The organism is Paenarthrobacter sp. GQ52 (assembly GCF_059759005.1).
Map to the genome: position 1 here is coordinate 57,672 of NZ_JCAXEJ010000002.1, position 230,686 is coordinate 288,357.

The following is a 230,686-nucleotide window of genomic DNA, read 5'->3' on the forward strand; positions in this document are numbered from 1 at the left end:
TCTCCCCCGAGCATGCCTTCACGCCGGGTGTCCTGGCCATCCTGGCTATCTGCTTTGCTGCCTTCATGGGCTTCGAATCCACCGTGCTGTACCGTCGCGAAGCGCGTAATCCGGACAAGTCCGTCCCCCGGGCAACCTACATCGCAGTGGGTTTCATGTCCGTGTTCTACGCCTTCATTGTGTGGACCGTCATCCAGGCCTACGGCGATGGAAACGTGGTTGTTGCCGCCGGGGAGCTGGCCGATGGAATGTTCTTTGCCACCATCAACCAGTACGTGGGCCCGTGGGCGGAAGTCGTCATGTACGTGCTGATCGTGACCAGCGTTTATGCCTCCCAACTGGCTTTCCACAACGCCATCAACCGCTACGTGTACATGCTCGCCAAAGACGGTGTGCTCCCCGCGTTCCTCGGCAGGACGCACCCCAAGTACAAATCACCGCACCGTGCAGGGCAGATCCAGACCATTCTTGCCGCCGTCGTCATCAGCATTTGTGCCATCGCCGGTGCGGATCCCTACAAGCAGCTGCTCATCTGGGTCAACACGCCGGGCATCTTCGGGATCGTGGCCCTGCAGGGCCTGGTGTCGGTAGCTGCATTCATCTACTTGCGGCGTAACCCCGCCGCGGCCACGCACCGTTTGCTCATCCCCCTGAGCGTGACCTCGGCCATCCTGCTGTTCGGCGTGGTGGCACTGATCGCCATCAACATCGAACTCCTCACCTTTGCCGATGCGCTGACCAACACCATCTTGCTCCTGGTCGCGCCCGTTGTTTTCCTTGCCGGCCTATTGATTGCCCGCAGGCTGCGCACCACCCGCCCCGACGTCTTTGCCCGGATTGGAAGCTTTGAAAACCATGACTCCTGACCTCATCGTCCTTGCCGACACCATTCACACGATGGATGAGCGACACCAGGACCAGTCGGTCCAGGCCGTCGCCGTCAGCGGCGGGTTGATCACCGCCGTCGGCAGCCGCCAAGACGCCAAGGACTGGCAACAGGCGGACACACGGGTGGTGGACCTCGGTAACGCGACGCTCACGCCCGGATTGGTGGACTGCCATATGCACCCGGTGTTCGGCTTGGACCTGACAATCGGCGTCGACCTTGCCGGCGCTACGTCGCTGGATGAAGTCCTCACATTCCTGCGCGCAGAAGCAGCAAACGACGGCGGCTGGTTGCGCGGATGGGGACTGAACCCGAACGCATTCGGAACTGTACCGTTGCACCGCAGTGTGCTGGACACCGTCACCGGCGACCAGCCCGCGCTTATTCGCTTGTTCGATGGTCATTCGGCATTGGCAAACAGCCGCGCCCTGGAACTGGCCGGAGTCCATGGCCGGTTCGAATTCGACCAAGCCTCTGAGGTGGTCTGCGACGCGGACGGCGTTCCCACGGGGCTCCTGCTCGAAGCTGCGGCCATGGAATTGGTGCAGCGGCACATCCCGCAAGAGTCCTTCGCCCAACGCAAAACGCGACTCGCGGAGCTCCTGCGGGATTTCGCCCGCTCGGGCCTGACGGGCGGCCACATCATGGACCACAGCGAGGAATCCACCGCGCTCTTCCAGGCATTGGAGGCGGACGGCGAACTCCCGCTGCGGCTTCGGGCCGCGCCGTGGTGCATGCCGGGCAGTGGTGAAGCCGAATGGAAAGAGCTGGCCCGCAGCATCGGAACCGGGGGCCGGCGCTGGTCCATTGAGGCCATTAAGCTCTTCGTCGATGGCACCGTGGACAACGGAACAGCCTGGCTCTACGAACCCGATATTCACGGCCAATCCACCGCACCGTTCTGGCCGCGGCCCGAGGAATACTCCGCCGCCGTCCGGTACTTTGCCTCCCGCGGAATTCCCACAGCCACACACGCTATCGGCGATGCCGGGGTGGCCCATGTGTTGGAGGCCTTGGAATCGCTGCGAAACAACGTTCCTGCCGACATCCTGCACCGAACCGTCCACAGGATCGAGCACATTGAAACAGTGCCCGATGAGCTGGTGGCACGCTTCAAGGGCGCAGGCGTGGTGGCCAGCATGCAGCCGACCCATTGCACCCACTACTCACTTGCCGATCACAGCGACAACTGGTCTACGCGCCTTGGCTCGGAGCGGGCGGACCGGGCATGGCGCTGCCGTGATCTTCGCGACGCCGGAGTGACTCTGGGTATCGGCTCTGACTGGCCGATCGCGCCCTACGAGCCGCTTCCAATCATCGCGGACGCCCAGTTGCGCCGTCGTTCGGGGAATCCGGAGCAGGAGCCCATCACACCGGCCCAAGCCCTCACAGCGCTCCAAGCTCTGGAGGGATACACCTCCCACGCAGCGAAAGCTGCAGGCCAGTGGGACGTTTCGGGCTCCATCACCGTGGGCAAGCGCGCCGATTTCACGGCGTTCGAGCTCGATCCCCTGACCACTGCCCCGGACGAATTCGCAGCAGGCAGCGTGCTGGGGACGTTCGTGGACGGGGAAATCCAATTCATGTTGGAGCGCCAGGCTTAGCCGGCCTTTCCGGGGTCGAGCGGCTACATCCTGTTCTTCGTCCTGGCCGTGGCCGGTGCGGTCCACGGGTCTTCGGGCCAGGGATGCCTGGGGTAACGCCCACGCATCTCGGCCCGAACCTGGGAGTAGGGACCGGACCAAAAAGAGGCGAGATCGTCCGTGACGGCCAGCGGCCTTCCTGCCGGGGATAGCAAGTGAAACAGCACGGGGACCCTACCCTCCACGAGACGCGGCGTGCGGTCCCAACCGAAGCATTCCTGAAGCTTGACCGCCACAACGGGGCGGCCGTCGTCGTGACCACCGCTGCTGCTGTCCGAAACCTCGGGGTATTCGATCCGGACACGCGAACCACTCGGCACCGCCAAGCGCTCCGGCACGAGGTCTTCGAGCCGGGCAGCCTCCGGCCATGGGAGCAGGCGCCTCAAAGGGTCGACGAGGTTGATGGAACTCACCGGGGCGCCGGCGGCAATCGCTTCCAGCTCAGGGCCCAGCCAGTCCTCCAGCGTGGACAGAAGCGCGGCTTCGCGGACGTCGGGCCAGGGACTTCCGAGCACGCGGTGCAGCAATGCAAGGCGGCGGCGCAGGGCATCAGCTGCGGTCGACCAGCCGATCATGGACAAACCTGCCTTCGCCAACGCCGCGGAAACGGCAGGACGCCCGGACTCGGCGCTGGGACGGATGGGCGTCGAGGACAAGACGATGGCTCCCATACGGCGCTCCAGCCTGGCCATTACCCGGCCTTGGTCAAACTTCGCCTGCACCGTCTCCGTGAGGAGATCCGGCGCGGCAGCTTCCGCCATTTCAAGCGACAAGGGCGCGGCGGAACGGATGACCGCGCCGGTGCTGGCGGCATCACGTCCCTGGGCGCGCGACACCTCGGCAACCGCGAGCCAATCGTGCCCGGACAGTGAACTGCCAGTGGGGAGCCCGGCCCGCGTCCCTGACGAGAGCAAGTACGTGGTGGATCCATCGCCGGGTACACGCCTGGCCACGCGGTCAGGGAAAGCCAACGCCACCACAAAACCGGGCGCTTCCCTCGCCGTGATACCGGCAGACGGTTTGGGATGCACGACGGCGGCAACCTCCTGCCGTACCCGCGTCTCCTTCTGTATCAGCGACTCCATCCGCCTGACGTCTTCCGCGAAACGTCGGGCGCCCGGATCCGATCCGGAACGCAGCGCCGTAAGCAGCTTCGTGAGGTCGGCGCCGGGTGCCCTTTGATCGCCGGCAACGAGTGCTACTGTTTCAGCCGCTGCGCGTTGGCCCACAACAGCCGATCCATCCAACAAAGCGCGGGCAAGCCGGGGGTCGGCTGGGATGCGCGCCAGGGTCTTACCCGCGGCCGTGACTGTTCCGTCGCGTGTAACAGCACCCAGTTCGCGGAGGACCTCCACGGCATCGTTCATAGCCGCGGCTGGTGGTGCGTCCGGCAGCTGCAATCCTGAACCGCCGGGCGCGCCCCAGCAGGCAAGGACCAAGGCAGCGCTGGTGAGGTCTGCAACGGAGATTTCGGGGGTCTGATGTGCCGGAGCTGCAGCATAGGCTTGCTGGTCATAGCAGCGAACCACCGTGCCCGGTCCTTGTCTCGCTGCGCGACCGGCGCGTTGATCTGCCGAAGCACGCGAACAGGAGACGGTCACAAGGCCGGACATTCCGCGGCCGGCGTCCCGTCGTGGTTCCCTTGAAAGGCCGGAATCGATGACCAATCGTACGCCGGGAACGGTCAGGGACGATTCAGCCAACGATGTGGACACAATGATCCGGGGCAGCCCGCCGGGTTCACGGCCGGATACGGCCCGGTCCTGGGCTTCCGGCCCTATCTGTCCGTGCAGCTCGAGCACCTCCACACCTTGTGGCAGCTGACCGCGAAGACGAGTGGCGACGTCGGAAACTTCCCGGGCTCCCGGGAGGAAAACCAGTGCGTCTACCTCGGGATTCCGGCTCAGGGCCACTGCGTGGGATGTCGCGGCCGTCTGGGCCACATGATCAAGGAAACCTCGGGATACACCGCGGGTATCCAGTCGATGCTCCCGGGCCGGAGCCCACTGGACCTCCAACGGGTACAGCGCGGAAGGGCAGCCGACGACGGGAGCCGGCCCACCGCCGTCGAGCCCTGTCCCGAGCAACTCTGCGAAACGCGGGGCGTCGAGGGTTGCCGACATGGCCACCAGCGTGAGGTCACCGCGCAACTCACGAACCTCCGCGAGCATGCCGACCAGGAGATCCGTTTCGAGTCCACGTTCGTGGACCTCATCCAGGACCACGGCGTGGACGTCTTCAAGGCCGGGGTCAGCCAGAAGACGTCGAAGGAGAATGCCTGGCGTGACGAATTCGACTACGGTGTCCTGGCTGACTTTGCTTTCACCCCGGACGGTATAGCCCACCCTGCCACCCAGGCCGCTTCCGTCCAGCGCGGCCAGGCGGCGTGCGGCTGAGCGGGCGGCCACACGCCGTGGTTGAGTGACGACGACGCGTGGCTGGCCCGGGTTCTGTTCGGACACGAGATTGGCGAGCAGGGGCGGAACCAGTGTGGTTTTTCCTGTGCCGGGCGGCGCCTGGACTACTGCCGTTCCGCCGACTCCTGTGCCGCCGTCGCCTTGGTTTTGCAGGGCTGTAGCAAGCTTGGCGAGGGATTCCGCAAAGACCAGCCCCGTGCCGATGGTGTCCAGTCTGAAAGTCACCAGACCATTGTCCCTGCTGCATGGTGCAGGAAGGCCACGCCCCATTAACGTGGGCGTGGCCTTTCTCATGATGCTGCTCTTGGAGTGCTGTGCATCTAGCCGATAGTGGAGGCGTCGATGACAAAGCGGTAGCGGACATCGGAGGCAAGAACGCGTTCGTAGGCATCGTTGATCTTGCTGGCCGGAATGACCTCGATCTCGGCGCCAAGGCCGTGCTCCGCGCAGAAGTTCAGCATTTCCTGGGTTTCGCGGATGCCGCCGATCGCGGAGCCGGCAAAGCGGCGGCGACCCATAATCAGCGAGAACACGTTAACCGGAAGTGGCTCGGCGGGCGCGCCAACGTTGACCAGCGTGCCGTCGAGCGTGAGCAGCTGCAAGTAGGCGCTGATGTCGATGGAAGCACTGACAGTGTTGATGATGAGGTCGAAGGTGCCGGCGAGCTGTTCGAACGTGGCGGGGTCGCTTGTGGCGTAATAATGGTCCGCGCCCAACTTGAGACCGTCCTCCATCTTCTTCAGCGACTGCGAGAGCACTGTTACCTCGGCACCCATGGCGTCGGCGATCTTGACGGCCATGTGGCCGAGCCCGCCAAGGCCGACGACGGCAACCTTCTTACCGGGACCGGCGCCCCAGTGGTGCAAAGGCGAGTAGGTAGTGATGCCGGCGCACAGCAACGGTGCGGCGACGTCGAGGTCCAAACCTTCCGGGATGGTGACGACGAAGTCCTCATTCACCACGACGCTGCTGGAGTACCCGCCCTGCGTGATGGTGCCGTCGCGGTCAACGGCGCCGTAGGTGCCTACGTTTCCCTGAAGGCAGTACTGCTCCTCACCGGCAAGGCAGTTCTTGCACTCCTTGCAGGAGTTCACCATGCAGCCGACGCCGACACGGTCGCCCACCTTGTGCTTGGTGACATCGGAGCCAACCCCGGTGACGATGCCGGCGATTTCGTGGCCCGGGGCCAAGGGGTACTGCTGCGGGCCCCAGTCACCGCGAACAGTGTGGATGTCCGAGTGGCAGATGCCGGCGAACTTGATATCGATGTGGACGTCGTTCGGACCGACCTCGCGACGTTCTATGGTGGTCAGGGTCAGGTCGCCCGTGGCCGAGGGGGCAGCGTAAGCGTTAGCGGTAGGCATGTTTCTCCTGCGTGGTGAACGTTGTTGGATGTTTCCATCTAACCTCCTTTCCCTGAGTGAAAGGAGTTACTGCTGTTAGGGGTAATGACAGGGACTCCCTTAGCGGGCCAAAGGTCATACCGTTGAAGCATGGACAACCGGACAGAGACGCGCGATTTCCTCTCCACGCGACGGGCGAAGATCACGCCTGAGCAAGCGGGATTGGCCGCCTATGGCGGCAACCGCCGCGTACCGGGCCTCCGCCGCGGCGAAGTTGCCATACTGGCCGGAGTCAGCGTGGAGTACTACACGCGCCTGGAGCGGGGAAATCTCGCAGGCGTCTCGGAAAGCGTGTTGGAATCCCTGGCGAACGCCCTGCAACTCGACGACGCCGAACGCGCCCACTTGTACGACCTTGCCCGCGCAGCGAGTGAAGGTGGTAGGTCACGACGCCGGCCGGTGCGGAAGCAGGTCATCCGGCCTGGCGTGCAACTCACCCTCGATGCGATCAGCGGCTCCCCTGCCTTTGTCCGCAACGGCCGCCTGGATCTCCTGGCAACAAACGCCCTGGGGCGTGCTTTGTACTCAGACATTTACGACAGTCCGGCCGGGCCGCCCAATCATGCCCGTTTCCTTTTTCTCGATCCGCGCAGCCGGGATTTCTACACAGATTGGGAACGGGCGGCTAACGACACAGTGGCCATTATGCGCACCGAGGCGGGCCGCGATCCCTACGACCGGGGCCTCAGCGATCTGGTGGGTGAACTGTCCACGCGCAGCGAGGAATTCCGGGTTCGTTGGGCATCCCATAACGTGCGCCAGCATTACACCGGGAAGAAGCACTTCCGGCATCGGATAGTTGGCGATCTGCATTTGTTGTACGAAGCCCTTGAACTGTCCGCCGATGCCGGTTTGACCCTAACGGTCTACAACGCGGAACCCGGCACGGGTACGGCGGATGCCCTGCAGCTGCTCGCAAGCTGGGCCGCGACGACCCTCGCCATTCCTGAGGATGCCGGGGACCTCCGAAACATTCACAACAAGTAATCCAGCCATCAACTTCTACTCATTCGTCAACTTCACGCCGGAGGGCAAACGCTTCACGTCACCGACGGGGTCTGCTTGGTGCAGGCGCGCGGTGGTGAGGTGCAAGTGGTCCAGCATGGCGTCGTCTCGGAGCCGTCTGTGAGGCACGCGGTTTCCCACATGGCCAGGAGACTCATGAAGTGGTCCGGAGCCGCGCCGTGCCAATGCCATTCGCCGGGCGGCGTGTAGACGGTCTGGCGCTGCCCACGCTGTAGGCGTCCGACGCCAGCATTTTCCGTTGGTTACCGCCGGATGCCCTCTTCTTTGCCGTCATACAGGAGGGTCATTGCAGAGGAGCTAATAATGTCAGAGCTCCATGACAGGGTTGGTTTATGGGAGCAATCGGGCAGGTCGTGGCACGGCGGGCGGGTTCGCCGCGCGCCGATGCGCTGCTGCGTCAGCGATCCCTGGGCGTCCCTGTCCGGACGGCCACATTGAGGGGTTCGACGGCGGCCGACACTTTCGCGGGTAGCCCTCGAGGCGCTGGGCTGCTTCCCGGATTGGAGTCTTTGAGCGGCTTACCGGAGTTCAGCGCCGGTGACGGCGTGAACTCCTTGGGCGCTGCGCCTGGTTTGCCTTTAGTCTTGGCGGCCGACATCAAGCGCAGAGCAAGTCTGATCGAAGCCAGCCGGCCTTCACCCAGTGCTGTGGGCGAGCCGCTTGAGCAGGCGAGCGAAGCCTTGGGGTTGCTTCGTGAATCCGTAGTCCATGAGGCGCGGTTGTTTGGTTTTGTTGAGGCTGCCGATTTCGCGGGCAGGGTCGAGGAGATCTCCCGGTCGTTGGAGTACTTGCAGGTCGTCGCGGCGCAGGCGGTGGAACGGACCCGGAAAGAAGCACAGCAAGCGTCGCCGGGGGCGTCAGCGTTCGGGGCCGGGCCGGGATGGCGGACGGGCTGGACTGAACCAGAGACAGGATCCGACGCGGGGCCAGCATCCGACGTCGGGCCAGGATCCGAGGTGGGGCCAGGACCCGAGGTGGCGCCGGTTTCCGTTGGTGAAGCACGCTCCATAAGCGCAGGATCTTCCGTGGGCGGGGCAGGTTCCGTGACCGGTATGGAGTCAGTAACTGAGGCCGGTTCCGTAGTCGGTGCGGGTTCCGGAGGACGGGCCGCCGATTCAACAGTGAGTCCTTTGGATGACGGGTACCGGACTGCCGCTGAGTTCCTTCGGGCCCGGTTGCGGATCAGCATCGGTGAAGCCCGGCGCAGGCTCGCCCTCGCCCCCGACGTCCTGCCCCAGACGGGAATGGCCGGGCAACAGATCCCGGCCCGGCGCGAAGTCCTGGCCGACGCCCTGGCCTCAGCCCTGGTACCGTCCAGGTCCGCGACGATCATCAGCGCCGCCCTGGACAATGTTCGGCAACTCACCGATGAGGACACCATCACGCGGATGGAACACGCCCTCACCACCACCGCGAGGGAATCCGACCCGGACTTCGTCACCAAAATGACCAAACGCTGGACCGACAGGATCGACCAGGACGGTACCGAACCATCCGAGGAAGTCCTCCGCCAACTCCAAGGCGCGTTCCTCCGCCGCCGACGCCGCCACGGACTCCACCACCTCGAAATCTTCGCCACCGCCGAACAATACGAAACCCTCACCACCGCCATGAACACCGCCACCAACCCACGACTCACCACCGGCAACAATCCCACCGGCAGCAATCCCACCGGACCAGAACACAGACCAGGCAAACCGGACCTGGACCGCCGCAGCCGGGCCCAGAAACTCCTCAACGGCCTCGTCGGAGCCTGCGCCCTGGCGATGACCACCGGGAAACTGCCCTCCAACGGCGGACTCCGACCCCAACTCACCGTCACCATCGACCACCGCGACCTCTTCGAACAAGTCAACGACCACCAACGACTCAGCACCGGCACAGCAACCTTCACCGGCCCCATTCACCGGAACACCATCCGCAAAATCGCCTGCGACGCCGACATCATCCCCGTCCTGCTCGGCAGCGACTCCCGCGTCCTGGACATCGGCCGCACCACCCGGATCTTCCCACCCCACATCCGCAAAGCCATCACCGCCCGCGACGGCGGCTGCGCCTTCCCCGACTGCACCATCCCAGCACCCTGGTGCGAAGCCCACCACACCACCTACTGGTCCCACGGCGGCACCACATCAACCAACAACGGCACCCTGCTCTGCAGCCACCACCACCACCTCATCCACAAAGAAAACTGGCGCATCGACATCACCACCGGAGTCCCCTGGTTCATCCCCCCACCCCACCTCGACCCCCAACAAACACCACGACGCAACCACCACCACACACCCCAAAGAACATAGAAATGTCGTGATTTGTCAGCTCTGCTGGTCTGCCAATTCTGCGATCTTCCGCTCCAGCGCGCTCCGTTCGGCGGCGTTCGAACACAGGCTGAGTGCTTCGACGAGGGCTGCCTTGGCCTCCACGAGACGGCCCAGCCGGGCAAGGAGTTCGCCTCGCACTGTCTGCACGAGGTGTGAGCCATGCAGCCCACCCCTCTCTGCAAGGGCTTCCACGAGGTGAAGCCCTACGGCCGGACCCGGGGCTGGCCGCCGCAGCCGTCGAAAGTGCCGCCCGCCCCCGGCGTATCGCCGACTGGTCCCACCGATGACGTCGGACTCTTCGCGGGTGAACCTTTCGAGTGCCCGGTCATGGACCAGTTCCGGCCGCGATAAGGGCATCCCGGGGCGCCGCAACAAGGATCCCCCGGATACGTCCGGGGGATCCTTATGCGGACGGCTTTCGCGCAGTGGTCTTAGCGCCCGCCTCCTCCGATGACACCGGCTTCAACGGCTTTGGTCACGGCATCAGCTTCGGCTTGTGTGAGCTTGCCGTCCGTGACCGCCTTGTCCAGCTTGGTCTTCAGGGCCGCGGAACGTTCAAGTTGGCCCGCGGCTCGAATTTCTTCCAGTGCAGCGGTGACCTTGGCTTCGTCTACGCCCAATGCTTCAGCGAGCGACTTCGCCAGGGCGGCATCCTGTGCCGTACGGTCCGGCTTGGTTCCTTCCGCTCCTTCGGCGGGCGGCGTGGTGGGTTTGTTTGCCTCACGGAACGCCTTCAAGGCTTCGGTGACCTTGCCCTCGTCCACACCGAGCTTGGTGGCCAATTCAGCTGCTATTTGTCCCCGATCGCGTCCGTGCCCGCCAGGCTTTCCCCCACGATCTGAGGGGGTGGTTGCATCCCCGGACGACGTGGTGCCAGGGGTCGACGTAGCGCTCGGCGACGGCGTGGTGGCCGCCGTCGCGATGCTGGTTGCACCAAGTCCTGCGCCTAGTGCCAGAGCTCCGGCTGCCATGCCCAGGCTGATTCTCTTGATTTTCAACATATGCCTCTCCTCAATGAGCCGCTAGTACGGCTGGTGTCTGAGGGACGGTCAATGGTTCCGTCCTCTTAACACGATGAGAGACCCACCACAGCCCCGGCTGTTTCGAACCTGTCATTGGGCTGTGAAAATGAACCGGTTTCTGTGAGGGCTGTCCTCAGCGGACGGCGGGCTCAGCGGCCGCGGTCCAGCGCGTCCAGTAACCTCTTAACCGATCCGCCCAGATTCCAGTCCTTGGCCAGTTGCTCAAGTTCAGTGCGAGCCTCTCCTGTGACGGGGCGCAGTTCAGCGCCTGCTTCTTCCAGCGTCGGCACCTTCAAGTCGCGCACGACATTCACGACGGCGGGCGCCACCTTGAGATAGTCAGCCGCCGCGGACAGCTTGGCCCGGAGGGAAGCCGACAACCCGCCGTCGGGGGCTTCCGCCGCCTCAAGAAGTCCTTGCAATGAACCGTGCGTGCCAAGCAACGACGCCGCCGTCTTTTCGCCGATGCCGGCGACTCCGGGCAGCCCGTCGGAGGCATCGCCCCGGAGTGTTGCGTAGTCGGCGTATTGCTGGGGCAGGACACGGTACTTGCCCACCACGACGACGTCCGTGAGGACTTCCAGGTTCTTCATGCCGCGCGCCGTGTAAATGATGCGGATCCCACGGTCGTCATCCACGAGCTGGAAAAGGTCGCGGTCACCGGTAACCACGTCCGTCGGGAAGGTCGCCAGGCTCGCATAGGTCCCAATAACGTCATCAGCCTCGTGCTCGTCAACTCCCACCACAGCGATCCCGGCAAGGTCCAGTACTCGGCGGATCATGGGAATCTGCGCCTCAAGCGGGTCAGGGACAACCTCTACATCCGGACCATTCGCAACGATCTCCGCGACCCTGTGCGATTTATAGCTGGGAATCAGGTCAACGCGCCATTGCGGGCGCCAATCGTTGTCCCAGCAGGCGACCAAGTGCGTGGCTTCGTAGTCGGTGGTGAGGCGGGCGATCATGTCCATCAGTCCCCGCACAGCGTTCACGGGCGTTCCGTCGGAACGGCGGATTGAGTCGGGCACACCGTAGAAGGCGCGGAAATACAAGGAGGCAGTGTCCAAGAGCATCAGTCGCGGCATACCTGATCCTGACATGCCCATGGTTCAATCCGCCGGAAGCTGCACAAGGTTCCGTCATAAGACTCTTCAAGGACTTGAACACGGGTGTGAGCCGCATTACGATTATCTGAGCGATAATAGAACACGTTGTTCTATTATCGAACATCGTAACGAGATAGCCCACAAAGAAGTGAGGAAAGCCTGTGCAGTTCCACCACCACGGTTACGTATCCGGTGACCCTCGAGTCGAGCCGGCCGACGGCGTCGGAATCAACCGCCCAGCCGAGCTTCCCGACGAAGTTGACGTCCTTATCGTGGGCACGGGCCCGGCGGGCATGCTGACCGCGGCACAGCTATCCCAGTTCCCTGACGTCACCACACGAATCATTGAGCGCCGCCCCGGGCGGTTGGCCATCGGCCAAGCCGACGGCATCCAAGCCCGCAGTGTCGAGACTTTCCAAGCCTTCGGCTTTGCAGAGCGGATCACGGCCGAGGCATACCGCATCACGGAAATGGCGTTCTGGAAGCCGGACCCGGCCGACCACTCCCGGATCGTCCGGGCAGCTCGGGCAGTGGATGATCCCGCCGGGATCAGCGAGTTCCCTCACCTCATCGTCAACCAGGCCCGGGTCCTGGACTACTTCGCAGAATTCATGGCCAACTCCCCCACACGCATGTCACCGGACTACGGCTACGAGTTCCACAGCCTCAACGTCACCGGCGAGGGCGACTACCCGGTGGAGGTGACCCTTGGCCACACATCCGGGTCCAACGAAGGCCAGAAACGGGTCATTCGCGCCAAGTATGTGGTGGGTGCAGACGGCGCGCGCAGCCAGGTCCGCGAGTCCATCGGATGTCACCTGGCCGGCGACCAAGCCAACCACGCATGGGGCGTCATGGACGTCCTTGCCGTCACCGACTTCCCTGACATCCGCACCAAGTGCGCCATCCAGTCCGGCGCCGGCGGCAGCATCCTGCTGATCCCTCGCGAAGGCGGCCACCTGTTCCGCATGTACGTCGACTTGGGCGAAGTCAACCCCAATGACAAAGGCGCCGTGCGCAAAACCACTATCGAACAGATCATCCAGAAAGCCAACGACATCCTTCACCCGTACACCCTGGACGTGCGCAACGTGGCCTGGCACAGCGTTTACGAGGTAGGCCACCGGCTCACGGACAGGTTCGACGACGTCCTGCCGGAGGAGCGCGGTACGCGCACCCCGCGGGTGTTCATCACTGGCGATGCGTGCCACACCCACAGTGCCAAAGCGGGACAGGGCATGAACGTGTCCATGCAGGACGGCTTCAACATCGGCTGGAAACTCGGCCACGTCCTCGAGGGCCGCAGCCCCGAAAGCCTGCTGGACACCTACTCGGCTGAACGCCAGGTAGTGGCGAAGAACCTCATCGACTTCGACAAGCAGTGGTCCACGCTGATGGCCAAGAAGCCCGAAGAATTCGAAGACCCCGCGGAACTGGAGACTTTCTACACCAGTACCGCCGAGTTCCCGGCAGGTTTTATGACCCAGTACGCGCCCTCAATGCTGGTTGCGGAGGCACGGCATCAGGAGCTCGCCACGGGCTTCCCTGTGGGTAAACGCTTCAAATCGGCTCCCGTCCTGCGGGTCTGCGATACCAACCCCATGCACCTTGGGCACCACGCCAAAGCGGACGGCCGCTGGCGTATCTATGTCTTCGCTGACGCGGCGCAGGCTGGATCCCAGGGACCTGTGGCGGACTTTGCCGAGTGGATCGCGAACTCGCCGGACTCACCGCTGGCCGCGACGCCGTCGGACGCTGACCGTGACGCTTGGTTCGACGTGAAGGTGATCTACCAGCAGGACCACACCAACATTGATATCAACGCGGTACCTGCAGCGTTCAAACCCGCCGTAGGGCCTTTCAAGCTCACCTACCTTGAGAAGGTCTTCGGCACAGACCCCAACAACGACATCTTTGAGCTCCGCGGCCTCAGCCGCGATGGCGTGGTTGTAGTCGTTCGGCCGGACCAGTACGTCGCCCACGTGCTTCCGTTGACAGCGACAGCTGAACTCGGCAACTTCTTTGCCCCGCTGCTGTCAGCAGGACGTACTGAAGTCACGGCGAAGAAGCCGGGCCTGGTGAGTAATCAGGCGTAGCAACCAAGGCTACGGGCGGGAAGTCGAGGCCATCCTCCCCGCCCGTGCCAACGCCAGACCGTGACTGGTGTTCTATAGTGTCGGAGCCGTCAGGCAGAATGTGATTCATGGGGCGTTGGAGCGAAGAGACAGTAATGAAGGCCGCCCCGGACTCGTCCTCGCTTGCAGCAGCACGGAAACTTGCGCATCCCGGCCCGTGGTCCGACTCAGGCAGCAACGATGTCCTTGTATGGGGAAAGTGCCAAGGCAGTGGGAAAACGCCATATCAAGTGAGCGTGGACATCATCGCACCCGCCTACCGGTGCTCGTGTCCCAGCCGGAAGTTTCCCTGCAAGCACGCATTGGCACTGCTGCTTCTTTGGTCCCGGGGTGAGGCAGCCGGGGCCGGAGCCGACACCGCTGATTTCGCAAAGGAATGGGCCGATCAACGGGTTGATCGTGCCACGGCAAAAGAACGGCGACAGGCCGAACAACCCGTTGATCCGGAAGCACAGGCAAAGCGGCTCGCCGCCAGGCTCGCCCTCATGGATGCCGGGATCGATGATTTCTCGCGGTGGCTAACGGACCTCGTACGGACCGGACTTGCCGCTGCCCGCAATCAGCCATATTCCTGGTGGGATGGCGTGGCAGCCCGCTTGGTGGACTCCCAGGTTCCCGGTTTGGCCGAACAAGTGCGGGAAATGGCATCCCAAATCCACGGCAGGACGGACTGGGCAGACCATCTTCTCCTTCACGCGGGCCGGTGGTGGGCCCTGACAAAGGCATGGGCAGCAAGAGACGCACTCACACCGGACGAATTCGCTGACGTCAAGGCTGCCCTCGGCTGGGCCACGGCGTCTGCTGACGTCCAGGACACCGAGTCGCTGGTGGGCCCGTGGCTGGTGCTCGGAGCCCACCGCAGTGACGACGGACGCCTCCAGCAACAACGGACCTGGCTTCGCGCACCCGACGGCACAACGGTCGTCATCCTGGACTTCGCCGGACAAGGCCAGGGGCTGGCTGCGCCGCAACTCGCGGGAGCGAAGCTTGATGTCACAGTTGCCCGTTACCCCGGTTCAGCGCCCCGGCGTGCTTTGTTCACCGGACCCATCATCCCGCAGGGCGTGGCCACAAGCCTCGGCACCGGCTACAGCATCCGGCAAGCGCTCGAACAGGAGTCAGCAGCAGTCGCGCGCTCGCCGTGGCGGACCAGGCATCCGGTGATGCTGGAAGGCGTCACCGTCAACCCGCAGGGCATGGGGTGGGTGCACGATCCGAGTGGCGACGCACTTCCCTTGGTGGATGCTCCCTTCGACTCCCTGCTGGCGCTGACAGGCGGCCATGCTGCGGACGTTTTCGGTGAACTGGAAGATGGCCGCCTGCGTCCGCTGACCGTCGTCGTCGATGGAACGGTGGTGACCCCATGATCTGGTTGGCAGAACTCCGAACAGCGGCCTTGGTGGGAACCGCTCGGCACGACGCCCCCGAGCCGCCCGTCGCGCTGGGTTTTCGTGCGCCGGATAGCCTGACCCGCGAGGAATCCCTGCTCGATCAAGCAGCACTGGCCGACGCCGTAACCCGAGCGTCCCGGACAGCATCCTCAGCCCCAGCCACCGGTCTGGTTTCGCCTGCCCCCGCTGACACGGAGCCCCAAGCGAGCGGCGAGGCCGCCCGGCTCTTGGAGCTATTGCTGACCCAGCCGCCCGTGGGGCTTGAGTTGAGAATCCAGCTGGTAGTGGACTGGCTGAGGTTTGCCGAAGAATCACGACGGCGGGTCCCTCACCGGCTGCTGCCGACGTTGCTCAATTTGGCGGAGACCAGATCCGCTGTTTTCAGGAGTCTTGAACCGGCAATCGGAACCCGCGGCCGCTGGTTGCAAGAACTCAAGAGCCCGTCCTCACGCGAACCGGCAGATGAATGGTCTGAACTCGGGAGCGCCGCCGCTGCAGTCGAGCTGGACCGGCTAAGAGGCCGTAACCCGGCAGCTGCGCGCGAGCAGCTCCGTGGACACTGGCCGTCGCTCAGCGCCAGGGAACGCGCGGGCAACCTGGCTCTGTTTGCCGGCAACCTCAATGACGACGACGAAGGTTTGCTGGAACAAGCCTTGGACGACAAAGCGAAGAGCGTACGGGACGTTGCGCTCCGGCTCCTCGACCAACTCCCCGGGAGTGCGCGTGCGGCCCGCATGGCCACCCGGCTCCTACCCCTGCTGCACGTCAAAGGGCTCCTCAACAAGCGCCTGGACATCGATCTCCCTCCGGACCCTGACCAAGAGGCACTGCGCGACGGAATTCCCGCCGATCCTCGCAGAGGTGAACCTGATCGGCTCGCACGGTTGGATGTGATCATCCGTGGCGCACCGCTTGAGGTTTGGACATCGGTATCCGGCCGGAACCGGGCGGGCACCGCGGCACTGCTGCAGGGCGAACCGCGCATCATGGAAGCGTTGATCGCCACGGCTGCCGCCCGCGACGATGCTGAGTGGGCACGCGCGCTGCTGACTGTCAGGACGGACAGAAGGCTGCTGGGTTGCCTCCCTCCCAACGAGCGGGAACATTGGCTGGTGAGGCATGTCCGGGAAAGCGGCGACGAACCGCTGACGCTGGCTCCCCTACTGCAGGACGTGCCGCAGCCTTGGTCCGCGCCGTTGGCGGAAGCGGTACTGACACTGATTTCCGGCAAGGACGGCGGCCGTTTGGCAGCGACGCTGGCCGCAGTCCTTCCAACCGCCCTCCCGCCCGCGGCCACCGAACAATGCCGGCAACTTTTGGCACGAACAGACGACGACGCCGTCCGGCGCCGGGTGCTGCGCGATGCCGTCCAATACCAATCATTCAGACAATCCCTGACGGAGGCTTTCCGATGACCGATGCCCAGAATGCAACGGAAGTTCTTCGCGCCCACGCCGAGAATGCGTATGCCGATGAGCTCAGCGCCCTGGCCGCTGTTGATGACCGCCCCCGTCCGCCCAGTTGGCGTCTCTCCCCTTGGGCTGTCACCACCTACATCCTCGGTGGGACGTTGGCCAATGGGGCCGTGATCACTCCAAAGTATCTGGGCTCCGAACGCTTGGTGGAAATCGCCGTGGCGTCACTGGCCACGGACCGCGCCCTGCTGCTGCTGGGCGTTCCGGGAACCGCGAAAACATGGCTTGGAGAGCATCTGGCCGCAGCGATCTCAGGCTCGTCCACTCTGGTGGTTCAGGGCACTGCGGGTACACCGGAAGAAGCCTTGCGTTATGGGTGGAACTATGCGCGTCTGCTCGCGGATGGCCCCTCCCGTGCCGCCATGGTCCCCGGTCCCGTCATGCGGGCCATGGAGACGGGAAGCCTGGTGCGCGTGGAGGAACTTACCCGTATCCCCTCCGATGTGCAGGATTCCCTCATCACCATCCTTAGCGAAAAGACCCTGCCCATTCCCGAGCTCAACGAGGAAGTCCAAGCACGGAAGGGCTTCAACGTGATCGCCACCGCGAACAACCGCGACAAAGGCGTCAACGACCTCTCGTCCGCCCTTCGCCGCCGTTTCAACACTGTGGTCCTGCCGCTCCCGGACAGCATCGACCAAGAGGTGGAGATTGTGACCACCCGTGTTCGCAGTCTCGGTGAGTCCTTGGAACTGCCGGCGGATTTGGCCGCACTTTCCGAGATCCGGAGGGTGGTCACCGTCATGCGCGAGCTGCGGTCCGGCGTAACCCAGGACCAGCGCACCACCATCAAATCGCCCTCGGCTACGTTATCCACGGCGGAAGCTATTTCCGTGATGACCAACGGACTCTCCCTGGCGGCGCATTTTGGAGATGGCACCGTCCGGGCGGACGATGTAGCCGCGAGCCTGGTGGGCGCAGTAATCAAGGATCCTGTCCAGGACCGCGTGATCTGGCAGGAGTACTTGGAGACCGTCGTCCGGAATCGGCCTGAATGGAAAGACCTCTACCGGGCCTGCCGCGACCTCGAATCGCCCAACTAAGACATGACAGACGTCCACATTCTGGGGATCCGCCACCACGGTCCTGGTTCGGCCCATTCCGTTGCTGAAGCCTTGGCAGCCCTTCGACCTGATCTGGTGTTGGTCGAAGGGCCGCCCGAGCTTGACCAGGTCATCCCGCTGGTCACGGATCCGGACATGGTTCCGCCAGTCGCCGGCCTGATTTACGCTGTGGACGAGCCCCGTTTGGCCTCCTTCTACCCGATGGCCGGTTTCTCGCCTGAATGGGTAGCAATCCGCTGGGCCCTGACCACCGGTAAGTCCGTGCGTGCCATCGACCTGCCTGCTGCACACACCTTTGCGCTCCGGGTAGCGGAGGAACGTGCTTTATCGGCTTCGGTGGAGGATGACCCCACCGCCACCACCGAGGACGACGGCGGCACCGCCGACACTGTCGAGGAACCTCCAGCTGTCCCGCAGCTGGCTTTCCGGCCCGACGCTATCGGGATGCTGGCCGAGGCTGCGGGGTACAGCGATGCTGAGCGCTGGTGGGAGGACGCGGTGGAACACAGGAACTCGGACCCTGTTGAGCGGTTTGATGCCCTCCGCGATGCGATCTCGGAAATCCGAGGCATGGATCAGCGTCCCGCTGACCATCCTGACGTGGTGGAGAACAATCGCCGGGAAGCTGCCATGCGGCGCATCCTGCGGGCTGCCATGCGGGAAGGGCATGAACGCATCGTTGTAGTGTGCGGTGCCTATCACGCACCGGCATTGGTACCCGCCGGTTTTCCTTCAGCTTCGGCCGACAACAAGGTACTCGCCGGTTTGCCGAAAGCGAAGGTGGCCGTCACCTGGGTTCCCTGGACCTCGAACCGGCTCAGCTTGGGCAGCGGATACGGCGCAGGGGTCACTGCGCCGGGCTGGTATCAACACCTGTTCGCTCATTGGATGGGGAACGATCCCACGAGGGATGTGGCAACCACTTGGCTGGTTCGGGTAGCCCATGCGCTTCGTAAAGAGAACCTGGATGCGTCCACTGCGTCGGTGGTAGAGGCCAGCAGGATGGCTACCGCGTTGGCCGCCGTTCGCGGAAGGCCCAGCCCTGGCTTACCTGAATTGGACGATGCCGCGCAGACTGTTCTTTGCGACGGTTCTCCCCTGCCGCTGGCCCTGGTTCACCGCGAACTTACTGTTGGCCGCGAGCTGGGAAACGTTCCAGACTCTGTGCCAACCCTCCCGTTGGCCGCCGACCTCGCCGCTACCCAGCGCAAGCTGCGCATGAAAGCCAGCGCCATGGAAGAAGTCATGGTCCTGGACCTGCGTAAGCCGAACCAGTTGGCACGTTCGGTGTTACTCCACCGCCTTGCGCTGCTGGGGGTGGACTGGGGTCAGCCAACGGACACCGGCCGGACCACCGGCACTTTCAAAGAAGCGTGGACCCTCCTGTGGAAGCCTGAATTGGCTGTTTCGGTGGTGGAAGCCAGCCGCTACGGCACCACCGTTGCCTCAGCCGCAAGCACTTTCGTCTCGGAGCAGGCGCAGGCAGCCGAAGGCCTGCCGGTCCTTGGCAAACTGTTGGAAGGCTGTCTCCTGGCCGAACTGCCCGACGGTATTGCCGGCGTCGTGTCCGTCCTGGCGGAACGCACCGCACTTCAGCAGGACACTGCTCCCCTTTTGGAAACCATCGCCCCCTTGGCCCGCACTTGCAGGTACGGCAACGTTCGAGCGGTGGACGTGAGTGATGTTCGGAAGATCCTCGAAGCTACGGTGGTGCGCGCCTGTGTGGGACTGCCCACGGCCTGCGCCGGCTTGGATGACAATGCTGCTGGCGCGATGCGTCGGGCCATTGATTCGGCGCAGGATGGTTTGGCCCTGCTGGCTGAGCTGCCGTTGGATGACTGGCATGCAGCGCTTGCCGCAGTGGCCCGGTCAGACACCATTCATGGTGCGGTGGCTGGCCGGGCCACCCGGCTTCTGATGGACGCGGGGTTGGTGGAAGGAGACGACGTGGCGGCACGTCTTAGTCGACGCCTCTCCATCGCCACGCCCGCGCCGGAAGCCGCTGCGTGGCTGGACGGTCTGCTGTCCGGGGACGCCACATTGCTCATCCACGATCCGCGCCTCCTGCAGATCGTCGATGACTGGGTGGAGGGTGTGGACGACGAGGTGTTCGAGGACGTCTTGCCATTGGTCAGGAGGACGTTCTCGGCTTTCAGCAGGCCTGAGCGGCGGGAAATCGGCGAGCAGCTAAGCCGGGTCGGGTCTGGCGGCACCAGCGCGGAAGCCATCAGCATGGACCTGGCTGGAGCTGGCCCGGCAATACAAACGATTGCAGGAATTTTGGGATGGGAGGCGATCGCATGACGGGTACTTCCGACCAGACGGATGGCTCAGGCACGGCCGATGTTTCCGGCAATGCTTCCGCCGGTGCGGGCCGGGACCGGTTGAGCCGGTGGCGTCTGGTACTGGGCGGGCAGGACGCGGACGGCATTTCAACAGAGGACGGTGTCCCCGTCCAACTATCTGATGATGATGTTAGACGGGACCAGGCGCTGGAAGAGCTCTACGGTGGCGGGTCCGGGCAGCGTGGAGGACTGGGGTCGTCGAGTCCACGCGTGGCCCGCTGGCTGGGGGATATCCGCGGGTACTTTCCCTCCTCAGTGGTCCAAGTGATGCAGTCTGATGCTATGGACCGGCTCGGCCTGAGGCAGTTGCTGCTGGAGCCGGAGATGCTGCGCACTGTACAACCCGACATTGGCTTGGTGAGCACTTTGGTGGGACTGGGGCGGGTGATCCCCGAAGAGTCCCGGGAAACCGCCAGGTCAGTCGTTCGCCAGGTCACCACGGAACTTGAGGAACGGCTGCGCGCCAAGACGATCCAAGCGGTCTCGGGTGCCCTCAATCGTTCCGCCAGGACGCGCCGCCCAAGGCACAGGGACATCGACTGGAACAGGACCATCGCCGCCAACCTCAAGCATTACCAGCCCGAGTACCGCACGGTGGTGCCTGAGCGGCTGCATGGCCATGCAAGGCGCAGCACCGAGATTCAGCGCGAGATTATCCTGTGCATTGACCAATCAGGATCAATGGCTGAATCCGTGGTGTACTCCAGTGTCTTCGGAGCAGTTCTCAGCTCTCTGCGGTCGGTGAGCACCAGGTTGGTGGTTTTTGACACCGAAGTTGTAGATCTCACGGAAGACCTGGATGACCCCGTGGATGTGCTGTTCGGCGTACAGCTAGGCGGCGGGACCGACATCAACCGAGCCCTTGCCTATTGCCAGGATCAGATAACCAAGCCCGCCGAGACCATCCTCGTGCTGATCAGCGACCTTTATGAAGGCGGCATAGCTGAAGAGATGCTGCGTCGAGCCGCGTCAATTGTGGGTGGCGGGACCACCATGATTGCTTTGCTGGCCTTGAGCGACAGCGGACATCCATCCTTCGACTCACGTCATGCAGCGGCTCTGGCCGGCATCGGCGTGCCGGCTTTCGCGTGCACACCGGATCTCTTTCCGGACATGATGGCTGCGGCCATTGAGCGCCGGGATGTCAGCGAATGGGCAGCCTCCCAGGACATCCCCACAAGTCACGAAACGTAGTTCTCCATCCACGGAGCTCTGGCGGAGGACGGGCAACGGCGCGAGAATTAGCTGGTGGTCCCTCCTCGCACCGGCGAGGGCGGCGACACCCTGAATGACGCCGCCCGAAAGATCCAGCGCGTCTATCTGACATTGACGCTGGGCAATACCGTTGCGGCCTCCTTCATCTGGGGAATCAACACCCTGTTCCTGCTGGATGCCGGTTTAAGTAACCTGGAAGCGTTTGCCGCCAACGCCTTCTTCACCGTAGGCATGGTGCTGTTTGAGGTCCCTACCGGAGTGATCGCCGACGGGTGGGGCCGGCGGGCGTCATTCCTGCTGGGAACGGTGACGCTGGCCGTGTCCACTTATCTGTACTTCGTGATGTGGCAGATCTCCGCGCCGTTCTGGATGTGGGCTGTGGTCTCGGTTCTCCTGGGTCTCGGCTTTACGTTCTTCTCCGGTGCTGTTGAAGCATGGCTCGTGGATGCCCTGCGTTTCTCGGGCTACGAAGGCGGGCTGGAGTCTGTGCTTGGCCGAGGCCAGATGGTGCAGGGTGGCGCGATGCTCGTGGGCTCAGTAGCAGGAGGGGTGATTGCCCAGGCCACCAATCTTGGCGTGCCCTTCCTCCTTCGTGTGCTGGTTCTGCTCGCCATGTTTGCGGTGGCCTTTGGACTCATGCACGACGTCGGCTTCACGCCTGAGCGTTCGACGCATCCCCTCCGCGCGACACGGGCGGTACTGTCTGCGTCGATCGAGAACGGCTTGAAAAACCCGCCCGTGCGTTATGTGATGCTGGCCGCCCCCTTTAGTGCTGGCGTCGGAATTTACGTCTTCTATGCACTGCAGCCCTACCTCCTTGACCTGTTCGGCGATCCCAGGGCTTATTCCATCGCGGGCTTGGCCGCCGCGATTGTTGCGGGATCGCAGATCCTGGGAGGCTGGCTCGCCCCGCACGCCCGGCAGCTATTCCACAGGCGCACCTCCGTGCTCATCCTTGGAGCGACGGTGGGTGGCGTCATCCTGCTGGTCCTCGGTTTCACGCGTATCTTCTGGGTGGCTCTGATATTGCTCGCGCTCTGGGCCGTCGTCGGTTCTGCCGCCACGCCAGTCCGGCAGGCCTATGTCAACGACATGATCCCTTCGAAGCAGCGGGCCACAGTCCTGAGCTTCGATTCGCTGATGGGCTCCAGCGGCGGCGTAGTTATCCAGCCGGTCCTGGGCCGGGGAGCTGACCTTTACGGCTATCCGGCATCATTGGCCATGGCAGGATTCATTGAGCTCATCGCGTTGCCGTTCCTGCTGGCCAGCCGGAGGCAGGGCGCAGCAGCCGACCGGGCCAGCACAACTGAAACCTCCCCGGACACGGAATCCTTGCCGTGAGTAGGGTGTTCGGGGGCATGGCTGCCAGCTTGGACGGATAGATCGCGTCAGAGAACGGCGACCTTTCATGGCTGAACGACGCCATGGCCAAGGACGAGGACTACGGTTTTGAAGCCACCGAGCGCAGAACCGGGGCTTACATCATGGGGGCCAACACCATGGAGTGCCGTCATTACCCGTCCGGAATCGTCCTGCTGAATTACCGGTTGAAGGGCCCGGGGAGTTAGGGAAATCGGTCAGCGCAGGGCATCTGAGATTGATTTCGCTCCTCCGTGGCTGCTCTGTCCACCGTCAACCGGCAGGTCCACTCCCGTGACGAAATCGGCCATGGGGCTCAGGAGGAAAAGCACGACGGCGGCCACCTCCTCCGGCGTCCCGGTCCGGCCCAGCGGGGTTTCGGCAATGGTGGCTTCCTTGAACACGGGGTTTGCATCGGCGGTCATGGGGGTCTCAATGAATCCTGGATGTACCGAATTGACCCGGATTCGCTGTGGCCCGAGCTCCGTGGCGGCAGCGATGGTTAGCCCACGCAGAGCCCATTTGCTGGCAGTGTAGGCGACCGGATAGTGCCCGGTGAGCGCTGCCACTGATCCAACGTTGACGATGGAACCCCCGGCTCCTGCCGCGGCCAACATCAGGGTTTCGGCAAGACCCTGCCCGCCATTGGCCCCGGTAATCACAACATTTCGATCAGTCATGTCAATCACGGCAAAGACATCCTTTGTTTCTGAAACGGGTCATCCGGGCAGAACAGCTGACCAGCCGCCGTCGACCATGAGGTTGGCGCCGGTGACATAGGAGGCCTCGTCGGAGGCAAGGAACAGCGCGCAGTTGGCTACCTCCATGGCATCACCCACCCGCCCCAGCGGTATGTGTGCCGCAATATCGCGCATGGGATGCTCTTCCGCGAGGAGATCGGACTCGGTGGCGGGAGTGCGGATCATGCCGCGACTCACACAGTTCACGCGAATCCCGCGAGGAGCGCCTTCTGCCGCCAGTTGTTTTGTCATTGCCACCACCGAGCCTTTGGTTGCGGTGTGTGCCAGTCGCCCGTTGGTCACCTAGCCGGACACTCCTGCCGTGGAACCAACAAGAACGACGGCGGACTGCCTGGCTTTACCGAGCAACGGCCAGAAGTGCCGGACGGGAAGAAACACGACGTCCACCTCGTGCCGGAAATTCCAGGTCCAGTCTTCGTAGCTGATCGCCTCCAACGCCGCAAAGCGGGTGGCCGCCGCGTTGGCGTAGAGTACGTCAACCCGGCCATGGAGCCTGTCCACGACGCCTGCCCATGTTCGCACGGAAGCCTCATTGCTCAGGTCCACCTCTTGGGCGGAGTCTACTGTCATCCCACCATCCTGTGGCCACGTCAGCTATCGGGGAATACCGCATTCAGGATAGGAGCTATCCATGCCGTGGATGGGCGCTGGCTAGCTGCTTTGACCTGCCGACACGACGACAGGATGCGCCGTCACGGGAAAAATCTCATGGAGCTGTGAACAGGCGCGCTGGACTACGGAACGGAGCCAGACGTTTGCGGGATCCTCGGTCTGGGAGGGATGCCAGTACATGGCCTCCACCAACGCAGCTTCGAGCTCTTCGGTGAACTCAAGGACTTCGATGTTCGCCCCTCGCTGCGCCCTTGAGGCCAGCATGCGCGGAACCAGCGCCACAAGATCCGTGCCCTCTACCAGGAGCGGCAATGACAGGAAGCCGGCCACCACGGCCGCTACGCGTCGTCGAACTCCGTGGGATTCAAAAAGCTTGTCGGCCGGTGTGCTGATGCCTTCGCCGAAGTATCCAACAGCGTGCGGCACCGCAACGAGGTCCTCCAACGTCAATCGGGGCAACTGGAGAAGCGGATTTCCTGCATCGGCCACAACCACGAAGCTGTCCCGGAAAAGCTGTTTGCTCTCACCCTGCATCCTGTAGCCGGTGGGCCCCACCAACAGGTCCATCCTGGAATATTCGGCCATGGTTCCCTGGAGCCCGGACGTGGGGACGAAATCCACCACCACCTGTGGCGCCTCCCGCTGAAGGATCCCGCGCAAAGGACCCACGATGAGTGCCGCCGCGTAATCAGATGCGGCGATCACAAACTCCCGCTCGCTTGTAGTGGCATCGAACCCGGACCGGACGCGCGTGGCCCGCTGGATGTGGAGCATGGCTTCATCAACCAACGGGACCAAAGATTGCGCGAAGGGAGTGAGCTCATAGGTGCGCCCGTTGCGGACCAGAAGTTCGTCGTCGAAATGCCTCCTGAGCCTTGCCATCGCAGCACTCGTGGCCGGCTGGCTAAGCTGCAGCCGCTCGGCCGCCCGGGAAACATTCCGCAGCTCCAACAGAACCTGGAGTTGTGGCAGCAGGTTCAGGTCCAGGTTCTTCATGCCCCTAGGTTATCCAGCGGTGGAGGACATTAGTGCGTTGCGCTCACAAGCCGCGGGCCTCGAACCAGGACGGCCAGCAGCGCGAGGGCGCAAGCTCCGCCCAATGCCCCGAGTGCGAGGGCGAGGTTCCCCAGGGCGGCAGCCGTTGCGCCGAGGACGATGGGCGTCAGGAATTGCCCGATGAACAAGGTTGCTGTCCAGATACCCGTGCCGCGGCCGCGCTGGGAAAACTCCAGTCCGTTGACGGCCCACGTCAGGAGTGTCGGCAACAGCACACCGGTACCGGCGCTGGCCACAACGGCACCCAGTATTGTCAAAGGAACGCTGCCCGCTGCCGACACCACGCAAAGCCCGACGGCGGCAAGGCCGAAGGCGCCCACCAGCAGTTTGCGGGTACCCAGCTTGGCAAGGTAGCGGAAGGAGATGGCACCCGCTGCACTGGCCAAGGAAGCGACCGCAGCCGCTCCACCGATGAGCCCGGTGTCCGTAACGCCCAGCCCGGTGATGACGTAGGGCAGATGGACGATCAAAGCGTAAAACACAATGCCACCGAACAGTGTCACAGCGGCCGGCGCACCAATTTGTCGCCATGGCACCGGCTGTTTCGCCGTCGTATCGACGTGGGCTTGGCTCTTTGCCGGTTCCCACAGTTTGAAAATCATGGGGACCACCAGCACGGCGCTGACGGCGTACAGCCAGAAGGGAGTCCTCCAGCTGATGCTGCCCAGGACGCCACCCAGTGCGAAGAAGGCAGTGGCTGCCAGCGCGCTGACCATGGTCTGGAGACCTAAGTATTTGTTCCGCTGCTGGCCCGCGTAGTAGTCGGTGATCAGGGTGGTGCAGCACGTCATGATCGCAGCCTCGGCGATACCTACACCGACTCGCGACAACGCTATGGCCCCGAGGGAGTCCAGCCATAGAGGCGCCGTTCCGAAGAGGGCGTACGCCAGCATCGCAACTATAAGAAGTTGCTTGCGTCCCACACGATCCGCCACGTACCCGGCCAGCGGCGAGAACAACGCCACAAACAGGGCCGGCACGGTAAGGACCAAGGGAACCAGGATGGCTACTCCGGCGGTATCGGCGAAGACCTGGTTCAGGGTGGGGAGTACGGGTGCCAGCAGAACTGCACCCAGTACGGGCATGCAGCTGCCGGCGACCAGTAGCGCAGCCTGTGTCTTTCCGGCCGCTCGGCCGGCAAGTGGCGGGCGGGTTTCAGTTGCCGTTGGGTCCATGGTGCTCATTAGGTGTTCCTTCGCCTTTGAAGATGGTCCCCGGGGTGGCAGAAACGCCGGGAGGGACTGCATTCACTGTGGCAAGGGGTCTGAAGGCGGAGAATAGCGGTTTTGGTATAGCAGGTATTCGTACGATCGATACCCAGCTGCCCGCCACAACTATTTGTTCAACGGATAGTTGCTATCAGATAGTTGCCCTTCTCCGAATACGTGATGTGGCTCATGGTTGATACAGGACCTGCAGATAACTGTCCGAGCAACCAGAGCACTTAGAAGGAATTCATCGTGGAAACTCCCCTCTCCCATCTTGCCCACCTCGAGATCACCGCGCCGGACATCGAAGCCTCGGCACGGTTCTACGAGGAAAAATTCGGCATGCGCATCATCGACCGCGTAGATGGCAACGTTTATCTGCGATGCTGGGGCGATTACTACCGTTACAGCCTGGTGATTACCGAAGGCCCGGAGGCCTCCTTAGGGCGGATGGCATGGCGCACCAACTCGCAGGCCGCGCTCGAAGCTGCAGCAGCCCGCGTTGAAGCAACCGGGGTGCAGGGCACCTGGACTGCGGGCGGCCACGGTTTCGGCAAAGCCTACGAGTTCACGGGTCCTTACGGCCACCACATGCGCCTCTTCTACGACGTAGAGAAATTCGTTGCAGAACCCGGTTTCGAATCCATCTATCCGGACCGTCCCGAGCGCCGCAGCAGCCACGCAGCTGCTCCCCGCTTCCTGGACCACGTCACGGTCGCTTCCTCTGACGTCCGGGGCTTCGCCAAGTGGTACAACGAGGCTCTCGGCTTCCGCGTCATGGCCTTCGTCGACTTGGATGAAGCACCCATCACGGTGTTCTCAGTACTGACCACCAACGAGAAGTCCCACGACCTCGGCGTCGTGCTCGATACCTCCAAGCGCGCCGGTCGAGTCAACCACATCGCCTTCTGGGTGGACGCTACCGAGGACCTGCTCCGCACCGCCGACGTGATGATGGAAAACGGCACGCCCATGGAATATGGTCCGTCCATTCACGGCGTGGGAGAGCAGAACTTTCTGTACTTCCGCGACCCGTCAGGCCTGCGGGTGGAGCTGAACTCCGGCGGCTACCGCAACTACGTTCCGGACTGGGACGCCAACACGTGGAAGCCCTCGGAAGGATCCAACAACTTCTACAAGAACGGTGCGATGCCACACTCCATGACAGAATCCTTCCCGCCGGCCGAAGGGTTCACCGCGACGGAGGAAGGCGCTTCCGCAGAAATGAAAGAAGCCCTCCTGAACCCCTACGCAAAGCAGGGTCGGGGCTAAATCCATGGCGAACGCAACATACTCCCTGATCCGGTTCCAGGAACCCGGCGACAGTAAAGCCAAAACGGGCCTGCTGGTAGGCGAACGTGTCCTGCCACTGGATACGGACATCAACTCACTGATCCAGCACTGGGAAACCACTGAAAGCGAACTTGACCAGCTTGCCGCATCAGCCGATGGGCAGTCGGGCCTGGCACTCGCCGGCGTCGAGGTCCTGGCTCCGGTGGAACCCGCCCAAGTGCTGCAAACCGGAGCCAACTACCGCAAGCACGTGGTTGACCTTGCCGTGGCACACCGGGACTCCGGCCAGGACGCAGAAGAGGTGCGGGCCAAGACGGCGGCCATGATGGACAAACGTGCAGGCCAGGGGACGCCGTACTTCTTTATCGGGCTTCCCACCGCCATTGCTCCGGCTACGGATGACCTGACACTGCCGGGCTACAGCAAATCCCACGACTGGGAGCTGGAACTGGCCGCCGTGATTGGGAAGGAAGCCTTCCGCGTCACTCCCGAAGAGGCCCTCGAATACGTCTTCGGTTACACCATGGTCAACGACATCACCACCCGGGAGTACGTCTTCCGCAAGGACATGCCCGCCATCGGTTCGGACTGGTACAGGGCCAAGAATGCCCCCGGCTTCCTGCCCACCGGTCCCCTGCTGGTGCCGGCGAAGTTCTTTGGCGACCCACAGGACGTCCAGGTCACACTGAAGCTCAACGGCAAGGCCATGCAGGACGAGTCCACTCACGACATGATCTTCGGCGTCGCCAAGCTTGTCAGCGAAGCGTCGCAGATCATGCCGCTCCGGCCAGGCGATCTGGTGCTGACCGGCAGCCCCGCCGGCAACGGACAGCACTGGGGCAGGCTCCTCCAGGACGGCGACGTCATGGAAGGCACTATCACCGGGCTGGGTACCCAACTCATCCACTGCAAGGACGAACAGTGACTACCGACGCCGTGGAAGCGCACACGATTCAGCGGGCTGATCCGATGGCCAGCATCACCGCAGCCGCCAAGCTGTACAACAACTGGGGTCGCTGGGGTGAAGACGACGTCCTCGGTACCCTCAATTTCATCGACAATGGCAAGCGTGTGGAGGCGGCCTCACTGGTGAGGTCGGGCGAGGCGTTCTCCTTGTCCCAGCCGTTCGACACCAATGGACCCCAGAAGGGGTGGCGTCGCCGAACCAACCCGGTCCACACCATGACCGACACCGGCGTAGACGCTGAGCGCGGCAACCAGGGATTTCCCCACGGGTTCGGCGGGGCTGACGATGTGATTGCCATGCCGCTGCAGTGCTCCACCCAGTGGGACGGGCTGGGCCATATCTTTGATCGCGGCAAAGCTTGGAACGGCCGGGCAGCAGGCGACGTCGTGACCTCAGAAGGCGACCTGGTGACGGGGATCGAAACTGCCGCCGCTAAAATTGTCACCCGTGGCGTTTTGCTGGATGTGGGCCGCGCACTGGGTCCGGAGCTGGGGCGCGCCGACGGGGAATTACCCGACGGCTTCGCCATCACTCCGGAGCACCTGGAGCGAACCATTGAACGCCAGGGCCCCACCTCCGCCGTTCGCCGAGGGGACATCGTGGTGATCCGCACGGGGCAGTACACGCGGGCCCGCCGCGACGGCTGGGGTGAGTACGCAGGCGGCTCGGCGCCGGGTCTGTCCTTCACCACCGCATCGTGGCTGCACGCCTCGGAAATCGCCGGGGTAGCAACGGACACCTGGGGATTCGAGGTCCGGCCCAATGAGTTTGAGGGTGCTTTCCAGCCGCTTCACCAGATCGCCATTCCAAACCTCGGATTGTTCCTGGGTGAAATGTGGGATCCGGATACTCTGGCCGAGGCGTGTGCGGCAGACGGCAGGTACGAGTTCATGCTCACCGCCGCTCCACTCCCCATCACGGGCGCTGTCGGTTCACCTGTCAACCCCATCGCCGTCCGCTAGCAAATCTGTTACAACGCAGCACAATAGGCAGTAACGCCGTCACCACAAAGGAGTCAAAGATGGCAGCAGTACAGAGGGTCGGAATCGTCGGAGCGGGAGCTGCGGGACTGGCCGCCGCCATCCTTCTGGCCGAAGCCGGCGTCGAGGTGGAGGTTCTGGAGAAGGCCACCGAACCGCAAACCCTGGGCTCCGGCATCACCTTGCAGGGAAACGCCTTGCGCATCCTGCGCACCCTGGGTGTTTGGGAACAGGTGGAAGCAAAAGGCTACGGGTTCAGCACCCTTGGCCTGCGGGCGCCCAACCCCGACGGCACCGTCCTGGCGGTCCTCGAGGACATCAAAACCGGTGGTGACGACCTCCCGGCCACGTTGGGAATGTACCGCCCGGACTTGACCGCGATCCTTCGGGACCGTGCCGAAGACGCCGGTGCGACGATCAGCTACGGCAAGGCCGTCACAGCTATGACCGACGACGGCGGCAGCGTCACCATCCGCACTGCCGACGGCGGCAGCTCGCGCTATGACCTGCTCATCGGCGCTGACGGACTCCACTCGGCCGTACGTAAGGCGATCGGCATCAAAGAGGAGCCACAGTCCACCGGCATGGGTATCTGGCGGGCCTTCGTCGAGCGGCCGGAGGAAGTCGTCAGAACTGATCTGACCTACGGTGGGCCGTGTTTCATCGCCGGATACTGCCCCACCGGACCTAACACCATCTACGCCTACCTTGTGGAGAAAGCCCAGGAACGCCGGCACGAGGACGGACCCAAGGTGATGACGGAACTCGCCGCCGCGTACGGCGGCCCATGGAACGAGATCCGATCCAGCCTGGACCATGGCGCACGCATCAATTACACCTGGTTCACCTCGCACCTCGTGGAAGGCCCCTGGAACCGTGGACGCATCGTCATCATCGGCGATGCAGCACACAGTTGCCCGCCCACTGTTGCCCAAGGTGCTGCCATGGCGTTGGAAGATGCTGCGGTCCTCGCGGAACTGTTGATTGCCGCAGACCACGTCACCGAGACTCTCTGGAAGGAGTTCGCAGACCGCCGTATGGAGAGGGCAACTGCCGTGGTGAGAGCGTCGGTCCAGTTGGGCCAGTGGATGCTGGACGGCGTCCGGGACGCAGACGTTCCCGGCCTCATGAACTCGCTCTCCACCATGCTCAAGGAACCCGCATGAACCACATCGACACCGCCCAACACCCCATTGTGGATGTCCACGCGCATGTCCTCATTCCGGCACTCCAGCAGTTGGTGGCAGAGGGAGACCCTCAAGGATTCGCTGAGCTGCAGGCCCTGGAAGTGAGGCGAAACGGTCCCGAGTCCATGGCCAACTCCGGCCTGATGATTAAGGAGCGCTGGCCACAGCTCACTGACCTCGAACGTCGCTTGGCTGACATGGACGCCCAAGGCGTGGACGTGCAGCTGGTTTCGCCCTCGCCGTCGCACTTCTACTATTTCGCCGGTGAAGGACTCGCGCTCAAGCTCGCCAAACAGTCCAACGAGGCAGTGCGCGACGTTGTGCAGCAGGCGCCCGAACGGTTGAACGGATTGGGTTTGGTTCCGTTGCAGCACCCGCAGCTCATGGTCGAAGCCTTGGAACATGCCGTTCTTGGCTGTGGCCTCATGGGCGTGGAGATCGGGTCCTTTGCGGCCACTCCCGGAGACCCGGAACGGAGCACCGTTGAACTCTCCGATCCACGACTGGAACCCTTCTGGAGCCGGGCCTCGGAGCTGGGCGCCATTGTGTTCCTGCACCCGTTCGGCTGCTCATTGGACGAGCGACTGGATCGCTTTTACCTGGCCAACACGGTCTCCCAGCCTGCAGAGAACGCCGTAGCGCTGTCCCACCTGATTTTCAGCGGAGTACTGGACAGGCACCCCGGTCTCAAGATCCTCGCCGCCCATGGGGGTGGCTACCTTCCCACCACCATCGGCCGATCGGACCACGCCTGGAAGGTTCGCCCTGAGGCGCAGCGGTGCGCCGAACCGCCGTCGTCCTACCTTCAGCGGATCTTCTTCGACTCCCTGACGCACGGGCCCCGCGAGCTGCGCGCGCTCGTCGAAGTCGCGGGCCCCGGGCAGGTGATGCTCGGCTCGGATTACCCGTTCGACATGGGCTCCGACAATCCCGTTGGTGAAGTCCATGCGGCCGGTCTCCCCGCGGCCGATCCCGCCAAGGTTCTCGCTGGCAACGCTGCTGCCTTGGGCATCACCGCTGCGGCAGCCCTCACCGTCCGCTCCAGAGCGTAAGGAAAAGACATGGTCAAGATCGCCCGCTGGAATGACGACGGCGGTACTCGCGCCGGGTTCGTGGCTGACGGCAGCTGCTTCCCGTTGCCCGAGGGACAAACCGTGAACCACCTGTTAAGTGCAGGCTTGGCCAAAACGCTGGTAATCGCTGCGAAAACTGTTCGAACGGCATCTTCCGTTCCCCTGTCCGAGGTACAGTTGCTGGCGCCCTTGGTACCCGCCACCATCCGCGACTTTGTCGCGTTCGAGGAACATGTGGAAGGCGTGCGGAAGAGCATCGACGGCGTGGCCGGCGTGGTGCCCGAGTGGTATGAGGCACCCACGTTCTACTTCACGAATCCGCATACTGTGACCGGCACGGAAGAAGTGATCGGAATCCCCGCCGGTTGCAACGAGCTGGATTTCGAGACCGAAGTAGCGGCCGTCGTCGGTCATGTACCGGGAAGTGACGGCAGAAACCTGTCGGCGGCCGATGCGCACCAGCACATCTTCGGCTACACAGTCCTCAACGACTGGTCGGCGCGCGACCTGCAAAGGCGTGAGATGAAAGTCAGTCTGGGTCCTTGCAAAGGCAAGGACTTCGCCAACACCTTGGGCCCGTGGATCGTAACTGCTGACGAATTTGAGCACCTGCACGACGCCGAAGGCTTCCTGCCGATCTCCATGGCCGTTGAGGTCAATGGCGAACATATTGGACAGGATTTGCTGTCCAATATGGGCTGGCCCTTCGCCGAACTCGTAGCGTATGCCTCGCAGGACTCAGTGGTGCGACCCGGCGACGTTTTGGGCTCCGGGACCTGCGGTAGAGGATGCCTCGCTGAACTTTGGGGACGGAACGGCGCCAAGACTCCCCCGCCGTTGAAGACCGGCGACGTGGTCCGGATGACCGTTGAGGGAATCGGAAGCATTGAGAATACCGTGGGCGAGCGGCGGGCGGCCATCACCAGGGTCCCTGCGCTGAGCCGGCCGCGTCACCGTGTTGCGGCCACTGCTGAGAGACTGTAGGTAACAATCGTCGAAAGGGCGGAATTCTTGATTTCCCTGCAGCAGGACGCGCAAGGCTTTATCCGAATGAACAGGCACTTCCCGGGAAGCGTGTCAGTGAGCGTGGTTTTCGCCGACGGAACCACGGAAGTCTTCACCGGGCGGCGGCTCAACGAGATTTATGACCAAGCGCTGGCAGCCTACCGTGCCGGCAACCACCTGGACGCCAAAGGGTTCAACCGAGGCCCCAGGAAGAAGGTCCAGCAGGGCATTGAGTTCGTGCCGGTTTCGCCGGGAATGTCCAGCTGACTCAGCTTCTTCCTGAGGCATGGTTGACGCAGAACGGCGTCCACGGCCTCGCCTCCAACCTGCCCTCGGGTATGGCCACGCCGCACACCGCGCACAGTCCGTAGGTTCCTGCCGCTATCCTCGCCAGTGCGTCATCGATCTGCTCCAAGCCAACCTGGCTTTGGCTCATGAGGGCGGACGCTTGGGACAGCTCGAAGGCTATGGTGCTGCCCTCGGGATCGTGTTCGTCGTCCACATTGGAGTCTTGCCGGGCGAGGCTCACCGAACTGATGTCGCTTCGCAGCGCCTTGAGCAGTTCGAGTTTGCGACTCCTTTCCTCCTCCAAAAGGACCCGAAACCGCTCGACGTCAACCATGGCGGGTCATAGTTCCACTGTGCCGCTTTCGCCCACGCTGAAGCGGGAGTGGGTGACCTTGGACTTGACCCATTGAAGTACCGTTGCTGCCGTTCCGCCCGGGCTCGTCCAGTACTCTGCCGAATCCGAATCCACGTGAATCAGGCAAACTTCCGGGGTGTCCGGACCGTCAGGGAACCATGCCTCCACAACCTGGTTCCACATCTCGTGGATCTTCTGTCGGTCCGTGACCACGTGGGCAGTCCCGGCCACAGACACCCACTCGGTGCTCTTGCCGAAGGAAACATTGACTCGCGGATCCTGTCTCACGTGGGCAACCTGTGAGGTCCCCAGTCCCGTAAAGAACCACATGTCGCCGTCGTCCTGCACTTCCTGGACAGCCAGCGGCCGGCTGACCAGCGCACCTTCTTCATTGACGGTGGTCAGCATTCCGATCTTGGAATCGTTGATGATGTCCGTGACTTTGCTGATGGGTTGCTCTTCAGTCATGCGGGCCTCACTTCTCTTCGCATCCGGGGGCCTTCCCCACAACCACCCTATTAGTAAGGCTACTGATTTGCTAGGCGGCCAAGGAATGACGCGGCTAGAAAGCAAAAACACCGTTTTTCAGGGAATCATGCTGCTGCTTCATCCGTTCTGTTTGATAGTGACATGCCGACGGGGGTCCGGCCTGCCCATTCGGGTCAGGCAAAGCGACGGGAAGTTTGGGGACTACCATGACGTTGAATGAAACTATCGCCCGCCTTCGGGCCGCGCACCTCATGGTCCGCGATGCCCACGAATGGGATGCTCTTTCCGCCGCCCTCTCGGACGCCTATGACAGCGACGACGATGACCTGATTGAGCAACTGCAGCAGCCCTTTGTCCAGTCCTGGCGCACGGTCACGCACTACGTCCTGCGGGATACCTTCGATGCTGCCGGCATCTCCGTGACCGACCCAAGCCACCCTTGGGGAATTGCCACCTTGACCGCCAATGGCTTCAGCCGCGAACCTGTTCTCTGCCAGGTGGACCTGGCAGAGCCGCAGGGCTCGGCAGTTACCGCCGCCGGCGGAGCAAAGTTGCTCACATTCGCCGAGGCCATGACCTATTACTCTGATTGCCTCGCTCCACTGTTCGAACACGTTAGTGAAGGTCAGTCACTGAAAGTTAGCTGAGGTACGCGCTCATCATTGGGGGGTCATGACCGGGAAGCAGGCTGATCGAGGAGGGCGCGGGAGGGCGAACCATGACCCCGTTCATGGTGCCCACCGCATCACCGACGAACAACAAGCCGTCACTTTCATGCAGCAAACTGATGTGCCCTTGCGTGTGCCCGGGAGTGTGGATGACGCGCAGCCCGCGGATTGAAGCTCCGTCGGCTGCGGCCCGGGCGTCTGTGGGGCCCGCAACCCCTGCAGGCAGCTGCACCTGCTGGACAATGACTTCGGGCAAGGGCCCGGCTTCCGGTGGGGATTCAGGTAAATTCGGAATTGATTCGCTGCCTGCACCCATGTGGACTCAACCCTGCCTTGCTGGTGGCGGGCCCTCGATGACGGTGGGTATGTATTCCAGTAGCTGCGAGCGGCCGTCGAACGTCCGGCTGTCCACCAATTCCAAGGCGACATCCGGGTAGCCGTCATAGATTCGCTCACTACCGGTCCTCCCGGTGATCACGGGAAAGATCACCAAACGAAACCTGTCCACCAGACCGGCCGTCAGCAGGGAACGGCAAAGGCTCAAGCTGCCCAGAGTGCTCAACGTGCCGGTTCGGGTCCGCTTTAGTTCCCGGACGGCTTCCACAGCGTCACCCGAAATGAGTTCTGAGTTGGGCCATGCCAAGGGCTCCTTCAGGGTGGAGGAAAAGATAATCTTGGGCATGGCAGCCAACCCGCTCAGGCTGGCGCCCTCCTCCTCTGAAAACCCCGAGCTGTCTTCAGAGGCTTCCTCCGACATACTGGACATCACCCGGTACGTGTTCGCGCCCATCAGTGTGGTGAAGTCCTTCTTTCCCTCTTCATCCAACCAGGCCAGGTACTCCGGACCTTCCAATCCCCACCAACCAGGCCAGCCTTCGGCAGAAGCGTAGCCGTCCAAGGAAATGATCAGGTCCACCATCAGGCTTGCGGTCGTCTCACTCATAGCAGTCTCCTAGGTTTACGGTGCGCGTTGACCGTGCGCGCAAATGCTAGCCCCGGAGCAATTGGACGTTCAAGGGGTTCGCGCTAGAGAAGGAGAAGGACGAACCCGCCGAGGGTGCTCAGTATCCCAACACCAGTGAGGATCCAGCCGAGAATCAGAACAGTGTTGTCGTGGCGCGGCGGATGCAGCGAGCATCGGGAGGGGTGGCAGGGGTCGTAGTGGACCAGCACAGCGCCTGATTCAACGCTCCCGTCGCGGGCAGGGATATCCAGCAGGACCTTTTGTTCCTCGTTCGCCCGATCTACCCAATGCAGTCCCAGAAATCCGCCTGCGGCGAACTGTTCTCCCTCAGCGGTGGTCCAAACGCATCGGCGCCGGGCAATGACCCATGCACATAAAAGCAACGGCACGCCGGGGACAAACCCCACCCACGTCATCATTTCCAGGATGGGGCCAAGAACATCCACTGAACCGGCCATGAGTCGATCCTAAACGCCTAACCGCGTGGATCGAGACTCTGTTCCAGACCAAAGACAGGGATGTCAGGAAAAGCGTTTCGCTGCAGCGTGGGATCAAAAGCCGCTTGGCCCGACTCCATCCAGAGGGCCGCCGCTGCCATCCTGGCCATGAAGGGCGAGAACGGCCGTCCAGCAACGGCCATCATGCGCAAGGCGGGCACTGGTATTCGCTTGATTGAGCCTCCGCCGGCGTTGTCCAGGATTGCACCGGCAAGTGCATTGAAGGAATGGATACCGGATCCCCACTCGATGGTTCGCCCCCGCAGTGCCGGGTCCGCAACGGCGCGGACAACCAGTGCCGCAGCATCGGCCGTTGATGTGAATGTCACCGGCGCACGTCCTGAGCCGAAGACCAACACCTTGCCTTTCTCCTTGAGGGGCTGGCTCATGGAGGCCACAAACTGTTCAAGGTTGGCACCCATTCGAATAATGGTCCAAGCCATTCCCGAGGACCTGAGTGCCTCTTCTGCCGCAAACTTCATGCGGAGAAACTCCAGCGGCGCATCCGCAGCAGCGCCGTGCATGGACATCATCACCAGATGTTCCACCCCGCAGCATTTTGCCGCTTCCAGGATCCGCAATGCACCATCGCGGTCAACACTGCGCGGGGTGCCACCCCTTCTCAACCCGAATCCTGACGCCGCAAACACCACCTGCCGGCAACCCTCAACCGCAAGCATGCAGTCCGACCTTGAGGACAGGTCGCCGCGAAACACCTCCACGCCGCTAGGCTTCGTATCGGGTAACGGTTGCGAGTTGCCGCGAGCCATGATGCGGAGAGTTTGCCCGGCACCCGCCAAGTCGCTCACCACACGGACACCCAGGCGACCTGTGCCGCCCACGATAAGGATCACGGTCTCGGCGCCACAAGAAGGTATAAGCCGACGATGCAACTGACCACGGCAGACCCTCCTTCGTGTACGTTTGCCCCAACTCTAGCGGCGAACCTCCTCGGAGGTTAGACCGTGCGGTCCACCCGTGAACGCCAGAGCAGATACACAAAGTAGGGGGCGCCCACCAACGCCGTCATGATTCCGGCAGGTATCTGGGCCGGGGCTATGACCGTGCGGCCAATGACATCGGCCAGCACCACCGTGCAGGCTCCGATCAACGCTGCCACGGGCAGGACCCTTGAGTGCCGTGCGCCTACAAGTGTGCGGGCGGCGTGGGGTGCCACAAGTCCCACGAAAGCGATCACGCCCACCGAAGAGACGGCACCAGCGGTCAAAAGCACAGCCACCGTAAGCAGGAGCACCCGGGATCCGGATAGCCCTACGCCCAGCACGCGCGGAGAATCGTCATCCACGGCAATCAGATCGAGATCCCGCCTCATGCCCGCCAGCACAGGCAGCGCAAGCACCAGGGCCAGCAGCGGTGGCAGGACAGAGGCAAAGTTGCGGCCATAGGTAGAGCCTGACAACCAAGTGAGGGCCTTTGTCTGGTTGAACGGATCTGTCGTCACCAGGAGGACGGTGATAGCGGCCGCCAGCCCCGCCGAGATGCCGATGCCGATCAACACCAGCTTGTTCTGTTGAAGCCCGCCGCGGAAAGCCAATCCGAAGACCAGCAGGGCAGAAAGTGCCGCACCCCCAAGCGCGGAGCCAGTGACCACCCACGAGCCCGCCGTCGGGACTGTGGTGATGACGATGATTGCTGCGAGTCCGCCACCGCCAGAGACGCCAAGAATGCCGGGCTCGGCCAGGGAATTGCGGGACACCGCTTGGATAAGTGCACCGGCGAGAGCCAAGGCCGCGCCGGCGAGGACCGCCGCCAGGACACGCGGCATTCGTGTACCCAGGACGGCGCTGACACGATTTCCCGACTGTCCGGTGAGCCAGTTGACGAGATCCCCGAGCAGGAGCTTCGCATCACCCAGTAGGGCACCCGCCACCAGCAAGCCGGTGAGCAGGACAAGGAGCCCGATCAATACGGTGAGGAAGAACCTGCGGGTGCGAAGTCTTGCCAGGGCATCACCGGCAACACTCAACCCGGCGTCGGACATCCGCATGGCCAGGATCACCAGGAATACGGCCCCGAAGACCGTAGTGACTGCGCCGGTGGGGACTTCAACGCCTGCTTGGGCACCGAAAAGACCACGAACAAGGACGTCCGCTCCGATGACCACCACTGCACCGGCCAAGCCGGAGATGGGCAGCAACGCCCTATGCCGGCCAAGGCCGCGAAGACGGGAGGCCAGAAGACGCACGATTGCAGGGGCACAGAGTCCAACAAATCCGATCGGGCCGGCGATCGTCACCGCCGCTGCCGACAGTACGACGGCAAGCACGACGGCGCCCACCCGGGCCAGGCGCGGATCCGCACCCGCCAGCCTGGAGGCGTCGTCACCCAAGCCGAGCAGGTCCATCCGACGTGCGAGGAGAAAGAGTGCGGCGATACCCATAAGGACTATGGGCGTGAACTGGATCAACTCGTCGGTGCGGGACTGGGCAAGACTTCCCTGCCCCCACGCATACAGACCCGTGGTTTCCTGACTGAACAAAAGAAGGAGTGCGCTGGTGGCCGAATGCAGGCCCAACGCCAGCGCTGTGCCGGCAAGCACCAGGCGGATGGGGCCTCCATTGCCATTGGCACCACCGCCCGACAGCGCAAGCACCAGCACAGCCGCGGCGAGGCCGCCGATGAAGGCGATGCCACCGGACAGGAGTGCCGGAAGCGTCAGGCCGAATGCAGCCACTGCCACTATCGCGAAATGCGCGCCGGCATTCACAGCCAGCGTGTCAGGGGAAGCAAGCACGTTGCGGGTGGCCGACTGCAAAGCCGCGCCAGCCACCCCCAACGCCACGCCGACCAACAAACCGGCGAAAAGTCGCGGTACCCGCGAGGCAACCAACACTGCGGTTTCCTGGTCCGTGCCGCCTCCGGTGAGCAGCCCCAACAGCTGGAAAGGGCCGACGTCGGCCGTTCCTTGCGTGAGGTGGATCAGCGAAAACAGAGCCAGGATAACTACTCCGGCGCCTGCCACCAGGACCGGTCCGGAGCGCCGGCGGACATTTCGTCCAGTCGACGCGGCAGGTACGGGAGCACCCGCCACGGCCGTGGGAACGGTCATGGCGGGCCTCTTCACAGTGTCGGTCATGCGGGTGGGACTACTTGGTGAGAGACGCGACGATTGCGTCGACGTACTGGGTCATCGACGCTGGGCCACCGAACATCCAGATACCGTCAGAGAGGCGGTGCACCTTGCCGGCTGACACGAACGGAAGCGACTTCCAGACTGCGTTGCCGGTCAACTGCTCGGTGAAGTCGCCATCCGCGCTGTTGGTGATGTAGACGAAATGGTCGGCGTTGACGGCGGTCAGGCCCTCGACGTCTGTGGAGCCCAGTCCGTAGGCAGGGTCGCCCTCAACCGTCCACGGGTTCACGAGACCCAGCTCAGTGTTGATATCAGCCAGCAGGGATCCCTTGGTGAACGGGCGGATGGAAACCTTGCCGTCAGCAACCCAACCGTCTGCGAACGCTACGCGGGACCCGCCCAGGCCGGCTTTTTCAAGATCGGCCTTGCCCTTGGTAACGGCGGCATCGAACGCTGCGATGACCTCATCAGCTTTCTTCTCGGTGCCGGTTGCCTTGGCGACAAGCTTCAAATTGTCCTCGGCCTGCGCGATCTGGCGGCTGCCATCGGCGGACTTCACCACAACAACGGGAGCCAGCTCTTCGAGCTGCTTGATCACAGGCTCGGTGAGGTCGGTGGTGGCAACGATCAAGTCAGGATCGAGGGAGGCGATGGTGTCAAAGCTGGGCTCGTTGCGTGTTCCGATGTCGGTGGGAGTGCTGTCCAGCTTGCCGGCGGTGACCCATGCGCTGTAACCCTTGACGTCCGCAACGCCTACCGGCATGACGCCGAGGGTGGTCAAGTTCTCCACCACGTTCCATTCGGTGCCGACCACGCGCTTGGCGGGGCTATCGAGCTTGACCTCGGTGCCGCGGGCGTCGGTCAGGGTGATGGCTTCTCCTGCACCGGCGCTGTTCGAAGCGGAGCTCGCGGGTCCTTCAGTGGTTCCGCAACCGGTGAGCAGGACCGCCAAGGCAGCGGTGGCGGCCAGGGCTTTATGGATCTTCATGGACACAGGGGTCCCTTTCGTGTTTGGGGGGCTTACGTTTATGAGGGGGTGTTCAGCTGTCGCTGTGCCGGCCTACAGCGCGGGTGCGCAGCCTGCCAGTGAGCGGATCAGTGTGGGTAACAATGGGAATTGAGTAGACGTCACTGAGGAGCTCCGCATCGAGTGCCTCGTGCGCCGGTCCGGCGGCCGCGATCCGCCCTTCCGACAGAACCACCACGTGATCGGCAAGTGCGGCTGCTTCGTCGAGGTCGTGCAGAACCACACCAATTGCCACACCATGGATGCGGGCGAGGTCGTAGACGAGATCGAAGATCTCCACTTTGTAGCGGAGGTCCAAGTGGTTGGTTGGTTCATCGAGCAGCAGCACCGAGGTGTCCTGCGCAAGGCAGCTTGCCAGCCACACCCGTTGCAGTTGCCCGCCCGAAAGTTCGTGGACGCCCCGGCTGGCGAGCTCCGTCACACCGGTCAGCTCCATGGCGCGGTCGACGGCGGCCGGCCCCTCAGGATCGGCAGCGCGCCACCGTCCGCGGTAGGGATGGCGCCCGAACTCGACGACGTCACGGACGCTGAGGCCGTGCGGCACCGGCCGGCTTTGCGAAAGCAACGTCACGTGCCTGGCGAAATCACTGCGCTTCATCATCAACGCATCTGACACTTCGCCGTCGGCAGGTTTGACCGTTACGGTGCCGGAAGAAGCCTCGTGCAATCGGGCCAGCGCACGAAGCAGGGTGGACTTGCCACTGCCGTTCGGGCCTACCAAGGCAACTATGCGCCCCGGCTCCAAGCGGAGCCCTGCGCCATGGACCACGTCCTTGTCCCCATAACGGAGGACCAGGTCACTGGCCTCGAGCCCCGAGAGTTCAGTCAGTTCAATCACAAAATGAAAGATTAGCTTAGGCTTACCTAATTTCCGAAAACATGTCAGAGAAAGTCAGCCCAGGCCTGCCTGAGTTGGAGTCAGCGACGTGCAAGGCTTGTTCCATGGACCTGGAAATCTCCCCTTCGCTGACGATCCCCGCCGCCGAACTCAATTGGCGATTCTCCCGCTCCTCCGGACCGGGCGGTCAACACGTCAACACCACGGACAGCCGGGCCGAATTGATGTGGAACGTTACCGGTTCTGCCACCCTGACAGATGAGCAGCGGTCGTTGCTGCTCAAACGCCTGGGGCGAAAACTCGTCGGCGGTACCATCACTGTGACCGCATCGGAGGAACGATCCCAGCTGCGTAATCGCGAGATCGCCATGGCCAAGCTCGCTGATCTGATAAAAGCAGGCCTCGTCCCCGAGTCCGTCCGCCGTGCCTCAAAACCCACCCGCGGTTCCGCCAGGCGCCACCGAGTAGCCAAAGAACTCAGGTCTGCCACCAAACAACAACGACGTCGACCTGCCGCCGAGTAGCCCCGGGCGTTCCTTTGGGCGAAAGTGACTAAGTACTACTGATTTCGACCCACTGCGAACGCCACTCCGGGGCTTGGAATGCCTCACTCCAGTAGGCAGTCTCCTTGGCTATCCTTCCATCGCGAAATTCGAAGATGAAGACTGTTTCATAGACGGGTCCGCCGTAGTCCAGCAGCGCCTCAGCCACCACCAGGTTCCCACCACTGAGCAGGCGCCGGGGTGTGATGGTGGGCAGTTGCGGAAAAGCGTTGTAGATTCCCCTGCGATTCCCGGCGCCGCGTACCACTTCCCCGGATTGGGGCCAATGCATCACGGCGTCGTCGTGGAAAAGCTCATCCATGACTTCGATGTGGCGATCGTTGATGCAGTCGATCAGCCGCTTGACTATTTTTTCGTTGGCGTCCTGTTCATTGACGCCTTGTCCATTCACCATTTGTCCAGCCATGATCGGCATTGTCCTCTTGGGGACCGGATTGCGCCATGGCTTTCTGCCGCCGCTTCAGGTTTTCCTGATCAGGCGACGGTACTCTCGTCGATGCCACACCACTCCGCGATGAACAAGGCGATGCTCTTGGTGATACGCCGGATCGATTCCACGGAGACCCGCTCGTCAAACCCGTGGATCGATTCTGAGACGGGGCCATACACCAGCGTGGGAGTGTCCGCGTAGAGGGTGAAAACCCGTCCGTCGAGGTAGCCGGGGGTGGTAAAGCTGTCCAGTTCAGCACCGAACACGTGTGCATGGGTACGCTCCAGCACGGCTTCGGCCTCGCTGCCCGGTTCCAATACGTAACCTTCGGCGAAGAAGCCTGATTTGGTCGGAACTGCATTAATAGGCTTCTCCCCACTACCAAGGTTGGCCAGGCATTCCTGAAGTTCAGTCCAGGCTCGATCGGCGCTGATGCCGGGGTAGACCGCCGCGCGAACGTCGAACTCACACCAAGCCGGGACGCTGGAGGGCCAGTCGCCCCCGACTATGCCACCGAAGTTGAAGTTGATGGGGTGGTCCAGATCCTCAAAGTAGCGGTGGTTCGTCCGCTCTGTATTCCATTTTTCTTCCACTTCCCGCAGGGCGGCCATGGCTATGTAGGCGGCGTCGATGGCGTTGAAACCCGACCCCATTTCACGCGGATGCGTCGGCTTTCCGGATACCCGGACCTTGAACCACAGGACGCCCACGTTGGCCCGCACCAACATGTCCTCCTCAGGTTCGGGAATGACGACGGCGTCTGCCCGGTAGCCGCGCATCAGGGCCGACAGTGAGCCATTGCCGGTGCATTCTTCTTCCACCACCGACTGGAGGTGGATCCGCCCCGCGGGGTCGAAGCCGGCAGCACGAACGGCGTCGAAAGCGAACAGGTTCGCCGCGAGCCCTGCCTTCATGTCACCTGCGCCGCGGCCGTACATCCAGCCATCAATAATCGGGGCGTCCCAAGGGGAACGTGACCACATTTCGGCCGGACCTTCCGGAACGACGTCAACGTGGCCGTTCAGGATGAGGGACCGCCCCGTCTCAGTGACAGGCTGATACGTGCCCACAACGTTGGTGACGTTCTCATAGGAAACGGTCACTGCTCCGTGCCCCGAATGGGTGGAAAGCTCCCCCGCGTCCAGTTCCCATTGGTCCATCGCCAAGCCCCGGGCGGCCATGGCTGCATGGAGCAGTTCCTGCGCGCTGCCCTCCTTGGTGCGGAGCGAGGGGTGCTTGACGAGTTCCTGGGTGAAGGAAAGTTGGGCGTCAAAGGCGGCATCGACGGCGTCGAGGATTCGCTGGGATTGTTCGTCAGTGATCATATTCGGTTCCCTTGGCTGTGGTGTCAGGCTGTCCGGAGTCCCTAGTTATCCCGGACCAGGCGCTTGTCCTCCACGCGCAGGCGCTCCCCCAGGAACCCGCCCACCGCAGTAAGCAGCGAGATGATGACCAGGATCAGGGCGGCGCCCCATGACTGATTGCCGGACACTCCGAGCATGGCCGTGGCGAGCAAGGGCATGAAACCGCTGGTAGCACCGGCGATGTTATAGCCCAAGGCGACTCCGGAGTACCGCAGCTTCGGCGGGAACAGCTCGGTGAGCAGGGCACCGTTGACGGCGTACGCGATGGCAATCAGCATGATTCCAACGGTGATCGCAAGGGTAATCAGCAGCGGCGACTTGGTATCGATCATGGCGAACAAGGGGAAAGCCATGATTGCACTGGCGATGCCGCCCCACATGGTGACCTTGCCGGGGCCGATCTTTTCGGCCAATCGTCCCATGAAGAAGGTAACCACGATCTGTGCCACAGCGGCTATCAGGGTGGCGTTGACCATGACATTGCGGTCCATGCCGAGGGTGTTCGATCCGTAGCTCACCACGAAGGTGGTGATCATGTAGAAGCCACCAACACCAAGCAACGCGGCGAGAACTGCTACTACCAAGCGGCCGCTGGCATGCCGGAAGACTTCGAACGCCGGAACCTTGGACGTCTCGCCCATGGACAGCAAGTCCTTGAAGATCGGCGATTCTTCAACCTTGAGGCGGATCCAGAGGGCAACACCCAGCATGGGGAAAGCCAACAGGAACGGAATACGCCAGCCCCAGGCATCGAAGGCCTCAGATGGGAAGAGCAGGACCAGGGAGAAGGCGCCGGACGCGAGCAGGGTGGCAACGGGAGAACCCACCTGCACGAGTGCTGCATAGCGGCCGCGCTTTTCGGCGGGGGCATGCTCGACGGCCATGGTTACCGCGCCACCCCACTCACCGCCGACAGCCAATCCTTGGACAAGCCGCAGCACCGCCAAGAGAATGGGCGCCGCCAAGCCGATGCTGCCGAAGTCGGGCAGCAGGCCGATGAGTGCGGTAGCAACACCAATCATCACGATGGTAATGAGCAGTGCCGGACGGCGTCCGAACCGGTCGCCGATGTAACCGAAGATCATGGCCCCCAGCGGCCTGGCAGCGAAGCCGACGCCGAACGTGGCAAAGGAGGCCAGCAAAGCAGCGGTGGGGTCCATGTTGGTGAAGAACAGCCGGTTGAAAACCAGTGCTGCAGCGGTGCCGAAGAGGTAGTAGTCGTACCATTCCAACGCGGTGCCAACAAAGGCGGCCCGGGCAATTTTTCCGGCGTCCTTGCCGGAGATAACCGGAGGGGCGCCCTCGGAGGTAGGAACGGGATGTGAGGTGGTCACGATGTGAGCCTTTCGAACGGGTGGAGTGTAGTTCGCATACAACCGCCGGGATGCCTCCGGCTGCAGTTGGGGAGTTACCTACGACACTAGGGCAGTGAGAACGCACTCATCAATGACAATATCCACCCGCTTTGCTTCAGCTATTTGTGCAAAATCACAATGTTTCAGATTTTTCGTCATAGCCACTCAGGGCTACCAGCGCCAGCGCCGCCTCCGCAGGGATGGTGAGATCCAAGCCGATCACTTGCTGCAGGCTGTGCAGCCTGTTAACGGTGGTATTTCTGTGGCAGTAGAGCTCCTCCGAGGTTTCCTTGATGGACCCGGTTCGTCCATATATGCGGGCGACCTGGAGCAGTCGCTGCCGTTCGTGGGGTGTGCACTGATTCAGGGCCTCGGCAACGTGAGTAGAAAACCCCGGGAGTGTTTGCTCCAGGAGCGCGGAGGCGATGGCCATCCAGGTATTCTCCACGGTTGCCAATTCGACGCCTGAACCCCTCTGGTTTGCCAGCACCAATGCGGCCGTGGCGGCCGAGGGCACTCCAGCCAGCCCCCTGACATCCGGCACGTACCCGGCCGGAAAATCCGGTCCTGCCTCCCGCCAGGTCCTGCCCTTACGCTGCTTACGGAAGATGTAAAGGGCTCCGGCGTGCTCGTACAGGAACGCTCGGGAGTCTGACTCGAATTGGCGCTGGACTTGAGCGATATTGCCGGCGGCTACACCCAACACTTCAAAAGTGTCGGCGGCTTGCACACCCAAGGCAGCAGCCATATCTTGAACCTCGGCTGCGGCCGCTGCATCGCTATTGATGCCTGTATCGCTGGTGGAGCCCATACCGTTGAATAAGCGCGACAAGATCCTCTGCCGGTAGAGCTGCTTATTGCGGGTCAGCCGGGCCTCCTCCTCGGCGTAGGCCTGCTGGATACTGCTGACGTATCCTTCCACGGTATCCAGGACCCGAGTCATATTGGCCACCAGGAGGGCGATTCCCGAGTCTCCTGCGACTCGCTCCAGCCCCTTCCAAAGCACACGGAAGTCATTTCGTATGGCCTCCAGGAAAGCATCAAGCGGGACGCCCTGGCTGGCCCGGCGTCTCGCAACATCACGGGGAAGGTTCTGCAGGTCCGGCGGCAGTTTCATGCCGGCCATCTGGAACAAGAACAGATCCATGGTGTCCTCTGCCGTGCGGTATACGTCCTCCTTCGGTACCAGTGCTTGGCCATAGGAGATATCGGCGAAGCGTTCCAGGAAGTCAGCGACCAGCAGACCCCGCTCCTTCCACAGGCGTTCGATCAGGCCGGTCCATTCCGGTTCGGTTGACGGTGGCGGGTTGAAGACCCGGGAGCGGGCGGAAAGGGAACCAGCGCTTGCGGGAGAATGAGGGACCATACGTCGATTTTAGGCAAATGCCCAAGTTCCGTCTGCAAGTCGACGGCTTTTGTCCATTGAAGTCGCCATTTTTCCAGCGTTGAATGGGAGTCGGCCCCAAACGTTCGGAAATCCCGGGCCCCTATCAAAGAGGATTCATGCTCGTAGATCTCCTGATCCGGAACGCCAACATCCTGACGCAGGATCCCACCCACCCCATAGCGGAGAGCCTGCTCATTCATGACGGCAAAGTACTCGATGTCGATCCCGATGCCGGCATGGCTGCCCGTGCCGCCCGGGTCATTGACGCCGCGGGCGCTACGATCGTCCCGGGCTTCAACGACGTTCATGCACATAGCGTGTGGTTCGGACTGGGCCTGATGGAAGCAGGGCTCGGGACGGTGGAAAACCTGGAGGACGTCTACGTCGTCATCGCGGAAACCGCAGCCACGCTGGGACGAGATGAATGGGTGGTCGCCTCAGGCTTCAGCCCGCTCCTCCTCGACGGCCAGCAACCTGACCGCGACCGGCTGGACGCCGCGGCTGGCGGGCGTCCCGTGTGGATCAAGCACTCGTCCGGCCATGCCTGCACGCTCAATGGGGTGGCGTTGGCACTGATTGAGGCCGACGGTGCAGACTTTGGAGCCGGAATCGACGGCGGTGCGGTGGTCATAGGCCCGGATGGCCGCCCCACAGGACTCCTGGAAGAAAATGCCATGCGGCTCGTCCAGGACCTCTTGCTGCCCTATCCATTGGAAACCATCGAACGCGCCTTGGACTTGGCCACATCTCATTACTTGACGGAGGGAATCACGAGCGTCACTGATGCTGGAATTGCGGGCGGTTGGATTGGGCATTCGCCCCAAGAGTTCGCGGCCTATCAGAACGCGAAGGACAAGGGTCTCCTCAGCGTCAGGATGCAGCCCATGATCGTACTCGATGCCCTGCACCCGTTGCAGGGTCATGCAGCGGATTCAGTGACCAGCGGACTGGACACCGGTATACGTACCGGCCTCGGTGATGATTGGCTTCGGTTGGGCCCCGTCAAAATCTTCAGCGACGGTTCGCTGCTCGGCAGCACCGCCTACGTCACCGAAGAATATGTCGGCTGCACCCACAACCATGGCTACCTTCAGATGGACGCGGCGAAGCTACGCGAAACGGCGCTCAAGGCTTACAGTTCCGGCTGGGCGGTGGCCATGCACGCGATTGGCGACCACGCAATCGACCATGCTATTGACATCCTGACAGAAGCCCAGGACACCTTCGGCCGTCACGCCCTGCCCAACCGTATCGAGCATGGAGGCGTTGTCCGACCCGAGCAGTTGGACCGGATCGCAGCAGCCGGGATTGTTCTGGTGCCCCAACCGCACTTCATCACTGAGTTCGGAGACGGGATGGCCCGCTTGCTCGGACCGAAACGCACACCGTGGTCCTACCCGGGCAAGAGCCTGCTGACACGCGGCGTGGTTCTGCCTGGCAGCTCAGACCGGCCCGTCTCCAACGGCCGCCCCTTGGATGTCATGCAGTCCTTCGTGGAGAGGCTGACACCATCCGGGGCTGTCTACGGTCCTGCCGAAAGGATCACCGCCGCGGAGGCACTGGCCGCCTATACAACAGGATCGGCGGCAGCTACTGGCGCCGAGGGTGTGAAAGGCCGCTTGTCCCGTGGGTACTTGGCTGACCTCGCGTTCCTCGACCAAGACCCCACCAAAGTGGACCCCTCCGCCATCGGAGCCACCCAGGTCCTGGCAACCATGGTGGGCGGGGAAATCCGTTTCGGTGCGGATGAGTTTCCTCTACGTGTCCGAACTGAAGAACTTGAACCAGCGCTGAGCACTTCTTCCAGCACTCACAGCTAAGGAAACACCATGAGCAGAACTTACTCCGACTTCCTGGATGACTTCGCGGCAATGTCCTCCTTTGGCTCCACCGACGGTGGAGGCGTGGACCGGCAGGCAGGCACTGCCGAGGACCACGGCACCCGCCGGTGGTTCGGGCAGTGGCTGACCCAGCATGGGTACACCGAGACGGTGGATGAGGCCGGAAACCAATTCGGTACCATCGAGCTGGTTCCGGGAGCTCCTTATGTTTTGCTTGGCTCCCACCTCGATTCCCAGCCTTTGGCTGGCCGGTACGACGGCGCGTACGGTGTGCTCGCAGCAGCCACCGCCGGCAGCATCGTGGGGGCGGAAGCCCGGGCGGGAAAGGTGAACCCCGTCTACAACATTGCTGTGGTTAATTGGTTCAACGAGGAAGGCAGCCGTTTCGCGCCAAGCATGATGGGAAGCTCGGTCTTCACCGGGAAGCTTGCGCTCGAGGACGCCTTGGCCACAACTGATCACAGCGGAACCACCGTGGCGAAGGCATTGGCCGGTGGCCATCTCCTCCCGGACGGTTCTGCCCTAACCCTCACCAACGTTGCCCGCTACGCTGAGATTCACATTGAACAGGGCAGGAACCTCGAAGAGAGCGGCACACAGGTGGGGGTGGTGGACCGTACCTGGGCTGCCAGCAAGTTCCGGGTAACGGTCGATGGTGCCCAATCACACACCGGTGCCACACGAATGGAGGATCGCCGGGACGCCCTCTACGGTGCGGCTCTACTCATCGCCGCCGCCCGGGAACTGGCAGCGGAGTTTGAGCCCGGCCTATTGCACACCTCGGTGTCCGAACTGTATGTTCTTCCAAATTCCCCCGTCACCATTGCCAGGCAAGTCACCATGAACCTTGACCTTCGGTCCGCGGATGAAGACGTACTTGCCCGGGCTGTGGATCTTTTGGGGAAATGGGCAGGTGAAGCCAGCGACCGATCCCGCACGGACGTCCGCATGGAGTTGACACATCAGTGGGGCTTAGTGCCCTACCAGCCGGAAGGTGTTGCCCTTGGCATTGCAAGCGCTGAACGCCTGGGCTTCACGCACACGAACATCATGACGGTAGCCGGGCACGATTCGACCAACATGAAGGACGTGGTCCCCACCGTCATGCTGTTCGTTCCCAGCGTGGAGGGAATCTCGCACAATGAGGCCGAGTACACCAGGGACGAGGATGCGCTGCGTGGTGTCGAGCTGCTGACAGAGGTGACGCGTCGACTTCTACAGGGCGACATGGGTTAGCTGGAACTGAAGCTGACCTTGCCACTGGAACCGAACCAGCTGATGCTACCTCCCTGGTAGTCCTGCATGACGGTGCCGGCTGAAACGTACTCATCGGAGATCGGGTAACCGAGCTTGCCCTTCTCGAATCCGTGCTGGGCCCAGAGGTTGCGAATCGCACCCATGCTGAGGTGTGCGCCGCTGGCAGGCGAGTAGTAGATGGACCCGTTTTCGTACGCCTGTCCGACGCCACCGTTCACCATGCCTCGGATTTCGTCCGTGACCGGGTACCCCAAAATCCCCGCCTCGTAGCCGAGGGAGGCCCATTTGCGGCGGATCAAGCCAGTACTGACGTGCGCTCCGGTTGCCGGCGTGAAGTAGATTGAGCCACCTTCGTATGCTTGACCGATGCCGCCTTTGGCCATGCCGGATATCTCATCCGTGGTTGGGTAGCCGAGGTAACCTCTTTCGTACCCGGCGGCACCCCACGCAGCACGGATGGCACCCATACTGACATGCACCCCTGTGCTGCCGCCCCAGTAGATGGAGCCGTTCTGATATGCCTGGCCCAAGGCTCCCCGGGTCATCCGTATCTCATCGGACGCCGGGTAACCGAGGAATCCGTTTTCAAAGCCTGTTGAACCCCACTTGCCGCGTATCACTCCTGTGCTGAAGAAGGTACCGGACAGAGTCGAGTGATAGATGGAGCCATATCGGAAAGCTTGGCCGGCTCCACCATTTTTGAGGCCATACATCTCGTTGCTGATGGGATCACCGGCGTAGGCGGGCCCACCGATTGCTGCATATTTGTTGGTGATTGCCCCGAACGGTGAGCTGCTGTAGGGAGTAAAGACGTCGTCCACGGCGCCCATGATGATGCGGTCACCGGGCCGGTTCGTCTTCAGGAGTTGGGTTACGGTCCCCAAGTGCGTTGAAATGCAGCCAGCGCTCGGGACGTTGCCGGCGTGGAAGAAGATGGCATAGGACGCCCCTTGGACAGTAGGCATGTCCGGGTACCGGTTCCAGTTGATCACCGCGGCTTGCTCGTAGAACCCTTGATTCATATATGTCCAAAGGTTCTCGTCGGATTCGCCGCCCAGCCCCTCGAAATACTGGTTATAGGTGGGTCCATGTTCACCTCCCCAGCGGGAATTGGGATTCACTGTGTAGTACTTCAAAGCGGTCCCCGGATTGGACCGGCCAAAGGCCTCCGTGATACTGAAGCTGCCGGTGGGAGACTTCCAAGTGTCTTCCCAAGCCAGGTTCTGCGCCGAGAACCCCTTGGAACCGGCGAACCCGGTGGTTTGCCACTCCTGCGCGTACCCGCTCCCCGCCCGTACACAACCCGTGATGACAACAGCCGACTGTGAGCGGTCTGTCGCAGTGGCGAACGTGACACGATTGGCCGCGTATGACGGGAACTTCACCTGCCCGGCACTGAGGCGCTGACAGGGGTTGTACACCTGCGGGCCCGCCTCTGCTGGAACCGCGAACACCAGCGACGACGCCGCCAGAGTTGCCGCGAGGAACCAGGCGGACACTACTTTTCTGATCACGAGTCTTCCCCCAACGAGACAATCAAGCGAAAGATTCACAATGAAACTTTCAAGGCAGCGCGAACGCCCCCGGACAAAAGGTTATGGGACCGCCTGGCAAGTTCCCCACATGGCCACAGCGAATCGCGTTGGTTACTGGCGCCAGATAGAGTCGTTCCAATGGACAGCAAACTGACAATTGCCCGGCACCAAGCTTCCACCCAAGGGTCAGCACAGTCTGCCGACACTGAGGATGGGTTCGTCAGGGTCCGAGGAGCCCGCGAGAACAACCTCCGTAACGTGGACGTGGACGTGCCCCGTGATGCAATTGTCGCCTTCACGGGGGTTTCAGGATCCGGGAAATCGTCCCTGGCGTTCGGCACGATCTTTGCCGAAGCCCAGCGCCGCTACTTCGAGTCCGTGGCCCCGTACGCGCGGCGCCTCATCCAACAGGGCCACAATCCCAAGGTGGAAGCGATCACAGGGCTGCCACCCGCCGTCGCCCTCCAACAGCGCCGGGGAACGGCCACCGCCCGTTCCAGTGTTGGCACTCTGACTACGCTGTCCAATTCCCTGCGAATGCTCTTCTCACGAGCCGGGAGCTACCCGGAAGGGGCGCGGCCATTGGACTCCGACGCCTTCTCCCCCAACACTTCCGCCGGTGCTTGCCCCGAGTGCCACGGACTGGGAGTCGCCCACACGGTCACGGAAGAGTCCTTGGTTCCCGACCCGTCCCTCAGCATCCGTGAGGGTGCCATCGCCGCGTGGCCCGGGGCTTGGCAAGGCAAGAATCTCCGCGACATCCTCACGCATCTTGGTTACGACGTCGACACGCCATGGAGGAAGCTCCCCAGGAAGGACCGCGACTGGATCCTCTTCACCGAAGAACAGCCCGTAGTGGAAGTAACGCCGCAACGGGACCGCGTCGCCAAGCCCTACAAGGGCCGGTTCTGGAGCGCCAAAAGCTATGTGCTCCACACCCTTGCAGACTCGAAAAGCACCACGATGCGTGACAGGGTGCTGCGCTTCATGGAAAGCGGGCGCTGCCCGCAGTGTGGCGGCAGCGGGCTCCGGCCGGAAGCACTGGCTGTGACCTTCGCCGGCAAGACCATCGCTGAGCTCAACGCGCTGCCGATGACCGACCTGGCCAACATCATCCGCCCCACCACGGAATTGACGGCCGCCGGAACAGCCTCACGGACCGGGACCTCCGGTGAAACCAACGAGGTAGCTGTCGCCATTACCCGCGACCTACTAAACCGGGTCACGGTGCTTTTGGATCTGGGCCTGGGTTACCTCGCGCTGGGTCGTCCAACACCAACGCTCTCTCCCGGCGAGATGCAACGCCTCAGGATCGCCACCCAGCTGCGTTCCGGGCTTTTCGGCGTCATATACGTGCTTGATGAACCATCTGCAGGACTGCACCCGGCCGATGCCGAGCCGCTCCTCGCTGTGCTGGACCAACTCAAGAGCTCAGGCAACTCTGTGTTCGTGGTGGAGCACAACATGGACTTCGTTAAGGCAGCCGATTGGCTTGTCGATGTCGGACCCCACGCGGGCGATGGCGGAGGGCAGGTCCTTTACAGCGGTCCCGTGGCAGGACTTGCTGACGTACAGGATTCCATCACGCGGCCGTTCCTGTTCCCTGACAGCCACAACCCGAATCCACCCAAAGAGACCCGTCCATCAAAAGAACCCCGCCAGCCGAAGGAGTGGCTCAAGCTTCAGAACATTAACCGTCACAACCTTCGGGACTTGGAGGCTGAGTTCCCGTTAGGCGTGCTCACGGCGGTGACTGGCGTGTCCGGCTCGGGTAAGTCTTCCCTGGTCAGCCACGTTCTCGCCGAGGTTGTCGGGGCCGAGCTGCACCCCGAAGCAGACGCTCCGCACGAGGCGAACACTGTGGGCCTGGTATCCGGGCTCCACCAGCTCGACCGGCTCGTCAAGGTGGACCAGAGACCCATCGGGCGGACCCCTCGCTCCAACCTGGCCACCTACACCGGGCTCTTCGACGGAGTCCGGAAGGAGTTCGCAGCCACTGAGGAAGCCCGTGCCCGTGGCTTCGGGGCTGGCCGGTTCTCCTTCAACGTGGCCGGCGGCCGTTGCGAGACCTGCCTCGGAGAAGGGTTCGTGGCAGTGGAACTACTGTTCCTCCCCGGGAGTTACGGGCCCTGCCCCGAATGCCACGGTTCGCGGTTCAATCCCGAAACCCTGGAAGTCACCTACCGTGGACACAATATTGCCGACGTCCTGGGCATGACAGTGAACGCGGCTTCCGAATTCCTGGCTGATCTTCCCGGCGTTGCCCGCAGTCTCCAAACCCTTCGCGAGGTGGGCTTGGGATACCTCCGCCTGGGCCAGCCGGCCACCGAGCTTTCCGGCGGCGAGGCCCAGCGCATCAAACTCGCCACCGAGCTGCAGCGCATCCAGCGTGGCCACACCCTTTATCTGCTGGATGAGCCCACTACTGGATTACACCCGGCCGACGTCCAACTCCTGATGGCCCAGTTGCACAAGCTGGTGGACGCCGGAAACACGGTCATCGTGGTGGAACATGAGATGGACGTCGTAGCAGGCGCCGACTGGGTGATCGATTTGGGTCCCGGCGGTGGCGACGCCGGCGGCGAGATCATGGTCGCAGGCCCGCCAGCCGTCGTCGCGCGTTCCCGAACAAGCCGGACAGCGCCCTACCTCGCTGCTGTTACCCGGCGGAGGTAACTACCGCCGAGGAATGTTCCGCAGGTTGCTTCGCGCCATGCTGACAGCCTCCCCGGCGCCGCGATTAAGAACCACCTTGGACATGGCTGTAGCGAATCCAATAACCTGCGACCCCGAAATTTTCGGCGGGATGGACAGGGCATTGGGGTCGGTGATGAGCTCCACCAAGGACGGGCCGGGGTGCGCAAACGCCGCCCGGTACGCTGCTTCGATGTCCGCCGGATCCGTGACGCGCACGGAGTGGAACCCCAGGGCTTTGGCCACCTCTGCGTAGTTGGCGTCCGGAACGTCCACTCCGAAGTCGGGCAGCCCGTCTACCAACATTTCGAGCTTGACCATGCCGAGCGTGGAGTTGTTGAACACCACCACATTCACGGGTAGCTTGTGTGCGGCAACTGTAATGAGTTCGCCCATCAACATGGATAGGCCGCCGTCGCCTGACACGGAAACCACCTGTCGCCCGGGGTAGGCCACCTGCGCACCAATGGCGTGCGGAAGGGCGTTCGCCATGGATCCGTGGAGGAACGAGCCGATCAGCCGACGGGTGCCCAGCGGGTTGATGTAACGCGCAGTCCAGACGTTGCACATGCCGGTGTCGGCCGTGAAGATGGCGTCTTCCGCTGCAACCTGGTCCAGGAGCGAGGCCGCGTATTCGGGGTGGATGGGCTGCTTTTTCTCTACTTTGCGCGTGTAGGCGCCCACGGCTTTGTTCATCAGGCGGTCATGCTTCTTCAGCATCTGATCAAGGAAACGTCGGCTCTTCTTCGGCGTCACCAAAGGCAGCAAAGCCGTCAAGGTGGGACGGACGTCGCCATGGACTGCGATGTCGACGTCGGTCCGCCTCCCCAGCCGCTGTGCGGCCCTGTCAACCTGGGCCGTGCGGGTGTCCGGCAGGAACTGGTCGTAGGGAAAGTCAGTGCCGAGCAGGATCAGCAGATCCGCGTCTTCGATACCCTCGGCCGCAGCTCCATAACCGAGCAGCCCGGTCATTCCGATGTCAAAAGGGTTGTCGTATTGGACGAAGTCCTTGCCCCTCAGGGAGTGGCCTATTGGTGCGTTTATCAATTCTGCCAGGGCGATCAGTTCGTCATGCGAGCCTTCGACGCCGGCACCGGCGAAAATAGCCACCTTGCCGGCGTCGTTAATAGCGTCAGCGAGTTCCCTGACGCTGGCTGGATCAGGCACCAGGGCCGCCGGACGAAATGCAGCCGGCATAGGGGTCGGTGCCGTAGCTTCAAGGCCGGCGATGTCGCCGGGAAGGGTGACAACTGCGACTCCCCCGAGGCCTACAGCGTTCTGGATGGCGCTGTGCATGACCCGCGGTGCTTGCTCTGCCGTACTGACCATCTCCGAATACACGGAGCACTCGTTGAAGAGGCGGTCCGGATGGGTTTCCTGGAAGAAGCCGCTGCCAATCTGCTTGCTGGGGATGTGCGAAGCGATGGCAAGCACCGGGGCTCCGGTGCGGTTGGCGTCGTACAGCCCGTTGATCAGGTGCAGGTTGCCGGGTCCGCATGACCCCGCGCAGACAGCCAATTTTCCCGTCAACTGGGCCTCTGCCGCGGCAGCAAATGCGGCCGCCTCCTCATGGCGAACATGGATCCAGTCGATGCCGCCCTTCTTGGAGCCTCCGGTTTGCCGGACAGCGTCCACGATTGGATTAAGGCTGTCGCCAACGATTCCGTAGATCCGCTGCACGCCGGCAGCCTGGAGTTGTTCGATGAGTTGGGTGGCAAGTTCCTTGGCCATAGTGTGCAGGCTCCCTCAATGGTGGTGTTGGGCTGACAGGGCCAATATAGTCGGCCCGTCCCATCCCCACCTGTGAACTCCTTCCGCTTAAGCTGCCAGCCGAGTCTCGAACAGGCGCTCCGCCAGGTTCAACAGATGACTCGGCACGTCTGCGGGGCTCCCGCTGCTCCCGTGACCGAGGAAAACGGCCGTGCCACTGACGGTGTCGTCCATTGGAGTGCCCGCTTCCCGGATCAAGACCTCGGCACGCGGGTTCAGAGGCAAAGGAATGTGTATTGCCTGGTCGTTCAGGAGAACGTGCCAGCCACGGCCGGATATTGCTTCAACATTTCCCTCCACGAGTGACTGTTGTATTGCCATGGCAGCCTCAATGCGTTCCACTCGAATTTGCTCATTGAGGCGGGCAGGGATAATGAGCACAGAGACTAATTGCCGCATGTTTTGAATTTCCGTTCTGCTGCTGGTGGCCGCCCTACCGCTGGTTTTTCCTCGGTTTGGACAAGAGGTTTTCGCTGCCCTCAGCTTTTGCCCTCTTTTCGGCCCGCTTTTCCAGAATAGTCTTCCCTGTCTTCTTCGACTTGGCGCCGCTGGGTGATTTACCGGACATTTTGCACTCCTCTATATTTTCGATATGACAACACCATACCTACTTATATTTTTAAAGCCAGTTGCAGAATTTGTGCCTCCAGGTTGGAGTCCTTTTATGCCTTTTCGTTGAACGTGGCTCTGGCTGGGAGGGCCATTGGTTGCTAGCGTGGCCGCATGAACCCGTCGAAGTCCCCGGCCGAGATCCTCGACATTGCCGGCAGCGAGGTCCGCATCTCCAATCCGGACAAGGTGGTGTTTCCCGAGCCCGGGCTGACGAAGCTCGATCTGGTGAACTACTACCTCGCAGTGGCAGAGGGGGCCCTACGCGGTGCTGGCGGCCGTCCGATGGTGCTCAAGCGCTTTCCCAAGGGCATCGACGCAGAACCGTTCTTCCAGAAACGCGTCCCTGAAAACCATCCTGGCTTCATTGACACAGCAATTCTCCACTACTCGTCCGGCACCTCCGCCGAGGAGACGGTCATCCGCGATGCCGCAGGCTTGGCGTGGGTGGTGAATCTCGGATGCTTGGACCTCAACCCGCACCCTGTACGTGCGGAGGATCTTGACCATCCGGACGAACTGCGGGTGGATTTGGACCCTATGCCCGGCGTCGACTGGTCCCGGATTGTGGACACCGCCTACGTTGCACAGGATGTCCTGGATGATGTCGGGTTGGTGGGGTGGCCAAAGACAAGCGGCTCCCGGGGGCTCCATATCCTGGTCCGAATAGCACCGCAGTGGTCTTATCGCGATGTGCGGCTCGCCGCCGAGACCCTTGCCCGTGAAGTGGAAAACCGTGCTCCCGGGCTGGCAACCGCCAAATGGTGGAAGGAAGAGCGTGGGGAGAGCGTATTCGTTGACTTCAACCAGAACGCCAAGGACCGCACCGTAGCTTCGGCTTACTCTGTCCGTTCCCGTCCCGACGCCCGCGTCTCTACCCCACTCACGTGGAATGAGGTGCGCTCCGCCCGCCCGGAACAGTTCACAGTCCACTCAGTACCCGAGCGTTTCTCGGATCTTGGCGACCCCCACGCGGGAATCGACGACGCGGCCGGCTCGCTGGATGGGCTTCTTTCGCTGGCTGCCGAGATGGGCCCGGCCGAGAAGGCGCCCAGGAGCGGCGACGGCTCGGGTCGCCGGATGTCAACGATGCCGCTGATCGAGGTGGCCCGCACCAAGACCAAGCCTGAGGCCGAGGCAGCACTCGATGAGTGGAAGGCCCGCTACGCTGATGTTGTTTCCCTGCTGCACCCTGCCGACGTCCTTGTCGACGGGATGCGGGGATCGAGTTCCCTTTGGTATCGGGTGCGGGTAAACCTTCAGCACATCCCTGAAGACAGGCGCCCGCCCCAAGAGAAACTCATCGCAGACTATGACCCATGGGCGGGCAAGGAATGGCCCGGCCGGCCAGCTTCCTGACGCTGCCCAAAACCTGAAGACGCGCGGCTAGTCCTGACCGATGGTGATGCCCGTAATCGGCGCACCGGCACGCTCGTAGGAGAGCAGTACCGCTCCTTTCGGGAACGCCCGCGGTGGTTGCGCAAAACGGAATGCCGCCGGGACTCCCGAGCCGTCGGCAAACAACCGCTTTCCCGAGCCGAAGGTGAGCGGGTAAAGGAAAAGGTTGAGTCGGTCAAGAAGGTCAGCCTCCAGGAGCGAGCGAATAAGGTGTCCGCTGCCGAACATGTGGATATCCAGGAACCGCTCCTTCACTTCCGACAGCTCCGAGACTTCCGCAAGTGCAGTGGTGCCTTCCCATTCCGGGCGGGTCAGTGTTTGTGAGACGACAAACTTTGGCAAGGCGTTGAACGTCTCACCGATGTGGTCTTCCTGATGCGGCCAGAACCCCGCAAAGATGTCGTAGGTTTTTCGTCCAAGCAACAAGGCGTCCATGCGGTCAATCCCCGCCCCGATGGCTTCGCCTGTCTCGTCGTCAAAATACGCTGCCTGCCAGCCTCCGAATTCGAAGCCACCGCCCCTGTCTTCTTCAGGGCCACCGGGTGCCTGGTAGACGCCGTCAAGCGTAACGAACAGGTTAGCGGTGAGGATTCCCACGGTGCACTCCTTCTTCTGGCCCCGGCCGGATGCCGCGGTGCTGTGGCGTCTTCCTCGAATCAGTATGCTGCTTCACCGCTCCCTGCGGAACCCGGAGCCGGTGGCTCAGGGCCAGGACTTTCGGCGTAGGACTTCTGGCGCACGGAGAGAGCTGGCGGTAGCTTTGGAGTACTTTTCCTTGAAGCAGCCGAGGTACCGGAGGCACTGCCGATGCAAGGCTTGTCCACGTCACTGGTCCTCATCGCCGTCCTGGCTGTGGTAGCACCGATTGCCACCCGGCTTCTTGACCGTTGGGTCAAAGTGCCGATCGTTGTCTTTGAAATTGTTCTTGGCATCCTGTTCGGTCCCAGCCTCCTGGGATGGGTGCAATCCACCGCTTTCACGGATACTCTGGCTGACTTCGGGCTGGCCATGTTGTTTTTCGTAGCGGGCAACGAGATCGATTTCACGGCAATCCGCGGCCGTCCCATTTACCGCGCTTCCGCAGGCTGGGTCATTTCCCTGGCCGCTGGCGTTGGGGCCGGTTTCGTCCTGGTCCCCTCACCGGAGGCCGCCGTGATTATCGGGGTTGCCTTGTGCTCCACGGCTTTAGGCGCTTTGCTGCCTATCCTCCGGGACGCCGGCGTTTCCAAGTCGCCGATCGGTGTGGCCGTAACCGCCTTGGGTGCAGCCGGCGAGTTTGGACCGTTGATTGCTATCTCGCTGTTCTTCAGTGGCAAACAACTGGGCGCGGCATCAGGTGTCCTGCTCGGCTTCGTTCTCCTGACTGGTGTGGCAATCTATCTTGCTTCCCAGGCGCGGCACACGTTGTTCCATGCCCAAGTCACAGCCACACTGCATACCAGCAGCCAATTCGCCATGCGTTCCATCCTGTTGATTCTTAGCGGGCTGGTAGTGCTCAGCATGGTCCTGGGACTCGATATGCTGCTCGGTGCCTTCGCCGCCGGGGTCCTCTGGAAAGTCACCATCGCGCGCGCTCCTGAAGTAGACCGGAAGGTCATTGAGACGAAGATCGACGCCGTCGCCTTTGGCTTCCTGGTGCCCATCTTCTTCATCGATACCGGCATTGATTTCGATCTGGGCGCCTTGACCTCCAGTCCCGTGACCCTGGCCATGGTCCCGCTGTTCCTTGCCCTATTGCTGATCATCCGAGGCCTCCCGTCATTGCTCGCCGCGCCTCCCGGCTCCACCCGAGCGGACAAACGGGCCCTCATGCTGTTCGGGGCCACAGCTTTGCCAATCATCGTTGCCGTGACAACCATTGGCCGGGAGCATGGGTTCATCAGCAGTGGAATTTCCTCGGCACTCGTAGGCGCAGGGATGCTTTCGGTACTCCTGTTTCCGCTGCTGGCACTTCGCGCACTAGGCCGCACAGAAACGGCAGACCGTACGCTGCTCCCACCGAAAGCGTGACCCAATCCGGCTGCCCTGAAGCAGCCCCGGCAAAGGCAACAAGCAGACGACGGCGCCCTCCCGCCGTCGGACGTTCTTCCCACCGATGCCTAAGCGTCTCCGCAAATGTGTTGCCCCAAGCGGAACCGGCCCATAGGCTCGTATCGTGAGTGGCAGGGACGGCAAACCGACCAGCGGGACCGACCAGCGACCGGGTGAAGGAAATAAAGGCATGGCAACAGGAACAGTTAAATGGTTTAACGCTGAAAAGGGTTTCGGATTCATCGCCCCGGACGATGGAGGCCCCGACGTGTTTGCTCACTACTCAGCGATTACGTCGAGCGGATACCGCTCGCTGGAGGAGAACCAGAAGGTCCAATTCGATATCACGCAGGGTCCCAAAGGTCCACAGGCGGAGAACATCCAGCCCGCCTAGGTTCACAACACCAGATTCACTAACAGAGACCGGTCCGGCCAATAGGCCGGACCGGTCTCTTGGCGTCCTACGCGCGGCCTTTGAGGATCAGGTGCCAGTAAACCTGCGGGAACATATCACGGTCCACCCACCAGGAGAGCCTGCTTTCCTTCCAGGTGGGAACCTTTGGGATGGTTGGCATGGGCCGGTATTGGGGGTCGAACTCGGCGAATACCACGGTGCTCCGCGAAACGGTGAACGGACATACGGAGTATCCGTTGTACTTCTGGCTGAGCGGTTCGCCTTTGCGGGCCGAGACCAGATTTTTTGCCAGAACCTTGGTCTGCTTGCGTAGCGCACCGCCGGCTTTGGAGTTGGTGGTTCCTGCAGCGTCGCCCAGCGACCAGACATTGGGGTACCTGGGGTGGCGCAGCGTCTGCGTGTCCACCTCCACAAAACCGTACTGGTCCCCTACTACTGGCAAGTCCGTGGTTTTGAGCCAATCCGGTGCAGACTGGGGAGGGACGGCGTTGAGGACATCGTATGGCAAGTCCTCCGACGTGTGGTCCGCATTGTTTCGAATAGTGGCCGTGCGTCCGGCGGGATTCACCGCCACCAATTCGCTGTTTGTCCTCAGTTCGATTCCGTACTCGGCAATCTTACGGTCAAGCTCCCGGTCTACCTCGGGAATTCCGAAAACTGTGGGATAAGGCTGGACCATGACAACCCGGATGTTCTCCAGCACGCCTTGTTCCCTCCAGTAGTCACAGGCCAAGTACATCGGTTTCTGGCTGGCCCCGCCGCATTTCACAGGTCCCGAAGGCATGGTGAAGATGACGGTGCCCGACTTCATAGTGCTCAAGAGGGTCCAGAGTTTCGGCGCAAGCTGGAACTCGTAATGAGAGGAACCGTACGGCGATTGCACCGCTTCAGACAGTCCCGGTATGACATCCCAGTCGTACTGCAGCCCCGGGCACACAACAAGGTGTCCGTAGGTCACTGTGGAACCGGAGGCCAGCGTCACTGAGTTGGCATCAGCATCCACGTTGACGGCCCTGTCCTTGATCCACGCGACGCCCTTGGGCATCACTGATTCCTGGCTCCGGACTGCTTCTTTGACCTGGGCCCGGCCGCCCGCGATATGCGAGAACAAGGGCTGGTACAAATGATGCTCCTTGGGCTCAATGAGGGCGATGTCTTTGACGCCATATCGCTTCAAGCGGGCAGCCAGAGACACACCTGCATTGCCGCCGCCGATGATGACTACCTCGTGTTGCGGTGCCATGCCACTAGCTCTTTTCAGTCAATGCGGAGCCCTTGTGCGCTGCCCTGGCACCGGTCTTCTCTGACTCCACCACGTACTGCGGCTCGTCCTCGCTGGCCACATGTTTGTTGCCATCCAGTACAAAGTCACTGGTTTTCTTTTCCACGATCTTTCCGTGCGTCTTGCCCTGCGGGGTGTTCCACTCCACGTGTGTTCCCTTGCTCAGTGCCATGTCCGCTCCTAGTGTGGTGTCCCTCTCCGACTTCGACTGCCCCACAATAGTAAGCATGATGATCATCTGGCGATACCTGGCGGGGCGGCCGGATACAAAGTGCCGAGGAAAGGATTCCCGATGCTGATCTGCGCAACCTGCGCCGTGGAACGCGACGAGCCTACGCCGGACGTCTGTCCCATCTGCGCCGACGAAAGGCAATACGTGCCCGAGGACGGACAGCAGTGGCTCACTCTGGACGAACTGGCTGGTGCCGGGCGGAAGATCGTGCTGGAGCAAAATGAACCCGGCCTCATAGCAGTCAGCACCGAGCCCAAAACCGGCATCGGGCAGACTGCCCAGCTCGTGGTGACGCCCAAGGGCTCGTTGCTGTGGGATCCCGTGGGTTACGTCGATGACAATGCTGTGGCAGCGGTCCTCGAACACGGACCCGTTGCAGCTATCGCCGCCAGCCATCCGCACATGTTCGGCGTTCAGGTGGAATGGTCGCGCCGTCTTGGCAACGTCCCGGTCCTGGTCGCGGAGGCCGACCGCGAATGGCTCGGCCGCAGCGACCCAAGCGTTAACTACTGGTCTGGCAGCACAACAATCGCCGATGGATTGGTCCTGCATCAGACGGGTGGGCATTTCCCAGGCAGTGCGGTGGCGCACTGGGCAGCAGGAGCCGGCGGCAAAGGGGTACTGCTGACCGGCGACACCGTGTTTCCCAATCCCGATCGTCGCACGGTCGCCTTCATGCGCAGTTATCCCAATCGCTTACCTCTCTCCGGCGCAGTGGCATTACGTATTGCAGCTCAACTGGAAATGCTGACGTTCGACCGGATCTACGGCAACTTCAACAACGTCATCGACTCCGGAGCGAAAGGCGTACTGCACGACTCAGCCCAACGGCACGCAGCATGGACGCGGGGAGACTTCGACCACCTGACCTGATTCCGGGTTATTCCTCCGGTGGCTGCTGTCGTCCTCGGCTTTCCATATCCGCCTGTGCTCGGGCTGGTTCTCCCCCTCTGGTGTTCGTCTTCCTGGTGATCAGCCAGGTGATGAACCACAGCACCACGCCGATGGCCATGAGGCCGCCAGCCACTTGGTACTGGACGGGGTTCCTGCCCACCCATGGACCAGCGAGGAAGGCACACAGTACGGCTGCCACCAACGGCAGTTGTCCCGGGGAAGTGAAGAACACCTTCCGGTGGGGGTCCCGCTTTCGACGGAGAACGACGCAGGCGACGTTTACCAGCGTGAACACGCACAGCAGGAGGAACGCCGTGGTCCCGGAAAGATTGGCCACGATGTTGCTTGAGGGGTCGATGCTGACGTACCAAATCAGCCCCATGGCAAGGACGGTAGAGAACGCGATGCCAGCCCACGGCGAACGACGACCCGGCAATACTCTTCCCAAGGAGCGGGGCAAAACGTGCTGGCGTGCCATGCCATAAATCAGCCGGCTGGCCATCAACATGTTGATCAACGCAGTGTTGGCCACTGCGAACACTGCGAGGAAGGGAAAGATCTTGTCGATGGGGAAATCCGGTGATCCCTTGTGCACCACTTCCAGGAGCGCCGCACCTTCAGCTTCCCTGATCTCCCCCAGCTCTGCCGGGGTCAGCACACTCACCACGGACACAGCCACCAGCATGTAGAGGATCACTGCGATGCCGAGGCCAGTCAACATGGTGCGGGGGAAAATCCGCTCCGGATTCCTGGTTTCCTCAACCATGTTCACGGAGTCCTCGAAGCCCACCATGGCAAAGAATGCAATGGACGTAGCTGCCGTGACCGCCAGGAACAGCCCCTTGTCCTGATAGTCGGTAAAAACGAAGATCTCCTGGACATTGCCGGTTCCCTGGGCCATCACGAAGAAGCCAACCCCAATCACCACGCACAGTGCAAGCACCTCAACGGCGGTGAGTATGACGTTGAACTTAACGCTTTCCCCCACGCCGCGCAGGTTGATCACCGCAAGCAGGAGCATGAAGCCCAATGCCACGGCGGTGATCACACCACGGTCCGGCACGTCCATCCAGCCGTTGACCTCCAAGCCGCCAAAAAAGTTCTGGGCAAGGACATTGGCGGATGTCGCCGCGCTGGTGATGCCGGAGCAAACAACAGCGAACGCCACGAGGAACGTGACGAAATGGATCCCGAAGGCCTTATGCGTATAAAGCGCGGCGCCTGCTGCCTGAGGGTATTGCGTCACTAGCTCAAGGTAGGAAAACGCGGTGAGGGTGGCGACGACAAAGGCGAGAAGGAAGGGCAACCAGACGATGCCACCAACGGTCCCTGCCATGGTCCCGGTAACCGCATAGACCCCGGCCCCAAGAATGTCGCCGACAATGAAGAGCAGGAGAAGTTTGGGGCCCAGCACGCGTTTTAGCTCTGGTTCCTCACCTGCAGGCGTTGCTTCCAAGGCGTTGTCTGACGTGGTGCTCATGGTCCACCCCCGGCCCGTACACGGTCCCCCGGACCATGTAAGTGATCTGATTTATCTCACTTTGATCCTGCGGTTAGGGTTTGGCAACACTGATCCGGTGAAAAGGCAGAACCGCTATTCCGATCCCGGCCTGTTTCCCCTATGGCCGGATACTCGAGCCGTAGTACTCGGCCAGCCTGGCCAGTCCTTCATCAATCGAGACAGCAGGTGCCCAGTCGAGGAGGTCACGGGTCACGCGCTGGTCGAACCAATGCGCGGTGGAGAGCTGTTCAGCGAGGAACCTGGTCATCGGCGGTTCCTCTTTGCGCCCCGCCCAGGTCCAGAGTTTTTCCACTACTGCTCCGACTGCCCGTGCCGCACCGCCCGGCACAGACCACGACGGCGGGGCCACGCCACCCGCTGAGCAGATGCCGGCCAGCAGCTCGCCGATGGGCCGGGGCTCACCGTTGCTCACCACCACGGCCTTGCCGTGGACGTGCTCCATCCGGTGCAGCGCAGCAACGATGGCGGACGCGGCGTTGTCCACGTAAGTCGTATCGATCAGGGCAGCGCCGGCGTCGAGCAATGGCAGACGACTGTGACTGGCGCGAGCCAGGACGCGTTCCACCAACTGGGTGTCGCCGGGGCCCCACACAATGTGGGGCCGCACTGCTGCCACCCGGAACTCCGGTCGATCCGCCGCGAGGGCCAGCAATTCTGCCGCGGCCTTGGTGCGGGCATAGTCGCCCCGCGCATGATGTGGGTCAGCCTGCTCCGCCCCCAACCCCACGATGGCCGTGCCGGAGTGGGCCACCGACGGTGACGAAACATACACCACGTCCCGCACCCCCGCCGTCCGGGCTTCATGGAGCAACCGGCGGGTTCCCTCCACATTCACTGCCTCAAACTCGGCCGGGCGCCCTGTGATGGACACTTTCGCGGCGAGGTGGATGATTCCTTCCGCCCCGGCGACTGCGTTGCGGAGAGCCGCATCATCGTCAATGGAACCGCAGAAGTCCTCCGCGCCGTCCACGCCCGACGGGCGGCGCTGAAAGGTTGCGACGGCGTGGCCTTGGAGAAGCAATTGCCGTGCAACCTCCCCTCCCAGGAGCCCGCTGGCACCGGTGACCAGAACCCTCATGGCTTCCCCGGACGTCCGCCAGCCAGCACTCGCGAAGCCCAGCGGGCCAGGCGGGTCCTGTCGATCTTGGCATTGTGCCGGATGTCGGTGGGCTGCGCGGGGACCACCAGCACGGCACTGACATCGACCCCGGCTTCGGAGGCCGCGCGTCGGACACGCCCCGCGAGTTGCGGCCCGGCGGGGCCGGCTTTGGGAACGGGAGGCGCGGTCTCCACCACCGCAACCACCGCTTGGGTTCCCGACGGTCCAACCCCGGCGATGGCAGCCACCCGTACGCCGTCCAGGCGTTCGATGGATTGTTCTGCCCCGACTGGCGTCACCACAGTCCCTGGTGCCGTCACAACATGGGCAAGGCGTCCCTCCACCCAAAGTCGGCCAGCGGCGTCGAAGTGTCCCACGTCGCCCGTGCGGTGCCATCCGGTAACGCCGGCACTCTCCCGTTGGGTCAGCCAGAGCCTGTCATAGGCCTCCTTGACGTGCGGCGCGCTGACCAGGATTTCGCCGGTGACCCCCGCCTCTGTCACAAGGTTCGATCCGGTTGCGGTTCCATCCGCCGCCAACGGAACAACAGCCAGATCGGCTCCGTGTACCGGCTTCCCCACGCAAACCCCGTTCCCGGCTCCGATCACGGTCCCGGCAGCCGCGTCGGCTTCCGCCGCTTGAATTTCTTCCAGGCTGATGTCCGTGACCGGAAGCGCCTCCGTCATCCCGTAGGGAGTATGCAGGGACGCTTGGGGCATCAACTGCTGCACCTGTGCCAGGAGCCGCTCAGGGACGGGCGCGCCTGCGGACAGGAGCAGCTCAATGTTTTGAAGAGCAATGCGCCCTGTCCCGCTCAGGTCATCCCGGGTAGTAATGACATTACGCAACGCTGCGGGCGAGGCGAAGACCACGGTAGCGTCGATGGCGGCGACAGCGTCTGCCAGTGCCCGGGCAGTCAAGGTGCGGGGCGCAGTAACGTCCATGGCCGGGGTCACCGAAACTGCTCCGAGCGCCGGACCCAGTAAAGCAAAGGGGGCGAAGCCCGCTACAAGGCGGGCACCGGCACGGATTCCAAAAGTCGCGGCAACCGTATCCCGCATCGCGGCCAGCTGCCCGTGGGTGTACAGCACGCCCTTAGCGGGGCCAGTGGAGCCGGAGGTGAACAGGACAGCGGCGGGGGCAGCCGGGTCCACACTCGTCCTTGGCACCTCACCGCCGCGCGCGGCGTCGCCTGTTGCTCCACGCCGCCCCAAGGCCGCGAGCGAAGTCTCAACCCCCAGGATTCGACGGCGGGTGGCGGAAAGGTCCTGCACGCTGATGCGCCGACCCGGCCAGCCGAGCACCGAGGCTGCCGCAAGTGCCTTGTCGATGCCAATGAGGAAGTCGGCAGTGGCACCCTTCACGGCGCGGCTCATGCCTTTGGTTCCCAGTCCGGCGTCGGCCACCACTACTACCGCACCCAATTTCAGGCAGGCGTAGAGTGCCACGGTGAGCTCAGTGCCGGGCGGGACCATCAGGCTCACACGGCTACCGCTCCCTACACCGACTTCCCGCAGGCCATCGGCCAAATCGCGGATGTTCCGGTCCAGCTGTTGCCAACTGAGCGCCCGACTCACGCTGCCGTCGGGCGACATTTCGGCCACAGCGATGCCGTGCTTTCCCGGACCAGCAGCCAGCTCGCGCAGCGAGTCCCACAGTGGACGGAACGCTGGATCCTTCTCTCCGGACACATCCTTGACCGGCTCTCCGCCGACAGTAGCAACGGCCACTTGGGAATCGTCGCCACTGATGACGGCACCATGTCCAGCAAGCCAGTCAAAAACTGGCGTGGCAATGTCCCGGTCCTCCGGCAAGAGGTGTCCTGCTCCTTCGAAGCGATGGACGTCTGCGTGCGGAAGCCGGCCGATGAGATCTTTGAGGTACCGATCGGAAAATATCGGATCCTTGGGGCCCCAGAGCATCAGGACCGGCGCCTTCAGCCCGCGCAGGCCTTCCGCTACACGGGTCAGCGCAGGGAAGCTGGGATGGTCCGCATCCGCGGGGATATCCGCAACAAAATTCCCCACCCCTGCCCGGCGTCCGGCTCCGCGGTAGGGGGCCATGAAAGCCCTTCCGACGTCGGCCGGCAGCGGCGGGGTTGCCAGCGAGTGCGTCACGCGCAGGAAGGCGTCCGACGTCGTGGTGCCCCACCGGTGCACGGCGGGGTGCAAGGCGAGCCGCAGTGCCGACGGGATGGGCGAATCCGAGGGCTGATGGACGGCAGTATTAGTCAGAACCACACCCCTGACGAGCTGAGGGTGCTCCAGCGCCCAGCCTGTGCTGATCACGCCACCCCAGTCGTGGCCCACCGTCACAACCGGCCCCTCCAGGCCCAGCGCATCTGTGAGATCACCCAGGTCATTGATCCTGTCAGCCAGGCGACGGAATGTTCCGGTGCGCTCTGAATAGCCCATGTCCAGCTGGTCCACAGCTACCACCCGCCAGGGATGCGCGGCGTCTCCACCAGCGCTCAACAGCGTCCGCCATAAATAAGACCAAGTGGGGTTGCCATGCACGCACAGCAAAGTCCCGAGCGGAGTCAGGCCACGGCGTGCGAGCTGGGCACCGTTATCCAGCACATGCCAGCGGCGAACAGAGCCCGGCGCGTCCACCTCCGACGTGGAAACTACACGGATTGTCCGCGACCATTCCGGGTCCACACCGGGCCAGTTGGTGGCTACCAAACGATTTCCACCATTCCGGCATTCAGTCCCGAGCCCACGCCCATGCACAGGACCCGGTCACCCGAGGTCAATGACTGCGCCTGGGCGGCGAGCGTCATGGGGAGCGATGCTGGCCCCACATTGCCCCAGTGCGGGAACGTAATGGGAACCTTGTCCGGGTCCAGGTCGATGGCATTGATGATCGCCTGGGTGTAGGCGTTACTGACCTGGTGAGTGACGTAGCGGTCCATGCTGGCCCAGTCCCATTCAGGCTGGGCTTCATGCCAAGCGTCCACCACAAGCTGCAGGCCGCCGTCGAGCAAGCCCTTGGTATCGGTGGACATGCCATCGATACCGCCAACGCACAATTCGTGGTGTTCCGTGCCGGCACGCATCACGCCGCCCACAAGCCGGTGCGCTCCCGGGTGCTCGTCCACCGGGCCCAGGACGGCCGCGGCGGCCCCCGACCCAAGGGTCAACGTGGCAAACTCCCGGTTGAAGTCTTCGCGCGTGGTCTCAGGCCTCTGGAGTCGCGCCAGCGTAGCCTCTTGGGTGCCCTGCGCGTCCTCTCCGTTGACGATGACCGCATACCGGATCTGGCCCGAGTCGATCATGTTGGCCGCCAGGATCAAGCCGTTCACGAATCCGAGGCAGGCGTTGGCCAAGTCAAAGTTCATGGCCGACGACGGCAGGCCGAGTTCGTGGTGGATTTTGACTGCCACGGACGGCTCAAGGTTGCGCCTGGTAACCGAGGTGTTGATCAGCAAGCCGATTTCCGAGGCTTCGACGCCGGCTTCAGCCAAGGCTTTTGCGCCCGCCTCCACCGCAGCGTCATCGAACGATGTCCCTGCCGCCCACCAGCGGCGGTGCGTGATGCCGGCAACGCGCTCGAGCAATCGTGGTGGAAACTTCAGCCGCTGCAGGGTCGAAGCCAATCTCCGGTCGAAATCCGTGGAGCTCACTATCCTCGGAGCCTCGACGCTGCTCACCGAGAGCAGCGCGGTGTTGCTGTGCCGGAAGGTCGCATTCCCTGCCAAGTTAAGCCCCTGTTCGTTTCTGTCCTGCCTTCATGCGGTGACTGTACCCATAAAGTGCAACCCCAAGACGTTAACTATGCCGGTGTGAACCGGTTCCTGCATATTTGGCGCATGTCGAACCGACCCAAGACCAGGCGGGACGACCGGGGGCTAGCCTTCCCGAGCCTTTCGCGTTGCGGCGTCGTTGGCCTTCTGCAGCGCTTCCACCAGCTCGTTCTTGTCCATTTTCGAGCGACCCTTGATATTCAATTCCCGCGCCCGCCGGTAGAGGTGCTCTTTGGAAGCATTGGCATCCACACCCCCGGCCGTGGGTTTGGCTGAATCCACGCCCTCCTCGGCGTGGGCATCGGAAGGTCCGCGTTCCTCTTTGGGCTCCCAGTGGTCGCCCACCTTTTCGTAACTGTGCTTCAGAGCCGCAAAAGCCGTGCGGGCAGCCCGGCTCGGGTCATTGTCATAGGACTCCATGGCCGAATCGTAGGTCTTGGCAAAAGTGTCCTGGGCCTTCTGGTCCGAGCGCTGCAAGGTGGACGGCAACTCACCCTTGCGGGCGTGATCGTTTTTTCCGGTCTTCGGCATGGCACTCATCCTCCCGACGTCTTGTGCTCTGACATAAACCATTTGACCATCGAAAGTTGACTGCTACCATCGAGGGAGAAAGTATGTCCTATCAAGCGAACAAATGGCTACATACCTTGAGCATCCGCCAGGAGGCAAGAGGTTGCGCCTGAAACCCGGGGTATTCCAGTGGTTACAAAACTTGGTCTTAACATCGACCGCTCTTCTCCTGTGCCTCTCTACCACCAAGTTGTACAGGGTATTGAGGCCGCCATCCACAGCGGAGTATTGGAACCCGGCAGTCGCCTTGAGAACGAAATCGACCTCGCAGCCCAGCTCAACCTGTCCAGGCCAACCATGCGTAAGGCCATGGACGAGTTGGTCCGCTCCGGTCTCCTGGTTCGCAAACGCGGGGTAGGTACCCAAGTGGTGTCCAGCCAGGTCCGTCGACCCTTGGAACTTTCCAGCCTTTTTGACGATCTCACCAATAATGGCAAGAAGCCCACAACTACAGTGCTCAGCTTTTCCCACGAGGAAGCCGACGCCGCCACCCTCGCTGCGCTTGAGCTGCCCGCTGGCTCCAAGGTCTACCACTTCACGCGTCTTCGTAAAGTTGGGGGCAAACCACTGGCCCTGATGGAGAACTGGGTGCGGGATGACATCGCCACCATGGACGAAGCCATGCTTGCGGCAGAGGGACTCTACTCAATCCTGCGCCGTGGCGGCGTCAACTTCCGTCTGGCCACGCAACGTATCGGCGCCATGATCGCCAATGACTACCAGGCACCACTCCTTGAGACCGAAGTCAATTCCGCCTTGGTCACCATGGAACGCACGGCTGTGGACGACACCGGCCGGCATGTGGAAACCGGCCACCACGTCTACCGCGCCGATTCCTACAGCTTTGAAATGACACTCGTACAGCGCTGATTAGGCCAAAACAACTAGTACAGCTAATACAAAGGACTCCCCTTCCATGACGAATTGGGTTTACCCCTTGGGTTCCGCCGCCGACGGCGTGTGGGACATCTCGCTCGGCACTTCTGATTCCACCATTGCCATTGATGGCTGGGAACACACGGGCCTCAAGGTCGCCACCATTCCAGCGGGCGCCGCCGTCGAGCTTCCTGCTGTTGGTGAGGAACGCATTGTGGTGCCCCTCAGCGGCGCCTTCACCGTGACCGTCGACGGCGTCGATCATGCCCTTGGGGGCCGGGCGTCCGTGTTCCACGGACCCAGCGACATCCTGTACTCCGGTACCGGAAAGTCCGTCAGCATCAGCTCGGCAGACGGCGGACGTGTTGCCATCGCAACCGCCCCTGCGCACACCGCCTACCCGACCCGCCTCGTCACTGCTGCCGAGACGCCCGTGGAACTCCGGGGCGCCGGTAACTGTTCGCGGCAGGTACACAACTTCGGCACCCCGGCAGCACTGGAGGCCGACCGCTTTATCGTGTGCGAGGTCATTACTCCCGCCGGGAACTGGTCCTCCTATCCCCCACACAAGCACGATGAGGAAAAGGACGGCGAAACCCACCTTGAAGAGATCTATTACTTCGAGACACAGGTAGCCGTCGGCTCAGGTGCACCGGCAGACGCGGACGCAATCGGCTACCAACGGGTCTACGCCTCGGACGAGCGTCCCATCGACGTTTCCGCCGAAGTCAGGACCGGCGACGTCGTCCTGGTCCCCTATGGTTGGCACGGCCCCGCCATGGCAGCACCGGGCTATGACCTGTACTACCTGAACGTCATGGCGGGCCCTGGGCCCGTTCGCGAATGGTTGATCAGCGACGACCCCCACCATGGTTGGGTACGGCAGAGCTGGGAAGGCCAGGACATCGACGCGCGACTGCCGTTCGGCGTCTAGTTTCAAGCATGAAAGTGCCCCTTCTTCGAATTCAACAGATTCGAAGAAGGGGCACTTTGGGCAGAAGCGTCAGTTGGATACTTTGAGAGCAACCCTCACAGGCGTACCGGTTGCCAGCGATTCCTGGGCCGCATCTGCCACACGGGAGGCTGCCACTGCGTCGTCCGGGGTGCAGGGATTTTCGCGCTCCCCCATCACCAACTCCACAAAGGCAACCATCTCGGAGCGGTACGCCTGGTCGAAACGCTCGGCGAAAGTCTGATGCGGTTCCCCTCCAGGGAAAGTGACCTCAGCCTCAGCCGATGTCAATGCGGTCTTCTCATCCAAGCCCACCATGACCGAACTGTTGGACCCCTGTATCTCCAACCGCACATCGTGGCCGGCCCCGTTATAGCGGCTGGCAGAAACCGTGCCCACCGTGCCGTCGTCGAAAGTGATGAGGGCCAAAGCCGTATCCACGTCACCCACGTTGCCGATGGCCGGGTCTCCATTGTTGGAACCCTTGGCATAAACCTCCACGATTTCGCGGCCCGTCAGCCACCGAAGGATGTCGAAGTCATGGACTGAGCAGTCCCGGAACAGTCCCCCGGATGTCGCCAGGAACTCGACCGGGGGTGGCGCCATATCGCAGGTAACTGCGCGCAGGGAATGGATCCACCCCAACTCACCGGCCTGATACGCGCGCTTGGCCTCCAAATAGCCTGCATCGAAACGTCGCTGGTGGCCGATTTGCACCACGCCGTTGTTCTCGCTGATGTAGTCCACTACAGGCAGCGCATCGGAGACGTTCATGGCCACGGGCTTTTCGCAGAACACAGGAACGCCGGCATCCACTCCGGCGCGGATCAATTCCGGATGGGTTGCCGTTCCCGTGGCAATCACCAAGCCATCCACACCGGAGTCGAGCAGCTCCGACACCGAAGTCGCAAACTCTGCACCCAATCCAGCTGCGACGGAACGTGCATGCTCGGTAGCTACGTCGGTCAGCTTCAGGCGGATATTGACGCCCCTGCGACCCAGCGTTTCCTTGAGGGCGACGATGTTGTTGGCGTGCATGACGCCGATGCGTCCTACGCCAACCAAGCCAAGAATGACATCACTCATGTTTTTCCTTTGAAGGTAGAAGGGTGACAGGTACCGGGAACACCACGCCCAGCTGGCGTCGAATCTCGTCGGCGACTTCCAGGGTGCGGATGGAGGCCGCCAGCGTCCGTTCGCTGGATTGCGTGCTGCCGGCGGCAATGGCCCTGGCCACGGCCGCGGCCTCGTAGTGAAGGCCTTCGAAGTGTCCGCCTGCTGGTTCATCGTGGCGTAGTCGGGAACCGTCGGGAAACCTGATCTCGAATGCGCCGGGCATGTTGAAGGGACCGTCGATTACCAAGGTGGCCTTTGAGCCAACAATGGTGGCTGCGGTGGGCGTGAAGTTATGGACGTGGGTGTTCACGACAGCCTGTGCACCGCCGTCGAACTGCATGACGGCGGACAGTTGCGCATTAACCCCTGACTCGTGGGGCTGGCCGACTGCCCGCAGATAGCGCGGACTGCCTAACACCTCTGTTACCAGCGCCAGGGGGTACGTGCCGAGATCAAGCAGCGGACCACCGGCCAGATTCGGATTAAAGATTCGATGCGAAGGATCAAAGTGCTCACCGTACTCCGCCACCACCGTGGTGATGGTGCCCAGCGTTCCGGCATCGAGTATCTGCCGGATCACATCGAATTTTGGCAGGAAGAAGGTCCACATTGCCTCCGCTGCAAAGACACCTGCAGCCTCCGCCCGCGCCGCGATGTCCCGTGCCTGACCTGCGTCGAGTCCAATCGGCTTTTCGACCAAGACGTGCTTGCCGGCGTCGATGGCCAGGACGGCGGCCGCGTGGTGGCCGGTATGCGGCGTACACACGTAGACGATGTCTACGTCCGGGGCTGCCGCCAGTTCCTCATAGCTGCCGTAGGCGGCGGGAATGTCGAACGCCTCCGCGAACGCTTTGGACCGGCCGAGGGAACGGGACCCGACGGCGGCGATCACCTGCCCGGTGTACGCCTGAATGGATTCGGTGAACCGTTCGGCAATCCAGCCAGGACCCATAATCCCCCAGCGCAGGCTCGGAGCATCACGGGATTCCAGTACACGGGAGAGCGGGAGCCCTCTTGGCGTCACGAGTAGCTGACTTTCACAGACGTTCCGTCGCTATGCAGCGACTGGATCATGGCTTGTGCAACGAGGGAGGCGTTGAGTCCGTCCTGTGCACCGGCAAGGGGAGTCGGCTCTCCTGCAGCGAGTGCGGTGATCCAGGCCTGCAGCTGAAGCCGGTACGCGTCGGCGAAGCGGGGGCGCCAGTCGGCCGGGATCACCCCCTGCCTGGCCCCGTCCTGTTCGACGCCCAGCAGGGACGATTCCTGAAGTGAAGTGGTACCCAGTTCTGAGACCACCTCGCAGCGAGTGGTGTAGCCATACTGGGCGTTGAGGTACAGCTCCAGCGTGGTAAGTGTCCCGTCTGCAGTGCGCAACGTCATGAACGCCGGATCCTGCAGTCCGGTCTCGGCATGTCGAGTGCTCTTGCCGGCCTGCCATGACACCTCCGCAATGGGAGAACCCAAAAGCCACGGAACTATGTCCAATTCGTGGATGGCCGAATTGGTGATGGCGGATTCTGCGGTCGTTCCGGGGGCCGCGGAGCCATTCCTGCTGACACAGTGAACCATCAGGGGTTCGCCTTGCCTTCTGCCGCGCACGGAATCCCGCAGAGCCACATAACCCGGATCGAAGCGTCGCATGAAGCCAAGCGAGAGCAACGAAGCGCCCGTTGCGGCCACGATGTCGGCGTCAGCCGCAACTACTTCCAGGCTTTCAAGAAGTGTTGGTGCCAGCGGCTTTTCGCAGAGCACAGGGGTCATTGCTTCGAAGCATTCAAGGACCAGGCCGGCGTGCGTGGAATCGTGCGAGGCAACGACGACGGCGTCCACCTCGCTGGCATTGATCAGCTCCGATGGGTCTGAGGTAATACGCGCGGTGGGCGGTGCCGCCGCGGCGGCACGGTCGACGTCGAGGTCTGCCACAAAGGTGACTTCGGCGCCGCCGATGGTGGTGGAAAGGTTCCTGATGTGGTCCGCGCCCATGATTCCGGCGCCAATCACACCTACCCGGATCGACATGGTGTTCCCTTCTTTTCCTAAGTGTGTGCGTATTGTGCGCACAGTGTGGCGGGGTGTTCCGGGTAGACCGGAAGCACCCCGCCGATGCTGCTACTGGGCCTGCTGTTGCTGAGCCTGTGCTGCTGCTAAGCGTGCTTCGGAGCGACGGCGTTCACGCTGTCCGTCACGTCCGCAACTTCCGCTTTGACCTCTTCCACCACGTCGCCGTGGCCACCCAGCTGCTCGAGCTCATGTGCGAGTTCAGCCAGTTCAGCGCCACCGGCCATCTGGGCAGTGAGTTCGTCCAGGGTGATGTCCTTCTTGTCGTAGTAGCCAATGGATTTGCCGCGCTTGAGCAGCAGGAAACGGTCCCCGACCGGGAAGGCGTGGTGCGGATTGTGGGTGATAAAGATGACGCCCAGACCGCGGTCGCGGGCCTGGAGGATATAGCGCAGGACCACGCCTGACTGCTTCACACCCAACGCAGCCGTCGGTTCGTCCAGAATCAGGACCTTCGCACCGAAGTACACGGCGCGGGCAATCGCGACACACTGGCGTTCACCACCGGAGAGCTGACCAATGGGTTGCTCCACATCGCGCAGGTCGATGCCCATCTCGGCCAATTCCTTGAGCGTGATGGCCTTCATCTGTTCGACGTCCATGTACTTGAACGGTCCGAAGCCCTTGGTGAGCTCTGATCCGAGGAAGAAGTTCCGCCAGATCGGCATCAGCGGTACCACTGCAAGGTCCTGGTACACCGTGGCAATGCCGGCGTCCAGGGCATCTCGGGGGGAACCGAACTTCCGCTCCTCGCCCATGATGTTCAGCACGCCCTCGTCGTGCTGGTGGAGGCCGGCGATGATCTTGATGAGCGTTGACTTACCCGCGCCGTTGTCTCCCAGAACACAGGTAACACGGCCGTTGTCCACGGCCATCGTGACGTCGCGCAGGGCGATGATGTTGCCGTAGTGCTTGCCGACCCCTTCCAAGGAGAGGAGATGGACGGGCGTGTGGGTGAGGGGATCGCGCTCATTCTGGAGCAACGTTTCCTGGTCGATCGCTTTGGCATTCATTTCCCGGGCCCCTTACTTGAGTTCCGCGCGTCGCTTGACGATGAGGTTGACGATGGTGGCGAGCAACAGCATCAAGCCCAGGAAGAACTTGAACCAGTCCGGGTTCCACTGCGCGTAGACGATGCCCTTGTTAGCCATGCCAAAGATGAAGGCACCAATAGCGCCACCCACGGCCGAACCATAGCCGCCGGTGAGGAGGCAGCCACCAATGACGGCAGCAATGATGTAGAGGAACTCGTTGCCCACACCTTCGCCGGACTGCACGGCATCGAAGGCAAAGAGGTTGTGCATGCCCAGGATCCAACCGCAGAAACCAACCGCCATGAAGAGACCGATCTTGGTCTTGGTTACAGGGACACCAACTGCGCGGGCGGCATTGGCGTCACCGCCCACGGCGAAGATCCAGTTGCCTACCCTGGTGCGCAGCAAGACCCAGGAGGCAACTGCCACCAAAGCGATCCAGATGAAAACGGTGATCTTCACTTCCACTCCGCCAATGGATATCGCTGAGGCGAAGACGGCCCTGGCTGAGTCGAAACCATCCATGTTGGAGATCGACGGAGAGGATACGGATCCGCCGATAAGCCGGGTAAGCCCGAGGTTCAGGCCGGTCAGCATCAAGAAGGTGGCCAGGGTGACGATGAAGCTGGGGAGTTTGGTCTTTACGAGAATCCAGCCGTTGACCAGGCCAATACCCAGCGATACAACCAGCGCCAGCGTGACACCTACCCAAACGTTGGTCGTGAAGTACCAGCTGAACAGCGATGCTGTTAGCGCTGAACTAATGACGGCGACACCGGTGGAAAGGTCGAACTCCCCGCCGATCATCAAAAGTGAGACGCCTACAGCCATGATGCCGATGGTGGAGCTTCCATAAAGTACGGTGGCGAAAGCGTTCGGCTGAATGAACGTTTGGGACACCGAAGCGAAAAAGATGAAGAGAACGATGGCGCCAACCAAAGCGCCAACCTCGGGCCGGCCGAGCAACTTTTGAAGGGCGTTCCGGTGGCCGACACGTTCATCTGTGACAGGGGATGGTTTTGCCAAGGTCTGGGTCATGATGGTCTCCTTTGGTGCCTGGTCCGGCGTCTCCGCCTTATCAGGCACACGGGTTTTAGCGGATACCCTGCTGGGCGAATGTAAGGGCGTTGGCCGCTCCGGCCTTGTCCACAATGGTGGGTCCGGTCAATACAGGAAGTCCGCCACCAATCTTGAAGCCGCCCCGCTTTGCCTGCCACAGGGCGTCCACTGCTCCGTAACCCTGTAGCCAAGGCTGCTGGTCAACGGTGAAGAGTACGTTGCCGTCGGCGATTTTTTGCGCCAGCTCGGCATTCATGTCGAACGATGCCACCTTGGCCTGGCTTCCCGCAGTTTCAACAGCCTTAAGTATGGTGAGGGTGAAGGGCGCCCCGAGACCGATGATCACATCAGCATCCGGAGTGGCCTGCAGTTTAGCCGTAACGGTGGACGACACTTGGGTCATGTCCGTACCGGTTACATAGAGGATTTCAGTGGCCGGAACCTTATCCTTGACGCCTGCGCACCGGGCTTCAAGGCCAACGTGACCTTGCTCCTGGATCACGCAGATTGGGTGTTTGAGACCTTCAGCAGAAATTTTGTCACCAGCGGCAGCCCCTGCAAGTTTCTCGTTGGATCCGAAGTGTGTGAAAGCCCCAAGCTGCGCGGAGACGGACTCTCCAGCGTTCAGGCTGACCACTGGAATCCCGGCATCGGTTGCCTTCTTCAGCGCATCCTTCAACGCGTCCGGCTTGGCAAGCGTCACCGCAATCCCATCTACTTTCTGGTCCACAGCCTGTTGAATCAGCTGTGCCTGACGACCACCTTCGGGGTCAGACGTATAGAGAAGCTCCACGTTGTCCTTGGCCGCTGCTTCCTCGGCTCCCTTGCGCACAATGTCCCAGAAAGTGTCACCGGGAGCTGCGTGCGTGATCAGTGCGACCTTGATTCTGTCGGTGCCGGCTACTTGCCCTGCTGCCGCTCCCCCACCGGTATCAGCCGGTTTACCGCCTTGGCTCGAACAGGCGCTCAGTGCCACCAGGGGAACCACTGCCGCGACGACCGCCGCTTTGCGCCATGAGAATTTTGCCACCGTTATCTCCTTTGATTTCAGCTCTGGGTGTCCGGAGACTCGTGTCCGGAGCATCCGCTACTTAGATCATGGTGACTGCCCTCACACTTTGTCAAGACTTTGTCCTGACATTAGGATGTTTTTACGTAACGAGCTTGTTGTGGCGGACCCTTGGACATGTCCGCAGCGCCTGCGATTGCGAACAGATAATGCCCCCAAGACCACGTCTTGGGGGCATTATCTATTCACAAAGACCGACTATTTTATCCGGGCGACGTAGTCCACCATCGTCTTGAGCTGGTAGCGGGAAACATCTTCCGCGTTCTCATTCTCAGCGAAAACCGACGAGACCATCACGGTGTTTTCCTTGTCCAGGAAGCCGATCTCCTTCAGGCCGCCAAAGAACTCGTCCCAGTTCACGTCGCCGTCGCCGATCTTGAGGTGCTGGTGAACGCGGACGGCATTGCCGGGCGGGTTGGTGATGTAGCGGAGGCCGTGGGAGGCATGATGGTTCATGGTGTCCGAGACGTGCACCAAGCGGAGCTTGTCCCCCGCTGCCCGCATGATCTCCAACGGCTTGTTGCCCATGTGGAAACTGTGCGAAGCGACGTAGACCATCCCGATGTTCGGGGAGTTTACGCCCCTGATGACACGGAGAGCGGCCAGGCCGTCCTCCACGAAGTCGTCCGGGTGCGGATCAATGAGAACGTCCAGACCCTCGCGTTCGATGATCGGGAGCAGTTCCTCCATGGAGCGGTAAAACGCACGCTCAGACTCCTCCGCTTTCTCCGGACGGCCGCTGAACTCGGTGTTCATGGTCTGGACACCAAGGTTTACCGTGATCTGGATGGCGCGCTTCCAGTACCGGACTGCGGCTTCGCGGGCGTCCTCGTCCGGACCTGACCACCGCAGGACCGGCAGGACCGAGGCGATTTCGACGCCGGTGTCCTTGCAGGCTGCCTTCAGCTTTCCTACGAGTTCGTCGTCGGCCTTTGGGTGGTTATAGAACGGGATGAGATCCGCGTGCGGGGTCATCTGAAGGTATTGGTAGCCGAGATCGGCTGCCACGCGCGGGAACTCCAGCAGGGTGTGGCTGTGGTGGAACGGTGTGGGATCCAGTGCAATCTTCATGGTGAATGTCCCCTACTTATACAGGTCCGGCTTGGTGTTCAGCTGAACTTTGACCTTTTCGCCCGACTTCTGGGCTTCGACGCCGGCCTCGCAGCAGGCTGCGGTAGCGTAGCCGTCCCAGGCGGTTGGTCCGCCGATTTCGCCGCGAAGTGCGGCGTCTACCCAAGCCTGCACCTCGACGTCGTACGCAGCTCCGAAACGCTCTTCAAAACCTGGCGTGACGTTACCGCCCCACTTGCCCGCGGACTGGATGTACGGGCCGTTGTCGCCGCCGATGCTCACAATGCCCTCTTCAAAGGACGCTTGCGTGGCCACCTGATAACCGAATTTGGCGTTGACGTAGATTTCGACGTCGGCCAGCACACCTGACTCGGTTTCCAGCAGCACATGCTGCGGGTCATGCTGGCCGTTCGGCGCGCTGCGCGTGGGCTTGCCCAAGCGGACCTGCACGGAGGTGATTTCTTCACCCGTGAAGTAGCGGATCGCGTCGAACTCGTGGACTACGGAGTCGTTGATCAGCATCTCGTTGGTGAATCCCTCGGGCGTGCTCGGGTTGCGGTGCTGGTGGTGCAGCATCAACAGCTCCCCCAATTCGCTGTTGCGGATGATCGCACCCAAAGCCGAGTACTCGGCGTCGAAACGGCGCATGAAACCCACCTGGATGCGCTTGTGACCCAAAGCCTGCTCGGCCTGGACAACTTTCCAGGCGCTATCAGCGTCCGGGGTCAGCGGCTTCTCACACAAGATCGGGAAGTCTTTCTCCAACGCCTTATAAAGGATTTCCTCGTGGAGGAAACCAGGCGTGGCAATCAGGACGGCGTTGACGTCACCGTTGTTGAGCGCCTCTTCGGCACTGGCCAACGCCACGGCGCCGTCGATCCCTTCAATGGCGGCTTGCGCACGGGCAAGGTCGACGTCGACGACGGCGGCTACTTCAGCGCCGTGGATGCGGGTACTGAGGCGCTTGATGTGGTCCGCACCCATGCGGCCTGCGCCGATGACGGCAACGCGGAGAATCTTGGTCACTGTATCTGTCCTTCGTGAAATTTTGGTTTGCTACTGAACGGCGCTACCAGTGGATGGCGCTACTGAACGGCGCTACTAGTGGATGGCGCTACTGAACGGCGTTATTGGACCCTGGTGCGTGATCCGCAGGAAAGCAGGTAGTTCCGGGTCCTCTTGGCGATTGGCATCGGCACATCGAACGCTACCGGGTACATATCCTGCTCCACGATGCCGAAGATGGGCCGGTTGAGGCCTTCCACGGCTTCGATGACAGCGCGCAGGTCCGGGAGGCCGTTCGGCGGCTCGGTCATGACGCCGGCGAGGTTGGCGGCTGCCCAGGTCATGTTCTTGTCGTTCACCTCGGCGAGGACCTCGGGGTTGATCTGCTTGAGGTGCAGGTAACCGATACGGTCCGGGTAGTTCTTGATGAGCTCCAGGCTCGATGCGCCGCAGTACTCGGCGTGCCCCGTGTCCAGGCACAGGTTCAAGTACTGCGGATCGGTGGCCGCCAAGAGCGTTTCGATGTCCTTTTGGGCACCGACGTGCGAGTCAGCATGCGAGTGGAACTGCTGGTGCAACCCAAAGTCTTCCAGCAGGACCTTGCCCATGCGGTTATGGCCTGCGAACAGGTCTGCCCATTGCTCGTCCGAGAGTTCACCGTTCTCAACGGCTTCACCTGTGACGTCGTCGCGCCACATGGCGGGGATGACCACAATATGTTCTCCGCCCATGGCTGCCGTCAGTTCGGCAACCTTTCGGGCCGGTTCCCATGCTTCGTCGTATTGTTCGGCACCACGGTGGAAGGCCGTGAAGACCGTACCTGCGGTGACCTGGAGGTCGCGCTGCTTCAGTTCCTCAGCCAAGCGGGTGGGGTCGTTCGGCAGGTAGCCGTACGGACCCAGTTCGATCCACTTGTACCCGGACTCCGCAACCTCATCAAGGAACCGTTCCCACGGAGTCTGCTGGGGATCATCAGGGAACCAGACGCCCCAGGAATCAGGGGCGGTGCCGATGATCAGCTTGTTCTCAACATCAGTCATGACGGCGTTGTCTTCCTTTGTGGCGGTGCGGATTAGTTGGAAGGGAAGTTGTAAGAGGCGCCGGAGGCGTGGGTGGGTTCGGGCCAGCGGGAAGTGATGACTTTACCGCGCGTGTAGAAGGAGACGCCTTCGGGTCCGTAGATGTGCTTGTCGCCGAAGAGCGAGTTCTTCCAACCGCCGAAGGAGTGGTAGGCCACCGGGACGGGAAGGGGCACGTTGATGCCCACCATGCCGACGGTCACGGAGCGTTGGAACTTCCGGGCTGCGGCGCCGGACGAGGTGAAGATCGCAGTGCCGTTGCCGTAGGGGTTGGAGTTGATCAGCGCGATGCCTTCTTCGAGGTCGGCGACGCGGACCACTACCAGGACGGGTCCGAAGATTTCCTCGGTGTAGGCGGTCATTTCCGTCTTCACGTGGTCAATCACCGTTGGGCCCACCCAGAAGCCGTCTTCGTGGCCGGGGACCACCAGGTCGCGGCCGTCCACCACCATGGCCGCGCCGGCGGTTTCGGCTTCGGTGACGATCTTGACGATCCGTTCCTTGGAGGCCGGGGTGATGACCGGACCCATTTCCGCGTCGGGCTCGGTGCCGTTCTTGACCTTCACGGCCAGGGCGCGTTCTTCGACCTTCTTCACGATCAGGTCAGCAGCGTCACCAACGGCGACGGCGACGGAGATCGCCATGCAGCGTTCCCCCGCGGAGCCGAAAGCGGCGGCCGCGAGGTGGTCTGCGGCGTTGTCCAGGTCGGCGTCGGGCATCACGATGGCGTGGTTCTTTGCCCCGCCCAAGGCCTGGACGCGCTTGCCGTGCTTGGTGGCGGTTTCGTGGACGTACTGGGCGATCGGGGTAGAGCCCACAAAGGAGATGCCGTCCACGTCCGGGTGGGTCAGCAGCCCATCAACGGTTTCCTTGCCGCCGTGCAGGACCTGGAACACGCCATCGGGAAGGCCGGCCTGCTTCCACAGTTTCGCGAGCAGCATCGAGGCGGACGGGTCACGCTCGGAGGGCTTAAGGATGAACGCGTTGCCGGTGGCGATGGCCATGGGCGCCATCCACAGCGGCACCATGACCGGGAAGTTGAACGGGGTAATACCTGCCACGACGCCAAGGGGCTCGCGGAAGGAGAAAACATCGATGCCGGTGGACACTTGGTCCGAGTAGTCGCCCTTGAGCAGCTGCGGGATGCCACAAGCGAACTCGATGACCTCCAGGCCGCGGCCGATCTCACCCTTCGCGTCGGAGAGGACCTTGCCGTGCTCGGCGGTGATCAGCTCAGCGAGGTCGTCCACGTGCGCTGCAACGAGTTCACGGAACTTGAACAGCACTGCGGTTCGCTTGGCCAGGGAAATGTCACCCCACGAATCCGCCGCCTTGCGGGCCGCGGCAACGGTGGCGTTCAGGTCGGCCTCGTTGGCCAGCCGCAGTTCAGCGGACACCTGGCCGGTGGCGGGGTTATATACGGGCTGGGTGCGGTCGCCTTCGCCTGTGGTTTCAGCGCCGTTGATGAAATGGTGAATGGTGGTCAGTGTGGTCGTCGTCGACATGTGCGGACTTCCTTCTAGTCTTTGGTGTTTCTAGCCGAGCAGCTTGCGCTGGCGGTTCTTGTGGTCGGTGTACGTCTTGTAGGCCTGCCGGGTGGATTCGAGCTCGGAAACCTGCGAGACCGGAACGTCCCACCAGGACTCGGAGCTCGGGGCATCCAGCAAAGGATCAGACTCAACGTGGATCACGATCGGGCCCGTTTCCGGGGCCGCCTTTGCTTCCTTGATCGCGGCGCCCAGGGCTTCAATCACGTGCTCCCCCGGTTCGATCCGGATAACCCTCGCGCCCAGGGACTCTGCGTTGGTGGCCAGATCGATGGGCAGGTTCTCACCGGCGTCGAAGCTGTGCTGTTCCTTGTCCAGGACCCGGTACTGCGTACCGAACCGCTGCGAACCAAGAGACTCTGACAGCGACCCGATCGAGGCATAGCCATGGTTCTGGATGAGGACCACAATCAGCTTGATGCGTTCGGCGACGGCGGTGACCAGTTCGGTGTGCATCATCAGGTAGGAGCCGTCCCCCACCATGACAACCACATCTCGCTCCGGGCCGCCTGCTGCGGCTTCGGCCAGCGCTGCGCGCTTCACGCCCAAACCGCCGGGGATCTCGTAACCCATGCAGGAGTACGCGTACTCCACGTGGTAACCGAAGGGGTCCCGGACCCGCCACATTTTGTGCAGGTCACCGGGCAGCGAACCCGCCGCGCAGATGACCACATCCTGGTCATCCATGGCCTTGTTGGTGGCGCCGATGATCTCGTTCTGCGCCGGCAACGGCGTGTAACGGGTTTCGAAGGCCTCGTCCACAATTCCGTTCCAGCGCTTCTTCTCGGCCGCGACCTTCTCTTCAAGATCAGCACCAACCCGGTAACCGCCCAATGCCTGGTTGAGCTTCACCAGGGCCTTGCGGGCATCAGCAACGATCGGCAGCGTGGTGCCGTGCTTGTAGGCATCGATCGGCGCGACGTTGATGTTCACGAACTTCACGTCCGGGTTCTGGAACGCTGTCCGGGACGCGGTAGTGAAGTCCTCGTAACGGGTGCCGATCCCGATGATCAGGTCCGCTTCGGCTGCGATGGCGTTGGCCGCCGTCGTGCCCGTGGAACCAATGGCACCGAGGGAGAACTTGTGGTCCCACGGCAGGACGCCAACACCGGCCTGGGTGTTGCCCACCGGGATGCCGGTCTCCTGAGCAAATTTGGCGAGTTCCTCGTTGGCGTACGCGTAGAGGACGCCGCCACCTGCGATGATTAGCGGACGCTTCGCGGCGCGGATGGCCTGGGCGGCGCGGCGAATGTCGTCGTCCTCTGCCTCGGGCCGGCGGATCCGCCACTCCCGCTCGGCCAGGAACTCTTCCGGAACATCGAAAGCCTCCGCCTGCACATCCTGCGGCAGCGAAATTGTCACGGCGCCGGTCTCGGCCGGGTCCGTGAGAACGCGCAATCCGTGGTGGAATGCAGAGAACATCTGCTCCGGGCGGGACACCCGGTCGAAGAATCTGGACAACGGACGAAACGCGTCGTTGACCGTGATGTCGTACGCGTACGGGAGCTCCAACTGCTGCAACACCGGGTCAGCCGCACGGGTCGCGAAGGTGTCGCTCGGGAGCAGCAATACCGGTAAGCGATTGGTTGTAGCCAAGGCAGCACCTGTCAGCAGGTTCGAGGAACCCGGACCAATGGAGGTGCTGATCGCAAACGTCTGGCGACGACGCGTATGCCGGGCATAACCCACAGCCTGATGCACCTGGGCCTGCTCATTGCGGCCCTGGTAATACGGCATGATCGTGGGGTCCGCTGCCTGATACTGCTTCAGCGCCTGACCCACACCGGCCACGTTCCCGTGCCCGAAAATACCGAACGTCCCCGGAATCAACCGCTCGCGATACTCCACACCATCGATCGAATCCACGGTGTACTGCTTGGAAAGGAACTCGACCACAGCCTGCGCCACGGTCATCCGACGGGTTGCTGTACCCATTACTAGCTACTCCGATACTTTCACTGGGATACGGTCTGACATGGTTCGCTCATCCGCCGCGGAGGGCAGGGGCGCAGAGTTGTTAAGCAGCGAGGCGGCCGTCGCAACAGCCCCCGCCACATCGTCGTCGTGCGGGTAAAGCAGCGTCCTTCCGACAGTGAGGCCTCGAACACCGGGCAAGGCAAGGGCTGCCTGCCAGCTGGCGAAAACCTCGTCCTGGCTGCCGTCGGGGTCACCGCCCAACAGCACGGTAGGCATGGTTGTGGACGCCATGACGCGTTCCATCTCTGCCACAACCGGCAATTTCATCCAGGTGTAGGCACTGGTGGAACCGAGGCCTTCGGCAATGCCGACAGATTTGATCACGGCGTCAGCGCGGAGATCGTTGCGGACTTTTCCGTGTGCATCACGGACGGAAAGGAACGGCTCCACCATGGCGATGAGCTTGCGCTCGGCCAACGAATCAATGGCTTTCGCCGTGGCTTCAAGGGTGGCTACCGTGTCGGGGTCACCCAGGCAGATGCGCGTGAGCATCTTGCCGCCATCCGCACCGAGCGCCTCCAAAGCAGCAGCAGTGTGCCCGGTGAAGCGATCGTCGAACTCGTTGACCAGCCCTGCCAAACCACCGCGGTTCATGGAGCCGAAGACGAGCTTGCCTTCCAAGGCGCCCAGCAACAGAAGGTCATCCATGATGTCCGGCGAGGCTAGGATGCCATCAACTGCAGGGTTCGCCAACGCGATCTGCAGACGATCCAAAAGGTCCCTGCGATCGGCCATGGCCATTGGCTGAGCACCAACGGCGAGTGCGCCCCGCGCCGGGTGGTCCGCGGCGACAATGAAGTTCTGCGCGCTGTGTTTCAGGCCAGGATGGCGACGTCGGGTGGCTGCTGCCCGGGCTACGGCCTCGGGGTCCTCCAACCGGATACGGCTCAAGTGCTCGTAGCGGCGGGGATCGTCATTAAGGCTCAACGAACTGCTCCTTCACTGAAGGTGTCGGCTGTGAGGGCGGCGGCTGACAGAGAGGCACCGGGAATGGGGCGGCCGCGTTCTGCGAGCAGCGAGGTAACTTCCTCCGGCGTCGGCATGGCATCTGCACAAGAGAGACGCGAGGCGACGATTGCACCGGATGCGTTCGCGTAATCCAGGACTTCCGAGAGGGGCCAACCGGACAACAGTCCGTGACAGAAAGCACCGCCGAACGAGTCGCCAGCGCCCAAACCGTTAACGGTTTCCACCGGTACCGGTGCCGAAACCACACGCTCCGTGCGGGTCTTGGCCATGACGCCGTCCGGTCCGAGTTTGACCACGGCAATTTCGACGCCGGCAGCCAGCAGGCGGTCTGCCTGCTCATCAGGCGTCCCCTCACCAACGGCGACAGCGCATTCCTTGTCGTTGCCGATCGCGACGGTTACGTGCGGGAGGACTTTGGCAACCTCGGCGCGGGCTTCCTCTTCGGAGGCCCAGAACATCGGACGGTAGTCCAGGTCCAGGATGGTGAACTGACCGTCTTTGAGGCCGGTTCGCGGACGGGCTTGGTGTGCTTTGATGTGGGCCTCACGGCTGGGCTCCTGGCAGAGGCCGGTGACGGTGGACCAGAAAATCCCTGCATGCCGGATCGCCTCCAAGTCCAGCTCTTCCGCTTTGATCTGCAGGTCCGGAGCAGTGGGAAAGCGGCCGTAGAAGTACAGTGGGAACTCGTCTGTTGCCGGCTTGATCGCGCAGAAGGTCACAGCCGTCGGGTACTCCTTGACCGGGGAGACGAAGGAATCGTCAACATTGAACTTGCGCAATTCCCGGTGAAGATAGTTGCCGAAAGCGTCGTCGCCCGTGCGGGTGATGATTCCCGCGCGGCGCCCGTGTCGCGCGGCGGCAACGGCCACATTGGAGGGCGAACCTCCAAGGTATTTGCCGAAGGACGTCACGTCCTCCAGGTCCACCCCAATGTCGTTCGGGTAAATATCAACGCTGATGCGCCCGATTGTAAGCAGTTCGTGGGTCACGATAATCGTTGACCTTTCTCTTGTGAACTCTGAACCTTTGAGCGCTGGGCCCCAATGCCTTGCCACCCCTCAGTGAGCGGGGCCACATGACTACTCTGCACCAGAATCAATGTCCTGTCAAAGGTTTGTACTGACATATTTACAACGTGACACAGAACGCTCTACTTGGGCGGCACTGCGAGTTCTCCAGTGACATATTGGCTGCGCCCAAAGCCGAATGACCAGTCGCCCGGCGAGTTCTCCACGTAGCCCACAAAGACATCTTCGCCCGGGATCCCCACCTCTGCGAGACCGCCCGCAATAGCTTGGAAAAGGGAGCTCTTGGCCTCCTGGCTGCGACCACCCTGGGTGAAAATCTGGATCATGACAATGCCGGAACTGCGCTCAAATCCCAAGCCTGCGTCTTGCGCAACGATCTGACCCTGCGGGTGCTCGGTCAGGATATGGAAGTAGTCCCGCTCAGGGATCCCGTATTCCTTGAGGATGGCGTCGTGGATTTTGCGGCTCAGCGCGGAGAGCTCTTCCGGCGAGCGACCCTGATTGACGTCAATTCGAACAAGCGGCATGTCTACACTCCCTATGTTTGTCCTGTCATACTAACAAATGCTTAATGGAAAACTCAAGAAACATGCCAGTGATTACGAAGGCGCCTGGAACGACACCTAACCCCCAAGCTGGCTGGCGAGGGGGTTAATAATGTCTGGACTGCTGTGTGTCGGGACTGCTATGTAAATCAGCCGAAGAGCGCCGGCGTCGGTATTGTCAGCAACCGGCGTGTCCACGCGAAGCCGCCCGCCCCATTGCCTGGATAGATCCACATGGAACCGGCGATGTCGCGGGCAATGACATCACCGTGACCGTCGTAATCGAAGTCGCCAGGGGCGGCAATGAGATCCATCTTGTGCCAACCCCAGCCGACTTGGACCCGGCCCATCCATCCCCCGGAGCCGTTGCCCGGGTAGAGCCAAAGTGAACCGTATGAGTCCGCCGCGAGAATGTCCGGCTTTCCGTCCTCATTGAAATCATGTCCGCTAAAGATGGACGCCATGATGTTCCAACCCCATCCCACCTGCACACGGCCCGGCAGCCAACCGCCATTGCCGTCGCCCCGGTACATCCACAGCGCACCGGAGGCGTCACGGGCTAGAACGTCGGCATTCCCGTCACCATTCCAATCTCCGGGTGAAACCAGGGCCGTCATCACGTCCCAGCCACGGCCCACATGTTTGGAAACGTTCCCGCCAATACCTGTACGCAAGTACAACCCGCCATCACTGCTGCGAAACATCCAATCGGCGCTGCCGTTTCCATCCCAATCACCGGGCGTCACCAGGGCATTCGCGTCAAGGACGACACTCGGACCGGGACCCAGGCCTTGGCCCTCCCAGCCGGTCTTTCCCTCGTAGACGATGACATTTCCGTTGTCCGTTATGGTGGGCAGATCAGCGTAAACCTTCTCAAAGTCCCACCAGATCTGAATGAAGTTGTGCCAGGAGTCGTCAGCGCGGGCAGGAGAAGCGACCACCGGCTGAGCAAGGGTCAAGGCAACCACAGCAAGAACTACCAGGCGTATTCGGCGCATAACAGGCCCCCGGCTCTTTGCGCATCCCCCAGCGGAACGCTCCTGCCGCGACCCTACTAGGGAGCCGGATCAACAGGCAATGACTTTGACGGGCTTCCCACCTAGGCTGCGCTAGCACCCAGGTTGCTAGAGCGCCGCCCTGATTTTCTTCAGGTGCAGGCCACGGCACGGAATGGCCGCGGAAACGAGGTCTTGACTGTGCTGGTGCTGCGGATCTGAAAAGAACTTGTCCGTGTCGGTGAGCTCCACAAGGCGCCCTTGGTAGAGGACTGCGACCCGCTGGCACATGTGCCTCACCACATCCATGTCGTGCGTGATGATCATGAGGGTCAGTCCGCGGTCCCGGTGCAGGCGCTGCAACAGTTCAAGGATGGTCCGTTGGGTCAATGCGTCCAGGGCAGACGTTGCTTCATCACAGATGAGCACTTCAGGTTCCAACAACAAAGCCCGGGCGATGGTGACCCGCTGCAATTGCCCTCCGGAGCATTGACCCGGGCGCCGGTCCAGGAGGGCGGGATCCAGCTCCACTTCTTCCATGGCCGCTGTGAGCCTGCGGGACCGTTCAGCTGCTGTGAGCTCCTTTTGCGACCGGAGCGGCGCTTCCAGGCTGGCACGCAGGGTCATGCGTGGGTCGAACGAATCGTGGGGTTCCTGGAACACCAATTGAACGGCCGTTGCTCCTGCGTCAGCCGCGATCAGCGTCCTGGTGATGGTGCCACTGCTGATACCTTCCAGCCCAACAATGGCCCGGGCAAGAGTGCTCTTACCGCACCCGGATTGGCCAAGAACGCCCAGGATTTCGCCCTTTTTTACGTCCAGCGAAATCGAGTCCAAGGCAGGCCGCCCGCTGCGTTTGCCGGATCCGAACTGCTTGACCACATTTGTCAGCGTAAGGGCGCTTCGCTGGTGGGTCGGGGCAGGCGGGATGCTGGTGGGCGCCAAGTTGGACGCTTCGAGGAGCCTGCGCGTGTAAGCGGTCCTGGGGCTGCCCAGGACCGTTTCCGTGGTGCCAGATTCAACGATCACACCCGCATCCATCACCAACACCCTGTCTGCAAATGCGGCCACCGAAGCAAGGTTATGCGTGATGTAGAGGATGCCCAGGCCGCGTTGGATTCGTTGCCGGTCCAGTAGTTCCAGGATTTGTTGTTCCAGCACTTTGTCCAAGGCCGACGTCGGTTCATCGGCCAGCAGGATCTCGGGCTGACCTGCCAAGGCCATGGCAGTCATGGCCCGCTGCGCCATGCCGCCTGATAGCTGGTGCGGGTATGAGCGCGCACCCCATTGCGGATCCTCGAAGCCCACCTCTGCCAGCAATTGGAGAACCCCCGTCTTTGCAGCTTGGCCACGTAGGCCCGAATGCAGTTTAAGTGGTTCCCGGAGATGGGCGCCGATGGTCTTGTTGGGGTTGAACATCTTCTTTGGCTGTTGAAACAACATCCCTAGCCGGCCGCCTCGAACGCGGTTCAGCTCTGCTTCGGAGGCTCCGGTTACGTCAAGCGCCCCAAGTCGGATGGACCCCGACTCAATGCCCAACTGTGGAGGCAACAACTGCAGCACCGACCGCGCAGTCATGGTCTTGCCCGAACCGGAGCCTCCCACCAATGCGACAAACTCGCCGGGTTTCACGGCCAGGCTGACACCTGCGAGGATAGGGCGCCCCGTACCACCACTGCGGACCGTCAGATCCTCAACGACGAGCTCAGGCATGCTGTCCTTCCACCACAAGGACGTCCACCGGATCCGAGGCCCGACGTGATGCCCGTTGACCGATCAATGTCACGCACAGGGCCACCAGGAAGACGGCGAGTCCAGGGGCAATGATTCCCCACGGAGCCCTCTCTGCGTACGGTTGCGCCGCTGCCAGCATGGAACCCCAATCGGATTGCGGCGGTTGCACGCCGAGTCCAAGGTAGGACAGTGCTCCGACGCTGATCAGGAGCTGACCGAAGCGAAGTGTTGCCTGCCCCAGCATGGGGGCGGCCAGGTGCGGGAGGATGTGGCGGAAAATAATGAACGACGGCGAACATCCCACCACTCGCGCTGCTTCGACAAAGCCGCGCGCCGAGATGTCATAAGCCAGGGTCCGGGCCAGTCGCGCAAACGGCGTCCACCCTGTCACGGTCAGTGCCACCAGCAGCGAGGTGAAGCCAGTGCCCATGGCAGCGACGATGAAAAGCGCCACCACCATCTCCGGAAGTGCCAGCAGGACGTCGTTGGTGCGGGTGAAAAACTCATCCAGCCAGCCCTTGCGGCGGGCGCTAAGAACACCCACCACCAAACCGATGACTCCGGTCAGCACTGTGGCCAGTGCGGCAACCACCAGGGAGAAGCGACCGCCGTCGAGCAAGCGGCTCAGCGTGTCCCGCCCGAGGTGGTCCGTTCCCAGCCAATGCGTAGCGCTGGGTGGCGCAAGTCGTGCGGCGAGGTTCTGGTCATCCGGAGGAAACGGCGCCAACCAAGGCGCAGCGGCCACGGCAGCGACAATCAGAACGAGGATTACGACGGCGGCAGCGTCGATCGCTGAACGGTTACGCAAGGGCTCCACTCACCTTCGGGCTAAGGATCCGGTGCAGGAAATCGGCAAGCGTGGTGATTGCGACAGCCAGTGCCACTACCACCACCACGCCGCCCTGGGCCAGGGGTATGTCGCTGTTGACGACGGCGTCGTAGAGAAGCCTTCCCATGCCGGGAATGGCGAAGATCACCTCCACAATGACAGAGCCCCCCAGCAGCCCCGCGAACCACACCGCGAACAGAGTGGACAACGGGACCAGGCCGTTGGGTACAACGTGCCGCAGGATTGTCTGGACGTGGCTCAGTCCCCGGGCTCGCGCGGCGGAAATGTGTTCGGCTTCGAGGGCATCGACCATTCCTGACCGCACAGCCGAAGTGAAGAAGCTAATGGGCCGCAATGCCAGTGTTGCCGCAGGGAGGACGATGGACGATGCCGTGTTCCACCCTGCGGAAGGCAGCAAGGAAAACTTGAGGGCGAACACGAGCACTAACAGCGGGGCCAACCAGTATTCAGGCAGGGCGATGAAGGATTGTGTGACCGTGGTGATCAACTTGTCTGTCTTACTTCCTTGTTTCAGAGCCGCAACAATCCCCAAGGGCAGCGACACCAGCACTGCAGTGCCCAAGGCCACGAACACCAGGCTCAGGGTGATGCCCAAAGCGGGTAGTACCTGGTCAACTACTGGCGTCCTGCTGATATGGGACAAGCCCATATCCCCGGTGAAGAAGTCCCCCAGCCAGCGCAGGTACTGAACGGGAAGAGGATCGTTCAGTCCCAGGCTCTCGCCCAAGGCCCGAACGGTGGCCTCATCCACCACATCCCCGGCGACGCGGGAGCGGATGATCTTCCGTACAGGATCACCCGGGGTGACATAGGGAATAAGGAATACGGCGAAAGACGACAGCAGGACGGCGACCACGAGGGTCGCCGTCCGCTTCGCAAGGAACGTGATCATGCTGATTTGTCTGTTGTCTGTCGGTCCCGGTTTGGTTGCTAGGAGCCCGACTTGGCCGTTTGCGCGGTCAGTACGTAACGGGAAAGCGGATCCTGAACGTAGGACATGACGTTGCTGCGGACCGCGTCGGTGGCCTGTTCATTGACGAGCCAGAGGTTGACCGCCTGGTCATCCAGGAGCTGACCGGCTTTGGAGTACAGCTTGTAACGTTCTTCGGTGTTGGACGTGCGGGCCGCTTCGGTGATGATCGCGTCAAACTCTTCGTTGCAGAAGTGGCTGAGGTTGTAGGTGCCCTTGCATGTGTAGTCGGCCGTCAGGAAGCCGATGGGATCAGCGATGTCGATGAGTCGGTTGCGCTGGCTCAGGATCATGTCATAGTTCCCCGCCAGAACGTCCGGCTCCGCGGACGCGTATTCCTTGGCCTGGATGGCCACGGGTACGCCGATGTTCTTGAGGTTGTCCTGGATCACGGTTGCGACGTCGGCGAACTCGGCACGTTCTACAATCGCGATGATTTCCAATGGCTTATCGGCCGTGTATCCGGCGTCGGCGAGAAGCCTCTTCGCTTCTTCAGCGTTCTGCTTCGGCGAGCTCGCATTGCTCGATGCCCACGGCTCTGATGGCGCATAGGGTCCGGCTGCCGGAAGCGCTGCGCCCTCGTAGACGCTGGCAGCCAATGCCTCAAGGTCGAGTGCCGAGCGGAGTGCCTTGCGGAAATCGACGTTGTTGAAGGGCGCCCGGCCGTTGTTCATGTACAGCGTGGCCGTGCGTGGTGAGTCCGCCTTCAGTACGGAGACTTCGGGCGCATTCTCAAGCGAGGACAAGGCAGAGGCCGGGATTGAGAGGGAAATGTCCGCCTCACCGGTTTGAACCTGAGCCGCGCGTGTTGCGCCGTTGGTGATGAACCGCACTTCAGCTCCTGCGAGCTGGACATCTCCACCCCAGTAATTTTCGTTGCGGTCCAGTGTCAGGGATTGTTTCGCCTTCTCTGAAACCGGAGTGAACGGGCCCGTGCAGTGACCGAAGGGATTGACGGTGGCGCCTGCGTAAGCGGCAGGAGCAAGAACGCCGGTGTTGACGCTTGCAAGGCGGAACGGTACCAAGGGGTTTTCCACGGGCGTGGTTACGCGAACAGTCTTGGCATCCCGTGCCTGGACAGCGCTGACGACGCTTGGGCTGAACGCCCTGGCAGGCACCTTGGCCTTGAGGACATGGTTGAGGGAAGCGGCCACGGCCTCTGCGGTGAGATCGGTGCCGTCCTGGAATTTCACGCCTTCACGTATGGAGAAGTCCCATTCCAACGGCGAAGCCTGCTTCCACTCCGTAGCCAGGAAAGGAACCACTTTTCCCTGGGCGGAATCATACTTGGTGAGGGTTTCCAAGCAGCCGGACAACGACAAGATGTACGCGGCGTCGGACTCCGGAGCCCAGTTGGCCACGGGAGCGCGGAAGTTGTCTACCACGATGCGCTGGTTGGTGTCAGCTACCTTCCCGGCGGATACGGGCTGGCCCCCGCTGAGGCCGCAACCGGAAAGTGTGAGAAGGGCTGCCAGCCCGAGAGCTGCCGTGGATCGGCTGGAAGTGCGCAAAGGGAACCGCCTGCTATTTATGCCCGAACGGGTGGGCATGGGGAAAGTGAAGACTATTAGGTTAGCCTTACCTCTTGCTTCCTGAAAATTGACGCTTCGAAGTGCCGTAACAATGTGCTCAGGTTCACGGCCATCCAATCCGGGTGACAGGGATCAGGAGACAGGAACGAACCCGAGCCTCTTGTCCACGACGTTCTGCAATGGTTCACCCCGGCTGAACCGCCAGAGGTTCTCCACGAACAGCTTCCCAAGATCGTCCAGGTAATCTTCGGTGTCGCCGCTCATGTGAGGGGTAAGGATGACGTTGTCCATGCTCCACAGCGGGTGTTCCGCCGGAAGTGGTTCCGGATGGACCACGTCCAGCGCCGCGCCGGCGATGGAACCTGAGCGAAGCGCGTCCACGAGTGAGTCGGTGCGGACCAGTTCCCCGCGCCCCACATTAATAAGGTGAGCCGTGGGCTTCATGGCCGCAAGGACAGCGGCGTCCACCAAGCCTCTGGTGTCGTCGGTCAGCGGCGCGGCCAGCACAATGTAGTCGAAGTCGCCGACCACCAAGGCCAGGTCCTTGGAAGAATGGATCTCTTCAAAGTACGCATCGCCTGGTCGGCCGCTGCGCCCGGCGCCGCTGACACGCAGGCCAACAGCGCGGAACAAGGACGCGATTTCCCGACCAATGGAGCCCGTTCCCACCACCAAGGTGCGCTGGCCTTGGATTTTCCGGGTGACCCTATGCTGCCAGCGCCTGCCCTGCTGAAGCCTCAGCGAACCCTGCGCATCCTTCGCAATGTCCAGGACAAACGCCAGGGCGAACTCGGCAATGGCGCGACTCAGGACGCCACGTGAATTCGTGTATTCCACGTTGCTGTTGATCAGGTCATCGAACAAGAGTTGACTTACGCCCGCAGCTGAGACGTGCACCCACTTCAGCGACGAAGCTGACGCCCAGTTCTCGCGCAGCGCAGGTGAGAAGGAATGCCATTGGTAAAGAACGTCCGCACCATCCATTGCCTCGGGGAGACCGTCAGCCTTGGTCAGGCGGACTTCGGCCAGCTCCGCGATTTCGTCCAATCTGGGCGGCAGGGACTCCCGGTACAGGACGGCGACGATTGGCCGATTGCCTTCGGCATTCGTCATGATGACGACGCCGCTGCTGCCGCTGGCTTGGGAGCACCGGGTTCCGCCTGTCCCAGAGCTTCCAAGACGTCAATGGCAGCCAGCACAGCCGCTGTGAACTCAGAGGTCGACGACGGTCCTCCAACGTCGCGGGTACCCAACCCCTCTCGCAACACGGACTCGAAAGCCAACTGCAGATGCTCGGCAGCCGCCGGGTGGCCCAAGTGTTGGAGCATCATTGCCCCTGACCAGATCTGACCTACCGGGTTCGCCAATCCCTTGCCTGCAATGTCCGGGGCAGATCCGTGGACGGGTTCGAAGAGGGACGGAAAGTCGCCTTCAGGATTCAGGTTGGCACTGGGAGCTACCCCGATGGACCCGGTGACCGAGCTGCCCAAGTCCGAAAGGATGTCCCCCAACAGGTTGGAGGCAACGATGACGTCGAAGGTCCAGGGCTTCAGGACCAGGTGTGCAGCCAGTGCATCAACCAGTTCGCTGGTGAGTGTCACGTCGGGATACAGACGGGTGGTTTCTTCCACGACTTCGTCCCAGAAGGGCATGGTGTGGATGATGCCGTTGCTTTTCGTCGCGGAGGTCAGGTGACCTTTCCTGGATGAGGCGAGCGATGCCGCGTAATGCGCCGCACGCGATACTCCCAGGCGGGTGAAGATGGTTTCCTGGACGGCGGTCTCGTGCGGCAGCCCGCGGTAGGCCCGACCCCCGACCTCAGAATATTCCCCTTCGTTGTTTTCACGAACGATGAGGATATCGATCGGTTCCTTGTTCGCAAGAGGCGACTTGACGCCGTCGAGCGTTTTCACGGGTCGGAGGTTGATGTACTGCTGGAATTCGCGGCGAATGGGAATCAGGAGGCCCCACAGAGATTCAGCGTCCGGAACCTCCGGGGAGCCTACGGCGCCCAGGAAAATGGCATCGTGCTGCGCCAGCTGTTCCAGCCCGTCCAGCGGCATCATTCGCCCGTGCTCCCCGTAGTAGTCCGAGCCCCAATCGAAGTGGGTGAACTCAAGGCTAATGGCATGGAGCTGCGCGATCCGTTCGAGGCATTCGATGGCTGCGGGAACAACTTCCTTTCCTATTCCGTCGCCCGCGATAACTGCGATTTTGTGGGTCGTCATGATGCATTCCGTTCTGAGGTGGCAGTGAGTTGCTGCCATCGGGTGGCGGGCTCGGCCAATTTGATGATGGTGCTTTTGGGTTCGGTCATCTCACGTACCGCATGTTTGACACCTTCACGCCCCACACCGGATTTCTTGAAACCACCGAAGGGCATCGAATCGATCCGGACGTCACTGGTCTCATTAATGACAACGGCCCCCACGTGCAGCTTGTCGGCAATGGCCAGGGCCAGCTCGATCGATTCCGTGAACACGCCGGCTTGAAGCCCGTAGTCGGAGTCGTTGGCGGCGTGGATGGCGTCGGCGACCTGAATGAACGGCATGATGCTGACCACCGGGCCAAACACTTCTTCGCTGATGACCAAGGCCTCGGCAGGCACGTCAGTGAGCACGGTTGGCTGGTAGAACGCACCACTACGCCGGCCGCCCACCTGGACGCTCGCACCAAGTGTTGTGGCCTCCTCCACCCATTCCTCCACACGGCGGGCTTCGGCTTCGCTGATCAGTGGTCCGACGTCCGTGGTGCGATCGAATTTGGCCCCGACACGCAGCGCCCGTGTCCCGGCCACCACCTCTTCCAGGACGTGTTCGAACAGGGAGACGTGAACGTAGGCCCGCTGCACGGAAAGGCAGTTCTGGCCGGCCACGCCAAAGGCACCGGCCACGATCGCAGCAGCAGCAGCTTTGGCGTCGGCGTCCGCACAGACGATCGTCGCATTGTTGCCGCCGAGTTCGGACAGAACCTTCTTTGCTCCCGCAGCGGCAGCGATGCGATCGGCAGTTTTCGGTCCACCAGTGAAGGAGATGAGGTTCACTTGTGGGTCCGTCACGATCGCTTCCGAGACGCCCGGGCCGGAGACAATGGCGGCAAGGCGACCGGCGGGGACGCCCGCTTCAAGCAACAGTTGGATGAAGGCAAGGCCCGTAAGCGGCGTGCGGCCCGAGGGTTTAAGGACGACGCCGTTGCCTCCGATCAGTGCCGGGCCCAGCTTATGTGCCACGAGATTGAGCGGATCATTGAAGGGGGTGATGGCCGCGATAATTCCCACTGGTTTGCGGTTGTACCAGCCAATTTTGTTGGCTCCGGCCATGCTGTCTTCAAAGGCGAGAGTCTCTCCGACGAGTTCGCTTGACGCGGCAGCGGAGAGCCTCAACGTCTCTATGCACCGACGCACTTCGCGCTCAGCCTCGTTGATGGTCTTGCTACTTTCCGCGGCAATGATCTCCGCGAATCGTACGGCTTTGTCCGCGAGCAACACTGCAGCTCGTTCCAAAGCCTCCCTGCGGTCCCGCAGGGCCCAATCGTCTTCCTGGAGGTGGCGATGGATGAAGGCAACCGCGCGCCTGACATCCTGCGGGGTGGAGGAACACACACTTCCCAAGAGAACGCCGTCTTCGGGATCCCTGACTTCGAGGATCCTGTCAGCTGTCTCCCAACGGCCTTCCAGGAACGCACCTCCTGGCAGGACCGCGATACTTGCCCGCCTGTAGGCCGTCTCCTGCCGTGTTTCCGGGCGCGCTTCAGCGACTTTGGTTGATGAACTCATGTGATCCTTTACCCTGCCTATTTGATGCGGTCGATGATCTTCGCGGCTCCGCCAATAAACGGCAGGAACCATGGCGGGCCGAAGTGGCCGGGCACAGGCGGGTTCTTCAGATCTTCCCAAACGTTGGCCTGCTTGTCCCCCGCCATGTAGTGGGCCATCCTCTTGCCCATGTGCGCAGCCATCTGAACACCATGTCCGCTGTAGCAAAGGGAGTAGAACAGGCCATCATGCTGGCCGGCATGGACCATCTGGTCCATGGAGAGGTCCACCAGGCCACCCCAGATGTAGTCCACCTTGACGTTGGACAGATAGGGAAAGAGTTCGGTCATGGCCTTGTGCAGGATCTCCGCACTCTTTACATCCGAATCCGGGCTGGACAGCGCAAAGCGTGCGCGGCCGCCGAACAACAACCTGTTGTCCGGCGTGATGCGGAAGTAGTACGTCAGCATCTTGCTGTCAGAGGCTTGGCGCCTGTTGGGCAGAATGCGGTTCACGACCTCTTCGGACAGAGGCTCGGTGCAGATGATGAAGCTGCCCACAGGAATCACGCGACGCTGCAGCCACGGGGTGACGTTGCCGGTGTAGCCGCTGGTGGCGACCAGGACCTGCTTGGCCCGGGTAATTCCACGGGTGGTGTGAACATCGTGCACTGTGCCCGAGACCTTGTTCAGCTCGGTGACCGATGCGTTTTCGCAGATGGCTGCGCCGTTGTCAGCTGCCACCTTCGCCATCCCGTGCACGAACTTCCCCACATGGAGACCCGCGCCCAGCGGATCCATCATGGCACCCTGGTAGAAGTCGGTGCCGATTTCGCTGTGGATTTCGGACTTGGGAATAACCTTTACCTGGTGGTCAACCAAGTTGGCGAGCAGCTCCTGAGACTTCAGGAAGCCGTCGTAGTGGGACTTGTGGAACGCGAGGGAGAGCTTGCCGAAGCGCTTGAAGTCGCAGTCGATGCCGTTGTCGTGCACCAGCTTCTCGATGGTTTCAATAGCGTCGTTGTATTCGCGGAACATCTCAACGGCACGGGGAGCCCCGTAGCGCTTGACTGCCGTACTGAACCCAATGGCCAAACCAGTGGTAGCCATGCCCCCGTTGCGGCCCGACGCGCCCCAACCAACAGTGTGGCGTTCGAAGACAGCAACAGTGGCGCCTTGCTTGGCAAATTCAAGTGCTGCGGACAGCCCGGTAAAGCCCGCGCCGATAATCGCGACATCTACGTTCTCCGGGACTGGAGTGCGGCGGTAGTCGCCAGATGGCTCTGCAGTGTCGAGCCAGTAAGGAACAAGTTTCACGGTTGGCCTTTCGCCTCGTGGTCGTTTTAGAGACCGAGGTACTTGTTGATCTCGTCCAGGGATTTTGCTGTGCTGAGGTCGTAGCCGTCGCCGATGGGGTCATAGCCGCGGTCCAGCATCCAGAGGTTCCGGAAACCCAGGTCGTGCATGGGATGCATGTCGTAGCGAGTGTGGGAGGAGATATGCAGGAAGTCCTCGGGCTTGGCATTCAGCGTGTCTAGCATGTACTCGAAAGCCTGGTACCGGGGCTTGTACGCCTGGGCCTGCTCGGCGGTGAGGACTGAGTGGAAGTTTGCGCCGAGCTTGGGAATGCTGATGTCCAGGAAGCTGGTGTCCGCGTTGGATAGAGCCACGAGTTGGTAGTTGTCGCCCATGAGCTTCAGCGGGGCCGGCACGTCGTCGTGGGCAACCCAGCCACGGACAGCATCAGCAAATGCTGCGCCTGCGCCTTCAGTAGGCCCAATTCCCCAGCGCTTGCACACACGATCAAAGGAATCCTGGAGGATCTGCTCATACGGCTTGTAATCCCCCAGTACTTCGTCAAAGCGGTATCCACGGAACTGCTTCTTGAAGGCGGGCCACTGCTCTTCAGAGATTCGGCCATCGAGCAAACGCCGCGTAGTGGGATCGATGTCGAAGTTGATGAGTGTGCCGTAGATATCAAAGGAGATGTACTTCGGCCGGGAATTGGTCTCTGCCATGTCAAGTCCGTTTCTTTTCGGGATATGGGGGCGGGCGGGCCGCGTGTAAGGGTGTCGAGTGAAGCGGATGCACCCGTAAAAACCTGCCGGGCAGTCCGGGAGCTTCTCGACCGCTGACTCGACTTTAGGCCGCCAAATTGTAAATTGTCAACAGTTTCTGGCGCCTGGTTAGAACGATTCTCAACGAGCGGATCTGTTGAAAAAAGTTTCTGTCAATTGTTGACAATCTACTGTTGAGGGGGTTGCATTGCAGTAGATGACGGAGAGATCCGGATCACATTACAACCAAGACCTTCTCCCCTCCCCCACCGCCCGACTCCCCCGAAGGGAAGCACCATGAAGATTCGAACCAAGGCGCAAACCGCAGCTGCCGGACTTGCCGTACTGCTGGCACTGAGCGCTTGTGGAGGCACCGCGAACAGCGATTCCGCAGACAACAGCAAGACTGCAAACACCACCGACATTTCCGAGGGCGTCCAGCCTGATTCAGCTGCTGTTGCCCTGTTGCCGCAGTCCATCAAGGACAAGGGCGAGCTCACGGTTGCCATGGACCTGCACTACCCGCCCACCACCTTCCTGGCTGAGGATAATACGACTCCGATCGGCCTCAACCCGGACATCGCCAGGCTCATTGCGAAGAAGCTTGACCTGAAGCTGAAGTTCGTGGACACGAAGTTCGACACGATTGTTCCCGGCCTCGACGGCGGCCGTTTCGATTTCACTGCCACCACCATGTCCAAGACTGAGGAACGCCTCAAGGTCCTGGACATGATCGATTACTTCAAAGCCGGCAACTCCGTGGCCGTGGCCGCAGGCAACCCACTCAAGCTCACCGTTGAGACCCTGTGCGGTAAGAACATCGCAGTGACGCAAGGTTCAACCGGTCAGCTCAAGCGCCTCCCGGCTCTCAGCGAGCAGACCTGCACTTCAAAGGGACAGCCGGCCATCAACGGCGTGACATTGCCCAACGTCCAGGACGCGCTGACCCAGTTGCACTCCAAGCGCATCGACGGAATCCTGTACGACACAACTGCACTCGGGTGGGCTGAGAAGCAGCAGCCGGGCTCCTTCGAACTTGTGGGTCGGGTCGATGTCGGGTCCAGCGATCTGACGGCAATCGGCTTGAAGAAGGGCTCACCCCTGACTCCGGCCTTCCAGACGGCTCTCCAGTCCGTCCTTCAGACCCCGGAGTACAAGGAGTCCCTCGACAACTGGGGCCTGGACTCCGGAGCCATCACCGACGCCAAGCTGAACTAGTGGGCGCCCCGATGAAGCAAGTGATGATGGAAAGAAGCAATGTGATGAGCGGGTTGGATTCGGCATTGAAGCCGCGCCTTAAGCGGCGCAGCACGTTCGAGTACGTCTCCTGGGTGGTTTGCATCCTGGTCGGTATCGGTGTCCTGAGTTCGGTCGCGACGAACCCGAACTTCAAATGGGACGTCGTCGCGAAGTACTTCACGCACGAATCGATCCTCCGCGGGCTGATGCTCACCATTTTCCTCACCGTGGCCAGCATGGCCCTGGGCACCCTCCTCGGGTTGGGCCTGGCCATCATGCGGGCCTCCACCATCAAACCCATCGCCGCCCTCGCAGGGGTCTACATCACCATCTTCCGCGGAACCCCGGTCCTGGTCCAACTGATCTTCTGGTTCAACCTCTCCGCCCTCTACCCGAACCTAAGCATCGGCATCCCCTTCACCGACATCGGCACCGCGATCGACACCAACGCCCTCATGGGCCCCATCACTGCAGCCCTGATCGGCCTGACCCTGAACGAAGCGGCCTATATGGCCGAGATCATCCGCGGCGGATTCTCCTCAGTGGGCAAAGGCCAAATCGAAGCCGCCGACTCCCTGGGCATGAGCGGAGCCATGAAAATGCGCAAAGTCATCATCCCCCAAGCCATGCCCTCGATCATCCCGGCCACCGGCAACCAGGTCATCGGTATGTTCAAAGGCACCTCCCTGGTCTCCGTCCTCGGCGTGGCCGAACTGCTCCAAAGCGCCCAACTCATCTATGCCCGGACCTACGAAACCATCCCGCTGCTCATCGTCGCCAGCCTCTGGTACCTCGTGATGACCATGCTGCTGAGCTACCCCCAATCAAAACTCGAGCAAAAATACTCCCACACCTCCGCCCGGGTCCCCCGCAAAGCCCGCAGAGTGACACTCACCGCACCGGAAGGCATCGCACGATGAACGCTGACGGCACCATCCACGCCCAAAAAATCCGCAAATCCTTCGGACCCAAAACAGTCCTCAAAGACGTCGACCTCGACATCGCCAGCGGCGAAATCTGCTGCATCATCGGCCCCTCCGGCTCCGGCAAATCCACCCTCCTACGCTGCATCAACGGCCTCGAAACCGTCGACTCCGGCATCCTCAAAGTCAACGGCGAAGACTTCGGCTACTACGAAACCGACACCGCCTACCACGCACTACCCCCCAAAAAACTCGCCCAACAACGCACCCGCGTCGGCATGGTGTTCCAATCCTTCAATCTCTTCCCCAACATGACCGCCCGCGACAACGTCATGGCAGGACCCGTCCTGGTCAAACACGCCGACAAAAAACAATCAGCCAAACAAGCCCAGGAACTCCTCACCAGCGTCGGCCTCGGCGCCTTCGCGGACCGCTACCCAGCCGAACTCTCCGGCGGGCAGCAGCAACGCGTGGCCATCGCCCGTTCCCTGGCCATGAACCCCGAAATCATCCTCTTCGACGAACCCACCTCCGCCCTGGACCCCGAAAAAGTCGGCGAAGTCCTCAACGTCATGCAAGACCTCGCCCAAAAAGGCATGACCATGGTCGTCGTCACCCACGAAATGGGCTTCGCCCGCGAAGTAGCCGACTCCCTGATCTTCATGGACGAAGGCAACGTCGTAGAACGCGGCGACGCCCGCGAAATCCTCACCAACCCCAAAGAACCCCGCACCCAAGCCTTCCTCAAGCAGGTCCTCTAACCATGGACGGAAAGCTCGCCGTCATCGGTTTGGGCAGTATCGGCAGCATGGCCCTCTGGCAAGCCTCGCGACTCACCGACTCCGTAGTGGGATTCGAAGCGCACTCCCCTGCACACGCACGCAGCGCCGCAGGCGGAGACACCCGGCTCTTCCGCATGATTTACCGCGGCAACCCTGCCTACTACCCCATCCTGGAACGCTCCCGCGAACTTTGGGCAGAACTCGAAGCGGAGACCGGGCAAGACATCTTCACCCGCTGCGGCGGACTGTCCATCGGCACCACCGACGGACCATACCTCCGCAGCCTGCTCGAAACGACACGAATCACCGGCGCCGCCCACCAGATCCTCAGCCGTGAGGAAATGGCCGCCCGCTACCCCCAACACAACCTCCGCTCCGACGATATCGCCGTCTACGACCCCAACGCCGGCGCCCTGCGAACCGATCGCGCCATCACCGCGGCCGTCACCGCGGCGGAATCCAACGGTGCATCGGTCAAGACCAACACTCCGATTGACAGCATCACTGAAACTGACGACGGCGTCGTTATCACGTCCGGTCAAAACTCCTGGACCTTCGAACGGGTCATCGTTGCCTCGGGCGCCTGGTCCAAACAACTCATGCCCGAATACCTCAAAGCCCACACCGAAACCAAGCGGATCTTCCTCTCATGGTTCGTTGCCCGCGAAGCAGAACAATTCTCACCGGAAAAATTTCCGATCTTCATCAGGATTTCGGGAAATCGCTCCATGTATGGGGCGCCGGCAGTGGACGGCGTAACCGTCAAAGCCACTCTCGATGGTCGCGGGGCACCAACTCCCGCTGCCGACTCCGTGCCCCGTGATCTCAGCACAGCGGAGATCACGGAAACCATAGAGACAGTTTCGGAGTTCTTCCCGGGCTTGATTCCCAGCATCGTGCGCTCGGATGCGTTCCCGGACCTCTTCACCTCCGATTCGCAGCCCTTGATGGGTTTCCTCGGCAAATCCGCCAGGGTCTACTCGGCAACCGGATTCTCCGGAGCCGGCTTCAAAATGGCCTCCGGCTACGGAGAAATTGCAGCCAACGAAGCGCTCGGCAAGCGCTGGTTCGACGGTCTGGACTTCCTGCGGCCCCAGCGGTTTCAAGAACCCTGACGAGTTCCGCGTGAGCAACGGGAATAACACGCGATTCGCCAATTGTTGACAATCTACAGTTCCTAAGAAAGTATGAAGCCATGGCAACACTTAGCCCCATCCTGAAGCAGGCAACCCCCGTGGTTGTCGACCACTCGGCCGGTAGCTGGATCCACGCGACCGACGGCAAGAAATACCTGGATTTCACCACCGGGATTGGTGTCACCAGCACCGGTCACTGCCACCCCGATGTTGTGGCCGCCGCCCGCGAACAGGTGGGCAAGATTGTCCACGCCCAATACACCACCGTGATGCACAAGCCGCTGTTGGAGCTCACCGAGCTGCTGGGTACTGTGTTGCCGCAAGGTTTGGATAGCGTTTTCTACGCAACATCCGGCTCTGAGGCCGTAGAAGCCTCAATCCGCTTGGCCCGTATGGCCACCGGCAGGCCCAACATCATCTCCTTCCAAGGTGGGTTCCACGGCAGGACAGTCGCCGCGGCCTCCCTCACCACAGCTGGAACAAAGTTCCGTTCAGGGTTTTCACCCATCATGGGTGGCGTGCACGTAGCCCCGTTCCCGCACTGGTACCGGTATGGCTGGGACGAAGCCACCGCCGTCGACTTCGCGCTGAAGGAACTGGACCACCTGCTCCTGACCATCAGTGCGCCCAGTGACACAGCAGGCTTCATCATCGAACCCGTACTCGGTGACGGCGGCTACATCCCCACCCCCGTGGCCTTCCTCCAAGGCCTGCGTGAACGAGCAGACAAACACGGCATCGTGCTGATCCTCGACGAAGTCCAGGCCGGCGTTGGCCGCACCGGTAAGTTCTGGGGCCACGACTGGGCCGGAATCCTGCCTGACGTAGTGATCACCGCCAAGGGCCTCGCCAGTGGCTTCCCCATCTCGGCAATCGCCGCCTCCGCAGAGCTGATGGGCAAAGCCTGGCCAGGCTCCCAAGGCGGAACCTACGGAGGGAACGCCGTCGCGGCAGCAGCCGGAGTGGCCACCCTTGGTGTCATCAAGCGCGAAAACCTCGTGGAAAACGCTCTACTCCGCGGCGACGAACTCAGGGCAGGACTGGAGACACTGCAAACCGAGTTCGCCGGAATCGGCAACGTTCGCGGCCGGGGCCTGATGCAGGGCGTCGAATTCACTGCAGCAGACAACACCCCGGACGCGGCAACTGCACTGGCCGTTCAGCAGGCTGCCATCAAGGAAGAGCTCCTCCTCCTGACCTGTGGGCCGCACGGCAACGTCATCCGCCTCATCCCCGCACTGAACGTCAGCAGCGACGAGATCCAGCTTGGCCTGTCCAGGTTCTCGCAGGCACTCAAGTCGGCCACCTCCTAGTCCCCCGATCACTGAAAGAGCCACCATGACCCCCTCATTTGATCCCAGCTCACTGCAGACAGACCTGTTCATCAATGGACGCTGGCAGCAGGCCGCAAACGGCGCCACCTTTGCAGTGGAAAACCCCGCAACGAACGAAGTCATCGCCCACGTTGCCGATGGCAGCCCCGAAGATGCCGCCCTGGCCATTGAGGCCGCCGGACGCGCCCAAGCAGCGTGGGGAAAATCCACGCCTCGGGAACGCGCGGACATTCTCCGCCGCGCTTACGAACTCGTCATTGCCAATACGGACCGATTGGCAGCCATCATGACTGCCGAGATGGGCAAGCCCCTCACGGAGGCAAAGGGCGAAGTGGCCTATGGCGCCGATATGCTCCGCTGGTTCTCCGAAGAGGCAGTACGGATCGGCGGAGACAACGCCAGCTCCGTTGATGGCAACACCCGCATCCTCATCACCAAGGAACCTGTTGGTCCTTCCGTACTGGTGACGCCATGGAACTTCCCGCTCGCCATGGGCGCGCGGAAGATCGCGCCGGCAGTTGCTGCCGGTTGCACCATGGTGTTCAAACCGGCGGAGCTGACGCCCCTCACATCGCTGGCGCTCGTTGCAATCTTCAAGGAAGCAGGACTCCCCGACGGCGTACTGAACGTTGTGACGACGTCGAGCGCTTCAAGCGTGGTCAGGACCTGGACGGACAGCGGGATTGCGCGCAAGATCAGCTTCACGGGTTCCACGGAAGTGGGAAAGGTCCTCCTGCGCCAGGCTGCTGACAACGTCATGCGGTCCTCCATGGAACTCGGCGGAAACGCCCCCTTCATTGTGCTGGCCGATGCGGACATCGAGAAGGCCGTGGATGGAGCCATGAAGGCCAAAATGCGGAACATGGGCGAGGCCTGCACGGCCGCCAACCGCTTCTTCGTCCACCGCTCCGTAGTGGAAGAGTTTGGCGAGAAGTTCTCCAAAAAGATGTCAGAATTGCAGGTAGGCAATGGCGCTTTGGCAGGGACCGACGTCGGGCCCCTGATTGAACAGAAGGGCCTGGAAAAGGTCGAAAGCCTGGTCGCGGACGCCGTGTCCAAGGGCGCACGTGTCCTGACCGGCGGCAGCCGTCCGGAAGGGCCTGGCTACTTCTACTCCCCCACCGTCCTGGTGGACGTACCCACGGACGCAGCGTTGATGTCCACGGAAATCTTCGGCCCTGTAGCTGCCATTACACCGTTTGACAGCGAAGACGAAGTCCTGCGCCTGGCCAACGATACTGAATGGGGCCTGGTGGGGTACGTCTTCACGGAGAGCATGGACAAGGCCATGCGGTTCTCCGCCGATCTGGAAGTGGGAATGGTCGGGCTGAACACCGGCTTGGTATCCAATCCCGCCGCGCCGTTCGGTGGGGTCAAACAGTCCGGGTTGGGACGCGAAGGCGGCAAAATTGGGATTGAAGAGTTTTTGGAATACAAGTACACCGCAGTAGCGGTCTAATAAATTCAAATTGCCGAAGCATGGAATGAGGGGATGTCAATGGCGGCACCGGAGGGAATGTTCGTTTTGGAGGGCCGGCCCACGGCGCAGCTGATAGCTGACCAATTGCGGGAGCTTATTGTCCAGGGAGCTTTCAGGCCTGGACAACAAGTCAACGAATCGGCACTGGCCAGTCAGCTCAGCACGTCCAGGGGCCCGCTCCGCGAAGCACTGCAACGGCTGTGTCAGGAAGGCATCCTGGTGAGCAAGCGCAACCGCGGCGTCTTCGTGCTGGAACTCTCCACGGATGACGTCAGGGAGATCTATGCGGTCCGTGAAGCTGTGGAACTGGCCGCCGCCAACACGCTTCTGGATTCCGAACCGGATCAGGTCGCTGACACCTGCCGGGAGCTCAAGGGCATCATCCGAAGTATGGCCAAACAGGTCGCGGCTTCGGATTGGCAGGCTATCGCCCGGCTGGATATGCAATTCCACACTGCCTTTGTTTCAGGAACAGGGAACACGCGCCTGATCCGGATTTACGAGACCCTGGCTGCGGAATCCAGGATGTGTATCCTCAGCTTGGAAGTGGCTTACCCACGTATCGATGCGCTGGTGCAGGAACACCAAATGATCCTGGACCTACTCGAAGCGCGCGATCGGAGTGGCCTGCAAAACGCCATCAAACGTCACATGCAGAAAGCCGTGGAGGACCTTACGTCCAAGCCTGAAGTGACGGGAATAACCGCTTAGGCATCGTCGAAAATCCGAACGGAGTGAAGGGCCCGGTTCAGTGAACCGGGCCCTTCACTCCGTCTACTGGACCTTCGCTATTGGACCTTGGGAAGGTCGGCAACTACCCACATCTTCCGCAACGTTTCATGGATGGTCCACGTTCCCGTCCAGCCGGCCGGCGTGACGAACAAGGAGCCGGGACCGACTTCGAAGCTGGTTCCATCTTCTTCGGTAATGGTCGCCGTGCCACTGAGGATCTGGCAGATCTCGTCATAGCCGGGCCTGGTACTCGTGGACACACCGGGCGTCGCCTCCCAGATGCCGGTTTTCAGTCCTTCCCGGGCCCAAAGGCGGAGGGACACTTCAGTCTGGCCGGGAGTGCTTGATGTGGGCTTCGGAAGGTGTTCGCCAGGGTTCTCGGTATTTGCATTTTTCATGACAGTGGCCTTGACCATTGATTACTCCTTCTGGGGCCTGAGCCCCGCGTGACTGTGCCCGCCGTCATTGGAAGAGCACAGGTTCCATCCTATCAATTGTCAACAATCGACGATAGACATTGCTGAAAATGGCCGCAGAATGGACGTTGTCCCCAGGCTCAGGCCAAATGCTCCCGCCGCTGACTGCCGGCCCCGGGTCTGGCCCACACCGCCGTCCGGGAGTAGCGTCACTGTGAGGATGTAGCAGGACAGCGAGGACTTAGCAGGAGTGCTAAAAGGAGCCGGACATGGCTGGATGGAATGCCGATACCGCGGCAGGTCCCTTGGGTGCCGGGACGGTCACCTTGGTGGAGGGCACGTCCTTCTGCATTTCGCTGCCCAGCGGTGATATCAATCCGGATCATCCCCACGGCCTCTTCTTCCAGGACACGCGCATTCTGTCGGCATGGAGCCTCAGTGTGAACGGACAGTCCGTGGAACCTTTGACCGCCCAAACGAAGGAACCGTACAGGGCGGTCTTCGCTGGACGCATCACCTTGCCTGGCGGATACGCTGACACTCCGCTCATCGTGGAACGCACCCGGGAATTGGGTTTTGGGATGGTGGAACACCTCACCGTGCGCAACTACTCGATGAAGCCCGCGGAATGCCTCATCGCGATCACCCTAGCTTCCGACTTCGCCGATGTCTTCGAGGTGAAGGAAGCGCGCGTGCAAACGCAGTGGGAAGAAATCCGCGAGGTCGATGCCAATTCATTGACCATTCGCGCCCGATGGCAGGAAGTCCGGAAGTCCGTCGTCGTGAGTTCCGACGTCGCGGAAGCGGGCGTGGAAGGTTTCAGCTACCGGACCACCATCCCGGCACGGGGCTCTTGGAGCACCGAACTCACGGTAATCCCCGGTCTTGAAGGTGCTGCGCCATCAGCGCCAGTGGTGCATCCCGCCGTCGGCGAACTGTCCCGGAGTGATCAACGCAGGCAGGAATGGGTGGCCAAAATTCCCATCCTGCAGATGGGCAACCACTCCATCGAGAGAACCCTGCGGCGGAGCTATGACGATCTTGGCGCCCTCCGCATCGAAGACCCCGCCCACCCGGAGAGAGTGGTTGTGGCTGCAGGAGCCCCGTGGTTCATGACGCTGTTTGGGCGGGACTCGTTGTGGGCGTCCGAAATGGCCATGCCTGTTGATCCCTCGCTGGCCCTGGGAACGTTGCAAACGTTGGCTGAGCGGCAGGGCACGGTGGTTGACCCCGTGACCGAGGAAGAACCGGGCAAGATTTTGCATGAGGTCCGGTTGGATGTCTCCAGCAGCCTGGCTCTGGGCGGCAAGTCCATCTACTACGGCAGCGTCGATGCCACTCCCCTGTTCGTGGTGGTGTTGGGTTCGGTCAGCCGTTGGGGGTTCGCCCAGGACACCATCGCCGCCCTGCTACCCCATGCAGACCGGGCCCTCGACTGGATCCGCGACTATGGCGACAGGGACGGCGATGGCTTCGTCGAGTATGAGCACCTCAACGATCGCGGGCTGATCAACCAGGGTTGGAAAGACTCATGGGATGGGATCAACTTCGCGGACGGACGCCTCGCCGAGCCTCCTATCGCGCTGTGTGAGGTACAGGCATATGTTTATGACGCGTACATGGCCAGAGCCTGGATGGCTTACGACGCCGGTGACGCACCTTTGGCGCGCGAACTCGCCGATCGCGCGGCCCAATTGAAAGCACGATTCAACGAGGAATTCTGGATGCCGGACCGCGGATACTACGCGATCGCACTGGACGGCAAGAAACGCCAAGTAGACGCGTGCGCCTCCAACATGGGGCACTGCCTTTGGGTCGGTTTGGTGGATGACGACAAGGCGCCACTTGTCGCTGAACGGCTGATGTCCCCAGAGATGTTCAGCGGCTGGGGCGTGCGCACGCTGGCAACCGACATGGGCGCGTTCAACCCGGCCAGCTACCATAACGGATCCGTCTGGCCACATGACAACGCCATCATCGCGGCCGGGCTGATGCGCTACGGATTCGTGGAGGAGGCTCAACGAATCGCCACGGCCCTGTTCGACGCAGCCGCCTTCTCCGAGGGGCGCCTCCCCGAGCTGTTCTGTGGGTTCAGCCGCGAGCAGTACAGCGAGCCGGTGCCCTACCCTACGGCCTGCTCACCCCAAGCCTGGGCAGCCACCTCACCCATCCAGCTGATCACGAGCCTGATGAGGTACGACGCCCACGTGTCCCACGGGGGATTCTGGATGGATCCGCAGCTGCCGGCCTCGTACGGCGACCTGCACATTACCAACGCACCCATGGCTGGCGGCAGGGTAACCATCGACATTGCCGATTCGGTCCCCAGAGTGCAGGGACTACCGGATGGGATGGTGTTCCATCAAGGACACCGGCCGTGGTTGACCGAACTCGTGGAACAGGCAGGGCTGCGGAAGAAGGCCTAGCTCACAGCTTCAGTGGCCGGGTAGCCCATGACGCGCAGGTAGCTTCTAGGACGCCGCAAGCAAGGGGGTTGCGCCTGCGCGGCCGTAGCTGGCCGTCTCACGCAGAATCCACACGGTCGGCACGCCGCCCACGGCCGGCATCACCTGTCCTTCTGTGATGAACATAGTGGCCTCTTCATTCCACTTCAGTGACCACCATCCCGTTACTGGGCAGTGGTGACCGGTGTTGGCCGTCGCAAAGTGGTCCAGGGTGGAGGCAGCAGGGCGTCGCTTCTTCATGAGATGTCCTTCGTTCGCTTAGCGTGTTGGGGATAAAAGGAAGACATGAACAGAGCCTACCAATTGTCAACAATCTACGAAAGAGATTGGTGAAAGAATCTCCCATCACTGGACGCCAACGAACTCAACCGCGAGATGATTCTTCGGTACCCGTTGACAATCCAGTCCATGCGAGCGTATTGTCGACAATCGACGCAGTCATTCGCTGTCTCGTCGACAATCGACATTATCCGTACTGGAGGAAAAATGGCATTCGCAACCAAGCCAAAGTTCGTTACGTTCGACATGAACGGAACGCTGATCAAGTTCGCCATCAACGATGCGATTCGTGAAGTCTTGGGCGACCGGCTTCCGGCCGGGATCGCCGATGACTATCTGCAGGCCTGCAAGGCATACCGCATCGACGAATGCATGGGCGACTACAAGCCGTTCCACCAGATCGTTGCCGACTCCATGGAGCGCGCCTCGCGCCGGGTTGGTCTGGAGTTCAACGCGGCCGATGCACGGGCAGTCTACGAGAAGGTCCCCTCCTTTGGCCCGTACCCGGGTGTCACCGAGGCACTGAACCGCCTGGCGGAGGAAGTCCCGCTGGTCATCATCACGAACAGCGACACCGCCCAGGCTGTGCGCCTTGCAGAGAACCTCAATGCCCCGTTCGAGGTCATCATCACCGCCGAGCAGATGGGCATGTACAAGCCGCGGCTCGGTGCGTTCGAGTACTTGTTCGAAAAGCTGGGAGTGACACCAGACGAGATCGTGCACGTTTCCGCGAGCCCAATGTACGACCACCGTTCAGCAGCAACCATGGGCATCAAGAACAAGGTGTACGTAGACCGCGGCTTCGAACACGACGAGCACTGGCTCGGATACGAACGAATCACCGACATCGCCGATCTCCCTGTTCTCTTCGGCCTGCCGCGACCTTCAACCTCCTAGGAGCCTGTCCGGATGAGCGTCACCAAGGCGAGTTCCGCTTCGGATCGGCTTGAGGCCCTGGGCCTTGATTTGCCACTCCTTGCTGATAACCCGTACTACGTAGACCACCGGGCTGTGGGTGCGAGCATCCATATCTCGGGCCAGCTGCCTTTCAAGGACGGCGTACTGCTGGGGCAAGGGATTGTTGGCCGGGATGTGGATCTGGAGACGGCACGGGATCTTGCACGCCATGCGGTGCTGAACTGCCTCGCGGCCGCTGTCCAGGCAGTGGGGGATCTGGAGCGGGTTCGAATTGTTCAGATGCTGGTCTTTGTTGCCAGCACGCCCGACTTCGGTCTGCAGTCGCGGGTGGCCAACGCGGCCAGCGAATTGCTCATTGAGGTCTTGGGTGAGAACGGACGGCATGCACGGACCGCCATTGGCGTCGCTGGGCTACCGCTCAATACGCCTGTCGAAATCCAGATGATCTGCACGGCTGTTTAGGAACTGCGAACAGCGGCTTGGACCGGGACCCGGGGAACCGGAGTTCCGGTCCACAAGCAAAAGAGGGAGCCTGTTGACGCTCTCCTCCACCAATTACGTACTTCATGAGGAGAACAGCGTGAACAGGCTTCAACAAGCACTGGACAGCTTGCTCGACCGGATCGACACTCCGGCGCCGATCGTGTTGGTCGATGTGATGCAAGAAAATATCGATCGCATGCAAGCCTTCGCCACCCTGCGCAATCTCGACGTCAGGCCGCACGTTAAGACGCACAAGTGTGTCGAAATCGGCCGGCGCCAGGTAAAAGCCGGTGCTGTCGGAATCACCGCAGGCAATGTGGGTGAGGCAGAGGTGTTTGCTGCGGCCGGCTTCGATGACATCTTCATCGCCTACCCGATCTGGCCTTCAGGGACCAAGGGCGTGCGGATCCGAAAACTTGCCGTCACCACCCGGCTAAGGGTCGGCGTCGATAATTTTGCGGCAGTCGATGCCCTGGCAGATGCGATGGGCTCTGAAGCCGGGCGTCTGGAAGTCGTGATTGAGGTCGACTGCGGTGCACGCCGTTCCGGCGCACCACCCGAGGTGGCCGGCGACCTCGCCGTTGCCGCCCGCAAGAGAGGCCTGGTACCGGTAGGCGTCTTCACCTACCCGGGCCATGGCAGTTCGAGCCGGGAAGCCCGAAAGCAAGCCGCAATGGATCAGGAAGCCGCGCTCACCGACGCCGTGCGCAGCTTCAACGCCGCAGGCATCACAGCCGATGTGGTCAGCGCGGGCTCCACTCCCACCATCGAATACGCAACCAGCAGCATCATCACCGAGATCCGGCCCGGCGAATACGTCTTCAACGACCTCAACAACACCAGGTTAGGTGCCTGCACAGAGGATCAAATCGCACTGTTCGTCGCTGGCACGGTAGTCAGCGATTGGGTTCCCGATCAAGTCATCCTCGACGTAGGCACCAAGGCACTCAGCCGGGAGGGCAATGCTGATATCGGTTACGGTTCCGTCGCCGGGACCCAGGCAGTGCTGTCCAAGCTCAACGAGTATCACGGCTTCCTTCCATTGCCCGCCGGCGACTTCAGTCCAGGCATCGGCGCCGTGCTTCCAATCGTGCCCAACCACGTCTGCCCCGTAATCATCAACTTCGAAGAGCTGATCGTCACCGACAGTACGGGCGCCTCTCTGGAGCGCTGGAAAGTGGACGCCCGTGGGTTCCTCAGCTGACCCTTACCAGCGCTTCACCAAGCACCTACATCACACGGAGTGACCGACATGAGACTTGAAAAGACCAAGGCTGTAGTAACCGGAGCCAGCAGCGGAATCGGCGAGGCAGTGAGTTCACATTTCCGCCGTGAAGGGGCGCGTCTGCTCCTCACTGGCCGCCGGGAACAACTTCACAGCGGCCAGCCAGAGGACTTGTACGTCCCTGGCGACCTCAATGACGAAGCGTTCGTCGAAAGCCTGGCCAGCCAGGCTGCAGAGTCGTTCGGCACTGTGGACGTGGTTGTCCTTAACCACGGACTGCAGGTCAGCGGCCCCCTGATAGAGATGAGCTACGACGACGCGAAGAACGTGCTTCACAGCAACCTGCTCAGCTCGTTCCTGATGATGAAGCACTTCGCACCCCTGATGCCCGCCGCCGGAGGCTCGTTCGTCCTGGTCAGCTCACGGCTCGGCATAGTGGGCAAGCCCGATGAAGTCCTGTACTCCGCCGCCAAGGGCGGCCTCATCATGTTGGCCAAGGGCGCCGCCATCGAGTGGGCTTCACGGAACATCCGCGTCAACGTCGTCGCCCCCGGGCTGACTGTGACCCCTGTCATCGAGGCATCGTTCCAACGCAGGGATGACCCCGAAGCCTACCGTCGGCAGCGCGAAGGCCAAATCCCGCTCCAACGCCTCGCCACCCCCGAAGAGATCGCCGACGCCATCCTCTTCATGGCGTCACCGGAATCCTCGTACATCACCGGAGCAGTACTCCCCGTCGACGGCGGCTACACCGCCTTCTGATCACCGTTTCCACCCAAAGAAGGATCAACAATGACAACCGTCGCGGCAGCACCCCGAAACGGAGACCTCGGCTTCTGGATGGCCGGTCTCGAAAACAAGCGCCACGCCTACCCACACTTCGCAGGAGACCAAGCCGTAGACCTGGCCATTGTCGGGGGCGGCTACACGGGCCTGTGGGCAGCGTACTTCGCCAAGAAGCTCGAGCCCTCACTCACGGTGGCCGTTTTTGAAGCAGAGCAGATAGGCTACGGCGCCTCCGGCCGGAACGGCGGCTGGCTCTCTGCCATGCCGGCAGGAAACCGCGCCAGGTTCGCCCGCGCATCCAACGGAGGCGTCGAGGCCAGCCGCGCCTTGCAGCGGGAGTTCGTCGCCGGCGTCGACGCTGTCCTGGAGATCCTGCGCTCTGAAGGCATAGATGCAGATCAGCACAAGAGCGGCGCGCTGGTCGCTGCCCACACAGAAGCCGGGCTTGGCCGGCTGGTCGCCAGACGTGACGCCGACTGGAAGTACGGATTGACCGAAGACGATGTCTATCTGATCGGCCGTGAAGACTTCCGGAAACACATCAACATCTCCACCGTCCACGGCGGCCTCGTCTACAAGCACTGCGCCCGGCTTAACCCGGCAAAACTCGTCTACGGACTCGCCGACACCCTCACCTCCATGGGGGTCAGCATCTACGAGGGCAGCCGCGTCAGCAGCATCAACGGCAACACCCTCACCCTCGACAGCGGGCGGGCTACTGCAACAAAGACCTTCATCTGCACCGAGGGCTACTCCGGACCACTGCTCGGCAACAGGAGCCTGATACCAATCAACTCCTCGATGATCGTCACCAAGCCGTTGTCAGACCAAGCGTGGCAGCAGATCGGCTGGAATGGCCCGCAGTGCCTCAGCGATTCCGCGCATACCTTCATCTATTCGCAACGAACAGCGGACGGGCGCATCGCCATCGGCGGCCGAGGCAAACCCTACCGCTACGGCTCGGGGACGGGCGGCGCAGGCTCAACCCCCCAGTCCACGGTTGATCTGCTGTCCACCAAGCTTCGTTCGTTTTTCCCGGAGATCGACTTCGACGTGGATCATGCCTGGTCCGGAGTTCTGGGCGTTACGCGCGACTGGAACGGCGGCGTCCAATGGGATCAAACAGCCGGGATCGGTTCGTCTACCGGTTATGCGGGGCACGGCGTGACCGCAGCGTTCCTGGGCGGCAGAACCTTGGTGGAACTGGCCTTCGAACAAAAGACCGAACGAACGTCCCTTCCCTGGGTGGGATACCGGGCACGAAAGTGGGAACCCGAACCCATCCGCTGGCTTGGAGTCCACAGCATGTACAGCCTCTTCGGCCTTGCAGACACGTGGGAAGAGCACCGGGATTCCACCAAGACGTCATTGCTGGCCAAATTCGGCAGCAGGCTCGCCGGGCTTCACGAATAGGCCGCCACTACATCTGACACTTGAAGGAGTGAACAAACCATGGATGGAAAACTCGCAGTCATTGGACTGGGCAGCATTGGCAGCATGGCCTTGTGGCAGGCCTCCCGGTTGACTGACGCCGTCACCGGGTTCGAGGCGCAGTCGCCTGCTCACGGGAGAAGCGCCGTGGGCGGTGACACCCGTCTGTTCCGCATGATCTACCTCGGCTCCCCCAGCCTCTACCCCATCTTGGAACGCTCACGTGATCTTTGGGCTGAACTGGAAGCGGAAACGGGACAGGACATCCTCACGCGGTGCGGCGGACTGTCCATAGGCACCGCAAACGGCTCTTACATCAACAGGCTCCTGCAAACTGCGCAACTCAACGGGGCTGCCCACGAAATTCTCAGTCGCGAAGACCTTACCGAACGTTATCCGCAGCACAAGCTCCGCGCAGATGACGTCGCAGTCTACGACCCGAATGCAGGGGTCCTGCGCACGGACCGGGCTGTCACTGCCGCTATCGGCGCCGCGGAAGCCAATGGGGCTACCGTGCACATCAACACCCCCATCGACAGCATCAGCGAAACCGATGACGGCGTTGTCATCACCTCAGGCGACAGGTCCTGGAGCTTCGAGAACGTCATCGTCGCCTCGGGGGGCTGGTCCCAGCGACTCATGCCTGACTATCTTAAGGCACACACCGAAACACGCAGGGTCTTCCTGTCGTGGTTCGTTGCCCGCGATGCAGCCCAATTCACGCCGGAAAAATTCCCCATCTTTAGTCGTATGTATGAGGACCGCGCAATATATGGAGCCCCCACCGTCGACGGGGTAACAGTCAAGGCCACCTTGGATGGCCGGGGAACAGTGACCGATGATCCCGACGCCTTCCCCAGGGAACTCTCTGAAGCCGAAATCGCCGAAACCTTGGAAACGGTCTCGGACTTCATCCCGGGCCTGATTCCCACCATTGTCCGCTCAGACGCGTTTCCGGACCTCTATACCAAGGACCGCAACCCGCTGTTGGGATGGCTTAGCAAATCAAGCCGGATCTATTTCGCCACAGGCTTCTCCGGAGGCGGATTCAAGAACGCCACCGGGTACGGCCACATCGCCGCGCATGAAGCGCTCGGTAAACAACCCATCGAAGGTCTGGATTTCGTGCGCCCGGAACGGTTCAGGACCGCCTAATTCCAGCCATAACCACTGCCACCACTCCCCACAACCAGAAAGCGTGAAATGACCACTACATTTGACCCCTCCACTCTTCGCACTGAGCTATTCATCGACGGTGAATGGCAAGGGGCGGCCAGTTCAGCCACCTTCCCGGTGGAGAATCCTGCCACGAACGAGACTATTGCCCACGTTGCCAACGGTGGCCCTGAGGATGCAGCCCTTGCCATCACAGCAGCTGGGCGGGCACAGGCCGCCTGGGGAAAGTCCACGCCCCGTGAGCGGGCCGACATCCTTAGGCGGGCCTTCGAGCTCGTGATCGCCAACACCGAGCGGTTAGCGGCAATCATGACAGCGGAGATGGGCAAGCCCCTTTCAGAAGCCCGGGGCGAAGTGGCCTACGGTGCCGATATGCTCCGCTGGTTCTCCGAAGAAGCTGTCCGCATCAGCGGCGATAGCACCACCGCCACCGATGGCACCACAAGGATCATGATCACCAAAGAACCCATCGGTCCGTGCGTACTGGTTACCCCATGGAATTTCCCGCTTGCCATGGGCGCCCGCAAAATCGCGCCTGCCGTAGCAGCCGGCTGCACCATGGTCTTTAAACCCGCGGCTTTGACCCCGCTCACCTCTCTCGCCCTTGTGGAGATCTTCCGCGAGGCCGGCCTGCCTGATGGGGTATTGAATGTCGTCACCACTTCCAAAGCCTCAAGCGTGGTGGATCACTGGATGAGCAACGGCATCGCCCGCAAGGTAAGCTTCACCGGCTCTACCGAGGTGGGCAAGACATTGCTGCGTCAGGCGGCAACCAACGTCATGCGTTCCTCCATGGAACTCGGAGGAAACGCCCCCTTCATCGTTCTGGCCGATGCAGACATCGAAAAGGCCGTCGAAGGCGCGCTGAAAGCCAAAATGCGCAACATGGGCGAAGCCTGCACCGCCGCGAACCGCTTTTTCGTACACCGTTCCGTCGTCGAAGAATTTGCCGAAAAGTTCTCTAAAAGGATGTCGGAACTTCAGGTGGGCAACGGCGCTGAGGCTGGTACCGACGTCGGACCCCTCGTCGACCGAAAAGGCTTGGAGAAGGTCGAAAGCCTGGTGGCTGACGCCGTCAGCAAGGGTGCACGTATCCTAACCGGCGGCAGACGCCCGGAAGGTCCCGGCTATTTCTACTCCCCCACGGTGCTTGTGGATGTGGCTCTGGACTCCGATCTGATGAGTACGGAGATCTTCGGTCCGGTGGCTGCGATCACGCCTTTCGACAGCGAGGAAGAAGTTCTTCGCCTTGCCAACGACACTGATTGGGGCCTGGTGGGCTACGTGTTCACCGAGAGCCTTGATAAAGGCATGCAGTTCTCCTCTCAGCTTGAGGTAGGCATGGTCGGCCTCAACACCGGGCTTGTTTCCAACCCGGCGGCACCCTTTGGTGGCGTCAAGCAATCCGGCCTTGGCCGGGAAGGTGGAAAAGTAGGCATCGACGAATACCTGGAGCACAAGTACACGGCGCTGGCGGTATAATCGACAATCGACGAGGAGGCGCACGGTGGATCGCAGGTTTGAGTGGCAGGAACAGCGGACGACCACGCCGGATGGCGTCTATCGTGTGCTCCGTTCCGCGATCTTGGACGGAACCGTCTCCCCCGGTGAACAACTGCGCGAAACGCACATCGCCGCGGATCTCGGCATTAGTCGTTCGCCACTGCGTGAGGCATTGACCAAGCTTGAAGAAGAAGGCCTTGTGGTAAAGGTGCCCTTCCGGGGGTCATTCGTCGTGGAGGTAAGTGCTCGGGATGTTGCCGAGATCGCATCGATCCGCATGCTTGTTGAACCTTATGCTGCTGAGCTTGCTGCCCCGACACTGCGGGATGCGGAACGGCTTCGCCTCAAGCAAACCATTGAGGAACTTTACCGGGCAACGGACACAAACGATATCCCGGCGAGCATTGATGCCCACCTTCGCTTCCATCGGCTGTTCTACGAATTCTCCGGAAACTCAGCACTACAAAGTCTCTGGAATGGTTGGGAGAACAAGCTGCGCCTCTACTTCGCCGCGGATCACCCCACTTACAGCGACCTCCATCAAATTGCCGTTGAACACGACAAGTTGGCAGAGCTTGCTTTGGTGGGCGACATCGAGGGCTACCGCAAGGAAATGCTGAGCCAATTCCACAATGCGCTGGGCGCTCAAGCCACGGACCCTGCCTGACGTCCCGCGGATGATCCAGGAAGCCTGCCAGCAAACCGCTGCTTGACTTCCAACTTTTCTGCCGGCCACTACCCCTTGGCCATTTCCGCTCCTGAAAGCGCCGTCTTTTAAGTTGTAGCTCAACTGTTGAACTGTTGACAATCATGACTAAAGAGCGTTTCATAGCACTAGAGCCGAGACCTAAGTCACATCTCGCCAGAGCACGAGATTCCCCTTCGCCTGTCCCACCGATGCGGCACGCGGAAGCAATTAAGAAACGTACTTCAGGCGGCATTGCCCCTGATTCCTTGAAGGGAAACAACATGAAGACCAACCATAAACTCCAGACCGCGGCGACAGGGCTTGCTGTCCTGCTGGCCGTGAGCGCTTGCGGCGGCACGGCCGCCGGCAGCCAGGCCACGGACATCCCCAAAACCCAGAACACCCGCGACATCTCAGAAGGCGTCCAGGCAGACCCTGACGCTGTCGCGCTGCTACCCGAGTCCTACAAGGCCAAAGGCGAGCTCACAGTCGCGATGGACCTCAGTTCCCCGCCCATGACATTCCTCGCCGAGGACAACACCACACCCATCGGCGTGAACCCGGACCTCGCCCGCCTGGTAGCCAAAAAGCTCGGACTGAAACTGAAGTTCGAAAACACCGCTTTCGACACCATCATCCCCGGCATCGACGGCGGCCGCTTCGATTTCACTGCCACCACCATGTCCGCCACCGAAGAACGCCTCAAGGTCCTGGACATGATCAACTACCTCAAAGGCGGCTCCGCCATCGCCGTACCTAAAGGCAACCCGCAGAACCTGACCAACGACACCCTCTGCGGCAAGAACATCGCCGTCACCAAAGGCTCCACACAGCAACTCAAACACCTGCCTAACGTCTCCAAATGGACCTGCGAAGAGAAAGGCAAACCGGCCATCAATGCAGTAACACTGCCCAATGTCCAGGAAGCCCTGACCCAACTGGACTCCAAGCGCATGGACGGCGTCTTCTACGACGCCAGCGGCCTGGCATGGGCACAAGTCCAGCAACCAGACCACTTCGTCATGCTCGAACCCAGAATGGACACCCGCACCAACACCAACGTCGCCATGGGCCTCAAAAAGGGTTCGCCCCTAACACCAGCCCTACAAAAAGCAATCCAATCCGTCCTCGAAACCCCCCAATACCAGCAATCCCTGGACTACTGGGGCCTTCACGAATCAGCCATCACCGAAGCAGCCATCCGCTAAGAAAGTGCTCCGATGAAGCAAGTGATTTTGGAAAGAAGCAAAGTGATGAGCGGTTTGGATTCGGCGTTGAAGCCGCGGTTGAAGCGGCGCAGCACGTTTGAGTACGTTTCCTGGGTCGTGTGCATCCTGGTCGGGATCGGTGTCCTGAGTTCGGTCGCGACGAACCCGAACTTCAAATGGGACGTCGTCGCGAAATACTTCACCCACGAATCCATCCTCCGCGGACTGATGCTCACCATCTTCCTCACCGTGGCCAGCATGGCCCTGGGCACCCTCCTCGGGTTGGGCCTGGCCATCATGCGGGCCTCCACCATCAAACCCATCGCCGCCCTCGCAGGGGTCTACATCACCATCTTCCGCGGAACCCCGGTCCTGGTCCAACTGATCTTCTGGTTCAACCTCTCCGCCCTCTACCCGAACCTAAGCATCGGCATCCCCTTCACCGACATCGGCACCGCGATCGACACCAACGCCCTCATGGGACCGATCACCGCAGCCCTGATCGGCCTGACCCTGAACGAAGCCGCGTACATGGCCGAAATCATCCGCGGCGGATTCTCCTCAGTGGGCAAAGGCCAAATCGAAGCCGCCGACTCCCTGGGCATGAGCGGAGCCATGAAAATGCGCAAAGTCATCATCCCCCAAGCCATGCCCTCGATCATCCCCGCCACCGGCAACCAAGTCATCGGCATGTTCAAAGGCACCTCCCTGGTCTCCGTCCTCGGCGTAGCAGAACTCCTCCAAAGCGCCCAACTCATCTACGCCCGCACCTACGAAACCATCCCCCTGCTCATCGTCGCCAGCCTCTGGTACCTGGTCATGACCATGCTCCTGAGCTACCCCCAATCAAAACTCGAACAAAAATACTCCCACACCTCCGCCCGGATCCCCCGCAAAGCCCGCAAAGTGACACTCACCGCACCGGAAGGCATCGCACGATGAACGCTGACGGCACCATCCACGCCCAAAAAATCCGCAAATCCTTCGGACCCAAAACAGTCCTCAAAGACGTCGACCTCGACATCGCCAGCGGCGAAATCTGCTGCATCATCGGCCCCTCCGGCTCCGGCAAATCCACCCTCCTACGCTGCATCAACGGCCTCGAAACCGTCGACTCGGGCATCCTCAAAGTCAACGGCGAAGACTTCGGCTACTACGAAACCGACACCGCCTACCACGCCCTACCACCCAAAAAACTCGCCCAACAACGCACCCGCGTCGGCATGGTCTTCCAATCCTTCAACCTCTTCCCCAACATGACAGCCCGCGAAAACGTCATGGCAGGACCCGTCCTGGTCAAACGCGCCGACAAAAAACAATCCGCCAAACACGCCCAGGAACTCCTCACCAGCGTCGGCCTCGAAGCCTTCGGAGACCGCTACCCCGCCGAACTCTCCGGCGGACAACAACAACGCGTCGCCATCGCCCGCTCCCTGGCCATGAACCCCGAAATCATCCTCTTCGACGAACCCACCTCCGCCCTGGACCCCGAAAAAGTCGGCGAAGTCCTCAACGTCATGCAAGACCTCGCCCAAAAAGGCATGACCATGGTCGTCGTCACCCACGAAATGGGCTTCGCCCGCGAAGTAGCAGACTCCCTGATCTTCATGGACGAAGGCAACGTCGTAGAACGCGGCGACGCCCGCGAAATCCTCACCAACCCCAAAGAACCCCGCACCCAAACCTTCCTCAAACAGGTCCTCTAACCATGGACGTCTCCCATTGTCATCGAAAAGGTGGTCTACAGCACTACAGTTGATATCACCTGTAGCATGAAGCCATGGTTGAGCAGATAAAAATTGTCCATTCATCGACGGTCCAGCAGGTCGCAGATGGCCTCACCGCGATGATCCTCAGCGGAGGTCTAAAACCCGGTGAACGCTTGAGGGAGAGCCTGCTCGCCGAGAATTTGGGGCTTTCCAGGAATACTGTTCGCGAGGCCGTCCGCATAGTCCAAGCGGGCGGTCTCATTCGTCATCGTGCCAACCAGGGCGCAATCGTGTGGGATCCCACGGACGCTGAGATCATGGACGTCTATAACGCGAGATATCACCTGGAAACCACGGCGGCACGGAGCATTTCCGAAACCACGTCCATGGATGAAGTGCATGCAGCCATGGAGGAATTCCGCATGGTCTTGAAAAGCGGAGACCCTTTCAAAATTGTCGAGAAGGACCTTGCGGTTCACAGTGCGATTGTAGGACTGCTCGGAAGCCAAAAATTGCGGATCTTCTATCAGCAACTGGTGACCGAATTGCGGTACTTCATGTTTGTGCTGTCAATTGAGAACCATGAGTACGAGGATCCGGACTCACTGGAAGCTGAGCACCAGAACATCGTTGACGCACTCGACTCCCGCGACCCCGTCCTGGCCGAAAAGGTCATCTCGGACACGATCGTCCAGTATCGGGAATCAATTCGTCAGGTTGTCGCCCAGAGACATTCAGCCAACTAGGGCAACGTCAAGCCCGACCTGGACGTTCCCAGGCCGGGCTTGATGGTTTAGCAACGGTCTTTGGAGCCCGGCCTCTTAGAGGCCGAGGTAGTGGTTAATCTCGTCCAATGACTTCACAGAGTTGTAGTCGTAGCCCCCAGTAATGGGGTCATAACCACGGTCCAGCACCCACAGGTTACGGAAGCCCATGTCGTGCATGGGATGCATGTCATACCGCGTGTGCGAGGCGATGTGCAGGAAGTCCTCCGGCCTGGCATTCAGGGTGTCCAGCATGAATTCGAAGGCCTGGTATCGAGGCTTGTAAGCCTGGGCCTGCTCAGCGGTTAAGACTGCATGGTAATCGGCGCCGAGTTTGGGAATGCTGATGTCGAGGAAGCTGTCGTCAGCATTGGACAAAGCCACTAACTTGTAGTTATCGCCCATGAGTTTCAACGGAGCCGGCACATCGTCGTGGGCGCTAAAGCCGCGGACCGCCTCCGCGAATACCGCACCTGCACCAGGGGTCGGCCCGATGCCGAAGAACTTGCAGACCCTATCGAAGGAATTCTGAAGGATCTGTTTATAGGGTTTGTAATCGCCGAGAACTTCATCGAATCGGTACCCGCGGAACACCTTCTTGAACGCGGGCCACTGCTCGTCAGGCAAGCGGCCCGCGAGAAGCTGGCGGGTGGTGAAATCAGTATCCCAGTTGATCAACGTGCCGTAGATGTCAAAGGAGATGTACTTCGGCCGTGAATTGCTGTATGCCATGAGTCGTCCGTTCTTTGTGTGTCCATAGGTCCAGAGGCCGTTCAGGCGGCGGCCTCTCCGGTGGAAATGCCAACGCTCCAGGACTTCGTCGTCCTAATCGTTACAGCGCTATGGGTCGAGACTAAGACTGCGTCGCTCAAATTGTCAACAGTTCTACAGTTGACCCGTAGCCCTATCACTGGCATCCTTGTATAACTGTTGAACAGCAAATGACGCCGTTCAATGTTCACCCATTCCCCGCTGGACGGCAGGAGCCTAAGACATGGATGTCACTACCGATTCTGCCTTTATCGAAGCCGTGGCATCGGAAAGCGGGCTTCTAACTTCGCAGTCACAGCTCACGGACCCCAACGTCTTGGAGCTACTTCAACAGTTCTACGAACTAAAGGGAACGCTTATACGTATTCCAACGGAGAAAGATGAGACCTTCAGACTCCACGACGGAGAAGAAACGTACTTGGTCAAGGTCTCACCAGCCGATGAGGATCCGCTGATTGTCGAACTGCAGACGGCATGCATGGAGCATTTGGAGCGGACCGCCCCTGAACTTCCCGTACAGCGTCTCGTGCGGAGCCGCAGCGGGAATCCTCAGGTCCTCCTCGAGGCAACCGATGCTCCTTTTAGCCGCGTACTGCGGGTAATGCGCTTCATGCCTGGAGCGCTACTGGCCAACCATTCGGCGTCGGCAGGCCAGCTTCAATCAGTGGGCTCAAGCCTTGCCCAACTTGGCCTTGCCCTACAGGGTTTTGACCATCCCCGCGCCGACCGGATGCTCCTTTGGGACCTTAAACACTTCCACCGGCTGCGTCCTTTGCTTGACTACATCGATGAGAAGCAGAGACGCGGACTGGCCGAGCAGATTTTCGATCAGTTCGATGCAAAGGTCGCTCCTCTTCTGGATACCCTCTCCACCCAGGTTGTCCACGGGGATTTCAGCCCCTTCAACGTTCTGGTCGACCCGCATAAGCCAGACTATGTGACCGGCATTATCGACTTTGGGGATGTTGTACGAACCCCCGTGATCTTCGATCTCAGCGTGACTATGGCAAATCTTCTGGGGGCGGTTCCCGAGAGTCCTTGGGAACATGCTCTGCACGTCATGGATGGCTTCCTGACCATCCGCCCGCTGCCTGCCCGGGAGCTGGAAGCCCTTATTGTCTCAGCCAAGGCCCGCCTCCTGCTGCGGGCCCTGATAACGCAGTGGCGGGCCAGCCAGCTTCCTCAAAGGCGAGAGTATCTTCTATCCCATTCAAAGCCGGACTGGGAACGCCTGGCCTTCACAGCTGCAGTGCCCGCACCAAAACTCCACTCCACCATCTGAACCCGACCCACCAGCATTCAAGGAGACATCGTGAGCAACGCTCCCCAGACCATTCGCAAGCCATCCCGGGCCATGATCAACGGCTTTGACCCGAACCGCCTCAACGAACTCCCGGAGCAGATGCAGAAAAGCATTCGACGCCGGGACCAAAGCCTGGGTCCGAGCTACCGGCTTTTCTATGACGAACCCTTGGAAATCGTTCGCGGCAAGGGCGTGACGCTGTTCGACCGGGACGGCAATGACTACCTCGACGTCTACAACAACGTTCCGTCCGTCGGCCACGCCCACCCTCGTGTCGTCGAAGCCGTCCACCAGCAGATGCAGACGCTGAACACCAACACCCGCTACGTCCAGGAGCCAATCCTCGAGTACTCCGAACAACTCCTTGCAACGTTCCCTGCCGAACTCGGCCATGTCATGTTTACTTGCACCGGGTCTGAAGCAAACGATTTGGCCATGCGCGTCGCCAAATATGCAACGGGAAACCAAGGCATCATCGTCACCTCAGGCGCCTACCACGGGCTCACTGCTGAGGTGTCATCCTTCTCACCATCGCTGGGTGTTGGAGTACCTTTGGGCGCAAACGTCCGCGTCATTGACGCGCCGGACGCCCTACGGTTTTCCTCGGACAAAGGCTCCCTGGAGGACCACCTGAGGGATCAGATACGTGCCGCCATCGCCGACCTGCATCGGCACGGAATCGGGGTAGCGGCATTCATTGCCGACAGCATTTTTTCTTCAGACGGTGTTTTCGCCGGCCCAACCGGCTTCCTACGCCCCATCATCGAGGAGATCCACGCTGCGGGAGGCTTGTATATCGCCGATGAAGTGCAGCCAGGTTTTGGCCGAACCGGTCAGGAATGGTGGGGCTTCCAACGCCACGGAATCATCCCCGACATCGTGACTATCGGTAAGCCTATGGGTAACGGCATCCCCGTCGCAGCAGCGATTTTCAAGCCGGAACTCCTCGTGGAGTTCGGAAAGAACATTCGGTACTTCAACACCTTCGGCGGGAACTCAGTAGCGATTGCTGCCGCCCAGGCAGTCCTGGATGTGATCGGCGAGGAATCGCTCGTGGAGAACGCCCTGAAGGTGGGCGGAAAGATCATCTCGGAGCTGAAGAGTCTTTCGCAGGGCTTGGAACAGGTCGCAGAAGTTCGCGGTAGCGGCTTCTTTATTGGGGTAGATCTTGTCATCGACCGAGCCACACTCTCACCTAACGGAGCAGCCGCAGCGGAGATTGTAAATTCCTTGCGGCAGGATCGAATTCTCATCTCTGCCTGCGGCGCCCAAGGCAACGTCCTGAAACTACGCCCACCAATGCCGTTCTCCAGCAGCGATGCTGATCGCCTCCTAGAGGGTATGGCCAAGGCATTCACTAACTTGCGCTGACCCCGCGTCCAGCAGGGACGCCAGTACCCAGGGGCGCCTTCCCCCGAAGGAAGGCGCCCCTCGCTTTCGGCATAAGACGCAGTTCGAAATACAACGTTATTGCGACTCATTCTTGATAACCTGAAGTGATTCATTTCCCCGGTAAGGATCCACCATGGCCAGCCCCGACACACGGCAGCAAAAGATGAGTCCGACGGCGGCGCGCACCTTTCGTTCCAAACGCACCAAAGCACGTCCCGCCAGGGTTGAACCAGCACCGCAACTGCTGCTGGCTAGTCAACTGATTTTCAACATCGGCTTCTACGCAGCTGTGCCCTTCCTCGCGGTGTCCATGCGAAATGACTTCGGTATGGGCGCAATGGCGATTGGCATCGTCCTGGGGGCACGCACCTTCGCCCAACAGGGAATGTTCCTGTTCGGTGGGGCCCTCGCAGACCGCTGGGGAGCCCGCCAGTCCATGATCACTGGATGCCTGGTGCGGATCGCCGGCTTCTTGCTCCTCGCTTGGGCGGCCGACTTCACACTGTTCCTCATCGGAGCCGTGGTCACTGGGATAGGCGGGGCATTATTCTCCCCTGCTTTGCAAAGCCTCGTCGGTGCTGCGGCCGGGCGCGGTTCTTCCAAAGAACCAAAGAACAACAGGTCCACACTCTTTGCACTACTTGTGATTTGCGGTGAAGTAGGCGTTGTTGTGGGTCCACTGCTGGGCTCACTTCTGCTCGCCACAGGCTTCGACACTGCACTGCTGACCGGGGCCGCTGTCTTTGCCCTGATGGCTGTGGTCTTTTGGCTCTTCTTGCCGAAGGCCGCCCGAACTAGCCACGCTTATGCCGAACAACCTGGCCGCGTGCCGCCGTCGGATCTCTGGTCCTGCCTTAAGGACAAAAGGTTCATCGGGTTCGCGGCCTTTTTCAGCGTCAACCTGGTGGCAACCAACCAGCTCTACTTCGGACTTCCAGTGGAACTCGAGCGCAGTGGCGCCGGCGTAAGTTCGCTGGCGCTCGTCTTTGCCTACGCATCCATCCTGACCATCACCTTGCAGTGGCCAATAGCCCGGCTGATGCGAAAAGCCGGACCCGGGATCGCTCTACCTTTGGGTTTTGCCATGCAGTCACTAGGTTTCGCGTCGTTGGGGGTTTTGGCAGTATTTCCACCGCCGGACTGGCTGCCGGTCCTTCCAGCCCTGGTGCTGGTGACAGGCACCGCGCTGGGGAACATTTGCGTCCTGCCCGTGGCCATGAGTCTGGTTCTTGAGTTTGCGGCCGGACGGCCAACGGGCGCGTACTACGGTTTACTGGCAAGCGCTGGCGGGCTGGCGGTTGTCCTGGGCAACACAGCCCTGGCTCCCCTCTACGAACTTGCCTACACGCCATCAGCCACAGCATTGGCTCCATGGATCCTCTTGTCAGCGCTCGGGGCAATCACCGCCACCTTCATCCGCCGCTTCGTCCCGAGACCTTCCACCGGGGCTCTCATAAGGAATGAACTCCACACAGACCGAGCTGTGGCATCGACTCAGAGGTAGTCACTACCCCGTTCACGGGCAATCTCCAGAAGCGTTGAGTGGAAGGCTACCTCTGCGGGCGCATACACCTTGTCCTGGCGCTGGGCCAGAAGAACCCGGCGCAGTGGGGCGTCAGCACCGAGACTTAGGATCCTGACGTCCGGATGTTGCAGAGCCACTGCTGTCTTGGGGACCATCGCCACGCCCATTCCAACGCTGACCATGGCCTGAGCCTCTTGGTAATCATTGGCAAGGAACCCGATGGTCGGCTCAAAGCCGGCGTCGTGGGCGGACCGCTGAAGTACCTCTACTACAGGGTGTGCCTCCGCGCGGACTATCCATGACTCCTTTCGGAGTTCTTTCATGGTCACTTCATCACGGTCCGCCAGAGGGTGCCCCTTGGCCACGAGGATAACCGTGCTCTCCTGGAACACCTCCGTGATCCGAATGGCCTCGTCGTTGAACCGGTTCCAGGGATAGTCCCAGAGCAAGCACAGTCCCGTCACTCCGGACTCCAGGTCCGAGACGAGCTCATCGAAGCGCGCGCTGCGCACGGAGAGGCCAATCGCCGGGTATCGCTTTTTGAACGCGCGGATCACCAATGGCAAGAAGGAACCGGCCAGCGTGGGGAACGTACCCACCGTCAACGAGCCACGCCCCAAACCGGCGATCTGGCCCAGGTCAGACCTCGCTGCTCTCATCTGTCCCACAATTTTCCGAGCATGCCCCGCCAGCACCTGACCCGCCTCAGTGGGAACCACTCCGCGGGATCTGCGGTTGAGGAGGGGCTGCCCTACCTCCTGCTCCAACTTTCGCAGCTGCTGCGAGACGGCTGAGGGCGAATACATCATGATGTCAGCCGCCGCCGTGATCGATCCCTGCTCAACCACCTCCACCAGGAGGGAAAGCCGCCGGATATCGAACAAATCCAAATTCTCATCGTTAAGCAAAGCTTCACCCTTCTCCTTCTTTAGTTCATTCTATGCAGTCTGCCGCTCTGAAGAGGGAGTTACGGATGAAATGACAGCATGGCAGCAGCCATCCACGAATCATTTGGGTCCGTCTCTCAATGAATGAAGAGTTCCTACACTCCCCCTCATATATCCAACATTGTCTTCATATGTGATCCGCATCATTCTCGTAATAGGCCAAAAGTTCACTAAGTGCCACGGGAAAGCAGGGAACACAATGAAGATCGAAGCGGAATGGATGCGCGGGGGCACCAGCAAGTGCTGGGTGTTTGAAACCGACCACCTGAAGAGGGCAGGCGCCGACCTGGACGATCTCCTGCCGCGACTCTTCGGAAGCCCCGATTCCCGGCAGATCGATGGCGTGGGCGGGGCTACTTCAACCACCAGTAAGGCGATGATCCTGAGCCGCCCGGCGGACCAGGACGTGGATGTCGAATTCACTTTCGCCCAAGTAGGCATCGAAGAAGCAGTTGTTGACTGGGGCAGCAACTGCGGGAACTGCTCGGCGGTTGTGGGCCTCTACGCGATCGAGAAGGGGTGGGTAGTGCCCGACGGGGATTCCACCCGGATCGTCACCCGGAATACCAACACGGGCCAGATCATCATTCAGAGGGTTTCAACTCCCGCCGGCGCCCTGCCGATCGTCCCGGACGCACAGATGCCCGGAGTCGTGTTTCCCGGTTACCGGGTGGGGCTGGGCTTCCAGAATCCGGCCGGCAAGACCACCGGACTGCTGCTTCCCACAGGCTCGGCGACCGACACGATCGTTGCCGGCGGAACCCGCTGGACGGTGTCCATGGTGGATGCCGGTGCACCTGTGGTCATGGTGCGGGCTGAGGAGCTTGGACTGGACACTGCCCGCTATGACACGTGGGAAGCCGGCGTCGAATCGCAGCTGGACACCCTGGATAGCATCCGTCGCCAGGCAGCCGTCCGGATGGGAATGGCGGCCACTCCCGCTCAAGCCGCGCGGGCTGTCCCCAAACTCGCAATCGTCGGCCCGCCTACGGCGTCGGATGCAGAAAGTGACGTCAACGTCATGATGCTCTCCATGGGCAAACCGCATCCCGCCCTGGCCATCACCGGCAGCATTGCCCTAACGCTCGCAGCCCGTACGCCCGGCACCGTGCTGAACACCATCACCGGCACCACAGACGAATCAGTTCTGAAACTCAGGACGCCTGCCGGCGTCATCGAAACCTGGAGCGAGGAACAAGGCGGGTCCGTCCTGGTGGGCGTCGACCGAACAGCGCGCACCATCGCCTCCAGCATCATTCATCTCCCGGAGACTCTCGGCAACGTCGTCGAAGCCTCACTAGCAACAGCCACTCGATGAGGAGAAAACACCATGGCTAAGACTATTTTCAAACCAGCGCCCGAAGCTGAGAGCGACATCCGGGAAGAACCTTCCCAGCGCCCCAACAACCGCCGCCGTATCCTGCTCATAACGGTTGCCGCTTCTGTCATCCTGGGTCTGGCTGCCATCCTGTTCGGGGGTGCCATCTTCGACCCGGCGGCTACCCCGGAATCGGAGCCGACCATGACAGCCACCCAGATCATCCCGCTGGTAATCCTCGTGGTGATGTTCGTCGTCGCAACGAAATGGCCTTTGAACATCGGCGTCATGGGACTCGTGGCCTCCTTCGGCGTGGGCTACTTCATGCTCGGTATGACCGACAAGGAGATCCTTGCCGATTTCCCCGCCAACATCGTGATCACGATCATTGGTGTCACGTACTTCTTCAGCATGGCCCAGAGGAACGGGACCATAGACATCATCGTCCAGAACTGCGTCCGGCTTGTTCGCGGAAAAACACTGCTTCTGCCGTGGGTATTCTTCCTCCTGGCAGCATCACTCACTGCTTTGGGCACGTTCTCTCCCGCCGGCGTAGCGCTGCTGGCACCCGCCGCAATCGGACTGGCCTACGAATCGCGCATCCACCCGGTCCTCATGGGCGCCTTCATCATCAACGGAGCTCACGCCGGCGGTTTCTCCCCGCTCTCTGTGGCCGGCGTTCTGGTGCATGACATCGCTGTGAAGAACGGCTTCCCGATCTCCCAAGGCGCGCTTTTCGGAGCGAGCTTCGCGCTGAATCTCATCCTGTCAGTCCTCACCGTGGTCCTCTTCGCCCTCCTGGGCAAACTTCGCGACGGCGCTGCCGGCCAGCACGCCGACCTCGAGGCACGGGCCACCCGGCCTCACGGCCAGCAGATCCTTACCTTGGGACTCATCGTGGCCATGCTCGTCTGCGCTTTGGGCTTCCACATGCCGATCGGCTTCGTCGCGCTCTCAGCGGGACTCCTGCTGGCGTTGGTCAACATCAAGGAGCACCAGACGTTCATCGGCGGAGTCTCCTGGTCCACCGTACTGCTCGTCGCCGGCATGATCACCTACGTTTCCCTCCTTCAGCACGTCGGAGTCATCGATACCCTCGCCGAGCAAGCCCTTGCACTCGGAGCACCGCTCCTCATCGCCTTGGTGCTCTGCTACGTGATCGGTGTCGGCTCCGCCTTCGCCTCGTCCACCGCACTCCTGACGGCCTTCATCCCCTTGGCCGGTCCACTGCTTGCGACGAGCTCACTCAGTGCGTCGGGGACAGTGGCTGCCCTCGCGATCGCAGCAACTGTCGTTGACGTATCGCCGTTTTCCACCGACGGAGCACTGGTGGTAGCCAACGCCCGTGAAGACGACCGTCAGCGCGTCTACAAACAGCTGATGATGTACGCAGGCGGAGTAGTCCTGGTGGCACCCGCACTTGCCTGGGCGCTGCTGGTTCCCACGGGCATCATGTAGCTCCGGGTGGATACACGCCGACGAAACAGTTCGGCAAGCGTAGGGAAGCGCTCCCGCACACCATCGCAACACGTAGCCCGATCGACGGGCGCAGGAGCGTGACCCAACGCACCAAGGGCAGGACCACCCATTGGTGGTCCTGCCCTTGTTTGTGCTTCAGATGTTAAAGGTCAGTGCGATCCGAGGGTGATGGCGATTTCGTTGGGCACTACGTCAAGCTTGGACGATGCCGTGACCTTCCCGGTGGTCAGATCCACTGAATGAACAGTGTTTGCTGCCGGTTCGGTGACATAGGCGATGTTGCCGTTGACCACGATGGCGGGGTGGGCGTCCTGCCAATCGGCCGGGCCTTCCCAGGCCTTGATCACAGGGAACTCGTTGACGATCTTCCCGTCCTTGGGATCAAGCACATGGATTGAGCCGTCCGTGGAGAGGATGTAGGCCAGGTCTCCCGGGCCCCGGGCTACATCCCGGAACGTGTACTGGACGGTTTCGGGGAGCTTGACCACGTTGAAGGTGTGCTTTTCGGTGTCGATCAGGGCCACCGAGTTAAGAAGGTAGCCTTCGGCGTCAGGATCAGTCTTGTAGTCGCCCACCACAATCGGGCTGGTCTCGGAAACGAACGCGTTGCCCATCCGGCCGTACTTGTCCGGTGCCGTGAACTTCTCGAACTTACCGTGGTGGTAGAGGAGGGCGCCATCCTCGCAGCCAAAGATCACTGCCTCGTCGGCTGCAGTTCCCTCGCCATGGATGCCCGGGCATTCTTTGCTTTCGGCCACTTTGTCCCAGTGGTCGCCGTGGGATTCGAGTGCCATAGCGCCGCTGCGTGAAGTCTTGTCTCCGATGGTGGTGAGAAGCTTCCCGTCCTCCAGAACAATCGACACACCATGGTGTGCGGAGTCAGCCTTGTACGTCTGTGCCGCAGGCACAGCACCCTCAGCCTTGGCGAGCTCGTCGGTCTTCAGGATGGTGGTGGTGCCCGTCCCGTCGTCGAACAGGACGGTGTTGCCGGCGTGCCGGACCACGTGGCCGGCAGCCGTCGCGTCAACCCGCAGATCGGTGAGCTTCGGTTCCACCGTGTCCAGCAGCTGGAAGCCTGCCTTGGTGGTGACGAAAACATGGCGACCGTCCCCAGCTGCGTTCAGCCTGGTGAACTCCTCGGAGTCGAATTTCTTGACGACTTCCAATGTTTTGCTATCCAGGACGCTGATGCCTCCCGGGTAGGAGATGGCGACGCGTCCGTGCGCTTCGACCGAATCCGTGGAAGATGCGCCGGGCGTCTCGGATGTACCGGCTGGAGTTGTGCTGCCTGGTGTGGTGTTGGCGCAGGCGGAGGCCAGGAGCGTCATCCCGGCAATCAGTGCGATGCCACCCAGGCGGGTTCTTCTTTGGCGGAGCATGTAAGGGTTCCTCATTCTGTTGTGGTGTTAAAGAGCGGGTGAAGTGATCAAGGCTTGAGCCCGGTGACAATGCGCTCGGTATTGGTGCGCATCATGTCCAGGTAGGTTGCTGCGCCGCCGTCGGGTCCTGTCAGGGATTCGGTGAAGAGCTCCGCGACCTGGACCTTAACGCCGGCTTCGTTAGCGAGGACTTGCACCAGCCGGTCGGGCTGGGACGAGTCCGCAAAAATGGTGGGGACGCCGGCGCTGCGGATAGCCTCGCTGAGTTGGCGAAGGTCAGCAGCGCTCGGGGCTGCCAAAGTGGTCCCCCCGGGGATGACCGCACCAACAACCTGGAAGTCGAAGCGTTTGGCAAGGTAACCAAAAACGTGGTGGTTTGTGACCAAGGCCCGTCGCTCCTTGGGGATGGCAGAGAACGCGCGAGTCATTTCCCTGTCCAATTGGGTGAGCTTTTCCCGATAAGCCCCTGCGCTGGCAGCAAGCCGGGCGGAGTCAATTCCTTCGATATCGCGTGCGGCGCCTTCTACGGCATCCACGACGTCGGTCATGGCCGCCGGATCGGTCCAGAAGTGAGGGTCCGGCGCCCCTTCAGCATCACCGGAACTGTAAGGCACGACGTCGATCACCTCACCTGCCGCCATTACCGGGGCGCCGGCTTTCGCGGCCCTGTCCAGGTGTTGCTGCAGCCCTTCCTCCAAGCCGAGGCCATTTGAGACCACAAGGTCCGCACTGCCCATGAGTGCCGCTTGCTGGGCCGATATCTCGAAGGAATGCGGATCAGCATTGGGCTGCATGAGGGTAGCTACTTCTGCCTGGTCGCCGAGGACCTCTTTGGTGATGTCGCCCAGAATGTTGGTTGTCACCACTACCTGCGGCTTCTCCGGCGTCCCGGGTTGGGAGCAACCCGACAGAACCAGCCCGACCACCGCGGTGACGGCGAGGAGTGCCGCCCGCCTCATCGTCCGGTCTCCACGACATGAACCGGCTTTGTAGGCAACTCGAGGGTCCGGGCAATCCGGGCTCCATCGGCGTAGTCAAGTTCATAGACCACGCCCTCGCCGGGCGCGTTGACGTAGGCGCGTTGGGCGTCGACGGTGAGTTGAACCTTGTCGGCGAACGCTGGATCAGCCAGTGATGCGGCCAGCAGCGGTTTCGTACTGGAGATCCGTTCTTTGGATGATCCGTCATATACCTGAACCGTGCCGTCGGTGCCGATGGCCACCACGTGGTGGTCGGCGTCGTCGACTGCTGCGGCAGCCATAACGGGGGTACTGGTCGGCAGCCATTCCCACGTGCGCTGCCGGGTATTCAGGAGCCAGACACCGGAATCAGTGCTGAGGCCGGCAATCGTGGGCCTGCTTTTGCGTCCGTCGAATTCGGTTGCCGGGGCAGCGACACCCTCCGGGTAGGGAACCTTCTCGAATACTGGCGTTGACCCTTCCACGGTGGCGATTACCGCACCATCCGAGCAGCCAACCACCAATCCCACCCGGGTGGTGATGGTTCCGGCCGCTGCCGGGCATTCGGTGGTGGCCAGTTCCTTACCGTCGATGTCAATGGCTCGCAGGCGGGCGGCATTCCCTGCATTGTCGGGTTCGGTGACCACGGCCCCTTCGCCCAGCGGAGCTATCAAGCCCGCGTGCGGTTCGGTCTTGAAGCGGAGGGCCTCGGAAATGGTCCCAGCGGACAGCGCCGGATTATCCAGAAGTACTGCCTCCCCGGAGCCTGGGAAGAACATTCCCGTCGTGCCGGCTGTCGACAGCATCCCCGTGGCAATGGTCGCAGTACCTTCGCCGTCAACCTTGCCGATATTCCTCGCTACGCCTTTGTAATAGTGGAAGTGATCCACGTGATCCCAGGTCCAAATGCCACTGTCCACGATGTCCACACCGGTGTTGCCGGCCGCAAAGACGTAACGCCCGTCGGTGCTGACCTCAGCCGGTGACCGGACTTTTCCCAGCCGGGACTGTGTCCCGTTCAGGAGGTCCAGCATGGAGGTTTCGCCTTCGGCGTCGATGGCCACAAGGTGAAGCTGCGGTTCAGCGACCTCGGACACTCCGGTGATTGCCCCGTGCCCGTCGCCGGTCGACGCCGGTTCGCTCGCGTCAGGTTGCGGCGCCTGCGCAGTGGGCGGGTTGCCGCACCCTGCAAGCAAGAGCAATGCCAGCGTGGCTAGTGCCACCGTTTTTGTACGGAGGTTCATGATTACTTTCCAGTGAGGGATACAAAGACAGGGGCCGGTTCCGGCGCAGGGATTTTGGCTGCCCGCGTGCTGCGTCCGGTGTGCAGGTGCCCACCGATAGCGGAGAAGGCGGCCAGACTAATGGCGGCCATGGCAATGGACGCGCCGGCCGCTGTGCCGGCATACCAGGAACACAGCAGGCCAAGAGCCACCGCCCCGATGCCGAAGAAGGCTGCTAAGCCCATACGGGCCGGAATGCTGCGTGTCCATGGGCTGGCTGCAACTGCAGGCGCAAGCAGGAGTCCCACCACCAGGAGCGACCCCACCGCCTGATAGGACGAGACAACAGCAAGGGTTACCAAACCCACCAGTGCCAGCTGGGCTATCTGTGGGCGGAGTCCCAGGGTTTGTGCGATCCGTGTATCAAACGCTGCGGCCACGAAATTGCGGTGGAGGATGACGGCAAGGGCCACTGTGGCAAGCGCCGCCAGGAGCAGCCCAAGCAGGTCACCATCGTCCATGGCGAGGATGTCACCAAACAGCATGGCAGTTGCATCTGTGGCGAAAGAGCGTGAGTGGGACACGATAATGACACCGAGCGACAGCATCGAGACGAAGAGAAGGCCGATGCTGGTGTCATATGACAAGCGGCCGCGCCGTTGCAGCAGGCTGATCATCGCACTCATGACGACGGCGCTCGCCGCCCCGCCCGCTATTGCGGGGGCGCCGGCTACTGTTGCCAGGGCCACCCCGGGCAGCATCCCGTGACCTATGGCTTCGCCAAGGAACGCCATCCCTCGAATGACGACCCAGGTGCCGACGACACCGCAGATGATCGCGACGAAGGCACCACCGAGGAGGGCCCGGAGGAAGAAGTCGGCGGAAAAAGGTTCAGTTAGCCAGTGCACTCAGTCACTGTAAAGCATATTGAGATTCATTATCAAAAAGGATTAGAATCGATTGTGATCTCCTCTGACTCCGCCCTGCGCGCCCGCAATCTTCACTTCAGCTTTGGCGACGCCCCCGCCCTGGTTGGTATTGACCTCGATCTCGAACGGGGCACAGTCACCGCCATCGCCGGTCCCAATGGTGCTGGCAAATCGACCCTTATCGAGATCCTCGCAGGGGTACGCAAACCTGCCACGGGCACAGTAGACCGCGAAGACGACGTGGCTTTGGTAGTCCAACGGGTGACCACGCCCGATGCACTCCCCCTTACCGTTCATGACGTGGTCAACATGGGAACATGGGGCGTTTCGTCCAGCCGAGCCTCCAAAACAGTGGCAAGGGAGCGAAAGGCGCGGGTGGCCGAGGCCCTGGCTCGCGTTCAGCTCACAGAACTCTCGTCGTCGCCGTTCAATGCCCTGTCCGGAGGCCAACGACAACGTGCGCTACTAGCCCAAGGCATAGCGCGCCGTGCACGGATCTTCCTGCTCGATGAGCCCGCGGCCGGCTTGGATCTGGAAAGCCGTCAGCGCACTCGGGCCATGCTCGCGGCAGAAGCAGCACGCGGTGCAGCAGTGGCCTGCGTCAGCCACGATGAAGAAGCAATTGCAGCCGCGGACCACGTAGTCACACTGATCGCCGGCCGCCGGGTCAGCTAGGCGTGACCTCGAGCTCACGGACGGTCAGGTCCCGGAACGTGGCCGCTCCTTCGTGGGCGTAGAGGCGGATGCCGTCGTCGCCTTCCAACGGGAAGACCCGGTGCGAATGCACCACACGCCCGTCCCCGACGAACATCTCCACGCTCGTGCGATCCACCAGGATGCGCAGCGTGAGTCGCCCAGTGGAAGGGTCCACCGGGGTTTGGGTTTCGCCTGCAGTGGGGTTGATGGTGGGGCGGCGATTGACGTAGGTGAACGGGCCACGCGGGAAGGCGCCCACGGTCACATGCCTGGCGCCACCTGACGCACGGCAAACCTCGAAGCCGAGATTCGCGGGCGGCGCAGCCGGATCCCACACCAACTCGCAACTCAGATCATAGGCGCTTGAGCGAACCTTCAGATCATGAGTACCAGCAACCGACACATCACCGAGTAGATGTGTGCGCTTCACGTGGTCCCCCAGCGCAGACGTTGGCGCGGAGACGAGGTAGTAGGTGCCGTTTCCACGCTTAAGCCGGACATCGCGGACAATCATGTCATCGCCGTTGTAGCCGTCGGTGGCAAGCGTGGGCGTGTTGTGGGGATAGTCCCAGAAGTTCGCCCAACCGATCGCCCTGCGCAGGGTTGGGTCCTCGGCGCCAGACGCATCATGATGCGGGTAGGTCACTGCGCCGTAGAAATCGAAGCCATAATCGAGCCATTCCGGCTCGTCATGATCCGGTGTGAAGGAACTGCCGTCAAAAGCTCCCGTCCAGTACGCATACGTCGCGGGCAGTCCGCGACCCTTGCCGTTCGCACTGGTGCCAAGAACCCAATGCGAGGTGCCGTCGTCGGCCGTCATTCGAAAGATGTCCGGACACTCGAGCAGACCCAAGTCAGTGCGCACGAACTCGCCAACACGCTTCCAGGACCGCAGGTCCGGTGACGTGCAGAACCCGAGCTTTTGCCCTTCTGCATTAGCCATGAACCACCGCCCACGGTCCTCGTCCCATATCACTTTGGGGTCGCGGAAATCGTGCACTCCCGGGTTGGGCAGCACCGGAGCCGAGCCGCCAGGCTGAAATGAGCGACCCCGGTCCGTTGAATACCAAAGGTACTGGGCTTGGCGGCCCTCCGGCGCTTGGGTAACAAGTGCTATCACCGCGCCCGCCCCATATCCTGCGGTATTTCCCTCATCAACCAGCAGGCATCCGGACCAACAGTCACCGTTGCCGTTGCTGAACTTCGGGATCGCGACACCGCGGTCCCGGAAAGCAACGTGATCAGTTGTGGTGGCCCGCCGCCAGGACGTGCCGCCACCACCACTGATGTAGTCGGCGTTGTACAGATAGTAGTAGTGGTACTCCCCATCCAGGTAGATGGGGCGCTGGGGATCGTTCTTCCAGTTGTCTGGCACGCTGAAGTGATAGGCCGGGCGCATCCGGGATGATCCTTTCGGGGGTTTCACTTTCCTTCCGGCAAAAGACTCCGGGTACCTTCAAAGATCCCGGCCATGGTCCAGGCGTCGAAAGTAAGGAGCCGCGCCGAACCTTCGGTAGCGGCCAATGTCACGCGCTCGCCGCCTAGAGTCGGGTAGGCACGGGCCGTGAGGGGCTTGCCGTTGGCGAAAATTTCGACGGCGGACCGGTCCACCACCACGCGCAGGCTAACCCGGCCGTCCGACATCGGGACGGGTCCGGACTTGTCCTCCACATCGACGGCAGGGTTGAGGCTGCTGCGGGTACGGTCCAAGCGGAGAGTGCCGGCGGAGGTTCCATCTGCGGCCCGCCTCAGCACTATCACGGTCTCCTCGGCACCATCCGGGGAGGCGAGCACTCCGAGCCGAACCTCCGCTCCAGGTGCCAGTTGCACGTCCAACTCAAGGTCCAGCTGGTTACCGGACACACCGGTCTCAAGGGACCTTCCGGCCCCTACCAACACCTGGCCGGGGACGCTGACGTGTTTTCTGCGTAGCTTCTCAATTTCGGGGACCGGCGTGAACTCCAAGGTTCCATCGCTGCCCAAGGTGGTGACCCGTGGCAGGCTCATAACACCCGACCAGCCGGCTTCCACCATCGCCGCATCACTTCGGCCTTCTTGCATCCAGCCGAACATGATCCGGCGGCCGGACTCATCTTCGAAAGACTGCGGTGCGTAGAAGAAGCGGCCTCCGTAGTCCAGCCGGTGCAGGGCCTCCGGCTCGAAGGCATCCCCGGCGTAGCGGCCGGTCCAGTACAGCGGATGGCGGGTCACGCCGTCGTCCCACGCGGAAAAGACCAGCACATCAGGCGAGTTGTCAGTACGGGCAGAACCCAACGAGCCCTGTCCGGCACGGAACAGGTCAACGCATTCCCACATGGTCCCGGTCCAGTCAGTGTCCGCAGGATCGCCCTGCGAAGCATCGCCGATGAACAAGGGTCCAATGTAGTCCCAAGACCGTAGGTCTGAAGACTCGTACAAGAAGGCCGTGCCGCCGCGGTGGCGAATGCCCGAGCCCACCAGTTGGCGCCACTTGGTGCCTTCGCGCCATACGCAATGATCACGGTAAGCAGTGATCTCCACTCCAACGGGCGGAGCCGCAATTACAGGATTCCCTGTGTCCTTGGTCCAGTTCTGCAGGTCCGCAGATCCCACAGCGACGCAGGGCAGCTCTTTGCCCTCGAGCCGTCCCGAGTACACCAAGGTGGGCTTGCCGCCGTCGTTCACCAATACCCCCGACCAGCAGCCATCGGCGTCTGGTCCCTCGGACGGTTCCAAGGCAACGGGCAGGTCCGTCCAGGTGACCAGGTCGGTGCTGGTGGCGTGGCCCCACTGGATGCGATGGTGGAAAGCACCCTCCGGGTTGTACTGGTAGAAGAGGTGGTACGTGCCATTCCACTGGCTTACGCCGTTGGGATCGTTGAGCCAGCCGGCCGGCGACACAAAATGGAATCGCGGGCGAAGAGGGTCGGCCTCAGCACGGGTCAGCAACTCGTCCCGGGGAACGGTGGCGAGCGGGTGGGTTAGTTCAGTCATGCGGATGCCTCTTCCTGAGCGTTCGACGCCGGGCCACTGGGTTGGATTGGTTCACTCGCCAAAGCGTGGCCGCCGGCTGCGGCCCACGGCCGGTAAAGATGGCAGCGCACCCAGTGTCGGTTGGCGGGGTCACCAACTTGATGGCGCACGGGTTCTTCGGCCGAACATGCCTGGCTCGGATCGCCGTCGAACGCGCAGTGCGTTGAGGCCATGACCGCCTGCCGCAGTTCGGCCCTGCGGACGGGATCATACGAGCCGGCCCGTGCGGGGTCCGGTACGGCTGAAACCAACAGTTGCGTGTAAGGGTGTGCGGGGTTGGACAGCAAGTCCAGGGACCCGCCTTCCTCAACGAGTTCACCGGCAAACATCACGGCAGTCCGGTCCGCCAAGTAACGGGCGGAAGCGAGGTCGTGGGTGATGTAGAGCATGGAGATACCCTGCTCGTCGCGGAGCTTGCGCATCAGGTTCAGCACGCCGATCCGGACAGAAACATCAAGCATGGAGGTGGGCTCGTCGGCCAGGATGACCTGCGGTTCAACGGCGAGCGCCCTGGCTATGGCAACGCGTTGGCGCTGGCCGCCGGAAAGCTCATGCGGATAAGAGTTCAGCATGTCAGCCTGCAGGCCAACAGTGGTCATGAGTTCTGCAAGACGACGCTGGGTCTCCTGCTCGGACCCGCCGGCCTTGCCGTGGATTGCCAACGACCGTCTCAGGAAGTGGTCCATCCTGTGAGCAGGATTCAATGAACCGAAGGGGTCTTGGAACACCATCTGCAGTTGTGATCGAAATGCACGCGAGGCTTGGAATCGGTCACGTTTGAGGATGTCGACGCCGTCAATCTGGATCGCACCGGAGCTCGGCTTCTCGAGTCGCGCGACGCAGCGGGCCAAGGTGCTCTTGCCAGAACCGGACTCCCCCACGAGGGCCACGATCTCACCGCGACCAATGCTCAGGTCGACGCCGTGCAGGGCACGGACAGAATCGCGGGAGAACAGGCCGCCAACGGGGAATGATTTGCCCAGGCCGCGGATTTCAAGGGCAGGGGTGCCGGTGCCGGAAACGGCCGGTGGGGTCATGAGTGAGTGGCTCATCGTGCAGCTCCTTCCAGGTTTGCTGAATCAACCGCGGGGGTCCCGGCACCAAAGGGAGCCACGAAATGGCCGGGTGCTTCCTCGGTGAGGTCGGGGATGTTCCGGAACTTCACGCCGTCGGGCAGTCCCGTCAACGGAACCCGGGGGCCGGTGAGCGGCGGAAATGCACCCATGAGCGCCTGGGTGTATGGGTGGCGCGGATTCGCGTAAACGTCCTGGGCCTTCGCGGTCTCCACAATCCGGCCGCCGTACATCACGGCCATGCGGTGCGAGAGTTCCACCATGAGGGACATGTCGTGGGTGATGAAGAGGACGGAGAAGCCTAGCTCACGCTGGAGTTCCTTGATTTGCGCCATGATCTCTTGCTGCACCACCACATCCAGTGCGGTGGTGGGCTCGTCCAGGATCAACAGTGACGGCTTGAGCGCCACTGCCATGGCGATCACGGCCCGCTGGCGCATGCCGCCCGAGAGTTGGTGCGGATAGGACTTGAGCCGTGCGGGATCGATCCTCACGAGTTCCAGCAGTTCACCGGCACGCCGCAACGACTCCTTGCGCGAGTAGCCGGCGTGCGTGGTGAAGATGTCCACGATCTGTTCGCCTATGGTCATCACCGGATTGAGCGAGTTCATGGCCGATTGGAAGACCATGGCCACGTCCTGCCAGCGGAAGCGGCGCAGCTCTTCCGGACTCATGGCAAGGACGTCCTTGCCGCCGAAGGAGATGCTTCCGCCTGCAATCTTCGCGGGGTCCTTCAGGAGCCTCATGATCGAGTTGGCAATAGTGGACTTCCCACAGCCCGACTCCCCCGCAAGGCCGAACACCTCACCGGTGCCAATGCTGAAGGAAACGCGGTCGACGGCGGTGGTGGAGCGGGTGTCGCCGATGTACTTGACGGTGAGTTCCTTGACGTCGAGGACTGGTTCGTGGGAACCGAAGGAAACTTGGGACACGGTCATTTGGCGGCGCTCCTTTGGGTGTCTTTTGGAGTCTTGATTTTTCGCAATCGCGGGTTGGTGACTTCGTCCACGGCGTAGTTGATAAGGGCGAGGGCGAAGGCGACCAGCGCTATACACACGCCTGAGGGGACGAAGACCCACCAACTGCCGGTGAGCAGGGCGCCTTCGTTGCCGGCCCAGAAGAGGTTGTTGCCCCAGGAGACCGTGCTGACATCGCCCAGGCCCAGGAACTCCAGGCCCGCTTGGGCGCCGATTCCGTAAATCACGCAGGCAAGCAGGGTGCCCATGACAATCGAGGCCATGTTGGGCAGGATTTCGCGGAACATGATCCGGCCGGCCCGTTCCCCGGACACCACGGCCGCAGCCACGAAGTCCTTGGACCGGATGGACAACGCCTGTGAGCGAAGGACGCGGGCAGAGCCGGCCCAGCCGGTGACGACGAGTACCAGGATTACCGTGCCCAGGCCGGGCGGAAGGAAGGCGGCCAGGATGACCAGCAGCGGCAGGCCGGGCAGGAGCAGGAAAACGTTGGTGACCAGGGACAGTGCTTCGTCAATGAACTTGCCGAAGTACGCCGAGGCGAGGCCCACGAGGATGCCGATGAACGTGGACGCCACCCCGACTGTCAGCCCCACGAAAAGGGAACTCCGTGAGCCGTGGACTGTCAGCGCGAGCACATCCTGTCCCTTGGCGGTGGTGCCCAGCCAGTGCTCGGCAGATGGTTCCAAGGAGGCCATCGCGGTAATCCTCGACGGGTCGCCGGGAAACAGCACCGGCGCCAGCAGGGCCAAGGCAATGAAGATGAACATCACGGCCATGCCCGTCAGGGCCTTCTTGTTGTTGAGGAGCCCGTGGACGAAACTGCGGTTGGGCTTGCGGACAGCCGGTGTTGGAGTTGGCTGCTTCAGAAGTGCGGTTGTCATGATCAGTCCTCTAGTTGCTGCGCACGCGCGGGTCGAGGCGGACGTAGAGGATGTCCACCAGGAAGTTGGCAAGCAGCACAGCGGCGGTGATGGTCAGGAACAGGCCCTGCATGAGCGGATAGTCGAGGCCTTGGACGGCATTGAGGAGTTGGTAGCCGACGCCGGGGTAAGCGAACACCACCTCCGTGAGCAGCGCACCACCCACCACGAACCCCAATCCCATGCCGAAACTCGTTACCGACGGGAGCATGGCATTGCGTGCTGCGTAGCGGAGCATGATGCGGCCGGGTCGGAGTCCCTTGGCTTCGGCCATAGTGATGTAGTCCTCCGAATTCGTGGCAATCATGGTGTTTCGCATGCCCAGCATCCAACCTCCGATGGAGACCAGCACGATCGTTAGCGCGGGCAGCACAAGGTGGGCACCGACGTCGCCGATGAACTCCCAAGTGAACGCCGGCTCCAAACCGTCAGTGAACGCATGCCGGATCGGGAACCACCCCAGCACCACCCCGAACAGGTACAGCGCACCCATGGCAAGCCAGAAGTACGGGAACGAGCCGATGAAAACCAGCACCGGTGGAAGCGCTGAATCGATCGCCCCGCCACGGCGCCACGCGGCGAGGATACCCAGCAGGTTACCCACGACGGCGGCAACCACCAGTGCGGTACCGCCCAGCAGGAGTGTCCAGCCGATTTGGGACGAGATGACCTCGGTGACTGGGGTGGGGAAACGGGAAATGGATACCCCCATTTGCCCGGTGAAGATGTTGTGAATGTAGTCGATGTATTGTTCCCAAATGGGCCGATCGTCAACACCGAGCAGCTTGCGCAGGGCCTCGATTTGCTCGGGCTGCATTCGGTCCTGGGAGCGGGCGAACATCCGGGAGACGGGGTCGCCGGGCATGAAACGCGGGAGCAGGAAATTCAGGGTGATGGATGCCCAGAAGGCGATCAGGTAGAAACCCAGGCGGCGCAGGATGAAGCGCACGGTTTCCCTCCATTCGGGAATTGCGGAAAGTTTTGGGGCACGCCCGGGCGGAGCTGGCCGCCCGGACGTGCGGTGTGGGCCTGTTAGGGCCAAAAGCGGTGGCGGTGGGTGGGCCCACGCCGCCCGGGTTCCCTGGCCGAAGCACAGCGAGGTTAGGGCGGCGGTGGTGGGCCCACGCCGCCCGGGTTCCCTGGCCGAAGCGCAGCGAGGTTAGGGCGGCGGTGGGGACTACTTGCGCGGTTCCAGCGTGGTCAGAACCAGCACCGTCGTAGGTGAACGGACCGACAGGGTGGCGTACGGGTTGCCCTCGGTGGGCCAGCCGGTGAACCGGGTGTCATTGAAGGCTCCCCATTCCGGTCCTGAGAACAGCGGTACCAGCGGTGCGACGTCGTTGTACTCTTCCTGCAGCTTGTTGGCGAGTTCCTTTTGCTTGGATTCATCACTTTCCGCGGCGAAGTCGGCCAGGAGCGCATCCGCTTTCGTGTCGCCGAAGCGGTGGTAGTTGTCGAATGTCTTGGTGCCCACGGGCTTAACTGTTGCTGTGCCCATTGACGTGTTGAAGTACTTGTACGGGCTGGGGTCGTTGGCGCTCCAGACAATGCCGGAGTCAAAGTCGCCGGTCTCATAGCCGGCAACCACGGCAGCCCAATCAGGGGATTCCACCTTGGCAGTTACGCCCACTTCGGCCAGGTTCTGCGCGATCACATTCGCTACTGACAGCCAGTCGGAGGAAGTCGCACCCACGGAGATCTCGAATTCGAACGGCTTGCCGTCCTTGAGGGTGCGCTTTCCGTCGGCTCCCTTGGGGTATCCGGCCTTGTCCAGAAGCTCGTTGGCCTTTTGCACATCGTGGTTGGTCCATGTGCAGTTGTCCTTGACCGCTGCGTTCTTCCACTTCTCATAGTTGCCGGAGAGCCCGGTGCAGTCCGCCGGCTTGGCGTAGCCGCTCATGCCGATCTTGGTGACTTGATCGCGGTCAACGGCCATGCTCAGTGCCTTACGGACATCAACGTCGTTGAACGGAGCTTTGGTGGTATTGAGTTGCCAGTTGATCATGGCACCGGTGGCTGGGAACCAGTATTGACGGTGTTCCTTGTCCTTGGAAACGAAGGTCTTTTCGATGTTCGGGATGTACTGCGGGGCCCAGTCCACGTCGCCATTCGCGGCCGCGAGGTTGGCGCCGTCGTTTCCTGCAAAAGCGAGCATCTTGATGCCGGCGATCTTCTGCTTCTCCGGCTGCCAGTAGTTCGGGTTCTTGGTCAGCACGAACGACTGGGCCTGGAAACTGTCCACCTCGGTGTAGGGTCCGGTGCCCACCGGCTTGGCGTTTGCGTCCTTTTCCGGGTCCGGCAAAGCGGACCAGATGTGCTTGGGCAGGATGACGAGCTGGCCGACGTCGTAAAGGGCCGGCGACCAGGGCTTGTTGAAGTTGAAAGTGACTTTGTTGCCCTCGGCCGAAACGGTGTCCAGATACTCGAAGCCGCCCTTGATCTTCTTCTGAAGTTCGAACGTATAGGCAACATCGTCAGCCACGAAGGGCTGCCCATCGGACCACTTCACACCGTCACGGAGGGTGAAGGTAAGTGACTTGCCGTCCTCCGCAGCATTCCACTCGGTGGCAAGCCACGGCACCGTGTCTCCCTTGGCCGGGTTGAAGATCAGGAGGGATTCGTAAATGGACTGCTGAACCATCGGGTTGACCGTGGGAGCGAACGGGTTGAAGTTCTGCACGAACGTGCCCATGTCCTCACGCGGGATGGTGAGAAACGCGCTGGCGTTCGCTCCGGCGTCGGAAGTGCTTGTCTTGGTGACATTGGCCGTGCAGCCGGTGAGCAGCATTGCGCCCACTGCAAGGCTTGCCGCCGTCATCCGGGCAGCCCTGAAATATCGGGGTTGTGTCATGATGGTTATCTCTTTCCTATCTTCATCAGCAAGGTGAAGGGGTTGGTAAGGGGTTTGCTCTTCGACGTTGATTTCGCGGTCAGACCGAAGAGCGTTCTAGCAGCGGACAGTCGACCAATTGCTGGTCGGCAATGATCGGCTGTCCTGCTGTTAGTGCGGCGAGCGTTTGGACGCCCAAGGCGCCCATTTTTTCGAATGGCAACGCAACCGTCGTCAGCTTTGGCCGTAGGTAGGCCGCGATGAGTTCCTGGTTGTCGAAGCCGATCACGGCGATGTCCCCGGGGATGGTCAGGCCCCGTTCCTTGATGGCGTCATATGCGCCCATCGCCATGCGGTCATTGAGGCAGAACAAGGCCGTTGGCCTGTCCTGTTGTGGATAGCGGTCCAGTATCCGGCAAGCGGCTTCGTAACCGCCATCGGCCGTGGCATATCCCGACACCACCAGTTCCGGGTCCAGCTCCAGTCCGGCGACGGCAAGCGCTTCGCGTGCACCTTCCAGCCGCCCCACTGCAGCAGGAATAACCGGGTCAAGGTTGATGACTCCAATCCGGGTGTGGCCGGCTTGGAGCAACCGCTCGACGGCGATCCTTCCTCCCCCACGCTCGTCAGGGACGATCGAGGGAAGCTTACCGTCTGCATCGAAGCAGTTGATTAACACGGTGGGTACTTCATTGGCACTCGCCGGAACGTGGACGCCCCGGTGAAAAGTAGCTGCGTAGAGAAGTCCTTCCACTCGTTGTTCCAGCAGCTTTTCAGTTGCAGCATCTTCCAGGCCCTCGTTGGGTCCTACGGCATCGGCCTGGTCGGAGGGCGCGATGAGCAGGAACCGGCGGTCAAGCCAGGCTTGGTCCTGGGCTCCTTTGATGATGTTGACGGCGAACGGTGCCGTGACGATCTCCGTCACGATCCCGTACCAATCGCTGCGCCGCGATGCCAGCGCACGGGCACCGGCGTTGGGCCTGTAACCCAGTTCCTGCACAGCGTGGTTGATCCGAGTGCGGGTTTCCTCGGAAATGCTGGCGTTTTCGCGGTTGCTCAAAACAAACGAAACCGCAGTCCGGGAAACGCCGGCATGTTTGGCGACGTCTTTCATGGTGACTCCCCGCTGCCGTACAGGTACGGCCTCATCAGGGGTGGATTTCGCCATTGAATTACTCCGGGTGCTCTTGTTTGGTCCAGTGTGGTGCCAGGCAATCATTGTCTGGCCAGGCCGCAGGGATGCTGTTGGTAACGCGCGTTACCTGCTTGGCATGTGATTTAGGTTACCCGCGTTACTTCCCGAATGTCAACAGGCGGTTTTGATATTGAAAGGGCACGGAACCATGCTGTCTGCCGTCTAATTTCCGCTGGATTCGTCGGTAGATGCTTCCGGTTGTTCTTCGCTCGGGACGTCGTGAACTTTTTTGGGGATCTTCCCCTCAACGTCAGCCGGTACGGGAGGGTCCTTCTCTTCATCAGTAGACATAAGGCAAGCATAGGGGCGGGGCGTAGTGTGGACGTTTGGACGTTGGACGATAGGAGCACTTCATGAAGAAAATCCTCATGGTACTGACCAGCGTTTCCGAGCTCGGCGATACGGGTGAGAAGACCGGCTACAACGTGGCCGAGGCCGCACATCCCTGGAAGGTCTTCAAAGATTCAGGCCACTTCGTCGATTTTGCCTCCATCAAGGGCGGGCAGCCTCCCAGCGACGAGGTAGACACGGAGGATCCCATCCAGGTTGCTTTTACCAAGGATGAGACCACGCGCGCCAGCCTCTACAACACTGCCCGCGTGGATGTCATTGACCCCGGGCAATATGATGCCGTCTACCTCGTGGGAGGACACGGCACTATGTGGGACTTCCCGGACAGCGAAGGATTGCAGCGCCTGGTCGCCAGCGTCTACGACGCCGGCGGCTTGGTGGGCGCGGTCTGCCATGGTCCGGCTGGACTGCTGAATGTGGAACTGGAGAACGGATTCCGTCTTGTCCAAGGCCGGGACGTAGCCGCCTTCACCAACGACGAGGAAGTTGCCGCCGGGAAAGACAAGGTCATCCCGTTCTTCCTGGCAGACCGCTTGGAGGAACAGGGGGCACGCCATGTCTCTGCAGGTGTCTTCGAGGAAAAGGTGGCAGTGGACGAGCGACTGGTCACCGGTCAGAATCCTGCTTCAGCTGCCGGGGTAGCCAAGGAGATGGAGAAGCTCTTCGCCCAGGTCATCCACCAGGAAAAGGCTGAGGAGCAGCATGAGGCGGAGGCGCTGCGTGCTGAGAAGGACGCGGAAAAGAGCGCCAAAAAGCATGCAGCGGCGGACACGGAACACTAGGCCTCCTGCACCGTCACTGCGGCTCAAGACCTCCGTCATCGTATACTCCGAACATGCCATTTATGCGACTCTACCCAGGTATTCACACGCCGCTGCCCGCCCTTAAGCAGGACGGAGTTCTCCTGTGAGCGGCGGTCTCGTCGCACTGTTGGACGATGTCGCAGCGCTGGCCCGCATAGCGGCTGCCTCCGTGGACGACATCGCGGCAGGTGCGGCCAAAGCCGGGGCCAAAGCTGCCGGCGTCGTGATTGACGACGCCGCAGTCACCCCCCAATACGTTTCCGGGGCGGACCCGTCACGCGAACTGCCGATGATCAAACGGATCTTCTGGGGCTCGCTGCGAAACAAGCTGGTGATCATCCTCCCGGCATTGCTGTTGGTTAGCGCTTTCATCCCGGGAGTAATTCCGTTCATCCTCATGCTTGGCGGCAGCTACCTCTGCTACGAGGGTGCCGAAAAGGTGTGGCATAAGTTCCGCGGCGGCCATGCTGAAGCTGAGAAAGCACCGGCTGTCCAACGCGGCCCCGAAGCGGAGGCGAAAGTTACCAAGGGCGCCATCACCACCGATTTCATCCTGTCCTGCGAGATCATGGTCATCGCCATGAATGAGGTGGCTGCTGAGTCGCTATGGGTCCGGGCGTTCATCCTGGTCGTCGTAGCGATCGCGATCACGGTCATCGTGTACGGCGCCGTCGGGCTCATCGTCAAGATGGACGATATCGGCCTGCACCTGACCACTAAGGCCTCCGAAGGCTCCCAGCGCTTCGGCCGGCTGCTCGTCAAGGGGATGCCGGCCGTACTGGCCGCCATCACCCTCATAGGGACGATCGCCATGCTGTGGGTTGGTGGTCACATCATGCTGCAAGGCGCCTATGACCTCGGCTGGCACGGCCCCTATGACCTTGTCCATGTACTGGAGACACCCTTCGTCGGGATCCCCGTGGTGGGTGGCTTCCTTGCCTGGCTCGTGAACACGATCTGCTCAGCCATCCTCGGTGCCGTCTGGGGCCTGGTCATCATGCTCATCCTGCACCCGCTGCTTAAGGTGCTGCCGTTTGGCAAGAAAAAGGACGGACACGAAGAGGGGGATGTCCGCGCCGCGATCGCCGGTCACCGGCCAGCCAAACACAACCCAAGTAAGTAGCAGATCAAGTCGTTCTGAACGCTCAAAACGGCGTGTACTGCGACCTACTTGGGTGCGCGCCGATGACTTAGCGTCATAGCAGGCTGAGAACAGTGGCACTGCGTCCAGGTTTCTACCCGGATGCGGTGCCACTCTCATGTGAGGACGTCATAGTGCGTCCTCCTCTTGTGCTTAAGGCCACATGACGCTTTGATATATTAGTCATGTATTAGATGTCTACGAATGACTCTTAACTCAACGAGGAGTACAAAGCATGCAGCAACTCGCGCATCGACTCGAACGGCTCGGCACCGAAACCGCCTTTAGCGTCGCCCAAGCAGCGGCGGCCTGGAAGGCGAAGGGGAATCTGGTTTACCCCTTCCACCTCGGTGACATCAACATCCCCACCGCCCCGCACATCGTCGAAGCCATGACCAAGGCAATCGCCGACGGCTACACAGGCTACTGCCCCGGCCCCGGCATCCCCCAGCTGCGCGAAGCCCTCGCCGAGGACATCGGCTCACGCCGCGGCATCAGCCTCTCCCCCGACAACGTCGTGGTCATGACGGGCGGCAAGCCGGTCATCACGAAGTTCCTGCAGGCAGTGATGAACCCCGGTCAGGAAGTGCTGTACCCGAATCCCGGCTTCCCGATCTACGAGTCGCAGATCGAATACCTCGGAGGCACAGCAGTACCGTACCGCTACCTCCCCACTAGCCAGGGCTTCTCGATCGACCTCGACCAGGTGCGCGCATCGATCACGCCGAACACCGTTGCCATCATCTACAACGACCTGCAGAACCCCATCTCCGCGGAATCCACTGCAGCTGAGCGCGAGGCCATTGCCCAGATCGCCCAGGAGCACAATCTCTGGGTGCTCTCCGACGAGGCCTACTTCGAGACCCGCTACGAAGGAGTCTCCAGTTCGATCACATCGCTTCCGGGCATGGCAGAACGAACCGTGATCCTCTACACCTTCAGCAAGAAGTTCGCCATGACCGGCTCACGCCTCGGCTGTGCCGTAGCTCCCCTTGAGATCGCCAAAGTTCTCAGCACCCTTAACACCAACGACGAGTCATGCACCACCCACTACGTGCAGTGGGCAGGTATCGAAGCACTGCGCGGCACCCAGGAACCGGTCCAACAAATGCTCGACATCCTGCGTGAACGGCGGGATGCTGCCTGCGAACTCGTGAACTCCGTCCCCGGAATGCACGTCGCAGTGCCCCAGTCGACGTTCTACCTGTTCCCGGACGTCACTGACGTCATGGACAAAATGGGCTACACGGCAGTGGGCGACTTCGCGAGCGACGCCCTGTACAAGACCGGGGTCTCCTTCTGCACCCGCGAGCACTTCGGCCGACGCTTACCCGGCGAAGAAAGGCAGTACATCCGGCTCGCCTACTCAGGCATCGACGTCGTCGATATCCGTGAGGGCCTCGGCCGCCTCCGGGACTGGATCGTGACCGCATGAGCCGCGTCGTCGTCACAGGACGCATCCCCGACGCCGCCATTGAAAAACTCCGTGCCGAACACGACGTCGAGGCCTGGGATGGACCCGGGACCATTACCCGCGAGGAACTTCTGCGTCGGGTAGCCGGCGCCGATGCCATAGTGTCCCTGCTCACCGAGCGCGTTGATGCAGAACTGCTCGACGCCGCCGGACCGCAGCTCAAGGTCGTCGCGAATGTCGCCGTCGGATATGACAACATCGACGTTCCCGCCTGCAGCGAACGGGGCGTCGTGGCCACCAACACGCCAGGCGTGCTCACCGACGCCACGGCCGACATCGCGTTCGGCCTCATCCTCATGGCCACCCGTCGGCTCGGCGAAGGTGAACGGCTCATCCGCTCCGGCCAGGCGTGGAAGTGGGGCATGTTCTTCCTGCTCGGCAGCAGCCTGCAGGGCAAGACGCTCGGCGTCGTAGGCATGGGCGGAATCGGCCAGGCAACCGCACGGCGGGCCAAAGCGTTCGGCATGGATGTCGTCTACCAGTCCCGCAGCGAGATCGATCCCGTGATCGCAGCGGAACTGGACGCCCGACGGGTGGATCTCGACGAACTGCTGGCCACCTCCGACGTCGTCTCACTGCACTGCCCCTACGGCCCTGCAACCCATCACCTGATCGGGGCCGAACAACTCGCTGCGATGAAGAGCTCCGCGTTCCTCGTCAACACCGCGCGCGGACCGATCGTGGACGAAGACGCGCTGGCAACAGCCCTCCGCGAAGGTGCAATCGCGGGAGCCGGACTTGACGTCTACGAGCAAGAACCACGCGTCCATCCCGGTCTGCTGGAACTGGACAACGTCGCCCTCCTGCCGCACCTCGGCTCAGCCACAGTGGAAACGCGTACAGCCATGGCCATGCTCGCCGCCGATAACGCACTGGCAGTGTTGAGCGGTGAACGACCTCCGGCACCGATCGCGTAGCGGGATCTGACAGAAAGAAAGCATACGAAGTAATTTCTCAAGGGAGAGAAACTATGGCTGACATTACCCAAGCCCAGACAGAATCCGTTCTCGCGGCAGCCGCCAAGGCTGCACTGGAACAAGGAACGGCAATGAATATCGCTGTCGTGGATGCAGGCGCCAACCTCAAAGGTTTTGTCCGGATGGACGGTGCATGGTTGGGAAGCATCGACATAGCAATACGGAAGGCACGCACCGCCCGATACTTCGATATGCCAACAGGTTCGATCGGCGAACTCTCCCAGCCCGGGGGTTCCCTCTTCAACATCGAAGTATCCAACGGAGGACTCATTACGTTCCCCGGCGGCGTTCCCCTGTACAGCCAGGACGGCCATGTTATTGGCGCTGTGGGCGTCAGCGGAAGCACGGTAGAAAATGACCATGCCGTTGCCTCTGCGGGGGCCGCGGTCGAGTTTTAACACCAGGGGGCGTCCGGGTTTCACGGGCGCCCCTGTCACCCCTTAGATCGGATCAGGCCAGCCAGCGCCACCAGCGGGATCGTTCAGGTTCGGCCGTAAGTTCCAGTTCCGGCTCCGGTTCCTCGCCCAAGGCCAGCGCTGCCTCAACGACGTCGTCCGCGGTGAGGGTCATGACGGCATCACGATCGAGCGCATCGAGACTGTGTTCCTCGTCGCGTGACAGCCGCAGCGCCTGCCGGTTGAGCGCCTGCTCGAACAGCGTGCGGGCGAACCGGGCGTTGCCCGAGTCCTCGCCAGCGTGGAGCCCGGTGAGGATGCGACGCAACATCTGGTCCGCACCGGGCTCCAAGGTGTACTCGTGCTGGGCCAGCATTTGGTGGAAAATCGTCTGGAGTTCGTCCACGGAGTAGTCGGGGAACGTAATCTCCCGGGCAAACCGGGATCGCAATCCGGGGTTGGACAGCAAAAAGGATTCCATCAGCCGCGGGTACCCGGCCACAATCACCACTAAGCGGTGGCGATGATCCTCCATCCGCTTAAGCAGGACCTCGATCGCCTCCGGGCCGAAATCCATCCGGCCATCCTCCGGTGCCAGCGCATAGGCCTCGTCGATGAACAGGACGCCGTCCAGCGCACGCCGGATCACCCGGTCCGTCTTAATGGCGGTCGCCCCCACATACTGCCCCACCAAGCCCGAACGGTCGACCTCCACCAAGTGGCCCTTCTGCAGTAGGCCCACCGCGCGGTACATCTCGGCCAGAAGCCTCGCCACGGTTGTCTTGCCTGTGCCCGGGTTTCCGAGGAACACCAGATGCTGTGATGTGGCCACCTCCGGGAGGCCGTGAGCTTTCCGGCGGGCCTGGACCTGGAGCAGGGCAACAAGGGCCCGCACCTGTTCCTTCACGGTCTCCAGCCCGACGAGCGAGTCAAGTTCCGCCTGTACTTCCGATAGCGGCCGGGCCGGCCCTGGCCTCGCGCCGATGAAATCGCCCATCAGGTCGTCGACGCGCTCGGAACCTGACAGCTTGAGCTGGTTGGCCAGATGGCCTACGGTTTCGCGCAGGTCATCAAGCGGGTTGCGGCTTGCAGCCATACAACCACTGTAGTCCTCGATTTCCGACCACGTACAACGAGTACGAGGTGCCTGTTCGATGCCTGGCGCGGAACGGTTCACACGGCCGTCGCGCGGGTGGTTAGGCTGGGTGGATGGCGACAGTTATTCTCGTGCGGCACGGCCGCACCACAGCTAATGCCGCTGGACTGCTGGCCGGGCGGGCCGCCGGCGTCAGCCTCGACCAGACCGGGCGGGAACAGGCGGCTCTGATGGCAGACCGGCTCGCAGCCGTGCCGGTAGTCGGGGTGGTGTCGAGCCCTCTTGAGCGTTGCCTGCAGACCGCCCGGTTCATCCTCGACCGTCAGCCTGGCACGCCGTACGCACCCATCGATATGGATCTCACCGAATGCGACTACGGCCTGTGGCAGGGCCGTACGCTCACTGATCTTGCCACCGAGGACCTGTGGCCGGCAGTGCAATCGCAACCGTCCGCCGTCGTGTTTCCCGGCGGTGAATCCATGGCCGCGATGCAGGCCAGGTCCGTGGCAGCGATCCGACGCCACGATGCAGCTTTCGAAGCCGAGCATGGGCCCGGGGCGGTGTGGGCGGCCGTCAGCCACGGTGACATCATCAAAGCCATCCTCGCCGACGCGCTGGGCATGCACCTTGACCTGTTCCAGCGTATTAACGTGGGCCCTGCATCCGTGTCGATCGTGCGCTATGGCCCCAGCCGGCCGAGCGTTTACGCGACCAACACCGATGCGGGTGACCTGTCATGGTTGTCGAACGGCATCCATTCAGGCGATGCGCCGGTAGGCGGCGGTGCAGGGCAGAGCGCGCCATGAACCTTCTATGCCTAAAATACTGACATGCCTACACGTGTTCACGAGTTTGCCTGGCCTGATCGAGTGGTAGTCGGCACCATTGGACTCCCGGGCGCACGCACGTTCTATCTGCAGGTGCGCGCAGGGAAGCAGATCGTGAGTATTGCTTTGGAGAAGCAGCAGTCGGCCCTGCTTGCGGATAAGATCGACGATATTCTCGACCAACTGATCACTGCCGAGGGCAACCCGTTCAGTGTTCCCACGGGTACTCCCATTGAGCTTGTCGACAACGACCCCCTTGAAACCGTTCAGGAGCAATTTCGCGCCGGCGCCATGAGCTTAGGTTGGGACCCAACCACCGCCCAGGTGGTGGTTGAGGCGTACCCCATCAATGATGTCGATGAGGATGACGACGACGAATCGGCTGACGGAGACGACGCCAGCGAGATGCTGCTGGTGCGAATGCCGGTGGGCACCGCGCGTGCATTCGCCAAGCGAACCCGTGAGATCGTGGGAGCCGGGCGTCCGACGTGTTCGAACTGCGGTTATCCCATAGACGCCGACGGGCACATCTGCACCCTTCCTGAGGTCTGATGCCGACGCCGGACCTGGTGACCGCCGAGCTGACCCTCACCGGGCGCATCACCACGGCCTCCAACGCTACATTCCTGGGCAGCATCGGCGACGTCGAAGTCGTCTATAAGCCGATAGCCGGCGAAAGTCCGCTGTGGGACTTTCCGCACGGCACCCTTGCCCACCGTGAGGTGGCCGCTTACTTGGTGTCGCAGGTCTCCGGCTGGGACATCGTTCCACGCACGTGGCTGCGCGATGGCCCTTTCGGCACCGGAATGGTGCAGCTGTGGCAAGAGCAAGACCCGTCCCAACGCGCCGTGAACCTGTTTGCAACAGACAAGGTGCCCGACGCAGGCTGGAAACACGTTCTCGAAGGTCAAGACGAGAACGGACGGACGGTCGCGCTGGTTCACGAAGACACACCAGCACTCCGACGCATGGCGGTGTTCGACATGATCGTAAACAACGCCGACCGTAAAGGCGACCACATCCTCGCCATGACTGACGGACACCGCCACGGCGTGGACCATGGGCTCACCTTTCACCACGACCACAAGCTGCGTACGGTGCTGTGGGGATGGCTGGGAGACCCCCTTACCGCTGAGGAACGCGACGGCATCGATCGCGTCGCCGACGGACTGCGCGGTGGGCTCGGCCGGGACTTGGCCGACCTACTCAGCGCCGAAGAAATCGCATCGCTTGCCACGCGCTGTGCTCGCTTGCTCTTGGCAGGGCGGTTCCCCGCTCCGAGCGGCGGGATGCCAGCGGTGCCTTGGCCGCTGTTTTAGGGGAAATAGGCTAACGCACGGTACGTGAAGTTCCTGAACCGTACTTCCCCCGCCCCGGATGCGAACAGTGCCGGGCGCAGGCTGAGGAGTTCGTCGGCGGTATTGGTGTTGTACCCCTCCACGTTGAACCGCAGTCCGTGCCTGGTCCAGTCGGTTCCGTTCAGGCTGTAGTACTGGGTGACTATGTGGTTGTCGTTGACAATTCGCAGGTGCAACGTTCTGGCCGCAGGCGCAGGCTCACGCCAATATGGAATGGCCCTGCCTGCACGGTAGCTGGTCATGCTGCTGCCGTCGTGACCCATGCCGCAGAACAGCCGATCGCTGTAATACAGCAGCATGCCACCTTGGGCACCGTCACTGACGTCCATCTCAACCGTGATCTCATAGCGCCGATCGCCAACAATGCACGTTAAAGCCGAGCTGTCAGAGGGTCCTGATCCGCGGGCTTGCAGGACCAGACCATCGTCCAAGGATGCCCGAAGATACTCATCCTTGGACGGGGCGTGAAACGACCACTGGGCTCCAAAGCGCCCGGCGGAAAAATCATCGGAAAGCGGCGAGCCATGGCTCTTATCGGCGCCCTGTGACACCGCGGGCAAGGGTGCGGCCAATGGCAATGACAGGTCTCCCCCGCCTGCCCTTGGCCATCCCTCCTTGTCCCATGTGATGGGTTCCAAGAGTGTCTGCCGGCCGAGGGTGGCAAACCCTTTTTCGTAGCCGTGATAGATGCTCCACCATTGGCCGTTGGGGCCCTCGAACAGGGTGGCATGTCCCTTGCTCCACCACGGTTCATCCGCATCCCATGTCCTGATGATCGGATTGCGGGGGCAGTCCTCCCACGGGCCGTCAATGGAGCGGGAGCGGGCGACGGCGACCATATGCCCGGTGGGCGGACCGGAGGTGCCGCCCACCGCCGTCGTGAGGTAGAACCATTCGCCTCGGCGGGTCAGTTTGGGCCCCTCCAGTGCGTAGGCTTCAACCACCCAGTCGTCGGGGTAGCGCCAGCCATCGTAGACGTGCTCCACGGGCCCGTTGATAGCCAGTCCGTCGTCGGTGAGCCGGACACGGCTGACTCCGCTGAGGAACAGGTAGCGGTTGCCGTCCTCCCCCACCACGTGCCCCGGATCGATGTGCCCTTCGATGCCCAGGTTGATCGGTTCGCTCCAAGGTCCCGCCATGTTCTCGGCATGAATGACATAGGTCAGCACAGGCGCAGTTGGGTCCGGGGAGATGGCGGTGGGAATGATCGGTATGTAGATGAAGTACCGGCCGTCCACTTTGCACATGTCTACAGCGAACACACAGCCGATGGGCGTGGAAAGGGCCGGTCCCAGCGGTTGCCAGTTCAGTAGGTCTCGTGAGTGCCAGATGATCAGTCCGGGTGTGGACTCAAACGAGGAGAAGGTCACGTAGTAGTCATCGCCGTCGCGCAGGATGGCCGGGTCCGGGTGGTCCCCTGCGAACACCGGGTTCAGGTACGTTCCATCGCCGAGATCGGCCCGGCGCTGGCCCTCCAGGCTCACAGCGGGCTGCGTTGTTTGGTATGTCATACGTCCAGTCTTTTCACTAGTGGAGATTACGGGCGGTTTTTGTAGACCAAGCTCAGTGGCCCCAGTAAGCCCGACGGTTGGATGTCGGCTTCATCGTTGAACACTCTCGTCATAGGTGGGTATAGCGTCCCGGTGTTGCTGCGGGCTTCTGCAATCAGCCTGTTGCGCCACGGATTAGTGACATTGATTTCGATCCGGTTTGTTCCGGGCCTCAGCGCGTTGGTGGACACTCTGTACGGAGCAGTCCAGAGAATTCCTGACTCTTCTCCGTTGATTTCGAGGCGCGCTACATCAGCAATATCGGAGAACTGGACAGCGTGCGGGAGTTCGGGGCCATCGAGCTGGAACTCCACCAGATACGTAGCCGTTCCGGAGAAGTGCTCGGCCCCGAGTCCAGGGTCGGTCCAATAACTGGCGTGGGCCAGCGGCACCGGATTGGAGCCGGGGATGGTGAGCGTCCACTCACCGGAGGCCTCTGTAACCCATTCGTTTTCGGGATGTGGATCCGCTTCGCCTCTGAGAATGAAGAGCGAACCATAAGGGGGTAGGCGCACAGCGAAGCCGTCTCCATCCTCGGATCGGATGAGGGCATGTTGTCTGAGTGTCACCGGGTCCCAAGCAACGAATGTGCCACCCGTATCCTGCAGCCTCAAGGTGGTGTGCAGCTCTTCGTTGACAGGGTTGGCGATGAAAATCAGTGGCTGATCGCCGTCCACCCATCGAGCGATCCGCCGTACCCGGGGGTCTTCTACGATCACACGAGGAAGGAAATGCTCCCGAAGCACGGAAGCCAGATCTGCAGTGGCGAAAACCTTGCCACTGTTCGGGCTGTCCCAAATGAGGTGACACAAACGCTTGTACTCGGTGTCCTCGTCAGCCAGTTAGCGCTTGGCCGTTGGACGTTCACCCACCACCGTTGCACCCTGTTTCACCAATCGCAGGATCGCTTGGAGGGCGCCTGTACTCATCCTGTTGCTGGCACCGCCGAGGTAAAGAAGTCTGTAGCGGGAGGCGCCCGCCTGCAGTTCGCCCGCCTTAACATTCAATACGTTGCTCAGTGCGTCCGGGCCGATGTAGTCGTAGTCGTAGTCAACTGGAACGTCGTCATTGAATGCGTTACCGAAAAGCGCCGTAACGGGGGCTTCCTCGCCGATGAAGTAGGCGATATCCACCGCTGGCCGACCAAGAGAAAGAAGATGCGAGCACCGGGCCAAATAGTCCACCCAAGGCTTGGCAGCGGACGCCCAGGTTTCGTTGCGGGTAAAGGATTGGCCGAGCGAGGGCGCCAGGGCGATTCCCGGTGGTGATACCTGGGTGGGCTGGTGCGGGGAAGTATGGATGCAGAAACGGTTCACACCGAGGGCCAGTTGGAGGTCAGCCACATGCTTCAAGGACTTCGGCGAATCACTCCAAGGGTTTCGTCCTGAGGTAAAGGCTTCAGAGCCGGTGTGGCTACGTTCATAGACATGTGCCACCGATGATGCGCCTTTGAGGTCGGCAACATAGGTGGGCGCGGGGCCGGCTTCAGAACTGAAGGTCCACATGGCCCCCATGGGGACATCTGCGTGGGAGCGCATGGCCAGATCGTCGCCGAGCTGCGGCCTGCGGTCTTCCAGCGCTTCCGCGTAGTAGATCGCGCCACGCTGATGTGCTTCCTCGGACAAAGTTCCGTAGTACGACTCAGAGAAGACTTCAGCGATCGTCCGCCGGAAATCGGCGAGGAAGAGGTCGCTGGAGTAGGCGTCCTCCACCAGGAACCCGGCCGTGGTGAGCATCCAGGGGATCACGTCGTAGCCACGAAGCCGGAGGAAGCCGGCGTCGAGGTGATCCGTGATGTTCTGGAGTCCGGCCTCTATGCTGTCGCTGAGCAGCCCGTCAATCGGTGTGTCCTCGAACTGCGCCAGATGGGTTTTAATGTAACGCCGAACTCGCTCACTATCGAGTTTGTCCACTTCGAGTCCCGTGGCTTCCGCGAGCGCCGGGCCATTGGTCTGGCCCGTGAGCGAGGAGCCGAAGCGAACGACTCTCCACTTGCCCTCGGGAAGCGGGCTGGTGAGCCGGCCCTGTGAAAGCTGACTGCTGACGTCAAGGATGCTGGCGAGCGGCACTGCAGCGAATGCTGCACGGGGGTCTGTATCAAGGGCGTCGTAGTCCAGTGCGGTGGAGCAACCACTCTTCGCCTCCCGGTGGGAAGGCATGCTGGCTTCGTAGAGGGCGAATCTTTTGACGGTGAACTCGCTTAGTGGCCGAAATACCGGTGGGGGCACCACCCCTTTCTCGAACGCTGCCAGAACGGTCGATATCCCCTCGGCTTCGAGCCGCAACCGGAAGTGCGTCGCGCTGACCGGCGGGAAGGACATGCTCCGTGAGGGGCATTGTGTCGCGGGCAGCGTGCAGACGGTGACGTAACCGCCGTCGTCGTCCTGGACCTCAAGGCTGGCCGTTGCGGGCGGCGCCGCACCGAAACCGTGAGGGCCGGGGAGCTCGATGACGCACGAACGCACGGTCACAGGAGTGACAAAGGACTGTTCAATCCAGGCCATGGAGGGGTTGTTTGGGTCACGGGTCAAGCGGAAACCGTCGACGGCGGTGGCACGGTTGGCGGTGACCGCTTCAGTAGGCGAGTCGGACGTGCGGACGAATGTGGGCTCCAAAGCATCGTGGGCGCTGTTGAACGGGATGGCCAACGCGAAGAGGTCTTTAGCATCGCCCGAGCCTTCATGCGGTTCGACTCCCCACTTGGGGATGTCCTGATACGGCCCTGCGATGTCCGGGAGCTTGTTAAGCTGGGTTAATTGGCCGCCATGGACGACAGTCTGCGACCACACCAGCTTGCGCATGGCGTCAGCCTTTTCAACCCAGGGGGCTCCGGAGGCGCTCCACCCCGCAGAAGTGGCAACAGTGAAGTCCAAGCCGAGGTCGTGCGCTGTCGCCACCGCAACGGCAACAGCTTCGCGCCACTGCTCACTGCCGGGAATCACAGCCTCGTCCACCACCAGCGGATTACCCAGCGCCCCGTCGAAGGCCTGTACCCCTCGGACGCCCACCGAATGGAGCCAACGAAGGTCGGCGCGAATGCCTTCGAGATCCACGTTGCCGTCCATCCAGTGCCACCACACACGCGGCCGCGCCGAATCCGGGGGATCAACGAACTCACTCCAGAGAACCTCGCTCGATTGGTGTTCGCCGTTCATCCGATTCACGTGAGCATCCCGGACTCGCTCCGGGAAGTTGATGACAGGCTGAGGCCGGCACCATAGGGGTAGAGCGGATCTTCAGTGTCGTTGGGGACATCAGGATGTGAGGCTTCGACGGCAGCCATGGAGCGAGGCAGTTCGATCGGCAATCTGCCCTTCGGAGGAATCGTTGCAGTCAGGGCATCCAGCAGTGCAGCTTCGGATGCTCCAAAGTTGGCGGTGATGGCAGTTGCAACGGTGTCGAAGGGGGTCAGAATTGCTGCCCGTTCGAGGTAGACGTCCAAGATCACAGGGAGTTCCGCTGCAATCGCTCGTACCCGCGCGATCTCTTCGTCAGGGAAGTCGAGGCTGCCCTGATGCGTCATGGCGTCCAGGAAGTACTCGTTGCGGGGTTCGAAGGGCGCAGCCAGCCGCACCAGCGCCACATCAGCCTCCGCCATCTCCGAAACGAGGAGCACGCGATCGTCAACAGAGGCCGGGTCCACACCTTCTACATATATGCGGGTACCGGGCGCCAGGGGCAGCAGCCCTTCGTTCTTGAGGATGGTGATGGATTCTGCCTGGGCGCGGTGTCCGGCCGCGCGGGACTGCTCAGATCCCACCACCTCCATGACGGCATCCGCGTCAACGTAAGGGTTGTCGAAGAGCCCCAGCTCGAATTTAACCCGGAGGATTCTCAGCGCCGATGCATCCACTCTCTCCGGGGACAACCTGCCGCTGGCCAGCAGCTCAAGTACCAACTCCGTGCAGGATTCGCCACCAAGCTGGTCCACGCCGGCGTCGAAAAGTTTCTGCACCCGGTCCAGAGGGCTGAGGTGCTCAACACCCCACGCCTTGGCGGGAAAGGGCAGACCAAAGACCTCAAGGTCAGTGACAAGCTGCCAGTCGCTCAGGACAACACCCTCGAAGCCGAGCTGTTCTCGAAGAAGTGACGTGATCAGGTACTTGTTGTACGAGAAGCCCACCTCCTCGACTTCCACGCCATCTATGACAAGGTCTTTCGCCAATGAGTAGTAGGGCATGATCGCGCTCGTGCCGGCGGCGATCGCAGTACGGAACGGTGCCAGGTGCTCTTCGAAGTTGCCCCCTGGGTAAACCTGAGCTTTGCCTTGCGGGAAGTGGGGATCCTCCCCGTCTTCTTGCGCCCCGCCTCCCGGGAAGTGCTTAGCCGTACAGGCAACGCTCGAGGATGACAGCTTCCCGCCCTGGAGACCTGCTATGAGCAGCGCACCGTACTCCGAGGCCACCGCGGAGTTTGAACTGAAGCTCTGAAGTTGGCGTGCCCAGCGCGGTTCAGATGCCAGGTCAATCTGTGGGTGGAGAGCGGCACGAAGCCCTATGGCCACATACTCCTGCCTGGCCGTCTCCGCGAAGTCGCTTATGACATCAGAATCGCCGAGTGCGGCAAAGCCCATAGGTTCGGGCCACTGCGAAAACGAGCCCGCGGCAAAGGCCATACCGTCATTTTGTGCAAAGCCATGGCGGGGATCGGTGGCAAAAGTAATGGGGATCCCGTGTGGTGTGAGCTCTGCGAGCTCCTGCATGGCATTCTGCCAACGCGCCATGTGCTGGGCGGAAGGGAATTGGCCAACGTTGAAATGGTTTATGGACCTGCCCACCACAAAGTCGCGCGGAGACTCCGGCCCGAAAGGACTCGATGCGTCGTGATCCGCGACCTCACCGACGACCATCACCGTGTTGAAGAGGAGCCCGACTTTTTCTTCGACCGATAGGCGGGTCAGGAGATCCTTGGCGCGCGTGGCTGCATCCAGCCGGGGATCTTCATACGGATCCAGCACTCCGTTTCCGTTCAAGTCCCGGTACTGGACGCCGTCGTCTGTGGTCCTGACAGATCGCCGCATGCGGCCTCCTTATGTGATGGGTTTCATATAGTTTATCCGCTTACCGGAAAAAGTTATACACTTAGTCATGTTCAGCGCAAGCTAAAGTTGCGGATGGTGACCCAAAAAGCACCCTGACCGCCCGGCCATTTACGACAAGGGTGGTCGGGCTGTCGCCGCGGGTTGCGTCAAGGTGCTGAAGGCGCTTGGAGGGAAAATCAATGGCCATAGAGCGGTACACCGGACTGGCATCAGTGCTGGAGACAATCCGTTGGCAGGACGGCATTACGCAGGCAAGCCTGACCGATCAGGTTGGGCTCGGGCGCAGTGTTGTTGCCGAGCGAGTTGCAGAACTCGAACAGATCGGGCTTATCCACTCCCCCGGCCGCGCTCCCTCCACGGGCGGGCGGACCGCCAAGCTGTTGTCCCTCAACGCCCAGGCCGGGTACGTCATAGGAGTGGACATCGCCTCCAACGAAATGGTGATCAGCGCTTCCGATCTTGCCGGCGCCCTGCTGGGCATCCGCCACCGGGAGCTATGCGAGATCAGCGAAGGGCCCGCGCGGATCCTGAGCCAGGTCAATGCGATCATCGACGACGTCATCAGGGAGCAAAGCGGCAACAACCTGCTGGGGATCGGCGTGGGACTCTCCGGTCCGGTCAATTTCGATACCGGCACTCCCGTTGGCGTACCGGTCATGCCGGGCTGGGAGGACTACCCCGTACGGGAAGAGTTCGCGGCGCGCTGGCCGGTTCCGGCATGGGTGGACAATCGAGTCAATCTTCTGGCGCTAGCTGAAATAGAGAGCAATCCGCGGGCTGCCAAGGCAAAGCACCTGCTCTATTTCGGGGCCGGCGCCGGAGTTGGAGCTGCCCTCATCACCGACGGCAGGCTCTACCGGGGATCCCATGGCCTGGCAGGCTCAATAGGCCATGTGGCCGTTCCCGAGGCCGGAGTGGTCGCCTGCAGGTGCGGACGCACGGGCTGCCTTGAAGCAGTCACCAGTGGATGGGCGATTGAGCGGGATGGCCTAATGCTGGCCGAAACGGGACGCAGCCCCTACCTCGCGCAAGTCCTTAAGGACACTGGACGCGTTCGCGCCTATGACGTGACCCTGGCCGCTGAGCACGAAGATGCCTCCGCGAGGGAGCTACTCAACCGAACAGCGGCACTTCTTGGAAGCAGCCTGGCAACCCTGGTCAGTTTCTTCGCTCCTCACATGCTGGTGGTTGGCGGTGGCATTGCCCGGGCCAAGGACATAGTGCTCAAGCCCATACAGCAAGCCGTCCTTGAACGGCTGCCCTCCACGGGCGCTCCGGACCTGCTCGTGGAGTTATCTGCCATTGACGAGCAGGTAGGCGGCGTCGTAGGGGCTGCCCAGCTTGTTCTTGGCGAGCTCTTCTCCAAAGACAACCTGCCCGGGCTCCTGGAGCGGCTGACGCAACCCCTGAGTCAAATGGGTGAAAGCATCGAAGGACTTTCTGCCTAATATTCCGAAGACCGGAAGAAGTTGTTGACTTCTTCCGGTCGCCGGATTATCGTTGTAACAGGCGCCACAAAGCGCTCAACCAGCAACATAAACCTCGACGGCGAGGGAGACCACATGGAGCACACCCTCTGCATCCGTTGGCCCTGCGCCCGTAACGCATACAAGGAATCTGCGGGATTCCCTGTGAAGCAAGGCGCCTTTCCACGGCATTTCAGCCACCACTCACCGCAATACCTATCGATCTCCGTAGCGTTGTCGCCGGAGAACAGTCGGATCACTCGAAGCTGAGCTTTCGACGCCTTGTCTAGGAGAAACATGCGCAAATTAGTCGGCATTGCCGCCGTCACAGCCGTCATGGCGCTTACTGCCTGCACCGGCTCTTCCGCTGGTGGTTCCACCGCCCCCACTGAGTTGGACATTGCAGCCATTGCGCCGCCCGAGTCCTTCTCGCCGGGCAACTTCGGCACCGGCCCCACCACCCAGTTCCTTCAGCCCGTCTACGACTCCCTCTTCCGGAACACCAATGAAGGAGAACCGGCCGAGAACATCGTGACCAAGTGGTCTTACGATGACGCCCGGACCAGGCTCTCCCTCACTATCAGGGAAGGCGTCAAATTCACCGACGGTACGCCGCTGGATGCCGCCGCGGTGAAGGCCAATCTTGATTCCGCCCGCAAGGGCACCGGTGAAGCCGGTGGGCAACTGCGCTTCATCCAGGAGGTCACCGTCACCGACGCCACCAACCTCACGGTCACGCTCTCCGCTCCTGACCCATCGCTCGTGCCGAACCTGGGCGGAACCGCCGGTGTCCTTGCCAGCCCCAAAGCCTTGGGAACCCCGGAGCTGGACACCACCCCCGTAGGTTCCGGCCCATATATCCTGGACGCAGCAAAGTCCCAGACCGGCATCAAGTACATCTACACGCGAAACGCTGACTACTGGAACGCCAAAGACTTCCAGTTCGACACCATCGAAGTCACGGTCTTCAACGACAACAATGCAATCCTCAACGCACTGCGGGCTGGCGAAGCCGACTTCGCAGTGGTAACCGACAAAGATGCAAACAGCCTTAAATCCGCAGGCCTGAACATCCAAACCAGCCCTGCTTACACCACCAGCGGCTTGTACTTGTTCGACCGCAAGGGTTCCCTGGTTCCTGCGCTCGCCGAGGCCAAGGTCCGCCAGGCAATCAACATGGCCTTGGACCGCGACGCCATCCAGGCGCAGGTCTTCGGCGGTAAAGGTAAGGCCACCAGCCAAGTCTTCAGTTCCACAAGTGACGCCTTCATTCCTGAGCTGGACAAGAAGTACCCCTTCGATGTGGACGCCGCCAAGAAGCTTCTCGCCGACGCCGGTTACGCAAACGGCTTCACCTTGCCCATGCCGGATGTATCACCCGTCTATCCGGACCAGCAAGCGGCTGTAACTGAAGCGTTGACGGCTATCGGCATCACGCCGCAGTACCAGCCAGTGAACGGCCAGACCTTCATCTCGGATCTATTGGCAGGAAAGTATCCCGCAGCGATTTTCGGGCTCAACAGCCCGCGTCCGTGGGATTTCGCCCAGATCGCGCTCACTCCCGAATCTCTCTGGAACCCGTTCCGCGTCTCGGATCCCACCGTGGTTGATCTGATCAACAAAGCCCAAGGCGAAACCGGTGAGGCCCAGACCGAAACGTTCCGTCAACTGAACACTTACCTGGTGGACCAGGCCTGGTTTGCGCCCTACATCCAGTCTGACAACGTCTTTGCCAGCACCGCCGAAATCACGGTTACACCGCAGCGCTATTCCACCCTGCCGCCGCTTTGGGGCCTGACTCCCTCGAAAAAGTAGCAGGTGGGCGGCCGGCCCCATCCAGGGCCGGCCTCCCCTACCCATCCCTCATCTTCCCGAAGCCCAAGGAGCTGCCGTGCTGATGTTTATCCTTCGCCGCCTGGCCTCAGGACTGGTGCTCATGTTCGTTATTTCCACTGCGACGTTTTTCCTCCTGAACCTCACAGGGCAAGACCCTGTCCGTCAGGTTTTGGGGCCGGTGGCTTCGGTGGAACAGGTGGAGGCCAAGCGCCAGCAGCTGGGCCTGGATGAACCGTTGATCACCCAATACTTCCAGTGGCTCGGATCAGCCGTCCGCGGAGACTTGGGTCGGTCCTGGTTCACTAACCAGCCAGTAGGAGAACTACTCTCCCAAACACTGCCTCCCACCCTGTCCATGGTGATCGGGTCACTGATCCTCGCTGCCTGTTTCGGAACTTTGATCGGGGTCACCGCCGCCTTGCGCCGGGGACGACTCGATCGCGGTCTGCAAGTGGCGTCCACCCTGGTGCAGGCAATTCCCGGCTTCCTGGTGGCACTGGTCGTGGCTTTGGTATTCGCTGTCCAACTCCGCATGCTCCCGGCTACCGGGTTCACTTCTTTCAGCGATTCTCCCGGCAAATGGCTCGCCTCCATCACGCTCCCCGTAGTTGCGCTGGCGTTGGGTTCTTTGGCTTCCATCGCCCTGCAGGTCCGGGGGTCAATGATCGATGTGATGCAGCAGGACTTTGTTCGAACACTGCGCAGCCGGGGCCTCCCCGAGCGCAGCGTTGTGGTGAAGCATGCCTTGCGCAGCGCCGCCGGGCCGAGCCTCACCACGGTATCCCTGATGTTCATTGTGGCCATCTCCAGTTCGGTGATCATTGAGAAAGTTTTCAATATCCCCGGTATTGGCACCCAGGCCAACAACTCAGCCGGCCGTGGCGACCTGCCCGTTGTGCTCGGGATTGTCCTGGTCACCGTGGTGCTCGTCGTCGTCGTCAATCTCCTCGTCGATCTGGCACAAGGCTGGATCAATCCGAAAGTTCGTGTCTCATGACCGATAACCTTGTCACCGGCACCCGCAAGTCCCTTGAAGTGGTTAGCTCCGCGCCACAAGGCGACAAACTGATCAAGAAGTTTCTTCGTGAACCCGCAGCAGTGATTTCCCTGGTGTTCCTCGCCTTGCTCGGGCTGGTGGCGGTCCTCGCACCGTTGATCTCCTCCTACGATCCCACCGCCACGCGCCTCGCCGATGTCCTTGCACCTCCATTCACCCCTGAGCACCCACTAGGCGCTGACGGTGTGGGCCGCGACGTGCTGGCAAACCTCGTTTACGGCGCCCAGACCAGCCTCTCAAGTGCCGCGATCGTCATCGCCGTGAGCCTGCTGATCGGAGTACCCACCGGGCTCCTGGCAGGTTACCGCCAAGGATGGATCGACGGTGTCAGCATGTGGATCAGTGGCGCGCTCCTCTCGCTGCCGGCAATCGTTGTGCTCCTTGTAGTGCTGGCCCGTGTAGGACGCAGCACCTCACTTGCACTGGTGGTCTTCGGCATATTGATCGCCCCCTCGGTGTTCCTGCTCATCCGCGGCTCGGTCCGGGCCGTGCGGGAAGAGTTGTACGTGGACGCAGCCAGGGTCTCCGGCTTGGGCGATATCCGCATCATGGTTCGCCACATCCTTCCCGTAGTCATCACGCCCACCATCATTCAGGCGGCATTGTTGGCAGGCGCCGGCATAGGAATCGAAGCAGGCATCGCCTTCCTCGGCCTTGGCTCCTCTGACAAAGCCAGTTGGGGCCTGATGCTCAACGACGCATCGCAGAACATCTTCAACGCTCCCTGGCTGCTCCTCTGGCCAAGCGTTGCCCTGGTGTTGACGGTCATGGCCTGCACCTTGGTAGGAAACGGCTTCCGCGACGCTTTGGCGAACTACGGATCTTCTGCAGGCCCCGCCAAAAGAGTAAAAGCAGCAAAGCAGGCCACTACAACTCCTGAACCTGTACGGCCAGTGAAGAAAGCGCCTGTGGATCCTGGCGACGCACTCCTGGTCATCGACGATCTCCAGGTTTCCTACCCCCGCCCCAACGGTGAGAAGTCCGACGTCGTCAAAGGCATTTCCTTGAAGGTGAAGCGCGGCCAGATCCTTGGCCTGGTGGGAGAATCAGGCTCCGGTAAATCACAAACTGCCTTCTCGGTCCTGGGACTCTTGCCCGGTCAAGCCGAAATGACTGCGGGGACGTTGAGTTTCGCAGGAGCGGATCTGCTGGGGATGACTCCAAAGGAGCGCAATCGCCTGCGTGGCGCCCGGATCGGGTACATCCCCCAGGAGCCCATGAGCAACCTCGATCCCGCCTTCCGCATCGGGTCCCAACTCACCGAGCCAATGCAACACCATTTGGGAATCTCAGCGAAGGCTGCAAAAGATGAAGCCATCAAACTGCTAGCCCGCGTGGGCATTCCTGATCCGGAGCGTGTCTTCAAGTCCTACCCGCATCAAGTCTCAGGCGGCATGGCGCAGCGCGTGCTCATTGCCGGAGCCGTTTCCTGCAATCCGGAACTGCTCATTGCCGACGAGCCCACCACCGCCCTGGACGTTACTGTGCAGGCCGACGTGCTGGACCTGATTCGCAGCCTTCAGGCAGAACGCGGCATGGGAGTGGTCCTGGTGACCCATAACTTCGGCGTCGTAGCGGATCTGTGCGACCAAGTGGCCGTGATGCGCAACGGAGAAATTGTGGAGGTAGCTGAGGTGACTGAGCTGTTCACCAACCCGCGGGAAGAGTACACACGCCTCCTCTTGGACTCTGCCCTCGATTCAACCTCGAAACCGCAGGGTGAACACGCCGTCGTTTCTGAGAAGACCACCGAGACAGAAGGTGCACGATGACTTCCCTCAGCCAGACGCTGCCCGAAGCTGACCCCCTCCTGCGGATCACCGACCTGACGGTCGACTACAGGGTTGGCGGGTTCGGCAGAAAACGGACATTCCGGGCGTTGCAAGGCGTGAGCCTGGACATCAAACCCGGGGAAACCCTGGGACTCGTAGGCGAGTCCGGATCCGGTAAGTCAACCATCGGCCGTGCAGTGCTCGGGCTCGCGCCCGTGACCGGCGGCGACATCCATTTCGACGGCAGGTCAATCACCAAGCTCAACAAGAAGGAACGCCGGGCACTGAGCAGCGACATCCAGGTGGTTTTTCAAGATCCTTATACCTCCCTGAATCCGTCCATGACCATCAGCGACATTTTGTCCGAGCCGATGCAGGTTTCCGGAACGTCCAAGGTTGATGCTCAACGACGGGTCCGGGAACTCCTGGATGTTGTGAATCTGCCCGCCAACGCCAGCACCCGCTACCCGCGCGAGTTCTCCGGTGGCCAGAGGCAACGCATCGCAATCGCCCGTTCTTTGTGCCGGAATCCCAAGCTCATTGTGTGTGATGAGCCCGTCAGTGCATTGGACCTCTCTACCCAGGCACGGGTTCTTCAACTTTTCTCCGATATACAAGAACAGACCGGGGTTTCGCTCCTGTTTGTCACTCACGATCTTGATGTGGTGCGGCATATCAGCGAGCGCGTGGTGGTGATGCGACGGGGAGAAATTGTGGAAACCGGCATCACGGAGCAGGTTATTGCCAATCCGCACCATGCCTACACAAAGGCCCTCCTTCTGGCCTCCCCTATCGCCAACCCGGCCCGTCAGGCCGAGCGGCGCCGGGAACGACGACTTTTTCTTGACGCTCAACCCGCACTGTCCACAGCTGCCCGCTGAGCAAACCACCAGGGCGTGAAGCCCTCCCTTCTACAGATTCCCGGAGAACAGCATGACCACCACAGCAGTACCTTCAGCGCGCCCTTATCCGGCCGGCGTCGACGTCGCAATCATCGGCAGTGGCCCTGCCGGCGCCACTTACGCACGGATACTTTCGGAGCTCAGCCCCCAGGCGAGCATTGCCATCTTTGAGGCCGGACCCACCATCAGTGATCCGCCCGGATCCCACGTGAAGAACATCGCAAGTGTTCAGGATCGCGAAGTTGCCCAGCGCCGTTCCGAGGGAAAAGTGAGCGCCCTGCCAACTGGCGGGAAGATAGCAGAGTACGCACGCGACGTCGCACGCCCGGTGCGGCCCGGCACCTTCCTGCTTGATGACGGTTGGCAGCAGCCCGGCGAGGCTGGACTGCCGGGTCTTGCATTCTCCAGCAATGTTGGCGGGATGGCGGCCCACTGGACCGGGGCATGCCCGCGTCCGGGTGGAAGCGAGCGCATTGCGTTCCTTCCGAACATGGATGAGCTTCTGAGCGAGGCCGAACGCCTCCTCTCGGTCAGCTCGGAGGCCCTGGCTGATGCTCCCCTGGCCGATCTCGTCCGCTCACGTCTGGCAACGGCGCTCGACGGCGGCCGCGCACCTGACCGTCGTGTTCAGCCCATGCCGCTGGCGGTCCGCCGCACTGACGACGGCCGCTTCATTTGGTCTGGAGCTGACGTGGTGTTCGGTGACGAGACGCGAAACAACCCCCGGGCCCGCCTCTTCGACGAAAGCGTGGTTGTCCGGGTGCTGACCGACGGAGACGAGGTCAGCGGTGTGCGGGTGCGCGACGACAAGTCCGGAGACGAGCATGAAATTGCGGCGCGGTACGTCGTAGTTGCCGCCGATGCCCTCCGCGGTCCGCAGCTGCTGTTCGCATCCGGTATCCGTCCCGAAGCACTCGGCCGGTATCTGAACGACCAGCCTCAGATTGTCCACGCAGTCCGGTTGACCGGGGTCGAGGATGATGTTCCCGCTGCTTCGTCAAGCGACACCACCATCACCGCCCAAAGCGGTGTCAGCTGGGTGCCCTTCACGGATGAGCAGCCCTTTCATGGGCAGGTCATGCAACTCGACGCCTCGCCGGTGCCCATCTCCGGAGATGTCATCCCTGGTTCGATCGTGGGCCTGGGGTGGTTCTGCGCCAAGGACCTTCAAGCCTCCGACCGCGTTGTCTTCTCCGAAGACACCACGGATGCCTACGGGCTGCCGGCGATGAACATCCACTACACCTTCACGGAGCGTGACGAGCAGACACTTTCCGCAGCACGCCAATCGGTGGTTGCCGCTGCCCGGTCCTTGGGAGAGCCACTGGGCGATGAACCGCTCACCTTCCCTGCCGGGGCCTCACTGCACTATCAAGGCACCCTGCGGATGGGGACATCCAACGACGGAACCGCTGTGTGCGATCCCACCGGACAGGTGTGGGACGTCAGAGGGTTGTTTGTTGCCGGGAACGGTGTCATCCCCACTCCCACAGCCTGCAACCCAACGTTGACCGGGGTGGCCTTGGCCGTCGCCGGTGCACGCCACATCGCCGAATCAATCAACTCCACGTCCACAGAGAAGTGAGGAAAACATGGTCCTCGAACGAGAACTGATCCAAAGCCGGGGCTTTCGCAACGTCCAGGAAGGAACCGACATTGTCGGTTTCGAGATAGCCCTGCGCATGCCCAACTACCGGGGCGTCTGGGGAAGCCTCATCGACGGTGTGGCTGTCACAGTGGACGGCCAGGAATGGAGCCGGGAAGTACCGCGCTGGACACTCCAGGGACGCACTTTCAGCATCCAGGAACTGCGCCAATCCACCGATGTCCGCTGGCAGCTCGATGAAGTGGCCACTGTCATGGTGCCGCTCGCAGGCGGCCTGGCCGTAGGTGTCCATGATGTTCGCGTTGATATTGCGCTGCACGCGCCCTACATCCCGGCTGAATTCCAACCGTCCGTTTTCACGTCCCAGCGAAAGGTCACGGTCCTCGCATGAGCAACCTCAAGTACGGCGTCTCCCTCTACAGCTACACCGGTGATATCAACACTGTCCTCACCCTCGAAGACGCCATGGCACAAATAGCTGACATCGGCGCCACGGGTATTGAGATCCTGGGCGAAGGGCATGTGCCCAACTATCCGGAACCGTCCACTGCATGGATTGACCAGTGGTACGGGCTGCTCGAAAAATACCAGCTGGAGCCTACAAACTACGGGTCCTGGATCGACTCGAGCATGTGGCGTGACCGCGACCTCACCGCAGATGAGGGCGCTGTGATGCTGGCTCGTGATCTTCGGCTGGCCCATCGCCTTGGATTCACCTCAATCCGACCCAAGATCGGTGTAGTGTCCATGGACCTGCGCCCACACCCGATCTGGGAGGAAGTGATTGAGCGCAACCTCGATCTCGCGGCCGAGCTGGATATCATCATTTGCCCGGAAATCCATGCGCCCACTCCCATCAAGCACCCGGTGGTGGACGAGTACATCGCTTTCATCGAGCGAACCGGATCGAAGAACTTCCGCCTGCTCATCGACACCGGCATCTTCCAGAGGGCAATCACCACCGCCAAGCATGACGGCCTTAGCGAAGAAGCCCAGGAAGAAGGCTGGCGTAAACCCCTTGCCGTTCCCATGTCTGACCTTGTGGATGTTCTCCCCTACGTGTCGTTCATTCAGGCCAAATTCTTCGACATCAATGATGACCTGGTTGACGGCCAGATTCCGTGGCGCGAGATCCTTCAGACCCTGAAGGAGAACGAATGGTCCGGTTACCTGTCCAGCGAATATGAAGGCGATCGGCTCCCTTACCGATCCATTGAGCAGGTCCGCCGGCAGCATGCGCTTCTGCACAGCCTGGAGGCCGAGATCGCCGGGACGCCGTGACCGAAGTCCGCAACCGCAGCAGCAACACAGTCCGGATCTCTCCCACCCGGCTCCGGCTCCTCATGGCAGCGCTCCTGGCGGTGTCATTCCTTGGAGCCCTTGATCACACCATCGTTTCGACGTCCTTGGCCACTGTCGCCGGCGAACTCGGAGCTCTCCAGCACATGAGCTGGGTGGTAGTGGGCTACACGCTCGCCAGTACTGTCCTGCTCCCGGTACTCGGAGGGCTGGGCGATCGGGTGGGACCGCGGCTGGTCTTCCTCCTTGCGCTCATCGGCTTCGTTGCAGCTTCCTTCATATGCGGCCTCGCGCATGACATGACCCAGCTCGTCGTCGCCCGGGTCCTCCAGGGCATGAGCGCCGCGGGTCTTCAGCTGATGTCGCAGACGATCGTTGCCGAGGTCACCACTCCAAGGCAGCGTCCTGCGTACCTCTCACTGATCGGCGCAGCTTTCCCGGTGGCAATTCTGATCGGGCCGCTCCTCGGCGGTCTGATCACGGACCACTGGGGGTGGCCCTGGGTGTTTTGGATCAACGTCCCGGTGGGGCTTGCCGCACTTCTCCTGGCAGTCATTGCCGTTCCGCACATCGAACCGGCGGGCAAAAAACGGTTCGACGTCGTTGGGGCAGTACTGCTCACCGCTGTCCTTGTGGCGGTGGTGCTGGCAGTTGCGTGGTTCAGCTCCGGGAACTCCGCAGCATGGATCGCCCTTGGAGCCGGCGCAGCAGCGCTAGGTGGGCTTGTCGTCGTCGAGCGTGGCCAGCAGAACCCCATCATCCCGGTCCACCTGTTCCGCAACCGCACCTTCAGTGCAGGCGTGGGACTCTCAGCAGTCATGGGTGCCGGGCTTATCTCAGCCACGGCGTACCTGCCAACGTATTTCCAGATGGCCTATGGCGTCAGTGCCACCATCTCAGGGCTGGTACCCATCGCCACAGTGCTGGGTATGTTGGTGGGCAATCTGGTGACTGGCTGGCTTGCGTCGCGAACGGGCCGCTACCGCGTTTTTCCCATCATAGGAACGGTGATGGGAGCACTCGGGCTCGGAGCCATGTCCCTGCTCCCGGGGGGTGCGCCGCTGTGGGTGCCGGCGCTGATCATGGCGTTCGTGGGCCTCGGCACGGGAGCTTTCATGAGCCTCGCCATTGCGATCGTGCAAGGTGCTGCACCACGCAGTGAACTTGGCGCCGCAACCGCAACCGCGGGACTCAGCGGGCAGATCGGATCCACCGTAGGATCAGCCGTGGTCGGCGGCGTGGTGGGGTTCGGCGTCGCATCGCTCTTGCCAACCGGGCTCGATTCCCACACCCTGACACCTGCCTTGGTCCACGCCGCAGACCCCGCCTTGCAGGCTGAGATCGCATTGATTTACCACGGCGTCTTTTCTCCCGTTTTCCTTGCCTTGGCCGGCGTCTACATCCTGGGTTTCATTGCAGCGTTGCTGCTGCCCGATGGACGGCTGTCCGATGATGCCGCGGTCTCTGCCGACACTGCCGCCCTGGACGACTCTGCAGACCTGGCTCTGCAAGGAAAGGATTGACGTGCCCGGCAACAACACTGTGAGATGGGGGCTCGCCGGCACCGGAACCATTGCCCGTGAATTTGCGCAGACCCTTGCTGAAGTCCCCTCTGCCTTCCTCGCTGCTGCAGCGTCCCGGACCGAGGCGGCCTCAGGGAAGTTCTGTTCCGAATTCGGCATCCCAACACAGCACCTGTCCTTTCAGGATCTTGCCCATGACCCCACTATTGACGCGGTGTACGTTTCCACCCCTGCAGGATCCCACCATGAGCTTGCCGCGCAATTCCTGGAGGCGGGAAAACACGTCCTGGTGGAAAAGCCCTTTACCGCCACCCACGCCGAGGCCCTGGACCTTGCCCGAACCGCCAAGCGGTCCGGAACAGTGCTGATGGAGGCCATGTGGTCCCGGTTCCTTCCCGCGTACGTCGAGCTGAAGCGGCTGGTGGACGATGGTGCAATTGGAGAAGTGCGGAAGGTTGAAGCGTCCTTCGGGTTCCCGATTCCGGAGGCCGGCCCGCGGGCGCGGCCTCATTTGTATGATCCCCGGCTGGGCGGCGGAAGCCTGCTGGAGATGGGCGTTTACCCTGTCCAGCTCTCGCACTGGCTCCTGGGAGATGAACCGGCCGTCGCCGCGTTCGGCCGCAACAGCACCAGCGGGGTGGACCTGGACACCACGGCGCTTCTTTCCTTTCGCGGCGGTACAACCGGATACATCAGCTCCTCGATGTCCACAGTGCTTCCCAACGACGCACGGATTCTGGGGACGGAGGGCTTCATCCAGTTGCCGGCCCCGCACCATTGCCCCAACGAGCTGACTGTTTCGCGCTACAACCCCTCAGGGCCGGGACTTCAGCAGTCCCACATCATTCAGGCACCCATTGTTGGCGGCGGACTCAGGTACGAAATCCTCGAGTTTCACGCGCTGCTCGAGTCGGGTAGCTCGCAAAGCTCTGTGATGCCGCTGAGTGACTCTCTGGCCATCATGCGCACACTGGACCTCATAAGGCACCAGGTCCACAAACCTTCGCAGGAGGATCCTCACCGTGAAAGTTAAAGTACAGCCGGAGCAGATCCTGGCTTGCATGACCTATGCGCAGAAACTGGCACAGCTTCAGATCGTTTGGAGGCCGGACCCTGCAGAAGCGGGAAACCTTGCCCGAAACGGTGCCGGGGCGTTGTTCTGGCCTGCCTCGGCGCAGGCCACCAACGCGCTTCAGCGGATCGCCGTCGAGGAAAGCCCGCACGGTATCCCCCTCCTGATCGGCCTTGACGTGGTCCATGGCCAGTTCACCATCTTTCCCACTCCTCTGGCACAAGCTGCCAGCTTCGATCCCGAGGTGGCAAGGGCCGATGCCTCGCTCTCTGCGAAGGAAGCCCGGTCCAATGGAGTGAACTGGACCTTTTCGCCCATGATCGATGTGTCGCGGGACCCCCGATGGGGTCGCGTGGTGGAAGGGTTTGGCGAGGATCCCTACCTCAATGCCGTTTTCGGGGAGGCCAAGATCCGGGGCTACCAGGGTGATGATCTTTCCTCCAACGCATCCATTGCCGCCTGCGCAAAGCACTTTGTTGGCTACAGTGCCGCCGAAGGAGGCCGTGATTACAACACCACGGACATCTCGGTCCAGCGGCTCCACAACGTGTATCTGGAACCCTTCAGGGCCGCGGTCGCAGCAGGAGTTGCCAGTGTCATGGCGAGCTTCAACGCCGTCTCAGGCGTACCCATGCACGCCAACCGGGAGATGCTCACCGATGTCCTGAAGAATGAGTGGGGACATGACGGCATTGTGGTGGCAGACGCCGGCGGCGTGGGCGAGCTTGTGGACCATGGCATTGCGGCCGACGCTTCCGACGCCGGACGCCTGGCACTTTCAGCAGGTCTCGATGTTGAAATGGGCGGTTCCTTGCTGAGCGACGGTGAGCCCATTATCCGCGAGGACCTGCTGGACTCCGCGCGCTTGGACGACGCCGTGCTCCGCGTGCTGCGGCTCAAGCAGGCTCTGGGCCTGTTCGACAACCCTTATGTGGACGAGCCAACGGCCGCAACCGGCCCCGATGAAGCCTCGCTCTCAGCGGCAAGGGATACCGCCGCGCGTTGCGCGGTCCTGCTGAAAAACGACGACGGCGTGTTGCCCTTGAGGCCCAGGGGACAACGCATTCTAGTGGTGGGTCCTTATGCCGAAAGCAGGGACCACCTCGGGGCCTGGGTACAGTATTTCGCCTCACCCACGTCCACCTCCATTGTGGAATCGCTGACCACAGCCCTGCCGGACTCTGTGGTGACCACGCTTCCCGGCGCTACCTTTTTTGACTCCGATCCGGGACTGCAGGCTGAGGCTGCCGCCGCCGCAGCGGAGGCAGATCTTGTGATTGTGGCGGTTGGAGAACCCAGTGACCTTTCCGGTGAGGCAAGCTCGCGGAGTTCATTGGACCTCCCCGGAGACCAGGAACAACTGATCAGGGCCATTGCCGGCTCAGGCACCCCCTTTGCCGTAGTCCTCATGACAGGCCGCCCGCTGGTTGTCAGCGAATGGATTGATCAATGTCCTGCCCTCCTGGTGGCATGGCATCTGGGCTCTGAAGCAGGAAAAGCAATTTCAGATCTCCTTACCGGTGCGGTCAACCCCGGCGGCAAGCTTCCCATGTCCTTCCCCCGCTCCGTGGGTCAAGTCCCCATCTACTACAACCACGAGTCAACCGGGAGGCCTGCCCGTACTGGAGGCTCTCTTGCTCACAAACGGCCCGATGTTGGGCTTACCGGCCCCAACAACACCGATGACTACTTCAAGTCGAAGTATCTGGACTTGGAGCTGGGGCCACAATTCGGTTTCGGATATGGGCTCAGCTACACATCTTTTGAGTTGGAATCATCGCCGGACCAAGCACTTTCAGTCACCTTGGACGAGTTGAGCGCTGGATCCAGGATCTCTTTCACCACCATCGTTCGCAACACCGGAACAAAGGATGGCGACGAAGTGGTCCAGTTGTATATTTCTGACCTCCTGGCAAGTGTGACCCGGCCCGTCAGGCAGCTGCGGGGCTTCAAACGAGTATTCGTACCGGCTGGAGAAGAACGACGTGTATCACTGACCATAGGCTTCGATGATCTGGGATTCTGGACCAACCATCCCCGTACCGGATACATCGTGGAGCCAGGCGAGTTCCGGGTGCGGATCGGCAACGGCCTGACCTCCCGGGAATTCAACCTGACAGTCGCTCCCCGTTCCGCTTGAACCCAGTAGCCCCGCCCACCAACTTATTTCGCCCACCAAGCATTAAGGATTGATCACCATGGCACACCAGAACCTCCCGCGACTCGAGCGGACAGGCGGCCACGTCCGGCTCATTGTTGAGGAGAAGCCGTTTCTCTGCATCGGGGGTGAACTGCATAATTCGAGTGCGTCGCACCGGAGCTACATGTCGCCTATTTGGGACAAATTGGCAAAGTCCGGGGTCAACACTGTCATCGCTCCTGTGTCCTGGGAACAAACAGAGCCGGTGGAGGGAGAGTTCGACTTCTCGATCGTGGACGGGTTGGTAGAGGACGCTCGGACCGCCGGCGTCCGTCTGGTCATGATTTGGTTCGGGGCGTTCAAGAACGCTTTCTCCACGTATGCCCCCGGCTGGGTTCGCTCTGACCGTGAACGTTTCCCGCGCGCGGACAGAGGCGTCAAGCCGTTGAAGACCCCCTTCTCGTATCCGGGATCCATGCCGCGGCCCAGCTTGTCCGTCTTCTCTGAAAATCTCTTTGAAGCGGACCGAACTGCCTACACTGCCCTGTTGACGCATGTGGCTCTGATCGATCCGGACCACACAGTCATCATGGTTCAGGTTGAAAACGAAGTGGGGCTGTTGGGGGCAGGAAGAGACCACTGTGCGCTCGCCGAGGCCGCATGGAATGCACCGCTCCCCGAGCAGCTTCTTGCTGCGGTTTCCCAAGAACCGGATTCCTTTGACCAGGAGTTTGTGCGGGCCCTTGGCGCGCGTCCGGACGGCAGCAAGAGCTGGGCGGACCACTTCGGCGATGACAACCCCGTTGCTGAAGAGACGTTTATGGCCTGGGAATTTGCATCCTTTGTGGGAGGTTTGGCGGCAGCCGGGAAGGAGGTTCTGCCGCTCCCCACGTACGCCAACGCGTGGATCGGCCCGCAACGCGGCCAGGACCTGCCCGGCCAGTACCCGAGCGGCGGACCGACGGCCGACATGGTGCCTGTGTGGCGTGCCGCGGCGCCGGCCATCGACTTCCTGGCACCGGACATTTACGTTCCCAACGCGGAGGAAGTCATGCGGCAATACGCCTCCGCTTCCAATCCCCTATTCGTCCCCGAAGCGCGATTCCGGGCCGGAGATGCGTTCTTGGCCATAGGCGGTTTTGGTGGCCTGGGCTACAACGTCTTCGGTGTGGAAGAAGGCAGGGAAGGCAATCAGTTCAGCGCTGCCTGCTCCATCATCACTTCCCTGACTCCAGAGATCGTGGATGCCCAGCGCGACGGCCGTATTTTCGGTTTCGCTCTCGACCCGCAAGAGGAATCCACCAGCACGGAACTGGCGGGTACAGCAATTACGGTTCGAAATTCCAGGAAGCTCCTCGAAGGAATGCTCCTGGACGCAGGCGTTCGGGTTCCTCCCGCGCCGGAACTCCTGGAAGAAACCGTTGCTGCCACCCATGGCCCCACCCCCGGAGACGCCCGTCCCTTCGGGATGGTCCTGGCCATCAGTCCCACCGAGTTCATTGTGGTAGGCCAAGGAGCTCAAGTGGACTTCCACAAGCCCGGTTGTGAAATTGAGCTTGATGCAGTGAGGGAGTTGGTGGTAACAGACACCGGGTTAACGGAAGGGCGATACCTCAACGGGGATGAGCGCCTCGAGATCCTCTCGGACAAGCACATCAGCGCGGTGAGGGTTAGCCTCCTCGTCAACGCCGACTGAAAGCCGCAACCCCGAAAGGAACCCATGCCGTTTCACCCTGGCATCGCCACCCGGCTCCCCTTGCTGGAGGGCATTCCTTCCTTGGAAGCGGGCCTTAGTGAGCCACTGATGAGGGCACAGATGGAGGCATTTGATGCCTACCCGGACGCGCCTCGCCCTCCGTCTGCCACCACCCGAATAGTCTCTGGCCCGGCCCGCACGGTCCGGTACCACTGCGCATTTACACCCCTGTGGAACCGAACCAGGAAGCTGATTCCCCGCACGCCTTGGTGTGGATGCATGGCGGCGCCTTCCAATTCGGGGACCTGGACACCAAAGAGGCTGACTGGACTGCCCGGCAGTTAGCGCAGCGGGCATCGGCAACAATCGTGAGCGTGGACTACCGGCTGGCCGTTAACGGTGTGCAGTACCCGGTACCCCTTGACGACGTCGTTGCTGCTATCCGATGGGTACAGGCGAACATGACGGGGTTGGGCCTTACCTCGCTTTCCGTGGGTGGCGCCAGCGCTGGTGCAAATTTGGCTGCCGCCGCCGCATTGCGGCTCCGCGACGAGGACATGTGGGTGCCGGAGCAGGTTGTGCTGGTGTACCCGATGATGCACGCCGAACTCCCTGCTCCTTCGGAGTCCCTGCGGCTCGCGTTGGCGGAATTACCTACTGCCTTGAGGCTGACGCCTCGGATGATCCACTTGGCAACAGAGAATTACGTGGGAACGTCAAGCGATGATCCCATTCCGGGATACGCAATGCCCGCCACTGCAGACTTGGATGGCCTCGGACCAACACTGGTGCTGAATGCCGAATACGACGAGTTGCGTGCGTCAGGCGAAGCCTTCAGTGCCTTGCTCGCAGCCCGCGGCGTGGACGTGGAGCAGGTCAGGATTCGGGGCATGCTTCATGGCTTCCTGAACCTGCCCCCAACATTTGCTCCTGTCGACGACGCACTGGAACGAATCGCAGCGAGGCTACGACCAAAGAGTTCCTGAGGGGCTTGCTTTCCGCCTCTACCACTTCCCTGGAGCTGGCACCCTCCGCTGTGACTCCCTGCCAAGTCCACTGTAGCCGCGGAGGCTCTACCGCCGTGGCGGCAGAGCCAGTTTGAAGACTTTAGCCCACGCGGAGCCGACCTGCTTCGGCAACGGTCCGGTGGTGTACTTCAGGCCGTAACGTTCGCAGATATCGCGGACCTTGGGTGCAATCTCGGCGTACCGGTTGGAGGGAAGGTCCGGGAAGAGGTGGTGCTCGATCTGATGCGACAGGTTTCCTGTCATGAGATGCATGAACCGTGGACCCGAGATGTTGGCGGAGCCGATCATCTGACGGACGTACCAGTCGCCGCGGGTTTCGCCTTCTACCATTTCTTCGGTGAACGTGTCCGTTCCTTCGGGGAAGTGGCCGCAAAAGATGACCGCATGGGCCCAGACGTTGCGTATGGCATTGGCAGCGAGCGTGCCGTAGAGGGCTTGCTTCCCCGAACCCGACAGCATGGCCAGAGCCGGGGTGGCTGCATAGTCCTTGGCGAACTGCTTAAGTGCCTTCCGCCCCAACGCTTTAAGGTCCTTGTTCATGGCCTCCTTCGACTTCAGGCCCTCTTTGTACTCGGGGATCTCCAAGTCGTAGATGGCGATGCCCCATTCGAAAACGGGCGCAAGCAAGGCGTTGTAGAGAGGATTTCCCAGGTTGAAGGGCTTCCACTCCTGATCGGGGTCCATGCGTAAAAGGTTGTAACCGACGTCGCGATCCTTGCCAACAACGTTCGTCCAGCGGTGGTGAAGGTCATTGTGAGTGTGCTGCCACGACCGCGAAGGTGTAACGAAGTCCCACTCCCATGTGGTGGAGTGGATGTCCGGGTCACGCATCCAGTCCCACTGGCCGTGGAGGATGTTGTGGCCAAGTTCCATGTTCTCCAGGATTTTGGCCACGCTGAGGAGTGTTGTGCCGGTGAACCAGGCGGCCTTGTTCCTGCCTACAAGTAGCGCGGCACGACCGGAGATTTCCAACCCTCGCTGGAGCTTGATCATGCGCCTGATGTAGGCGGCGTCGCTGGAGCCCCGCTTGGCAAGGATCTCGTCACGGAGCGCATCGAGCTCACGGCCCAGCTGGGCCACTTGCTCGTCGCTCAGATGTGCGGCTGCCGGTGGCCGCACCGTGGGCCTGCCCCCATCGGCAAGCGCACCAGGACGTGTCTTGGGTTCGACGGCGGCGGCGGACCTTTTGGCTGAAACTACTGACATGCGGTTGTACTCCTCAGATTTCGAGGTTGACGGGCCCGGCGGCTGCCGAGACACAGGTTTGGATGAGTTCCCCGGGCGCCCCATGAATCTCGCCGGTGCGAAGGTCTCGGACCCTTCCGGCGAGCAAAGGAGTTAGACAGCTATGACAAATGCCCATGCGACAGCCGCTGGGCATCAGCACCCCTGCGTCCTCGCCGACATCGAGGATGGGGACCCCGCCGTCGGCCATAACCTCGCGGTCGGAAGCTTCGAACGTGACCACGCCACCTTCGCTGCCTTCGCCTCCCAGGAGCTCGGTGCTGAATCGTTCGATAGTGAGCGAGCCGTGGCCTGTTCCACCATTGGTTTCCTCGCCTGATGTGGCCACAGCAGTCAACGCTGCGTGGTTCCACATAGCTTCGGCGTCATCCAGGAAAGACTCAGGGCCGCACGCATACGCTGCCCTGTCACGCCAGTCCGGGCAGACCTCTTCCAGGACGGCCGTGGATGTGAAGTCCATGCGGCCGCGGCCGTTGGTGTGCCACTGCACCAAGCGGAAATTGGGAAATTGATCAGCAAGTTCAGCCAGTTCCTCGCGGAAGATACTGTCGCCTTCGTCGCGGGAGGAATGGATCAGCACAACGTCTGCGTCGGGGCGGCTTGGGACAAGTGTTCGAATCATCGACATGACGGGTGTGATGCCGCTTCCCGCAGTGAGCATGAGGAGTGAACGGGGGTGCTCCGGGAGGACAAAGTCGCCCTGAGGCGGAGCCAGAAAAAGGACGTCACCAACCTTGGTCTTCCGGACCAGGGTCCCTGACACGGACCCGACGTCAGTGACGGTGATGGCCGGATCCTTGCCCGCCGGCGCGCTCAGTGAATAGGAACGCCATTGGCGGACCCCGTTAAGATCGACGCCGATCCTCGCCCACTGGCCCGCGAGGTGGGCGTGCCAGCCGCGGCCGGGACGGAAGAAAATAGTGGCCGACTGCGCAGTTTCCTGGACGACCCTGGTCACGATCCCGCGTAACTGCCGGGACGAATACACCGGATTGAACAGGGCCAGAACGTCTTCCGGCGCAAGCGGGGTGGTCAAAACCGCGGCGATGCGGGCCAGGGGCCGAAAGCTGACCATGGACTACTCCTCACAACGACAGAGAACCAAGACCCCGACCGAATCTGTCGGGACATACAAACTACCGAATATCATAAGCATGCTTACGATACCCTTCGCCCCCGAATTACTATCAGACATAGGGAAAGCCCCCCGGGAGGGGCTTTCAACGGAAATGGGACGTGGTGCTTGGATTGGTCAGCGGTGATGCGCTCCTCCTCTCCGGGCTTCTGTCGCCCATACCGGTTTAGTAGGAAGACAGTAATACGTCCACCGGATTCCATGCAAACCCAAAGCCAGTGGTCCAGAGACGCACTGCACTTAGTGCCACCACCTACCTCATTAAACCGTTCCGGCCGGCCCAACTCCGAGCAAGGTGCTGGACCTGTGCCCATTGGACGGCATAGCACCTCTCCGCCCCTGCCCTGCCTGAGCGGAGTACACCCGAACCAGGACTACGGGTGGAAGGTTAAGCTGGATATCTATTCGCACGGACGGTCGCGACCGGTGGTTGCAAAGAATCCGACGGCGGTTGTCGTCGGGAAAATATTTCAGGCGAGGGACAGGAAAAGTTTCTCCAGCTCTTTCTTGTCCATCGTCGCATCCTTCTGAACAATGCATTGCTCCAAGCCTGTAGCAATGATGGCAAACCCGGCCCTGTCGAGTGCCTTGGAAACAGCCGCAAGCTGGGTAACGACATCCTTGCAGTCCCGGCCTTCCTCCAACATGCGGGTAACAGCCGCGAGCTGGCCTTGGGCACGCTTGAGCCGGTTGATCACGGGGGTCAGTTCGGCGGGATTGAGTTCCAAAGTTCTCTCCAAAGGTCGACTTCCATCTCCATAACTATACCCCCATGGGTGTTTTGACTACCCCCGGGGGTATCCGTAATACTGGGTGGGGTATACATCCCATGACCTCGGAGAAGCCAAAATGACTTTCTCGTCCACAACTCCCGCCAATACCGCACTAACCCCGGAAACCCTTCTCAGCTGGATTTCTGAGCATCAGGACCTCGTAGTGATCGATGTACGCTCAGCTGCAGAATTCGAATCCCTGCACATTCGGGGTTCCTACAACGTGCCGCTGCCGTTGCTGTCGGAACACACAGAAGAACTCGCCGCCAGACTGGGCTCCCGCGTGGTCCTGGTCTGCCAGTCCGGCGCACGCGCCGAGCAGGCACGCCACCGCCTCAACACTGCCGGCATCGCCGGCGCATATGTCCTGAGCGGCGGAGCTCCCGGTTTCGCTGAAGCTGGCGGTGACGTTGTGAGGGGAAAGCGCCGCTGGGATGTGGATCGTCAAGTCCGCCTCGCCGCAGGCTCGCTGGTGGTCTTGGGGTTAACCGGAGGCAAATTCGTATCCCCGAAGGTCCGTATTCTCGCCGGCGCCATCGGGGCGGGCTTGACGTTCTCCGCGGCTACCAACACGTGCGCCATGGGCAAAGCACTCTCCGGAATGCCGTGGAATAAGGCTGCGGAGGAGCTGACCCGCGAAACCGCTATTTTGACCCTTCCGGTGGTCAGTGCTCATGGGGAGGCAAAGGCTTCATGACCATCACCTTGATTCTGGTTCTCACCCTCGCGGTGGTCATCGGACTATCTCTCGGCGCGCTGGGCGGGGGTGGATCGATCCTGACTGTCCCGATCCTGGTTTACGTGGCCGGCTTCGAGGCCAAGGAAGCCATCGCAGCCTCCCTTTTCGTCGTCGGCGTCACCGCCATCCTTAGCGCGCTCAGCCACGCCCGCCGCGGCAGGGTCAGGTGGCGGACCGGCTTGATTTTCGGAGCGGCCGGCATGGCCGGCGCGTTCGTCGGTGGGCTGCTCGGAGGTCACATCCCCGGGCAGATCCTCCTTGTCGCTTTTGCCGTCATGATGGTGGCGACGTCCGTGGCTATGCTTCGCGGCCGGAGAAAGAAGATCGACGACGACGCGACGCCCGTGAGGCAGGAGCTTCCCCTTCGCAGGGTGCTGCTGGACGGGGTGGTGGTTGGGCTCGTCACCGGCGTGGTCGGTGCGGGCGGCGGATTCCTTGTGGTCCCGGCTCTGGCATTGTTGGGCGGACTTCCAATGTCAGCCGCTGTGGGCACCTCACTGGTGGTTATTGCAATGAAGTCCTTTGCGGGACTCACCGGCTATCTCACCACCGTGCAGCTCGACTGGGGAATCACACTCGGCGTGACGGCTGCGGCGATCGTGGGGTCACTCATCGGCTCCAAGCTCGCTGGCCGCATTCCGGAAGGTGCCCTTCGCAAGATTTTCGGCTGGTTCGTCCTGGCGATGGGAGCCTTTGTGCTCATCCAACAAGCTCCCGCCGAACTCCGATGGTTCATGGGCACCGGAGTCGCCACCCTCACGGCAGCCACCGCCGTCGTGTGTTGGCTTTTCATAAGTTCCTGCCCGCTGCGCAGGCGGAGCACCGCCCCTTCCCCGGCTTGATTCACCCATACGAGAAGCAACACCAGAAAGGACACCTTAAGCCATGGCAACCATCGACGTCACCGAACAAACCTTCCGGAACACCCTGGAAAATAACCAGATCGTCTTCGTTGACTTCTGGGCAGCCTGGTGCGGCCCCTGCCGCATGTTCGCTCCTACTTACAGGGCGGCAGCCGAAAGGCACCCCGAAATCACCTTTGCAAAAGTTAACACGGAATTAGAGCAGGGCCTCGCCGCAGCTGCGAACATCGCATCAATACCTACCCTCATGGCATTCAAGGACAAAACCCTGGTCTATTCCCAGCCCGGAGCGATGAGTGCAACCGGTCTCGAAGAGGTCATCCAGGCCGTAAAGGATCTGGACTTGAACACCGTTCGCGCCAACGCCGCAGAACGTCGCCACTAAGAAACGCAAAAACCCAAAACCCCTGGACCAAAGGAGACTAGAGATGCTTATCGAGCGCTTTTACGACGAAGACCTCGCCCAGGCCAGCTACCTGATTGGCTGCCAGGCCAAGGGTGAAGCCATTGTGGTGGACGGCCGCCGCGACATCGCGGTGTACCAGGAACTGGCGGAGAAGAACGGCATGAAGATCGTAGCCGTCACCGAAACCCACATCCACGCCGACTACCTTTCCGGTACCCGCGAGTTGGCCGCTGCCACCGGCGCGAAAATTTACGTCTCCGGCGAGGGAGGCCCGGACTGGCAGTACGAATTCGACGGCGAACGTCTCTACGACGGGGATGCCATCGCCCTGGGCAACATCAGCATCCAGGCAGTCCATACCCCTGGCCATACCCCGGAGCATCTGTCCTTTCTGGTCACTGACGGTGCGTTCAGCGACCAGCCCGGCTACCTGCTGTCCGGTGACTTCGTCTTCTCCGGCGACCTGGGCCGGCCGGACTTGCTTGATGAGGCAGCCGGCGGCATCGACACCCGCTTTGAAGGCGCAAAGCAGCTGTTCGCGAGCCTGCGGGATAAGTTCCTGGCTCTGCCGGACTACGTGCAGGTCCACCCGGCCCACGGCGCCGGCAGCGCATGCGGCAAGGCCCTGGGCGCCATCCCGTCCTCCACCGTTGGCTATGAGCGGCTCTACTCCTGGTGGGGTCCCTACCTCGCCGCCAATGACGAACAGGGCTTCATCGACGAACTCCTCGACGGCCAGCCCGACGCCCACGCCTACTTCAGCCGGATGAAACGCGAAAACCGTGAAGGACCTGTCGTGATGGGTGAGCGGACGCCGCTGCCCGAACTGGCAACCGGCATCGTTGCTGCAGGCCTGGCGGACAACAGCCTGACCTTCATCGACACGCGCCCCAACAGCGAGGTCCACGAAGGCACGGTGGCCCGGTCCCTGAACGTGCCCGCTGGTAAGTCCGTGGCCAGCTATGGTGCCTGGGTAGTTAACCCCGAGACGGACAAGAACCCGCTGGTACTCCTCGCAAAGAACCAGGAACTGGCCACGGACATGTGGGACCACCTGATCCGGGTCGGCATCGACAACGTCGCCGGCTACGTCTCCAGCATCGAAGGACTCCCCTCCTTCACTCCGAAGCTGATCCAGCCCGAGGAACTCGAGGGCTTCAACGCCGCAATGGTTTTGGACGTCCGCAACAAGACCGAGCACGAGGCTGGACATGTCCCGGGCTCGTACCAGCTCAGCGGCGGCCGAATCATGTGGCACCTGGATGAGCTCCCTGCCGGCGGCACCATTGTTAGCTACTGCCAAAGCGGGGTACGCAACTCGGTCGCGGCCAGCGCGCTCCGCCGAGCCGGGTACGACGTCGTCGAACTCGACGGCAGCTACGCCGCCTGGGAAGAATGGAAGAACTCCCGCCAAGCAGCCACGGCCTAGAATCCCATCGGTCCACGCGCAATAAGTAATACGGTGCTGCGGCGCATACTGGAAGTACTAGAAAGAAGCAGCCAGTGAAACCGTTGACGCGCCGGCACCTGCTGGTGCTGGGCGCAGCAGGTGCCGGCGCCACAGCCGCCGGCATCGCCGGGCTGTGGCTGACCACCGGCCCCGGTGCGCAGCCCAGCTACACCACGGGGCTGGACCTGGCCGAACCCCAGGTGCTGGCCAGTCGCGACCATGTGCTGGAAGTGCAGCTAACCGCCGCACCAGCTCAGGTGCAGGTCGGAGGTCGGGAGGCTTCGGTGAACGCGTTTAACGGCTCCTTGCCCGGGCCGACTTTGCGGGTCAACCCGGGCGACGCGATCCGGATCACCCTGCATAACGAGCTGCAGGCACCCACAAACCTGCATGTACACGGGCTGCATGTCTCCCCCCAGGGCAAAAGCGACAACCCCTTCATCAGCGTTGCCCCGGGCGGAACATTCGACTACGAGTTCACACTGCCTGCAGACCACCCACCGGGCACTTACTGGTACCACCCCCATCACCACGGCCATGCCGCCGACCAAGTGGCCGGTGGTCTCTACGGCGCAATTGTGGTGGAGGACACCGAACGGATTCCAGTCAGCAGAGAGAGGGTGATGGTGATCTCTGATTTGTCTCTCGAGGCCGATGGCAACCTTTCCCGGCCGGACCAGATGCAGCGGATGATGGGACGGGAAGGGCAGATGGTCCTGGTCAATGGCAGAATCCGTCCACAATTGCGCGCCGCAACCGGAGAACGGGAACGCTGGCGGATCATCAATGCCTGTCCCTCCCGATACCTGCGATTGTCACTTAGCGGACAGCAGGTCCACCTGCTCAGCCGCGACCTGGGCCGCTTGCCGGAGCCTAAGGAAGTCACAGAGGTGGTTCTCGCACCGGGCAACCGGGTAGAACTGCTCGTGGAAACCCGTGAAGCGAATTCCATGCTCACTGCTACCCCTGTGAACCGCGGCAGCATGAATCCCATGATGGGCGGCCCGGCCATGGGAGGCGGCAGCCTGGCCGGTGGAGGGACGCTCGACCTATGTTCTCTTGCCGTCTCCGCAAGCGCGAGCACTGATCTCCGGCCAGTGCCCAATGGGCGCCCCCTACGCGATCTTCGCAAGGAACCTCTCGCTGCCGCCCGCACCTTGACCTTGGGCGCGGGCATGGACAGTGGACCGGGAGGCATGATTGCCTTCACCATCAACGGCCGGGAATTCGAGCCCGAACGAGTCGACCAGACAACCACAGTGGGCGCCGTTGAGGAATGGACCCTGGTCAACTCCAGCTCCATGGACCACCCCCTGCACCTGCATGTGTGGCCCATGCAGGTCATCCATGATGGCGACCGCAAAGTAACCGAACCCAGATGGCAGGATGTGGTCAATGTCCCTGCCGGCGGCCGGGTGACGATCCGGGTGGCATTCGATGACTTCCCCGGCCGCACCGTCTTCCACTGCCACATCCTCGATCACGAAGACCAAGGCATGATGGCCACCGTCCAAGCGATCTGACCGGCCGGTCAGGGCTATAGGAAGCCACAATCTCCTGCGCACTACGAACACTGGACCTGCATTGGAAGCCTACTGTTGCTGCGTCCACACCCAGTCCCTGATTTCGGGGAGGTCCTCAAAATGCTCGCGGATGTAACGGGAATGGGCGTCCAACTGCGTCCTGCAAAGCTCCAGCAGTTGCTCTGCCCCTGCAAACTGCCCACGTGCCCGGCGTAATGCTTCCATCACCAGGTGGTAACGGCTGACCTTGTTCAGGACCACCATGTCGAACGGCGTGGTGGTGGTGCCTTGCTCGTTGTAGCCACGGACATGGAACCGTTCGGGATGCGGGCGACCGTGCAGGAGTTGGTGGAGAGCCCTTGCGTATCCATGCCAAGCCATCACGACGTCCACGTCAGCGGTGAAGAGTGCTCCGAACTTGTCGTTCGCAAGCCCATGTGGATGCGAGTCCGGAGGTGGCAAGACCATGACGTCCATGACGTTGACCACCCGGACGGACATGGTTGGGACGTGCCGTTTGAGGAGCCATGCGGCCGCTAAAGTCTCCTGCGTGGGAACATCTCCGGCACATGCGAGGACAATGTCCGGCCCCTTGGCGGCTGGAGTTCCTGGATTCTCATTTCCAGCCCAATCCCATGTGGATGCGCCCACGGCTGCGTGCTTCCGCGCCTCTTCGAGCGTCAGGTACTGAAGATGTTCCTGCTTATCGATGACCACCAGATTCACGTAGTCCTTGCTGTTCAGCATGTGTTCTGCGATGACCAACAAGGTGTTTGCATCAGGAGGGAAGTAGATTCGTGTGACTGTGCTGGACAGGGACAGGACCGTGTCGATGAGACCCGGGCCTTGATGGCTGAAACCGTTGTGATCGTTCCGCCAACAGGTGGAGGTCAGCAGGATGTTCAGGCTTGGCACGTGCTGCCGCCACTCCATCTCTCGCGAGTGCTGCAGCCATTTGGCGTGCTGAATGGTCATGGAAGCACTTACCATCGCAAACGCCTCGTAGCTCGCGAACAGGCCGTGTCGGCCCGTTAGCACGTAACCTTCCAGCCACCCCTGGCACAAATGTTCGGACAGGACTTCCATGACGCGTCCGCTAGCGGAAACATGGTCGTCTGCGAGCGCAGCTTCCGCGGTCGCAGCCGGTTCGAGGAGGCATCTGTCGGTGGCTTCAAAGACTGCGCCGAGTCTGTTGCTGTTGGTTTCGTCGGGGCAGAAGAGGCGGAATCTGGGGTCATCGGCAGTGTCGATGTAGATATCGCGAAGCATCTCCCCTAACGGTTTGGTGCTCCCGCTCATCACGCCCCCGCGTGGAACAGCCTCGATGGCATATCGATCGAGCGCGGGTATGTCCAGGTCACGGCTTCCCAATCCGCGGCTGGCCGGCAGGGCGCCCATGCGTAGATCGCCGTCCGGGGCGAGTTGCGCGAGTTCGGGAACCAGCCGGCCGTCGGCGTCGAACAGTTCCTCCGGCCGGTAGGATTGCATCCACGCTTCAAATTGCTTGAGGTGGTCACGGTTGTCTCTGACTCCGGCCAGCGGGACCTGGTGGGAGCGGTGGGTTCCTTCTACGGGCTTTCCGTCCACTGTCACCGGTCCTGTCCATCCTTTGGGGGTGCGCAGGATGATGGCCGGCCATCGTGCGGGCCCGGTGACTCCCTCTCTACGGGCGTGGGACTGGATTGCGCGGATGGATGCGTAGGCCGAGTCCAGCGCTGAGGCGCGGGCGGGGTGGATGTTGGCTGGGTCGTCGCCAGAGACGATGACTGGATCCCAGCCGTGCGCTTCTAATAGCGACGCTACGGCTGTGTTCGAGCGTCTGCCCAGGACGGTGGGGCCGGAAATCTTATGACCGTTGAGGTGGACAATTGGAAGTACTGCCCCATCCCTCAGCGGATTGATGAACGACGGCGCCTTCCAAGAACCTTCGAGTGGACCGGTTTCGGCCTCTCCATCACCGACGACGCAGGCAACGATCAGGTCCGGATTGTCCATGGCCGCACCTGTAGCATGCATCAGGGAGTAGCCCAGTTCGCCGCCCTCGTGGATGGAGCCAGGCGTGGCCGGGCCGACGTGGCTGGCGATGCCGCCCGGCGTCGAAAACTGCCGGACCAGCCGACGAAGCCCTTTCAGATCTTGGCCAACAGCCGGGTAAACCTCCGAGTAGCTGCCTTCCAAATAGGTATTGGCGACGACGGCGGGACCCCCGTGGCCAGGACCGGCCACGAAGAGAACTTCCGCAGTTGTGCGACGGATGAGGCGGTTGAGGTGTGCATAGATCAGCGACAACCCGGGGCTCGTGCCCCAGTGACCCAAGAGCCTGGGTTTGATGTGCTCTACTTGCAGCGGCTCCCGGAGCAGGGGGTTCTCCTGCAGATAGATCTGGGCAACTGTCAGATAGTTGGCCGCAGACCAATACCGGTGCAGGAGATCAAAGTTCTCGCCTTCCAGCGCAATGTTGGTAGCGGCGCGGTTCTCGTCCAGGCTCATATCGTGTTCAACCTTCCTTAGTGGGCATGGCGAGCAAGGCCGCCGTCGATTCTGCAATGGCGCGTTCTTCATCGCTTGGCACGACGAGCACAGGAAAGGTGGAATTCATGGCGCTAATTTTTCGGATGCCTTCCAGGACGGACGTATTCAGATCCTCATCAAGCCCAAGCCCCAGGGATCCCAGCCAGGAGACCACCTTCGCCCTGAAGGTCGACGAGTTCTCCCCCACGCCGCCGGTGAACACCAGAGCATCAGACCGACCAACAACCATCGAATAGGCCGCTATGTACTTGGCGAGACGGTAGGCGGCCATGTCGATAGCAAGACGGGCCTTGGGTTCGCCGCTGCCCGCCGCCTTTTCAACGGTCCGCATGTCTGCGGAGCCCGCAATGGCCAGCAACCCCGATTGGTGGTTCAGAAGGTGGTCGACTTCGTCCGCAGTTGCCCCGTCTTGCTGCAGCAGCAGGACCACGGACGGGTCCAGGTCTCCGGAGCGTGTACCCATGACAAGCCCTTCCAACGGGGTCATTCCCATGGAGGTGTCCACGCTGAGCCCGTTCCTGACGGCGGTGACGGACGCGCCGTTGCCAACATGGGCCACTATCGCATTCAAAGGCGCCACGTCGAGAAACTCTGCTGTGTCACGGCAGGCCATCTCCACCGAGATTCCGTGAAAGCCGTAGCGCCTCACTGGATGGGCCCGGTAGGCGTCCTCCGGAATGGCATAGCGGGCGGCGAAGTCGGGAATGGAGCGGTGGAACGCCGTGTCGAAGACCGCCACTTGTGGGAGATCGGGCCAATGTTTGCCGGCGGCGTCAATGCAGGCAACACTGGCCGGGTTGTGGAGCGGTGCCAAGGGACTTAGTTCTTTAATGGCGGATATTACATCCGCCGTGACAAGTACCGGGGTGCTGAACCGCGGGCCGCCGTGGACTACGCGGTGTCCAATAGCCACCGGATGCACGGTAGCGAGGCGCCTCATGGTGTCATTCAGCTCTTTAAAGGCAGCCTGCAGGCGGGTCGCGCTGGAACGCTCGTCCGGTGGCCAGTCGACCTGTCCGGACGCAAGAAGGGCAGCAGCCGGGTTGGCAGCTGCTGTGTCACGCAGGTGGTACTTCAGCGATGAGGAGCCGGGATTCAGCACAAGAACACGCATGTTCTCCTCTCACTTCCGCGGGGAAGGCTTCGGCCGATGCCTCTCCTGTGGACCCTAATGCACTGAGGCGTTCAGTGGGAGGGCCTTCCGGCCCTTGCGACGGCGGGCCGCCCCGCCGATAGTGGAGACCACCACCGTTGACAATCCGAAGGGAACGTCGGTTCGTGAAGATGCAGATTCTGGTTGCCCTTGATGGCTCACGGGCAGGCTCACCTGTGGCTGAGTGGGCTGCTGCCCGTGCGGACTCCCTTGATCTTGGCCTGGCCCTGGTCCACGTAGTTCCCGGGGAGTGGGCTTACCCCCGGGAGAACGACCATCAACTGGCCCTGGGCCGCGCTGAGGATCTGCTCAACAGCGAAGCGCAACGGCTGGCGGCAGCCTTTCCCAACGTGGGCATTACGACTCAGCGGTTATCTGGCGAACCTGCCGCAACGATTGCTTCCTTGTCACCGGACTACTCGATGGTGGTGGTGGGCACAGACCGCGGACCCGGCACGGAGGGGCAGGGATACGGTTCGGTCAGTTTCCAAGTTGCTGTTACCAGCAAGTGCGCCGTCGCCGTTGTCCCGGGGCCTGCTCCTCAACAGCGTAACGGCGTAGTGGTTGGCGTTGACGGCTCCGCTGAGTCACTCGATGCTCTGGATCAAGGAGCCGGGGAGGCTCAACGTTTGGATGATGAATTGATCATTGTCCATGCAACAGGTCCCGAAGTTGGGCTCGCCGAGGGCGGGAATGTCCTTAGCGCGGCTGTTCAGCGGGTCAACGACAAGTTCCCGTCCGTCGTCGTGAAGGAAGTCTTGGATACCACCCGTGGCCCGGGAGAGGCGCTGATAGCTGCTGCTGGAGAAGCGCAGTTGCTGGTCATGGGCTGCAAAGGACGAGGAGGCTTGAGCGTACTGCTGGGGTCCGTGGCCCAGCATGTGCTCCTGCATGTGCAGTGCCCCACTCTCCTGACCCGACCCTAGCCAGAGGTGCCGGGCGGGACCTCCTGAGTTTCGCCGTCGTGAACGTCAGATGCGGTCGGATCCAGCGGCGGCCACCACTTCGACGGAGGCGCAATGACGAACCGGCGTCCGCTGATCTCCGTAGGCGTGACCCTGACCAGGACGTCCTTGGTGCCGGGCTGCCATGGTGAAAGGCCTGCTTCCACCGCCTCCTGGATGTCTTCAGGCTGGGTTACGAACTCCGGGCTTCCTTTGAGGATGACGCTCCAGGCTACGGTCCCGTAGCGGTTGAACCCATCGGCTTCCAGCGCAATCACCGCCCCTTCCCGAAGGACGTCGAGTTTGGTCCCCGGTCCCGTCCTGAAAAGAAGCGTTCCGTAGTTTGGCACATAGTTCACTGGAAAGATCTCGGGCTCTTCGCCGTTGATAAGGGCGATCCTGCCGATGGACACCGACTGAAGGTACTTCCAGCAGTCGTGGACACTGAGCTCTTTGATGTCTGGATCCATCGATGTGTTCTCCATGGGGCGAGCCTAACCCCTCCGTTCCCACGCTCATAGGGCAGAAGGTCCCGCCTCACTGTGCCTTTCGGCCCTAGACGCGAACAGTTCCCCGGTGGAGTCTTTCATCGAACAGGCATTCCCGCATTGGAGAGAAGATGTCCCCTGGGAACACATCCCCGGCCTCGCTGTCCGCGACCCCGGGCGCCGAGGGCCTTAGTTCGCAGGCCGCCGGCGAATTGTTGCGACGAACCGGACCAAACGTTCTGCCCACCGCCAGGAACGTCCCCCAATGGCGAAAGCTGCTCGGGGAACTGACGCACTTCTTCGCCCTGATGCTGTGGGTTGCAGCGGGACTCGCCTACGTGGCAGGCATGCCACAACTGGGCATAGCAATCATCATCGTGGTGATCGTCAACGGCGTTTTCGCCCATATTCAGCAGGAACGCGCCCAACACGCAGCCGAACGATTGCAAGGGCTGCTTCCCGCCGACGTCACTGTCCGGCGGGATGGGCGCCTTCAGAGCGTGCACGCGAGTGCTTTGGTACCCGGAGATGTGGTGGTCCTGACCGCAGGGGACAGGTTGCCGGCAGACGTGCAGTTCATCTCAGCATCAGCATGCAGCGTCGATGAGTCCATGCTCACCGGAGAGAGCGAGGCCGTACCCAAAACCGCGACGGACACAGCGTGGGGCGGAACGTTCCTGGTCAATGGCGAAGCGGAAGGACTGGTGACCGCCACCGGTGCCAACACCAAGCTGGCAGCCATCGCAGCGCTGACCAGCGGCACCAAATCTCCGCCAACTCCTTTGACCATGGAGCTGCGCAGAATAGTCCGCTTGGTTGCCACCGTGGCGCTCGCCGTCGCTGGGCTGTTCTTTGTGGTCTCGCTCCTCGTCGGAATTGTGTGGCGTGATTCCTTCCTGTTTGCCATTGGGGTAGCGGTTGCGCTTATCCCCGAGGGCTTACTACCAACGGTTACCTTGTCGCTCGCCATGGGCGCACAGCGTATGGCGTCGAGAAACGCACTCGTGCGGAACCTTGAAGCCGTGGAGACCCTCGGCTCAACCACCTTCATTTGCACCGACAAGACCGGCACGCTGACGCAAAACCGGATGAACGCCGTCGAGGTCTTCACACTGGAAGGGCCGCTATATGTTAGCGGTGACGGCTATGCACCCGAGGCCCGGGTGCAAGGGCAGGGGCAGCCAACCGCTGTCCGGGTGGCCTGTGCAGCCCGAGCCGCTTCGCAGGGGCGGGCAGTGCTCCACGGCGACGAATGGGTGGCGAGCGGGGACCCCATGGAAGCAGCGATCGACACTTTGTCGCGACGCCTTGTGGGAAGTGCACCAGAGGAACTGCAGCCATCGGCACGGTTCGCCTTCGACGCCGACCGCCGGAGAGAGTCTGTGATTGTGGGTAACACCCTCTACTTGAAGGGAGCTCCGGAATCCGTCCTTCCACTCTGCGGAGTCGAAGCCGCTCAACTGTCCCAAGAAGTAGAAGCCATGGCTGCCAAAGGCCTGCGTGTCATTGCCGTCGCCACGAGGGAACTGCCTGGAGCAGCCGGTAGTTGGCGCAACCGGCCTGCGGACGAGGCTGAACGGGACCTCGAAGGCATAGGACTCATTGGCCTCCATGACCCACCCCGACCGGACGTGGCCGATGTCATCAAAACCGCCAGGGGTGCGGGGATCCGTATTGCGATGATCACCGGCGACCACCCCTCCACAGCAGCAGCAATTGCTCGGGAAATCGGCCTGCTGGGGCACCCGGACCTGGTCTTTCAAGGCGCCGATCTCCCCCTTGACGAACAAGTGCTGGGGGCGCTCCTGGACCGTGATGGAGTGGTGGTGAGCCGCGTTTCTCCCGAACAGAAACTCAGGGTGGCCAAAGCTTTGCAGAGCCGCGGCCACGTTGTTGCCATGACCGGCGACGGCGTCAATGACGGTCCCGCTTTACGCCAAGCCGATATCGGCGTGGCCATGGGACTCAGCGGCACCGATGTGGCCCGTGAGGCCGCAGACCTGGTGCTGCTGGATGACCACTTCGCCACCATCGTCGCCGCAATAGAACAGGGCCGGGCCACCTATTCAAATATTCACCGGTTCCTCACTTACCACCTGACTGACAACGTCGCTGAACTCACGCCCTTCGTGATCTGGGCACTTTCCGGTGGTCAATTTCCGTTGGCCCTCGGCGTCCTCCAGATACTGGCCCTGGACATCGGAACCGACCTGCTTCCCGCGTTGGCCCTCGGGGCGGAACCACCAGGCAAACGCGTGTTGAGCCGGCCTCCCGAAAAGCGGCATCTCCTGGATCGGCAACTCATGGTGAGGGTGTTCGCGGTCATGGGTCCCACGGAGGCGTTGTTCGCCATGGGCGCTTTCTCTGTGGTTCTCTTCGGCAGTGGTTGGGGCCGTGGGGATCCGCTGAACCCGGAAGTGCTGATGGGCGCATCAGGGTCTGCGTTCACGGCGGTGGTCCTTGGCCAGTTGGCAACTGCCTTCGCATGCCGCAGTGCTACCGCTCCGGCGTGGAAACAGGGATGGTTCACCAACAAGCTGCTGCTGTGGGCCGTAGGGGTGGAACTGGCGGCTTTGGCACTGTTCCTCTATGTACCTCCCATTGCGGGCATCCTGGGTCAGGCTCCTCCTCCCCTCGCTGGCTTTGGCGTTGCGCTCCTTGCGATTCCCGGCGTGCTGGGCGCGGACTGGCTCTACAAACGGCTGCGCCACGGAGGGGCCCTCCCCCGGTGACGCAGCCCGCCGGATCCGTGCCCTTCGACCCTAGTCGGGCGGCTATGTGGAAGGCAGGCTGGTCCCATGAATACACAACCGCGCTCTGATCGGATCGTTGTCGGCGTCGATGGCTCCGAATATTCCTCCAACACCTTGCAGATGGCCGGTCGAATGGCAGCCGCGTTGGGCGGGCCCCTGGATGTCATCACCTGTATTGGAATGTCCGACTACTACTTGGCGTCCCGCTTCGAGCCCGAACTGACACGCTTCACCTCGGAACTTGAGGAGACTGCCATACGGCTGGTGGATCAAGGGCTGGAACGCGCCTTCGGTTCGGAGGTTCCGGAGCACCTGACAGTGACCGTCAAGTTCGGCGAACCGGCCAAGGTCCTTGTCGAGGAAAGCCGCGGAGCACAACTGCTCGTGGTGGGGAGGCGGGGCTCCGGTGGTTTCCTCAATCAGCCCATTGGATCCGTCAGTCGGGCTTGCGCGGCCCACGCGAAGTGCCCCGTCCTGGTGGTCACTCAGGACGAAAAGGGCTAGCTCTCCCCCTGTGCTTGGACAGCAGTGATGGCGACAGTATTAATGATGTCTTCGATTGTCGATCCCCTGGACAGGTCGTTGATGGGTTTGCGGAGCCCCTGAAGTATAGGCCCGACGGCGACAGCACCGGAAGACTGCTCCACGGCCTTATAGGTGTTGTTGCCTGTGTTCAGGTCAGGGAAGACGAAGACTGTCGCCCTTCCCGCGACAGCAGAGGACGGCAACTTTGAACTTGCGATAGCCGCATCCACCGCGGCGTCGTACTGTATGGGCCCGTCCACCGCAAGGTCCGGCCGGGCAGCCGCCACCATGTCCGTGGCACGCTTGACCTTGTCCACCGCCGTTCCGGTGCCGGATACGCCAGTAGAGTAGGACAACATAGCCACCCTGGGCTCGACGCCGAAGTGCGCCGCCGTCGTGGCCGATGCGAGCGCAATGTCCGCCAGTTGCCGGTCCGTTGGATCCGGCACCACAGCGCAATCCCCGTATACCAGCACGCGGTCCGGAAACAGCATGAAGAACACCGAGGACACCAGTCTGTTGCCTTGCTGGCTCTTCATGAACTCCAACGCCGGGCGAATCGTGTTGGCCGTGGTATGCGCCGCTCCGGAGACCATCCCATCGGCCTCGCCCAGGTGGACCATCATGGTGCCAAAGTAGGCGCCATCGAGCATGACTTCCCTGGCCCGTTCCAGGATCACGCCTTTGTGGGCGCGTAACCGTTGATATTCCATCGCGAATCGATCACGTAATGGCGAGTGGGCAGGGTCGATGATGGTGATGCCACCCACCTCTATGCCTTCAGCATCGGCAAGCTCCCGGACCGCCGACGGGTTCCCAAGAAGCGTCACGCGGCACACGTCCCTGCGTCGCAGAATCTCCGCCGCACGCAATACCCGGCTATCTGTGCCCTCAGCCAGAACGATGCGCTTTTTCTGCTGGCGGGCGCGTTCCACCAGGTCATTGAGGAAGCGCAGCGGCGTCATGGTTGCCGGGCGCGGCAGCGCCAGACGTTCGAGCAACTCTGTTTCGTCGATGGAGCGGGCCCACACGCCCAACGCGGCAGCGAGCCGGCGGCTTTCCCCTGAGTGGATCTCGCTGCGGACGTGCGAGACCCGTTGAGCCGCAGTGTAGGTATCCGTAGTTGCAGCGAAGACAGGGAATGGCGCATGCGCCACCAAAGGCAGCACGTAGCTTGCGGGGACCAGGCCATCGGTCAGGATGACTCCGGACGGTGTCGGCAGCTCCGGCGACAAGGCAGAGGCCATGCACGCCATGACGATGTCTGTGCGATCCCCGGGAACAATCACCAGGTTCCCGGGCTTGAGCAGCCGCAGGAAGTTCTCCACGTTCATCGCAGCCACTTCCACGCTACCCACGTCCCGGTCCAGCTCTGCGCTGCCCGTGAGCCGTTCAAGCGACAACGACATCGCCACGTCGGCCACGGTGGGCGTCGATATTTCAGCAACCTCGGGAATCACATAGCTTGGAAGCTTTCCGGTAGCTGTCCGAACGGCGCCCCGGACTGTGTCGATGGCTGCCGGCTGGGCGCGGTTGACCACGACCGACAACACCGTGCTTCTGGCTGCGGCGAGCTGCCGTGATGCGTCGGCCACGGCCTGTGTGGTCTCCCGGGGACTCAAGCCCTGTGCCCCGATGACAGCAAGAACCGGCAGGCCGAGATTGTTGGCCAGCTGAGCGTTCAGGTCAAACTCCCTCCCCGCGTCCGAGCTCCTCAGGTCCGAACCGTCCACCACAACCACGTCACATTCTTCGGCGATGCGTCCGTACTCCTCAAGGGCCCGGGAAACAACCTCGTCCTCGCGGCCTGCCGACAGTGCCGCCCGGGCATCAGCCAGAGTCATTCCGCCTTTGCAGCGGAATGAGTCCATGTTGTAAAGCCGCTGAAGCATCCGGAGTAGCGGGTCGTCGGCCGGATCTGTTCCGTTCACGATTGGCCGGTAGAAACCCAGACGGCCTGTTCTGCGGTGCAACGCGTCAGCCAGGCCCAAGACCACAAGTGATTTGCCTGCTTCCGGTGCGACGGACAAAACATAAACGCCTTGGACCATGGTGAATCCCTCCGGGCCGGTCATCCGATGCTTCAGGTTCCACCCTGCGGGCCCTCAAGACCAGAGCCAAAGGTCACGATGGCAGCTTTTGCCCACGGGACCTTGGACTCTGTTGGTGGCGGGGAGACGGTCATAGGCTCGGGAGCATCGAAACCAACGGCGAAGCGGCGAATCGCCAGCAGCCACCACCCCACCCAGGAGACATAGACCATGGAAACCGACGAACGCCCCGGAACCGTCCTATCCGAAGCCGACTCATGGAAGGTTCTGGAACGTAACCAACATGGTCGTTTGGCTGTCAGCGTCCTGGGTGAGCCGGACATCTACCCACTGAATTTCATCGCCCACAAGCAGCGCCTGCTGCTGAGGACGAATCCGGGAACAAAGCTCGCTGAGCTGACTGTCAATGAGAAGGTTGCCTTCGAAGTTGAAGAGATCGTCGACGCCGAAGCCTGGAGTGTTGTCCTTAAGGGAACTGCCAGGGTGATCGAGTCGCAATCGGAGATCGACGAAGCTGACAAGCTGCCGCTGAAGCCGTGGATTCCGACGCGCAAATACACCTACGTGGAGATCACTCCCACCCGGGTCCATGGCCGCCACTTTGAACTCGGTGATGAGCCGGAGCGGTATTGACCCCACGGCCCTCCGCAGTCTGCACTGACGCAGCAGACCGTCCGGGACCCAAGGCCCTGAGGGCATTGAGAATGGTGGCAAGATCCACCAGCTCCTGCAGCAGCGCCCCGGCGACGGCCGGAATCATGCCTAACGAGGCCATCACCATCAGGCCGAGGCTCAGCAGTATCCCAGTCCAAATGCTGGTCCGCGCGATTCGAAGGGTACGCTGCCCGATGCCAACCGCGACCGCAGCCTTGGATAGGTCGTCAACCATAACCACCACGTCCGCCGACTCGCTGGCCGCAGTGGCGCCTTTGGCACCCATGGCGATGCCGACGTCGGCCGCTGCCAGTACCGGGGCATCGTTGACGCCGTCGCCCACCATCATCACGGGCCTGAGCGGAAGCGCGGCGACGGCAGTAACTTTGTCAGCAGGCAGGCATTCGGCAACGACGTTGCTGATGCCCGCCTCCGCGGCGATGTGTTGGGCTGTCGTTGCAGTGTCTCCGGTCAGGAGCATCGTCTCCGCGACCCCGAGCCTCCGAAGTTCCGTCAGGGTGTCCTTCGCATTTGGGCGCAATGGATCGCTCATGATCAGAGTGCCGGCAAACCGGCCATCCACGCCGACGTAAATCCCGAGATGGCCTCCGGGCAGGGCCGTTTTGTCGAAGCCGCTCACCAGGGAACCGACGTAAGCAGGTTTTCCAACCACAACGTGATGGTCTCCGCAGTCGGCCGTGACACCGTTGGTTGCATGTTCACTCGCGCTCGTTGCCGGTACAAGCGCCAGGCCGCGCGCTCGGGCTGCTGCCATGACTGAAGCAGCCAGGACGTGGGTGGAATACTGCTCAGCGGAGGCGGCCAAATGCAGCAGGGCGTCTTCGGACAGATTCGAGGCCGGGGCCACCCGGATCCCGGCCAGGGAAGGATTGCCTTGCGTGAGGGTCCCGGTCTTGTCGAAGACGGCGGTCTTGACTCTACTGAGTTGCTCAAGCGTCCCCGCGTTTTTGATAATAATGCCGGCATGTGCGGCCCTGCTGGTCCCCGCGAGGAACGCGACAGGTGCAGCTATCAGCAAAGGACACGGGGTGGCTACCACCAAAACCTCAGCGAACCGTCCCGGATCCTGGCTGAAGAACCACGCAGCGCCGGCCATCACCAAGGCGACCAGAGTGAACGGCACCGCATATCTGTCGGCGAGGCGTACCGTCGGAGCCCGGCTTGCCGCAGCTTCCTGAACCAAGGCAACTATTTGGCTGTACTGGGAATCCGCCGCGGTAGCCGTGGCCATCATACGCACGGCATCGGCCCCGTTGATCGAGCCGCTGAGCAGCAGTTCGCCCATGGTTCGCTCAGCAGGCAGGCTTTCGCCCGTCAACGCTGACTCGTCAAAGATTCCGACGTCGGACAGCAAGCTTCCGTCCACCGGTACCAACTCTGACGGCCTGACCAGCAGCACGTCCCCCGGAACCACGGCATCCACCAAGATGTCCTCCACAGGCAGGCCGGGCCGTTCCCGGTGCGCGTTCCGTGGGGACCGATCCAGGAGTGCACGGAGCTCCTTTGTGGCCCTGCCTTGGGCAAATTGTTCCAGCGCTTCGCCGCCTGTCAGCATCAACACCACGATCAGGGATGCCAGGTACTCCCCCACTGCAATAGTGGAGCAAATGGCCATCACGGCCAAGAGGTCTATGCCCCAGCGTCCATGCAGGAGCCCCTTGATCATGGTGCCGGCCCGGTACAGGGCGACACTAAGGGCAAAGATGCTCGCCAGCCCTTGGGCTGCCGGTATCAGTCCGATGGCTGTCAGGACCGCGACGGTGGCGAGCACCACCAGGGTTGCTGTCACTAACGGAAAGCGCAAGGCCGAGCGGAGCAGACGTTGTGTCATGTCCGCTGATCAGTCATGCGGGTTTCGGCTGAGAACCACCTTCAGGGCCCCTGTTTCCGCCGCTCGCGAGAACGTGTCATAGGCATCCATGATCTGTTCCAGCCCGAAATGATGCGTAGCGAACTTATCCGCCGGGAGCTTGTGTTGGGCCACCAGGCGAAGCAGCATCGGGGTGGTGTTGGTGTTGACCAGTCCCATGCTGATGTTGATGTTTTGAATCCACAGGTCCTGGAGGGGCAGTTGGACGGGTTTTCCGTGGACCCCGATGTTGGCAACGTGCCCGCCGGGGCGGACCAGTCGCAGGGCCATGTCAAAAGTCTCCGGTAGTCCGACGGCTTCCATGGCCACGTCCACCCCGGCGCCATCAGTGAGGGCGAGAACGTCCGCAATCCATTCGGGGTTGCTGGGATTGACCGTGTGCGTTGCTCCGAAGTCGCGGGACTTGGCGAGGCGGCCCTCGTCTGGATCTATGGCCACCACGGTGGCTGCACCGTGGAGTCCGGCTGTTGCCATGGCCGCCAGGCCAATGGGTCCTGCCCCCACGATGGCCACGACGTCTCCCGGCGCCACGTGCCCGGCCTGGACTCCGATTTCGAAGGCCGTGGGCAGTATGTCGGAGAGCATCACGGCTTCGTCGTCGGTCACGCCGTGGGGCAGTTTATGCAGGGAGTTCTCGGCATAGGGAACCCGAACGGATTCGGCCTGGGTACCGTCGATGAGGTGGCCGAAGATCCAGCCGGTTCCAGTTTGTCCTTCGTCACCGAGACAGTGGGAAAACAGGCCCTTCCTACAGTTGCCGCAATGCCCACATGACTTGATACAGGAGATGATCACTCTGTCCCCCCGGCGGAGTGAACTGACTGAACTCCCAACATCGGTGACGGTCCCCACTCCTTCGTGCCCGAGGATGCGTCCTGGCTGGACCGCAGGCACGTCCCCTTTGAGGATGTGCAGATCCGTACCGCAAATGGTGGTGGTGTCGATACGCACGATTGCGTCGGTGGGGTGCAGGATGACGGGATCCGGAACGTCTGTCCAGGACTTTTCGCCGGGGCCACCGTAGACGAGTGCCTTCATAGTGTTGTTCCGTCCTTGTTATGCCTGGCTGAAACACCGGGCGCGAGCTAGTGGAAGTCGTCCAGGCGGGCGTCGTTCAAGGGGGTACCCCAAAGATCTGGCCTGGTGGTTTTGAACCGGCGCCCCGTGACGGCATTCGGAGTTAGCCTCAGATAGCAGTCCTTGGTGCCTGGTTGCCAGGGATCCAGGCCCAGGGCGTCGACGTCGGCTCTTTCCTGGCGGTCGAGTATCAGGTGCGTCTGCCCTCGGACAACCACGCTCCATGCCTTTCCGCTGAAGGTCCGGTAGCCGTCACTTTCCAGGGCGCAAGGGGTTGTCAGTGTGCTCCAAAACTTGGTGCCCGCCCCGGTTCGGAACACGATGCTGTCACCGTCCAGCACATAGTTCACTGGAAAGATATCGGGATGTCCGTCCACCAGGACGGCCAGTCGGCCAACGTTGGTCTGCGCCAACAGGTCCCAGCATTCGTCCGGTGCCAGACGTTCGACGACGGCACCTGGCTTAGTTGTCATTCCAAACCCGCCCGGGTGGCGTCGTCGAGCGGACTCCACCATGTCAGGGGTGGGGTCACTTTGAAGCGGCGCCCGGTCAGCGAGGTGGGAACGATCCGGACAAAATGATCCTTCCGCCCGGCCTGCCAGGGGAAGAGCAGCAGACCGACAGTGTCCAGTACTTCCTGGGTCAGCTTGATGCTCTCTGCACCGCCTTTGACCACCACACTCCACGCGACTCCCGACTGTGCGTCTACTCCGTCAGCTTCCAGCGCTACCGGCGTGGAGGTGAGGGCGGCGTGAAGCTTGCTCCCCTCGCCGGTGCGGAAGACAAGCGTGCCGTGGTCTGCTTTGTAGTTAATGGGAAAGATGTCGGGATGGTCCTGCACCCAGACTGCGAGGCGGCCCACCGAGACACCGCGCAGCAGCTCCCAACACTGCTTGTTGTCCAGGATCTCAGCTTCCGGAACCATGGGTTTGTTCATCATGGTTAGACCGTAGGTCCGGCTGCGCGGGGACAACAGGGCACAAAGGCCCACATGCACAATGTCCATGGCTGACGGGCGGGCGCCAGAGTAGTCTGGCAACAGGACGCCGTCCGGTCCCTTCACAGGATTTCCAGCATTCGTCGAAAGGAACTGGTGAACGACTCAGAAGTACCTGAGCCGCAGCCCAACGCTGTGCCGCGGATCCGGATTGAAGACCTCCTGAAGGACTTTGTTGGCCGCGCCGGAGAGCTTCTCCAGGCGCAGGAAAGAACACGGGGTTTGCTCGAGGCGGTTGTGGCCGTGGCAGAAGACCTGAGCCTCGAAGCGGTACTGGACCGCGTAGTGACCTCGGCATGTCGGCTACTCCAGGCGCGCTATGGCGCCTTGGGTGTCATCGGGGAGGACAACGCTCTCAGTCATTTCATCACTGTGGGCATAGACGCAGAACTCGCCCAACGCATCGGACCGCTTCCTACTGGACACGGTGTCCTCGGGCTGCTCATTACAGAGCCGGCACCGCTGCGCCTCCACGACCTCGGCCACCACCCGAAAGCCTACGGATTCCCGCAGCACCACCCTCCCATGAAGTCGTTCCTCGGAGTTCCGGTGCGGGTAAGGGACGTGGTGTTCGGGAACCTCTACCTCACCGAAAAAGAAGGCGGCGGGGACTTCACTCCGGAAGATGAGGACTTGGCCGTTGCGCTGGCTGCTGCGGCCGGGGTGGCAATCGAGAATGCCCGGCTGTATGAAGACGCACGACGACGGGCGTCCTGGCTTGAAGCCTGCATGGACGTCACCGGAAGAATGCTCGGCGCCGACCAGCTGGGGAAGGCCGAAAACTCAGCACTGGACCTGATCGCGGCGAGGGCCCTCCGGGAGTCGGGTTCCCATCTGGCCTTGATCCTGGTTCCGTCTCCTCATGAGCCCTATGTAGTGGCGGGCACGGCTGGAGCCCGTGGGGCTGATTTCGCTGGCGCGTCTTTGGCGATGGAAGCTACGGAAGTGCAGGGCGTCGCAAGCACCGGGAAGCCCACTTGCCTTGATGACTCCAAGGCTCTACTCGGCCTCGCCGTCGAAGGGGTGTCGGCCAAACTGTTGATCATCGACCTCAGTGCCCAAGGAGCCCACCACGGTCTGTTGGTCCTTGCCCGCGATCCCGGTACCGGCAATTTTTCAAAAACCGATGTGGAGATGGGGGCAGTCTTCGGTTCCCACGTGGCCCTCGCGCTGGCGCTGGAACGGATTCACCGGCTCCGGGAACAAGTGGTGGTGTTCTCCGACAGGGACAGGATCGCACGGGATCTCCATGACCTGGTCATACAACGGCTGTTTGCAGCTGGGCTGAGCGTCCAAAGCCTCCGGCGCTTCACAACCGGCGAGGCTGCGTTGAGCAGGATTGACTCTGTGACGGAAGAGTTGGACACAAGTATCCGCGATCTCCGCAACACCATCTATTCGCTGCAGGCCAGTACCCGTGAGCGGGAGTCGTTGAGCGGCCGCATCCTCCAGTCGATCCAGGCCGGTGCCAAGTCCCTGCCGTACGCGCCACATCTGACGCTTGCTGGCGCCGTTGACTCGGTAGATGACGAAGCCATCATCAAACACCTGCTGGCTGTCGTATCTGAAGGCCTCAGCAATGCCGTGCGCCACTCAGGAGCTCAATCCATCAACGTTTCAGTATCAGTGGCCGAGGGACGGCTGACCCTGGAAGTGGTGGACGACGGATGCGGGTTTGTGGATCCTGCCCCGGGAAACGGCCTGGCCAACATAGCTCTGCGCGCAAAGGAGATGAACGGCACCAGTACCATCACCCGCGCACCTGGTAACGGGACATCAGTGACATGGTCTGTTCCGCTCAGCTGATCCTTCAGCGCAGGGAACCGGCATCCTTTTCAGGTGCTTGAGCCATGAACACCGCCGCCTGGGTTCGGCGTTCAAACCCTAGTTTGGCCAGCAGGGACGAGACGTAGTTCTTCACCGTCTTCTCTGCCAGGAGCATTTCTTCGCCGATCTGGCGGTTGGTCATGCCTTGACCAACATATTCAAGGACGCGGCGTTCTTGCGGCGTGAGGGACGCTGTCCTGGGATCCTGCCTCTTCGGCGCCGTGAGGCCCTGGATGATTCTCGTCTTGACGGCTTCGTCGAACAACGACTCGCCGTGGGCGGCTTTTCGTAAGGCGCCCAGCAGGTCTGTGCCCCCGATTTCCTTCAGGATGTAACCTGCGGCTCCGGCAAGAACAGCGGCGCGGAGGGCTTGTTCGTCGTCGTAGCTTGTCAAGATCAGGCAATTCAGTCCCGGGTCGACGGAGCGAACGTCCCGGCAGACCTCGATTCCGGTGCCGTCGGGCAACCGTGCGTCCAGAACAGCGACATCGGGACGCAATGCGGGAATTCGGCGCGTCGCTTCTTCCGCCGAACCGGTCATGCCGACAACCACGAAACCTTCGCCTTCCAAGAGTTCCTGGAGGCCTCTGCGAACCAACTCGTGGTCGTCGAGGATGAAAACGCGGATTGGTTCTCCGGGGGAAACGCCGGTGGTTTGGCCGGCTGTTTCTGGGCGATCCATGATTCTCCTGTCCGGCGGCCGATGGCCGCAATATCGAGAGCTTTGTGTTGGCGGCTCTGCCAAATTCTTGCCGACTGCCTGCCCTGCCCACAAGGGCCCAAGGACCCTGCCGGCGCGTGTGACTTTTGGCCCTGTTGGCAACGTGCCTTTGTACCGACGCTGGAAGAACGGGAGACCCGAAACCGCTCGCAGAAGGTGGGCGGACCCGGCATCGAACAAAATGAAGGAGTATCGATCCCCATGAAGAAATGGACGCGTTGGCAGGACTACACCGTGATCGCTGCCGGCGCCTATGCAGCTCTGTCTGTTATGTGGACCACACAAACCGGATCGTCGACGGCGATCATGGTCACGTTGGGCCTCTTGCTGGTCATTGGAGGAGCGGTGAATCTGGCGATGCCCGGAATGCCCGCGGCTGAGTGGGCCCAGGCGATCGTGGCAGTAGCCCTCCTCCTGGCTCCTTGGGTGGGTGGCTTCACCTCCGCGACGGGCGCTGCATGGAGTGCCTGGATACCGGGTGCGGTGGCTTTGGTGGTGACCGCTCTGGCGATCAGGCCAAGCACTGAGGAATACAGGCACCACCATGTGGCGTCTACACCGTAACCATCAAACCACTCATTGGCGCCGCGTCACCGCGCGGCGCCAACGGCCTCATTGCGGTGAGCAGCCCTCAACGGCCCGGCCTCGGTTCACCCCGTGGAGCCGTACCCTGCCTTAAAGATGGAGCATCGTCATGGCCACCAAAAACCCCGCAACGCTGCGCTTTCTTGGCGCCACGGACACCGTTACTGGCTCCCGCTACCTTGTGGACTTCAACGGAACACGAATCCTGGTCGACTGCGGGCTGTTCCAAGGCTACAAACGCCTCCGCTTACGGAACAGGCAGCCTTTTCCTGTCTCCCCTGCATCCATTGACGCTGTCCTGCTGACGCATGCCCACTTGGACCACACAGGGTACGTTCCCAGGCTCGTGAGGGATGGTTTCAGAGGTCCCGTCCATGCCACACACGGGACCACCGAACTGTGCAAACTCCTGCTGCCAGACAGCGGACACCTGCAGGAAGAAGAGGCCAGGTACGCCGACCAACGTGGATCGTCCATCCACACTCCTGCCTTGCCCCTGTATACGGCGGCAGATGCAGTGAAGTCGCTCAATAGTTTCCGCCCTGTTGAGTTCGACGCGGCCCTGGACCTCGGAGGCGGTGTGGAGGCTACGTTCGTACCGGCCGGCCACATCCTGGGAGCGGCGCAGCTACAGATCCGCATGGGCGGAAACTCCATTCATTTCACCGGCGACCTGGGCCGCGACGACGACCCCTTGATGTACCCACCCCGGGAGCTGGAGTCCGTCGACGTGCTTATCACGGAATCCACCTACGGCAACAGGACGCATCCCTCCGGAAGCCCCGAAGCCGAACTCGGCGAGGTGATTTCCAAGGTGGCCAAGCGCAGCGGCGTCATTCTCATCGCGGCGTTCGCCGTCGGCCGGGCGGAGACACTCATGCTGCAGCTGGCGCGCCTTCGCCGAAAAGGCCTCATTCCGGATATTCCCGTCTATCTCAATAGCCCCATGGCAATTGATGCCTCTTACATGTACCAGCAGCACCCGGACGAACATCGCCTGCGCCCGGAAGAATTCAAGGACATGTACCACGTGGCCACCATGACCCGATCGGCAGACGATTCAAAGCTGCTCAACCTCAGGGGTGGGCCCATGATCATCATCTCCGCCAGTGGAATGTTAACGGGTGGACGGATACTGCATCACATCGAGGCGTACGGCAATGACCCAAACAACGCGATTGTCCTCAGCGGATACCAGGCCGCCGGCACCAGGGGCGCAGCGCTGGCTGCTGGTTCACGTGAACTGAGGATCTATGGACAAGACATCAAGATCAGGGCCGAGGTGGTCCAGCTGGAAGGTTTCAGCGCACATGCCGATTCTGACGCCATCATCCGGTGGATGCATTCAGCCCCAGATGCACCACGAATGACGTACATCACCCATGGAGAGCCGGATGCATCTGAGGCGCTTCGCCTCCGCATCAAGCACGAATTGGGTTGGAAGGCTCGCGTCCCGGAATACCAAGAGACCGTCTCCATCGCCACACCGGAATAAGGACTTCCGGCCCTAACCGGCCCTATGAACCCGGTACAAACTGGCAACAAGGCCCCGGCCGACGTCCGGGGAACCCATCAACGAAGAACGGGCCCAGCCATGAATGAAGCAATTGTCGTCGGTGTCAACGATTCACCCAGCAGCGAGGCCGCCATGGGGTGGGCCATGCATCGAGCAGCCACCTTGAAGCTGCCGGTACAGCTTGTCCATGCTGTGGATGACCGCTGGGCGTACGATTCTGTGGGGTACAACGAGTGGATCCGGGAATCCGGCATCAATTTTCTTGCTGCTGCGAAGGACCGGGCCGCCAAGATGGAACCCACCGTCAATGTCACCACCGACCTCGTCTCGGGCGGAGCCGGCTACGCGTTGGGCAAGAGGTCCAAAAAGGCCGCCATGGTGGTCATTGGTTCCGGCCATGGCTGGGCTGGCGGTTCCCTGACCGATCGCGCTTTGCAGGTCGCCGCCGTTGCGCGTTGTCCGGTAGCAGTTGTCGGTGAGCACGACATGACAAACCGCAAAGGGATTGTGGTGGGCGTAGATGGTTCTGAAGAGTCCACACAGGCCGTCGCGTTTGCCGCGGCGGAGGCCGACCGCCAGGGCCAGGAGCTGACTGTTCTCCACGCCTTCCTAACGCCGGAACCGTGGGTTACGCGTGGTGTACCCCGCACCAACTACTTCGAGGTCATCACGGAAGAGGAGCGCGTGGTCTTGGCCGAGACTGTCGCCGGATTGGCGGACAAGTACCCTGATTTGGTGGTGCACCAGGTCCTCGACACCCACACGCGGCCCGCCGAAGCATTGCTCGCGGCAGGGGCCACTGCACAATTGCTGGTGGTAGGCAGCCGCGGACGGGGCAGTTTCAAACGCCTCTTATTGGGCTCGACAGCGCATGCGGTTCTCACCAAATTGCCATGTCCCACGATTATCGCGAGGATCAGCCCGGTCAAGCACTCCGACTGAAAGCAAACAGTTACACTCCCTGCTGGGTACGAAAGTGCGGGCTCGCCGGTTCCCGGGGCAAGCCCGCACTTTTCGGATGCCGGCTAGGCGAGATATACGTGCTTGCCTGTAGTGATGGTGGGTTGGATACAGACGAAGAGGCCTCTGTCCCCACCGGCCCACGGCTCTGCCGTCATATGGCCCCAAAGGCGCGTGAGTAACTCCCGGTCAACGACATGGGACGAGGATCCGCTGACCAACACCGACCATCCTTCGCTTCGATCAGCCCTGGCATCGTCGATCTGGAAGGATGTCTGCATTCGGGCTACCGACCCACCAATCAACCCTTCGAGCGAGGTGCGGAAGTAGATGGCGTGATCGTGAACCAGGTAGTTGACAGGCAAGATCATGACCCTGCCGTGGTGGACGAATCCTACCCGCCCCGTGTCGTGCGAATTCAGCCTCTCCCAGCACTGCACCTCACTGAGGTCTTCGCTGACGTGACGGGCACCATCGATTCGTGCTGGTTCTTGGCTGGGCACACTCATTTCAGGCTTCCTTTTCGGAGGTGTGCACCACAAGAACCGGGCAATGTGCGTGGGCGACGCAAGCCGAGCTGACCGATCCCATCAGCAGACCGCCGAATCCGCCATGGCCACGCCTGCCCACGACTACCAGCTCTGCTCCGCGGCTGGCTTTGATCAGTCCTTGCCGGGGATGGCCTTGTTCCAGACGGGAACTGACGTTATCCGGCACGTCAATGCCGAATGCCTTTTCGACTGACTCCTTCAGGACTTGCCCGGCAGCCTCCTCAAACCCAGTGATCCCCATGGCCACATAGCCCTCATAGACCGGAGGGAAATCCCAATACGCAATGGCCTCAACGGTTGCCCCCAAGGCGACTGCTAAACGTTGGGCTTCGCGGAGCGCCTCGATGGACGGTTCTGAACCGTCCACCCCTACAACAATCTTCCCCGGTGATTCTTCCTTGCTCATCTTGTCCTCCTGGCGCTTGTGACTTTCCTTCCTGTCAGAATGCCGTGAACAAACAGCATCGAACAGGGCCGAAGGTCACAGTGCCCGGACACCCCAGTCCCAGCAGGATCTTTGACTCTTGTTGCCGGATAACATCTGCATCACGCTCATTGCATGGCAAACACGATGAAGGCGTGGTGGGTGGGAAGACCAGGAAACACGTCAACTCACCCGCTGGAGCAAGGAACCAAGAGCGTACCGACACCTGACGAGGGCGAAATACTCGTTCGAGTCAACGTGTGTGGGGTCTGCCGCACAGACCTACATCTGGCTGAAGGTGACCTTCCTCCGCGGCATTCCCAGATTGTTCCAGGTCATGAAGCTGTGGGAATCGTAGTGGAATCAGGCCCCGGTACCGGCAGGTTTGAAGCCGGCGACAGGGTGGGCGTCGCATGGCTCGGTGGCACATGCGGGGTTTGCCGCTATTGCCAGCGCGGCGCCGAGAACCTGTGCAGCAAACCGGTTTTCACGGGCTGGGACCGCGACGGCGGCTTCGCGGAAATGATGACAGTCCGGGAGGACTTTGCCTACGCCATTTCTCCCCAATTCAGCGATGAGGAGGCAGCGCCGCTCCTTTGCTCGGGAATCATTGGCTACCGTGCCCTGAAACGAGCTGCCCTTCCCCCCGGCGGCCGCCTGGGCATCTACGGGTTCGGAGGCTCTGCCCACCTGACCGCGCAAATCGCAATCCATTCAGGCGCGTCGGTCTTCGTCATGACACGATCCGAGGAGGCGCAGGTTTTGGCCCGCAGCCTGGGGGCAGAATATGCCGGCGGTGCATTCGACGCTCCTCCCGTGAAGCTGGACTCAGCCATTCTCTTCGCACCGATCGGTGACCTGGTACCTGTCGCTATGAGGGCGTTGGACAGAGGCGGAACTCTGGCGGTGGCTGGCATCCACCTTTCCGACATCCCCGCGATTAACTATGCCGACGAGCTCTTCTACGAGAAACAAGTCCGCAGCGTCACCGCCAACACGAGGGCCGACGGAACGGAATTGCTTGCCCTCGCAGCGGACATGCCTTTGATTCCCACCACCACGGCATACGCCTTCGCAGCCGCTGACAAGGCATTGGACGACCTCGCGAATGACAGAATCACTGGAGCTGCCGTGCTGAGGATTCCATGAAGGGTCAGCGTGACCGTGGTTGGACTTCACGCCTTCTTTTTCTTGGTGAACCGTTTCTCGAGTTTCGCCTCCGCGTCCTCACGTCGTTTGCCCAGCCGGAACAACTGCTGAACCAACGGATTCTGTGGGATTGTCGGACGCTTTCCGTGACCCTGCTTACTCGTCTCTGATACGGCCGCGTCGGATGAGCGCTGAGACTCAACTGGTTCCGGCTTCTCAGGAATGCGTTCTATCTTCATTCGGCAGCCCTGCGCATCTGCCCCTTCGCAGGAGCCCGGCTGCCTGCGGGTCTCGTGTCGGCTGGCGTCATGGGCGAACAATGGTCCTGGACCAAGCCCATGCCTACACACTCTCTGACATGGGAGATGCCCTGCACCGCGGAGTCCTTGTCTACGTAGGAGCAGGAGACTGCGAGTTCCCTTCCCTCGGAGTCCACCAGCCGGAACCTGACGTTGGCCTGACCGTCCGTAAAAAGCTCAAAGATCCCATTCATGAGGCCGCCCCTTCTGCACTTGCCGATCACGGCATCATCGGTCCCCCTATGCCTTCCATCAGCATGCCCGCAGACAGAGTTAAGCCGTAAGGGCCGGAAGTCCCGCCTCTTCTGGATCCCCGGCCCCGTTGCAGGACCTTGGACGCTGGAAGGCATGCCCCATTACGGCGGGCCAAACTCCACGCTATCCGAACAAGGCTTCCGCTTCCTTGTAGCGTGCCTCCGGAACGGTCTTGAGATCCCCCAAAGCCGATGCGAGGGGCACATCGGTGATGTCGGTGCCTTTCAGGGAGACCATGGTCCCCCGTCTCCCTGCATAAGCGAGACCAACCGCAGCCATACCCAGGCGGGTGGCAAGGACCCTGTCGAAAGCCGCGGGTGCGAAAGCCTCTGCGACCACCACCAAAGGGGCCCTGCCACGTTCATGGGCCGACCTTACCCATGCGGCTATTTGCTGCAGGGAAACCCTGTGCTCGGGTATCAAGATCGCGTGGGCGCCCGAGGCCATCCCACCCATGTATCCGTTGCCCAGCGTAGTGAGGGCTTCACGGTGCCCCTCGTGTTCCGGCGCTGTCCCTTCGTAGGTGAGCTGCCAGGGATTACTCATGACCAGGCCCAGGTCCAGCTCGCCCACATCGTTGAGGACCACGTGCGCACCAGCTGCTTCGAGTTGTCGGCGGGTCCCCTGTCGGTCGATACCCACCACAAGCCCGAATTCACCGCGTCGGGCGGATGTCACCCCCGCCACCGAGTCTTCAATGACCACGGCGCGACCCGGCGAGACCCCCAGGCGCCTGGCCGCCTCCAGGAATACATCCGGTTCAGGTTTGCCCGGGAGCCCCAATTTTGAGGCGACGGTACCGTCCACGACGGCGGCGAAGGCTTCCGTCATTCCCGCTGCGGCAAGTACAGGTGTGGCATTGCGGCTCGAAGTAACCACTCCCGCCGGAACCCCGGCCGCCTGCAAGCTGTCCAGCAGTTCCAGCGTTCCGGGGTAAGCCTGGACGCCGTCCTTCTTAAGGCGGGCCAGGTAAGCCTTGTTCTTCAGCGCCCCAAGCCCGTAGGCGGTCCAATCACCGGTTGCATCAGTTGGTGCGCCGAGGTCAACCTCGACGCCCCGGGACGCCAGCAGGTTCATAAGCCCGACTTCGCGGGGTTTGCCGTCCACCAAGGACAAATAGTCATTTGAAGTAAACGGCTGTACTGGTTTGAGCTTGGGAAACCTGGGATCGCCCATAATCGCCTCGTACGCGTCGCGCCACGCCAACTGATGCACCATGGCTGTCCGGGTGACTACGCCATCCAGATCGAAGATGACCGCGTCATACGGGGGTCTCACCGCAGCCGCCGTGGGTGATCCCTTCATGGCTTTACACTGGGTCCGGCCGTTTGAGGTGCTTTTCTGCAGCAGCTATCAAGGGGACCGTCCGGATGAAGGTATCGGGATTCAGTGAAATCGAGTCTATGCCTTCTCGAACAAGGAATTCCGCAAAGTCCGGATGGTTACTTGGACCTTGACCACAAATCCCTATCCGGATTCCTGCTGCATGTGCCTTCCCGATGACCTCCGAGATCATGGTGGTCACGGCTTCATCGCGTTCATCGAAGAGCCCCGCCAATTGCTCGGAATCACGGTCTACGCCGAGCACCAATTGGGTCAAATCATTGGAGCCGATGGAGAACCCATCAAAGCGGCGGGCGAATTGCTCCGCCAGCACCACGTTGGAAGGGATCTCACACATCATGTAGATGCGCAGCCCGTGCTCTCCACGCACAAGTCCGTTCTCCTACATCGCATTGAGCACCTTGTCCGCTTCGTCCACTGTGCGGCAAAAAGGAACCATGACAATGACGTTTGAGAACCCGATGACTTCACGCGCGCGTTTCACAGCCCGGCATTCCAACGCGAAGGCTTCACGGTAGTGCTTGTTGTAGTAGCGGGAGGCCCCTCGGAATCCCAGCATGGGGTTTTCTTCGGGGTGTTCGAAGAAGCTGCCTCCGATGAGATGTCCATACTCGTTGCTCTTGAAATCGCTGAGCCGGACAACCACTGGTTTCGGATGGAAAGGAGCAGCAATCTTGGCTATGCCTGTGGCAAGGACACTGACGAAATACTCCTCGGGGCTGGCGTAGTCCCTGGTTAGTTGTTCAATAACAGCGGATTCGGCGTCATCCATCACCAACTCGGGATGGACAAGGGACATCGGATGAACACGGATCAAGTTGTTGATAATGAATTCCATCCTCGCGAGGCCGACTCCGGCCGCAGGAAGACACCACCAGGTGAAAGCTGCGGCCGGGCTGGCGATGTTGACCATGATGTCCGTGCGTGTTTTGGCAAGGCTCCCGGTGTCCACCTCTTCTACGTCGAAGTCCATTTTCCCGTCATAGACGTGTCCCTCTTCTCCTTCGGCGCACGAGAGCGTGACAACTTCCCTCCCTGCCAGCGCTTCAGTTGCGTCGCCAGTACCCACCACAGCGGGAACGCCTAGCTCACGGCTCACAATCGCCGCGTGACTGGTTGGTCCCCCGTGGTCAGTCACGATCCCAGCTGCCCGCTTCATCACGGGAACCCAGTCAGGGTCCGTCATCCGGGTTACCAAAATGGCCCCATCCACAAACGCCTCGATGTCCTTGGCATCGCGGATGATGCAAACGGGGCCTACAGCAATGGAGTTCCCGACCGCGGCGCCGGATGCAAGGAGACGGCCATCCTGTCCCAGATGGTACATGCGGAAGAGCGTCCCGCTTTTTTGGGCCTGGACTGTTTCCGGTCGCGCCTGGACCATGAACAGCTCGCCTGTGACGCCATCTTTGGCCCATTCCATGTCCATGGGACGTCCGTAGTGGTCTTCCACGGACACGGCCCACCGCGCGAGCTTGATGATGTCGAGGTCCGGGAGAACAGTGGCCCGTCGTTCTTTGTCGGTGGTTTCCACCATCCCCGTGGAGACGGTCCCTCCCAGGCGGTAAATCATCTTCCGCTCTTTGGATCCCACGGATCTCTCGATCACAGGCACCAGAGCGGGGTTATCCAGTAGCGGTTTGAACACTTGGTACTTGTCCGGGTTTATGGTTCCCTGGACAACGGTCTCGCCCAATCCCCAGGCCGCGCTGATGACGACGCTCTGTGAAAAGCCCGACTCCGTATCGATGGAGAACATCACCCCTGAAGCTCCGATGTCCGATCTAACCATGCGCTGGACGCCTATGGACAGTGCCACCTCCAGGTGCCCAAACCCTTTGATCTCCCGGTAGCTAATGGCGCGATCGGTGAACAGCGAGGCAAAACAGCGTCGGCAGGCATCCAAGAGTGCGCTCTCACCTGAGATACTCAGGAATGTTTCCTGTTGCCCGGCAAAGCTGGCATCCGGCAGGTCCTCTGCCGTTGCGCTGCTGCGGACAGCTACCGCCACCTGCTCCTGCCCGACCCGGTCACCCAGACGCCGATAGTTCTGCCTCATGCTCTCGACAAGCCCGGCCGGAAATTCCCCAGCCAACATCGAATCGCGGATGGCATGCCCCGTCTCGCGAAGAGACAACCTGCCTGACCTAAGCTCGCTAATGGAATGACTGATGACCGCTTCGAGTTCGTTGGCAGCCAAGAACTTCCTGTACGCGCCGGATGTCGTAGCGAAGCCGTCGGGGACCTTCACCCCTGCTGAGCGCAACGATGTGGTGAGTTCACCCAGTGACGCATTCTTACCGCCCACTTCGGGAACATCCCCCATTCCGATGTCCTCAAACCATTTGACATGTGACTCTTCGCTGGCTGGCTGCATGCCTTGATTCTGGCCGGCGCGGGACAGCCGGGGCAGAGTCTTTGGTCCTGAACCTTGGAGTGACTTTCGGCCCTGTTTCCTAATTCCGGCACCACACATGCTGGGAGGGAAGGCAGGAGGCACACCATGGCACTTTCAGAGTTCGAACGGCTCGAACTGGACAACATTTCGCAGGGTCTTCTGGAGGAGGACCCCAGGCTGGCAGCACTCATGAGCCTGGAAGACCTTGATCGACGCCGCTGGAAGGGCATTAGGCGAGGCGGCCTTGCTGCGCTCGGCGGGCTCGGACTGCTGCTGGTGAGTTTCCCACTAGGCAGTCTGGCACTGGGTGTGGTGGGTTTCCTCGTGATGGGTGGGGGAACGTACTGGGCAACCCTTTTCATGGGTGACCGCCCGTTTCGCTGGAGGCCGCGCGCGCCCGGACAGACGCCCACGAGAAGAATAAGGAACAGTCATGAAAGCACTCGTCGTTTACGATTCCGGCTTTGGCAACACCAAGTCGATCGCTGAGGCCATTGCAGCGGGCCTCAAATCACTCAACGCGAAAGTGTTGCCCGTCGGACAGCTCCGACCCGAAGATGTCTCCTCAGGCGACCTTTTGGTGGTGGGAAGCCCCATCAATGGTTGGCGTCCCACCCAGAAGACGATGGAGGCTCTGGCCCGGCTTGGTAGCCGTGGGCTTTCCGGAGTGGTTGCTGCCGGCTTTGATACGAGGGTCAAGTTGTTCATCCACGGTGATGCGGCCAAAAAGATCTCAAAAACCCTGAAAGACGCCGGAGCCAGCATAGTTGTCAAGCCCATGGCTTTCTACGTCAAGGGAACTGAGGGGCCCTTGCTTGACGGAGAGACGTCCCGCGCAACTGCGTGGGGTGAAGAGCTCTTGGTCATTGCCAAAAAACATGGAACCCGGAGGAGCGCGTAATGGCAAGCTGGCTTGACCCGAGCAAGATCATTGTTGGCGTCGACGGATCCCAAGCATCGGTGGAGGCGCTGCGCCAAGGGCAGCGCATTGCCCTGGCCCTCAACGCACCGCTTGAAGCGTGGGGGTGCTGGGAGATGCCGCTGGGATACGAGGGATATCTGGCCATGGGCATAGACGGCTTTGCCCATGATGCCGAGGAACGACTCGATAAGGCAGTGGTGGAGGCTTTCGGTACTGAGAAGCCCAGGAACGTCAGTTCCCGCCTTGTTCAACGGTCTCCCCGAGCAGGGCTTGTTGAAGGCAGCAAACATGCGTCACTTCTGGTGGTAGGCCGGCGCGGTCACGGTGGTTTTGGTGGACTTCTCCTTGGCTCGGTCAGTTCGGCCTGCGTTGCGCACGCGCACTGCCCCGTCCTGGTGGTCCACTCCCCAGAGAAGGGTCCTTGAGATGACCACAGGCCAGATGTCCGTCCCAGCAGCTCCAGAGCGAGCGGCGCCCGGCGCGCCTGCTGTGATTGAAGCGGTAGGGCTGACCAAGACCCTATTGACCTTCGGGACCGCATCTTCCGCGCAGTCGAGGGGCGCGGCGTTCCTGCTCCTGCTCTACGGGATTCTGGCGCTGTCCTACACCATGCTGTTCTCGGTTTTGATCCCGGCACCGGCCGGGGCAGCCGGCACAGGGTTGGGGATCTACGCGCTGCTGGCCGTGGGTGCGGCCTGGGATCCGCTTGCGAGCTTTGGGCCGCCAGGTGTGCCCGGCATCGCGGCCGCGATTGCCGCCGGTCAGGAACACGTCTCGCCTGCTTGGCCTGCAGTGAGCAGCCTTGCGGTCGCCGCCGCTGCCCTCGGCGTTGCCTCGCTGATCTTCAACCGGAAAGAACTCTAGCCATGAAAAAGCCCGGTAAAATCGTCCTTCTTGTTGTCGGCATAGTTCTCTCTTTGCTCGGCTTCACAATGGCATCGGCAGGTGCGGCAGCGGCATGGCTCGCCTCTTCCCAAGACGACGGAGCCTTCTTCACCTCCCCAACTGAGCGCTACACGGTTTCGTCCCGCGCATTGGTCTCCCCCCAACTCGATGCCGTGGGCGAGGGCACCCCCGAGAGGCTTCCCTTCGACGTCGGAACCCTCAGGCTCCGTGCCACTGCGACGGATCCCGGCCGGGAAGTCTTCATCGGCATCGCCCCCCAAAGCGAGGTGGACGCGTACCTTGCAGGGGTACACCACACCGAATTGCGTGAAGTGAAATTCCAGCCCTTCCGGCCTGTTTACAGGGACGTTCCCGGATCTTCCGCACCCGCAACGCCCGGTTCCCGGCAATTTTGGGCAGCATCAGCCTCCGGGCCGGGCGAGCAAGAGCTTACCTGGAACATAGCCCCCGGTAATTGGACGGTGGTGGTGATGAACGCCGACGCCAGCGGCGGGGTCTCCACAGATCTGCAAGCCGGTTTCCGTTCCGACCTCATCAAACCCGCAGCAATGGGCCTGTTGTTCACCGGCATCCTGGCCATCCTTATCGGCGTGCCGCTGTTGGTGTTGGGCGCCGTAGGTCTGGGCCGTGGCGGCGGATCGCCGGGGCAGCCCCCTTCGACATCTACGGCAGCGCAGGGCTCCGCACCGGCGAGCGCCATGAACTCACCGCTTCATTTCACCGGCCAGCTGGACCCCGCACTGTCGCCATGGATGTGGCTGGTGAAATGGTTCCTCACCATCCCCCATTTCTTCGTGCTGTTTTTCCTCTGGTTCGCATTCGCCGTCACCAGCATCATTGCCTGGTTCGCCATCCTCTTCACCGGCCGCTACCCGCTGTCCCTCTTCCATTTCAATGTCGGCGTCCTCCGATGGAACTGGCGCGTGGCCTTCTATGCTTACGCCGCAGGCGGGACCGATCACTATCCTCCATTCAGCCTCTCCCGGACGGACTACCCGGCGAACGTGGAGGTGGATTATCCGACCCGCCTCTCCCGGGGCCTGGTTCTTGTAAAGTCCTGGTTGCTGCTCATACCGCACCTGCTGATCGTGGGGGCGTTCACAGGAACGGCGACGTGGGCCTGGAGAACCGAGGACGGACCCGCCGGCGTGGTTAACGATCGCGGCGGAGGACTGTCCTTGCTGGGTCTGTTGGTCCTCATAGCCTTGGTCATGCTGTTGTTCACAGGCAGCTACCCGCGGCCCCTGTTCGGCTTCATCATGGGCATCAACCGATGGGTTTACCGTGTGCTCATCTACGGAGCCCTCCTGCGCGACGAGTACCCGCCCTTCCGCCTGGATCAGGGTGCCTTCGATCCCGAGCCACTCCAGCCCCCGAACGCTGACGGGACGGCCGGCCTGCCGTGAATGACGGCCGCGCATCCGGAGTAGCACCGGCGTCGCGAAGAAACGTACGACGGCGAGTGGTCGCCGTCGTGGTTTGGCACCGGGCACTTGGCTGGGAACTTTGGGCGTCCGCGTGATTGCCTCCGTGGCGGTAGCCGCGGACAAACGTTTTCGGCGCATCATCATTTAGGAGGAACGATGACTCGAGTGATACTTCTGATCGTTCAAGGGCTGGTTGCCATCACATCGATGGCCGGCGGCCTGGTCATGGTCTGGGGGTCATGGCCGGGAGTGGACAAGAGCGCTCTACCGCCCGGGCTTCAGCTGCCCGAGGAATACCTGGAAGGGTCACCGTTCAGCAGCTACTTGGTTCCGGGGCTCCTGCTGGCGGTTGTCGTCGGAGGATTGCATACGGGGGCCTTCGTCCTGCTTCTTCGGCGAAGTGCCCTGGCTTCCTTGGCGGCTGCTGCTGCAGGCTATTCCATCCTGGTGTGGATATTCGTCCAAATGGCACTGATTCCGTTCAGTGCGCTGCAGGCGGCCTACTTTGGAGCGGGTTTGGCGGAAGTAGGTTTGCTCCTGCTGTTGCTTGGTGTCGCCTCCCCGGAGCCGGCGGGAGACGTTCCGGGATCACTCGGGCCTTTGGGCCCTGTTGGGGACCGGAAAGCGGCCGTAGGATCTCCGCATGAGCGACAAAAACATAGTGCCTGAGGCAGAAGTACTTGAATCGGACGATTGTTGGAGGCTCCTTGGCGAGGCCAACGTCGGGCGGCTTTCTGTGATCGTCGACGGCCACCCTGACATCTTTCCCGTGAACTTCGCGGTGGATAACAACACTGTGGTTTTCAGGACCGGACCGGGAACCAAACAGTGGGCCATGGAGGATGACGCCGTGGTAGCCATCGAGGCAGACTCCGTCAGTGCCGAATTCGGGATTGCATGGAGCGTGGTCCTGAAAGGCACAGTTGAGGACGCAGGGACCGAAGGCCCTCGACTTGATGAGATCAGGCGCGCCCTTTTCCCGTGGCAGGGAGTGGGTCAGGACCACCTCTTCAGGATTGTTCCGGCCTCGGTGACCGGGAGACGATTCGACCTTTCAGCGCCGATGTCGCTTCGGACTCCACTCAACGACGCAACACGGGCCGGCCTGGAATAGTCCGGTGCGCCCTTGAAGAATCAGGTGGCACCTCCTCGCACCGGAACAGTCCTGTCAGCAGTCCGGCTCGTCAAGAGATTCGGTGACCTGACCGCCGTCGACGACGTCTCCTTCGCCATCCGCCCCGGTGAGACCTACGGCCTCCTGGGCCCGAACGGAGCCGGAAAGACCACCATCATCAACATGGTCGCCGGTCTGATCCCCGCCGATTCCGGAACAGTGGACGTGGTCGGCATCCGGATGGACCCGGCAGGCACTGCTGCAAAACGTCATCTGGGGTTGGTACCCCAAGAACTCGCCATTTATCCGGATCTGACGGCCCGGGAGAACCTGGACTTCTTTGGCCGGCTCCAGGGTCTGGGCCGGAAAGAGTTGTCCTCCAGGGTGAATACAGTTTTGGATCTCCTTGGACTGACTGAGCGGGCCGGTGAACAAACCAAAAAGTACTCCGGTGGCATGAAGCGTCGTTTGAATATTGGTGTCGGTTTGCTGCACCGCCCCGGGTTGCTGATCCTCGATGAACCGACCGTGGGGGTTGATCCTCAGTCCCGGAACTCGATTCTTGAGGCGGTGGGAAACCTCTCGACGGAGGGCACCGCTGTCCTTTACACGACGCACTACATGGAAGAGGCCGAGCGCCTCTGCGACCGAATTGCCATACTTGACCAAGGCCAGGTCCAGGCCGAAGGAACCAGGGACGAGCTCATCACGCTAACCGGCGGAGTGGACCGGATCAGCCTCATGGGGACCGGTCGGACCACGGCAGCCGCTGAAGCACTTGGGTCACTCGACGGCGTTCATCGCGTCACTGATTCAGGGGGATCCGAGTTGATCCTCACCGTCACGGACGGTGCAGCTCTCCTCGCAGGCATCGTTACCACCGCAGCCCGATCAGGAATGACGCTGGCATCGGTATCCGTGACACGTCCGGACCTCGAATCGGTTTTCCTGCATTTGACCGGCAAAGCGCTCAGGGACTGACCGTGCGAGCGCTGTGGACCATGGTCGGCAACGATTTTCGTCAACGGCTGAGGGACAAGTCGGTGCTCATTTTTTCGCTGATCGTCCCCTTGGCGCTGATGGGCGTGTTGAGCTTGGCTTTTGGCCGACTGGGTACCGGCAGCGTCGACCTGCAACCAGCCACGGTCGTAGCGAGCGTCGAAGACTCCGGTCCGCTCGGAGCTGCTCTGCTGGACTCGCTTGGGTCGGTCGAGGCCATGAAGGTCACTGTCCGTGAGGTGCCAACGGATGCCGTGAGCTCCGAAACGCGCACTACCGGCGCCGCCTTGGGCATCGTCATCCCGGCCGGTTTCAGTTCCGCCTTGTCTACAGGGCAGCCGTCCACCCTGCAGCTTATCGAAGGCAGCGGGTCCGTCCTCGAGACGAGTGTCCTGATTTCAATCGTGACCGGAATCGTGGACCAGTTCACCGCTGCGGCAGTAACAGAGGCGGCCGCAAGAAGGGGTGGAGTCCCCCCTGATGCGGCGGCAGGCATGGGACAAATCGCGGTGACCGTCGAACCGATCCTTGATGTCAAGGAAGGAACCGCGCCAGCTGGGCAGTTGTCGCTTCGGGCCGGCCTGGTGGCCGGCCAAACGGGGTTGTTTCTGCTGTTCACGGTGGGATTCGGTGTTCTTGGACTGCTGGCGGAAAAGGAACAAGGAACCCTCGGCCGGATCAGGTCCACAGCTGTGCCGCAATGGACCATTGTCGCGGCCAAAGCGGTTGTTGGTTTTTCACTGGGAGTCGTCGCCAGTGCCGTGCTGCTTGCCAGTGGCACGCTCCTCTTCGGCGTTGACTTCGGTTCCCCGGCCGTTGTGGGTTTGCTGGTCCTCGGGGCAGCGGCGGCGGCCACCAGCTTGACCTTTATTGTGACCAAGGTGGTTCGGACAGCCGAACAAGCCAATGTGGCGCAATCCATTGTTGCCATGGTGTTGGGTATCGCCGGAGGTGCCTTCTTTCCCATCCAAGCGTCAGGATTCATGGCGGTCCTGATGGACCTGAACCCGGTGGGAGCGTTCATCCGGGGCCTGGGAATCTCTGCCGGCGGCGGTGGCGTCGCAGAAATCGCCGTGCCGTTGATGACGATGTTGGGATTCGCGGTTGTGTGCGTCCTCGTCTCCCGTTTCCTGCCGGACCGGGGAGCCAAGGCATGAAAGCGATCCTTGCCATCGCTGGCGTGGAGGTTCGGCGCTTCCTGCGCGACCGCTCCAACATCTTCTTCGTCTTCATCTTCCCGCTCCTGTTGATTCTGTTGCTGGGCACCCAGTTCGGTTCGAGCCGTGCGGAAACCCGGGTCGCCCTGGCGGGAGGATCCGGAACAGCGCTCGAATCCGCGGTAACGGAACAACTGAAAGCCGACGGCATGCAGGTGGAATCCGGCACCCCGCAAGTGGTGCGCGAACAGCTGGGACGCGGCAGGGCCGACGTCGGGCTCCTTATCAGCGTCGAAGCCGCCGCCGCATTCAACGACGGACGCCGAGCGGAGCTGGAGATACTTACTGCAACGCAAGCATCAGCCCAAGCCGCCCTACAGGAAGTAAGGGGTTCCCTGCAGGCCATCAGCATGCGACACAGTCAGCTCGCAGCTTTGGAACGGGCAGGCCTTCCGGCAGAGGCCGCGGCGGCCGCCTTGGCGCAGGCTCGAGAAGCTTTCCAGGCACCCCGGGTAGACATCCTCGACACCGACAACACCGCGCAGGAGTTCCGTGGACTTGGGGTTTTCGATCTTGGAGCGGTGCAGCAGCTGCTGCTGTTCATCTTCCTCAGTTCCCTGACTGGCGCCGCCACGCTGATCCAGGCCCGCCGGTACGGCGTGATCTCGCGCACCATGGCAGCACCCGTATCCAGCGGTCAAACGATTGCCGGGCAGGCAGTGGGAAGGTTCGGGATCGCATCAGTCCAAGGTGCGTACATCCTGGTTGGCACGGCCCTGCTCTTCGGCGTCGATTGGGGCAACATCTGGCTCACCGCGCTGGTCTTGGTGGCCTTCAGCGCCGTGGCCGCAGCAGGCGCCATGATCATCGGCTCGCTCTTGGATCACGACGGCGCCGCAACAGGTATCGGAATAGGCGCAGGTCTCGTATTGGCTGGACTGGGAGGCTGCATGGTGCCACCGGAGTTCTTCGCCGAACCACTACAGTCAATATCGTGGCTCACCCCGCATCGGTGGGCTTACGACGCTTTGGCCGCCATCCAACGGCGGGACGCCTCCTTCACTGACATCCTGCCTGCCCTGGGCGTCCTGGCAGCGATGGCCGCAACTCTCCTTTTGAGTGGTGCGTGGCTCCTCCGGCGCAGCCTCCAAAGGGCGCTATGAGCGCAGCTCCTCCCCCGGACGCAGTGTCCTTTTTTGATGGGTCTCCTCAAGGCCTGGCCATCTGCGAGGCCGTCTTTTCCTTCGCCGATGGACTCGGTGATATTCAGGTCCACGTCTCCAAGAGCCAGGTCGCCCTTCGACGGCATCGTGGATTCGCCTACTTGTGGCGGCCTGACAAGTACGTCCATTCGGGGGTACCTGCCGTGCTGTCGTTGGCCTTGCCCTATGAGCTCGACTCCCCAAGGTTCAAAGAAGTAGCTCATCCCGCTCCTTCCGTGTGGATGCATCACTTGGAACTCCACAATCCCAGCATGGTTGATGCCGAAGTGAGGCAATGGATCAGGGAGGCCTTTGAGGCGGCATAGCTGAATTGCCTCCGGGGGCTGCCGGCGCATCCACCGCCTCTTCCCCGTTTAGAGTCGTTCGACCCTACTGTCAGCAACCCGATCAGGGAAGTCTTGAAACATGAGCATCCTTGACCAGCAACCCACATTGATTCGAACCGCCGACCAGCCCACCGCAGTGGTCCGCGAGCGTGTCCCCATGGCGAATCTAACGGATTTCTTCGGCCGCGCCTTCGAGGCAGTCATGGCCGCTACGCAGGCGCAGAATGCCAGCTCTATCGGCCCGCCGTTCGCCATGTACCACGGGATGCCGACCGACACCGTCGACGTAGAGGCCGGCTTTCCCGTGACCCCTGATTTTTCCGCTTCGGGAGAGGTTATCAGTGGCCTGCTTCCAGCGTCGGACGCCCTTGAAGCTGTGCACAAGGGACCTTACGACACCCTGGAACGGACGTACGCACTCATCCTTGAGCGCATGAGCGCAGAAGGGATGACGCCCTCAGACACCATGTGGGAATTCTATTTGAGCGACCCGGAAAAAGAGCCAGACCCCGCTAAGTGGCAGACCCGGGTTGTTTGGCCCGTTATCTGAGCAGCGCGGACATCCACGATCATGAGAATCGCAGCGAATGGCTCGCGGAAAAGCGAACGCGGGCACCACCTGAACCATCTTCGCCGTTGCACGCAGGATCAACGCTGCTGTTCCCGGCGCCGCCATCTCCGTTGATCTCGGCCACGCCAGCATCACGGACGACGCGTTGGAACAGCTCCGGGACGTTTCCAAAAACAGCATGCTTCCCATCTCGGTGGATCCCGCCCGCCTTCCGTGCCGCCTCCGGATTGAGCACTCTTCACGACAACTGGTTTGACTGAGCACCAACTAATTTCGCCGAAAGCAGGCAGCATTATGAGCGAGGACAACGCCATAGCCGTTGGCATCAAGGACTCAACCCAGAGCGAAGCAGCTCTGATATGGGCGGGCCGTAGGGCCGAGGAACGAAGAGTGCCGCTCACCATAGTGCATGTGGTCGACGACAGGTGGCTGATTGAACCTTTATCGTGGCGGGATTCCTTCAGGCGTTCCGGCGAGAAGCTGTTGGAGGCTGCATCGGCCCGAATCGGCGAACTATTCCACATCGATGTCACCACCGAACTGTTGGTCGGGAGCGTGGCCGCATCATTGGGACAGTACGCACGCAATACCTCGCTTATTGTCGTCGGTTCGGGTAGCCCTCACCTTGGCGGCACCTTGACGGACCGCGCACTTCAAATAGCAGGCGCTTCGGAAGGCCCTGTGGCCGTTGTTGGTGCAATAGACGATTACCGGGACAGGCACGGAGTCATTGTTGGAGTGGATGGTTCCGAGCATTCACTCCAAGCCGTTGCTTTCGCCGCCGCGGAGGCAGATCGGGATGGGCAGGAACTCACGGTGCTTCATGCATACAACGCGCCCGAGCCTTCCACCGACGCCGGCTTGGCTCCAGCCGAACTAAGGCGGCTCATCAACGACCAAGAGCGCCTCATCCTCTCGGAGACTATTGCCGGGCTGAGCGTCTCGTATCCCGATTTGCCTGTGAAAAAGGTGTCGGAGCCTCACAAGGAGCCGGTCCGCGCCTTGGTGGAAGCATCTGTTAACGCAAGGCTGCTTGTTCTGGGCAGTCGGGGGCGGGGCGGATTTTCGCGATTGTTGTTGGGCTCTACCGTGCACGGTGTCCTAACGCACATTGCGTGCCCAACCATCGTCATCCCACCAGAGCACACTCCCTAGCTGTCGTCGTCGACCTCAACCAGCATGGTCCCGGATCTTTGGAATCCATGCGGGAGCTGGCCCCGGAGCACATGGAGATCCAGTTCGGTATCAAACTTGCCGGGGATGCCGGCGCCTTGATAGCCAAATCCTCTCCTGAGGCACACTTCATAGTTCGAATGTCCTGGTCTACGGATTCCCGGCATGCAGATGAGACCGAAATCCATGAACACAGCGCCGCACTGCACTGACCGTTATTCGATCATTCACTACCAACGGCTTGTCCCTATCCATCGAGCAAATACTAGATAAACTAGCATCTCCACAGGCGAACTTTATGGGGTTGGAGATGAATGGCTTCGACCAGCAGGCACTCACACTGGCCGTGATTGAGTTCATGAACCTCAATTCGAACGAGGTCTGGGTCGCACAGCTGGCAACAGGGGGCAACGTGGGGTGGTTGCGGTTCTGCGCCTATATGCGCTTTGAGTGCACGCTTTGTCAGCAGGACCGGGACGCAGTCTCACACGCCGTTAACGAACTCGTGGCGGATCTGGGGTGCGCTCTTCGAGCGCCCTACAGCACGGACGAGGAGACCGGACCCGATGGCTCCGCCCCTTCCGGAGAGTTGAACTCCGCTCCATAGCAACTCAAAATTGGCTTCCTCTGGACCCATTTCATATGCAGACTCCCGGCTCGTGAATTATGATGTTTCTCGTTAGCGGAGGGGAGTATCCCTGATGCTCCGTCGTCAGTACGGCTGGCTAAGTCCGGCCCGGCGGAGCAGGCCATGCTGAATGTGGCCGGGAAAGACCTCCAGTTGGTTTACTGACTGGAAGTAGGTCCCTGATGCACGTTCCGTTGTGGTCCTGGTTAGCCGTTATCGGCTTTATCCTCGCTATGCTGGCCGTTGACTTGTTTGCGCATCGACGAGCGCACGTTATCAAGGTACGAGAGGCCGCTGCGTGGTCCGCCTTGTGGACAGCGTTCGGTGTGGGCTTCGGCCTCCTGGTCTGGCGGATTTACGGACCCGGGTTCGGCCAGCAATATTTCGCCGGATACTTGATTGAAAAGTCACTTGCGGTCGATAACGTCTTCATCTGGGCCATCATCTTTACGTACTTCGTGGTTCCACGCGAGTACCAACACAGGGTGTTGTTCTTCGGCGTACTTGGGGCGCTCGTCTTCCGGGGGATCTTCATAGCGGCCGGTTCGGCGATCATCGCCAGCGCAGGCTGGGTGTTGTACCTGTTTGCCGCATTCCTCCTCATCACCGGAATCCGTATGATCCTTCATCGCAATTCACATCTTGAACCCGAAAACTCGAGGATACTGGCCCTGTTCCGCAGCCGCGTACCGATGACCGATAAGTTCCATGGACAACGGTTCCTGATCCGAAGGAACGGCGTTATTCTGGCGACTCCACTGCTCGCCGTCCTGGTCCTCGTCGAAGCAACCGACATCGTCTTCGCAGTGGACTCCATCCCGGCGATCTTCGCCGTCACCGATGAAGTCTTCCTCGTCTTCACCGCCAACGCTTTCGCTATTCTCGGCCTCAGGGCGATGTACTTCCTTCTCGCCGACTTGATCCACCGATTCGTCTACCTCAAGGTAGGCCTGGCGTTGGTCCTGGTCTGGGTTGGCGTCAAGATGTTCCTTAAGATCGACATCTACTACATCCCCACGACGATCTCCCTCGCCGTCATCGCAACAATTCTCGGCGTGTCCATCGGGACGAGCCTCTGGGCCACCCGCGGGCAGGAACGCCGGGCACTCCCTGAACCGGACAATCCTCCCTTCGGTAACGCCACAGCTGAGGACCTGGCCGCGTTGGACGCGCTGTGGCGGCAAGGCCGGGGACTCCAGCGCCAGGGCCAGAAGAGAAGTCGCTGACCGCTACGGTCGGCGTCGAGGCAACGGTCCTCGATGCTAATGTCCGTGGACGCTCTTCTGTCCGATGTTGCGGGCATGGTAACCGTAGGCCAGTAACGCCAGGCCTGCCAGGATCACCGCCGCCAGGACCGCAACGTCCCCGGAGATGATCTGGACAGCTGACTGAAAGGCGAATGTCACACCCAATACTCCGAGCACCGCCGCGGGTATTAGTGGCCACCTCATTCTCCCCGTCCGGCTTCCCTCCGTACCGCCGGGCAGCCGGACGGGGACCACTGATAGCAGTCCAAAAGTAGCGGCAAGGCCGAGGAACAAGACAGTGGCAGCCGGCGCGCCCTGCAGTTCGGCCGGAAGGATCGCCATCAGCGCCAATACGGACATGACCCCGCACGGAATCAGGGCCCACCAAAAAGTGCGTTCACGCAGATAGACCGCTCCGAATCCTGCTGCCATGAAGAGGAACAGAAAAGACCCCACTGCTGCCCCCTCCGTCAAGCTGGTGGCGGCTATGACAGCGGCCAAGCCCAAGAACACGGAACCGGGGATTGCCGCCCACCAGTTCCCGCGCCGGAGTATGAAGAGGGCCACAAACACACTTCCCAACCCCGCGAAAGTGATCAACGGCGCAAAGACCCCGCTTTCAACGATGCCAAGACGGTCCAAAAGCAACAGCATGCCCATCGTCATGAGGGCGACTCCGCCAATGATGCTGACCGTAGTTGATTTCATTTTCGCCTCCCAGGCTGTGCGGGCGCACCGCCGCTCTGCTTATCCAAGGCTAAGGTCCAGCCGCAAGTTGATGTAGGGCCCAAAGCCCTGCCTTAGGACTTCCTAAAATCCGGACGAACTGCCGGAGCCCGAGAAACTGCCGCCACTGCTTCCGTAGCCGGTGGTACTGCTATCTCCGCCCCGGGCCGAGCTGACGCTGCCAATTCCCGTGTCCAGCCCTACATTGAAGGTTGCAACGGAAAAGAAGTGGTAGGAGGGGTAGACGGTGCCAAGGATGCTGGGCTCGTACGTGCGGCGGTGGTTTTGCTTGGAGCTGCTCCTGACTGATCTCATCTCCTTGCGCATCAGCTCCGCTTCCCGTTCATTCTTTGCATAGTCATCAATGACTGTCTCAGCGTGGTTCTGCAGGAGCAGGGCAAGGTGACTTCGGGCATCGTAGAGCCGGTCCAAAGCAGTCTCGGTGGTCATCCTGCCCTCCCCCAAATCCGCAGTCCACTTCTCAATCTCCCGCAGGCTCTTGTCCCGAAATGACCGCAGGGCTGCCGCAGTAACTGCCTCCCCCTGGCCATGGCGTTTCGTGAGGAGTTGTTCCAATCCAGCCAAGTCGCTGCGGAAGGGTGCGAGCTGCCGATCCCACGCGGTAGGCCACGTGCTCGTGCGGTTCAACAGGGAGTTCGTGTCCGCAATGACGTCGTCCAAGGCGTCAAGCTCGGAGGCAGTATCAGCGTACTGGCGTGTGAGTCGAAGGTTTTTGCGTTGGCCCAACTGGCGTCGGGACAAGGCATGGACCGTATTCGAGAGTCCGCTCGCCAGGTAATACCGATTCAAGAAGGTGCGGTGCCTCTCCAACACTTGACCTCCGTACTTCGATGATTCGGGAATGGTGCCGGCGTTTAGCTCCGTCACCTCAAGATCCATGCTGACGTTGGCGTAACTGCGATCCCCGCGGTCAACTTCTTTCCGGCTGGCGGACCGGGTCACGGCACGTACAACAATCCAGGCTCCAGCACCCAAAGCCACCGTTCCGCCTGACACCCACAGGGTGACCAGGAAGGCGGAAGTCTCGTACCAAGGCTGGTTAATGAGCACAGCCGCGCGCCGGACCCCTGCGATGGTTCCATCCGTCCATTGGGCGTCGCGAAGAAGTTCTTTGGCCGCATCCTGAATATCATCCCGCTGTTCAAGAGATACCTTCCGGTCTTCACCCATGTAGGTGCCAACGTGTCTCCCCACCGGGTCAAGGGCGAAGATAAAGAGGCCGTCCACCCACTTTTGACCGTCTGCGCTGATCCATTCCTTATGCTCAACCCGGGCGAACCTCAGCACCTCTTCGTTGAGGTTTTCTTCGGTCCTGCCGTTGTATGTGTACACCACAACTTTGGTGGGCTCATGGAAATCTGTCGCCTCAAGAGCGTCCACCAACTTGGTCCGGTCCAACACACCTGCGATGTCATAAACCTCAACCGGCGAGGGTGCGACGGCGTAGGCCGTGGCGGGGTTTCCGAGAACCCACGTCAGAAGGAGCAGCAGAAGAACCCCGAACCCGCGCATCATGAGGGCAACCCGGAGCACTAGTCCCCGCGAGCTCAAATTGCGTTCCACCCGTTGTCAGAGGCCAGAACGACCCCATTGATGTTGGAGCCGTCCCGGCTCAACAGGAACGTGATTCCTGCGGCGAGTTCGCTGGCTTCAGCAATGGGCGGTACGTTGACCTGCATAAAGGGACCAAGCACTTCAGCCGCCATCTGTGACCTGAATTCGGCATGGATGTTTGTTTTGGTACCGCCAGGTGCCACCGCGTTGACACGTATTCCACGCCGTCCGTACATGACAGCAGAGCTGCGCGTCAGACCGAGGACTGCATGCTTTGAAACAGTGTAGGCAGCACCGGCTGCGGATCCCCTCAGGCCTGCCTCGGATGAGACGTTGACGATGGACCCATACCCCGCCACCAGCATTGTGGGCACCACCGCCATCATGAGGCGCATCATCGATGTCAGATTGACGTCAAGAACGTGCTCCCACGTTTCGTCATCGAGTTCATGCACGGGCTGGAAACTGTCCATGATTCCCGCCACGTTAGCCAGCGCATCAATGCGTTCGCCCGCGGCGGCCACTACCCGTTGAACGGCATCCTCTTGGCTGATGTCCCCCGCGACCGGGACGAAGCCAAGCTCCGCGTGCTCAGCCGTTAGCTTGTCCAAGCCATCCTTGCTGAGGTCGCTCGCAATCACACGGCCACCTTCGCGCGCGACACGCAGCGCAGTGGCCAACCCAATGCCGGAGGCAGCCCCCGTCACGATCACAGTCTGGCCCTCGAAACGGCCAGGGGTTATGTATTCCTGCCAGGCAACCATTGGAGGATCCTCTTTCCAGACATGGATACTGCGTCCCCAGCCCAGTTTTTCTTGGCTTGGACGATTCTGGAGCCTGTTGCCTTTGTGACAACATAGGCCTCCATGCACTCATGATGACTTTTTCACTGGTGCGGGAACAGTGCCGAAGGTCCCCAGAGGCGGCTGGGTCTAGGCCTGACCGTGCCGATGGTGGGTTTCATAGTTTTCAAATACCTCTGAGGAAGTCTGCCCCGGATGGCCGAATTTTCCACGCAGAACCCCTGCCAGGTCATCCAATGCGGCCTGCAGCATTCGCCCGGCGAATCGCAGGTCTGCGTTGACGCTTTCTTGGGCCTGGGTGGCCAGCATGTGAGCGTAGGCAACGTTGGCTGGTAACGATCCCCGCTGACGTGTCTCATGGAAGTAATACGTTTCGTTGAAAGCGAGTAAGTCGGTACTGACCACGGATATGCTTCTGGCTACCGCTTCGAGCAGAGCCGCGCCATGTCCAGGCTTTAACGCGAACAGGCCCTCTTGCCCGGCGGCGTGCCGTAACAGGTCCAGTTCACGCGCAAGGACACGACGTCGGCTGAAAGCCGGGTAAGTCTGGAGAATCCACGACACGGTGGCGGTCAGCAAGGCGAAGCCCGAAACAGCTTCGGCCCCCACGACCAACCGAAGCAGCGGCTCCCCGGGAACGATCTCGCCATATCCAACTGTGGACAGGCTGACCATCGAAACATAGAGAGCCTCCGCAAAGTCACCTCGACGGGGAATGCCCTCCGCGTAAACGAAACCGGACGGCAAATGCGGCAAATACACCAAGGCCCAGCCCACGATTGCCAAGGACGCCCAAGCCCCGATCACCGCTGCCATGGCGGCGGGAGCCGCCATTGTGGAGGTCCGTCCGGCGAGGCGACGGGAAGCACGCCATAGGACGCGCATAATCGTCCTGCACACCGGACCCGTGCCATGGGGATACAAGAGAGTATGAAAGACATCCGCAGCCATCAGCAGAATCAAACCGGCTCCGGCAACCGTCATCAGAATGCCTGCTTGATCCATGGTTCAGCTTAAGCCTGGTTGCCCGCTCTCCATAGGAGTTCGGGAAGTCTGCAAAGTTCCTGGGCCGGAAGCACACATCGATGACTTCAAGGGACCACGTCAAGGTTGGCAGAAATTTGCTGTCGGGCTTATACAGGAAGCATGTCGAACGAACCGCGTGTGCGTCTCGATCTCATATCATTCCCTGCGAGCACGGGTGTGTGCCGCTCGGGAACCTGCAGCCGGTTCCGTAGACTTGCACGCTGCAATGCATCGGAACCAGACGACTTTACGAGCGATGAACGTACCCCAGCAGTCTGAGCGCTACTGAGCGCATGAGGAGAGCACGAGAATGTCTGCAGCACATGACACCAGGGCCACTGACCAGCCGAGTGGGGAGGCGCGGGGCGCCCCGACAGGAAACACAAAACCACCCAAGGGGGATGAACAACACCGGGTGGCGAGATGGGTTTTCTGGCCAGCCGCGGCAATCATCATCGTTTTCGTCCTTTTCGCGACGATATTTCCAGCGACTGCCACTGAAATGTTTGGAGCTGTCCAGTCCAACGTCATCAAGTGGTTTGGCTGGTACTACGTAGCGGCTGTCGCCTTGTTTGTCGTGTTTGCTCTGTGGATCGGTCTGAGCAGGTACGGCGATATTAAGCTGGGCAAAGATGAGGACGAGCCTGAGTTTTCGATCATGTCCTGGTTCGCGCTCTTGTTCGCCGCAGGCATGGGAATTGGTTTGGTCTTTTTCGGGGTAGCCGAACCCCTGAACCACTTTTCGAACCCCAGGCCCGGGGTTGAAGGCACCCCCGTTGCCCTTGCCCAGCAGGCCATGACTCAAACATACCTGCACTGGGGCCTGCACGCCTGGGCCATTTACGTTGTTGTTGGCGTATCAATCGCTTACGCGGTGCACCGCAAGCGCCGCCCCATCTCCATCAGATGGACTCTGGAGCCACTTTTGGGCCGGAAACGGGTTTCGGGTGGTTGGGGAAATCTGATTGACGTGGTGGCTTTGGTCGGCACGCTCTTTGGTGTCGCAACATCCTTGGGGCTCGGTGTCCTGCAGATCTCTGCAGGGCTCGAACAGGCCAACATTGTGCAAGCGACCACCATGACGCAGATCGGTTTGATCCTCTGCATCATCACGTTGACTATCGTTTCGGTGGTCTCCGGCGTGGGCAAGGGCATGAAGTGGCTTTCCAACACGAACCTCATCCTGGCTGCGCTATTGATGCTGGTGGTCTTGTTCACGGGTCCCACCCTGTTTCTGCTTCGCGAATTCGTCCAATCAATCGGCAATTACTTTCAAAACGTCATCGGGTTGACCTTCAATACCTTGGCCTTCTCCGGTGCCGAGGGTGAGGCCTGGCAGGCGGCGTGGACAACGTTCTACTGGGGCTGGTGGATCTCCTGGGCACCGTTTGTCGGCATCTTCATCGCCCGCATTTCGAAGGGTCGCACCGTCAGGCAATTCGTGGCAGGCGTCCTTCTTGTACCCACCGCCATGGGGTTCCTGTGGTTCTCCGTGTTGGGTGGCGCGGCTATCCACCGCGAACTCTTCGGTGCCGGTGGGTTAGTGGATGCTGACGGGACCGTGGACACTGAAGGAGCCCTGTTCAGCCTTCTAGGTAACCTTCCCGGGGGCTGGATCCTCACGGCGGGAGCAATTCTCCTGATCGCCATCTTCTTCATCACCTCAGCTGACTCCGGCGCACTGGTCATGGGCATGATCTCCACAGGTGGCGACGTAGAACCTCGGAATTGGTTACGCATATTCTGGGCCTTGGCCGCCGCAGCCGTCGCCATCGCCCTGCTTCTGGCCAATGGGCTTCAAGCCATCCAAACCGCGGCAATCCTTACCGCTGTGCCGTTCAGCGTCGTCATCATTCTCATGTGTGTCGCCACGGCCAAGGCTTTTCATCTGGAGCACTCCGCTCTGATGCGGGCACAGCGAAAACTCGCCCGGGACCAAATGACCGCCCATGTAACCGAGCAGGTACAGGACTCCATGGCCGATTCGGTCCAGGAACACTACCAGGAGCACGTGGCAGAGCAGATCCACGACTCCGTCCAAGAGCACTACCAGGAACATTTTGCGGACCAGGTCACCGAGGCCGTAGAAGCTCAACTGAGCGAGCGATTCACCGCCAACGACTCACCGGACGAAGCACCGCCTCACCACAAAAAGGGGCCTGACGTTCATGAATAAGA

The 230,686-nt window shown here is 61.5% G+C and carries 210 protein-coding genes and 2 pseudogenes (2 of these 212 only partly in view); 110 read left to right on the plus strand and 102 right to left on the minus strand.

All coding sequences use genetic code 11. From position 1 onward, the window contains the following. Both AC6CH8_RS03825 and AC6CH8_RS03830 read left to right on the plus strand, forming a co-directional pair. A protein-coding gene (locus AC6CH8_RS03825; RefSeq protein WP_498188709.1) for an APC family permease crosses the window boundary here: on the plus strand, window positions 1–866 show its 3' portion. Its footprint begins 592 nt before the window's first position; 866 of the gene's 1,458 nt are visible here — the last part of the coding sequence; its start codon lies beyond the left edge, outside the window; it ends in the stop codon at window positions 864–866. Further along, entirely contained in the window at window positions 856–2,490 is a 1,635-nt protein-coding gene (locus AC6CH8_RS03830) for an amidohydrolase (RefSeq protein ID WP_498188710.1), read from the plus strand. Before AC6CH8_RS03825 ends, AC6CH8_RS03830 begins: the two co-directional genes overlap by 11 nt. A gap of 23 nt (window positions 2,491–2,513) precedes the next feature. On the opposite strand, the gene hrpB is transcribed toward AC6CH8_RS03830, so the two are convergent. Together hrpB and AC6CH8_RS03840 are read right to left on the minus strand one after the other, a co-directional pair. Next, complete coding sequence (hrpB, locus tag AC6CH8_RS03835; RefSeq protein ID WP_498189238.1) at window positions 2,514–5,216, minus strand: ATP-dependent helicase HrpB; 2,703 nt, start codon at window positions 5,214–5,216, stop codon at window positions 2,514–2,516. Window positions 5,217–5,266: 50 nt separating this feature from the next. Next, window positions 5,267–6,310, minus strand: coding sequence for an NAD(P)-dependent alcohol dehydrogenase (locus tag AC6CH8_RS03840; protein ID WP_178992999.1), 1,044 nt, complete (start codon window positions 6,308–6,310; stop codon window positions 5,267–5,269). A 129-nt stretch (window positions 6,311–6,439) separates the two neighbouring features. Here AC6CH8_RS03840 and AC6CH8_RS03845 point away from each other — a divergent pair, with 129 nt between their 5' ends. Further along, window positions 6,440–7,336 carry a helix-turn-helix transcriptional regulator gene (locus AC6CH8_RS03845; RefSeq protein ID WP_498188712.1) on the plus strand — a complete coding sequence of 299 codons (897 nt, stop codon included), beginning with the start codon at window positions 6,440–6,442 and terminating at the stop codon, window positions 7,334–7,336. 15 nt (window positions 7,337–7,351) lie between these two features. On the opposite strand, the gene AC6CH8_RS03850 is transcribed toward AC6CH8_RS03845, so the two are convergent. Further along, window positions 7,352–7,483, minus strand: coding sequence for a hypothetical protein (locus AC6CH8_RS03850; protein ID WP_279586727.1), 132 nt, complete (start codon window positions 7,481–7,483; stop codon window positions 7,352–7,354). Between the two features lie 224 nt (window positions 7,484–7,707). Between AC6CH8_RS03850 and AC6CH8_RS03855 the strand changes: the two genes are divergently transcribed. After that, window positions 7,708–9,675, plus strand: coding sequence for an HNH endonuclease signature motif containing protein (locus AC6CH8_RS03855; RefSeq protein ID WP_498188714.1), 1,968 nt, complete (start codon window positions 7,708–7,710; stop codon window positions 9,673–9,675). 15 nt (window positions 9,676–9,690) lie between these two features. Here the strand turns inward: AC6CH8_RS03855 and AC6CH8_RS03860 are convergent, their stop codons facing one another. Next, complete coding sequence (locus AC6CH8_RS03860) at window positions 9,691–9,843, minus strand: hypothetical protein (RefSeq protein WP_498188716.1); 153 nt, start codon at window positions 9,841–9,843, stop codon at window positions 9,691–9,693. Between the two features lie 12 nt (window positions 9,844–9,855). On the opposite strand from AC6CH8_RS03860, the gene AC6CH8_RS03865 reads away from it, so the two are divergent. Further along, complete coding sequence (locus tag AC6CH8_RS03865) at window positions 9,856–10,047, plus strand: hypothetical protein (protein WP_498188718.1); 192 nt, start codon at window positions 9,856–9,858, stop codon at window positions 10,045–10,047. An 80-nt stretch (window positions 10,048–10,127) separates the two neighbouring features. On the opposite strand, the gene AC6CH8_RS03870 is transcribed toward AC6CH8_RS03865, so the two are convergent. Then, complete coding sequence (locus tag AC6CH8_RS03870; RefSeq protein ID WP_498188719.1) at window positions 10,128–10,697, minus strand: hypothetical protein; 570 nt, start codon at window positions 10,695–10,697, stop codon at window positions 10,128–10,130. Between the two features lie 170 nt (window positions 10,698–10,867). Continuing rightward, window positions 10,868–11,818: a 5'-3' exonuclease gene (locus AC6CH8_RS03875; protein ID WP_498189240.1), complete on the minus strand. Its 951-nt coding sequence runs from the start codon at window positions 11,816–11,818 to the stop codon at window positions 10,868–10,870. 167 nt (window positions 11,819–11,985) lie between these two features. Between AC6CH8_RS03875 and AC6CH8_RS03880 the strand changes: the two genes are divergently transcribed. The 8 genes from AC6CH8_RS03880 to AC6CH8_RS03915 all read left to right on the plus strand — a co-directional run bounded on the left by AC6CH8_RS03880 (window position 11,986) and on the right by AC6CH8_RS03915 (window position 23,017). Further along, window positions 11,986–13,920, plus strand: a complete 1,935-nt coding sequence (locus AC6CH8_RS03880) for an FAD-binding monooxygenase (RefSeq protein WP_498188721.1) — start codon at window positions 11,986–11,988, stop codon at window positions 13,918–13,920. 107 nt (window positions 13,921–14,027) lie between these two features. Then, window positions 14,028–15,326 carry an SWIM zinc finger family protein gene (locus AC6CH8_RS03885; RefSeq protein WP_498188723.1) on the plus strand — a complete coding sequence of 433 codons (1,299 nt, stop codon included), beginning with the start codon at window positions 14,028–14,030 and terminating at the stop codon, window positions 15,324–15,326. Further along, window positions 15,323–16,765 carry a DUF5691 domain-containing protein gene (locus tag AC6CH8_RS03890; RefSeq protein ID WP_498188725.1) on the plus strand — a complete coding sequence of 481 codons (1,443 nt, stop codon included), beginning with the start codon at window positions 15,323–15,325 and terminating at the stop codon, window positions 16,763–16,765. The genes AC6CH8_RS03885 and AC6CH8_RS03890 overlap by 4 nt, the downstream gene beginning before the upstream one ends. After that, complete coding sequence (locus AC6CH8_RS03895; RefSeq protein ID WP_364304985.1) at window positions 16,762–17,868, plus strand: ATP-binding protein; 1,107 nt, start codon at window positions 16,762–16,764, stop codon at window positions 17,866–17,868. Before AC6CH8_RS03890 ends, AC6CH8_RS03895 begins: the two co-directional genes overlap by 4 nt. 3 nt (window positions 17,869–17,871) lie before the next feature. Further along, complete coding sequence (locus AC6CH8_RS03900) at window positions 17,872–20,193, plus strand: DUF5682 family protein (protein WP_498188728.1); 2,322 nt, start codon at window positions 17,872–17,874, stop codon at window positions 20,191–20,193. Further along, on the plus strand, window positions 20,190–21,428 hold the full coding sequence (locus AC6CH8_RS03905) for a VWA domain-containing protein (protein WP_498188730.1): 1,239 nt from the start codon (window positions 20,190–20,192) through the stop codon (window positions 21,426–21,428). Before AC6CH8_RS03900 ends, AC6CH8_RS03905 begins: the two co-directional genes overlap by 4 nt. Window positions 21,429–21,482: 54 nt before the next feature. Then, window positions 21,483–22,790, plus strand: a complete 1,308-nt coding sequence (locus AC6CH8_RS03910) for an MFS transporter (RefSeq protein ID WP_091467259.1) — start codon at window positions 21,483–21,485, stop codon at window positions 22,788–22,790. Between the two features lie 83 nt (window positions 22,791–22,873). Continuing rightward, complete coding sequence (locus AC6CH8_RS03915; RefSeq protein ID WP_498188732.1) at window positions 22,874–23,017, plus strand: hypothetical protein; 144 nt, start codon at window positions 22,874–22,876, stop codon at window positions 23,015–23,017. A gap of 9 nt (window positions 23,018–23,026) precedes the next feature. Here the strand turns inward: AC6CH8_RS03915 and AC6CH8_RS03920 are convergent, their stop codons facing one another. The 4 genes and pseudogenes from AC6CH8_RS03920 to AC6CH8_RS03935 all read right to left on the minus strand — a co-directional run bounded on the left by AC6CH8_RS03920 (window position 23,027) and on the right by AC6CH8_RS03935 (window position 26,421). After that, window positions 23,027–23,488, minus strand: coding sequence for an SDR family NAD(P)-dependent oxidoreductase (locus AC6CH8_RS03920; RefSeq protein ID WP_498189242.1), 462 nt, complete (start codon window positions 23,486–23,488; stop codon window positions 23,027–23,029). Between the two features lie 39 nt (window positions 23,489–23,527). Then, a pseudogene (locus tag AC6CH8_RS03925) lies at window positions 23,528–24,139 on the minus strand (SDR family NAD(P)-dependent oxidoreductase). An 81-nt stretch (window positions 24,140–24,220) separates the two neighbouring features. Next, window positions 24,221–25,177, minus strand: a complete 957-nt coding sequence (locus AC6CH8_RS03930) for a LysR family transcriptional regulator (protein WP_498188734.1) — start codon at window positions 25,175–25,177, stop codon at window positions 24,221–24,223. Between the two features lie 29 nt (window positions 25,178–25,206). After that, on the minus strand, window positions 25,207–26,421 hold the full coding sequence (locus tag AC6CH8_RS03935; RefSeq protein WP_498188736.1) for an MFS transporter: 1,215 nt from the start codon (window positions 26,419–26,421) through the stop codon (window positions 25,207–25,209). A gap of 276 nt (window positions 26,422–26,697) precedes the next feature. On the opposite strand from AC6CH8_RS03935, the gene AC6CH8_RS03940 reads away from it, so the two are divergent. From AC6CH8_RS03940 to AC6CH8_RS03970, 7 genes are read left to right on the plus strand one after another with little or no spacing between them, the layout of a single operon-like run. Further along, the gene (locus AC6CH8_RS03940) at window positions 26,698–27,717 is read left to right on the plus strand and encodes a VOC family protein (protein WP_498188738.1); all 1,020 of its coding nucleotides are present in this window, start codon (window positions 26,698–26,700) and stop codon (window positions 27,715–27,717) included. Between the two features lie 4 nt (window positions 27,718–27,721). Continuing rightward, the gene (locus AC6CH8_RS03945; RefSeq protein ID WP_498188740.1) at window positions 27,722–28,663 is read left to right on the plus strand and encodes a fumarylacetoacetate hydrolase family protein; all 942 of its coding nucleotides are present in this window, start codon (window positions 27,722–27,724) and stop codon (window positions 28,661–28,663) included. Window positions 28,664–28,707: 44 nt separating this feature from the next. Beyond that, complete coding sequence (locus AC6CH8_RS03950; protein ID WP_454812582.1) at window positions 28,708–29,667, plus strand: cyclase family protein; 960 nt, start codon at window positions 28,708–28,710, stop codon at window positions 29,665–29,667. 59 nt (window positions 29,668–29,726) lie between these two features. After that, complete coding sequence (locus AC6CH8_RS03955) at window positions 29,727–30,851, plus strand: FAD-dependent monooxygenase (protein ID WP_498188741.1); 1,125 nt, start codon at window positions 29,727–29,729, stop codon at window positions 30,849–30,851. Next, window positions 30,848–31,924, plus strand: coding sequence for an amidohydrolase family protein (locus AC6CH8_RS03960; RefSeq protein ID WP_498188743.1), 1,077 nt, complete (start codon window positions 30,848–30,850; stop codon window positions 31,922–31,924). Before AC6CH8_RS03955 ends, AC6CH8_RS03960 begins: the two co-directional genes overlap by 4 nt. A gap of 9 nt (window positions 31,925–31,933) precedes the next feature. Further along, the gene (locus tag AC6CH8_RS03965) at window positions 31,934–32,929 is read left to right on the plus strand and encodes a fumarylacetoacetate hydrolase family protein (protein WP_498188745.1); all 996 of its coding nucleotides are present in this window, start codon (window positions 31,934–31,936) and stop codon (window positions 32,927–32,929) included. Between the two features lie 27 nt (window positions 32,930–32,956). Beyond that, window positions 32,957–33,217 carry a hypothetical protein gene (locus AC6CH8_RS03970; protein WP_178993841.1) on the plus strand — a complete coding sequence of 87 codons (261 nt, stop codon included), beginning with the start codon at window positions 32,957–32,959 and terminating at the stop codon, window positions 33,215–33,217. 1 nt (window position 33,218) lies between these two features. Here AC6CH8_RS03970 and AC6CH8_RS03975 read toward each other — a convergent pair whose 3' ends face one another. Continuing rightward, window positions 33,219–33,572, minus strand: a complete 354-nt coding sequence (locus AC6CH8_RS03975) for a TraR/DksA family transcriptional regulator (RefSeq protein WP_054808897.1) — start codon at window positions 33,570–33,572, stop codon at window positions 33,219–33,221. A 6-nt stretch (window positions 33,573–33,578) separates the two neighbouring features. Continuing rightward, window positions 33,579–34,061 (minus strand): pyridoxamine 5'-phosphate oxidase family protein, encoded by a 483-nt coding sequence (locus AC6CH8_RS03980; protein ID WP_179018397.1) that lies wholly within the window; start codon window positions 34,059–34,061, stop codon window positions 33,579–33,581. A 227-nt stretch (window positions 34,062–34,288) separates the two neighbouring features. Here AC6CH8_RS03980 and AC6CH8_RS03985 point away from each other — a divergent pair, with 227 nt between their 5' ends. Further along, entirely contained in the window at window positions 34,289–34,729 is a 441-nt protein-coding gene (locus tag AC6CH8_RS03985; protein ID WP_498188748.1) for a hypothetical protein, read from the plus strand. Here the strand turns inward: AC6CH8_RS03985 and AC6CH8_RS03990 are convergent. From AC6CH8_RS03990 to AC6CH8_RS04020, 7 genes are all read right to left on the minus strand, one after another. Further along, window positions 34,722–35,006 (minus strand): MBL fold metallo-hydrolase, encoded by a 285-nt coding sequence (locus AC6CH8_RS03990; protein ID WP_498188750.1) that lies wholly within the window; start codon window positions 35,004–35,006, stop codon window positions 34,722–34,724. The two genes, AC6CH8_RS03985 and AC6CH8_RS03990, sit on opposite strands and share 8 nt — an antisense overlap. 66 nt (window positions 35,007–35,072) lie before the next feature. Beyond that, complete coding sequence (locus tag AC6CH8_RS03995; RefSeq protein WP_429329866.1) at window positions 35,073–35,693, minus strand: dihydrofolate reductase family protein; 621 nt, start codon at window positions 35,691–35,693, stop codon at window positions 35,073–35,075. A gap of 83 nt (window positions 35,694–35,776) precedes the next feature. Next, the gene (locus AC6CH8_RS04000) at window positions 35,777–36,172 is read right to left on the minus strand and encodes a hypothetical protein (RefSeq protein ID WP_498188752.1); all 396 of its coding nucleotides are present in this window, start codon (window positions 36,170–36,172) and stop codon (window positions 35,777–35,779) included. A 17-nt stretch (window positions 36,173–36,189) separates the two neighbouring features. Beyond that, window positions 36,190–37,065: an NAD(P)H-binding protein gene (locus tag AC6CH8_RS04005; protein WP_498188754.1), complete on the minus strand. Its 876-nt coding sequence runs from the start codon at window positions 37,063–37,065 to the stop codon at window positions 36,190–36,192. Window positions 37,066–37,169: 104 nt separating this feature from the next. Next, on the minus strand, window positions 37,170–39,308 hold the full coding sequence (locus AC6CH8_RS04010; protein WP_498188756.1) for an iron ABC transporter permease: 2,139 nt from the start codon (window positions 39,306–39,308) through the stop codon (window positions 37,170–37,172). A gap of 10 nt (window positions 39,309–39,318) precedes the next feature. Further along, complete coding sequence (locus tag AC6CH8_RS04015; protein ID WP_498188760.1) at window positions 39,319–40,299, minus strand: ABC transporter substrate-binding protein; 981 nt, start codon at window positions 40,297–40,299, stop codon at window positions 39,319–39,321. A 46-nt stretch (window positions 40,300–40,345) separates the two neighbouring features. Next, on the minus strand, window positions 40,346–41,170 hold the full coding sequence (locus AC6CH8_RS04020; RefSeq protein ID WP_498188761.1) for an ABC transporter ATP-binding protein: 825 nt from the start codon (window positions 41,168–41,170) through the stop codon (window positions 40,346–40,348). 104 nt (window positions 41,171–41,274) lie between these two features. On the opposite strand from AC6CH8_RS04020, the gene arfB reads away from it, so the two are divergent. Next, a complete protein-coding gene (gene arfB / locus AC6CH8_RS04025; RefSeq protein WP_498188762.1) occupies window positions 41,275–41,694 on the plus strand; it encodes an alternative ribosome rescue aminoacyl-tRNA hydrolase ArfB in 420 nt (139 codons plus the stop codon). Window positions 41,695–41,722: 28 nt separating this feature from the next. Here arfB and AC6CH8_RS04030 read toward each other — a convergent pair whose 3' ends face one another. The 4 genes from AC6CH8_RS04030 to AC6CH8_RS04045 form a co-directional block, all read right to left on the minus strand. Further along, entirely contained in the window at window positions 41,723–42,139 is a 417-nt protein-coding gene (locus AC6CH8_RS04030; protein WP_498188763.1) for a nuclear transport factor 2 family protein, read from the minus strand. A 68-nt stretch (window positions 42,140–42,207) separates the two neighbouring features. Continuing rightward, the gene (locus tag AC6CH8_RS04035) at window positions 42,208–43,488 is read right to left on the minus strand and encodes an ArgE/DapE family deacylase (protein WP_498188764.1); all 1,281 of its coding nucleotides are present in this window, start codon (window positions 43,486–43,488) and stop codon (window positions 42,208–42,210) included. Window positions 43,489–43,529: 41 nt separating this feature from the next. Then, window positions 43,530–44,861, minus strand: a complete 1,332-nt coding sequence (locus tag AC6CH8_RS04040; protein WP_091467228.1) for an MFS transporter — start codon at window positions 44,859–44,861, stop codon at window positions 43,530–43,532. Window positions 44,862–45,015: 154 nt separating this feature from the next. Continuing rightward, complete coding sequence (locus AC6CH8_RS04045) at window positions 45,016–46,248, minus strand: RsbRD N-terminal domain-containing protein (protein ID WP_498188769.1); 1,233 nt, start codon at window positions 46,246–46,248, stop codon at window positions 45,016–45,018. Window positions 46,249–46,385: 137 nt separating this feature from the next. Between AC6CH8_RS04045 and AC6CH8_RS04050 the strand changes: the two genes are divergently transcribed. Beyond that, on the plus strand, window positions 46,386–48,089 hold the full coding sequence (locus AC6CH8_RS04050; RefSeq protein WP_498188771.1) for an amidohydrolase: 1,704 nt from the start codon (window positions 46,386–46,388) through the stop codon (window positions 48,087–48,089). A gap of 9 nt (window positions 48,090–48,098) precedes the next feature. Then, complete coding sequence (locus AC6CH8_RS04055) at window positions 48,099–49,346, plus strand: M20 family metallo-hydrolase (RefSeq protein WP_498188774.1); 1,248 nt, start codon at window positions 48,099–48,101, stop codon at window positions 49,344–49,346. On the opposite strand, the gene AC6CH8_RS04060 is transcribed toward AC6CH8_RS04055, so the two are convergent. After that, on the minus strand, window positions 49,343–50,881 hold the full coding sequence (locus AC6CH8_RS04060) for a L,D-transpeptidase family protein (RefSeq protein ID WP_498188775.1): 1,539 nt from the start codon (window positions 50,879–50,881) through the stop codon (window positions 49,343–49,345). The genes AC6CH8_RS04055 and AC6CH8_RS04060 overlap by 4 nt on opposite strands. A gap of 159 nt (window positions 50,882–51,040) precedes the next feature. Here AC6CH8_RS04060 and uvrA point away from each other — a divergent pair, with 159 nt between their 5' ends. Beyond that, window positions 51,041–53,578 (plus strand): excinuclease ABC subunit UvrA, encoded by a 2,538-nt coding sequence (gene uvrA / locus AC6CH8_RS04065; protein WP_498188776.1) that lies wholly within the window; start codon window positions 51,041–51,043, stop codon window positions 53,576–53,578. Here the strand turns inward: uvrA and AC6CH8_RS04070 are convergent, their stop codons facing one another. Further along, the gene (locus tag AC6CH8_RS04070) at window positions 53,579–55,327 is read right to left on the minus strand and encodes a pyruvate dehydrogenase (protein WP_498188778.1); all 1,749 of its coding nucleotides are present in this window, start codon (window positions 55,325–55,327) and stop codon (window positions 53,579–53,581) included. It abuts the gene before it with no gap. An 87-nt stretch (window positions 55,328–55,414) separates the two neighbouring features. Then, the gene (locus tag AC6CH8_RS04075) at window positions 55,415–55,765 is read right to left on the minus strand and encodes a DUF3846 domain-containing protein (RefSeq protein ID WP_498188779.1); all 351 of its coding nucleotides are present in this window, start codon (window positions 55,763–55,765) and stop codon (window positions 55,415–55,417) included. A 324-nt stretch (window positions 55,766–56,089) separates the two neighbouring features. Here AC6CH8_RS04075 and ligD point away from each other — a divergent pair, with 324 nt between their 5' ends. Next, window positions 56,090–57,334: a non-homologous end-joining DNA ligase gene (gene ligD, locus AC6CH8_RS04080; RefSeq protein ID WP_498188781.1), complete on the plus strand. Its 1,245-nt coding sequence runs from the start codon at window positions 56,090–56,092 to the stop codon at window positions 57,332–57,334. A gap of 27 nt (window positions 57,335–57,361) precedes the next feature. Here ligD and AC6CH8_RS04085 read toward each other — a convergent pair whose 3' ends face one another. Beyond that, window positions 57,362–57,970 (minus strand): dihydrofolate reductase family protein, encoded by a 609-nt coding sequence (locus AC6CH8_RS04085; protein ID WP_178993865.1) that lies wholly within the window; start codon window positions 57,968–57,970, stop codon window positions 57,362–57,364. A 210-nt stretch (window positions 57,971–58,180) separates the two neighbouring features. Between AC6CH8_RS04085 and AC6CH8_RS04090 the strand changes: the two genes are divergently transcribed. Both AC6CH8_RS04090 and AC6CH8_RS04095 read left to right on the plus strand, forming a co-directional pair. Beyond that, window positions 58,181–59,383, plus strand: coding sequence for a cation:proton antiporter (locus AC6CH8_RS04090; protein ID WP_498188782.1), 1,203 nt, complete (start codon window positions 58,181–58,183; stop codon window positions 59,381–59,383). Window positions 59,384–59,594: 211 nt separating this feature from the next. Beyond that, window positions 59,595–59,798 carry a cold-shock protein gene (locus AC6CH8_RS04095; RefSeq protein ID WP_014921815.1) on the plus strand — a complete coding sequence of 68 codons (204 nt, stop codon included), beginning with the start codon at window positions 59,595–59,597 and terminating at the stop codon, window positions 59,796–59,798. A gap of 67 nt (window positions 59,799–59,865) precedes the next feature. On the opposite strand, the gene AC6CH8_RS04100 is transcribed toward AC6CH8_RS04095, so the two are convergent. Both AC6CH8_RS04100 and AC6CH8_RS04105 read right to left on the minus strand, forming a co-directional pair. Beyond that, window positions 59,866–61,062, minus strand: coding sequence for an NAD(P)/FAD-dependent oxidoreductase (locus AC6CH8_RS04100; RefSeq protein ID WP_498188784.1), 1,197 nt, complete (start codon window positions 61,060–61,062; stop codon window positions 59,866–59,868). A 4-nt stretch (window positions 61,063–61,066) separates the two neighbouring features. Continuing rightward, window positions 61,067–61,273, minus strand: a complete 207-nt coding sequence (locus AC6CH8_RS04105; protein WP_420181003.1) for a hypervirulence associated TUDOR domain-containing protein — start codon at window positions 61,271–61,273, stop codon at window positions 61,067–61,069. 120 nt (window positions 61,274–61,393) lie between these two features. On the opposite strand from AC6CH8_RS04105, the gene AC6CH8_RS04110 reads away from it, so the two are divergent. Continuing rightward, complete coding sequence (locus AC6CH8_RS04110) at window positions 61,394–62,206, plus strand: MBL fold metallo-hydrolase (protein WP_498188786.1); 813 nt, start codon at window positions 61,394–61,396, stop codon at window positions 62,204–62,206. Window positions 62,207–62,213: 7 nt separating this feature from the next. On the opposite strand, the gene AC6CH8_RS04115 is transcribed toward AC6CH8_RS04110, so the two are convergent. The 5 genes from AC6CH8_RS04115 to AC6CH8_RS04135 form a co-directional block, all read right to left on the minus strand. Next, on the minus strand, window positions 62,214–63,707 hold the full coding sequence (locus AC6CH8_RS04115) for an APC family permease (RefSeq protein ID WP_498188789.1): 1,494 nt from the start codon (window positions 63,705–63,707) through the stop codon (window positions 62,214–62,216). Window positions 63,708–63,846: 139 nt separating this feature from the next. Continuing rightward, complete coding sequence (locus tag AC6CH8_RS04120) at window positions 63,847–64,827, minus strand: NAD-dependent epimerase/dehydratase family protein (RefSeq protein ID WP_498188791.1); 981 nt, start codon at window positions 64,825–64,827, stop codon at window positions 63,847–63,849. Further along, a complete protein-coding gene (locus AC6CH8_RS04125; protein WP_498188793.1) occupies window positions 64,824–67,532 on the minus strand; it encodes an alpha/beta fold hydrolase in 2,709 nt (902 codons plus the stop codon). Before AC6CH8_RS04125 ends, AC6CH8_RS04120 begins: the two co-directional genes overlap by 4 nt. Next, the gene (locus tag AC6CH8_RS04130) at window positions 67,526–68,548 is read right to left on the minus strand and encodes a 3-oxoacyl-ACP synthase III (protein WP_091467199.1); all 1,023 of its coding nucleotides are present in this window, start codon (window positions 68,546–68,548) and stop codon (window positions 67,526–67,528) included. Before AC6CH8_RS04130 ends, AC6CH8_RS04125 begins: the two co-directional genes overlap by 7 nt. A 150-nt stretch (window positions 68,549–68,698) precedes the next feature. After that, window positions 68,699–69,124 (minus strand): ChaB family protein, encoded by a 426-nt coding sequence (locus AC6CH8_RS04135; protein WP_498188794.1) that lies wholly within the window; start codon window positions 69,122–69,124, stop codon window positions 68,699–68,701. 168 nt (window positions 69,125–69,292) lie between these two features. On the opposite strand from AC6CH8_RS04135, the gene AC6CH8_RS04140 reads away from it, so the two are divergent. After that, window positions 69,293–70,033 carry a GntR family transcriptional regulator gene (locus tag AC6CH8_RS04140; RefSeq protein ID WP_017199821.1) on the plus strand — a complete coding sequence of 247 codons (741 nt, stop codon included), beginning with the start codon at window positions 69,293–69,295 and terminating at the stop codon, window positions 70,031–70,033. Window positions 70,034–70,079: 46 nt separating this feature from the next. After that, complete coding sequence (iolB, locus tag AC6CH8_RS04145; protein ID WP_498188797.1) at window positions 70,080–70,973, plus strand: 5-deoxy-glucuronate isomerase; 894 nt, start codon at window positions 70,080–70,082, stop codon at window positions 70,971–70,973. 69 nt (window positions 70,974–71,042) lie between these two features. Here iolB and AC6CH8_RS04150 read toward each other — a convergent pair whose 3' ends face one another. The 24 genes from AC6CH8_RS04150 to AC6CH8_RS04265 form a co-directional block, all read right to left on the minus strand. Then, on the minus strand, window positions 71,043–72,077 hold the full coding sequence (locus AC6CH8_RS04150; RefSeq protein ID WP_498188801.1) for a Gfo/Idh/MocA family oxidoreductase: 1,035 nt from the start codon (window positions 72,075–72,077) through the stop codon (window positions 71,043–71,045). Next, a complete protein-coding gene (locus AC6CH8_RS04155) occupies window positions 72,070–73,131 on the minus strand; it encodes a Gfo/Idh/MocA family protein (RefSeq protein WP_498188803.1) in 1,062 nt (353 codons plus the stop codon). The genes AC6CH8_RS04150 and AC6CH8_RS04155 overlap by 8 nt, the downstream gene beginning before the upstream one ends. Continuing rightward, window positions 73,128–74,126, minus strand: coding sequence for a Gfo/Idh/MocA family oxidoreductase (locus tag AC6CH8_RS04160; RefSeq protein WP_498188807.1), 999 nt, complete (start codon window positions 74,124–74,126; stop codon window positions 73,128–73,130). The genes AC6CH8_RS04155 and AC6CH8_RS04160 overlap by 4 nt, the downstream gene beginning before the upstream one ends. A 125-nt stretch (window positions 74,127–74,251) precedes the next feature. Beyond that, a complete protein-coding gene (locus tag AC6CH8_RS04165) occupies window positions 74,252–75,178 on the minus strand; it encodes an ATP-binding cassette domain-containing protein (protein WP_498188811.1) in 927 nt (308 codons plus the stop codon). Between the two features lie 12 nt (window positions 75,179–75,190). Continuing rightward, the gene (locus tag AC6CH8_RS04170; RefSeq protein ID WP_498188815.1) at window positions 75,191–76,237 is read right to left on the minus strand and encodes an ABC transporter permease; all 1,047 of its coding nucleotides are present in this window, start codon (window positions 76,235–76,237) and stop codon (window positions 75,191–75,193) included. Window positions 76,238–76,292: 55 nt separating this feature from the next. Next, the gene (locus AC6CH8_RS04175; RefSeq protein WP_498188818.1) at window positions 76,293–77,288 is read right to left on the minus strand and encodes a substrate-binding domain-containing protein; all 996 of its coding nucleotides are present in this window, start codon (window positions 77,286–77,288) and stop codon (window positions 76,293–76,295) included. 237 nt (window positions 77,289–77,525) lie between these two features. Then, window positions 77,526–78,398 (minus strand): sugar phosphate isomerase/epimerase family protein, encoded by an 873-nt coding sequence (locus AC6CH8_RS04180; RefSeq protein ID WP_498188821.1) that lies wholly within the window; start codon window positions 78,396–78,398, stop codon window positions 77,526–77,528. A gap of 12 nt (window positions 78,399–78,410) precedes the next feature. Then, on the minus strand, window positions 78,411–79,424 hold the full coding sequence (locus AC6CH8_RS04185; protein ID WP_091467175.1) for a Gfo/Idh/MocA family protein: 1,014 nt from the start codon (window positions 79,422–79,424) through the stop codon (window positions 78,411–78,413). A 101-nt stretch (window positions 79,425–79,525) separates the two neighbouring features. Next, complete coding sequence (locus AC6CH8_RS04190; RefSeq protein ID WP_498188823.1) at window positions 79,526–80,443, minus strand: sugar phosphate isomerase/epimerase family protein; 918 nt, start codon at window positions 80,441–80,443, stop codon at window positions 79,526–79,528. Window positions 80,444–80,475: 32 nt separating this feature from the next. Then, a complete protein-coding gene (locus tag AC6CH8_RS04195; RefSeq protein WP_091467171.1) occupies window positions 80,476–81,987 on the minus strand; it encodes a CoA-acylating methylmalonate-semialdehyde dehydrogenase in 1,512 nt (503 codons plus the stop codon). Between the two features lie 30 nt (window positions 81,988–82,017). Next, a complete protein-coding gene (gene iolD / locus AC6CH8_RS04200; protein WP_498188827.1) occupies window positions 82,018–83,964 on the minus strand; it encodes a 3D-(3,5/4)-trihydroxycyclohexane-1,2-dione acylhydrolase (decyclizing) in 1,947 nt (648 codons plus the stop codon). A 6-nt stretch (window positions 83,965–83,970) separates the two neighbouring features. Then, window positions 83,971–84,933: a Cgl0159 family (beta/alpha)8-fold protein gene (locus AC6CH8_RS04205; RefSeq protein ID WP_179018352.1), complete on the minus strand. Its 963-nt coding sequence runs from the start codon at window positions 84,931–84,933 to the stop codon at window positions 83,971–83,973. Then, window positions 84,930–85,964 carry a 5-dehydro-2-deoxygluconokinase gene (gene iolC, locus AC6CH8_RS04210; protein ID WP_498188832.1) on the minus strand — a complete coding sequence of 345 codons (1,035 nt, stop codon included), beginning with the start codon at window positions 85,962–85,964 and terminating at the stop codon, window positions 84,930–84,932. The genes AC6CH8_RS04205 and iolC overlap by 4 nt, the downstream gene beginning before the upstream one ends. 161 nt (window positions 85,965–86,125) lie before the next feature. After that, the gene (locus tag AC6CH8_RS04215) at window positions 86,126–86,530 is read right to left on the minus strand and encodes a tautomerase family protein (RefSeq protein WP_498188834.1); all 405 of its coding nucleotides are present in this window, start codon (window positions 86,528–86,530) and stop codon (window positions 86,126–86,128) included. A 167-nt stretch (window positions 86,531–86,697) separates the two neighbouring features. Next, window positions 86,698–87,546, minus strand: a complete 849-nt coding sequence (locus AC6CH8_RS04220; protein ID WP_364304902.1) for an FG-GAP repeat domain-containing protein — start codon at window positions 87,544–87,546, stop codon at window positions 86,698–86,700. 126 nt (window positions 87,547–87,672) lie between these two features. Continuing rightward, complete coding sequence (locus AC6CH8_RS04225) at window positions 87,673–89,256, minus strand: ATP-binding cassette domain-containing protein (protein WP_498188837.1); 1,584 nt, start codon at window positions 89,254–89,256, stop codon at window positions 87,673–87,675. Beyond that, the gene (locus AC6CH8_RS04230) at window positions 89,249–90,094 is read right to left on the minus strand and encodes an ABC transporter permease (protein WP_498188839.1); all 846 of its coding nucleotides are present in this window, start codon (window positions 90,092–90,094) and stop codon (window positions 89,249–89,251) included. The genes AC6CH8_RS04225 and AC6CH8_RS04230 overlap by 8 nt, the downstream gene beginning before the upstream one ends. Then, window positions 90,078–91,019 (minus strand): ABC transporter permease, encoded by a 942-nt coding sequence (locus AC6CH8_RS04235; protein WP_498188842.1) that lies wholly within the window; start codon window positions 91,017–91,019, stop codon window positions 90,078–90,080. The genes AC6CH8_RS04230 and AC6CH8_RS04235 overlap by 17 nt, the downstream gene beginning before the upstream one ends. Before the next feature lie 38 nt (window positions 91,020–91,057). After that, window positions 91,058–92,647: an ABC transporter substrate-binding protein gene (locus tag AC6CH8_RS04240; protein WP_420180982.1), complete on the minus strand. Its 1,590-nt coding sequence runs from the start codon at window positions 92,645–92,647 to the stop codon at window positions 91,058–91,060. A 114-nt stretch (window positions 92,648–92,761) separates the two neighbouring features. Then, window positions 92,762–93,742 carry a D-2-hydroxyacid dehydrogenase gene (locus AC6CH8_RS04245; protein ID WP_498188846.1) on the minus strand — a complete coding sequence of 327 codons (981 nt, stop codon included), beginning with the start codon at window positions 93,740–93,742 and terminating at the stop codon, window positions 92,762–92,764. Beyond that, the gene (locus AC6CH8_RS04250) at window positions 93,739–94,857 is read right to left on the minus strand and encodes a tartrate dehydrogenase (RefSeq protein WP_091467154.1); all 1,119 of its coding nucleotides are present in this window, start codon (window positions 94,855–94,857) and stop codon (window positions 93,739–93,741) included. Before AC6CH8_RS04250 ends, AC6CH8_RS04245 begins: the two co-directional genes overlap by 4 nt. Next, complete coding sequence (locus AC6CH8_RS04255; RefSeq protein ID WP_498188848.1) at window positions 94,854–96,404, minus strand: aldehyde dehydrogenase family protein; 1,551 nt, start codon at window positions 96,402–96,404, stop codon at window positions 94,854–94,856. Before AC6CH8_RS04255 ends, AC6CH8_RS04250 begins: the two co-directional genes overlap by 4 nt. A gap of 17 nt (window positions 96,405–96,421) precedes the next feature. Then, on the minus strand, window positions 96,422–97,699 hold the full coding sequence (locus tag AC6CH8_RS04260) for an NAD(P)/FAD-dependent oxidoreductase (protein ID WP_498188850.1): 1,278 nt from the start codon (window positions 97,697–97,699) through the stop codon (window positions 96,422–96,424). 26 nt (window positions 97,700–97,725) lie between these two features. After that, the gene (locus AC6CH8_RS04265) at window positions 97,726–98,400 is read right to left on the minus strand and encodes a haloacid dehalogenase type II (protein WP_498188852.1); all 675 of its coding nucleotides are present in this window, start codon (window positions 98,398–98,400) and stop codon (window positions 97,726–97,728) included. Between the two features lie 336 nt (window positions 98,401–98,736). Here AC6CH8_RS04265 and AC6CH8_RS04270 point away from each other — a divergent pair, with 336 nt between their 5' ends. From AC6CH8_RS04270 to AC6CH8_RS04300, 7 genes are all read left to right on the plus strand, one after another. Beyond that, a complete protein-coding gene (locus AC6CH8_RS04270; protein ID WP_420180976.1) occupies window positions 98,737–99,657 on the plus strand; it encodes an ABC transporter substrate-binding protein in 921 nt (306 codons plus the stop codon). Between the two features lie 44 nt (window positions 99,658–99,701). Beyond that, on the plus strand, window positions 99,702–100,598 hold the full coding sequence (locus AC6CH8_RS04275) for an amino acid ABC transporter permease (RefSeq protein ID WP_498188855.1): 897 nt from the start codon (window positions 99,702–99,704) through the stop codon (window positions 100,596–100,598). Beyond that, window positions 100,595–101,362: an amino acid ABC transporter ATP-binding protein gene (locus AC6CH8_RS04280; RefSeq protein ID WP_498188857.1), complete on the plus strand. Its 768-nt coding sequence runs from the start codon at window positions 100,595–100,597 to the stop codon at window positions 101,360–101,362. Before AC6CH8_RS04275 ends, AC6CH8_RS04280 begins: the two co-directional genes overlap by 4 nt. A gap of 2 nt (window positions 101,363–101,364) precedes the next feature. Further along, complete coding sequence (gene solA, locus AC6CH8_RS04285) at window positions 101,365–102,498, plus strand: N-methyl-L-tryptophan oxidase (RefSeq protein ID WP_498188860.1); 1,134 nt, start codon at window positions 101,365–101,367, stop codon at window positions 102,496–102,498. Window positions 102,499–102,578: 80 nt separating this feature from the next. After that, window positions 102,579–103,832, plus strand: coding sequence for an aspartate aminotransferase family protein (locus tag AC6CH8_RS04290; protein ID WP_498188861.1), 1,254 nt, complete (start codon window positions 102,579–102,581; stop codon window positions 103,830–103,832). A gap of 25 nt (window positions 103,833–103,857) precedes the next feature. Further along, entirely contained in the window at window positions 103,858–105,312 is a 1,455-nt protein-coding gene (locus tag AC6CH8_RS04295; protein WP_091467142.1) for an NAD-dependent succinate-semialdehyde dehydrogenase, read from the plus strand. A 33-nt stretch (window positions 105,313–105,345) separates the two neighbouring features. Continuing rightward, window positions 105,346–106,044, plus strand: coding sequence for a GntR family transcriptional regulator (locus AC6CH8_RS04300; protein WP_091467140.1), 699 nt, complete (start codon window positions 105,346–105,348; stop codon window positions 106,042–106,044). A gap of 77 nt (window positions 106,045–106,121) precedes the next feature. Here AC6CH8_RS04300 and AC6CH8_RS04305 read toward each other — a convergent pair whose 3' ends face one another. After that, on the minus strand, window positions 106,122–106,481 hold the full coding sequence (locus AC6CH8_RS04305; protein ID WP_498188865.1) for a cupin domain-containing protein: 360 nt from the start codon (window positions 106,479–106,481) through the stop codon (window positions 106,122–106,124). A 269-nt stretch (window positions 106,482–106,750) separates the two neighbouring features. Here AC6CH8_RS04305 and AC6CH8_RS04310 point away from each other — a divergent pair, with 269 nt between their 5' ends. After that, complete coding sequence (locus AC6CH8_RS04310; protein ID WP_498188867.1) at window positions 106,751–108,907, plus strand: amylo-alpha-1,6-glucosidase; 2,157 nt, start codon at window positions 106,751–106,753, stop codon at window positions 108,905–108,907. Between the two features lie 45 nt (window positions 108,908–108,952). On the opposite strand, the gene AC6CH8_RS04315 is transcribed toward AC6CH8_RS04310, so the two are convergent. Then, on the minus strand, window positions 108,953–109,186 hold the full coding sequence (locus AC6CH8_RS04315) for a hypothetical protein (protein ID WP_498188869.1): 234 nt from the start codon (window positions 109,184–109,186) through the stop codon (window positions 108,953–108,955). A 246-nt stretch (window positions 109,187–109,432) separates the two neighbouring features. On the opposite strand from AC6CH8_RS04315, the gene AC6CH8_RS04320 reads away from it, so the two are divergent. The 12 genes from AC6CH8_RS04320 to AC6CH8_RS04375 all read left to right on the plus strand — a co-directional run bounded on the left by AC6CH8_RS04320 (window position 109,433) and on the right by AC6CH8_RS04375 (window position 121,098). Beyond that, on the plus strand, window positions 109,433–110,122 hold the full coding sequence (locus AC6CH8_RS04320; RefSeq protein ID WP_498188871.1) for a haloacid dehalogenase type II: 690 nt from the start codon (window positions 109,433–109,435) through the stop codon (window positions 110,120–110,122). 12 nt (window positions 110,123–110,134) lie between these two features. Further along, window positions 110,135–110,605, plus strand: a complete 471-nt coding sequence (locus tag AC6CH8_RS04325) for a RidA family protein (protein WP_498188873.1) — start codon at window positions 110,135–110,137, stop codon at window positions 110,603–110,605. Between the two features lie 118 nt (window positions 110,606–110,723). Continuing rightward, entirely contained in the window at window positions 110,724–111,830 is a 1,107-nt protein-coding gene (locus AC6CH8_RS04330) for an alanine racemase (RefSeq protein WP_498188875.1), read from the plus strand. A 48-nt stretch (window positions 111,831–111,878) separates the two neighbouring features. Then, on the plus strand, window positions 111,879–112,613 hold the full coding sequence (locus AC6CH8_RS04335) for an SDR family NAD(P)-dependent oxidoreductase (RefSeq protein ID WP_498188877.1): 735 nt from the start codon (window positions 111,879–111,881) through the stop codon (window positions 112,611–112,613). 30 nt (window positions 112,614–112,643) lie between these two features. Further along, entirely contained in the window at window positions 112,644–114,050 is a 1,407-nt protein-coding gene (locus AC6CH8_RS04340; protein WP_498188879.1) for an NAD(P)/FAD-dependent oxidoreductase, read from the plus strand. Window positions 114,051–114,089: 39 nt separating this feature from the next. Next, on the plus strand, window positions 114,090–115,223 hold the full coding sequence (locus AC6CH8_RS04345) for an FAD-dependent oxidoreductase (protein ID WP_498188881.1): 1,134 nt from the start codon (window positions 114,090–114,092) through the stop codon (window positions 115,221–115,223). 48 nt (window positions 115,224–115,271) lie between these two features. Next, window positions 115,272–116,726 (plus strand): NAD-dependent succinate-semialdehyde dehydrogenase, encoded by a 1,455-nt coding sequence (locus tag AC6CH8_RS04350; protein WP_498188883.1) that lies wholly within the window; start codon window positions 115,272–115,274, stop codon window positions 116,724–116,726. Window positions 116,727–116,751: 25 nt separating this feature from the next. After that, window positions 116,752–117,414 (plus strand): GntR family transcriptional regulator, encoded by a 663-nt coding sequence (locus AC6CH8_RS04355; RefSeq protein WP_498188884.1) that lies wholly within the window; start codon window positions 116,752–116,754, stop codon window positions 117,412–117,414. A gap of 302 nt (window positions 117,415–117,716) precedes the next feature. Then, window positions 117,717–118,643, plus strand: a complete 927-nt coding sequence (locus AC6CH8_RS04360) for an ABC transporter substrate-binding protein (protein WP_498188886.1) — start codon at window positions 117,717–117,719, stop codon at window positions 118,641–118,643. A gap of 45 nt (window positions 118,644–118,688) precedes the next feature. Continuing rightward, window positions 118,689–119,585: an amino acid ABC transporter permease gene (locus AC6CH8_RS04365; protein ID WP_420180962.1), complete on the plus strand. Its 897-nt coding sequence runs from the start codon at window positions 118,689–118,691 to the stop codon at window positions 119,583–119,585. After that, window positions 119,582–120,349 (plus strand): amino acid ABC transporter ATP-binding protein, encoded by a 768-nt coding sequence (locus AC6CH8_RS04370; protein WP_498188888.1) that lies wholly within the window; start codon window positions 119,582–119,584, stop codon window positions 120,347–120,349. Before AC6CH8_RS04365 ends, AC6CH8_RS04370 begins: the two co-directional genes overlap by 4 nt. A 74-nt stretch (window positions 120,350–120,423) precedes the next feature. Further along, window positions 120,424–121,098 carry a GntR family transcriptional regulator gene (locus AC6CH8_RS04375; RefSeq protein WP_498188890.1) on the plus strand — a complete coding sequence of 225 codons (675 nt, stop codon included), beginning with the start codon at window positions 120,424–120,426 and terminating at the stop codon, window positions 121,096–121,098. A 75-nt stretch (window positions 121,099–121,173) separates the two neighbouring features. Here AC6CH8_RS04375 and AC6CH8_RS04380 read toward each other — a convergent pair whose 3' ends face one another. Further along, complete coding sequence (locus AC6CH8_RS04380) at window positions 121,174–121,848, minus strand: HAD family hydrolase (RefSeq protein WP_498188892.1); 675 nt, start codon at window positions 121,846–121,848, stop codon at window positions 121,174–121,176. Between the two features lie 262 nt (window positions 121,849–122,110). On the opposite strand from AC6CH8_RS04380, the gene AC6CH8_RS04385 reads away from it, so the two are divergent. The 3 genes from AC6CH8_RS04385 to AC6CH8_RS04395 all read left to right on the plus strand — a co-directional run bounded on the left by AC6CH8_RS04385 (window position 122,111) and on the right by AC6CH8_RS04395 (window position 126,086). Continuing rightward, window positions 122,111–123,169, plus strand: coding sequence for a phosphotransferase (locus tag AC6CH8_RS04385; protein WP_498188894.1), 1,059 nt, complete (start codon window positions 122,111–122,113; stop codon window positions 123,167–123,169). A 30-nt stretch (window positions 123,170–123,199) separates the two neighbouring features. After that, complete coding sequence (locus AC6CH8_RS04390) at window positions 123,200–124,561, plus strand: aspartate aminotransferase family protein (RefSeq protein WP_498188896.1); 1,362 nt, start codon at window positions 123,200–123,202, stop codon at window positions 124,559–124,561. A 154-nt stretch (window positions 124,562–124,715) separates the two neighbouring features. After that, window positions 124,716–126,086: an MFS transporter gene (locus tag AC6CH8_RS04395; RefSeq protein WP_498188898.1), complete on the plus strand. Its 1,371-nt coding sequence runs from the start codon at window positions 124,716–124,718 to the stop codon at window positions 126,084–126,086. On the opposite strand, the gene AC6CH8_RS04400 is transcribed toward AC6CH8_RS04395, so the two are convergent. Further along, window positions 126,077–127,015 carry a LysR family transcriptional regulator gene (locus tag AC6CH8_RS04400; RefSeq protein WP_498188900.1) on the minus strand — a complete coding sequence of 313 codons (939 nt, stop codon included), beginning with the start codon at window positions 127,013–127,015 and terminating at the stop codon, window positions 126,077–126,079. The genes AC6CH8_RS04395 and AC6CH8_RS04400 overlap by 10 nt on opposite strands. Before the next feature lie 238 nt (window positions 127,016–127,253). On the opposite strand from AC6CH8_RS04400, the gene AC6CH8_RS04405 reads away from it, so the two are divergent. After that, complete coding sequence (locus AC6CH8_RS04405) at window positions 127,254–128,372, plus strand: PrpF domain-containing protein (protein ID WP_498188902.1); 1,119 nt, start codon at window positions 127,254–127,256, stop codon at window positions 128,370–128,372. A gap of 12 nt (window positions 128,373–128,384) precedes the next feature. Then, entirely contained in the window at window positions 128,385–129,830 is a 1,446-nt protein-coding gene (locus tag AC6CH8_RS04410; protein WP_498188904.1) for an SLC13 family permease, read from the plus strand. Between the two features lie 170 nt (window positions 129,831–130,000). On the opposite strand, the gene aztD is transcribed toward AC6CH8_RS04410, so the two are convergent. Genes aztD through aztB form a run of 4 tightly spaced genes read right to left on the minus strand, consistent with a single transcriptional unit; the run spans window position 130,001 to window position 134,320 of the window. Next, window positions 130,001–131,245: a zinc metallochaperone AztD gene (gene aztD, locus AC6CH8_RS04415; protein WP_498188906.1), complete on the minus strand. Its 1,245-nt coding sequence runs from the start codon at window positions 131,243–131,245 to the stop codon at window positions 130,001–130,003. Window positions 131,246–131,277: 32 nt separating this feature from the next. Continuing rightward, entirely contained in the window at window positions 131,278–132,189 is a 912-nt protein-coding gene (aztC, locus tag AC6CH8_RS04420; protein WP_498188908.1) for a zinc ABC transporter substrate-binding protein AztC, read from the minus strand. After that, window positions 132,186–133,433 carry an ABC transporter gene (locus AC6CH8_RS04425; protein ID WP_498188911.1) on the minus strand — a complete coding sequence of 416 codons (1,248 nt, stop codon included), beginning with the start codon at window positions 133,431–133,433 and terminating at the stop codon, window positions 132,186–132,188. The genes aztC and AC6CH8_RS04425 overlap by 4 nt, the downstream gene beginning before the upstream one ends. 2 nt (window positions 133,434–133,435) lie before the next feature. Continuing rightward, entirely contained in the window at window positions 133,436–134,320 is an 885-nt protein-coding gene (gene aztB, locus AC6CH8_RS04430) for a zinc ABC transporter permease AztB (protein ID WP_498188913.1), read from the minus strand. Between the two features lie 54 nt (window positions 134,321–134,374). Between aztB and aztA the strand changes: the two genes are divergently transcribed. Continuing rightward, window positions 134,375–135,016: a zinc ABC transporter ATP-binding protein AztA gene (gene aztA, locus AC6CH8_RS04435; protein ID WP_498188915.1), complete on the plus strand. Its 642-nt coding sequence runs from the start codon at window positions 134,375–134,377 to the stop codon at window positions 135,014–135,016. On the opposite strand, the gene AC6CH8_RS04440 is transcribed toward aztA, so the two are convergent. The 9 genes from AC6CH8_RS04440 to AC6CH8_RS04480 form a co-directional block, all read right to left on the minus strand. Beyond that, window positions 135,009–136,412 (minus strand): glycoside hydrolase family 32 protein, encoded by a 1,404-nt coding sequence (locus tag AC6CH8_RS04440; protein ID WP_498188918.1) that lies wholly within the window; start codon window positions 136,410–136,412, stop codon window positions 135,009–135,011. The genes aztA and AC6CH8_RS04440 overlap by 8 nt on opposite strands. Before the next feature lie 47 nt (window positions 136,413–136,459). After that, window positions 136,460–138,010, minus strand: coding sequence for a glycoside hydrolase family 32 protein (locus AC6CH8_RS04445; RefSeq protein WP_498188921.1), 1,551 nt, complete (start codon window positions 138,008–138,010; stop codon window positions 136,460–136,462). After that, a complete protein-coding gene (locus tag AC6CH8_RS04450) occupies window positions 138,007–139,101 on the minus strand; it encodes an ATP-binding cassette domain-containing protein (protein ID WP_498188923.1) in 1,095 nt (364 codons plus the stop codon). The genes AC6CH8_RS04445 and AC6CH8_RS04450 overlap by 4 nt, the downstream gene beginning before the upstream one ends. Beyond that, on the minus strand, window positions 139,098–140,060 hold the full coding sequence (locus AC6CH8_RS04455) for an ABC transporter ATP-binding protein (protein WP_498188926.1): 963 nt from the start codon (window positions 140,058–140,060) through the stop codon (window positions 139,098–139,100). Before AC6CH8_RS04455 ends, AC6CH8_RS04450 begins: the two co-directional genes overlap by 4 nt. Then, window positions 140,057–140,983, minus strand: a complete 927-nt coding sequence (locus AC6CH8_RS04460; protein ID WP_498188928.1) for an ABC transporter permease — start codon at window positions 140,981–140,983, stop codon at window positions 140,057–140,059. Before AC6CH8_RS04460 ends, AC6CH8_RS04455 begins: the two co-directional genes overlap by 4 nt. Before the next feature lie 10 nt (window positions 140,984–140,993). Beyond that, window positions 140,994–141,971: an ABC transporter permease gene (locus tag AC6CH8_RS04465; RefSeq protein WP_498188930.1), complete on the minus strand. Its 978-nt coding sequence runs from the start codon at window positions 141,969–141,971 to the stop codon at window positions 140,994–140,996. Between the two features lie 228 nt (window positions 141,972–142,199). Then, a complete protein-coding gene (locus AC6CH8_RS04470; RefSeq protein WP_498188932.1) occupies window positions 142,200–143,873 on the minus strand; it encodes an ABC transporter substrate-binding protein in 1,674 nt (557 codons plus the stop codon). Window positions 143,874–143,952: 79 nt separating this feature from the next. Next, a complete protein-coding gene (locus tag AC6CH8_RS04475) occupies window positions 143,953–145,020 on the minus strand; it encodes a LacI family DNA-binding transcriptional regulator (protein ID WP_498188934.1) in 1,068 nt (355 codons plus the stop codon). A 189-nt stretch (window positions 145,021–145,209) separates the two neighbouring features. Next, window positions 145,210–145,338 (minus strand): hypothetical protein, encoded by a 129-nt coding sequence (locus AC6CH8_RS04480; RefSeq protein ID WP_402937003.1) that lies wholly within the window; start codon window positions 145,336–145,338, stop codon window positions 145,210–145,212. A 62-nt stretch (window positions 145,339–145,400) separates the two neighbouring features. On the opposite strand from AC6CH8_RS04480, the gene AC6CH8_RS04485 reads away from it, so the two are divergent. The 5 genes from AC6CH8_RS04485 (at window position 145,401) to AC6CH8_RS04505 (ending at window position 150,191) form a co-directional block, all read left to right on the plus strand. Next, a complete protein-coding gene (locus AC6CH8_RS04485; protein WP_498188937.1) occupies window positions 145,401–146,180 on the plus strand; it encodes a type 1 glutamine amidotransferase domain-containing protein in 780 nt (259 codons plus the stop codon). A gap of 124 nt (window positions 146,181–146,304) precedes the next feature. Then, window positions 146,305–147,324: a DUF808 domain-containing protein gene (locus AC6CH8_RS04490; protein ID WP_402937007.1), complete on the plus strand. Its 1,020-nt coding sequence runs from the start codon at window positions 146,305–146,307 to the stop codon at window positions 147,322–147,324. 253 nt (window positions 147,325–147,577) lie between these two features. Then, window positions 147,578–148,777, plus strand: a complete 1,200-nt coding sequence (locus AC6CH8_RS04495) for a pyridoxal phosphate-dependent aminotransferase (protein ID WP_498188940.1) — start codon at window positions 147,578–147,580, stop codon at window positions 148,775–148,777. Next, window positions 148,774–149,733 (plus strand): 2-hydroxyacid dehydrogenase, encoded by a 960-nt coding sequence (locus AC6CH8_RS04500; protein ID WP_498188942.1) that lies wholly within the window; start codon window positions 148,774–148,776, stop codon window positions 149,731–149,733. The genes AC6CH8_RS04495 and AC6CH8_RS04500 overlap by 4 nt, the downstream gene beginning before the upstream one ends. A 53-nt stretch (window positions 149,734–149,786) precedes the next feature. Beyond that, window positions 149,787–150,191 carry a GlcG/HbpS family heme-binding protein gene (locus AC6CH8_RS04505; protein WP_402937061.1) on the plus strand — a complete coding sequence of 135 codons (405 nt, stop codon included), beginning with the start codon at window positions 149,787–149,789 and terminating at the stop codon, window positions 150,189–150,191. Window positions 150,192–150,243: 52 nt separating this feature from the next. Here AC6CH8_RS04505 and AC6CH8_RS04510 read toward each other — a convergent pair whose 3' ends face one another. Further along, the gene (locus AC6CH8_RS04510) at window positions 150,244–151,284 is read right to left on the minus strand and encodes an AAA family ATPase (RefSeq protein ID WP_498188944.1); all 1,041 of its coding nucleotides are present in this window, start codon (window positions 151,282–151,284) and stop codon (window positions 150,244–150,246) included. 113 nt (window positions 151,285–151,397) lie between these two features. Here AC6CH8_RS04510 and AC6CH8_RS04515 point away from each other — a divergent pair, with 113 nt between their 5' ends. From AC6CH8_RS04515 to AC6CH8_RS04525, 3 genes are read left to right on the plus strand one after another with little or no spacing between them, the layout of a single operon-like run. After that, entirely contained in the window at window positions 151,398–152,090 is a 693-nt protein-coding gene (locus AC6CH8_RS04515) for an MSMEG_4193 family putative phosphomutase (RefSeq protein WP_498188946.1), read from the plus strand. A 24-nt stretch (window positions 152,091–152,114) separates the two neighbouring features. Further along, on the plus strand, window positions 152,115–152,663 hold the full coding sequence (locus tag AC6CH8_RS04520; RefSeq protein ID WP_498188948.1) for a DUF3090 domain-containing protein: 549 nt from the start codon (window positions 152,115–152,117) through the stop codon (window positions 152,661–152,663). Further along, window positions 152,663–153,430 (plus strand): SCO1664 family protein, encoded by a 768-nt coding sequence (locus AC6CH8_RS04525; RefSeq protein WP_498188950.1) that lies wholly within the window; start codon window positions 152,663–152,665, stop codon window positions 153,428–153,430. The genes AC6CH8_RS04520 and AC6CH8_RS04525 overlap by 1 nt, the downstream gene beginning before the upstream one ends. Here the strand turns inward: AC6CH8_RS04525 and AC6CH8_RS04530 are convergent. The 4 genes from AC6CH8_RS04530 to AC6CH8_RS04545 form a co-directional block, all read right to left on the minus strand. Continuing rightward, window positions 153,427–154,980 (minus strand): family 43 glycosylhydrolase, encoded by a 1,554-nt coding sequence (locus AC6CH8_RS04530; protein WP_498188952.1) that lies wholly within the window; start codon window positions 154,978–154,980, stop codon window positions 153,427–153,429. The two genes, AC6CH8_RS04525 and AC6CH8_RS04530, sit on opposite strands and share 4 nt — an antisense overlap. A gap of 26 nt (window positions 154,981–155,006) precedes the next feature. Then, window positions 155,007–155,738, minus strand: coding sequence for a glycosylhydrolase-like jelly roll fold domain-containing protein (locus AC6CH8_RS04535; protein ID WP_498188954.1), 732 nt, complete (start codon window positions 155,736–155,738; stop codon window positions 155,007–155,009). 123 nt (window positions 155,739–155,861) lie between these two features. Then, entirely contained in the window at window positions 155,862–158,174 is a 2,313-nt protein-coding gene (locus AC6CH8_RS04540) for a glycosyl hydrolase (protein ID WP_498189245.1), read from the minus strand. A gap of 5 nt (window positions 158,175–158,179) precedes the next feature. Further along, window positions 158,180–160,039 carry a glycoside hydrolase family 3 protein gene (locus AC6CH8_RS04545; protein WP_498188956.1) on the minus strand — a complete coding sequence of 620 codons (1,860 nt, stop codon included), beginning with the start codon at window positions 160,037–160,039 and terminating at the stop codon, window positions 158,180–158,182. A gap of 200 nt (window positions 160,040–160,239) precedes the next feature. Between AC6CH8_RS04545 and AC6CH8_RS04550 the strand changes: the two genes are divergently transcribed. The 13 genes from AC6CH8_RS04550 to AC6CH8_RS04610 all read left to right on the plus strand — a co-directional run bounded on the left by AC6CH8_RS04550 (window position 160,240) and on the right by AC6CH8_RS04610 (window position 177,415). Beyond that, window positions 160,240–161,508, plus strand: coding sequence for an ROK family transcriptional regulator (locus AC6CH8_RS04550; protein WP_402937074.1), 1,269 nt, complete (start codon window positions 160,240–160,242; stop codon window positions 161,506–161,508). A gap of 315 nt (window positions 161,509–161,823) precedes the next feature. Continuing rightward, a complete protein-coding gene (locus tag AC6CH8_RS04555; protein ID WP_402937076.1) occupies window positions 161,824–163,341 on the plus strand; it encodes an ABC transporter substrate-binding protein in 1,518 nt (505 codons plus the stop codon). An 82-nt stretch (window positions 163,342–163,423) separates the two neighbouring features. Next, window positions 163,424–164,359, plus strand: a complete 936-nt coding sequence (locus AC6CH8_RS04560; RefSeq protein WP_498189247.1) for an ABC transporter permease — start codon at window positions 163,424–163,426, stop codon at window positions 164,357–164,359. Next, entirely contained in the window at window positions 164,356–166,191 is a 1,836-nt protein-coding gene (locus tag AC6CH8_RS04565; protein WP_498188961.1) for a dipeptide/oligopeptide/nickel ABC transporter permease/ATP-binding protein, read from the plus strand. The genes AC6CH8_RS04560 and AC6CH8_RS04565 overlap by 4 nt, the downstream gene beginning before the upstream one ends. Next, window positions 166,188–167,072, plus strand: coding sequence for an ATP-binding cassette domain-containing protein (locus tag AC6CH8_RS04570; RefSeq protein ID WP_498188963.1), 885 nt, complete (start codon window positions 166,188–166,190; stop codon window positions 167,070–167,072). Before AC6CH8_RS04565 ends, AC6CH8_RS04570 begins: the two co-directional genes overlap by 4 nt. Window positions 167,073–167,124: 52 nt before the next feature. Then, complete coding sequence (locus AC6CH8_RS04575) at window positions 167,125–168,678, plus strand: GMC oxidoreductase (RefSeq protein WP_498188965.1); 1,554 nt, start codon at window positions 167,125–167,127, stop codon at window positions 168,676–168,678. Between the two features lie 7 nt (window positions 168,679–168,685). Beyond that, a complete protein-coding gene (locus tag AC6CH8_RS04580; RefSeq protein ID WP_498188966.1) occupies window positions 168,686–169,090 on the plus strand; it encodes a C-glycoside deglycosidase beta subunit domain-containing protein in 405 nt (134 codons plus the stop codon). After that, the gene (locus AC6CH8_RS04585; protein ID WP_498188968.1) at window positions 169,087–169,980 is read left to right on the plus strand and encodes a sugar phosphate isomerase/epimerase family protein; all 894 of its coding nucleotides are present in this window, start codon (window positions 169,087–169,089) and stop codon (window positions 169,978–169,980) included. The genes AC6CH8_RS04580 and AC6CH8_RS04585 overlap by 4 nt, the downstream gene beginning before the upstream one ends. Next, complete coding sequence (locus AC6CH8_RS04590; RefSeq protein WP_498188969.1) at window positions 169,977–171,521, plus strand: MDR family MFS transporter; 1,545 nt, start codon at window positions 169,977–169,979, stop codon at window positions 171,519–171,521. The genes AC6CH8_RS04585 and AC6CH8_RS04590 overlap by 4 nt, the downstream gene beginning before the upstream one ends. A gap of 1 nt (window position 171,522) precedes the next feature. Next, entirely contained in the window at window positions 171,523–172,554 is a 1,032-nt protein-coding gene (locus AC6CH8_RS04595) for a Gfo/Idh/MocA family protein (RefSeq protein ID WP_498188971.1), read from the plus strand. Next, entirely contained in the window at window positions 172,544–174,733 is a 2,190-nt protein-coding gene (locus tag AC6CH8_RS04600) for a glycoside hydrolase family 3 N-terminal domain-containing protein (protein ID WP_498188974.1), read from the plus strand. The genes AC6CH8_RS04595 and AC6CH8_RS04600 overlap by 11 nt, the downstream gene beginning before the upstream one ends. Window positions 174,734–174,791: 58 nt before the next feature. After that, on the plus strand, window positions 174,792–176,429 hold the full coding sequence (locus tag AC6CH8_RS04605; protein ID WP_498188976.1) for a DUF5597 domain-containing protein: 1,638 nt from the start codon (window positions 174,792–174,794) through the stop codon (window positions 176,427–176,429). Window positions 176,430–176,647: 218 nt separating this feature from the next. Then, window positions 176,648–177,415: an alpha/beta hydrolase fold domain-containing protein gene (locus AC6CH8_RS04610; protein ID WP_498189249.1), complete on the plus strand. Its 768-nt coding sequence runs from the start codon at window positions 176,648–176,650 to the stop codon at window positions 177,413–177,415. An 87-nt stretch (window positions 177,416–177,502) separates the two neighbouring features. Here the strand turns inward: AC6CH8_RS04610 and AC6CH8_RS04615 are convergent, their stop codons facing one another. The 3 genes from AC6CH8_RS04615 to AC6CH8_RS04625 form a co-directional block, all read right to left on the minus strand. Further along, window positions 177,503–178,663 (minus strand): fatty acid desaturase family protein, encoded by a 1,161-nt coding sequence (locus tag AC6CH8_RS04615; RefSeq protein ID WP_498188977.1) that lies wholly within the window; start codon window positions 178,661–178,663, stop codon window positions 177,503–177,505. 13 nt (window positions 178,664–178,676) lie between these two features. Then, window positions 178,677–179,777 carry a ferredoxin reductase gene (locus AC6CH8_RS04620; protein ID WP_498188978.1) on the minus strand — a complete coding sequence of 367 codons (1,101 nt, stop codon included), beginning with the start codon at window positions 179,775–179,777 and terminating at the stop codon, window positions 178,677–178,679. Between the two features lie 530 nt (window positions 179,778–180,307). Continuing rightward, entirely contained in the window at window positions 180,308–180,565 is a 258-nt protein-coding gene (locus tag AC6CH8_RS04625) for a metal-sensitive transcriptional regulator (protein WP_190987860.1), read from the minus strand. A 121-nt stretch (window positions 180,566–180,686) separates the two neighbouring features. On the opposite strand from AC6CH8_RS04625, the gene AC6CH8_RS04630 reads away from it, so the two are divergent. The 5 genes from AC6CH8_RS04630 to AC6CH8_RS04650 all read left to right on the plus strand — a co-directional run bounded on the left by AC6CH8_RS04630 (window position 180,687) and on the right by AC6CH8_RS04650 (window position 185,591). Beyond that, entirely contained in the window at window positions 180,687–181,307 is a 621-nt protein-coding gene (locus AC6CH8_RS04630; RefSeq protein ID WP_498188979.1) for a rhodanese-like domain-containing protein, read from the plus strand. Continuing rightward, window positions 181,304–182,191: a sulfite exporter TauE/SafE family protein gene (locus tag AC6CH8_RS04635; protein WP_498188980.1), complete on the plus strand. Its 888-nt coding sequence runs from the start codon at window positions 181,304–181,306 to the stop codon at window positions 182,189–182,191. Before AC6CH8_RS04630 ends, AC6CH8_RS04635 begins: the two co-directional genes overlap by 4 nt. 43 nt (window positions 182,192–182,234) lie before the next feature. Further along, on the plus strand, window positions 182,235–182,597 hold the full coding sequence (gene trxA, locus AC6CH8_RS04640; protein ID WP_498188981.1) for a thioredoxin: 363 nt from the start codon (window positions 182,235–182,237) through the stop codon (window positions 182,595–182,597). A 43-nt stretch (window positions 182,598–182,640) separates the two neighbouring features. Then, window positions 182,641–184,047, plus strand: a complete 1,407-nt coding sequence (locus AC6CH8_RS04645) for an MBL fold metallo-hydrolase (RefSeq protein ID WP_498188982.1) — start codon at window positions 182,641–182,643, stop codon at window positions 184,045–184,047. Between the two features lie 74 nt (window positions 184,048–184,121). Then, entirely contained in the window at window positions 184,122–185,591 is a 1,470-nt protein-coding gene (locus AC6CH8_RS04650) for a multicopper oxidase family protein (RefSeq protein WP_498188984.1), read from the plus strand. Window positions 185,592–185,660: 69 nt separating this feature from the next. On the opposite strand, the gene AC6CH8_RS04655 is transcribed toward AC6CH8_RS04650, so the two are convergent. Both AC6CH8_RS04655 and AC6CH8_RS04660 read right to left on the minus strand, forming a co-directional pair. Next, on the minus strand, window positions 185,661–188,081 hold the full coding sequence (locus AC6CH8_RS04655) for a phosphoketolase family protein (RefSeq protein WP_498188986.1): 2,421 nt from the start codon (window positions 188,079–188,081) through the stop codon (window positions 185,661–185,663). 7 nt (window positions 188,082–188,088) lie between these two features. Next, window positions 188,089–189,237, minus strand: coding sequence for an acetate/propionate family kinase (locus AC6CH8_RS04660; protein WP_498188988.1), 1,149 nt, complete (start codon window positions 189,235–189,237; stop codon window positions 188,089–188,091). Between the two features lie 170 nt (window positions 189,238–189,407). Between AC6CH8_RS04660 and AC6CH8_RS04665 the strand changes: the two genes are divergently transcribed. After that, window positions 189,408–190,202: a universal stress protein gene (locus AC6CH8_RS04665; protein WP_498189251.1), complete on the plus strand. Its 795-nt coding sequence runs from the start codon at window positions 189,408–189,410 to the stop codon at window positions 190,200–190,202. Here the strand turns inward: AC6CH8_RS04665 and AC6CH8_RS04670 are convergent. Beyond that, on the minus strand, window positions 190,199–190,705 hold the full coding sequence (locus AC6CH8_RS04670) for a pyridoxamine 5'-phosphate oxidase family protein (RefSeq protein WP_498188990.1): 507 nt from the start codon (window positions 190,703–190,705) through the stop codon (window positions 190,199–190,201). The genes AC6CH8_RS04665 and AC6CH8_RS04670 overlap by 4 nt on opposite strands. 134 nt (window positions 190,706–190,839) lie before the next feature. Here AC6CH8_RS04670 and AC6CH8_RS04675 point away from each other — a divergent pair, with 134 nt between their 5' ends. Both AC6CH8_RS04675 and AC6CH8_RS04680 read left to right on the plus strand, forming a co-directional pair. Then, window positions 190,840–193,440, plus strand: a complete 2,601-nt coding sequence (locus AC6CH8_RS04675; protein ID WP_498188992.1) for a cation-translocating P-type ATPase — start codon at window positions 190,840–190,842, stop codon at window positions 193,438–193,440. 66 nt (window positions 193,441–193,506) lie between these two features. Then, entirely contained in the window at window positions 193,507–193,965 is a 459-nt protein-coding gene (locus AC6CH8_RS04680; RefSeq protein WP_498188994.1) for a universal stress protein, read from the plus strand. On the opposite strand, the gene pta is transcribed toward AC6CH8_RS04680, so the two are convergent. Continuing rightward, entirely contained in the window at window positions 193,962–196,037 is a 2,076-nt protein-coding gene (gene pta, locus AC6CH8_RS04685; protein ID WP_498189253.1) for a phosphate acetyltransferase, read from the minus strand. The two genes, AC6CH8_RS04680 and pta, sit on opposite strands and share 4 nt — an antisense overlap. Window positions 196,038–196,069: 32 nt before the next feature. After that, window positions 196,070–196,249 carry a hypothetical protein gene (locus AC6CH8_RS04690; RefSeq protein ID WP_498188996.1) on the minus strand — a complete coding sequence of 60 codons (180 nt, stop codon included), beginning with the start codon at window positions 196,247–196,249 and terminating at the stop codon, window positions 196,070–196,072. Between AC6CH8_RS04690 and AC6CH8_RS04695 the strand changes: the two genes are divergently transcribed. Further along, entirely contained in the window at window positions 196,248–196,670 is a 423-nt protein-coding gene (locus AC6CH8_RS04695; RefSeq protein ID WP_091467011.1) for a pyridoxamine 5'-phosphate oxidase family protein, read from the plus strand. The genes AC6CH8_RS04690 and AC6CH8_RS04695 overlap by 2 nt on opposite strands. On the opposite strand, the gene AC6CH8_RS04700 is transcribed toward AC6CH8_RS04695, so the two are convergent. Genes AC6CH8_RS04700 through AC6CH8_RS04715 form a run of 4 tightly spaced genes read right to left on the minus strand, consistent with a single transcriptional unit; the run spans window position 196,609 to window position 200,599 of the window. Further along, window positions 196,609–198,543 (minus strand): heavy metal translocating P-type ATPase, encoded by a 1,935-nt coding sequence (locus tag AC6CH8_RS04700; RefSeq protein WP_498188998.1) that lies wholly within the window; start codon window positions 198,541–198,543, stop codon window positions 196,609–196,611. The two genes, AC6CH8_RS04695 and AC6CH8_RS04700, sit on opposite strands and share 62 nt — an antisense overlap. Before the next feature lie 9 nt (window positions 198,544–198,552). Then, a complete protein-coding gene (locus AC6CH8_RS04705; RefSeq protein WP_498189000.1) occupies window positions 198,553–199,620 on the minus strand; it encodes a zinc-dependent alcohol dehydrogenase family protein in 1,068 nt (355 codons plus the stop codon). Between the two features lie 47 nt (window positions 199,621–199,667). Then, window positions 199,668–200,132, minus strand: coding sequence for a pyridoxamine 5'-phosphate oxidase family protein (locus AC6CH8_RS04710; RefSeq protein WP_498189002.1), 465 nt, complete (start codon window positions 200,130–200,132; stop codon window positions 199,668–199,670). Next, entirely contained in the window at window positions 200,129–200,599 is a 471-nt protein-coding gene (locus AC6CH8_RS04715; RefSeq protein ID WP_498189004.1) for a pyridoxamine 5'-phosphate oxidase family protein, read from the minus strand. Before AC6CH8_RS04715 ends, AC6CH8_RS04710 begins: the two co-directional genes overlap by 4 nt. Before the next feature lie 153 nt (window positions 200,600–200,752). On the opposite strand from AC6CH8_RS04715, the gene AC6CH8_RS04720 reads away from it, so the two are divergent. After that, the gene (locus AC6CH8_RS04720) at window positions 200,753–202,462 is read left to right on the plus strand and encodes a GAF domain-containing sensor histidine kinase (RefSeq protein WP_498189006.1); all 1,710 of its coding nucleotides are present in this window, start codon (window positions 200,753–200,755) and stop codon (window positions 202,460–202,462) included. A 4-nt stretch (window positions 202,463–202,466) separates the two neighbouring features. Here the strand turns inward: AC6CH8_RS04720 and AC6CH8_RS04725 are convergent, their stop codons facing one another. Next, window positions 202,467–203,165, minus strand: coding sequence for a response regulator (locus tag AC6CH8_RS04725; RefSeq protein WP_498189008.1), 699 nt, complete (start codon window positions 203,163–203,165; stop codon window positions 202,467–202,469). Between the two features lie 240 nt (window positions 203,166–203,405). Between AC6CH8_RS04725 and AC6CH8_RS04730 the strand changes: the two genes are divergently transcribed. From AC6CH8_RS04730 to AC6CH8_RS04740, 3 genes are all read left to right on the plus strand, one after another. Further along, complete coding sequence (locus tag AC6CH8_RS04730; protein ID WP_498189010.1) at window positions 203,406–203,768, plus strand: SPW repeat protein; 363 nt, start codon at window positions 203,406–203,408, stop codon at window positions 203,766–203,768. 130 nt (window positions 203,769–203,898) lie between these two features. Then, window positions 203,899–205,284 (plus strand): MBL fold metallo-hydrolase RNA specificity domain-containing protein, encoded by a 1,386-nt coding sequence (locus tag AC6CH8_RS04735; protein WP_498189012.1) that lies wholly within the window; start codon window positions 203,899–203,901, stop codon window positions 205,282–205,284. Window positions 205,285–205,383: 99 nt separating this feature from the next. Beyond that, window positions 205,384–206,247, plus strand: a complete 864-nt coding sequence (locus tag AC6CH8_RS04740) for a universal stress protein (RefSeq protein WP_498189014.1) — start codon at window positions 205,384–205,386, stop codon at window positions 206,245–206,247. Between the two features lie 83 nt (window positions 206,248–206,330). On the opposite strand, the gene AC6CH8_RS04745 is transcribed toward AC6CH8_RS04740, so the two are convergent. Together AC6CH8_RS04745 and AC6CH8_RS04750 are read right to left on the minus strand one after the other, a co-directional pair. Next, a complete protein-coding gene (locus tag AC6CH8_RS04745) occupies window positions 206,331–206,774 on the minus strand; it encodes a pyridoxamine 5'-phosphate oxidase family protein (protein ID WP_498189016.1) in 444 nt (147 codons plus the stop codon). Window position 206,775: 1 nt separating this feature from the next. Then, window positions 206,776–207,222 (minus strand): universal stress protein, encoded by a 447-nt coding sequence (locus AC6CH8_RS04750; RefSeq protein ID WP_498189018.1) that lies wholly within the window; start codon window positions 207,220–207,222, stop codon window positions 206,776–206,778. 165 nt (window positions 207,223–207,387) lie between these two features. On the opposite strand from AC6CH8_RS04750, the gene AC6CH8_RS04755 reads away from it, so the two are divergent. Beyond that, window positions 207,388–208,389, plus strand: a complete 1,002-nt coding sequence (locus tag AC6CH8_RS04755; protein ID WP_498189255.1) for a zinc-dependent alcohol dehydrogenase family protein — start codon at window positions 207,388–207,390, stop codon at window positions 208,387–208,389. 235 nt (window positions 208,390–208,624) lie between these two features. Here AC6CH8_RS04755 and AC6CH8_RS04760 read toward each other — a convergent pair whose 3' ends face one another. From AC6CH8_RS04760 to ppsA, 3 genes and pseudogenes are all read right to left on the minus strand, one after another. Continuing rightward, window positions 208,625–208,882, minus strand: coding sequence for a YegP family protein (locus AC6CH8_RS04760; RefSeq protein WP_498189020.1), 258 nt, complete (start codon window positions 208,880–208,882; stop codon window positions 208,625–208,627). 184 nt (window positions 208,883–209,066) lie between these two features. Then, a complete protein-coding gene (locus AC6CH8_RS04765; RefSeq protein ID WP_498189022.1) occupies window positions 209,067–210,248 on the minus strand; it encodes an HAD family hydrolase in 1,182 nt (393 codons plus the stop codon). A 4-nt stretch (window positions 210,249–210,252) separates the two neighbouring features. Further along, window positions 210,253–212,664: pseudogene (gene ppsA, locus AC6CH8_RS04770) on the minus strand (phosphoenolpyruvate synthase). A gap of 126 nt (window positions 212,665–212,790) precedes the next feature. Here ppsA and AC6CH8_RS04775 point away from each other — a divergent pair. From AC6CH8_RS04775 to AC6CH8_RS04850, 16 genes are all read left to right on the plus strand, one after another. Further along, on the plus strand, window positions 212,791–213,174 hold the full coding sequence (locus AC6CH8_RS04775; RefSeq protein WP_498189024.1) for a DUF3040 domain-containing protein: 384 nt from the start codon (window positions 212,791–212,793) through the stop codon (window positions 213,172–213,174). Then, window positions 213,119–213,586 carry a flavodoxin family protein gene (locus tag AC6CH8_RS04780; protein ID WP_498189026.1) on the plus strand — a complete coding sequence of 156 codons (468 nt, stop codon included), beginning with the start codon at window positions 213,119–213,121 and terminating at the stop codon, window positions 213,584–213,586. The genes AC6CH8_RS04775 and AC6CH8_RS04780 overlap by 56 nt, the downstream gene beginning before the upstream one ends. Beyond that, complete coding sequence (locus tag AC6CH8_RS04785; RefSeq protein WP_498189028.1) at window positions 213,586–214,032, plus strand: universal stress protein; 447 nt, start codon at window positions 213,586–213,588, stop codon at window positions 214,030–214,032. The genes AC6CH8_RS04780 and AC6CH8_RS04785 overlap by 1 nt, the downstream gene beginning before the upstream one ends. Window position 214,033: 1 nt before the next feature. Then, window positions 214,034–214,471, plus strand: coding sequence for a hypothetical protein (locus AC6CH8_RS04790; RefSeq protein WP_498189030.1), 438 nt, complete (start codon window positions 214,034–214,036; stop codon window positions 214,469–214,471). Window positions 214,472–214,473: 2 nt separating this feature from the next. Continuing rightward, window positions 214,474–215,919, plus strand: coding sequence for a DUF4389 domain-containing protein (locus AC6CH8_RS04795; protein ID WP_498189032.1), 1,446 nt, complete (start codon window positions 214,474–214,476; stop codon window positions 215,917–215,919). A gap of 177 nt (window positions 215,920–216,096) precedes the next feature. Next, a complete protein-coding gene (locus AC6CH8_RS04800; protein ID WP_498189034.1) occupies window positions 216,097–216,609 on the plus strand; it encodes a hypothetical protein in 513 nt (170 codons plus the stop codon). Continuing rightward, window positions 216,584–217,054: a pyridoxamine 5'-phosphate oxidase family protein gene (locus tag AC6CH8_RS04805; protein ID WP_091466972.1), complete on the plus strand. Its 471-nt coding sequence runs from the start codon at window positions 216,584–216,586 to the stop codon at window positions 217,052–217,054. Before AC6CH8_RS04800 ends, AC6CH8_RS04805 begins: the two co-directional genes overlap by 26 nt. A gap of 24 nt (window positions 217,055–217,078) precedes the next feature. After that, window positions 217,079–218,035 carry an ABC transporter ATP-binding protein gene (locus AC6CH8_RS04810; RefSeq protein ID WP_498189036.1) on the plus strand — a complete coding sequence of 319 codons (957 nt, stop codon included), beginning with the start codon at window positions 217,079–217,081 and terminating at the stop codon, window positions 218,033–218,035. Between the two features lie 2 nt (window positions 218,036–218,037). Beyond that, on the plus strand, window positions 218,038–219,210 hold the full coding sequence (locus tag AC6CH8_RS04815) for an ABC transporter permease (RefSeq protein WP_498189038.1): 1,173 nt from the start codon (window positions 218,038–218,040) through the stop codon (window positions 219,208–219,210). Then, entirely contained in the window at window positions 219,207–220,373 is a 1,167-nt protein-coding gene (locus AC6CH8_RS04820; RefSeq protein ID WP_498189040.1) for an ABC transporter permease, read from the plus strand. Before AC6CH8_RS04815 ends, AC6CH8_RS04820 begins: the two co-directional genes overlap by 4 nt. Then, entirely contained in the window at window positions 220,370–220,738 is a 369-nt protein-coding gene (locus AC6CH8_RS04825; RefSeq protein ID WP_498189042.1) for a DUF5655 domain-containing protein, read from the plus strand. Before AC6CH8_RS04820 ends, AC6CH8_RS04825 begins: the two co-directional genes overlap by 4 nt. A 100-nt stretch (window positions 220,739–220,838) precedes the next feature. Beyond that, the gene (locus tag AC6CH8_RS04830) at window positions 220,839–221,309 is read left to right on the plus strand and encodes a GyrI-like domain-containing protein (protein WP_498189044.1); all 471 of its coding nucleotides are present in this window, start codon (window positions 220,839–220,841) and stop codon (window positions 221,307–221,309) included. A gap of 315 nt (window positions 221,310–221,624) precedes the next feature. Next, window positions 221,625–222,485, plus strand: coding sequence for a universal stress protein (locus tag AC6CH8_RS04835; protein ID WP_498189046.1), 861 nt, complete (start codon window positions 221,625–221,627; stop codon window positions 222,483–222,485). Window positions 222,486–222,532: 47 nt separating this feature from the next. Further along, a complete protein-coding gene (locus AC6CH8_RS04840) occupies window positions 222,533–222,715 on the plus strand; it encodes a CU044_2847 family protein (RefSeq protein WP_498189048.1) in 183 nt (60 codons plus the stop codon). Window positions 222,716–222,813: 98 nt separating this feature from the next. Then, a complete protein-coding gene (locus AC6CH8_RS04845) occupies window positions 222,814–223,110 on the plus strand; it encodes a hypothetical protein (protein WP_498189050.1) in 297 nt (98 codons plus the stop codon). A gap of 203 nt (window positions 223,111–223,313) precedes the next feature. Next, a complete protein-coding gene (locus AC6CH8_RS04850; RefSeq protein ID WP_498189051.1) occupies window positions 223,314–224,357 on the plus strand; it encodes a TerC family protein in 1,044 nt (347 codons plus the stop codon). Window positions 224,358–224,393: 36 nt separating this feature from the next. Here the strand turns inward: AC6CH8_RS04850 and AC6CH8_RS04855 are convergent, their stop codons facing one another. From AC6CH8_RS04855 to AC6CH8_RS04870, 4 genes are all read right to left on the minus strand, one after another. Further along, complete coding sequence (locus tag AC6CH8_RS04855; RefSeq protein ID WP_498189053.1) at window positions 224,394–225,086, minus strand: hypothetical protein; 693 nt, start codon at window positions 225,084–225,086, stop codon at window positions 224,394–224,396. Between the two features lie 102 nt (window positions 225,087–225,188). Further along, window positions 225,189–226,676, minus strand: coding sequence for a DUF5129 domain-containing protein (locus tag AC6CH8_RS04860; RefSeq protein ID WP_498189055.1), 1,488 nt, complete (start codon window positions 226,674–226,676; stop codon window positions 225,189–225,191). Next, the gene (locus AC6CH8_RS04865; protein ID WP_498189057.1) at window positions 226,673–227,443 is read right to left on the minus strand and encodes an SDR family NAD(P)-dependent oxidoreductase; all 771 of its coding nucleotides are present in this window, start codon (window positions 227,441–227,443) and stop codon (window positions 226,673–226,675) included. The genes AC6CH8_RS04860 and AC6CH8_RS04865 overlap by 4 nt, the downstream gene beginning before the upstream one ends. 168 nt (window positions 227,444–227,611) lie before the next feature. Beyond that, window positions 227,612–228,487, minus strand: coding sequence for a potassium channel family protein (locus AC6CH8_RS04870; RefSeq protein WP_498189058.1), 876 nt, complete (start codon window positions 228,485–228,487; stop codon window positions 227,612–227,614). A gap of 331 nt (window positions 228,488–228,818) precedes the next feature. Between AC6CH8_RS04870 and AC6CH8_RS04875 the strand changes: the two genes are divergently transcribed. Together AC6CH8_RS04875 and nhaA are read left to right on the plus strand one after the other, a co-directional pair. Then, entirely contained in the window at window positions 228,819–230,684 is a 1,866-nt protein-coding gene (locus AC6CH8_RS04875; RefSeq protein WP_498189060.1) for a BCCT family transporter, read from the plus strand. After that, window positions 230,677–230,686, plus strand: partial view of a Na+/H+ antiporter NhaA gene (nhaA, locus tag AC6CH8_RS04880; protein ID WP_498189061.1) — the beginning only. 1,334 nt of this gene lie beyond the right edge of the window; the window shows 10 of its 1,344 coding nt (coding positions 1–10); the start codon lies at window positions 230,677–230,679; its stop codon lies off the right edge, out of view. Before AC6CH8_RS04875 ends, nhaA begins: the two co-directional genes overlap by 8 nt.

Coding starts and splice junctions, on each gene's coding strand:
- AC6CH8_RS04050 (WP_498188771.1), top strand. CDS start 46,386: ATGCTCGTAGATCTCCTGATCCGGAACGCCAACATCCTGACGCAGGAT.
- AC6CH8_RS04675 (WP_498188992.1), top strand. CDS start 190,840: ATGTCCCCTGGGAACACATCCCCGGCCTCGCTGTCCGCGACCCCGGGC.
- AC6CH8_RS04575 (WP_498188965.1), top strand. CDS start 167,125: ATGACCACCACAGCAGTACCTTCAGCGCGCCCTTATCCGGCCGGCGTC.
- aztC (WP_498188908.1), bottom strand. CDS start 132,189: ATGAGGCGGGCGGCACTCCTCGCCGTCACCGCGGTGGTCGGGCTGGTT.
- aztD (WP_498188906.1), bottom strand. CDS start 131,245: ATGAGGAACCCTTACATGCTCCGCCAAAGAAGAACCCGCCTGGGTGGC.
- AC6CH8_RS04255 (WP_498188848.1), bottom strand. CDS start 96,404: ATGAGTTCATCAACCAAAGTCGCTGAAGCGCGCCCGGAAACACGGCAG.
- AC6CH8_RS03930 (WP_498188734.1), bottom strand. CDS start 25,177: ATGAAGAACCTGGACCTGAACCTGCTGCCACAACTCCAGGTTCTGTTG.
- AC6CH8_RS04045 (WP_498188769.1), bottom strand. CDS start 46,248: ATGGTCCCTCATTCTCCCGCAAGCGCTGGTTCCCTTTCCGCCCGCTCC.
- AC6CH8_RS04585 (WP_498188968.1), top strand. CDS start 169,087: ATGAGCAACCTCAAGTACGGCGTCTCCCTCTACAGCTACACCGGTGAT.
- AC6CH8_RS04090 (WP_498188782.1), top strand. CDS start 58,181: ATGCAAGGCTTGTCCACGTCACTGGTCCTCATCGCCGTCCTGGCTGTG.
- AC6CH8_RS04485 (WP_498188937.1), top strand. CDS start 145,401: ATGAAGAAAATCCTCATGGTACTGACCAGCGTTTCCGAGCTCGGCGAT.
- AC6CH8_RS04765 (WP_498189022.1), bottom strand. CDS start 210,248: ATGAAGGGATCACCCACGGCGGCTGCGGTGAGACCCCCGTATGACGCG.
- AC6CH8_RS04035 (WP_498188764.1), bottom strand. CDS start 43,488: ATGATCACTGACGAACAATCCCAGCGAATCCTCGACGCCGTCGATGCC.
- AC6CH8_RS04120 (WP_498188791.1), bottom strand. CDS start 64,827: ATGAGGGTTCTGGTCACCGGTGCCAGCGGGCTCCTGGGAGGGGAGGTT.
- AC6CH8_RS04160 (WP_498188807.1), bottom strand. CDS start 74,126: ATGTCGATCCGGGTAGGTGTGATTGGCGCCGGAATCATGGGCGCGGAC.
- AC6CH8_RS03845 (WP_498188712.1), top strand. CDS start 6,440: ATGGACAACCGGACAGAGACGCGCGATTTCCTCTCCACGCGACGGGCG.
- AC6CH8_RS04855 (WP_498189053.1), bottom strand. CDS start 225,086: ATGAAATCAACTACGGTCAGCATCATTGGCGGAGTCGCCCTCATGACG.
- AC6CH8_RS04425 (WP_498188911.1), bottom strand. CDS start 133,433: ATGAACCTCCGTACAAAAACGGTGGCACTAGCCACGCTGGCATTGCTC.
- pta (WP_498189253.1), bottom strand. CDS start 196,037: ATGGTCCAAGGCGTTTATGTTTTGTCCGTCGCACCGGAAGCAGGCAAA.
- iolB (WP_498188797.1), top strand. CDS start 70,080: ATGACGAATTGGGTTTACCCCTTGGGTTCCGCCGCCGACGGCGTGTGG.
- AC6CH8_RS04820 (WP_498189040.1), top strand. CDS start 219,207: ATGAAAGCGATCCTTGCCATCGCTGGCGTGGAGGTTCGGCGCTTCCTG.
- AC6CH8_RS04755 (WP_498189255.1), top strand. CDS start 207,388: ATGAAGGCGTGGTGGGTGGGAAGACCAGGAAACACGTCAACTCACCCG.
- AC6CH8_RS03855 (WP_498188714.1), top strand. CDS start 7,708: ATGGGAGCAATCGGGCAGGTCGTGGCACGGCGGGCGGGTTCGCCGCGC.
- AC6CH8_RS04455 (WP_498188926.1), bottom strand. CDS start 140,060: ATGACCGTGTCCCAAGTTTCCTTCGGTTCCCACGAACCAGTCCTCGAC.
- AC6CH8_RS04010 (WP_498188756.1), bottom strand. CDS start 39,308: ATGACCGACACTGTGAAGAGGCCCGCCATGACCGTTCCCACGGCCGTG.
- AC6CH8_RS04395 (WP_498188898.1), top strand. CDS start 124,716: ATGGCCAGCCCCGACACACGGCAGCAAAAGATGAGTCCGACGGCGGCG.
- arfB (WP_498188762.1), top strand. CDS start 41,275: ATGGACCTGGAAATCTCCCCTTCGCTGACGATCCCCGCCGCCGAACTC.
- AC6CH8_RS03965 (WP_498188745.1), top strand. CDS start 31,934: ATGGTCAAGATCGCCCGCTGGAATGACGACGGCGGTACTCGCGCCGGG.
- AC6CH8_RS04540 (WP_498189245.1), bottom strand. CDS start 158,174: ATGAACGGCGAACACCAATCGAGCGAGGTTCTCTGGAGTGAGTTCGTT.
- AC6CH8_RS04380 (WP_498188892.1), bottom strand. CDS start 121,848: ATGGCATACAGCAATTCACGGCCGAAGTACATCTCCTTTGACATCTAC.
- AC6CH8_RS04520 (WP_498188948.1), top strand. CDS start 152,115: ATGCCTACACGTGTTCACGAGTTTGCCTGGCCTGATCGAGTGGTAGTC.
- AC6CH8_RS03900 (WP_498188728.1), top strand. CDS start 17,872: ATGACAGACGTCCACATTCTGGGGATCCGCCACCACGGTCCTGGTTCG.
- AC6CH8_RS04605 (WP_498188976.1), top strand. CDS start 174,792: ATGGCACACCAGAACCTCCCGCGACTCGAGCGGACAGGCGGCCACGTC.
- AC6CH8_RS04670 (WP_498188990.1), bottom strand. CDS start 190,705: ATGGAGAACACATCGATGGATCCAGACATCAAAGAGCTCAGTGTCCAC.
- AC6CH8_RS03960 (WP_498188743.1), top strand. CDS start 30,848: ATGAACCACATCGACACCGCCCAACACCCCATTGTGGATGTCCACGCG.
- AC6CH8_RS04700 (WP_498188998.1), bottom strand. CDS start 198,543: ATGACACAACGTCTGCTCCGCTCGGCCTTGCGCTTTCCGTTAGTGACA.
- AC6CH8_RS04070 (WP_498188778.1), bottom strand. CDS start 55,327: ATGGCCAAGGAACTTGCCACCCAACTCATCGAACAACTCCAGGCTGCC.
- AC6CH8_RS04110 (WP_498188786.1), top strand. CDS start 61,394: ATGCTGATCTGCGCAACCTGCGCCGTGGAACGCGACGAGCCTACGCCG.
- AC6CH8_RS03985 (WP_498188748.1), top strand. CDS start 34,289: ATGACGTTGAATGAAACTATCGCCCGCCTTCGGGCCGCGCACCTCATG.
- AC6CH8_RS04845 (WP_498189050.1), top strand. CDS start 222,814: ATGAATGGCTTCGACCAGCAGGCACTCACACTGGCCGTGATTGAGTTC.
- AC6CH8_RS04580 (WP_498188966.1), top strand. CDS start 168,686: ATGGTCCTCGAACGAGAACTGATCCAAAGCCGGGGCTTTCGCAACGTC.
- AC6CH8_RS04095 (WP_014921815.1), top strand. CDS start 59,595: ATGGCAACAGGAACAGTTAAATGGTTTAACGCTGAAAAGGGTTTCGGA.
- AC6CH8_RS04660 (WP_498188988.1), bottom strand. CDS start 189,237: ATGCGTGTTCTTGTGCTGAATCCCGGCTCCTCATCGCTGAAGTACCAC.
- AC6CH8_RS04375 (WP_498188890.1), top strand. CDS start 120,424: ATGGTTGAGCAGATAAAAATTGTCCATTCATCGACGGTCCAGCAGGTC.
- AC6CH8_RS04870 (WP_498189058.1), bottom strand. CDS start 228,487: ATGGATCAAGCAGGCATTCTGATGACGGTTGCCGGAGCCGGTTTGATT.
- AC6CH8_RS04405 (WP_498188902.1), top strand. CDS start 127,254: ATGAAGATCGAAGCGGAATGGATGCGCGGGGGCACCAGCAAGTGCTGG.
- AC6CH8_RS04290 (WP_498188861.1), top strand. CDS start 102,579: ATGGCAACACTTAGCCCCATCCTGAAGCAGGCAACCCCCGTGGTTGTC.
- AC6CH8_RS03840 (WP_178992999.1), bottom strand. CDS start 6,310: ATGCCTACCGCTAACGCTTACGCTGCCCCCTCGGCCACGGGCGACCTG.
- AC6CH8_RS03895 (WP_364304985.1), top strand. CDS start 16,762: ATGACCGATGCCCAGAATGCAACGGAAGTTCTTCGCGCCCACGCCGAG.
- AC6CH8_RS04840 (WP_498189048.1), top strand. CDS start 222,533: ATGCGGGAGCTGGCCCCGGAGCACATGGAGATCCAGTTCGGTATCAAA.
- AC6CH8_RS03935 (WP_498188736.1), bottom strand. CDS start 26,421: ATGAGCACCATGGACCCAACGGCAACTGAAACCCGCCCGCCACTTGCC.
- AC6CH8_RS04340 (WP_498188879.1), top strand. CDS start 112,644: ATGACAACCGTCGCGGCAGCACCCCGAAACGGAGACCTCGGCTTCTGG.
- AC6CH8_RS04450 (WP_498188923.1), bottom strand. CDS start 139,101: ATGAGCCACTCACTCATGACCCCACCGGCCGTTTCCGGCACCGGCACC.
- AC6CH8_RS04280 (WP_498188857.1), top strand. CDS start 100,595: ATGAACGCTGACGGCACCATCCACGCCCAAAAAATCCGCAAATCCTTC.
- AC6CH8_RS04750 (WP_498189018.1), bottom strand. CDS start 207,222: ATGAGCAAGGAAGAATCACCGGGGAAGATTGTTGTAGGGGTGGACGGT.
- uvrA (WP_498188776.1), top strand. CDS start 51,041: ATGGACAGCAAACTGACAATTGCCCGGCACCAAGCTTCCACCCAAGGG.
- AC6CH8_RS04850 (WP_498189051.1), top strand. CDS start 223,314: ATGCACGTTCCGTTGTGGTCCTGGTTAGCCGTTATCGGCTTTATCCTC.
- AC6CH8_RS04345 (WP_498188881.1), top strand. CDS start 114,090: ATGGATGGAAAACTCGCAGTCATTGGACTGGGCAGCATTGGCAGCATG.
- AC6CH8_RS04370 (WP_498188888.1), top strand. CDS start 119,582: ATGAACGCTGACGGCACCATCCACGCCCAAAAAATCCGCAAATCCTTC.
- AC6CH8_RS04180 (WP_498188821.1), bottom strand. CDS start 78,398: ATGAAGATTGCACTGGATCCCACACCGTTCCACCACAGCCACACCCTG.
- AC6CH8_RS04135 (WP_498188794.1), bottom strand. CDS start 69,124: ATGCCGAAGACCGGAAAAAACGATCACGCCCGCAAGGGTGAGTTGCCG.
- AC6CH8_RS04240 (WP_420180982.1), bottom strand. CDS start 92,647: ATGCCCACCCGTTCGGGCATAAATAGCAGGCGGTTCCCTTTGCGCACT.
- AC6CH8_RS03905 (WP_498188730.1), top strand. CDS start 20,190: ATGACGGGTACTTCCGACCAGACGGATGGCTCAGGCACGGCCGATGTT.
- AC6CH8_RS04570 (WP_498188963.1), top strand. CDS start 166,188: ATGACTTCCCTCAGCCAGACGCTGCCCGAAGCTGACCCCCTCCTGCGG.
- AC6CH8_RS04695 (WP_091467011.1), top strand. CDS start 196,248: ATGGAAACCGACGAACGCCCCGGAACCGTCCTATCCGAAGCCGACTCA.
- AC6CH8_RS04510 (WP_498188944.1), bottom strand. CDS start 151,284: ATGGCTGCAAGCCGCAACCCGCTTGATGACCTGCGCGAAACCGTAGGC.
- AC6CH8_RS03980 (WP_179018397.1), bottom strand. CDS start 34,061: ATGACTGAAGAGCAACCCATCAGCAAAGTCACGGACATCATCAACGAT.
- AC6CH8_RS04315 (WP_498188869.1), bottom strand. CDS start 109,186: ATGAAGAAGCGACGCCCTGCTGCCTCCACCCTGGACCACTTTGCGACG.
- ligD (WP_498188781.1), top strand. CDS start 56,090: ATGAACCCGTCGAAGTCCCCGGCCGAGATCCTCGACATTGCCGGCAGC.
- AC6CH8_RS04705 (WP_498189000.1), bottom strand. CDS start 199,620: ATGAAGGCACTCGTCTACGGTGGCCCCGGCGAAAAGTCCTGGACAGAC.
- AC6CH8_RS04190 (WP_498188823.1), bottom strand. CDS start 80,443: ATGACTGATGTTGAGAACAAGCTGATCATCGGCACCGCCCCTGATTCC.
- AC6CH8_RS04745 (WP_498189016.1), bottom strand. CDS start 206,774: ATGAGTGTGCCCAGCCAAGAACCAGCACGAATCGATGGTGCCCGTCAC.
- AC6CH8_RS04875 (WP_498189060.1), top strand. CDS start 228,819: ATGTCTGCAGCACATGACACCAGGGCCACTGACCAGCCGAGTGGGGAG.
- AC6CH8_RS04275 (WP_498188855.1), top strand. CDS start 99,702: ATGAGCGGGTTGGATTCGGCATTGAAGCCGCGCCTTAAGCGGCGCAGC.
- AC6CH8_RS03920 (WP_498189242.1), bottom strand. CDS start 23,488: ATGACTGATCGAAATGTTGTGATTACCGGGGCCAATGGCGGGCAGGGT.
- AC6CH8_RS04470 (WP_498188932.1), bottom strand. CDS start 143,873: ATGACACAACCCCGATATTTCAGGGCTGCCCGGATGACGGCGGCAAGC.
- AC6CH8_RS04325 (WP_498188873.1), top strand. CDS start 110,135: ATGAGCGTCACCAAGGCGAGTTCCGCTTCGGATCGGCTTGAGGCCCTG.
- AC6CH8_RS04665 (WP_498189251.1), top strand. CDS start 189,408: ATGCAGATTCTGGTTGCCCTTGATGGCTCACGGGCAGGCTCACCTGTG.
- AC6CH8_RS04445 (WP_498188921.1), bottom strand. CDS start 138,010: ATGACTGAACTAACCCACCCGCTCGCCACCGTTCCCCGGGACGAGTTG.
- AC6CH8_RS04150 (WP_498188801.1), bottom strand. CDS start 72,077: ATGAGTGATGTCATTCTTGGCTTGGTTGGCGTAGGACGCATCGGCGTC.
- AC6CH8_RS04360 (WP_498188886.1), top strand. CDS start 117,717: ATGAAGACCAACCATAAACTCCAGACCGCGGCGACAGGGCTTGCTGTC.
- AC6CH8_RS04225 (WP_498188837.1), bottom strand. CDS start 89,256: ATGCCTGAGCTCGTCGTTGAGGATCTGACGGTCCGCAGTGGTGGTACG.
- AC6CH8_RS04735 (WP_498189012.1), top strand. CDS start 203,899: ATGGCCACCAAAAACCCCGCAACGCTGCGCTTTCTTGGCGCCACGGAC.
- AC6CH8_RS04615 (WP_498188977.1), bottom strand. CDS start 178,663: ATGTCAGTAGTTTCAGCCAAAAGGTCCGCCGCCGCCGTCGAACCCAAG.
- AC6CH8_RS04530 (WP_498188952.1), bottom strand. CDS start 154,980: ATGACATACCAAACAACGCAGCCCGCTGTGAGCCTGGAGGGCCAGCGC.
- AC6CH8_RS03915 (WP_498188732.1), top strand. CDS start 22,874: ATGGCCAAGGACGAGGACTACGGTTTTGAAGCCACCGAGCGCAGAACC.
- AC6CH8_RS04350 (WP_498188883.1), top strand. CDS start 115,272: ATGACCACTACATTTGACCCCTCCACTCTTCGCACTGAGCTATTCATC.
- AC6CH8_RS04645 (WP_498188982.1), top strand. CDS start 182,641: ATGCTTATCGAGCGCTTTTACGACGAAGACCTCGCCCAGGCCAGCTAC.
- AC6CH8_RS04100 (WP_498188784.1), bottom strand. CDS start 61,062: ATGGCACCGCAACACGAGGTAGTCATCATCGGCGGCGGCAATGCAGGT.
- AC6CH8_RS04075 (WP_498188779.1), bottom strand. CDS start 55,765: ATGCGGCAATTAGTCTCTGTGCTCATTATCCCTGCCCGCCTCAATGAG.
- AC6CH8_RS04475 (WP_498188934.1), bottom strand. CDS start 145,020: ATGGCGAAATCCACCCCTGATGAGGCCGTACCTGTACGGCAGCGGGGA.
- AC6CH8_RS04000 (WP_498188752.1), bottom strand. CDS start 36,172: ATGGCCGGTTCAGTGGATGTTCTTGGCCCCATCCTGGAAATGATGACG.
- AC6CH8_RS04830 (WP_498189044.1), top strand. CDS start 220,839: ATGAGCATCCTTGACCAGCAACCCACATTGATTCGAACCGCCGACCAG.
- AC6CH8_RS03865 (WP_498188718.1), top strand. CDS start 9,856: ATGCAGCCCACCCCTCTCTGCAAGGGCTTCCACGAGGTGAAGCCCTAC.
- AC6CH8_RS03885 (WP_498188723.1), top strand. CDS start 14,028: ATGGGGCGTTGGAGCGAAGAGACAGTAATGAAGGCCGCCCCGGACTCG.
- AC6CH8_RS04780 (WP_498189026.1), top strand. CDS start 213,119: ATGAAAGCACTCGTCGTTTACGATTCCGGCTTTGGCAACACCAAGTCG.
- AC6CH8_RS04790 (WP_498189030.1), top strand. CDS start 214,034: ATGACCACAGGCCAGATGTCCGTCCCAGCAGCTCCAGAGCGAGCGGCG.
- AC6CH8_RS04235 (WP_498188842.1), bottom strand. CDS start 91,019: ATGATCACGTTCCTTGCGAAGCGGACGGCGACCCTCGTGGTCGCCGTC.
- AC6CH8_RS04825 (WP_498189042.1), top strand. CDS start 220,370: ATGAGCGCAGCTCCTCCCCCGGACGCAGTGTCCTTTTTTGATGGGTCT.
- AC6CH8_RS04680 (WP_498188994.1), top strand. CDS start 193,507: ATGAATACACAACCGCGCTCTGATCGGATCGTTGTCGGCGTCGATGGC.
- AC6CH8_RS03950 (WP_454812582.1), top strand. CDS start 28,708: ATGGCCAGCATCACCGCAGCCGCCAAGCTGTACAACAACTGGGGTCGC.
- AC6CH8_RS04300 (WP_091467140.1), top strand. CDS start 105,346: ATGTCAATGGCGGCACCGGAGGGAATGTTCGTTTTGGAGGGCCGGCCC.
- AC6CH8_RS04310 (WP_498188867.1), top strand. CDS start 106,751: ATGGCTGGATGGAATGCCGATACCGCGGCAGGTCCCTTGGGTGCCGGG.
- AC6CH8_RS04690 (WP_498188996.1), bottom strand. CDS start 196,249: ATGGTCTATGTCTCCTGGGTGGGGTGGTGGCTGCTGGCGATTCGCCGC.
- AC6CH8_RS04105 (WP_420181003.1), bottom strand. CDS start 61,273: ATGGCACTGAGCAAGGGAACACACGTGGAGTGGAACACCCCGCAGGGC.
- AC6CH8_RS04725 (WP_498189008.1), bottom strand. CDS start 203,165: ATGGATCGCCCAGAAACAGCCGGCCAAACCACCGGCGTTTCCCCCGGA.
- AC6CH8_RS04730 (WP_498189010.1), top strand. CDS start 203,406: ATGAAGAAATGGACGCGTTGGCAGGACTACACCGTGATCGCTGCCGGC.
- AC6CH8_RS04250 (WP_091467154.1), bottom strand. CDS start 94,857: ATGACGACCCACAAAATCGCAGTTATCGCGGGCGACGGAATAGGAAAG.
- AC6CH8_RS04170 (WP_498188815.1), bottom strand. CDS start 76,237: ATGACCCAGACCTTGGCAAAACCATCCCCTGTCACAGATGAACGTGTC.
- AC6CH8_RS03995 (WP_429329866.1), bottom strand. CDS start 35,693: ATGAGTGAGACGACCGCAAGCCTGATGGTGGACCTGATCATTTCCTTG.
- AC6CH8_RS03945 (WP_498188740.1), top strand. CDS start 27,722: ATGGCGAACGCAACATACTCCCTGATCCGGTTCCAGGAACCCGGCGAC.
- AC6CH8_RS04480 (WP_402937003.1), bottom strand. CDS start 145,338: ATGTCTACTGATGAAGAGAAGGACCCTCCCGTACCGGCTGACGTTGAG.
- AC6CH8_RS04265 (WP_498188852.1), bottom strand. CDS start 98,400: ATGGCAGAGACCAATTCCCGGCCGAAGTACATCTCCTTTGATATCTAC.
- AC6CH8_RS04385 (WP_498188894.1), top strand. CDS start 122,111: ATGGATGTCACTACCGATTCTGCCTTTATCGAAGCCGTGGCATCGGAA.
- AC6CH8_RS04525 (WP_498188950.1), top strand. CDS start 152,663: ATGCCGACGCCGGACCTGGTGACCGCCGAGCTGACCCTCACCGGGCGC.
- AC6CH8_RS04835 (WP_498189046.1), top strand. CDS start 221,625: ATGAGCGAGGACAACGCCATAGCCGTTGGCATCAAGGACTCAACCCAG.
- AC6CH8_RS04270 (WP_420180976.1), top strand. CDS start 98,737: ATGAAGATTCGAACCAAGGCGCAAACCGCAGCTGCCGGACTTGCCGTA.
- AC6CH8_RS03875 (WP_498189240.1), bottom strand. CDS start 11,818: ATGTCAGGATCAGGTATGCCGCGACTGATGCTCTTGGACACTGCCTCC.
- AC6CH8_RS03975 (WP_054808897.1), bottom strand. CDS start 33,572: ATGGTTGACGTCGAGCGGTTTCGGGTCCTTTTGGAGGAGGAAAGGAGT.
- AC6CH8_RS04335 (WP_498188877.1), top strand. CDS start 111,879: ATGAGACTTGAAAAGACCAAGGCTGTAGTAACCGGAGCCAGCAGCGGA.
- trxA (WP_498188981.1), top strand. CDS start 182,235: ATGGCAACCATCGACGTCACCGAACAAACCTTCCGGAACACCCTGGAA.
- AC6CH8_RS03830 (WP_498188710.1), top strand. CDS start 856: ATGACTCCTGACCTCATCGTCCTTGCCGACACCATTCACACGATGGAT.
- AC6CH8_RS04560 (WP_498189247.1), top strand. CDS start 163,424: ATGTTTATCCTTCGCCGCCTGGCCTCAGGACTGGTGCTCATGTTCGTT.
- solA (WP_498188860.1), top strand. CDS start 101,365: ATGGACGGAAAGCTCGCCGTCATCGGTTTGGGCAGTATCGGCAGCATG.
- AC6CH8_RS04500 (WP_498188942.1), top strand. CDS start 148,774: ATGAGCCGCGTCGTCGTCACAGGACGCATCCCCGACGCCGCCATTGAA.
- AC6CH8_RS04565 (WP_498188961.1), top strand. CDS start 164,356: ATGACCGATAACCTTGTCACCGGCACCCGCAAGTCCCTTGAAGTGGTT.
- AC6CH8_RS04215 (WP_498188834.1), bottom strand. CDS start 86,530: ATGCCGCTTGTTCGAATTGACGTCAATCAGGGTCGCTCGCCGGAAGAG.
- AC6CH8_RS04785 (WP_498189028.1), top strand. CDS start 213,586: ATGGCAAGCTGGCTTGACCCGAGCAAGATCATTGTTGGCGTCGACGGA.
- AC6CH8_RS04620 (WP_498188978.1), bottom strand. CDS start 179,777: ATGGTCAGCTTTCGGCCCCTGGCCCGCATCGCCGCGGTTTTGACCACC.
- AC6CH8_RS04220 (WP_364304902.1), bottom strand. CDS start 87,546: ATGCGCCGAATACGCCTGGTAGTTCTTGCTGTGGTTGCCTTGACCCTT.
- AC6CH8_RS04795 (WP_498189032.1), top strand. CDS start 214,474: ATGAAAAAGCCCGGTAAAATCGTCCTTCTTGTTGTCGGCATAGTTCTC.
- AC6CH8_RS04805 (WP_091466972.1), top strand. CDS start 216,584: ATGAGCGACAAAAACATAGTGCCTGAGGCAGAAGTACTTGAATCGGAC.
- AC6CH8_RS04710 (WP_498189002.1), bottom strand. CDS start 200,132: ATGACAACTAAGCCAGGTGCCGTCGTCGAACGTCTGGCACCGGACGAA.
- AC6CH8_RS04760 (WP_498189020.1), bottom strand. CDS start 208,882: ATGAATGGGATCTTTGAGCTTTTTACGGACGGTCAGGCCAACGTCAGG.
- AC6CH8_RS03870 (WP_498188719.1), bottom strand. CDS start 10,697: ATGTTGAAAATCAAGAGAATCAGCCTGGGCATGGCAGCCGGAGCTCTG.
- AC6CH8_RS04320 (WP_498188871.1), top strand. CDS start 109,433: ATGGCATTCGCAACCAAGCCAAAGTTCGTTACGTTCGACATGAACGGA.
- AC6CH8_RS04545 (WP_498188956.1), bottom strand. CDS start 160,039: ATGCGGCGATCTGTCAGGACCACAGACGACGGCGTCCAGTACCGGGAC.
- AC6CH8_RS04410 (WP_498188904.1), top strand. CDS start 128,385: ATGGCTAAGACTATTTTCAAACCAGCGCCCGAAGCTGAGAGCGACATC.
- AC6CH8_RS04495 (WP_498188940.1), top strand. CDS start 147,578: ATGCAGCAACTCGCGCATCGACTCGAACGGCTCGGCACCGAAACCGCC.
- AC6CH8_RS04715 (WP_498189004.1), bottom strand. CDS start 200,599: ATGATGAACAAACCCATGGTTCCGGAAGCTGAGATCCTGGACAACAAG.
- AC6CH8_RS04505 (WP_402937061.1), top strand. CDS start 149,787: ATGGCTGACATTACCCAAGCCCAGACAGAATCCGTTCTCGCGGCAGCC.
- AC6CH8_RS04365 (WP_420180962.1), top strand. CDS start 118,689: ATGAGCGGTTTGGATTCGGCGTTGAAGCCGCGGTTGAAGCGGCGCAGC.
- AC6CH8_RS04460 (WP_498188928.1), bottom strand. CDS start 140,983: ATGACAACCGCACTTCTGAAGCAGCCAACTCCAACACCGGCTGTCCGC.
- AC6CH8_RS04865 (WP_498189057.1), bottom strand. CDS start 227,443: ATGGTTGCCTGGCAGGAATACATAACCCCTGGCCGTTTCGAGGGCCAG.
- AC6CH8_RS04030 (WP_498188763.1), bottom strand. CDS start 42,139: ATGGCTGGACAAATGGTGAATGGACAAGGCGTCAATGAACAGGACGCC.
- AC6CH8_RS03955 (WP_498188741.1), top strand. CDS start 29,727: ATGGCAGCAGTACAGAGGGTCGGAATCGTCGGAGCGGGAGCTGCGGGA.
- AC6CH8_RS04165 (WP_498188811.1), bottom strand. CDS start 75,178: ATGAATGCCAAAGCGATCGACCAGGAAACGTTGCTCCAGAATGAGCGC.
- AC6CH8_RS04630 (WP_498188979.1), top strand. CDS start 180,687: ATGACTTTCTCGTCCACAACTCCCGCCAATACCGCACTAACCCCGGAA.
- AC6CH8_RS04055 (WP_498188774.1), top strand. CDS start 48,099: ATGAGCAGAACTTACTCCGACTTCCTGGATGACTTCGCGGCAATGTCC.
- hrpB (WP_498189238.1), bottom strand. CDS start 5,216: ATGGGGCGTGGCCTTCCTGCACCATGCAGCAGGGACAATGGTCTGGTG.
- AC6CH8_RS04800 (WP_498189034.1), top strand. CDS start 216,097: ATGACTCGAGTGATACTTCTGATCGTTCAAGGGCTGGTTGCCATCACA.
- AC6CH8_RS04515 (WP_498188946.1), top strand. CDS start 151,398: ATGGCGACAGTTATTCTCGTGCGGCACGGCCGCACCACAGCTAATGCC.
- AC6CH8_RS04195 (WP_091467171.1), bottom strand. CDS start 81,987: ATGTCGACGACGACCACACTGACCACCATTCACCATTTCATCAACGGC.
- AC6CH8_RS04635 (WP_498188980.1), top strand. CDS start 181,304: ATGACCATCACCTTGATTCTGGTTCTCACCCTCGCGGTGGTCATCGGA.
- AC6CH8_RS04775 (WP_498189024.1), top strand. CDS start 212,791: ATGGCACTTTCAGAGTTCGAACGGCTCGAACTGGACAACATTTCGCAG.
- AC6CH8_RS04550 (WP_402937074.1), top strand. CDS start 160,240: ATGGCCATAGAGCGGTACACCGGACTGGCATCAGTGCTGGAGACAATC.
- AC6CH8_RS04295 (WP_091467142.1), top strand. CDS start 103,858: ATGACCCCCTCATTTGATCCCAGCTCACTGCAGACAGACCTGTTCATC.
- AC6CH8_RS04245 (WP_498188846.1), bottom strand. CDS start 93,742: ATGACGAATGCCGAAGGCAATCGGCCAATCGTCGCCGTCCTGTACCGG.
- AC6CH8_RS04115 (WP_498188789.1), bottom strand. CDS start 63,707: ATGAGCACCACGTCAGACAACGCCTTGGAAGCAACGCCTGCAGGTGAG.
- AC6CH8_RS03890 (WP_498188725.1), top strand. CDS start 15,323: ATGATCTGGTTGGCAGAACTCCGAACAGCGGCCTTGGTGGGAACCGCT.
- iolD (WP_498188827.1), bottom strand. CDS start 83,964: ATGGGTACAGCAACCCGTCGGATGACCGTGGCGCAGGCTGTGGTCGAG.
- AC6CH8_RS04555 (WP_402937076.1), top strand. CDS start 161,824: ATGCGCAAATTAGTCGGCATTGCCGCCGTCACAGCCGTCATGGCGCTT.
- AC6CH8_RS04740 (WP_498189014.1), top strand. CDS start 205,384: ATGAATGAAGCAATTGTCGTCGGTGTCAACGATTCACCCAGCAGCGAG.
- AC6CH8_RS04305 (WP_498188865.1), bottom strand. CDS start 106,481: ATGGTCAAGGCCACTGTCATGAAAAATGCAAATACCGAGAACCCTGGC.
- AC6CH8_RS04655 (WP_498188986.1), bottom strand. CDS start 188,081: ATGAGCCTGGACGAGAACCGCGCCGCTACCAACATTGCGCTGGAAGGC.